Below are 221488 nucleotides of genomic sequence, written 5' to 3'. Positions count from 1 at the left end.
GCGGGTCACGCTGACGGTTAGTTCGCCGTCCGCGACGCTCCCGCCGGTCGCGAGCCGGTAGCGGACCGGCGGCTCGCCGGCTTCCGGGGAGAACTCGCTCGACCCGGTCTCGTAGGGGCTGTCGGCGTGGGCGCCGCGGTTCGGTCGTGGCGTGGCGTCCGCGGCTCGCCGGTCGATGTCGATCTCGGCGCCGACCGTCCCGTCCCGCGCGTCCCTGGCCGTGTGGGCCCGGAACTCCCCGGCGTACACGTCCTCGACGACGGTCCCGTTCTCCAGCGTCAGGGTCAGGTCGCGGACGACCAGGGCGTACTCCGAGACGGCCGCCGCCGGGACGGTGTACGCGCCCAGCGAGCGGGACCCGTTCAGGTCCGCGAGGTCGACCTGCATCCCCCCGTACCGGAGACAGTCCAGGTCCCGGTCCAGGTCGGGCGTCTGCGTCGGCGTGGAGAACGACCCCGACGCCGCCGAGGGGGAGATGCCGTCGCAGTTGTAGACGTGCGTGTCGGCGAACGCGACGGCGAGGGTGGCGTTCGCCGCGACCACCTCGTCGGGGAGGTCGCCGGCGCGAACGACGTACTCGACGGTCACGGTCCCGGCCGCCGTCGCCGGCGTCGGCGTCCCGCGGTCGGTCGTCGGCGTGGCGGTCCCGCCGGACGCCGTCGCGGTCGGCGACGCGACGATCTCGGTCGGCGTCGGCGAGGGCGTCGGCGCGTCGGTCGCCGTCGGCCCCGGGGTCGCGGTGGGACCGCCCAGACAGCCGGCGACCGCGACGAGGACGACGAGACAGAGAGCGACACTGCGCGGATCCATGGCCGGCGATTGCGGGGACACCGGTACAAGTCTTCCGGGGGTCGCGACCGGGTCGCCCTCGAAACGCTCTAACGGATCGCGGCCGTGGCCGGGTGCATGGAGAAGACGCCCTCGGGCACGTCGGTCGGCGTGGCGGACCCCTACGCCCACGTCGACCGCTGCGACCACTGCACCGACGAGGGCCGCTGCCGGTTCGCCGTCGAACAGGGCGACCGCGACCCCGAGTTCGCGGACGCGCGCAGCCGTGAGGACTTCCGCTGTCCAGTGGTGGGCGACCTCGACGAGGAGGGGCTGACCGGCCCGTGGGAGTGGGCCGACTGCCCGCACTTCCGGTGCCGCAACCGCGACCGGGAGTGTGAGCGCTGCGGGCTCGAAGAACACCGGATGGCCCACGACGACGAGCGGCCGCTGCTGGAGGAACACCACCTGTCGTACGCCGACGACTCGCGGACGGGTGAGGGGGAGACGAGCCACGAGATCACGGTCTTCCTCTGCCGGTGGTGTCACGCGAAGGTCCACGACTCGTGGGCGAGCGTCGGCGACGACGCCAACCCCGACCCCGAGGCCATCGCCGAGCGCGAGGGGCGCCGCTCTCGGGAGCAGGCCGAGCTGGGCTTCCAGTCGGCCGCCGAGCGGTTCGACACCGGCGGAGACGACGGGGACGGCGGGGACGGCGGGGACGGCGGGGACGGCGGGGACGACCGCCCGGACCAGTCCGGCGGCTGACACCCGATGGCCTTATTTTCGTGTCGCTGTCAGTACCGGTACGGATGGCCCTCCGCGAGTACACAGACGACGAGTACGAGCGGCTCCGGCGGAGCGAACGGGAGCTCACCGGGAACCGCGAGCGGGCGACGGTCACCGACGTTGCCGTCGGCGAGGACACGGCCCGGCTCACCCTCGGCTTCGAGTGGACGGCCGACTCCGAGTCGGTCGGCTACGACCTCGACGACGCCCGGGACGTGATGGAACTGAAGGCCGTCGCGGCGGACGCGGGCTACGGGTACGACCAGCTGTTCCACCTCGAGGGCGAGACCATCCCCGTCGTCTACCTGGAGGACGGCTGGGTGCCGGCAGCGGCGCTCCCCGGCGGGGGGCCGGGGGGTGCCGGCGGGGCCGCCCAGCGAAGCCCGTCGCTCGCCGACAGCGCCTACCGCCGGCTCACCGACTGGGTCGACGACCTCACCGCCCGGTCGGTCGTCCTCGGCGTCATCGTCACGAAGAAACTGCTCATCGCCTCCGCGCTCGTCTACCTCATGGTCGCCTGACCGCCGGTCGTCCCTCTATCATCGGTCGCTCCCGCCGCCGGTCGTCCTCCTCGCCGCGGCTCAGGCGCGCTCGTCGTCCGGCGGGACGACCGGCGGCGGGTCCGACACCCGGACCGACAGCGACGCGGCGGCCAGCCCGCCCAGCAGGACGATGAACCAGTAGTTCGACAGCCGGAAGAGGAAGACGGCGGCGGTCGCCGTCGGCAGGTCGACGGGGGCGAGCGCGGCGGTCACGCCCGCCAGCGCCACTTCGAACCCGCCGAGGCCGCCGGGCAGCGGCACGACGTTCAGCAGCGTGACGACGGGGACGACGAACACGACCAGCGCGTAGGGCACCGGCTCGCCGATGGCCAGGAAGCTGGTGTACAGCGGGAGGAGGAAGCAGAGCCAGCCGACGACGGCGAGCGCGACGGCGGTCCCGACCCGCCGTCGGTCGCCCGCCAGGTCGCCGACCGCGCCGGCGAACCGCCCGACCGCGTCTTCGACGCGTTCGGGTGCCAGCGCCGCGTCCGCCCGGGCGGAGACCCGGCCGACGGTCCGGCGGAGGGCGGCGGCGACCCGGAGCGCGGTGCGTTCGAGGATCGCCCGGCGGTACACGGCGAGGTACGTGAGCGCGAGGACGACGGCGGTCACGGCGACCATCGCGACGAGGACGTCGCGCAGCAGCGTTCCGCTCGGACCGCGCCGGGTGGCGACCAGAAGCGCCAGGCCGGCGACCGCGAGCACGAGCGACGCGACGACGTTGAGGAAGGCGAACACCGACGCCGCGGCCAGCGTCGACTCGTAGGGGGCCGCCGTCTCGCGGCTGACCGTGTAGGACATGAGGACCGGGCCGCCGCTCTGGCCCATCGGCAGCACCTGCTTGAGGAACTCGCCGCTCAGGTACGCCGAGCGGTAGCGCCGCCCACGGACGGTGTGACCGGTGCTCGCCAGCAGGCGCCGCACCGCCTCGCTCCAGGCGGCCAGCGCCCCGACGACGCCGAGGAAGCCGACCGACAGCACCGCCGGATCCGCCGACGCCAGTTCGGCGAACACGGCCTCCGGGCCGACCGCCCAGAGGAAGCCGCCGACGGCCAGGAGCGCGACCGCGAACCCCGCGACCAGCCGGCGGCGACGTGACATGGGAGCAACGGACGCGGCCGGCCGGTAAAAATGGTGCGGCGGTCGCCTCGGCAGCGATCAGTACGGGCGGTAGCTGCTGCGGTTGCGGGTAGGGGCGCGGTCGGCGGGCGTGGAGCGCACGCCGACCGCACCGCTCGCCGAGTTCCCACCTCCAGACACGGCGGGCGGCGTGGGCGGGGGCCCGGTCGTCGGTCCGACCCGAGGGATGTATGACGGGGGGCGGTCAATACCGGGTCGAGACCGATGGCAGACGAGACAGACGACCCGACGGTGCCGGTGGTGTGCACGGAGTGCGGGACGGAGACGGCCGTCCCGATCGACGACGTGGCCGACGCGGTCGAGCGACACAACGAGGGTGTCCACGACGGCGAGCAGGTGGCGCAGGTCGACCCCGCGCTCGCCGACCGGGTCCGCGACCTGGTCGCCGAGGACCTGGGGCTGTTGGGCGACCCCGCGGACGACTGACCTCCGATCGGCCCGGAAAAAGGGGGTGTGAGTCGCTAAATCGTCGGTAACTCGGCTTAATCGGGGTTGACCGAGTCGCCGTTTCTTGACGGTCCCCGCCCTCCGGTCGGGTAGACGCCTCCGGCGTCTCGGAACCCACCATGTCACGCACACACGACCGCGCGACCGCCCCGGCGGGGCGGGCGTGTCGGCGCACGGACCGGACCGGAGAGCCGCCGGCCGTCGGCCGGGAGGTGACCGCGACGTGACCCGCGAACTCGGCCGCTGTCGCCACTGCGGGCGGGTGGTCCCCGCGGCGACGGTCTGTCGGGCCTGCGGCTACGACGCCGACCCGGAGCGCAACCGGCGCGGGCGGTTCGCCTGGGGACTGATCGGCGTCCTCCTGACGCTGACGGTCGTCGGCGCGCCGGTCGGGCTGTGCTGTCTCCTGAAGGCGGCCGGCCACCACCGCGCGATGACCGGCCGGGTCGTCGCCGACGCCACCCGACCGCCGCTCGCGCTCGCCGTGGTCGACGGGGTCCGCCGGCGGGCCCGCGGCCTCGACGAACGCGACGGGGGTGGCACCTGACGTGCCGATGCGCTGTCGCAACTGCGGCGTCCGCGGGCCGGTCATCGGCCGCGACCGCGAGTGGACCCCGCTGAACGACGCCGCGACCCCGCGCCGGCTCTACGAGTGTCACCACTGCGGGCACCGACAGCGCCGGCGCGGCGCTCGTCACTGACGGGCGACGGGGGCCGTACCTGCCGCTCGTCGCCGCCCCGCCGCTCGTCGCCGTCTCAGCAGCCGACCGCCTACAGCACCGTCCCGTGTTTCTTGTCCGGGCGCTCCTTCTCGACGGACTCGTAGAAGGCGAAGCGGGCGGCCAGCTCCTCGCGCAGGTCGCTCGGGGGGACGATCTCATCGATGACGACCTCGCTGGCCATCCGGTGGACGTCGATGTCCTCGCGGTACGCCTCGCGGAGTTCCCGCTCGCGGCGCTCGCGCTCCTCCGGGTCGTCGATGTCGTCGAGCTTGTTCGCGTAGACGGCGTTGATCGCCGCCTCCGGGCCCATGATGGCGATCTCGCCCGACGGGAGCCCGATGGTCGACTCGGGGTCGTAGGCGGGACCGGACATCGCGTAGATGCCCGCCCCGTAGGCCTTCCGGACGACGACGCACTGTTTGGGGACGGTGGCGGCGGAGGTGGCGTAGATCATCTTCTTGCCCGCTTCGAGGATCCCCTCCTTCTCGACGTCCGAGCCGGCCATGAACCCGGGGGTATCGCAGAGGTAGAGGAGGGGAACGTCGAAGGCGTCGCACTTCCAGACGAACTCGGCGGCCTTGCGGGCGGCGTCGGGGAAGATCGCCCCCGCGCGCTGGGCGGGCTGGTTGGCGACCACGCCGACCGGTCGGCCGTCGATCCGGGCGAACCCCGTGAGTATCTCCGGGCCGTACTCCGGCTGGAGCTCGAAGAAGGTGTCGGCGTCGACGACCCGCTCGATCAGCCGCTCCATGTCGTAGCCGCGGTTCGGTTCCTCCGGGACGACGCCGTCGATGCCCCCGGGCGACTTCGCGGGCGCGCGGCCCTCCGTCCGCGGCGGGTCCTCGTCGCTGTTGTCCGGGAGGTAGGATATCAGCTGGGCGACCAGGTCGCGGGCGTGGTGTTCGTCCTCGGCGACGAGGTCCGCCGACCCGGAGTGGCGAGTGTGTACGTCGGGGCCGCCCAGCTCGTCGAGGTCGATCTGTTCGCCGGTGACCATCTCGACCATCCGCGGGCTGGCGATGGCCATCGCGGACATGTCCCGGACCATGACGGTGAAGTCGGCGAAGACGGGGGTGTAGGCCGCGCCGGCGATGCAGGGACCGTAGAGGACGCAGACCTGCGGGACGCGGCCCGACAGCATCGAGTGGTTGTAGTAGTACTTGCCGATGCCCTCGCGGTTGGCGAAGAAGCCGGTCTGCTGGTCGATCCGGCCGCCCGAGGAGTCCATCAGGTAGAGGACCGGCCGGCCGGTCTTCAGCGCCCGCTGTTGCATCCGCAGGAACTTCTCGACGCCGTGTTCGGCCATCGAGCCCGCCTTCACGGTGAAGTCGTTGGCCATGAAGTGCACGTCCCGCCCCGCGAACGCCGCGGCGCCGGTGATGAGACCGTCCGCGGGCAACCGGTCACCGTCGCTCCCGCCGTTCCCGTCGCCCTCGCCGTTCCCGTCACCGCCGGTCTCGGGCGAGTCGGCGTGCCACGCGTCGAAGTTGGCGAACTTGCCGTCCTCGAAGCGCAGCCCCGAGGGGTCGGCGGTCGCGTCGCGCTCCGCGGGGTCGACCTCGCCGGGCACCGGGTCGGTGTCGCCGAACCACAGCTCCAGCCGGTCGCGGACGAACAGCTTCCCCTGTTCGGCCAGCCGCTCGCGGTACTTCTCGGGGCCGCCCCGCCGGATGTCCGCGATCTCCTCGCGCAGCGCCTGCTCGCGGGCGGTCGGGCCGAGGGCCTCGTCGGCAGTCCCGCCCGCCGACTCGCCGCCGGACGGGGCCCCGGCCGACTCCCCCTCGAACTCGTGGACGACGGCCGGCTCGTCGGCGTCGCCGACGTACACCTCCACCCGGCCGTCCCCCGGGACCGTCCGCTCGATCGCCGAGGCGATCGCTTCGGCCTCCTCGACGGTGGCGTCCTGGGCGATTCGGACTCGCATACCTCACACCTCGCACGCCCGCGGTAAAATATGCCGCCCCGCCCGGCGCCGACGCCGTCGCCGCTCGAAGGCCGGCGGAGCCCCTCGCGGCGGATCTCAAAGTTGATACCCGCGGACGAACGGGTAAGTAGGTGAACGGCGAAGGTCGCGTCAATGCGTCTCCGGTCGCTCTCCGTGGTGGTGCTGGTTCTCGTGTCGGTCGCGGCGCCGGCGGTCGCCGCCGGTGGGGGCGCCGACAGCGCGAAGCCGGCGGTCGACATCACGATCCGGTCGACCGACATCGGCGACGGGGACACCTACGAGGCCGGGACGGACGTGGACATGACGGTCAACGCAACTGTCGGCGACCGCGCGGTCGACGGGACCGAGCTCTCGGAGGTCGTCGTCCGGGTCAACGGCGAGCTCGCCGAATCGATCGAGGTCAACGGGACGAGCGTCAGCGAGACGGTCGAGCCGACGCTGTCGAACGGCGAGAACTCGGTGCGGGTCATCGTCACCGACGACGCGGGCGCGGTCAACGCGACCGCGTTCACGGTCCGGAAAGACGCCGAGGCGCCCCACGTCTACCTGACGAGCCCCTACGACACGGCGCCGTGGAAGTCCATCGGCGACGGGACCGCCAACGGCTCGCGGGCCACGATCGCCGGCAACGTCATCGAGTCCTCCGGCGTCGAGAAACTGCAGATCACCCGCACCTTCGACGGGCAGCGCTCGACGCGCGTGCTCCGGGACGTGGGCGAGAACTTCTCCGTGGAGATGCCGCTGGGCTACGCCGAGAGCGGCAACGCGACCAACGAGTTCCGGCTCACCGCCACCGACGAGTTCGGCAACGTCCGGATCTACGCCTTCGATATCAGCGTCGAGGACCGCCGCGCGCCGGCAATCTCGGTCGAACCGTTCCCCAACGAGACGGCCCGCAACAAGGTCCACCTCGCCGGGACCGTCACCGACGACGTGCGGGTGAAGTCGGCGAACCTGACGCTGCGCGGCCCCGACGGCAACGTCACCGGCGAGGAGACGATCGCCGCCGAGCGCTCGCGGGCGCTCGACCCCGACCGGCTCTCGGTGTCGTTCAACGAGTCGCTGTACACCCTCTACACCGGCACCTACGAGGCGACGGTCTCGGCGACCGACGCGTCGGGGAAGACGACGACCCGGACGGTCGAGATAGAGCGGGTCCCCCAGTCCGAGCGCGACGTGGCGCCGACGATCGCCGTCGACCGCGACCGGACGGTCGTGCTGGGCGACGAGCGACTGTTCCTCGCCGGTGCCGCCTTCGAGGGCGTCACCGAGCGCCTCGTCGTCGAGACGCGCGCGGCGGCCACCGGCGAGACCGTCGACTACCAGGTCGTCCACTCGGGGTCGCGCAGCCAGCGCGTCGAGTTCGACCGCGAGGTCGCCATCGACGCGGACCGTACGACGGTGATCGTCCGCGCGACCGACGCGAAGGGGGTCGAACACACGGAGGAGTTCGTCGTCGCGGGGGCCGCCCGCGAGACGTTCGTCGGCGAGACCGAGGCCGACGCGGGCGACGACGACAGCGGGACCGACTGGCCGAGCGTCAGCGTCGAGTCGCTGCGGGACGGCCGCGCCGGCACGGCCAGCGCGTCGGTCGCCGTCCGCCGGGCCGCCGCGGGGACGACCGTCGCGGTCCCGGACAACGCGTCGCGCCCGGTCGTCGCGACGGCGAACGTCTCCGTCGAGCGCCTGCGGATCGGCGCGGCCGCGGACACGAACCTCACGGCCACGGTCGTCGCCCGCGAGCGGACGGGCGCCGCTCTCAGCGGCCCCGCGGGCGCGACGGCCGCCGCGACCGTCACCGTCCAGCACTCCGTCACCGACGCCGTCGACGGGGTGACCTACGACCTGTCGGTCCGCCGCCCGTACCTCGACGCCCACGGCCTCGACCCCGCGAACCTCACCGTCTACCGGCTCTCGGGCGGTAACTGGTCTGCTATCGGGACCAGCGTCGTCGAGAGCGACGACGACCGGGTCCGCTACCGCGTCGACTCGCCGGGGCTGTCGGTGTTCTCGCTGTCGACCGACCCCGCGCTGGCCGCGGCGAACGGGACGAACGGACCCGCCGGCAACGGAACGGCGGGCGACGGGACGGTCGCGAACGGCAGCGCCGGGAACGGGACCGTCGCGAACGGGACGAGCGGCGACGGAGCGCCCGGCAACGGGACGGCGCCGGACGACGAGCCCGCGGGCGAGGCGACCATCTTCGTCAGCAACGTCACGGTCAACCGGACCGCCGTCGCGGTCAACGAGTCCGTCGCCGTCAACGTCACGCTCGCGAACAGCGGCGAGGCGAACGGCACCTACACCGCCGGGCTCCAGACGCTCCACGACACGAACGTCTCGTTCGTCGCCAGGGAGTCGGTCGCCGTGCCCGCCGGCGAGCAGCGGCGGGTGAACTTCACCACGCAGTTCGCCAGCGAGGGCAACCACACCGTGATGGTCAACGGCACCCGCGCGGGCCCCGTCGTCGTCGGCGGGGGCGGCGGCCTGCTGTCCGTCCTCTCGGTCTTCTCCGTCCTCCCGCTGCGGCTCATCGGGATGGGGCTCGGCGGGCTGGTGGGGCTGGGACTGGTCGTGGTGTTGCTGCGGTTCGTCCTCGGGAAGGTCGGCGGCGGCGAGAGCGCGAACGGGTGAAAAAGCGGCCGTTACGACAGCGTCGCCTCGACTCGGTCCACGAGTTCGGCGTTCCCGAGATACACCGGGCTGCGCTCGTGGAGCCGGTCGGGATCGGTTTCGAAGAGGTCGCCGTAGCCGTCGGAGACGCGGCCGCCGGCGGCCTCGACGACGAAGCCGACCGGGGCGCACTCGAAGCAGTGGCGGAGCTTGCCCTCCGGCGTGTCTTCGAGTTCGGGGTAGGCGAAGATCCCGCCGTGGGTGAGCACCTGCATCACGTCGGCGATGAACGCGCCGCCGTACCGCAGCTTCAGCCGGTCGTCCTCCAGCGCCTCGACGGCCTCGGTCACGTCGTCGGTCCAGTCGGGCCGGCGGCCGCCGAAGGCGTAGACCGTTGGGTCCTCGGGCAGGGTGAGCCCCTCGCGGAGGAGTTTCCGACCGTCGTCAGCCTCCCCGTCGCCCTCGCCGTCACCGCCGGCAGCGTCCTCGATCAGGTACTCGTCGACGCTCTCGCCGTCGGAGACGACCATCGTGGTGTTGGGGCCGTAGAGGACGAACGCGGCGGCGACGAGGCGGTCGCCGGTCGTCGGGACGGGCTCGTCGTAGACGCTGACGATGGTGCCCATCGGGTTGTTCGAGGTGAGGTTCGAGGAGCCGTCCAGCGGGTCCAGCGCGAGGTGGAACTCGCCGCCGTCGTCGGCCTCGCGTGCGGCCTGACGCTCCTCGGAGGCGTAGCTGGCGACGGAGTCGAGCGCGAGCAGCCGCTCGGCGAACAGCTCGTCGGCGTACTCGTCGGCGGCGCGGACCTTCTCGCCGCTCGGGTTGTGGCCCTCGACGTACGCGCGGCGCTCGGGCAGCGCCGCGCGGACCTCGGCGGCGGTGTCGCGGACCACGTCGAAGACGGCGTCGACGGTGGGGTGGCCGACCCAGTCGGCCGACGGTGGGAGCTGCTTGCTCATGGTTTGGGGGCCGCGGCGTCGAGGGCCTCGTCGACGGAGGCCTCCTCGAAGATGACCTCTTCGAGGGCGTCGAGGATGCGCCGGGGGTTCTCGCGCTGCCAGACGTTGCGGCCGACGGCGAGGCCGGCGCCGCCGGCGTCCATGACGGCTTTGACGCTCTCCAGGAACTCGCGGTCGCTGGTCTTCGAACCGCCGGACATCAGCACTTTCGTCGGGCCGGCCATCCGGGTGACCGTCTCCATGGCCTCCTCGCTGCCGGGATACTTGACCTTCGCGATGTCCGCACCGAGTTCGAGCCCGAGGCGGGCGGCGTAGGCGACGACCTCCTCACTGGAATCGTTCTTGACGGCCTGGCCGCGGGCGTAGGACCACATCACGACGGGGAGGTCGTACTCCCGGGCCTGCTCCTGGACCTCGCGGAACTCCTCGAACATCTCGACCTCGCCGTTGACGCCGGGGTAGACGGTGAATCCGATGGCCTCGGCACCGAGTTCCTCGGCGGCGTACTCCACCGAGCAGTTGACGGCGCTGTCGGGCTCGCCCATCCAGAGGTTGGACGTGCCGTTGAGCTTGGCGAGCAGCGACACGTCGTCCTCGTAGGAGGGGTAGTAGGCCTCGGCGACGCCCTTGCCGACCGCCAGGGAGGTGACGGCTGGGTGTGTGGCCACATCGAAGACGTGTTCCGGGTCCGCGCTCTCGGGCTGGGGGTCGAAGTCGACCGGCCCGTGCTCGATACCGTGGTCGTACGCCAAAACGAGTACTTTCCCGTCCCGCGTGACCGGAGCGTCTGCGATGGGTCGCATTACGGATACGCGTACACGGACCGAACGTATATATCTTCTTTCTGACACTATTTACTACCGGCCGAGTAAACGATTGGGGCGTGCGTGGCGTTCACACGCGCTCGGAGGGCCGAAATCGGTCGCGTTGAAGTATCCGGAAGGCGCGACGGGATGAAGTGGCAAGTACTCGAACACAACTCGACGCGTAGCGCGGCCGCCGGGCGAGAGAGCGTTCGACGGAACCGGTCGTCGACCGGGAGTAGGCTTACGCCGGCGGCGGGCACAGATGGGGTATGCGCGGACTCGATGCGGTCGACACCGTCGGCGTCGTCGGCGCCGGCACCATGGGCAGCGGGATCGCACAGGTCGCCACCCAGTCGAGCTACGAGGTCGTCCTCAGGGACATCGAGCAGGACCTCGTCGACCAGGGGATCGAGAACCTGACAGAGGGGCTCGACCGCCTCGTCGAGAAGGGGACGATCGATGAAGCGGAAGCCGAGACGATGCGCGACCGGGTGACCGGGACGACGGAGATGGACGACCTCGCCGACGCGGACCTGGTGGTCGAGGCGGTCGTCGAGGACATCGACGTCAAGCGCGACGTGTTCGCCGACCTCGACGACGCGACCGACGACGACGTGGTGCTGGCCACGAACACGAGCACGCTCTCGATCACGACCATCGCCGCCGCCACCGACCGGCCCGCGAACGTGGTCGGGCTGCACTTCATGAACCCCGTCCCGGTGATGAAGGGCGTCGAGGTGGTCGTCGGCGAGAAGACCGACCCCGAGGTCGTGGAGTTCGCCCACGAGTTCGCGGAGGCACTCGGCAAGGAGACCTGGGAGGCCGACGACAAGCCGGGGTTCGTGACCAACCGGATCCTGATGCCGTGGATCAACGAGGGGATCCGCGCCTACGACGAGGGCGTCGCCGCCAGGGAGGACATCGACCGCGGGATGGAACTCGGCACGAACGTCCCGATGGGGCCGCTCGAACTCGCCGACCACATCGGCCTCGACGTGTGTCTCCACGCCTCCGAGACGCTCCACGAGGAGCTGGGCGACCGCTACAAGCCCGCCTACCTCCTCAAGCGCAAGGTCGAGGCGGGCGACCTCGGGAAGAAGACCGGGAAGGGCTTCTACGAGTACGAATAGGTGAAACGACCGGCTGACCCTCCGGAACCCACTTGGGACCGGCGAGTGAGCGGGCAGACGATGACAGCCCGTCGTTTCGTCCTCCTCGGTGCGGTCGCCGTCCTCCTGGTCAGTGCGTCGCTCGCGGCGGTCGCAGTCGGACCCGCCGCCGCGGCGCCGCCGCCGGAAGCGGTCTGCGGCGTCTGCGGGGACGGCCTCGCCGACGCCGCCGAGGACGCGGGCGTCCCGCTCACCGTCGAGTACGGCGCGGCGACGATCAGCGTCCGCGAGGACGGGAGCGGACGCTGGCACGCCCGCGTCCGGGTCGACGACCGCGCGGCCGACCGGCTCGCGGCGAACGCGACGCTCCGCGAGCGCGTCGTCCGCGCGAGTCTCGACCGCCGCTCCGTCGTCGACGACCCGCGGAACCTCCATACGGAAGTCGCGAACGACACGCTGGTCGTCACCTTCACCCAACCCGGCGTGGCCCACCGGAGCCTCGGCGGGGTCGTCCTCGTGGACCTGCTCGACCCGCGGGCTCGCCGTGCCGGGCTGGCCCTCGAAGCCGACCGGCTCCGGATCGAGGGGCCGAACGGAACTGTCGTGAGCCGCGCGCCCCCGGGCGCGACCGTCGAGGACGGCGCGGCCGTCTGGCGTCCCACCGACGAGCAACCGGGACTGGGGAGCGACACCCGCCTGGCGTTCGCCCCGACGGACGGTCCCGGATCGCGGGCGCTGACGACCGCCGGGTTCGTCGCCTTCGGCGTCTCACTCGCCGAACCGGGCGCGCTCGCGCTCGGCGTCGCGCCCGCGGTTCTGCTGGGTTCCCTGTTGCTGGCGTTGCGGCGCTGGGGCGGCGAGTTGCCCGCCGTCGATCCGTCGCCCCTCGGGAAGGGGATCGCGGGGGGCGGCGCCGCGGTCGCGGTACTCGCCGGCGCGGCGCTGGCCGGTCCCGTGCTCCTCGACGCCGCCGTCGCCGAGACCGTCGCCACCTTCGCCGCGCTGTACGCGCTCGTCGCCGGGGGCGCGATAGCGCTGGACCGCCCGTCCGCGCGCGCCGCGCTCGCGTACACCCTCGGCGCATCGACGCTCGTCGCCGTCGCGGCGAGTACCGTCTCCCTCGTCGCCGTCCAGACCGCGCTGCTGTCGGTGCCCGCCGCGCTCTGGTTCCCGCTCGGCCGCGCACGCGAACGGGACCGGACCGTGAGCGCTCCCGTCGCGGTGGCGCTACTGGCGTCGCCGTTCGGCGCCGCCGTCCTCTACGCGCCGTCGGCGTCACCGCTATGGGGCGTCCTGCTGTCCGCCTTCACCACGGTCCCGTGGACCGCCGCGACCGTCGCGTTCGGGTTCCCGCTCTATCTCCTGGGTCGGGGCCTGGGCGACGACGCCGGGTCCGTCGACGGGAGCGAACGGACGAGCGGCGCGAGCGCGGGCTGATACGGATTGCTGTGACTGTTTGCCGCGACGACCGCCCCACAGCGGGCGCTCGATGCGGTAATGACTTACAGCAGTCCGTATGAGCGGCGGTCGAGCGCGCGGCGGAACGGCTACGAGCGACGAACCCGCCGTTTTCGGGTGGAGATCCGGCCGACAGCGTTGCGACTGGCCGGCCGTGATCTCCGGCTGAAACGCACCCACGGAGCGCTCCCGAGCGCTCCCCACTCGACGGGAGACGACGGCGACGGGAACCCCTAAGAAGATTTCGGAGTGGTCCGCTCGGACGGCAGTCTGCACCGGACTCGCCGACCCGTCACCAGCGGTGGTGGACGTAGTCGCGGACGTGTTCGTCGTAGATGTCCCGGACCGCGCCGTGTGTCTGGTGGCTGAGTGGGTCCAGTTCGGCGGCGGCGTCGTTCTCGGCGACGTGCTCGGGCGTCGTCGACCCCGGGATCACCGTCGAGACGGCGTCGTGGTCGAGGATCCAGCGGAGCGTGAACTGCGCCATCGTCGCGTCGCCGGGGACGAACGGCCGCAGGTCGTCGACGGCGGCCAGGCCGTCCTCGAACGGGACGCCCGCGAACGTCTCCCCGCCCTTGCGGCCGACGCCGGCGTCGACGCCCTCCTCGGCGGCCGTCCGCCGGTGGTCCCCCTCGTCGAAGTCCTCGGGACCCTCGAAGGCGTCCGCGAGCAGGCCCGACGCCAGCGGGACGCGGACGATGATCCCGATGTCCTCGTTCGCCGCTCGCTCGAAGAACCGCTCGGCCGGGCGCTGGCGCAGCGGGTTGAAGATGATCTGCACCGACTCGACGACGTCGTGCTCGATGGCCTTGTCGGCTTCCTCGACCTTCTCGACGCTGACGCCGGCGTGGTCGATCAGCCCCTCCGCCTTGAGTTCCTCCAGCACCCGGAAGTTCTCCGGGTCGTAGAACGCCTCCGTCTCCGGGCAGTGCAGCTGGACCAGGTCCAGCGAGTCGACGCCGAGCCGGTCGAGCGAGCCCTCGACGGAGGCGCGCAGGCCCTCCTCGGAGTGGCCGCCGTCCTCGTCCGGCGCGGCCTTCGTGGGGACGTAGATCTTCCGGTCGGGGTCGCGCTCGTCGAGCACCTCGCCGATGAGCCGCTCGGCGCGGCCCTGGCCGTACACCTCGGCGGTGTCGACGAAGTTGACGCCGTCGTCCAGCGCCGTTCGGATGGCCTCCCTGGCCTGCTCGTCGGTCACGTCACCCCACGACGGGCCGACGTTCCAGGTCCCGAGGCCGATCTCCGTCACGTCCCAGCCTGTCGAGCCGAACTCGCGTGTGTCCATACCCGAAGTCCGGGCCGCTCGGACGAAAAAGGTGGCCGATCCGGCCGATGGTTCCCCTTCGGCGCCGGGACGGCGCGACCACTCCGCCGCCCGAGCCTAAAAAACAGCTACTAGCGTCGACTCATCTCGGGAGGTCTCGGTAGGTGTCGTCGTTCGTTTCCGTCGCGAGCCGGTCGGCGAGATCCAGCAACGAACTCGCGACATCGATGGATGATCGGGCCTCGTTCAGCCGAACAGGGGTGTCCTCAGCGGCGAGTGCTCGAAGACGGTGGAGGGTGTCAGCTCACTGTGCGCTTCGACGGGGAGCCCCTTGAGATAGGTCCGGCGTGCATCGGAGGTCCAATCGGCGATCTCGAACCCATCGTCCTCGACGATCGTCCCCCGTTCCCGGAGGTCGTCGGAGTCAGTAGTTGTGCCTCGACGGAGTCGACGAAATCAGGTCGACCGAGGAGGGGACTCCTCTACGAGCGGCGTACCGCAGTCCGACGAATGTTACCGTCACGCAGAATGATGGGCGCTGCAGGCCCCCACAGCCCCAATATTCGGTACTTTCGTGGATTCAGGTTGGGTGTTACTCATCGTCGATGAACTCCCATCGGCGGTCTGCCTTCTCGCGCTCGTTCGCTCGGTCGTAGTGCTTGTCGAGGATCTCTTCCGAACAGTCGAGACGGTCCGCGACCACGCCACGCGGCACGCCGTCGTTCCGGTACTTCGTCACCCGCCCCTTCCGCACGTCGTGGGTCGAGCGGGCGGACGGGCAGGAACTCATCCCGGTGTGACGGGCGTACTCGCAGGTATCCGGGTCCTCGTCGTGCGGGCACTCCTCGCCGATCTTGCACGGCCGGGTCCAGCGGTAGAACGCGTTCCGGATACATGTCGCCGACAGACGGCCGGCCTTCGTCGTCACGAGCGGCGTCCGGCCGTGTTCGTCGGTCGCTTCCACACGCGGCCCATCGATGTAATCCTGTAGGACTCGCGCGACTCGCTGGCTGATACGGTTGTACCGCTCCCCCTGGTCGTCGTTCTTGAGCGGGGTTCCGGTCTCTGGCCGGTGTCGGTACCGCAGCCCGGGCTCGTCGCTTTCGAGCTCTACGTCGCCCAGGTCGAGCGCGCGGACCGCGCCGAGTCGGGCGCCAGTGTGCCACACCAGGACCCAGATGACGTGATCGCGACTCGCGTACTCGTAGCTGCTCAGGTAGTCGAGAATCGGCGGGACGCGCTCCGGCGGGAGCCACGAGTCCGACACCTGTTCGTTCCGGCTCAGGGTCGGTAGCTGGACCTTCTCGTACAGGTCCTGCGGGACGGCCTCGATTGACGCACAGGTCCGCAGGAACGACCGTATCGTCGTCAGGGCCGTGTGGACGGTCCGGGCCGCCAACTCGTCTTCGCCGCGGGAGTAGCCACCGTTACGACGCCACCGCCGGAACTCGTAGATGTCCCGGCCGGTCACCTCGTCCATCGAGTCGATGCCGCCCTCTTCGCGGCACCACTCCACCCACGCCCGGAGGTGGCTCCGGTGGCCCTTCTCAGTCCAGTCCGCGGCCGTATCCTCCAGGCTATCAAGATGAAGCTCGACCGCCTCTTTGGGCGGGATAGAGACGAGATCGTCGTCGCTCATCGTCGCACCCCCAGGGCTTCGAGCGCGTCCTGCAGCATCTCCTCATCGGCGCCGTTGGCCGCGTGGACCAACTGGCGGACGAGACGCTCGTTTTTCGGACTCTTCGGCGGGTCCGGCCAGGGGACACCCCGAACCTCCACCCACAGGTCATACATCGCTCGCTCGTCGAGGACGATCTCGACGCGCTCATCTTCACAGGTGACCGCCAGGACCCACTCGTCCAGATTCCGAGTCGGTCCGTAGCTCACCGATGGACGCTCGTCGGAGACGACAAACTCGCGCGTCACGCCGACCCCTCCCGATAGTCGAGATCACGGTCGTAGGGTCCGGCGGGCGTCAGCAGGCGCACCTCGTCACGCCGGAGTAGGTCATCGTTCCGCTTGTCGCGCAGCTCGTCGAAGACGCCATCGACGCCCTCGGCGCTGGCGCACTTCGAACACCAGAAGTGGTGGTTCGTGGGCTCCCAGGAACGGTGCCCGCGGGGACAGGTGAACCGCCACCGGTCGTGGCGGTCCTCGATCTGGACGACTTCCTTCTCGTTTTCCGACATAGCCGGGCGTGACTGAATGTCGGGGACGTAAAAGGGGTAATCCAGACGCGCGTGGTGAAAGTGAAAGTAAAGCGATTCAGCCCCCGTCCCGGCAAAATCGCGGATTTCACCGGTGAAAGTAAAACGGGGTAGCGGGCGGTTCGTCGTGCCACCTGACTTACGGCGGCGTGCATCTCTCGTGGTCATGTGTTCGCTCGCGAGAGCGACACCCCGGCCGACGGGTAGGGTCGTCGGCTACCGACTCTTTCTCGCAGGACCTCCGGCCCGCCAGCCCGGTGTGACGCTCTTGGCCCGACTGTTGGACCAACCTCACTTAAATTTACTCAACGATTTCGTTGACTGTAGATAACGGATATGGTATCTACTGACAACGTATCAAAAACCGTTAACCAGAGTCAATCGATTCGCGGACCATGCGTCCGCGGGTGGACTGGATGAATCAGACCGATGACCGGATTCTCGAACTCTTAGATGAATCCGGGTTAGAACTCTCACCTGTTGTGATTTCGAGAAATCTTGATTACTCACGTTCGTGGGTGTCTCAACGACTTGCCAAACTAGCAGAATCTGACCTTGTTGAAGTGGACGACGGCAGTTATTACTGTATCTCCGAGAAGGGCCGAAGGTATCTGTCAGGTGAACTTGAGACCGATGATCTTCGTTTGGATGAGACCTGACTCATCTACACTATTGGCTCAGTGGAGAAGTATTAGTCAATCGATGTTTTGACGAGAGTGGCAGCACAAACTCAATAGTACTTGATCACATAGTGGATGTGAGACCAAATGGAAAACGATCCAGATATCGTTGTTCGCAATAGCAGTAGTGTGCGCTCCCAGGCTGAACATCTTGGATTAGAATCCCCAGAATCTCTCGTAGTTCTACCTCGAAACTATTTTTCAGCCGACGATGTGGATGAACTGAAGATGAATCAAGAGGCGCTTACTATAGAGAAGCTATTAGAGCAAGAAGGGGTTGATCCGGATGAACTCACAGAGTCAAACGAACGTCCAGTCACCCATGCTTGGTCAGCAGAGACGATCGGCCCAATTATCCATTTCACTGCCGAGTTTCTAGTTGAAAACTGGGACAGTGTCCTGACTGTTATTGGACTTATTGAGTCATACTATTCAACTCAACGTCACTCTTCAATAAAATTCAAATTTAGCGTGGAACACCCAGATGGGACTTGTAAACAGGTAGAATACGAAGGGGAGCCCGATAAACTAGAACAAGTTCTTGACAAGCTCGAAGTCGAACGCGACGAACTTATGGAATCTGATCCTGACGAGGCGGAGGCCACAGATGACAAGGAAACCGAATCTGCATAATACCTCGCAAAGGAGCCTGAAAGGGCCAGAGTTAGTTCACCGATTTGTTAAAACTGTTAACGATATTACGCCCGCTCGTTACTTTGTTCGTGCAAAACAGCATCAAAACGCCTCAATAGATCGGCTGTATGAACTTCAGGAGTATACAGTAGAAACAAAGAATGAGCTATCCTCGAACGGCAATCCAAATGATGCTAATCTGTTGTTGTCAATCGAATATATGGTCGGTGCTCTAATCGGAGAGTTAGAAATGATTGTTTCATTGAAGGAGAATCGTCCTAACGATGCGTGGGAACACCTGTTAGCATCACGAAACTCCGCAGAGGCTGCAGCAAGAGCACACCAAGTGGCTGAGAAAATGAATGTTGAGCCGTTTCTAGACCGACTCGATGCTTACGAGCACCTGTTGTTCCCGTCTATCCAATTTGTAAGTCCCGCGTTTGACGTTGGTAGTATGATCTGTTCTATCTGTGGCGAAGAGTATTCATCTTGCGCACACATCAAGGGTAGAGCGTATTCTGGCGAGATGTGTTCTGTAGAACTACGGGATATCCAAGGATTTGATCACCTTGCTCTCGTTGATGAGCCATATAGCAAAGCTCACAGACTGACACAAACAGCCTCCGGAAAGGACCTGATGACACTATTGCCACCAGAAGAATGCAACCAAGAAGATTCTATAGTACCTTCATCCGAGGAAGATGAACGGCCGTCTATAGATAACGAGGAACGTCCAACAGTTGATTCTGAGTTAGAGACTCTTGATAAGGAATGAAATCCAGGAAACTCACTTTTCAACCAAAATATTTTCTGACACCATTATCTCATAGGTACCAATAATACTAAGGGTCTCAGCGATCTCCTGCTTCTGCTCAATAGTCAAATCACCACGAGCAAGCACCATTCGGACCCGTTTGTCAATTCTTTGGGCGAAATCTGCCGACCGCATCAACGCAGTGGTCTTGTTGCAGTCCCAGAACTCGGCAGCCTGCTCGATGGTGTCGGTCCGGTGCGCATGCTTGCCGTCTTCGCGGATTCGCATACCGACCGCTCGTGAACACGAAGCCAAAATGCAGGTCTGAGCGAGTAACTGAAAGCCCGATTACTCTTAAACCTATACTGGCCCACAGCCCACGGCCATCGACATCCTCCACTCAGGGGGCCACACCGCCTCGAATATGCACACGGCCGATTCGCGTTCGTGTGCATATCGCGTCGAACGAATCTCTCGACGTGCGACAGCTGGGGGTCACAGATTCAAAACGGTCCACTGTCCTGAGAATCCAAAAATCCAACTGTCAATTAGAACCACTGGTCCGGCTGGTCTTCCAAGTTCCAGACAAGAATAGCTCCGCGTTGATGTACGTCGTGCTGGAGTCCCGAGAAGTGAGCAACAGCATCGATCGAGATCTTGTGTTCCGTCCAGCATTCAACTTCGTTAGCGAATTTCTCCGCGATTTCCCTGCTAGCTATTTCTGTCCCAGCACCGTTGACGGGGCGATAATACGGCGCTAGAAACGTCTTCGTTACCCGTATATCCGATTCTGCGAGCTTCGTTACGTCGTGGATGAACGAGCGTGGATTTCGGTCTTGATACGGATTGAATACCTTACTGAATCCGCGAGAGGAGGGGTTCTCGTTGGCCTTCTGAAATCGGAATAACTTCGCTTCACAGTATTCCTTTTCACCGTCTCGCTCGATTACGAGATCAGCGGATCGTCCGCTTGGATAACGAACCTCGGATGAATCCGATTTGGCGGTGGAGATACGACCATCGAATAACTCCTGTTCCCGGACTTTAGTTACCAGAGCATCTATCTGGTCGTCCTCGTCGTGAGGGCCAATCCCAGCGCCGTAGGTCCGATTTTCGCCGATCTCTTTATCCACCTCGTCAATAACATCAACAAATAGGTTGGCCACTTCACCGGTCAGAGTCAACGAATCGCCCATTACCACAGGCAATTATCGAGGCGGAGCTTGATTCTTGGGACTTTACTGATAGAGTTGTCGGAGGAAATATGAGGGCATGGTCAAACCCTATTGCCATGTCTGACATCAATTGGGACAAGGTACCGCGGAAAGGCGGCGTCTATTGTATGTATGACTTGGACGGGAACCCGGTGTACGTCGGATACGCATCTGAGTCCCGGTCGCGACATCTAGTAGCTCGATTACGCGAGCACTTTACTCAGCAAAACTCAAGCGCTGTAGCCCACGGACGTATCGATCTGCTTGACGTGTGGTACGTTGAGATCTGGGTCACATCTGAATGGGAATTAGCGGAGGACCAGCTGATTGCGATTAAAGATCCTGTATTCAACCGAGGAGAACCGGTTCCAGAAGCAGAGCCGATCGATATCCAATCCCCGGATTTGACGCTATCTATCTGTGACGACGAAGAACGGGAGACGAGATTAAAACCCCCGAACCGAATCCGCTCGAAGATGGATCATATCCAGCAAATGGTTGACTCTGACCAAATTGCGCTTGATGCCCTTACTCAGGGAGAGAAAAAGCGGATTGAATCGGCCCAGAATGCGGCTAAATACCACCTGTCTATTCTAGAATCCGCTATCGAGAGCCATTATACGGTTTCTGAGTAACTGCCGACCTGTCTTTTACTAGACCGTCGCCGAGCGTCGGCCGTCCGTCTCCTTGGCGGACGACCGAATCATGTTCGGACAAATCGACATGGAAGACGCTATCGCAGGCACCGTTTTCGCGCTGTCGGCGGCCGTGACGGCCGGCATCGCGACCATCACCATCCTCGGTCACGCCCTCTCGGGGAGCATCTGGACCATCGGCGGTTCGGGTACCGGCGCGGGCACCGAGATCACCATCGCGTTCGTGCTGTCGCTGCTGTCGCTGCTGGCCGCCTACGCGACCAATCGGATGGATTCGGCCGGCAAGGACATGGAAATCGACACGGACCTCAAGAACCTCGCGAAGGGCCAGGCGACCGCCGAGTCCTACGTCATGATCGGGACGGTCGTGCTCGTCATCGGCACCGGCCTCAACATCCTCGGGCTGCGCGAAGTCGTCCAGAGCGAGCCCATCATCGGCATCGTCTCGCTTGGCGTCCAGGCCGCCGGCTACTACGTCATCTCGTACCTGGGGTGAGCATCGATGGACCGCACCTTGGGCTATGGGCTCGTCGGGACCATCGGCGTCTCGGCGAGCACGATCGCCTCGGCCGTCGTCGGTGACCCCTTCCCCGTGGTCGTCCCCAGCATCGCCGCCGGCGCCGTCGTCGCCGGCCACCACCTCCGCGAACGGCGCGACGCTCGCGACGCCCAGCTCGAAGACGACCGCGGCGAGTCCGACCAGGAAGACGACCCCGACCGGGTGGACGTGGGCGACCCGCTCGGCATGCACGACGAGGAGGCAGCATGACGCTGCGCTGCCGCCTGCTGGGCTGTTCGATGGACCGCATCGACGAGGAACCCCTGACCGGCCGGCACCTGCTGGCGCGCTGTCGGTGCTCCCGCTGCAGTGACGAGCGGACGGCCGTCGAGCGCGTCGACCATCAGGCCGAGCCCGCGAGGACGACCGTCACGACGGTCGGGGAGGCAGCATGATCGGCCGCCGCGCCAGCCGGGCCCGCGAGGCGGCCGGCCCGGCCGTGCTCGCGCTGCTGCTCGTCATGTCGCTGGCCGCGCCGGCGTTGACCGGCCTCGCTGGCGCCCAATCCGACGCCTGGTCGGGGTCGGTCTCCGGCTCGCCCAACGGGGCGGTAGTCGACACGTCGGACGTGACCGGACGCATCGAAATCGAGGTGTCGACGCCTGACGGACCGAACGGCAACCACGTGGTTCTCTATCGCGACGAACACGAGGCGGCGGACACGGCGCAATTCGTGTTCGGAAACCGTGAAGCGTACGAAACCATCAACTTCACAGTCTCTCACGCGGGTCCGGCCGCTTCCGGCGAGCCGAGTTTCGGCGACCTGTCAAATGTCGGGTTGGTGGACACGCTGGCGAACCTCGTCAACAACAAACAGTCGAAGCTCATCGCAGGGACCGGCGGAGACCGAAACCTGAACTGTGGGCCAGTAGAGTCCATCTCTGGTGTACTCGGCCAACAGAAGGTTGTCGAGTGCATGGGGCTACCGGGCTCGACGACGGTCGACGAGAGTCTCGACCAGCAAGAAGTCAAACTGGAGATGTATCAGTCTCTCCAGAACACTCGGGCCCACGGCCAGGTTTTCTCGGACACGATGGACAACTACCTTGAAGATACCCGCGGAGCGGCGCTCTCCGAGGCAAATCTGGCTTACGTCCGTGCGCTTGAGAACGGCAGCAGCAAAGCCGCAGCGATGAGTGCGGCAAAATCGGCCGCAGCGGACTACTACGCCGCGAAACAGATACAATTAGCTCACGTGATGGACCAGGGGCTCCGCCAGTACCAGTACCTCAGGAGAGTGGCGGATAACGAGTCTGTCACGTCGAATTTCGTCCGGTTCTCTGTTGGTCCGCGGAGTGAAGACTACTCCGGGGCCATGCCGCTGTCGGTGACCGACCCGGACGCGACCGTCGGAACGGAAACCGTCGAGCTTGTCAATGGTACTACTATTGATACGCTGGCGATGACTTTCTCAAGTAACGGGCAAGTCCACATGAGCGACGGAACTCAGCAGGGATTCCAGTCGTCGGCGGATGGGACAGTCTACGCTATTGACCAGGGGCTCCCGCCGATGATGGACTACAAAAACACCGCAGCAGTGTCTGTCTCGGGTATTCGTGTGGAGAAACCGCAGTCTCTCGACAACCCGACCAACTACACGGTCATGCGCGAGGCGATGATCCTGTGGTCGGATATCCAGCAGCAGCAGAATCATGTAAATGACAATATCGGCACAATGGTTGACGGGACCTACGAGGAGTACCAGCAGGGCGACCTGAACCTATCCGAGATAACGACCGCTCGGACGCTCATGCGGGAGTATTCGCCGGGTACGAAAGACGAGTCCTATCAGACGTACGCGCTGGCCCGGCTGGCTAAACTCGGTGTCTCGCCGCCTGATGACCTCTCTGAGCAGAAGAACATGACCGTCCGGGTCGGCGGGCCGAACGGGACGGTCTACCAGAACGCGATCCTGGCGGCGGACAAGAACCCGCCGAGTGGCGGCTGGGAAGTCGGGAAAACGTACAACACCGCCGATATCGCGGGAAGCGAGTTTGTCGTCTCGAACCAGACGATGACTCGCATTCCGAACAATACCCGAGTGACGATAACCTCGGCGTACAACCAGTCTGGCGGCAAAATATCGTCGGTCACGTACCCTGACGTGAGCTATCAGACGACCTCGCTAGAGGGGCTTACAGGGGTGTATGACAAGCTATCCATGCTCAGGGCTGAACTCGCCGCATTAGAGCAAAACAACCGGGGAGGCGCCGGCGGCGGGCTCCTCGGCGGCGGGAACCAGACCGTCGTGCTCGTGCTCGTCGCTGGGGCGGTCGCGGTGGTCGTCCTCAGCAACGGCGGCCGGAGGTAACCCACCCATGCGCTTTTTCGTGCTCACAGTGCTGGCAGTGCTCGCTCTCGCGACCGGCGCGGTCGCCGCGAGCCCACAGCCCACGGCTCAGAACGGAACCGCCACGCCGAACGCCACCGCGACGCCGGCGGCCTCGACGCCGACCGCGACGACGATCTCCGCGACGACCACGCCGACGAGTTCCTCGCCCAGCTCTAGCTCGGCTCCGACCGCCACCCCGACCGCGGCGCCGACGCCGACGGCCACCCCGGCCGACGACGGCCTCGACGACGTGCTCGCGACCGACCCGGGGAACGCCACCGTCGACGACGTGCGCGAGGTCGCCGAGTGGGTCCGCTCTGAGGGAGCCGACCGCGGAGGCCGACAGGCGGAGCGCACCCGCCGGTGGCTCTCGAACGCGACCGGCGGCGGGAACATCTCACTCCCGGACATCTCACTCGGCGAGTCGACCGCGACCGCGACGCCGGCGCCGACGGCGAGCCCGACGCCGACGGCCGTCTCGGCGCCGGAGTCTGACGGCAACGTGACCCGCATCGACTCCGACACCGCGCTCGTCGGCAGCGAGTACCTGCCGGAGAAGGGCATCGCGAGGGTGACCGTTCGCTCCGAGGCGGTCCAAACGATCACCTTCTCCGACGGCGGGTTCCTCGCCGACGGCGGCGGCGAGGGCCGGTCGCGCTCGGAAGCGTTCGGTGCGGGCGAGACATCGACCGTCGCAATTCAGGTCACCGAGGCGGGCGGCCGCGCGGCGGTCGTCCTCAGCACGGACAAGACGCCGATCTACGGCGTCATCGTCAAACAGTCCGGTGGCGGGCTCGACGTGATTCGGGAGCTATCGGGCCTTCAGGGCCTCATCATCGGCGTCGTGGTCATGCTCGTCTGGATGATCATCGCCGGGTGGAACGAACTCCGGGGCGAGCGGGGCCGGCCGGAGGTGGCCTAATGTCCCAGAAGACCGCCCCCACATTCGATTCCCGGTGGGACCACGCCGTCTACCTGATTGCGGAGTTCAAGTATCTCGTCACCGGCATGGTCCTCGGAGCGATTGCGTTGTTCGCCTACTACCGCCCGGAGATTCCGACCCCGCCGACGTGGGCCGGCGCCGCCATCGTCGCCTGGCTCGTGCTTGGCATCCCCTGCTACCTGGCGGGCGTCGCTATCGCCCGCTGGTTGCGCCGGCGCAACTGGGTCGAAGTGCATCACATCGATGCTCGCGGAACCGACGGGAAGGACATCGAGAAGCACTACGTCCCGCCGCAGACCTGGCAGGACAAGACTGTCGACGGCCCGGACCCCTACCCCGTCAACGGCGGGAGTGCCTGGGCGGTCCATGAGTACGAGTATCTCGACGATATCGACGAACTCCGGGTGAAAGGCGTCTGGCTGTCGGGGTTAGAGGATACCCAACTCTACACCTCGCAGTCGATGATGGTCGACATGCACGGGTGGATGCTCGACCAGATCGAGAAGCTCGCCGACACCCGCGCGAAGTGGTCCCGCGGCGTCGTTCAGTACGAGAAGGAGACGGTCAACGACTTCGCAGAGGCGCGCGAGCGCGGTGTCACTCTGGACCGGACGGCCGGCAGTGAAGTGTTCGAAGACGTGTCGGGCGACGACGAGGATATCCCGAGTCTCGACGCCGACGAGATGCCCAGCATCGACGACTATACCGAGGGCCAGCCCGACGCCGACCTCAACGAGCGAATGGAGCGGGCCCGCCAGCAACAGGAGGCGATGAGCGATGACTGACGACAACGACGTGTACACCCCGGCACAGTACCGCGAGCACGTCGATGGGCATGGGCACAAAGACCCGCTAGCCGACCCCCACACCGGCCACGTTCGCGACCCGAAGCTCTCCCGCTATCTGTCGGTCATGCGGATGCACTACGACCCGACTGAAGCGGAGCGCCCGGGAGAGATGCCCGGCCAGGCGCAGGACCTCCAGGAGTGGAACGATGTGGTCGGCATCGAGACGACCGACGCCGGTCGGAAGGCTCTCCAGAACGGGGACATGCAGACGCTCAAGCACCAAACGGGAGACCAGGGCCAGCAGGCCGACATCTCCGGTATCAAGGCGATGGAGCGAATCGACGATCTCGTCTCCGGCCCCGCGCCAGTCATCATCGTCCTGGGCGAGATGGGCGCCGGTAAGACCAACTTCGCGAGTTTCCTTGGTCAGCGCCGCGAAGCCGTCGTCGAGGGCGACCATCTCGTCGGGACCAACATCGCGAGCCTGCGGGAGAAAGACCCCTGGATGGACGAGTACGGCGAGCCCCGAGACGGCTTCATTCCCAACTATCCGACGCTAAAAGAGTGGATTCAGCAAGACGGTGACCCGCTGCACAACGAACAGCGACCGAAAACGTTCATCGGTGACGAGTTTTCGGTCAGCGCCGGCGGCCAGGGGAAGCAGGGGTTCGAGGTGGCGCAGAAGATGGCGCCGTTAGTCTATCTTATCCGCAAATACGGCGGGGCGCTGATTTACATCGCACACGGCGAGAAGTCGATCCACCCGCTGCTGTGGCGAGTGGGGATCATCGTCAAGAAGGTCTCGAAAAAGAAGGCGCTCGTCGCTGAGAGCATCAAGAACGGCGAACTTGCCGACCTTCACGACGACCCCATCGAAGGCATCCCCGAGACGGACTGGCGATACAACGACAAGGAGGCGAGTGAGTGGGCGTGGGAGCGGCCGACTGACGACGAAGACGGCCCGGAGATGGACGAACAGACGGTCAAGACCGTCTCGATGTGGACCATCCGCGAGTGTATCGAATATCAGGATATGAGCCCGCGTGAAACCGCGAAATTCGTTCCATACAGCCACACTACCGTCCGAAACTGGTTCGACGAATACCAGAGCGGCGGCGAGAAGGCTGAATGGGTTTCGCAAGTGGAGGGAGTAATCGCATGAAAGCGGCGGGATGGAAACGTGTAAAGCGCAACCGTCCCCCGTATAGTAGTGGCCCACAGCCGGCCCTCGTTCCCTGTCGGGAAGCGAGAGCGACCGATGGGCCGGGCGCGCGGCGGGGGGCGCGGAGTAGATATATAAGACGCGCGACGAGCGCACGGAGCGCGTAGCGATGCCGAGCCACCGCGCCAATCACTACGGGACGCTCGTCGAGCACCAGGCCGCCAAGCGGTACCGACTCGAGCTGGAACGGTGTAGCTGGCATGATGCGCTCCGACCGGACGGAACACCCGTCGAAATCAAAGCCGCAAAACGAGTCCATGCAGACGGCCAACCCGGAAATTTCAAAATCTACGAGGAATATCATGCCAAACTCCGCAAAGCGAGCGGGTGGTACGTCTTCGCTCCCTATCGTGTCCGTGGCCGTGGGGTAGAGGTGCTGAAATGGGAAATGCGCCACTCGTCACGACTCCCTCGGCTACATTGGCATGGGGGTGGCGAGCATCGTGATAGCCGGCAGGCGAAGCTCGGGATCGGAGAGATGTTCTGAAAAGACCTAATTCAAAAAGCTAAATTGTCGGTGTAGACACTGGCCGGTATGCAGACAGAACGGGGCGCTCTGATTGATTTTGTGAAATATGGAGTGATCGTCGGGATCGTACTCGGATTAGTCGGGGGCGCGACGACGCTCTTTCTATTTGGAGGGTCACAAGACCCAGCCGATAGACGCGCTTGTGTCCAACCACCGGACGAGTTTGCGTGGAACTCAACCCAACCGGAGTCAGCGACGCCGAAACAGACTCTTTCAGGTTCGGGTGAAGTCGTGACCGAACAGAATTCGACGTATCAGATTGAGTATCGTGCTGAGCGAACGCGTAACAGCTCTGTATTCGCAGGCGTTTCACACGATAATCAGTTGGAGTGGCATGACGGAAAACTGTACTTGCTCGGTCAGTATCACTGCACTCACCTTTACAAATCAGACAGCGACACTGTCCCGATGACTGCAGACGGGTGGGAAATCAACCGGACAGACGTGTTCTATCGTGTGAAGCCCCCTGGCGACTCCGTTGACAATATGCTCCGTGCGAACGGTAGTTGGTACGCCTATTACAGTCGTAGCGTTCTGACAGGTGACTCTCTGAACGGGAATTGGAGCTGGTACAAGTCACTTCCAGAGGGTATCGACGATACGGGCGTATATCACGAGAATGGGACCTTCCACATGTTCTACGAGGCTGGTAACACAAGCGGCCTTTCCGGATCGAAAATCGGGTATGCGACATCACCCAACGGGATTTCGGACTGGACGATTCGAGAACCCGTATACCGTTCTGAAGATGGATTCAAAACAGGGGATTACGAGATTGTCAAACACGATGGGATGTATCTGGTCTTCGCGGATCGCTCGAAGGAGCACCCAAAGTACGACGTGGCTCTATTCGCGACGGCGGAACTCGGAACGAATCTGACGTATATCGGAAATGTCGCTGCACCCTTCCGAAATTCGTCTGTTCAGCCCGAGAAAGGTATTCAAGACCCGACTGTCGCCTACGATGAAACCCGGGAAAAGTTCGTTCTCTATGCCCATGCCCACGAAGAGCGTCGTCGTCTCCACGCTGCGACAGTCGATATCTCGATTAGCCGTAGTTCTGTCGGTACCATCAACCAGACAGCCAGTTAGCTGTTTCAAACCGGCCAGCCGCTATTGCAGTTGGAACTAGCAGAGGCGGTGCGGTGTATTTTGAGCGAGTGGCCTTAGCCACACCCCTAAGACGGAACCAAACCCCCCGGGTAGGGTTCCGTCGCGCCGGCGATGCCCAGCTGGCGCTCGCGGGCCCCGACGAGTACAACCGAGGTTGCCGAATCACAGCTGGGAAGCGCAAATATAGTTGGGAAATACCCGGAAAACAGGGGCGAACGACAGTGATGCCTCTACTCGGGCGGGCTGCTACCCGGTGTTCAGGAACCGCCAGGCGTCGCTGATCGAGCCGTCACCGAACCGGACTTGCGCCTCGCGATAGCGCTGCTCGGGCATCCCCGCGTCCTTCCAGACCCGGAACCCCTCGCGGATGGACTCACCCACGTCGCTCGCGACCGTCCCGTTGAATCGGAGCGTCATGCGGGCATCGCGGGCATCGTCTACGTCGACACCGTGGCGGGCCGCCCACGCGATGAACGCGCTCATCGTCTCGTCTAGGCCGCGCTCGGCGGCCTCCATCGCCTTCGCCGTCGCCTCCGCCGCGCGTTCGAGCCCTTCGCGTGCCTCGTCAACCGCCGCGTGGACCATTTCAGCGACGTACTCCGAGCGCAACGACACCGACGCATACTCGCGCTCGACGAGATCATCCATCTCCCGCAGCGCCCGGCGGACGGACTCAACGTGCCGGCCGTGCGCGTCCGCGATGTCCGCCGGCGCCACCTGGCCACCGTCGGTTACCAGCGTCTCCATCGCCTCCCACTGCACGGGCGAGAGGCCGTCGGCGAGGTGGCGCACGACCACGCTCTCCTGGGACTGTTCGACCCGCGTCAGGTCCAGCCCGATAGGGTCGGGCCCGCTCTCGTCAACCGCCGGCTCGAAGTACGCATCCGCGACGAACGGCCCATGCCCATCGCTCGGCGCTACGTCCAGTCCAGCGTCGGCCAGCACCGACAGCACCGTCTGGTCTAACTCCCGGCGAAGCCGGTCGAGATCTCGCCAGCGCACCGTCTCGTCGTCGTCAAGCAGCGATGCCTGGAGCGACGCGCCGACCTTCGGATGGGACAGCGGGTGATCGTCGGGCATCGACGCCGCTTCTCGGGCGTAGTAGTGTTTCACCTCTTTCGGGAGGGCGTGGTCGGGGAACGCCTCGCGCACGCGGCTCGCGTCGAGCGTCGCGGTATGGTAGTAGCCGGGGAGATTCCGACCGCGCTCGTCGTCGTCGTTCTGGACGACCTTGCGGTAGCCTGAACGGTCGCTCTCCAAGAGATGCCCCATCGCGGCCAGCGGGCCGTCGCGGGCGTGGACGGGGCCGCTGGCGTCCGTGTGGACCCGCGCGTAGCGCTCGGCGTCCTGAATGTTCGAGTAGGGGTGCGGGTCCTCGAAGTACCGCGTCGCGATACCCAGGACTCCCGCCGCTCGTCGGAGCAACTTCGGATAGTGGTCGAACGCGATGTTCGACCCCTTCACCCGGACGTTCACCCCTTCGCCGAAGCCATCGGGAACGGGAATCTCGACGCGGGTGCCGTCGTCTTTCTCGCCCTCCATGCCCGGCCAGCGGGGCGCGACGTGGGCCGTGAAGTCTTGCTCACCGACCGAATCCTCCGACGGATGGCGCATCACTTTGATGCGGTACTCACGGATCGTCTCGATGCGGAAGTCCGTCCCCTGGGGTGTCTGACTGCCGGGGTGGACGATGTTGCTCTCTTGGTAAGAGAGGCGGGCGACCCACTGTTCGCCGTCCGCGTGGAACTCCTCGCGTCGGGAGCCGCCGGCCTGTTTGACCGCGTTGTCCAGCCCGAAAAACGGCGCGAGCCCGTTATCGTTAAACAACAGGTTCGCGTTAAACTCGTGTGGGGCGAGTCGGACCGTTTGCACCTTCGCTCACCCCTCGCGTTCCAATTCAGCGACGGCGCGCTGGACCCGCGCCTCGCTTTCTGCGACCGGTTGCTGACCGCCCCAGTCCCAACGAACGCGCTCGCCCGTCTCTACGTCGTACAGCCGCGACGCACGGACGAACTCGGTCACGCGAACCCCTCCAGTGAGGACTGACCACGATCTCGGTTCTCCCGCGACCGGTACTCGGCGCCACCGACCGCGTCGTCCCAGGCGGCGCGGTGGTCTAGGTAGAGCTTGAAAATATACTCCCAGCGGGACCACCCCGCCGGTCGCTGGTAGCGGTAACAGTACGCCAGCGAGTCCGTCGATGTGATCTCCTCAATGATGGGCTCGCTGTCGTAGCACCGCTTGTCCAGCCCGAACGCGTGGAGTTCTACGTCTGGGAGTACCTCGCGGACTGCCGCGACGATCTCCTCGCAAATCGCCACGTCGTCACGGCCGCACATCGTGCCGATACCAACGCGGTTGGTGACGAGTCCGTGGTCGCGGAGTTGCTGGGCGTGTCGCCGGTAGTCTGCCGGCTTCCAGCCCTGAACGACGGCGACCGGCTCGGCTGTGATCCCCAGGTCATCATGGAGGTTCGCACATTCGATGTGTCGGTCGAGCGTCCGCTCTTGTTGCTCTCGGACGGACCAGTCGTGGAACTCCCGCACGTCGTCTTCACAGACGTAATCGCGCCACGCGTAGTACGCTGGCTGTATCTGCCCGATGTCATACAGGTAGGATTCGGTCGACTCGGGATAATCGGCGAGCCCCTGGCCACCATGCTCGGGTGGGGCGAACATCGAGTAGGCGCCGGGGTCGATGAACAGGTCGTAGTCTCTCCACCGCGAATCCCGGCCGTTCAGCATGGTCTGGTAGTTGACCATGATCCGCGACGGCCGCGGGCCCTCCAGCCACCGCTGAGCGCGGGCCAGCATCTTGCGCGACGACCCGCTGGCCGCACCAGCCCAGAACTCCTGAGAGGGAGCCGGCCGGTCTCCCTCGGGGGTCACGCGTGCTCACCCCCGTCGAGACGGCGGCGAGCCCGGCGTAGGAGGTTTCCGACCGTGCCGGGTGAGCGGCCGGTTTTGCGAGCGTACTCCCGCATCCCGTAGCCGTCCTGTTCGACCGCCTCGTACACCTCCCGCTGGGCGTCTGACAGGGCCGACAGGTCCTCCTCGTAGTGGAACAGCGACGACTGGAACGTCACGGCCGCTCACCTCCCGCGACGGTTGCGAACTCTCCGAGCGGCCGCTGTCGCAACTCCGTGGGGAGCGGCACGTCTGGGACGCTCGGACAGTAGTGGAGGAGGTACTGGACGAACTCGCGGGGGATAGCTGACCGAATCTCGGATTCCGTCCACTCCGCAGGTACGCCCTTCGCCGCCGCGAGTTCGTGGCGGACGTACTCGGAGCCGATAGAGATCTCCGCGGTCCCGCTCTCGAAGGCGTCGGGAACGGGGAAGCTCGTCTCGAAGTGCCGGCAGTTGTTCACCGGCAACCCGAACGCCAGCCCGTTCAACCGCGCCGGTTCTTCCAGATCGTCACAGGTGGCGACGTTCTCGATGATGTACTCCTCTGGGTCGACGGCCGCGACGACTTCTCGGACGTTCAGGTCCGCGAAGGTGGGGTAGCGCTCTTTCGGCGTCTCCTCCCAGTCGTAGCGGCCCATGTTGGCCCACGAGAGTTTCGAATACGCCTGACACCGCGGCGACAGCCACAGCAATTCAGGCGATTCGAAACTCCCCATGAACCCAGGGTTCGACGCGTCGCCCTGGACGAACTCACCCGGATAGGTGTCGCTGTAGTCCTCGATGTCGATGCCCAGGTGACGAACCGGAAGCTCGTCAAGCGCGAGGCCGACACCGCCCGGCCCGCTGTAGCCGTCGACGACGAACGGCTCCCCCGTCACCACCACTCACTCCCGAAACACTCCGGGTTACCGCAGAGGCTGTAGTGAGGGTACGCCGCGACGGGAACGTCGGTGAACTCGGCGTCCTCCCGGTACTCGGCTTCGACGCACGCCGGCTCGGGCTCGTCGGCGTCCGGGTCAAGCCGGTGGAGGGTGTCGGCGTACTGCGACCGATTCCGCACGGCCGTCTCGGGGACTTCCTCCCCCTGACTGACGGCCTGACTCATGCCTGCACCCCTCCCGTCGCAAGCGAGTCTTTGCGTCGGGGAATCGCAGGACAGCGATGGGCCGCAGTTTGTCCCGAACTTGTGTCAGTCTCAGAGGGGTCTCGTGATACCGGAGTATCGGCTGATTCTCGAGGTAGCAGCGCCGCTACCGGATGAGCAGAATTGTATCCGAGTCGGGCGGCGAAGGAGTGGGCGCTGCAGGATTTGAACCCGCGACAGCTTGGTCCGAAGCCAAGCACTCTGTCCAAACTGAGCTAAGCGCCCGCACAAATTCTTACACGGGCATCGATGTTTAAACGTCCCGATCCGTGATGGGGGTGTCGAGCTCGCGGCCAGTCGGGAGATCGTGGAGCGGTCCGAGACGACCGGATCCGCCCGTGGGAGTGGTCCCGCGGGAAAGGGCCATAATAAAGATTTTAACGACCGCCGCGACTAATCGACACGTATCGAGCGGACCGGGCGCGGTTCGTGTCGAAACGGTGGTGTCTCCCGTAGGAATGTACGACCTCGGAACGACGTTCGGGAACGCGACGGTGGCCCCGGGTACGAACCTGCTGGTCTCCGGGCCGCCGCTGTCGGGCAAGCGTCGCATGGCGCTCGACGTGCTGGCTCACGGCTCCGAACGCGGCGAGGGGGTCATCGTGGTCACCACCCGCGACAGCGCGAGCCGCGTCCTCAACGACTACGAGGCGCTCGTCTCCGACCCGGGCTCGGTGGACATCGGTATCGTCGACTGCGTGACGAAACACCAGGGTCGGAGCGCCCGCGACACGGACATCGTCAAGTACGCCTCCTCGCCGGAGGACATGACGGGCATCGGGATCAAGTTCTCCGAGTTCGTCGAGGAGTTCCACCAGCAGCGGGGGATCGAGAACGTCCGGGTGCTGGTCGACTCGCTGTCGACGCTGCTGATGTACTCGGACGTGCAGACCGTCTTCCGGTTCATGCACGTGTTCACGAGCCGCATCGACAACGCCGACGCGATGGGCATCCACGTCATCGAGTCGACGGCCCACGACGAGGAGACGCTGAACACGCTCCGCCAGCTGTTCGACCACGCCGTCACCGTCGAGGCGGACGGCGCGGTCTCGACGACCATCCCGGATGCGACGCCCGAGCAACTGGAGCGGTGACGACCAACCGGCGACACCGGGGAGCGCCGAGGGCCGGCAGTCTTTTGCGCGTCTCGGCCCATCGTCCGGACATGCCAGTCGATTCCGACGAGCGACTCCGCGAGATACTCGAAGGGGAGACGATCGCCGTCGTCGGGCTGTCGAGCACGCCCGGGAAGGCGGCTCACGACGTTCCGTCGTACATGCGCGAGCAGGGGTACGAGGTGGTCCCGGTCAACCCCTACGCCGACGAGATCTTCGGCCGGGAGCCGTACGACTCGCTCGCCGAGGTCGAGGAGGCGGTCGACATCGTGGACGTGTTCCGGCCGACCGACGAGGTCCCGGGGATCGTCGACGAGGCGCTGGACCGCGACGACGCCGGCACCGTCTGGCTCCAGCTGGGCATCACCCACGACGAGGCGGGCGAGCGCGTCGAGGCGGCCGGCCGGAACTTCGTCCAGGACCGCTGTCTCAAGGTGGAACACCAGCGGCTGTTCGAGTAACGGAGCGAGAACGACACCGCCGGTCGGCTCCCGTCAGTCGTTCGTCGTGGCGGTGTCCGGGTCGGTCGTGTCGGCCGAGGTGTCGGTCGCGTCGCTCCCGGACCCGTCGGCGTCGCTTCCGTCGGCCCCGGTCTCGCCCGATTCGGCATCACCTTCGCCCTCCGCGTCGGGGTCGGGAAGCTCGTCGACGACGGCCTCGACGTCGACGCCCTGCTGTTCGGCGAGCGCCTCGACGATGGCGCGCTGTTCGGCCAGCTCCCGGTCCATCGCGTCGAGCTGTTCGCTGGTGGACTCGACCCGTTCCTTGAGGTCCTGGACCTGCTCGATCACCTGGTTGAGTCGCTCGTAGAGCTTCTCAGCGATGTCGGTCACGCGCTGGATCTTCTTGGCGGTGTCGCCGAATCCCATACGCGGCGGTTCGGCCGCCCCCGTTGTCCGCTTTTCGGCTCGGTGGTCGGCTCGGCGACCGACGATCGGCCGTCTCCGGACGGCGGGACCGCTGCCGGAGACCGGGGCCGTTAAAACCGGAGCGTCCGCAGTCGGGGACATGAAGCAGACGCGGCTCGCGCCGCTGGTCGGCGTCGTCGGGTGCCTGCTCGTGCTCGTGTCGCTGGCCGCCCCGTACTTGCTGGTGCGGACGGCGCCCGGATCCGCGGTCGGGACCTACTACGCGGAGGGCGCGCTGAACCCGCTCGTCGCGGGGATCTTCGCACTCGTCGCGGCCATCGTCCTCGCGGCGGGCCGCGACGAGCGGACCGACCCGCCGCTGGCCGCGGGGGTCGGCATCGCGCTCGGGCTGTTCGCGACCGTCGTGATCGCGGTGTGGGCCGTGACGGTCCCCGAGCAGGTCCTGTTCGACATGGACGCGCCGGCGATCATCACCTACCACCGGTGGGCGAGCGTCGCCGTCTCGCTCCTGATTCCCGTCGCGAGCCTGTGGTGGTCGCGGACGCTCGGCCTGGTCTGAGTCCCGCCGCAGTCACTGGGTCTCAGGCTCGGGTCGTCGGAGTGACCCGAAAGGTCCTTATGATGGACGGCGGTAGGTCGGAGTGGACTAGGCCGGGCAGCTAGGCCCTGCTCGTCACCCGCGGTATGGCCTTCAGCGGGGGCCGAACACCGGGGGCGTCCGGTCAGACGGGCGTGGGCCCCGCGAGCCAACGTGGAAGCCTCGTCCTGCGGGGACGGCGGTCCGCGGCTTCGCGTCTGCAGGGACGCGCGGCCGCGGTTGATCGAGGGCACTCCGTCAGGCGCGGAAGCGAGCAGCGGACCCTCGGACACCCGTCGCTCGCAGGGTCGCGGGGTGGAGGAGGCAAGCGGGATTCCCCGCGCTCGAACGACCGGGCAACCCCGGGAGTCCGTCCATTCATCACGCCACCATCTTTTTCGACGAGAGGTATCCTCGCTCGCTTCGCTCGCTGCGGGTACCCCTCGCCCAAAAACATGGGTGAAAAAGGCCGCTCGCGCTCCGCGCGAGCGGTGAACCGGCGCAGAGCGCCGGATGCTCGGTGCAGACCAGCCTGTCTCCGGGTCGGCCGACGGGACGGCCTCCCGGCCACCGCAACCGCCCCGCACCTGCCGCTACTGCTCCGCATCCACCGCCACTGCTCCGCACGGTACCGCACCCGCATCGCTCCGCACCGCGACCGACGACGACCGTATCCTCGCGGAGCACGTACCGGCAGTATGCCCACCGTCCGCACCAACGACATCGAGACGTACTACGAGCGCCGCGGCGAGGGCCCGCCGGTCGTGTTCGTCCACGGCGCAATCGTCGACCACTCCCAGTGGGACCCCCAGCTCGACGCGCTGAGCGACGAGTACACGACGATTGCCTACGACGTGCGCGGCCACGGCCGCACCGGCGGGTCCCAGCGGGGTCGCTACTCGGTCGACCTGTTCGCCGACGACCTGGGTGCGCTACTGGACGCGCTCGACATCGACGAGGCCGTCCTCTGCGGGCTCTCGACCGGCGGCTGTATCGCCCAGGTCTACGCCGCGCGCCACCCCGACCGGGTGGCCGGGCTGGTACTCGCCGACACCTTCGCGCCCGAGTTCCGCTCGCTCGGCGAGCGCCTCCAGCGCTCCGTCCTGCTCCGTGCGACCGTCCCGCCGGTCCGACTAGTCGGCTACGAGCGCGTCGAGCGGGCGATGGTCTGGCTCCAGGAGAAGCTCTCCGGCCAGGGCGTCAGCGGCGACTACGAGAAGGTCGAGCGTATCCGGGAGATGGGGCCGAAGATGACCACCGACGAGTTCGCGAAGGTGATCGGCGCCGTGGCGGGCTTCCACCGGACCGAGGTCCGGTTTCCCGCGATCTCCGCGCCGACGCTCGTCCTCTACGGCGAGCACGAGGCGCCGTTCATGCGCCGCCAGGCCCGCCACCTGGCGACCGAGATCGGCGGCGCGACGCTCCGGGTCGTCCCCGGCGGCGGTCACGCCTCGAACCTCGACAATCCCGACTTCTTCACTGGCGCCGTCCGCGAACTGCTGGCGGAGGTGTATCCGGCCGAGACGGCGGAAGCGGTGGGGTGACCGAGGAGAGCGGACTGTAGTGCGGTCGCAGTCGGTGCGCGGTCGCGGTAGCGGACCGGTGGCGGCGGTGGGTGCGGAGCGGTGGCGGTGGCCGGGAGGCCGTCTCGTCGGCCGACCCGGGGAAAGGCTGGTCCGCACCGAGCATCCGGCGCCGCAGGCGCCGGTTCACCGGACGCGAGCGACCGAAGGGAGCGAGTCGTCCGGCCCTTTTTCCCCACGTTTTTGCGACGGAGGATTCCCGCAGCGCGCCTCCGGCGCGCGAGGAACTCTCCGGCGCAAAAAGTGGGTATGAAAGTGGTCTCTAGTCGTCGCCCGTCGTCGGTTCCACGAGCCCCTCGACGTTGTCGAGTTCGATGCCGCCGTGGATGTCCCGCTGGGGGTAGGGGATGTTGATGCCGGCGTCGTCGAAGCGCTGCTTGACGCTGGTGACGTACTCGCCCTGGACCTTCACGAAGTCGGCGCGGCTGGGATTGGAGATCCAGAACCGGGACTGGAGACCGACGTAGGAGTCGGCGAGTTCGGTCAGCCGCACCGAGGGCTCGGGCTCGTCGAGGATGCCCGGGTGGTCGCGAGCCTCTTCGAGGATGATCTCGGTGGCCTCGTCGATGTCGTCCTCGTAGCCGATGCCGAAGACGAACTTCATGCGGAGCTCGTCCTTGGCGACGGGGTTCTTGATGACGCCGTCGGTGAGCTGGGAGTTGGGGACGGTGAGCAGTTCGTTGTCGAAGGTGCGGACGCGGGAGACCCGCAGGCTGATGTCCTCGACGACGCCGGCGTAGTCGTCCCACTCGATCCAGTCGCCGATGCGGAACGGCTTGTCGGTGTAGATGAAGATGCCGGCGACGAAGTTCTTCAGCACGTCCTGCATGGCGAACCCGATGGCGAGGGTGGCGGCGGCGGCGACGGTGGCGATAGAGGTGAGGATGTTGCCGTAGTCGGCGAAGGCGAAGGCGATGCCGAGCGCGCCGAACGCGATGAGGAAGTTTGTGAGCTTCCGGAGCGGCTTGCGGGCGTGCTCGTCGAGGTCCCGCGAGGTGAGCACGCGGCCGACGATGGGGCTGATGACGATGCGCCCGAGCGCGTACAGCGCGACGAAGGAGACGAGGAAGGTAATCGCCGAGCCGATGGCGCCGGCCAGCGGCGCGTCGAGGCCGACGTTGTCGATCAGGAAGTCGGCGACGACGCCCGAGCCCCCGTTCTGGAGCGGGGCGACCGGGGCCCCTGTCATCGCTCGAACACCGCCGTGTGGCCGCGGGTCCGGACCACCTCGGCGTTGACCCGGTCGGCCAGGTCCTCGGCCAGCTCCTCGGTGGTGGCCCCCCCTCGGGCCGACCGGTGGAACTTCGCCTTGACGAACTCCCGGTCGGCCAGCTGGTCCGACAGCTCGTCCTCGACGGGGTCGAGGCCCTTCTTGCCGACCCAGACCGTCACGTCGAGCTCGTGGATCCGCTGTGCCCGTGTGGAATCGCTCATGTGTCCACCAGTAGGAACGGAGCCGTTCAAATGTTACGGGTGCTAACGGCCGGAAATCCGCGGCCGATCCGCGGTCGCAGTCGCTCAGTCGTAGGGGTACCGGGCTTGGCCGCCGCAGTCGCAGGTGACGACGACGTGCCCGTCTTGCAGACGGACGCGGGCGTTCGCGCCGGGGCGGAGGTAGGCGTCGCAGCGGTCGCAGGTGAACCGGGTGAACTCCCGCGGGAGCGCGAGGCGGTTGCGCTCGGCGATGCGGCGGGCGCGGCGGACGTACCGGCGGGCGCGCTCGTCGTCGCCGTCGACGGTCGCCGCCCTGGCGAGCTCGCGCAGGCGGTCGATGCGCTCGCGGGCGATGGCCTCGGTGTCCACGTCCCGAGATGTCGCCGACCGGCAGGTATACTTTGCGTTCGGTCGGCGCCCGGCCGGTCCCGTCGGCGCCACCGGATATCGGCGGGACGAGCCGAGATGGCAACGCCTTAACCCCCACTCGGCATACGATGGCCGCATGGACCTGCCGAGGGTGGCCGCGTTCACGGACTCCTACCTGCCGACCCACAACGGCGTCACCTACACCATCCAGACCTGGCGGGACCGCTGGCACCGCCGCGGCGGCCGGATGGACGTGGTCTACCCCGACAGCGACCACGACCCCGCCGAGGGGGAGTACCCGGTCAGCAGCCTCCCCTTTCCCTTCTACGAGGGCTTTCGCGTCGGCGTCCCCGGCGTCCCCGAGGCCGTCGACAGCGCCGAGGTCGTCCACGCCCACTCCCCCTTCAGCCTCGGGCTCGCCGGGCTGCGCCTCGCCCGGAAGCACGACCTGCCGATGGTCGCCTCCTACCACACGCCGACCAGCGAGTACGCGGAGTATCTCGCGTTCACCCGCCCGATCGAGCGGGCCGTCGAGCGCAGCGCCGAGGAGTACGAGCGGCGCTTTCTCGACCGGGTCGACGTGGTCGTCGCGCCCAGCGAGCGGACCGCCGACCGCGTCCGTGACCTGGGCACGACGACGCCGGTCGAAGTCGTCTCCAACGGCGTCGACACCGACTTCTTCCGTCCCGTCGAGACCGGGCGGTTCCGCGAGCGCCACGGGCTCCCCGACGGCCCGCTCGTCGGCTACACCGGTCGCCACGGCTACGAGAAGAACCTGACGGCGATCGTCGAGGCGGCCGACGGCCTGGACGTGACCCTCGTCTTCGGCGGCGACGGCCCGGCTCGCGAGGACGTCGAGCGGGCCGCCGCGGAGGCGGACGTCGAGGCGCACTTCCTGGGGTGGCTCGACCGGGAGGAGTTGCCCTCCTTCTACACGGCGCTGGACGTGTTCGCGTTCCCGAGCCCGGTCGAGACCCAGGGGATCGCGGCGCTGGAGGCCAACGCCTGCGGGACGCCGGTCGCGGGCGTCGCCAGTGCCGCTCTCGCGGACACCATCGACCAGGGCGAGACCGGGTACAAGGCCCCGCCCGACGACGCGGCGGCGTTCCGCGACGTGATCGCCCGGACGCTCGCCGAGCGCGACCGCCTCAGCGAGGAGTGTCTCGCCCGCCGCGACGCCGTCAGCGTCGAACACTCCGTCGACCGCCTCGCCGGCGTCTACGACCAGTTGCGCTGACTCACGTCTCGCCCGCGCCGAACTCCGACTGGTCGAACGCGACGCCGAAGGCGACGCCGAGACTCATCCCGATGGCGATGCCGAGCGCGAGGTCGTCCATCGCCGTCCCCAGCGCCACACCGACCGCCGCGCCGAGCGCGATCCCCGTGGCCATCCCCGACCCGTCGTCGCTTCCGCCGTCGTCACCCGACCCGTCGGCGCCGGCGTTCGACTCGCCTCGGTCGGCTCCGTCCCGGTCGGCCTCACCGCCGGTCCCGGCGTCCGTTCTCCCGGCATCGCCGCCGCTCTGGCCGTCGGCCATGGCGACACGTCGACCGCCGCGGGGATAACTGTCGCTGTCGGGGACGACGAGCGCCGGGCGGGAGAATCCGCTGGCCGGTCAGGTCCTGTCGGCTTCCGGGTTGTTCGCGCGGCGGTAGGCGCCGACCATCTTCCAGAGGGCTTTGTCGATGTCGCCGTCCGCCGACTCGGTCTCGATCTGGCGGTACAGGTCTTCCGAAACCTCGATCTGGGGCATCACCCCATCCTACACGGTAGATACTGAAAAACCTCCTGTGAGTCGCGACCGAGTAAACGTTTTCGCCGGAGGATGGGCGGGCGGGGGCGCGGTTCGGACCCCGGCGGGCGACCGAGCCGTCCGAGGACGGGCGGCCGGTCAGCTCTCGGGACGGGGGAAGGCGGTGACGACCTTCGAGACCACGTCGAAGGGGTCGTAGACCGACTGGTGACACTGGCAGTAGACGGCGTTTTCGGCGCCGTCGACGGTGGCCGACTGCTTGAAGCCGGAGGGGACACAGCACAGGTGCGTGCACTTGTTGAGCCAGGCGATGAATCCCCGGTCGGTGCTCGCGGCGAGCCACTCGTCGTCCTCGGCGAGGCGCTCGATCTCCGGGCTGCGGATGACCTGGACCGGGAGCGTCGAGTCCGTCTCGACCGAGCGCCAGGTCGCCGCCGCGGGCTTGCCGAGGCCGGCGTCGCCGACCCCGTTGCCCCACTCCTCGTAGTCGTCGAACATCTCGACCGCGAGTCTCGTCCCCGGTTCGAGGTCGGCCTCCCACTCGTAGCGGCCGCCGGGGTCGGCCCGCAGGAAGTTGTCCGCCTCGCTGTCGGGCTCGACCTTCGGGTGGGTCTGGATGCCGCAGTACTGGAACCACTTGCTGGAGTACTCCACCCCGCCCAGCGTCGTCTTCGCCGCGCCGTCCGCCACCTCACCGTTCTCGGTTGCCGCCGGCCACACCCCCTTGAGATAGCCGTCCTCGACGGTCACCGGGATCTGGGACATCCCGCGGGGCGCCGGCCCGTCGGTGTTCTTGATGACCTTCGCCTCGACGTTCCCGCCGCCGACGCCGGTCCGGTTGGTCGGCACCGTCGTCAGCCCGGACCCGGCGACGCCGAGCGACCCCAGCGCCGCGCTGCCGACGATCCCCTTGACGAACCGACGGCGACCGGACGGCGCCGGATATCTGTCCTCGTCCATGTCACCGAGTGGCGCGGCCAGAAGTATAAGTTATTTTAAATTTCGTGTGGAATCGCGGACGGTCGCTGGACCGTTCCACGGGTCGTGTAACGTACTACGGCGCGTGAAGGCCGGAGCGGCTGGAAATCGGGGCCTTCCGGCGGACGTGTCCGTGAACGAACCAGATCCATTAAAGGCGGGCCACCCGCAGTTTTGTGGGTATGAACGGTGATTCCCTGGTCACCTACGTTGCGCGGTCGGAGCTGCGCTCGGCGCTGTTGCGCGCCGTCGAGCGCGACCCCCGCACGACGGCCGCCCTCCACGCCGACCTCGACGTGAGCCAGTCGGGCGTCTACAAGACGCTGGACGAACTCGCCGACCGCGGGCTCGTCCGGGAGTCCGACCGGTGGGAGCTGACCGCCCGCGGGCGGCTGGTCGCGGACGAGCTGGCCCGCCAGGACGCGGTCGAGGACCTGCTCGACGACGAGTTCTGGGACGACCACGAGGTGGCGGCGCTGCCCCGCCGGTTCAGACAGCGCCTCGCGGGCGCGGGCGAGTGGGAGCTGTACCGCAACCCCGCGCGCAACCCCCAGTACCTCGAACGCTGGGCGGTCGAGCTGTTCCGCGAGGCCGACTGGCTGCGCGTCGGCGCGCAGGTGTACTACCCCCGCTTCGCCCGGATGGTCGACGAACTCGCCGACCGCGGCGTCCTCGACGCCCAGGTCGTCGTCGACGACCGCCTCGTCGACGAGGCCATCGAGCGCTACGCCGACGGCGCGCCCGCCTGTATCGACGAGCGCGTCGCCGACCTGCCCTTCTCCTTTACCGTCACCGCGGACCTCGTCGCGCTCTCCCTGCCGGCCCGCGACGGGGTCTCCGATCTGGACGCCGTCCTCGTCGGCTCCGGCGAGGGCGCCGTCGAACTCGGCCGCGACATCCACGCCCACTTCTGGGACCGCGCGGTCCCCGTCGAGGACTACCTCGCGACCGTCTGAAAGCTCCCGTCGCGGTCCCGGCTCGGGGCAGCGCGCCGCGAGCGCTGCGGGACCCCCCGCCAGCAAAAGACACGGGTGAAAAAGCGCGGCCTCGCTTCGCTCGGCCGCGAACGGTACGGTCCGCTCAGGCCAGCGCGCTGCCCGCGCGGATGATCGCCTTCTCGCCGAACGCCGGCCCCACGAGCTGGAGCCCGACGGGCAGGCCGCCGTCGGTCTCGCCCGCGGGCACCGAGATGGCCGGCAGGTTCGCGAGGTTCACCGGCGTCGTGTTGGCGTCGGCGAGGTACATCGTCAGCGGGTCCGAGAGGCTCTCGCCCATCTCCATCGGCGGGACGGGCATCGTCGGCGAGGCGAGCACGTCGGCGCCCTCCAGCGCGTCGTTGATGTCCCGTTTGATCCAGGCGCGGGCGTCCTGGGCCTTCTTGTAGTACTTGTCGTGGTAGCCCGCCGAGAGGGCGTAGGTACCCAGCAGGATCCGGGATTTGACCTCCTCGCCGAAGCCCTCCTCGCGGGCCCGGGCGAACGTCTCGTTCCAGTTGCCGTCGTAGCCGCCCGACTGGCCGTAGCGGACGCCGTCGAAGCGGGCCAGGTTCGAGGAGGCCTCGCTCATGGCGGTCACGTAGTAGGCCTCGACCGCGTAGCGGAGACACTCCAGGTCGACCTCGTGGTAGCTGGCGCCCCGCGATTCGAGCTCGTCGATGGCGTCCCAGAACACGTCGGTCACCCGCTCGTCGGCGCCGTCGAGTAGCTCCATCGGGATCCCGATGTCGAGGCCGTCCACGTCGCCGTCCGCGGCGGCCGCGTAGTCGTAGGCGCCCTCGCCGCGCTCCTCGGTGGCGTCGCGGGTCGTCGCGTCGCGCTCGTCGGGGCCGGCGATGACCTCCAGCAGTTCGGCCGCGTCCTCGACCGTTGGGGCGATCGGTCCCACTTGCTCCAGCGAGTTGGCGTAGGCGACGACCCCGTACCGCGAGACGAGGCCGTAGGTGGGCTTGATGCCGACGACGCCGCAGAAGGCAGCCGGCGCGCGGACCGAGCCCCCGGTGTCGGTCCCCAGCGCCATGTCGGCGTCGCCGGCGGCGACGACCGCGGCCGACCCGCCGGAGGAGCCGCCCGGGACGTGCCCCTCGGCGACCGGGTTCTCGGTGGGGCCGAACGCCGAGGTCTCGGTGGTCGTTCCCATCCCGAACTCGTCCATGTTGGTCTTGCCGGGGATGGTCGCGCCCGCCTCCTTGATCCGTTCGACGACCGTCGCGTCGAAGGGGGGGACGTAGTCGTCGAGCATCGCCGACCCGCAGGTCGTGCGGACGCCCTCGGTCGAGATGTTGTCCTTGACGGCGACCGTCTTCCCCGCCAGGGGGCCGTCCGACGCGCCGTCGATGCGCTCCGTCGTGATGTAGCCGTTGTACTCCGTGCTCATGTGTTGTGGTGCTGCCGCGGGACGCTCACGAGACGTTCGGGCCCTTGAAGTAGCCGTCCTCGGACTCGGGGGCGTTGTCCAGTGCCTCCGCCTGGGAGAGGGAGTCGCGCACCTCGTCGGGGCGCATGACGTTGGCCAGTTCCTCCTCCTCGTCGACCTCGGGCACCTCGTCCAGCGTCTCGAAGTACTCGAGGATGTCGGCGAACTGCTCGGTGAAGCGGTCGACCTCCTCGTCGTCGAGGTCGATGCGCGCGAGATCCGCGACGTGGCGCACCTCCTCGGGTTCGACCACGTTCTCCGTGTCGCTCATGGCCGACGCGAGGCGTGGCCCGGCGGTAAGGGTTTCGATGCCCGCCCTCGGTCGGCCGCGCGCGGCTGGAACCGGCCGCTCCGCGACCGCCGTCGGCGCCGATCCGGCCGGCCGAACCGTCGCGCGCGCCGGACCTCGATCCGCCGCCGTTTCCCCGCTCGACGCCGCGCGGACCGGTGGATCCCCGCCTCTGGCGGTCGTATCCGGTCGACGACTGGCACCACTCGCGTATCCCCCTATTCCGCCGTATCGAGCGCTACAGGTGCCGATATCTGCAGTTTCATCCTCCCGTATTCGGTCCGGAGCGCCCCTCGGATCGATAGATTAAGTATGGTCGAGCGCAGACGTGTGATCTTGGGCCAATTTCGGGAAAGATTTAAGTCGCCTGGCCCCCAACACATAATCCGGTGAGACGGTTTTGGCGGGGATTGCCCCGCAGAGTTTGCAACCAATGACCGACACCACTATCAGACGCCACACGAGCGAGCGCGAGGAGGCCCGCGAGCGAGACGAGGCGGAGTCGGAGGACCTCGTCTGTCCGGAGTGTGGGGGCAACCTCGCGTCGGACGCCGAACACGGCGAGACGGTCTGTGAGGACTGCGGCCTGGTCGTCGAGGAGGACGAGATCGACCCCGGTCCGGAGTGGCGCGCGTTCGACGCGTCGGAGAAAGACGAGAAGTCCCGCGTCGGCGCGCCGACGACGAACATGATGCACGACAAGGGCCTGTCGACCAACATCGGCTGGCAGGACAAGGACGCCTACGGCAACTCGCTGTCCTCGCGCCAGCGCGAGAAGATGCAGCGGCTGCGCACCTGGAACGAGCGGTTCCGCACACGCGACTCCAAGGAGCGCAACCTCAAGCAGGCGCTCGGCGAGATCGACCGCATGGCCTCCGCGCTGGGCCTGCCCGAGAACGTCCGCGAGACCGCGTCGGTCATCTACCGCCGCGCGCTCGACGAGGACCTCCTCCCGGGCCGCTCCATCGAGGGCGTCGCCACGTCGGCGCTGTACGCCGCCGCCCGGCAGGCGGGCACGCCGCGCAGCCTCGACGAGATCGCCGCGGTCTCCCGCGTCGACAAGGACGAGATCGCCCGCACCTACCGCTACGTCGTCCGCGAGCTCTCGCTGGAGATCCAGCCCGCCGACCCCGAGAGCTACGTGCCCCGGTTCGTCTCCGACCTGGACCTGCCCGACGAGGTCGAACGCCGGGCCCGCCAGCTGCTGAACACGGCCAAAGAACAGGGCGTCCACTCCGGGAAGTCCCCGGTCGGCCTGGCCGCCGCGGCCGTCTACGCCGCCTCGCTGCTCGCCAACGAGAAGGTCACCCAGTCGGAGGTCAGCGAGGTCGCCAACATCTCCGAGGTCACCATCCGCAACCGTTACCACGAACTCCTCGAAGCGGAGGAGGAGTTCACCGCCCCCTGACGACGGTTTCTCGCGCCGGCAGTTTTCCCAAAGCCGAAGCCCCGCGTAGCCCTGGGGCCGCCATGGAGACGACCCGACACTACACGGCGACCGTCTACGTCGTCAGCGACGGCGCCGTCGCCCTGCACGAACACGACGGCCTCGGCAAGTGGCTCCCCCCGGGCGGCCACGTCGACCGCGACGAACTCCCCCACGAGGCGGGCCTCCGGGAGGTCCGCGAGGAGACCGGCATCGACGCCGACCTCGTCGCCGAGCGCGACGACATCGGCTCGCCGACCGTCGACCCGCTTCCCAAGCCCCGCCACTTCCAGCTCGCCGACGTGAACGTCCACGGCGAGTTCGTCGGCCACCAGCACGTCGACCTGGTCTACTACGCCCGCGCCGACACCCGCGAGATCGACCCCGCCGAGGGCGAGCAGCCCGCCGACGCCTGGCGCTGGTTCACGAGCGAGGACCTCGCAGCAACGGACGCCCTCGACCCGGACGTTGCCGAGACCGGGGCGCGAGCGATCGAGACGGTCTCCGGGTGACGGTCACTCGACGACGTCGATCCGCTCCCTGGCGAGCCGGGTCTCGGATTCGGTGTGGCGGAGCGTGACCGTCACGCGCTGGCCCGGTTCGAGGGGGACGCGGCGCTGCTCGATCCGGAAGGCGACCTCGTCGCTGGCCTCCAGTCGCGCGTCGCTGCCGTTCGGGGCCGCGATGGCGCCGTCGACGCCGGCGCGGCCGCGGGTGAAGATGTGGTTGCCGCTGTAGTCGTTCTGGGTGAGCCGCTCGGTGGGGAGCCCGTGCAGCCTGGCTCGCTTGTCGTGGTCGGGCAGGCTCACGACCACGTCCACGTCCGCCACGTCGACGGCGTCGCCGCTCTCGTGGCTGATCCGCACCCACCCGCTCGTCGGCCCGGTCGCGTGGACCGGCTCGGAACTGGTCGAGAGGATCGGCCCCCCGTCCGACAGCGAGTCGCCCGTCTGCATCAGCAGTCCCCCCGTGACACCGATCATCAACACCGTGAGGCCGAACCCGAGCGCGGCCATCCCCTCCCGGGAGATGGCCCGGTCCGCGGCCCCGAGCGCGCGTCCCCTCATCGCTGTCACGTCGCTACCGCGGCGACCGTCTTAGCTCCTGTCGTTACTCAGGTTACAGGTCCGGCCGGGGACGGGTTCGGGGGAGTTCAGCACAGCGAGTCGACGTACCGCCCCAGGTGGTCGTCCATCCGCCGTTTGAACCCGGCCCGGCGGGCCAGCCGGTCGAGCTCCCGGGAGACGAGGCTGCCGTACTGGACGGCCTTCTTCTCGCGGAACGCGACGGGGTCGGGGACCCACTCGCGGACCGCCAGCCGCAGCGCCCACTTGCGCTCGCCGCGGTCCGTCACGAGCAGATCCCCCGGGAGGTCCAGCGCGGCGGCGACCACCCGGTCGTCGAGCAGCGGCGCGACGGGCTCGACGCCCGCCCCGCGGAGCGCCAGCACGTCCCGCTGTAGCTGGTCGGGGAGCGTCTCGACCACCTCGCGGCGCGCCCCGCGGACGGTGTCGGCCGCGACGCGCTCGTCCTCCGGGGCGCGGGCCACCTTCGCGTACCCGCCGAACAGCTCGTCGGCGCCCTGGCCGACCGCGAGCCGGTCGTAGCCGTCCGCGGCGGCCCGCTCGGCGACGAGATACAGCGGGAGCGCGATGCTCACGTCCATCGCGTCGGTCCGCCCGGTCGCCGCCGCGACCTCCGGGACCGCCCGCTCGATGTCCCCGTGCGTCAGCTCGACGACCCGGAGCTCGCGGTCGAGCTTCGCGGCGCCGCTCCGGGCGGCTTCCACGTCGTGACTGTCGGGGAAGCCCGCGACGTACAGCGGGGCGTCGAGCCGCGCCGCGAGCGCCGCCGAGTCGACGCCGCCGGAGAAGGCGACCGCCAGTCCTCCGGTCGCGGTGTCGTCGACCGCCCCGCGGACCCCCTCGCGGACCGCCCGCACGGCCGCCCGCTCGTCGGTCGCCGGGTCGGGGTCCGGGAGCGACCAGACCCGCTCGTCACCGTCGCTGTCGCGGGCGTGTCCGGCCGGGACCGGGTCCGGGTCGGACAGCGCGGCGGGGTCGAAACTCCAGGTCTCGGGGTCGTCGGCCTCGGTGAAGACGGGCTGGCGACCGAGGGCGTCCCGAACGACCCGCCCGTCGACCGCGCCGGCGAACCCGGCGGTCCCGGGCAAGGGGTCGCCGTCGGCCAGTGCCCCCCGGACCGTCGCCGGCGAAGCGCCGCGGAGGCGGCCCTCGTCGGCAGCGTGGATGGGGTCCTCGACGGCGTCACGGCGGGTGTTCGCGCGGGGACTTCCCGGCTCGTCGGCGTCGCCGGGCCCGCTCATGGGAGCAGGCGGTCGAGCGCGAGGCGGACCCGCCGGCGGGTGTTCCCGTAGGCCTGGCGCGCGCTGACCAGCCAGGGGGTCCGCCGCGTCTGTAGCGTCGTCCGGCCGTCGACGACCGCCTCGCAGATGGCGTCGGCGGTCGGCTCCTCGGCGTCGACCAGCGTCACCGCGCGGCCGACCATGTCGCTGACGTGGGCGTCGCTGCCGGCGGTGATCGGGAGGTCGTAGCGCTCGGCGAACCGGCGGGCCTGCCGGTTGGAGTAGCCGGTCACCAGCCGCGAGTTGTACACCTCGACCGCGTCGGCCTCGCGGAGCTCGGACTTCCCGACGTTCGCGAGGACGCCGCTACGCATCTCCTGGAAGGGGTGGGGGACGACGGCGATGCCCCCCTGGTCGCGGATCCGCGCGAGCGTCTCGCCGAACGGCAGACCGGGCTCGACCGCCTCGCTGACGTTCAGCCCGAGGACGTGCCCGGCGGCGCTGGAGACCTCGATCCCCGGGATGCCGACGAGGCCGTACTCGGGGGCCCGTTCGAGGAGCTCCGGGTTGGCGCTGACCTCGTCGTGGTCGGTGACCGCCAGCGCGTCGAGGCCGACCGCGGCCGCCCGCTCCAGCAGCATCTCCACGGAGTCGCGGCCGTCGTAGGAGGCCGCCGAGTGGGCGTGGAACTCGACCGAGAGCACGACCGACCGTTGCGCGGGCCTCGGCAAAAGCGACTCGGTCCCGGCCACCCGGTCGGCCGTTCGCTTCCGTCAGGGGGCTCAGCGGTCGAGGACCCACCGGGCGGCGGTCCCGACGCCGAACCCGACCGTCCCGAGCGCGAGCACGACGGGGGTCCAGAAGGCCGCCGCGCCCGACCCCTCGAACGACCCCGGAAGCGCGACCACCGCGTTCGGCGTGAACAGCGAGAAGTACGCGATCCGGCCCGCGACCGGGGCGGCCGCGAGCGACAGGCTGCCCGCGAGGCCGCCCCGCCGGGCGGCGGCGACCGCCGACAGGGCCGGACCGGCGACCGTCGCCGCCGCCAGGGCCGCTGCCACGAGCGGGGCCGCGGCGCCCGGGACGGTCCCGCTCGCCGCGAGCGCCTGGAGTCCCAGGGCAACGCCGAACAGGCCCGCGGCGGCCCCGAACGCGCGGACCGCGGCCGACCGCTCGCCGACGAGCGTGTCAGCGAACGCGTTCGCGAGCGGTGCGGTCGTCGCTCGGTCGCTCCCCGCCATCGGTCAGTCGTTCGCAACCATCGCTCAGTCACCCGCGTCGGCGCGGCCGACCAGCTCCAGCGGGTCGCCGAAGTCGACGCCCCGCTCGTCGAGCAGGTGCAGGTAGTGCTCGAACTGTTCGGGGGAGTTGCCGCCGTCGTGGAACAGCAGGATGTCCCGCGAGTCCGATCCGAGGCGGTCGGCGGCGTCGGCGACGTTCTCGGCCAGCCCTTCCTTCGTGTCGACGTTGTAGTCCTCCACGTCGACGGTCCAGAACCAGTCGCGGTCGCCCGCGTGGTCGCGCCAGAAGCCGTAGTCGATCAGGTCGGCGTCGGGCGGCCGGAAGCCGCGCTCGGCGAGCACGGCCTGGAACTCGGCGGCGCGGTCGCCGCCCTTGTCGCCGAAGGGGAACCGGAACAGCTTCGCGGGCCGCTCGACGCCCGCGTCGGCGTACACCGCGTCGACGGCCGCCTCGGTCCGGTCGACCTCGTCGGCGAACTCGTCGACGGCGATGTCGGAGGCGTGGTTGTGGTCGAAGGCGTGGTTGCCCAGCAGGTGGCCCGCCTCGACGGCCTCCCGGGCGTGGTCGGCGTGGTCTGCGAGCCGGCGGCCCTCGCAGAAGAACAGGGCCCGCACGCCGTAGTCGTCGAGGGCGCCGAGCTTCGCCGGGAGCGTCGCCGAGGGGGCGTCGTCGACCGTGAGGTAGGCTGTCGTCACGGCCGTACTGTCTCCCGAGCAGCCACGAAAAACTACCGGGCCGGCGGGCCGGCCCGCTCCGCGGGACCGCCCCGTGCCGCCGGACGGTCGCCGGGCTGCCCGACGGAGCACACTCCCCCGTCCTTTTGAGGGACCGCGCCCTCTTGGGAGCGATGCGAAACTTCACGGTCGGTTCCGTCTGGGGGATCCCCATCAGGATCAACGTCTCGCTGGTCGTCTTTCTCCCGATTCTCGCGTGGGTTATCGGGAGCGGCTCCCAGATCGAGACCTACGCCGGACTCGTCAACACGTTCGCTCCGAACCAGTTCGACATCGCGACGCTCACCGCGGGCTCGACGCCGTGGGCCATCGGCGCCGGCGCCGCGGTCGGGCTGTTCGTCAGCGTCGGGATCCACGAACTCGGCCACGCCTGGGCCGCCCGCCGCTACGGCATCGGCACCCAGTCGATCACCCTCTGGCTGCTCGGCGGCATCGCCGCCCTGGAGGAGATGCCCCGCGAGTGGAACCGGGAGTTCTGGATCGCTATCGCCGGGCCGATCACGAGCGTCCTCACCGGCGTCGCCTGCTACGTCGTCCTGCTGGCCGTCCCCGCCTCCGCGCCGGTCGTCGGGTTCGTCCTCGGCTGGCTCGTCGTCACGAACGTCCTGCTGGCCGTCTTCAACCTCCTGCCCGCGTTCCCGATGGACGGCGGGCGGATCCTCCGGGCGCTGCTCGCCCGGTCGCGGCCCTACGAGTCGGCGACCGCGTCCGCCGCGCGCTTCGGGACCGGGTTCGCCGTGCTGTTCGGCGTCCTCGGCGTGCTCAGCCTCGCGCCGATGCTGATCCTGCTGGCGCTGTTCATCTACGGCGCGGCCTCGTCGGAGTCGCGCTCCGTGATGCTCCAGGGCCTGCTCACCGGGCTGACGGTGCGCGACGTGGCGCGGCTCGACGCCGAGTCCATCGACGCCGACGAGTCGGTCGCCGCCTTCACCGACCGGATGGTCCGCGACCGCCGGACCGTCTACCCCGTCGTCGACGCCGGTTCGACCGTCGGCGTCGTCACGCTGGACGCCGTGCGGCGGACGGACCCCGCCGACCACGACACCACGCGGGTCCGCGAGATCGCGACCACCGACCTGCCGCGGGTCGCGGTCGACGCGCCCGCGTTCGACGCGTTCCTCGAACTGAGCGGGCACGCCTCCGGGTACGCGCTCGTCGAGGCCGACGGCGAGGTGGTCGGCCTCGTCTCCCGCGAGGACTACACCCACGTCCTCCAGTTCCGCCGCGACGGCGTCGGGGTCGGACCGCGGGAAGCGTTCTGACCGCGCGCTCGCCCGCCGGCGCCGCGCTCACTCGTCGAGCAGGTTCTCCTCGATCCCCTGGTCGCCGCCGACGAGCGCCGTCAGCCGCCGCGTGCTCGCGTCGAACAGGGAGACGACCGGGCCGAGCCCCTGCTCGACCAGTGCGAGCGGACGCGCGACCCGGCGGCTCCACGTCCGGGCGTGGCCGAGCCCGTAGGACTTCGGGACGATCTCCCCGAAGACGAGGATGAGCGTGCTCGCCCCGACGGTCGCGAGGACGACCGCCAGCCCGGGGGAGAACACGTCGGCGACCAGCAGCGTGACGATGCTGGAGATCGCCATGTTGACGACGTTGTTCCCGACGAGGATCGTGACCAGCAGCCGGTGGGGGTCCGCGCGGAGTTCGCCCAGCGCGGCGCCGTCGGGCGACCCGTCGGCGGCCGCCTCGCGGACCCACTCCTCGGGCAGCGAGAAGATCGCCGACTCGCTGCTGGAGAAGAAGGCGCTCAGCGCGACGAGGCCGACCACCGCGACGACCGACGGGACGAGCAGCGAGAGCGTGACCATGGGCGGACCTCGGCCACCGTGCACATGAAGGCCGGGCCCATCGGCGGGAGCGCCCGGTCGCGCTCGGCGGACGGGCCGCGCCGTCGCCCCACGGGCCCGCCGCCGTGGCCGGTCGTGCGGGCGGCCGCCGCGGCCGGTGCCACCCGGCTATTTACGTCGGGTTTCCCAACGGGCGGACGACCCCCCGATGACCGACCGCTGGCTCTACCCGTGGGCGCTCGGCTCCGCCGCGTTCGGCGGCGCCTCGCTGCTGGTCCCGCTGTATATCGTCCAGCTGGGGGCCACTCCCGCGCAACTGGGGTATCTCGCGGCGACGGCGGCGCTCGTCGGCGCGCCGGGGGCGGTCGCGTTCGGCCGCCTCGCCAACCGGGTCGACCGGCGTCGCCCGCTCGTCCTGGCGACGCTGGCGACCGTCGCGGTCGCGCTGGCGGTCGTCCCGTCTCTCGCGACCGTCCCCGCGGTCATCGCCGCCAACGCGGCGCTGTGGCTGGTCGTCGGGTCGGTCGCGCCCGTCCTGACGATGCTGGTCGTCGACGACGCTCCCGAATCTACCTGGAACGACCGCATCGGCCGGCTGAACACCTTCCAGGGGTACGGCTGGGCGGGCGGCCTGGTCCTCGGGACCGTCTGGCCGCTGGTCGGCGTGCGCCTCGTCGGCGCCGCCTCGGCCACCCGCGCCCTGTTCTGGCTGCTCGCGGCCTGCGCCGGCGCCAGCGCCGTCGGCGCCGCCCGGACGCTCCCCGACCCGGCGCCGGAAGACCACGTCACCGGCGAGCGGAAGACCCGTCGGATCGCCCGGATCGTCGCGAGCGTCCGGCTGCCGGTCCGGGGCGCCACGTTCCCGTTCGCGCCGAACCGGCTCTACTGGACGACCCGCGGGCTCGACCCCCGGCGGCTCCGCGGGCGCCTCGACGCCGCGCTGGCGACGTACCTGCCGCGGCGACGCTGTTTTTCGCCGGCTTCGCCGCCTTCTGGGCGCCGCTCCCACTGTTTCTCACGGACGCGTCGTTCGACTCCGGGACGGTGTTCGGCCTGTACCTGGTCTCCAGCCTCGCCTCGGCGGCTCTCTACGGGGGCGCCGGTCGCGTCGCCGCCCGCTACGACGCGCGGGTGGTCCAGTCGGGCGCGCTGGCGCTCCGGGGAGTGCTCTTCCCGGCGGTCGCGCTGGTGGGCGGGCTGGGCGCGGCGGCGCTCGAACTCGGCGCCGCGGGCGTCGGCCTCGCGGCGATCGGCGCGACGTGGGCGGTCATCGCCGTCGTCGGGACGGCTATCGTCACGCGGCTCGCGCCGCCGGCGGCCCGCGGGGAACTGCTCGGCGCCCACACCGCGCTGGGGGCCGTTGCCGGCGGCGTCGGCGGCGTCCTCGGCGGCTGGGCGGCGTCGTTCGGCTACCTCGCGGCCTTCGCCGTCGCCGGCGGGCTCGTCCTCGCCGGCTCCGGGCTCGTGCTCGCGCTCCGGGTGCTCCCCGGCGGCGAGCGCGCGGTCGGCTCGACCGGCGACGCCGGACCGACCGACGGAGAGGTAGCGGCGGAGCCAGCCCTGGACCGTCCGGTCGCGGCCGACACGGCGAGCGACGAACCGCGGAGGGACTGACTCACTCGGCGGCCTCGGGGTCGCTGGGGAGCGTGGCCGCGAGCCGCTCGGCGACCGTCGGGCTGACCAGCCCGGCCAGCTCCATCGCCTCCGTCTCGTGGTCGTCGAGGTCGAGCACGCCCCGGAAGAACCACGAGACGGTCACGTACGTCTCGTGGAGCTGTTCGGCCCGCTCGCGGCCCGCCTCGGTCAGCGTCACGCCCTCGTAGGGCTCGTAGTCGACCAGCCCGTCGTCGGCGAGCCGCTGGCACATCTCCGTCGCCGACGCCGGCGACCTGTCGAGCATCTCCGCGAGGGTCCCCGGCGGGACCGGCGGACTGCGCCGGTGTTCCGCGATGTAGATGGCCAGGAGGTACTGGGGTACCCCGCTCATCCGTCCGGCGCGGACCCCGCCCTGTCGTCCGTCTCGCTCGGTACGGCCGACTCCCGTCGCATGGGATTAGGCTAGCCTAAATCGTATAAAGAGGTTCCGGATTTTAGGGCGACCGAAACCGTGGCGATGCCGTCACGGAGACTCGGCAGCGCACCCGGATCCGGTTCGGACGCGCTATCGGCTGTGCGGCGCCGTGCTCGCGGATGAGGCGGGGCGCAGTTCTACCGACGGTGGTCGATTCGATATCGCGGATAACGATATATCGGCCGCAGGGACGACGTCGACGCCCCCGGAGTCCGCTCAGTCCGCAGGCTCCGGAGCGCCCGTCTCGCCGTCGATCCCGCGCTCCTCGGGCGTGAGATAGCACTGCGGGTCGGGGCCGAAGGGGTCGTCCCCGTCGGACAGCGCCCGGAGCCGGGAGGCGCCCCGGCAGATGTCCTGGTACTGGCAGTCGGCACAGCGACCGGTGAGGTGCTCCTCCCGTTCGCGCAGCGCGCCCAGCAGCGGGTTCGACTCGTCGGTCCAGACCTCGCCGAACGGGCGGTCGCGGACGTTGCCAAGCGAGTAGCCCTGCCAGAACTGGGTGAGGTGGACGTTGCCCTGGTAGTCCACGTCGGCGATCCGCTCGCCCGTCGGGTCGCCGCCGTTCTCCAGGAGGTAGCCGTGGATCCGGTCGGCCATCGCCTCGCCCAGTTCCCGGCGAGCGTACTCGACGAGGTAGCCCGCGTCGGCGTAGTTGCCCACCAGCAGCGTCTCGATCTCGTGGCCCCGGTCGTGGTACTCGCGGGTCAGCTCGCAGACCCGGCGAACCGCCTCGCGGCGCTCGTCGGGCGTCAGGTCCACGTCCTGGATCTCCGCGCCGCGGCCGCCGTAGTCGAGGTGGTAGAAACAGAAGCGGTCGACGCCGCGGTCGGCCAGCAGTTCCACCACGTCCTCCAGGTCGTCGGCGTTGTGGCGGGTGATCGTGTAGCGGAGCCCGGTCTTCAGCCCGGCGGCCTGGGATGCCTCGATGCCCTCCAGCGCGCGCTCGAAGGCGCCTTCCTGACCGCGGAAGGCGTCGTTGCGCTCGGGCATCCCGTCGACGGAGACGCCGACGTACTTGAGTCCCGCCTCGCGGAGTCGGTCGGCGCGCTCCTCGGTCAGCAGCGTCCCGTTGGTCGAGAGGACCGGCCGGAGCCCGGCGTCGCTGGCGTGGGCGACCAGCTCGACGAGGTCCTCCCTGGCCAGCGGTTCGCCGCCCGAGAAGAGCACCACGGGTGCGCCGAACTCGGCGAGTTCGTCGAGGAACTGCTTGCCCTCGGCGGTGGTCATCTCGCCGGGGGCGGGCTCGGTCTCGGCGGCCGCGTAGCAGTGGTCGCAGTAGAGGTTGCACTGCTTCGTGCAGTTCCAGACGACGACCGGCCGGCGCTGCTTGCGCTCGCGGATCTGCTCTTTCTCGGACTCGTCGGCGGCGTCGTAGCGGAGCCCGTCGCCCTCCGCGTCCAGGTCACAGAGGAGTTTGCTGACCGAGATCACGCCTCGTCACCCCCGGCGGCGGTCGCTCCGGCCGCCCTGGTCGATCCGTCGGTCTTGCCGTCGCCGGCGCGGTCGGAGAGCGCGACGCCGTCGGCGGCGAACCGCCGGGTCTCGTCGGCGGGGCAGAGCCACAGCGTCTCGGCGGTCCAGCCGAACAGCCGTTCGGCCTGCTCGCGGGCGATCTCGGCCGAGGGGGCGCTGACGCTGCCGGCGTGGGTCAGCGGCTCGTCGGACTCCTCGCGGACGAACAGCTCCCACTCCCGGGTCACGTCGCCGCGGGGCGCGTCGACGGTCGCGTCGAGCGCGTCACCCGGGGCGCGGTCGTCGGGGCCGGCGTCGGGGTCGGGGTCGGACATATCGGACGGGACGGACTCGCCATTCATACCCACCCGACCGTATTTTCAGACACTGGGAACGCGGTCGCCCGCTTAGGTGGAGCGGCCCGAACTTCGGGGCGATGACCGAGACCCGAACGGGGCCGCCGGGCGCCGAGGGACGGCCGGAACGGGACCGAGACCGCCCGACCGCTCGCCGACGGAGGTGGCGCTGATGCGGCCGCCGGTCGACACCGCCGAGCGGCCGCTCGTGCTCATCTGGGAGGTCACCCAGGCCTGCGAGCTGACCTGCGACCACTGCCGGGCCGACGCCCGGCCGGCCCGCCACCCCGACGAGCTCTCGACGGCCGAGGGGAAGCGGCTGCTCGGCCAGGCGGCGGACTTCGGCGACCGCCAGCTGGTCGTCCTCTCGGGCGGCGACCCGATGAAACGGCCGGACCTGGTGGAACTGGTCGACTACGGGACCGACCAGGGGCTCACGGTCTCGCTGACGCCCAGCGGCACGGACGAACTCGACGCCGGCGCCATCGGGGACCTGGCCGACGCCGGCCTCAAGCGGATGGCCCTGAGCGTGGACGGCGCGACGCCCGAGCGCCACGACGCCTTCCGCGGCGAATCGGGGAGTTTCGAGGCGACCATGCGGGCCGCGAGACAGGCCCAACAGGCGGGGATCCCGCTGCAGATCAACACCACGGTCTGCGCCGACACCGTCGAGGACCTGCCGGCGATCCGGGACGTGGTGGCCGACCTCGGCGCGGTGCTGTGGAGCGTGTTCTTCCTCGTCCCCGTCGGCCGCGGACAGGTGCTTGACCCCATCGCACCCGACCGGGCCGAGCGGGTCATGGAGTGGCTGGCCGAGGTGGCCGACGAGGCGCCGTTCGGCCTGAAGACGACGGAGGCGCCCCACTACCGGCGGGTCCGCCGGCAGGCGGCCGCCGAGTCGGAGGGCGGGGCGTCGGGCGACGCTCCCACGGCCGACGAGAACCGGCGGGCGAGCGTCCTCGCGGGGGACGGCTTCGCGTTTGTCAGCCACACCGGCGAGGTGTACCCCTCGGGGTTCCTCCCGAAGTCCGCAGGCACGGTGCCCGAGGACCACGTCGCCGAGGTGTACCGCGAGTCGGAACTGTTCACGGCGCTGCGGGACCGCGACGAACTGCGCGGGAAGTGCGGCGCCTGTCCGTTCCGAAATGTCTGCGGCGGGAGCCGGTCGCGGGCGTACGCCCACACCGGCGACCCGCTGGCGAGCGACCCGCTCTGCGGGTACGTCCCGCCGGACTACGACGGCCCGCTCCCCTGGGAGGACGCGACCGAGGCGGTCCGGACGGAGGGCCGACCCTGAGCGGTCGGAGCACACGCCGGCTCGTCGGACGACCGCTCGGATATGTCCGGATCGTGTGACGTGTCCGAGGCGTCGGGACCGGTCGCTCTCGGGGAGTCGCGGCCGATCGCGGCCGTCGTGTGTCGGTGCGACTATAACGGTCGTCCGGTAAGTGGCCGCTAGCAATGGTCCGTGACCCGTTCGCGGACGACGAGGCGCCGGCCCTCCAGGACGTGCTGGACGCGCTCGACGACCCCGACTGCCGGGCCATCGTCAGCGCGCTGGAGGAACCGATGACCGCCAGCGAAATCTCCGAGGCCAGCGACATCCCTCTCTCGACGACCTACCGGAAGCTCGACCGGCTGGAGGAGGCCCAGCTCCTGTTCGAGGGCACCGAGATCCGCCCCGACGGCCAGCACGCCAGCATCTACGAGGTCGACTTCGAGGAAGTCGTCATCGCTTTGACCGAGGAGCGCGAGTTCGAAACCGAGATCGCCCGTCGGCCCCGGACGCCGGACCAGCGGCTCGAATCGCTCTGGTCGGAGGTGCGCAAGGAAACATGAGCCCACACGCTACACCCGGAACGGTCGTACTCGTCGCGTTGAAGACCATCACGCTCATCCTCGGCGGGATGATCACCTACTTCTCCTACAAGGCCTACCGCCGGAGCGGCGCCCGGCCGCTGTGGTATCTCGCGGTCGGGTTCGGGATCGTCACGGCGGGAACCTTCCTCGCGGGCGCCATCGACCAGGCGATACGCTTCTCGCTGTTCGGCGTGAACGTCCCCTTCTTCGGCGGGAACGTCGACAACCAGACCGTCGCCGACTTCGCGCTCGCCATCGAGAGCGCGCTGACGGCGGCCGGCTTCGCCGTCATCGTCTACTCGCTGTACTCGGAGTAGGGCCGCCGGCGCCCGACTCCCGCACCCACGACCGCCGCTTCCTTTCGCGACACGCGCTCGTCGCCTCTCGTCGGTATCTCCGGATAGTGACCGCCCTATCGACCGGAGAGGCGCCAAGAAACGTGATCTGAACCGCAGATCCGGCCGTCGGCGATCCACCTCGCGAACGGTTCGCGAGCCGACGATACATTGTATATCGCTATATCGAACGGGGCCGGTGAAGTTCCGGGGTGCTCGTGCCACGAGCGTCCCTAGTCAGCTTCCGCGTGACGGTCGTCTGTATCGTGCGCCGTGCCCTCAACACGGGTCGATACTGTCGCCAGCCATGCGGTGCGCCCCCGTGACGGACACGCGGTAGGTCGCCGCCGCGGCCGCGTCGGCGTGCAGTGTCTCGTTGCCGAGGGGCCGCGTGTACGCGTACGGGACGCGCACGGTGACCGCCAGGCCGGCGACGCCTGCCCCAGTGACCGACACCTCTCTCGTCGCCGTCCCCTCGTCGACGCCCCAGCCGGAAAGACACGACGCGTCGTCGAGGCGGTCCGTGACGTGGGTCCGCTCGGCGGCGAGCGCGCGCTGCTGGGCGAGCGATACCGCGACCAGGGCTCCGAGGACGAGGACAACGACAGCGACGGCCACACGCGCCCGGCGGGAAACCATATCGGCCGGGGAGACTCCCGGCTGAATTGAATCCTTTGTGGAGGTCCCGCCCGGAACCAGTACCTCGACCGGCACCGACAGCACCGGTGCGACGGCGGCGACGGCCCGGTCCTGCGGCGACGATCGCGCAGTCGCCCGCGCGGTCGAGCGACCCGTCCGGAGCCACCGACCCACGGCATTTTTGTACGATAGTTGGAATTACCTTGCCATGGAGTGTGGGATGCGATGTCACTAGCAGAGATACAGCGACCGACGAATCGCCGCGAACGGTACCGGTTCATGGCGCTGGCCGCGTCCAGGCCGTTCGCGATCGGGGCGGTCCTCGTCCCGCTGTTGCTGCCCGTGGTGGGGTACCTGTCGGGCGACGTCCGGGTCATGTTCACCGTCCACCTGTTCCTGGGCGCCTTCTGGTTCGGGACGGCGGTGCTCGGTGCGGTCGTCCTCGGGCCCGTCATGGGCAGCCTCTCCGAGGAGGCGAACGTCGAGTTCGCCGAGGGGTTCGTCCCGAAGATGAACCTGCTCATGGAACCGGTCTCGGTCGGGGTCGTCGGCTCCGGGATCGGCCTCGCCGACATGATGGGGCTGTGGGCGTCGCCGACGCCGTCGCTGTGGGCGGCGCTCGGGCTCGCGGTCGCGCTGCTGGTCCTCGGGTTCGGGCCGCTGCACAAGTTCACGGCGGGGATGTTCGACGAGATCGCCGCCGAGGACACCGACCACGAGCGACTCGCCGACCTCAACAGGAAGTACGGCATGCTGAGCATGGTCGAACTGCTGCTGATGGTCGCCATCGTCGCCACCATGTCCGGTCTGCGCTGGGGGTTCTGACCCGGCGGCCGCCGACCGGACGGATCGGGGCGACCGGGTACCGAACGGTGTGATTTCGCCGCCGCGGAGTGGTGCGGTTATATGTCTCTCAGGTTCCAACCCTCACTCATGCGCGTACTGCTGCTCGGAGCGAGCGGACGGATCGGACGGCGCGTCGCGTCGGAACTGCTCGACCGCGGCCACGAGGTCACGGGCGTCTCGCGGAGCGGGACGGTCGAGGGGGTCGACGACCCGTCGTTCGTCGCCGTGTCGGGCGACGCGAGCGATCCGGACGCCGTGGCCCGGCTGGCGACCGGCCACGACGCCGTCGCCAGCGCGCTCGGCCCGGGAGAGGGCGAGGACCCGGCCGTACTCGTGGAGATGATGGAGGCGACCGTCGAGGGGCTGCGACGGGCGTCGGTCGACCGGCTCGTCTGGACGGGCGGCGCCGGCGGCCTGTACGTCGGACCGGACACCCGTCTCGTCGAGACCGACGACTTCCCCGACGAGTGGGAGCCGCTCGCCCGGGCGGCCATCGACGCCTACGAGGTCCTGGCGGAGGCCGACGACCTGGAGTGGACGTACCTCGCGCCGGCCGCGCTGATCGAACCCGGCGAGCGGACCGGGGAGTACCGCACCGCGGAGGGCGAACTCGTCGCCGACGACGGGGGCGACAGCTACATCTCGATGGAGGACTTCGCGGTGGCGCTCGCGGACGTGCTCGAGTCCGGCGAGGCGGTCCACACCTACCTCGGAACCGGCTACTAGCAGGCGTAGACGACCGCCTCGAACGGGCGGAAGGTCGCGCCGACGGGGTCGGCCGGCGGGTCGTCGCAGTTGGCGAGCAGGACCTCGGCGTCGGTCGCGGCGAAGTCCCCGGGCTCGAACGTCGCCCGTTCGTCGGACCAGTTACAGACGACGAGCCGCCGTTCGCCGTCGAGGGTTCGGGTGAACGCGAAGAACTGTTCGTCGTCGGGGACGAGCGGGTCGTAGTCGCCGTAGACGAACACGGGGTCGTCGTCCCGGAGGTCGATCAGCCGGCGGTAGTGGTGGAAGACGGACCCGTCGTCGGCGCGGGCGGCCGCGGCGTTGATCTCGGTGTAGTTGTCGTTGACGGGCAGCCACGGCTCGCCGTCCGTGAAGCCGGCCCGCTCGTCGTCGGACCAGTGCATCGGCGTGCGGGCGTGGTCGCGGCTGCGGTAGTTGACCGCCTCGCGCACGTCGTCGAAGGCGTCGACGGTCCCGGCGTCGAGCATGTCCTCGACGAGGCCGACCGTCATCACGTCGTCGATCTCCTCCAGACTCTCGAACTCGGTGTTGGTCATCCCGAGCTCCTGTCCCTGGTAGAGGTAGGGGGTGCCCCGCATCGTCAGCAGGAAGGTGGCGATGCACTTCGCCGAGCGCCGGCGGTAGGAGTCGTCGCCGAACCGCGAGACGATCCGCGGGTGGTCGTGGTTGCCGAGGAACAGCGCTTCCCAGGCGGGTTCGGCGACTTCCCGCTGGTTGCGGGTCATCAGCTCCTTGAACTCCGGAAGGCTCCACTCGCCCCAGTTGTCGTCGGTCCAGTCGTCGGCCTGGTCGACGTCGAGGTGGTCGAAGTGGAACACCATGTCCAGGCAGTCCCCCCGCTGGACGAACTCTCGGGCGTCGTCGGCGTCGGCGCCGCCCATCTCCCCGGCGGACATCGCCGCCTCGGGGACGACCGCGCCGAGTTCGTCGAGGTACTCGCCCAGCCGCGGGCCGAAGGTGTAGTGCTCCGAGCCGAGCGGCCCCTCCTCGTCGGGGTCGCCGTCGGGGTAGCCTTCCCGCTTGGAGAGGTGACTGATGGCGTCCATGCGGAAGCCGTCGATGCCCTTCTCGACCCACCAGGTGACGATGTCTTTGACCGCTTCTCGCACGTCGGGGTTGCGCCAGTTGAGGTCGGGCTGGTTCTCGTTGAAGACGTGGAGGTACCACGCCTCCCGTTCGTCGTCCCACGACCACGCCGACCCGCCGAACAGCGACTCCCAGTTGTTCGGGGGCTCGTCGGGTTCGCCCTCGACCCAGTGGTAGTAGTCGGCGTACTCGCCCTCCTCGCGGCGCGAGCGCTGGAACCACTCGTGTTCGTTGGAGGTGTGGTTGACCACCAGGTCCATGATGAGCTTCATGTCCCGGTCGTGGAGTTCGTCGCGCAGCGCCTCCCAGTCGGCCATGTCGCCGAACTCCTCGTTGATGGCGCGGTAGTCGCGGATGTCGTAGCCGTTGTCGTGGTTCGGCGAGTCGTAGACCGGCGAGAGCCACACCACGTCGACCCCGAGTTCGTCGAGGTAGTCGACGCGCTCGGTGATCCCCGGGATGTCGCCGACGCCGTCGCCGTCGCTGTCCGCGAAGCTCCGCGGGTAGATCTGGTAGACGACTGCCTCCTTCCACCACTCGCGGTCGATACGACTCTCCTGTGTCTGTCGCTGCCCTGTCATCGTTCTCTGGTCGTCGTGTCGTCGGTCGGTCGGCCGGTGGTCGCTGCGTCCGTGGTTGCCGCATCGGTACTCGTCGTCTCTGCCCCCGGGTCGTCGACCGGGGGCGTCAGGTAGACCCGCGCCTCCCACGGGCCGAGCTCGAGCGTCCGCTCCGGGAGTTCGGGGGCGTCGTCGTTGGCGAGCGCGAGTTCGAGGCCGTCGACGGTCACGCCGTCGGGCACGTCGAACGTCGTCGGCTCGTCGTCGAAGTTGAGGACGACGAGCGCCCGCTCGGTGGGTCCGTCGCCGTCGCCCGCGAGCGTGCGGGTGTACGCGAAGATGCCCGGGTGGTCGGGGGCGAGCAGCTCGAAGTCGCCGTAGACGAGCAGGTCGCGGTCCCGAAGGTCGATCAGGTCGCAGTAGTAGTGGAACACCGAGTCGGGGTCGGTGCGGGCCCGGGAGACGTTGACCTCGGTGTAGTTGGGGTTGACACCGATCCACGGGTCGCCGTCGGTGAAGCCGGCGGCCGCCTCGTCGCTCCACTGCATCGGGGTGCGGGCGTTGTCGCGGGACATCGCCTCGACGGCCTCGCGCACGTCCTCGTAGTCGTCGGCGTGGCCGTCGGGATCGTCGACGGCCGACGCGACGTAGTTGCGCGCCTCCACGTCCCGGAGGTCCTCCCGGGACTCGAAGGGCGCGTTCGTCATGCCGATCTCCTCGCCCTGGTAGACGAACGGCGTGCCGCCGAGGGTGTGGGTGAGCGTCCCGAGTAGCTTCGCGGACTTCCGGCGGTACTCACCGTCGTCGCCGAACCGCGAGACCATGCGGGGCTGGTCGTGGTTGTTCAGGTACAGCGAGTTCCAGCCCTCGTCGGCCAGGCCCTCCTGCCACTTCGCGAGGATCTCCTTGAACTCGACGAGGTCGGGCTCGCCGGCGTCCCACTTGGCGTCGCCGTGGTCGAAGGTGACGTGCTCGAACTGGAAGAGCATCGAGAGGCCGTCGCCGTCGGCACCGACGTACTCGCGGGCGTCGTCGACGGAGACGCCGGGCGTCTCGCCGACGGCTAGGATCGCCTCGTCGTCCAGCACCTCGTCGACCATCTCGCCGACGTACTCGTGGACGCGCGGGCCGTTCATGAAGTGCTCCGCGCCGCCGTCGGGGTAGCCCGCCGCCTTGGAGATCATGTTGATCACGTCCATGCGGAAGCCGTCGATGCCCCGGTCGAGCCACCACTCCATCATGTCGTAGACCGACTCGCGCACGTCGGGGTCGGCCCAGTTCAGGTCGGGCTGTTTCTCGTCGAAGAGGTGGAGGTACCACGCCCCGCGCTCGTCGTCGTAGGACCAGGCGGGGCCGCCGAACACGGACTCCCAGTCGTTGGGCGGCTCGTCGGGCTCGCCCTCGACCCAGTGGTAGTAGTCGGCGTACTCGCGGTCCCCGCGGCGCGAGCGCTGGAACCACTCGTGCTCGTCGGAGGTGTGGTTGACCACCAGGTCCATGATCAGACGAATCCCGCGTTCGTGGAGTTCGTCGCGCAGGCGTTCCCAGTCTCCCATGTCGCCGTAGGCGTCGTCGATGGCGCGGTAGTCGGCGATGTCGTAGCCGTTGTCGGCCTGCGGCGAGGCGTAGACGGGGTTGAGCCAGACGGCGTCGACGCCCAGCTCGTCGAGGTAGTCGACGCGGTCGACCAGCCCCGGCAGGTCGCCGACCCCGTCGCCGTCGCTGTCGGCGAAACTCTTGGGGTAGACCTGGTAGACGACCGCCTCCTTCCACCAGACCCGCTCGTCGTCGGCGACGCCGCTCATCGCCGGTCACCGTCCCGTCGGGCCCTCGGGGACGGGACCGCGGGCCCCGGATGGGGCGCGGTACCGTCCCACTCGCGTCCGGCGATTCGCTTATCACGTCGTATCGCTTGGATGCGTTTCATGGGTCGTGTCCGGAAGTCCGGCGCGGACTCCGCTCGACAAATACTGACTGGAACGACTCACTTAATTCTGGCGAGGATATTGAAGAACAGATTCAACCAAAGTTTTATGGGTAAGTCTATCATGGTCTTGAACGAGCGATGTCTGACAACCAGAACCACGGGTCGAACGGGACGCCCATGTCGCGCCGGCGGATGATGCGGTTGCTCGGTGCGACGGGCGTCGCGACGGGCCTCGCGGGCTGTGGTGGACAGTCGGCAGTGGAAACCGATACAGAGGCCGGCGGCGACGGCGGTGACGGCGGCGACGGCGGCGACGGGTCGGACGGCGGCTCCGGAACCCCGGAGTCGACCGCCACGCCGGAAGGGTTCGAGAGCACCTCGATGGGGACGATCCAGGAGCTGGCCTACGTCACCAACCAGACGCTGCCGGTGTTGCCGGTCATGGAGAAGCTGGCCCAGTCGTTCCAGGCGACCGACGACTGGTCGGTCCCGTCGGCCGACAGCGAGAAGATGCAGGTGTACTGGCCGACCAGCTGGCTGCCGCGGACCGGCGACTGGACGCTGAAGGAGGGCGCCGACGACGAGCGGCTGACCCTCGCCCAGTGGGCCGTCCCGGCCGACTCCCAGTACAACGTCTGGAACGGGACGAACGACGGGGAGGCCCGCCGGATGATCTTCGACCGGTTCATGCGGTACAACGTCGCCACCCGCGAGTACCACCCCTACGTGATCAGCGACTGGGAGGTCGGCGAGTCGACGCTGACGCTCTCGGTCCGCGAGGGCCAGACCTGGCACGACGGGGAGCCGGTCACCGGGACCGACGTGGCCAACCACATCAAGCTCGACCTGTACAACAGCGCCGGGGGCGGCGGGATCGGCCCGTACGTCCTGCCGGAGGGCGACATGAACGCGGTGCCCGACCGCGTGCAGGCCACCGGCGAGAAGACCGTCGAGATCACGCTGGAGCAGGCCGTCAACGAGGATATCCTCCTGTCGCTGCTCGCGCCGACGCGGCTGCGCGCCTACGACGAGGTCTACGGCGAGTACGTGACGGCGCTCGACGAGGCCGAGAGCGAGGAGGAGCGGTCGTCGGCGCTGGGCGAGCTGACGGAGTTCAGCGACGCCGAGCCGATCGGCAACGGCCCCTTCCAGTGGGAGGACGCCGACAGCCAGCGGACGCTCGTCACGAAGTACGACGGCCACCCCGACGCGGACAACATCAACTTCTCCGAGGTCGAGTACCTCTACAAGCCGGAGAACTCCGGTCGGTGGAGCTCGCTCATCAACGGCGAGACCGACGGGTCGGCGACGCTGTTCATGCCGCAGAACCAGACCCGGCGGCTCCCCGACCACATGCAGACCGCGCTGGTCTCCCGCCACTGGGGGATGGGCATCGTCTTCAACCACGACCGCGAGCCGGTCGACGACGTGCGCGTCCGGAAGGCGATCGCGAACGTCATCGACCGCGAGGCCGCGGCGGGCAACTCCGCGGCCGGCACCGGGTCGAAGGTCGCCGTCACGTACCCGAGCGGCCTGACCGGCGAGTTCAACGACCAGATCGAGGGCCACTGGCTCGAGGGCGTCGCCGACGAGTTCGACACCTACGGCCGCGCCGAGCAGCGCACCGAGCGGGCCGCCGAGCTGCTCCGCGAGGCCGGCTACGAGAAGAGCGACGGCACCTGGCAGAAGGACGGCGAGCCGCTGGAGCTGCCGATCAAGGGGCCGGCGGGCTTCTCCGACTGGGTGTCGGGCGTCCAGACCATCGTCTCGCACCTCCAGGACTTCGGCATCGAGTCCGAGCCGATCATGCAGGACTCGGCGACCTACTGGGGCGGCGACTACGTCGAGGGCGACTTCAAGCTCGCGCTCCAGGGGTGGGCGTCGTACAACCACACCCACCCGTACTTCCACTTCGACTGGATCTACCGGAGCGGGGACGCCACGGACTACTGGAACGTCCCGACGGAGTACGAGGCGCCGATCCTCCACGAGGACCTGCGCGACTCGGAGACCATCGTCCCGGACGACTACATCTCCGACCTGGCCACGCCCCAGGAATGACGCCCGCACGAGTGGCGGCCGCTCCGTCCGCGCGGCGGTGGAGCTAACAGGCGGCACCGAACACGGTTTCACACATGAAATACTTCGTCAAACGCATCGGACAGTCGATTTTCACCGTCTTCGCGGTGGTGTCGTTCAGCTTCGCCCTCATCAGGCTCCTGCCGGGGGGACCGATGGACTACCTCCGCGCGCAGATCATGGAGCAGGGGGGCAGCAACCTGTCGCCGGAGGCGATAAACAGGCGCATCGAGGCCCAGTCGGGGATCAACCCGGACGAGCCGGTGTACGTCCAGTACGTCGACTACATGGTCGGCCTCGCGCAGGGCGATTTCGGCCAGTCGGTCTGGTACGGCGACCCCGTCGCGAGCATCATCGGCCCGGCGATCCCCTGGACCGTGTTCCTGACCGCCTCGGCGCTGTTCATCGCCTTCACCGTCGGCGTCTCGCTGGGCGCGGTCATGGCCTACAAGGAGGGCTCGACGTTCGACGTCGGGTCCACCGGCGTCGGCCTCGTGCTCAACTCGACGCCGGGCTACGTCGTCGCGCTGTTGCTCGTCGCGTACCTGGGCTACCGCTACCAGCTGTTCCCGACGGGCGGGCGGTACAACTCCGCGCTCGACCCCGCGCTCACCAACCCCGAGTTCCTGCTGAGCGTCCTCTACCACGGGGCGATGCCGATCGCGTCGATGGCGGTCGTCGGCTTCGGCGGCTGGGCGCTGTCGATGCGCGGCAACGCGATACGGGTCCTCGGGGAGGACTACCTGCGGGTGGCGCGGCTGCGCGGGCTCTCGACCCGGCGGATCGCCCTGCGGTACGTCGCGCGCAACGCCATCCTGCCGATGTACACGGGTCTGATGATCGCCATCGGGACCGTCTTCGGCGGGGCGGTGATCATCGAGAACATCTTCGCGTACCCGGGCGTCGGGTTCTACCTGATCCAGTCCATCAGCGCCCGCGACTACCCGCTGATGATGGGCGGGTTCATCCTGATCACCGTCGCGATGGTCATCGGCATCACCATCGCCGACCTGACCTACGGCTGGCTCGACCCCCGCGCCAAGGGAGGTGCCTCGCGTGAGTCCTACTGACGGCGAGCGCGGCGACGGCCCGCAGCCGGACGGCGACGAACGGGAGTCCGACCCCGCCTTCGACGCGATCGCGGGCAACGACGACGCCATCGACCCGGAGACGGTCACCGGGGCCGGCGACGACGCCGGCCCGTCGCGGCCGGCCATCTCCGGCCACGCGTGGAAGGGCCGGCTCCCGGCGGACCGTGGTGAGCCGAGCGACCAGTCGTCCGAGCTTCGCGCCGACGGCGGCGAGGCCGGGGGCGCGGGCCGACCGACCCCGGGTCGGGGACCGGACGGGGTCTCCGAGTTCGAGCAGATGGCCGACGTGACGCTCAGCGAGAGCGAGCGCCGCCGGCAGTGGTTCGAGGAGAAGGTGCTCGCCCCGGCCCGGATCGTCTGGGACGACTGGCGGGCCCGCTTCGGGGTCGTCGTCGTCACGCTGTACCTGTTCATGGGGATCGTCGGCCCGCACCTCGTCGCGGAGCCGTCGCCCAACCAGGGGGAACGGCTGATCGGGGCCTTCCGGACGCTGGCCCACCCGTTCGGGACGACCGCCTCGGGCGTGGACATCCTCTCGCAGCTCGTCTACGCGACGCCCGCGATGTTGCTGATGATCACCGCGGGCGCGGTGTTCACGGTCGTCCTCGGGACGGGCGTCGGCACGCTCGCCGGCTACAAGGGCGGGCGCGTCGACAGCGTCCTGATGACGATCACCGACGTGATGATGACCATCCCGGGGCTGCCGCTGACGATCGTCCTCGCGGCGGTGCTGCAGATCGAGGGCCACCCGGTGGTCATCGGTGTCCTCATCACGGTCAACGCCTGGGCGGGGCTCGCACGCGCGATCCGCTCGCAGGTGCTGACGCTGCGGGACGCCGAGTACGTCGAGGCCTCCCGCATCATGGGGATCCCGACCTCGCGGATCATCGGCAGCGACATCGTCCCGAACCTGATGCCGTACATCTCGATGAACTTCGTCCGGCAGGCCCGCGCGGTCATCTTCGGGGCCGTCGGGCTGTACTTCCTCGGCGTCCTGCCGTACAACAGCAACAACTGGGGCGTCATGATGAACGCCGCCGTCAACCGCGCGGGGGCGACCTCCTCCGCGGCGGCGTTCCACTGGCTGCTCGTCCCGATGGTGACGATCATCGTCCTCGCGCTCGGGTTGACCCTGCTCGCGCAGGGCGCCGACCGCGTGTTCAACCCGCGGGTCCGCGCCCGCCACGCCAAGACCGTCGAGGACGACGGCGACGAGGAGGGCGACGGAGACACCGGCGGCCCCGGCGGCGCCACCAGCGCGGCCACGGGAGGTATCTGACATGGCGAGCACACGCGACGACACGACCGGTACCGACACCGACGGCCCCTCGCGGGGCCGCGACCAGACGGCCGAAGCGACCGACGACCCCATCGTCGAGGTGCGCAACGTCAGCGTCACCTACGACCTGCAGGCCCGCGACGCGATGGTGTTAGACGACGTGAACCTCGACCTGCGCCGCGGGGAGATCCTCGGCTGCGTCGGCGAGTCGGGCTCGGGCAAGTCCATGCTCGCCAACGCGATGATGGACGCCGTCGAGGAGCCCGGGATCACGACCGGCGACGTGCGCTACTACCCCTCGGCGAACGCCGACCCGGTCCACGTCCTCGACCTTTCGGGCGACGACCTCAAGCAGTTCCGCTGGGAGGAGATCTCGATGGTCTTCCAGGGGGCGCTGTCGTCGTTCAACCCCACGATGACCATCGGCGGGCACTTCGAGGAGACGCTCGAGGCCCACGACTACGACGTCGACGAGGGCATGGAGCGGGCCCGCCAGCTCCTCTCGGACCTGTATCTCGACCCCGAGCGGGTGCTGAACTCCTACGCCCACGAGCTGTCGGGTGGGATGAGCCAGCGGGCGCTGATCGCCCTCTCGCTCATCCTCGAACCGGACGTGCTCCTGATGGACGAGCCGACCGCCGCGCTCGATCTCCTGATGCAGCGGTCGATCCTCTCGCTGCTCGACGACATCAAGGAGAAGTACGAGCTGTCGATCCTGTTCATCACCCACGACCTGCCGCTGGTCGCGGGGCTGGCCGACCGGCTGGCCATCCTCTACGCGTTCGAGCTGGCGGAGGTCGGCCCGAGCGAGCGGCTCGTCCGCGACTCCAGCCACCCCTACACCAGGGCGCTGCTGAAGGCGGTGCCGAACCTCGACGCGCCGCTGTCGACGATGAAACCCATCGAGGGGACGGCGCCGAACCCGGCGCACGTCCCGGACGGCTGCCACTACGCGCCGCGGTGCCCGCTGGCCGACCAGCGCTGCCACGAGGAGAAACCGGAGTGGTACGACGCCGGCCCGGACCAGCGCTCGGCGTGTTTCTACCACGAGCGGGCCGAGGAGGCGGTGCCGTTCGACGCGGAGGAGGTCGCGGGCGCAGTCGACGAGGCGGCCGACGAGGCCGCGGCCGACGACGGCGCGTTCGGCGACGGTACGAGCGGCGCGAGCGGCGGGGGCAGCGCCCTCGCCGCGCCCGACGACGAGACGGTCGTCTCGCTGGACGACGTGTCCATCCACTTCGAGGAGGAGCAGGGGCTGCTGGCGTCGCTGACCGGCGACGCCGAGACGGTCCACGCGGTCGACGACGTGAGCATCGACATCCCGGAGAACGACGTGCTTGCGCTGGTCGGGGAGTCCGGCTGCGGGAAGACGACGCTGGGCAAGGCGATCATCGGCGTCCAGCGGCCCACCGAGGGCAGCGTCGCCTATCGCGGCCAGGACATCTGGGACGCCAAGGACGGCGTCGGTGACCCCGAGATCGAGTACGGGGACATCCGCCAGGCGCTGCAGATCATCCACCAGGACCCCGGCGCGTCGCTGAACCCGAACCAGAAGGTCGTCACCTCGCTGGAGGCGCCGCTGAAGCGCTGGAACCCCGAGCTGTCGACGGAGGACCGGCGGGCGCGCATCTACGCGCTGCTCGACCGGGTCGGGATGCAGCCGCCCGAGGACTACGCCAACCGCTTCCCGCACCAGCTGTCGGGCGGGGAGCAACAGCGGGTGGCGCTCGTGCGCGCACTGTTGATGAACCCGGACGTGATCCTCGCCGACGAGGCCGTCTCGGCGCTGGACGTGTCCCTGCGGGTGGAGACCATGGACCTGCTGCTCGAGTTGCAGGAGCAGTTCAACACCTCCTTCGTCTTCATCTCGCACACGCTGTCGAACGCCCGCTACCTCGCTGAGAAGGCCGACGGCCGCATCGGGATCATGTACCTCGGCGAGCTCGTCGAGGTCGGCCCGCCCGACGAGGTGCTGAACGACCCCCAGCACCCATACACGAAGGTGCTGCGGTGGGCGACGGCCAACCTCGACCCCAGCGACCAGGAGATGACCGAGCCGCCGGTCCGGTCGATCGACATCCCGGACCCGGTCGACCCGCCGACGGGCTGCCGGTTCCACACCCGCTGTCCGGAAGCCCGCGAGGCCTGCGTGAGCGAGGCGCCGGACCTGGACGAGTCGGGGGCCGGCGAGCGCGCGGTCGCGTGCCACCGGGCGGACCCGAACCACCCCTACTGGGACAGCGAACCCCTGGAGGGCGTCGCCGCCGCGGAGTCACCGAACGCCGGGGACTGACGATGGCGTTCCCGCCCGCTCGTCCGGCCGCGGGTCGCTCTGACATGCGGCGGCCCGGCGCGGGGTCGGGCAGCGGCGGGACCATGAAGTGCCCGGCCGTCGATCACCGCCTACGGAGGACGTGGGTGTGACGACAGTCTGGCGCGCGTTCCTGACCGCGAGCGCCGTGTTGCTGGGGTTTCTGGTCCTGGCGGTCCCGTTCGTCGAGCGGGGGACCGGGACCTTCGTGATCTCGGTGGTGAGCTTCGCGATGCTCGCGGTGATCTTCGTCGCCTCGGCGGCGTTCATCCGCCTCGACTGGGACCCCTTCGAGGAGCTGTGGTGAGCGAGCGACGCGGCGGACGGCGGGAACGGCGGAGTCACCGATCGAATATGCAAGAGGAACAACCATACGTGATACCGCTCAACGGACCGATATCATGACCGACGAAGGGATCGACGACGGCACGCTCAGGGACGAGCTGAACGTGTTCGGCTTCTCGGACACGGAGATCGACACCTACCTGGCGATCCTCGAACAGGGGGAGACGACGGTGCGGACCGTCGCGGAGGCGGCGGACGTGACCCAGCGGGCGGTGTACAACATCGCCGAGCGCCTGGAGGACCGCGACCTCGTCGTCGTCAACGACCACGCCTCGCCGACGACGATCCGGGCGCGGCCGCCCGAGGAGGCCATCGACGCGCTGTCGAACCGCCTGGAATCCATCACCCCGACGCTGGAGGAGCGGTTCAACCAGACCGAGCGGCAGACGCCGGAGATCCAGATCATCAAGGCCCGCGAGACCGCGGTCAAGCGCCTCCGGAGGGGGATCTCCGAGGCCGACCACGAGGTGCTCGTGGCGGTCCCGGGCCACTCCTACGAGGACATCGAGCCGGAACTGCGGGACGCGGTCGACCGCGGCGTGCTCGTCTTCCTGCTCGTCGGCGGGATGGCCGACATCGACGCCGACGAGCTGGGACTGGACGAGACGGCCGCGGTCGTCCGCTCGTGGTCCGAGAGCCTGCCGTTCATGTACGCCGCCGACGACGAGGCGGCGATGATCGGCCACTCGGGTATCCTCTCGGGCACCCACGTCGACAAGGAGGCGGTCACCGTCACGCAGGACAACCTCGCGGGGGCGATCGTCGGGCTGTACTTCGGCGCCTACTGGCCGGCGGCGACGGAAGTCCACGTCCGCGAGCCCGGCGACCTCCCGCGGACCTTCGAGTGGTTCCGCCACTCCGTGCTGGAGGCCGTCCTCCACCGCCGCGAGGGGACCGAACTGGAGGCGGTCGTCCGGACCGACGAGGGGCCGGAGGTCGCCGGCCGCGTCAGCCAGGTCCGCCAGGCGTTCGTCGAGCCGTCGACCAACGACTACACGCTGGAGACCAGCCTCTACCTGGAGACCGACGGCGGCGAGGTCAGCGTCGGCGGCCCCGGGTCGTTCATCGAGGAGTACGAGGGCGACGTGGTGACGCTGCGCCCGATCGACCGGTAGTCGCGGCCTCGACGGTTCTCCCACAGTTTTCGGACGCCCGAACAGGTTCGGCGCAACCCCTGGAAGCGTCGGCGCCGTAGGCCCGCGTATGTCCACCGGACTGAACCCCGAGGCGGTCGTCGCCGAGACCGACGCTCCGTCCGAGGCCCCCAGGGAGACGCTGGACGTGCGCGACCTGGGGCCGCCGAAGCCGCTGGCGAACACGCTCGAACGGCTGGTCGAGCTGGACGACGAGACGGTGCTGGTCCAGTTCAACGACCGCGCGCCCCAGCACCTCTACCCCAAGCTCGACGACCGCGGCTACGAGTACGCGACCGTCGAGCGCGACGGCGTCACCGTCACGGCGATCTGGCGGGCATGACCGGCGCGTCGTCGACTGGAGGGGTCGAGAGCGCCGACTCCGACGCCGCCGGCACCGCCGAGCGCCCCGACGATCCTGACACCGGGACGACCGAACCGGACGCCGAGACGCCCGATCCCGACGCGGCCCGCGCGCGGATCCGCGAGCGCGCCGGCGAGGTCCGCGACCGGGAGGTCGAGACGGCGCTGACGAAACTCGACGCCCGGAGCGAGCTCTCGGAACGAGACCGCGAGGCGGTCGAACGGCTCGCCGACCGGCTGGTCGCCCGGCTGCTTGCCGCCCCCGAGCGGGGCCTCCGGGCGGCGGCCGAGCGCGACGACCACGACCCCGAGACCGTCGCGACGGCGCTGTCGCTGTTCGGCGAGTAGGGCGCCGTCGCTGTAACTGTTCTCTCGACGCGTGAGAAAGACGAATCGCCGAGCGCCGCTCAGCCCTCGGCGAGGACGAGCAACGCGACGCTGTCCTCGCGCGCCCGCGGCGAGATGTCCTGGTCGCCGGAGAACCGGGCGGCGTCGCCGGCGGCCAGCTCGACCGTCTCGTCGCCGAGGGTCATCTCGATCTCGCCGTCGACGACGTAGCAGACGATCTCTTTGTCGGGGTGCTGATGGGGCGGGACGCGGTCGCCGGCGTCCAGCGCGAGCCGGACGGTCTTCGGCGCGCCCTCGAAGAGGACGCCCCGGCCGTCGCCCGCCAGGTCCGGGAGGTGGACGACCTCGCTCATTCCTTCGGGAGGTCGGCGACGAACTCGTCGGTATCGCGGCGCTCGACCGAGTAGTTCTCGGCGTCGAACTCGTCGACCTCGGCCTGGAACTCGTAGAACAGCGGCTTGGGTTCGTGGTCGTTGACGATCCGCAGCGTCTCGCCGCTCGCCAGGTCCTCGAAGGCCTCGTGGATCATCGGGTGGCGCTCCGGCGGCGGCACGTCGCGGATGTCGAGCGTGGTCGCTGGCATACGTCCGACGGTTGGCCGCCCGCACGCCTCCCCCTTTGCCCGAATATGTTCGCCGCCGCCGACGGCATTTCGACAGAGCGCGTTCGCCACCAGATTGAGGGGGCGAGCGGACGAGTCCGGGAGTATGTCGGCGACGCTCTCGCGGTGGTCGCGGGCGCTGGTCGCGTCGGGGGTCTGCTGGCTGGTCGCCTGGCAGACGGCCACGCTCGCGGGGCTGCCCCGGCGGACGACGGTCGTGCTCGGCCTCTACGGGTTCGTCCTGGGCGTCGTCTTCGGGAAGGCCTACTCGCTGGTGCCCTCCTACTTCGACCGGTCGCTGGCGTGGCCGCGGGCGCCCGCGGTCCACCTGCCGCTGGCGGTCGTCGGGACCGCCGGGCTCGCCCTGGCGCCGCTGGGGGGAGTACCCGCCGCGGTGGGTTCGCTCGGCGCGGCGGCGTGGGCGGGCGGCGTCGCGGTCTTCCTCGCGACGCTCGCCTGGACCGTCCGCGACAACCCGACGGGCGCCGAGACCGGGACGGGCGACCACAACGCCGACCGGCGGCCCGTCGACCGCGCCGCGAACCTGTTCGTCCCGGTCGTCCTCGCCTACCTCGCCGTCGGGTCGTGGGAGACGCTGGCCGCCCGGGTCGCCGTCGCGCCCGCGGTCCTCGACGGCTACCCGCCGCGGGCGACGCACCTGCTGGCCGCCGGCGGCGCCGCGCTGCTTTTGTTCGCCGTCGGGTTCCGCCTGCTGCCCCGCTTTCTCGTCGCCGACCTCCCGTCGTGGGTGCCGTGGGCCGTCCTGGTGCCGGGGGCCATCGGCCCCGCGCTGCTGGCCGCGGGGTTGCCCGCCGGCCCCGTCTTCCGCGCGGGGGCCGTCCTCGAAGCCGTCGCCGTGGCCGGGTTCGCCGCGGCGTACGTCCGCCTCTACCGCGCCAGCGACCGCGACCGGGCGGGCTTTCTCGGCCCGCTGCTGGGCGCCGGGTTCGGCGTCCTCGCCGTCGCGCTCGGCCTCTCCTTCGCGTTCGGCCCCGTCGCCCCGGCGCTGGTCGCCGCCCACTACCGGCTGAACCTGCTCGGCTTCCTCGGGCTGTCCATCGTCGGCGTAACGTTCCAGTTCTACCCGCCGACGGTCGGGCGGTTCCCCGGCGCGGGCGACGCGCTCGCGCGGGCCGCGATGGGACTAATCGCTATCGGGCTCGTCCTCGAAGTCCTCGCTGCGGTGGGTCCGGTCGCGCTCCTCTCGACGGCGGGTCGGGCGTTCGCGCTCGTCGGCGTGCTCGTGTACGCCTACCTCGTCCTCGGCGTGTTCGTCCAGCGGGCGCGGACGTGACTCCCCGCCGCCAGAGCGGACGACCGGCGGACCGGGCACGTGTCAGCGAGACGGGCGGAAATAAACGGTCCGAACACGTTCCCGAGAAGACCCAGGGGGGAGGGGGATGAAGACCCCCGCACATGGCCGATATCGCGACACTGACGCTGTCGGGGCTGACGGCAGCGTTTCTGCTGGGCGTGTTCGTCTGGGTCGTACGACTGGAGGACTGGCGGTCGTACACGCCGGTCGTCGGCGGCGGGACCGGCGCCGGCGGGTACGGCACCGGCGAGGAGCAGGCGCACAAGCCGAGCGGGATCGTGCGCTGGCTGACGACCGTCGACCACAAGGACATCGGGCTGATGTACGGCGCCTTCGCCGTCCTCGCGTTCGCCTGGGGCGGCGTCGCCGTCATGCTGATGCGGCTGGAACTGGTCACGCCGACCACGAACTTCGTCGACAGCACCCTCTACAACGGGCTGCTGACCAGCCACGGCATCACGATGCTATTCCTGTTCGGGACGCCCATCCTCGCGGCGTTCTCGAACTACTTCGTGCCCCTCCTGATCGGCGCCGACGACATGGCGTTCCCGCGGATCAACGCCATCGCCTTCTGGTTGCTCCCGCCCGGCGCCGTGCTCATCTGGGCCGGGTTCTTCCTGCCGAGCCTCGCGCCCGCCCAGACGGCCTGGACGATGTACACGCCGCTGTCGGTCGAGCAGGCCAACCCGGCGGTCGACCTGATGCTGCTCGGGCTGCACCTGACGGGGGTCTCGGCGACGATGGGCGCGATCAACTTCGTCGCCACCATCGTCACCGAGCGCGGCGAGGACGTCAACTGGGCGAACCTCGACATCTTCTCGTGGACCGTCCTCACCCAGTCCGGGCAGATCATCTTCGCGTTCCCGCTGCTGGGGAGCGCCATCGTCATGCTCCTGCTCGACCGCAACCTCGGGACGACGTTCTACGCGCTGGGCGAGGGCGGCGGCCCGCTGCTGTGGCAGCACCTGTTCTGGTTCTTCGGCCACCCCGAGGTGTACATCCTCGTCCTCCCGCCGATGGGACTGATCAGCTACATCCTGCCGAAGTTCACCGGCCGCAAGCTGTTCGGCTTCAAGTTCGTCGTCTACTCGACGCTGGCGCTCGGGGTGCTCTCGTTCGGCGTCTGGGCCCACCACATGTTCGCGACCGGCATCGACCCGCGGCTGCGCGCCGGGTTCATGGCCGTCACCATCTCCATCGCGATACCGTCGGCCGTCAAGACGTTCAACTGGATCGCGACGATGTGGAACGGCCGACTGCGGCTCACCGCTCCCTTCCTGTTCTGCGTCGGCTTCATCGCGAACTTCATCATCGGGGGCGTGACCGGGGTCTTCGAGGCGTCGATCCCGGTCGACCTGCTGCTGCACGACACCTACCACGTCGTCGCGCACTTCCACTACGTCATCATGGGCGGCATCGCCTTCGCCGTCTTCGCGGGCATCTACTACTGGTTCCCCATCTACACCGGGCGGATGTACCAGCAGACGCTGGCGAAGTGGCACTTCTGGCTGACGATGGTCGGGACCAACCTCACCTTCTTCCCGATGATCATCCTCGGCTACGCCGGGATGCCCCGCCGGTACGCCACCTACGCCGTCGAGGCCGGGCCGGAACTGCTGTTCACCGCCCTGCACCGCTCGGCGACGCTCGGGGCGCTGTTGCTCGCGTTCGGCCAGATCATCTTCGTCTGGAACCTCGTCCAGTCGTGGCTGGAGGGCCCGAAGGTCACCGACGGCGACCCCTGGGACCTGAAGGAGACCGACCAGCACGGCCGCGAGTGGGCCTGGTTCGAACGCCAGCAGGAGACCGCGCTCGCGACCGACGGCGGTCGCGCGAGTGACGCGAGCGGGGACTCGTCGGACTCGTCCGACGGTGGCGAGGCGTCGGACGGCGACGGGGCGGCCACCGAGCGGTCCGACGACTGATCGGCGACACTCCGCCTGTTCCGTTCTACACCGTTCAGTGCAGAGGATGGACTTACCATGTCAGCATCCGCCGAGCGAACGAAGTGAGCGAGGTGGTTCACCGGACGCGAGCGACTGCAGGGAGCGAGCCGTCCGGCTTTTTTCCCCAAGTTTTTTCGACGGAGGATCCCCGCAGCGGCCCGTAGGGCCGCGAGGAGCTCTCCGTCGAAAAAAGTGGGTTTGCACGTCGAATCGAACGCGCTCGCGAGGCCCCGTCCGTTGATTTGTCGGGCGCTCCAAGGACCTGGTATGAGTGACGACGGCGACCGCGCCCGCATGGTAGGGATCAACCACGTCGCGCTGTCGGTCGGCGACGCCGGGGAGGCCCGGGAGTTCTACGGGTCGATCTTCGACTTCCCGGTCCGCGGGGAGACCGACTCGGCGGTGTTCCTCGACATGGGCGACCAGTTCCTCGCGCTCTCGGAGGACGCCGACGCGGGTGAGACGGCCGATCGGCACCGCCACTTCGGGCTCGTGGTCGACGACGCGGAGCTCGTCGAGCGGCGGCTCGAAGCCGAGGGGGTCGAACGGCTCGACCGGGGCGGGCTGGACTTCCGCGACCCGTGGGGCAACCGGATTCAGGTCGTCCAGTACGACGAGGTGCAGTTCACGAAGGCCGGCCACGTTCTCGACGGGATGGACCTCGACCTGGACAAGACCGACGCGGCGCTCGACGAACTCGCCGCGAAGGGGATGGCGCCCGAGTGAGAGCGCGCCCGACTCCGACTGGCCGACCGGTCAAAGGCGCCTTTGATCGACGACAAGGCCCTTTCTTTCGTGGGACGGCCCTCCGGGTATGGAACGGACTCGACTGCTCGCCGCGCTGGTCGCCCTGGTGGCCGTCGGCGGCTGTCTCGGCGTGCCCGGTCCCGGCGACGGCGCGACGCCGACCGACTCGACGGAGCCGACCGACACGCCCGCCGAGACGCCGACCGAGACGCCGGCCGACTCGCCGCCGGGTGGAACGCCCGAGTCGACCCCGTCGACGGAGACGCCGACGCCGGCACCGCCGAGCGCGTCGCCGACGCCGAGCGAACCGACGGACGGGAACACGGTCGACTACGCCGCGTTGCCGCCGGCGTCGCAGGCGGCGTTCGACGACGCCCTCGACGGCGAGATCTCGTTCGTCCCCGACTCGCCGTACGTCGAGGGCAACCACACCGTCGAGGCGGCGAGGCCGTTCCGCGACCACGCGTTCGTCCGGACGGACGACCGGCTGTACCGCGTCGACGTGGCCGCGGACGGCGAGCTATACGCCTCTTACAGCATCTACGCCGACCGCCTCGAAGTCGGGGAGAACGCGACGGTGACCGCCTACGGAAACCTCTCCGAATCGGTCCGCGACGAGGTCCGGTGGGCGGTCGAGAACGGGTCGCACCACGTGCCGATGGGCAAGTGGTACTCGCTGCCGGAGGAACTCCAGGACACCTCGTTCGTGCGATACGACGGGGAGACCTACCGGATGAGCTACGCGGTGGGCGACTACTGGGCCGAGACGCTGAGGGTCGAGCGGGTCGAATCGGCAGCGTAACTCTGTCCTGACTGTCGTGTTAGGTAGTCTATGTGTACGAAAAACATTTACAATAGGTAGCCAATGGCACACTCATGGACGACTACTTCGACAGGACGACGTTGCGGGTGGTCGTGGTCGGTCTGGTGGCGATGGCGGCGGTCGCCGTCGGCGCGGCGACGGTGGCGTCGGCCCTCGACGCCGGGACGCCGGCGGCCGACAGTTCGGTCGAGCGGGACTCCGGCGGTGTGTCGGATCCCCCTCTGGGAACGCCGTCGGACCCGAACGAGGGGCCGCCGGACGAGGGGACGCCGGTCGGACCGCCCAGGGAGCCCGGGGAACCGCTCGAACTGACCCGGTGCGTCCAGCCGCTGACGACGTGGTGGGGCGGGCTGGTCTACTTCGGCGCGCTCGCGGCGGCCGTCGGGATGATCAAGCGCCGCTACTCGTTCGGCGCCTCGTTCCTCGGGCTGTACGCGCTCGCGCCGCCGGCGCTGCTGTCGTACTTCCTCTCGACGGACTGCCCGAACTACGGGGGTCCGGGTATCGGGTCGAGGAACGTCACCAGCACCGTCCTCCCCGGTGACGGCGGCGACCCGCTCGTCACGAACCTCCCCGCGGAGGCGGTGCTGGGCGTCTTCGGCGTCGTCCTCGTCGGGACCGCGGCGGCGCTGTACCGCGCGTCGGGCGGCGACACCATCTCCGAGATCGACGACCGCGACGCCGAGGCGGACGACGCCGACCCGCTCACGCCGCGGGACCTGGCGGCCGCGGCCGGCCGCGCCGCCGACCGCCTGGAGGAGCACAACGCCGACGTGGACAACGAGGTCTACCGCGCGTGGTGGGAGATGACCAGCATGCTCGACGTGTCCGACCCCGACACCGCGACGCCCGGCGAGTTCGCCGACGCCGCCGTCGCCGCCGGCATGGGCGAAGACGACGTGGCCGAGCTGACGCGGCTGTTCGAGGAGGTCCGCTACGGCGAGCGCGACCCCGCCAGCCGCGAGAAGGTCGCCCTCTCGGTGTTCCGCTCCATCGAGCACGCCTACGGGGAGCGAACTGACGATTCTGACCGCGAGGGGACTGACGTGCCCGACGGTGAAGGCCGCTAGCGGTCGGTCGACCTTCGAGTTACCGGGAGTAGTGTCACGCCCGAACCGTTTCAGTTATTGGCTGTATTTGACAGTTCTCGACGACCGCGACCGTACCTGTCAGCAGACTTGAAAGCCCTCGACGCGGTCGCGGTCGCTGTCTCCGAAAATCGAAGATTTCCGGGATCTCGCAGGAGCGGAGCTCCTGCGGACCTCGCGAATCTCCGATTCGCTCAGTGACGAGAACGCTTCGCTCTCTCGAACCAAGCGGGATATCCGCGCTCTCGGCACCGCCCGCGCGGATAGTGCCCGCTCAGGCGACTGAACTGGACACGAGCGCGTCTCGCCCGGTCAGTCCGCCAGGACAGCAAACCGCACCGCAACAGCACCACGACCGCACAGCACCGCAGACAGCCACGAGCCTCCCCAGCCGATTCGGGACATACGAGTCGTGAATCCACCGTCGGAGCAAGCTCCGACGAGCCTTCGTTCACACAGTTCACGAAGACCTCGCGCGGCTACCGTCGCGCGCATGAACGCGCGCTCCAGCGCGCGCCGACCGCACCGCCCGCCATCTCGTGGTCTCCTGACAGCGCACACCCGCCGCGCATCTTTTGCTCTCGCGGGCCGAACCTTGCGTATGCGCCGGGCGCTCGTCGCGGTGCTCGTCGTCCTCGCGGGCTGTAGCGCCCTGGCTCCCGGAACCGACCGGCCGACGGTGACGCCGGCGCCGGTCCCGACCGACTCGCCGCTTCCCCCGGGCGTCGAGCCGGGCGGCGTGACCGACCCCGCGGCGCTGGCGACCGCCCACGGGGCCGCGCTCGGGAACCGGAGCTACACGCTCGTCACGAACCGGACGGTCCGGGCGGCGAACGGGTCGCTCAGGTCGGCGCTGACCGTCCGGCTGGCCCTCTCGGCGGCGCCGGCGCGGGACTACCACGCGAGGGTGTCGGTCGAGGGGCCGGGCGCGCCGCTCGTCATCGGCGAGCCGCCGACCCGGGCCGAGTACTGGGCGAACGACGAGGTGTACCTCCGCCGCCAGACCATCGACAACCGGACGGAGTACAGCCGCTACGACGACACCGACGCCTACGTCGGCACCTGGAGCTTCTGGCTCGGGACGGTCGCGCTCGACCTCGGGCCGGAGACGGACCTGCGCTCGACGCTCGAAGGGTTCGAGACGCGAGTCGCCGACCGGTCGCCCGAGAGCGGGCGGGTCCACCTCGTCGGGACGACCGTCCGCTCCGAGGGGTTCGTCGGCGACTCCGCGGTCGACGACGTGGAGAACGCGACGCTGCACGCGTTCGTCGCCGAGTCGGGGTTCGTGGCGTCGTACCACGTCGTCTACGACGCGACCGTCGACGGCGAGCGCGTCCGCGTCAGGCGGAGCGTCCGGTTCGAACGGGTCGGCGCGACGACCGTCGACCGGCCGACGTGGTACGGCGAGGCGATGGAACGGGGGTGAGGAATCGATCCGGTCGGCTCGATCCGGCCCAGCCCGGCCGCCCGGGTTCGGCGAACCAGTTCGGGACCGGTCGTTTCCGGCCGCGGTCCGAATCGGGGGTATGAGCGACAGAGCCGCCGACCTGTCGGCGCTCGCGGACCGGCTGGCCGACCGCGAGGGGGTCGTCGACGCCTGGACGGCCAAGAGCTTCACCGACCGGCTGTTCGTCGTCGAGGTCCCGCCGGAGGGGCGGCTCCCCGAGACGGTGCGCGAGACGCTGCACGGCCACGACCTGCGGGAGGCCGACGAGGTCTACGAGGTCGAGGGCGCGGCCGACGCGGACTTCGCCGGCGACCTCGCCGACGGCCGCCGCTACCGGTTCGTCGACGTTCGGACGCGCGGCGACCTGCAGTCGTACGTGGTGGAGTAGCGGAAAAGGGGGAGCGCCGACGCCGGGTGCGATGTTTGACAGGGGTGTCGTGGGTTCGGGGAGCGGCGGGCGTCGGCGTTCAAGCGGGAGATGCCGTCGGCGCGGGGCGATCAGCCCTCGTAGCCGGCGTACTCCATGAGCTGGGAGAAGATGTCGGTGTCCATCGCCTCCTTGTAGACGATGCCGCCGACCATGCCGCCGGGGTAGGAGTTGCCGTTCATGGCGTGGAACACCTTGTGGCAGTGCATGAGGTAGATGCCGGGGTCGGCGTCGGCCTCGAACTCGACGGTCTTGCGCTCGGCGGGCGCGATGTTGAGCACGTCCTCCTTGTAGCGGGCCGCCTCGGGGATGGGCGAGCCGTCCTTCTCGACGACCTCGAAGCGGTGGTTGTGCGTGTGCATCGGGTGCATCATGTACCCGTTGTTGGCGAAGTGGATGCGGACGGTGTCGCCCTGCTCGACGATGACCGGCGAGCCGTCCTCGGGGTGGAGCGTCCGCGGGGCGGACTTGCCGTTGATGGTGAAGACGTTGGGGTTGCGGTCGCGCGGGCTGTAGTCGACGTCCATCCCGGCCATCTGCTTGTTGAGCCGGTTGTCCCACTCCTTGAGGGTCATGAACGTCTCCACGTCGGCCTCCTCGTAGCCCTCGGGGTCGACGCGGAAGAAGCCGTACATCCCCATGTCGATGTGGCGGTGGGTCTGGTAGTGACAGTGATAGAGGTGCGTGCCCGGGACGTTGGCGGGGATCTCGTAGGTGTGGCTCTCGCCCGGCGGGACGGTGATACCCGTCGTCGTCGGGACGCCGTCGTCCTCCCAGTTCTTGCTGACGCCGTGGAAGTGGACGGTGTGGGGGCGCTTGCCGTCCGTGTTGTCGAGCGTCACCTCCATGTCCTCGCCCTCGGTCGTCCGGAGGATCGGGCCCGGAACCGAGGGCTCGCGGTCGTCGGCCTGGAACGCCCAGGTGGCCGGCAGGTCGACGGGGCCGCCCATGTTCTCCAGCGGGTGGACCTCGTGGTAGGAGGGGACGCTCCGCAGCGTCACCTGGTTGCCCTGCTCGTCGACGTTGACGACCTCCGGCGGGGAGGTCTTGGGCAGGTCGGCCGGGTTGGCGGTCTGTGCGGGGGTCGAACCGCCCTGCGATTCGACCTCGGAGACGGTCACGCCCTCGCTGCCCGACGGGGCGGCCTGACAGCCCGACAGGGCCATGAAGCCGGTCGTGCCGGCGGCGGCCTTGGCGAACTCGCGACGCGACATGTCCGTTCCGGGCGCACCGATGTTGTCGGTCATGCTCACTTCGGAGTTGGGAGCCATCCCATAAAGCCCGGCAAGGGGATTCCCAGGGTCTGAAAACGGCCCCCAGCATCGGGGGTCGCTGTGATATAAATACGACCGAACCGGTTCGCGGCCCCCGGTCGATAGCGAACACGTTCGGTCCGTGCCCGGTCGACCGTCCGTCGGACCTCCGAGCCGCGGGGCACTCGGCCCGTCGCAGACAGCGCTTTTGAGGCTGGCCCGTGGAGGTGGAGACATGTACGACGACATCCTCTTCCCGACGGACGGGAGCGACGCGGCGGAGACGGCCCTCGACGCGGCCATCGCCGCCGCCGACGCCCACGACGCGACGCTGCACGTGCTGTACGTCGCCGACACGAACCAGCCCAGCCTGGCGAACGTCCAGGGGCAGGTGCGGGACGTGCTGGAGGGCGAGGGCCGCGACATCGTCGAGGAAGCGGCAGGGAAGGCCCGCCGCGCGGGCGTCGAGACGGTCGACGAGGTGGTCCAGGGCGGCCCCTCGCGGACGATCTGCGACTACGTCGACGACCGCGGGATCGACCTCGTGGTGATGGGCACCCGCGGGAGCCGCGACATCGAGCGGATCATCCTCGGGAGCGTCACCGAGCGGGTGGTCCGCAACAGCGCGGCGCCGGTGCTGGTCGTCCCGCCGGAGAGCGACCCCGCGTACCCGCCCGAGTCGATCCTCGTCGGCACGGACGGCAGCGAGGGCTCGGCGGCGGCCGTCGACGAGGGGGTCGGCATCGCCGCGGCCACCGGCGGGGCCCTCCACGTCGTGTCGGTCCTCGAATCGAACGTGCTGGGCATCGATCTCGGGTCCTCGCGGCTCGCCGAGGCCCGCGAGCAGCGCGAGACGGAGGCGCTCGCGCCCGCCAGGGAGCGCGCCGACGAGCGGGGCGTCGCCGTCGAGACCGCCCTCGAAGAGGGGGACGTGGTCGACCGGCTCGTCGAGTACGTCGACGACCACGGGATCGGTCTGGTCGTCGTCGGCACCCACGGCCGGACCGGTCTCGACAAACGGATCCTCGGCAGCGTCACCGAGAACCTGATGCGCTCGGCCTCGGTCCCGGTGCTGTCCGTCCGGGCGTCCGGGGAGTAGTCGGGCCCGGGTGAGACGGCGGCGGCCGCTCCGGGCGGAAACGGCGGCGGTCGGCCCGACCGAGTGCTCCAGCCCCGGCGGGACGCCGGCGTCCGGGCGCGCATGGAAAGCGATTTAGCCGGCCGGGAGCGACCGTCCGGTAATGAGTCTGTCCGACGCCGACCACGAGCTCGTGGTCGAGGAGCTGGGGCGGGAGCCCACCCGGGCCGAGGCCGCGCTGTTCGAGAACCTCTGGAGCGAGCACTGCGCCTACCGCTCGTCGTGGCCGCTGCTGAGCGCCTTCGACAGCGAGGGCGACCAGGTGGTCGTCGGCCCCGGCGACGACGCGGGGGTCGTCTCCATCCCGTCGGACGAGGGCGAGACCTACATCACGATGGGCATCGAGAGCCACAACCACCCCTCCTACGTCGACCCGTTCGACGGCGCGGCCACCGGCGTCGGCGGCATCGTCCGCGACACCCTCTCGATGGGCGCCTACCCCATCGCGCTCGCGGACTCGCTGTACTTCGGCGACTTCGACCGCGAACACTCCCGCTACCTCTTCGAGGGCGTCGTCGAGGGCATCTCCCACTACGGCAACTGCATCGGCGTCCCGACAGTGACGGGATCGACCGCCTTCCACGACGGCTACGAGGGCAACCCGCTCGTGAACGTCGCGTGCGTCGGACTCATCGACGACCCCGAACGGCTTGTCACCGCGGAGGCACAGGAGCCCGGGAACAAGCTCGTCCTCGTCGGCAACTCGACGGGCCGGGACGGCCTCGGCGGCGCGTCGTTCGCCAGCGAGGACCTGGCGGAGGACGCCGAGACCGAGGACCGCCCGGCGGTCCAGGTCGGCGACCCCTACACCGAGAAACTCCTGATCGAGGCCAACGAGGCGCTGATCGACGAGGGCCTGATCGAATCGGCCCGCGATCTGGGCGCCGCGGGGCTGGGCGGCGCGTCCTCCGAGATGGTCGCCAAGGGCGGCCTCGGGGCGAGCATCGAGCTGACGAACGTCCACGAGCGCGAGCCCAACATGAACGCCATGGAGTACCTGCTCGCCGAGAGCCAGGAGCGGATGTGCTACGAGGTCCGCCCCGAGAACGTCGACCGCGTGAAGGCGATCGCAGACCGCTACGACCTCGGCGCGTCGGTCATCGGTGAGGTCACCGACGGCAACTACGTCTGCACGTTCGAGGGCGAGGTCGTCGTCGACGCGCCCGCCGAGTTCCTCGGCGACGGCGCGCCGTACAACGACCTGCCCGCCGAGGAACCCGAGGAACAGCCGCGGGACCTCCCGGAGGGCGTCGCTCTCGACGAAGCGTTCGAGGCCGTCGTCGGCAGCCCGAACACGGCCTCCAAGGAGTGGGTCTACCGGCAGTACGACCACGAGGTGCAGGTCCGGACCGCCACGCAACCGGGCGACGACGCGGCCGTGCTGGCTGTCCGGGAAGCCGAGACGGGCCTGGCCTTCTCCTCGGGCGCCGACCCCAACTGGACGGCGGCCGCACCGTACGAGGGCGCCCGCGCCGTCGCGCTGGAGAACGCCACCAACGTCGCGGCGAAGGGCGCGACCCCCCACGCCGCGGTCGACTGCCTCAACGGCGGCAACCCCGAGAAACCCGACGTGTACGGGGGATTCAAGGGAATCGTCGACGGCCTCGCCGAGATGTGCTCGACGCTCGACGTGCCCGTCCTCGGCGGGAACGTCTCGCTGTACAACGACTCGGTGGCCGGTCCGATCCCGCCGACGCCGACGCTCGCCCTGGTCGGCGTCAAGGACGGCTACGACGCGCCGCCGGCGGCACTGCAGGGCGAGGGCGACCTCCTGCTGGTCGGCGCTCGCTCGCTGGAGGGCGACGCGGAAGCGCGCCTCGGCGGCTCGGAGTACCTCGCGCAGTTCGGCGGCACCGACCGGTTCCCCGAGTCGCTGGCCAACCCCGACGCGTTCGTCGACACGCTGGTCGACGTGGCCAACGACGACGCGACGCTGGCCACTCACGACGTGAGCCACGGCGGCCTCGCGGTCGCGCTCGCCGAGATGGTCACCGGCGACGCCGGCGCGAGCGTCGACCTCGACGCCCCGTCGAAGGGCTCGCCCGCGGCGCTGCTGTTCGGCGAGCAGGCCGGTCGCGTCGTCGTCGAGACGACCGACGCGAGCGCGGTCCGCGAGGCGTTCGACGGCGTCGCGCCCGTCTACGACCTCGGGACGGCCGACGGCTCCGGGACGCTCGACGTGGCGCTGGCCGACGACGACCTGTCCTACGACGCGGCCGAGATCGCCGAGCTGCGCGACGTGATCGAGCGGGAACTGGACTGAGGTCGAGGTCGACCTCGGCGTCGAGTCGGCTCAGAGGAGAGACAGGCCGACGGTCACCGCGTCGCCGCCCGCACCGCCGGAAACCACGTATCGGGTGGCGAGTGCTATCGCGATCCCGTGGGTCGCGTAGACGACGGCGGGGGCCCAGACGGTTCGCGTGCGTTCGAAGGCGACAGCGCCGGCGCCGACGGCGACGGCGTAGCTGACCACCGCAGGGCCCGGACTACCCCCCAGAGCGGTGGCGACGGCGAGCGCGAGGCCGACCCCGGCGGCGCCGGCCGCGGTCACGGCGACGAGCGTCGGATAGTCGCCCACCGAGGCGCCGGCGCGCTCGTCCCAGACGCGGCCGTAGCCGACCGCGGCGGCCAGCACCGCGACGACGGCGAGGACCAGCGCGGCGAGGACGACGAGCCACCGGACGGCTGACGGAACCTGGCGAGCGAGGGGGGCGAGCGCGCGCGGCACGGCGGCGATCACCCAGTCGGCGGCGAACGCGAGCAGCGTGACGGCGCCGGCGGCGGCGGCCGGCGACCGGTGGCGACGGAGCCCCGACTGGACGGCCCCGTTGAACAGCAGCGCCGTCCCGGCGGCCGTGATCGCCGTCGGAACGGCCGTCGCGAGCACGAACGACGGGACCGACAGCGTCGACGGATACCGGAACGACGCGAACGGCCCGCCGGGCCACCCGAGGAGCGACGCGCCGACCGCCGCGAGCCCCGCGCTCGCGGCGACGGCGGCGACGGCCAGGCCGGTCGCGGCCCAGCCGTCGCGGGTCGGCGGCCCCGCCGGGACCTCGAGGTCGGTCGCGCGGGCGTAGCCGACCGCGAGGAGGCCGACGGCGGCCAGATACCCGGCCGACCTGACGACCGGTGTGGCCGAGACGCCGACATCCAGGCGGTCGAACGCGACGTAGACCGCGACGACCACCAGCGGCGTCACTGCCAGTCCCGCCTGTGCCAGTTCGGCCCTGTCGAGCCGCTCCTCGGCCAGCGCCGAGAACGCCGCGTAGACGGCGCCGAGCCCGGCGAGCGCGACGGCGCTGTACGCGAGGGTCACCACCGCCGGGATCCCGAGCAGGCCCGTCTCCGACGGGAGCGTCCCGGCGGCGTAGCCGACACCGACCCTGACGAGGACGAGCCCGGCCAGCAGGGCGACCAGCGCGGCGTACCCGGCGGTCGTCGGGCCGTCGGCGGCCGGGCGTCGCTGGAGGGAAGCGCACATACCCGGGAGTGGTCAACCGAGCGTCATAAACCTGGGGGTCGGCCGCCGGGAGGGGATCGCGACCCCCCTCGGGGAACGCGCGTCGGGGATCGCCTACGGAGTGTCGCCGATCTCGGCGAGCGCCTCGTCGACGATGCCGGGCACGTCGACGGACGCCTCGTCGTCGAGCAGGACGTGGAAGCCGACGCCGTCGCCGGGGTAGAGCGCGATCGCGATCCCGTCCTCGGTGACCCGCAGTTCCGACCGGACGCGGCTCCCGTAGAGGTCGCCGCTCACTTCGGCCTGCTGGAGCCTGTACACGGCGTCCTCGTGCATCTTCTCCGGGGAGCGCGTGTCGACCGCGGCGACGAACCGCTCGAACCACTCCTCGCCGTAGAGGAACTCCGACTCCGCCTCGGTGAACCGCGTGACCGTCAGCAGACTCTCGCCCGCGCGTTCCTGGAGGCGCTCGACCAGTCCCTGATACTTCGTCACGCTCACGTCTCCGGAGAAGTGAACGGCGACAAAAACCGTTCCCATCGACTTCACGCGCTGAGAGAACCCCCGGTGGGACCCGGCAAGACCGGAGCGGCGCCGGGGGAGCGACTGTGTCGCCGCCACGCGCGCCGCGTGGCGGTGCCGCCACGCGTACGGCGTGGATCGAAGCCCCGATTAACGCGCCGCCCGCAGGTCCGCTATGCGCCGCCGGGACCTCCTCGCGACGCTCGCCGGCGGGACGGCCCTCGGCCTCGCGGGCTGTTCCGCCTCCGGGGGCGAGACGCCCCGTCCGTTCCGCGTTTCGAGCCGGGCGATAGCCACCGACGGGGAGCTGCCGGCCCGCCACGCCTGCGACGGCGAGGGCGTCTCCCCGCCGTTCGCCGTCGAGAGCGCCCCGGAGCCGACCGCGGGGTTCGCGGTGACGGCGTCGTTCAACCAGGGGCCGATCACCGACAGGACCTTCTGGACGCTGTGGAACGTCCCGCCCGACCGCGACCGGATCCCCGCCGCGCTCCCGGGCGACCCGGTCGTCGAGTCGCTCGGCGGCGCGCGACAGGGCCGGCCGGAGGGCGGGGCGGTCGGGTACACGCCGCCCTGTCCGCCCAGGGGCGAGCCGTTCACCTACCGGTTCCAGGTGTACGCGCTCTCCGAGCGCCTCGACGTCAAGGGCGGCGCGACCCACGACGTCGCGAGCGAGGCGGTCGGCAACGCCGTCCTCGCGAGTCGCCGGATCACCGTGGAGTACGCACGGCCGCTGGCCGGCTCCGGTACGGACACGCGGTCGGGCCGCTGATGGCCCGCGTCAGACCAGCGCGATGGGGAGAACGAAGGTGACGACGAGCCCGACGAGGGTGACGGCGACGCCGACGCCCACGTCGCGGCCGGTGTAGTCGCTCTGCGGTGCCGTCGAGCGCAGCGGCGGCTCCCGCGCCGGCAGGTCCTTGTCCGCGGGATCGTAGTCCGGGCGGTCCTCGTGTCCGTGCGCCGCGTCCTCGTGTTCGTCGACCATGGACGCCGATTCAGCCGGGGGCCACCTTAGCGTGTCGGAACGGCTCGATGTCCAGTTCGTCTCGCCCCCGCCCCGGAATCCGGTCAGTACGTCTCCCGGAGGTGACGCACCGAGAGGTCGTCTTCGAGGTCGGCCTCGACGAGCGCGTCGCGGCGCCCGTCGTAGGCGTCGAAGGCGAGCGTCCGCTCCTCGCCGGGCGCGAGGTGGACGTAGTTGTCCGAGAACGCGCCCGGCATCGTTCCGGGGTCGAGTTCGACGAACAGCGCCGCTCCCTCGGCCGCGACCGTCACGTCCGCGCCGTCGATCTCGACGGCGAGGTCGGTCTCCGGCAGGTCCAGGCGCTTGTAGTCCGCGAAGAAGGCGGTCGCGGGATACGACTCCGGGACTGTTCCGCCGTCGCGGTCGCCCTCGAACGCCGCGCGGACCATCACCTCAGAGGGGTCGACGCCCTCGGGCAGGTCCTCGCGGTCGACGGTCGCCAGTTCGGTGCTCTCGTGGGCGTCGACGTCCACCGCGACCGTCTCCTCGTGGACGAGTTCGCCGTCGAAGGTGACGACTTCGAGCGATACCTGGGCCGAGAGGGGCTCGGTCTCGTCGCTGGTGACCCACAGCGTCTGGGCGGTCACGTCGCCCCAGTCCTCGTCGTCGGGGTCCTCGGCCTGGGCGTTGTCGACGCCGTCGCGCCCCTCGAAGGAGGGGTGGAAGGAGAGCAGGACGGGCGCGAACTGCCGGCGGGCGGCGTACTGCTGTGCCTTCCACTTGCCGTCGTACTCGACCGAGGACCACGACGCGACGGGCCAGAGGTCGTTGAGTTGCCAGTACAGCGCGCCCATCGTCGTCGGTTTCCGGCGGCGCCAGTGTTCGATCGCCGTCGACATCGCCTCGGCCTGCAGGAGTTGCGAGAGGTAGACGAACTCAGAGAAGTCGAAGGGGATCCGGAAGTAGTCGGCCATCCGGCGGAGGATGGTGGTGTTGCCGCCGGGGTTGCGCTGGTGGTGTTCCATCATCGGCGAGGTGGGGTTGAAGTCCGCCTCGTCGAGGACCGTCCGGAGGGAATCGGTGGAGGGGAACGACTGGTAACCGAACTCGGAGACGAACCGCGGCTCGGTGGTCAGGTAGTCCTCGAAGGGCTGGCCCCGGTGCCACACGTCCCAGTAGTGGATGTCGCCCTTCTCGAAGACGTACGGTTCGAGTTCGTCCGGGCCGCTGGACGGCGACCCCGGCCAGTACGTCCGCGAGGGGTCCTCCTCGCGGCAGGCCGGGCCGACCGTCTCCTCGTAGAGGGCGGCGTAGTCGTCGAGGTGGTCCTCGTGGTGGTCGTGTTCGACGAACCAGTTCTGGGCGGCCTCCTCGTTCTCGTTGTTGGCACACCAGACGGCGACGGAGGGGTGGTTCGCGAGCCTGCGGACCTGGTAGCGGACTTCCTCCTCGACGGTGTCGAGGAACTCGTCGTTCGCAGGGTGGAGCGAGCAGGAGAACATGAAGTCCTGCCAGACGAGGATGCCGTACTCGTCACAGAGGTCGTAGAAGGCCTCCTCCTCGTAGTAGCCGCCACCCCACACCCGCAACATGTTCATGTTGGCGTCGGCGGCGCTGCGGACCAGGTGCTCGTAGCGCTCCTCGGTCACCTCGCCGTAGAACGGCGAGGTCGGGATGGTGTTGGCCCCCTTGGCGTAGACGGGTTCGCCGTTGACCTCGAAGTAGAACGACGTTCCCGCGTCGTCCGGTTCGACGACCAGGTCGACCTCGCGGAAGCCGACGCGATCCGAGTGCGTGTGGTGGGTGCGGCCCTCGCTGTCGCCGACCGACACGTCCAGATCGTACAGCGGCTGGTCGCCGTAGCCGCTGGGCCACCACAGTTCGACGGCGTCCTCGTCGACCGGGACCGTCAGCTCGACGTCCTGTTCGCCGGCGTCGAGGTCGACCGACTCGGTGACCACGGTGTCGGCCACCTCGACGGTCAGGTCGTAGGTGCCGGCGGTCGGCGCGTCGACCCCCGCCCGGACGGTCAGGTCGACGCCCTCGCCGTCGTGGTCCTGTTCGGTCTTGGTGTAGCGCACGCGGGGCTCGGAGTAGGCGACGACGGCGATGTCGCGGTAGATGCCCATCGTCGGGAGGCAGGGGCCCCAGTCCCAGCCGTAGTGACACTGGGCCTTCCGGACGAACGGGCGGCCGGGCTGGTCGACGGGGTAGCGGATACAGGGCACCTCGTAGGGGTACTCGGCGGCCCGCTCCTGGCCGTACTCGACGGGCGAGCGGAAGGCGACGGTGACCTCGTTCTCGCCGGGAACGAGGGCGTCGGACACGTCGAACTCGTGGCCGACGTGCATGTTGACGGACTCGCCGACGACCTGGCCGTTGACCGACACGGTGGCGACGGTGTCGAGGCCGTCGCACTGCAGGAGTACCCGGTCGTGGTCGAGCAGGCGCTCGTCGACCTCGACGGTGCGGCGGTAGGTCCAGTCGGACTTCCCGACCCACTGCACGTCGAGTTCGTTGTCCTCGACGAACGGGTCGGGGATCGCGTCGGCGTTCAGGAGGTCGGTGTAGACGCCGCCGGGGACCGTCCCCGTCCGCCACTCGCCGCCCTCGCGGCGAAACTGCCACTCGCCCGCGAGTGAACGTTTACGCATAGTCGCGGTGGTCTCCGCCGGCAGTAAAACCTACCGTCACCGGAAGGCCGGACCGGCGACTCCCCCGGCCGGAGCGGACCGGGTGCCGGCCGTCGCGCTCGCAGCGGTCCCGTTCCCGGCAGTCCTGTCCTCGGCGGTTCCGTTCTCCGCCTCGTCGGCGAGTGCGTCGACTCGATCCTGGTACTCCGCGGGCGGGACGACGCTGAGGGTCGTCCGCATCCGGGAGTGGCCGACGCCGCAGAACTCCGCGCAGTAGAGGCGGTACTCCCCGGTGTCGAGCAGGCGCGTGTGGAGCTGGTTCCACTGGCCGGGGAAGGCGTCCTGTTTGAGCCCCAGGCCGGGGACGTGGACGGAGTGCAACACGTCCTCGGCGGTCACCTCGAAGTACACCGGCCGGTCGGTGGGCGCGTAGATCACGTCGGCGTCCGCGACCGAGGCGTTCGCCGCCGGGTAGCGGACGCCGTAGTCGAACTGCTCGGCGACGATCTCGATCTCGACGGCGTCGGCGGGCCGCTCGCGCTCGGGTTCGGGCGTCGCGGCGACGAACGGGGAGCCGAGCACCTGGTAGGAGACGACGGCGACGAACAGGAGCACGAACGCCGTCGCGATCGTCCAGCCGATCTCCAGGGACTTGTTCTCGGGCGTCCGGAGCGCGACGCCGCCGCGGAACCGGTAGACGGCGTAGACGAGCACGCCCTCGACGAACAGGGCCAGGGGGACGGCCACCAGCAGGAGCCGGCGGTTGAGCGTCCGGATCAGCGCCTCCGTCGTCGAGTCGAACCCCGTCAACGGGAGCAGCAGCCGCCCGGCGACGACGAGGACGGCGATGGCGACGGTCACCGCGGCGACCAGCCGGAGCGGCCCCCGCCCGCCGATCTGCTCGTCGCGGGTCGAGCGGTCGAGGGCGCTCGCGCGGTCCGGTTCGGCCGGCGCGTCGTCGGTCGGCGCGCCGCCGTCGGTGTCTGCTTCGCTCCCGTCGCTCTCCGGCGCAGGATCGCTGACCGCGGGCGCTCGCTGCGTCGGCCGGCCCGAGGGGTGGTGCCACTCGCGGGCGCGCTGGTCGGTCGCGGCGAGGTCCCAGGCGTCGTCGTCGGTGACGGGCGGGCCGACGCGATAGGACTGCACCATGTTGAACAGCCAGAGGACGGCGGCGAGGCCGACCAGGTACGCGCCGGCCGAGGAGACCTGGTTGAGGAGGGCGAACGGCTCGGGGTAGTTCGCGTAGCGCCTGGGGAGGCCATCCATCCCGGTGACGAGCATCGGAAGGAAGGTCAGCGCGGAGCCGACCGTCAGCAGGACGGCCTGGGCGACGGCGACGGGGCGGTTGTACCACCGGCCCGTGATGAGCGGGAACCAGTAGTAGCAGGCCGCGAACATGCTGAAGGGGATGACCCCCATGACGATGAGGTGGAAGTGGCCGACGACGTAGTAGGTGTCGTGGACGACGAGGTCCACCGGGATGGAGGCGAGGAAGACGCCGGTGATGCCGCCGACGACGAACAGCGCGAGGCCGCCGAGGCAGAACAGCATCGGCGCGGTGAGCCGGATCCGGCCGTTCCACAGCGTCGCGAGCCAGTTGAACGTCTTCACGGCGCTGGGGACGGCGATGGCGATGGAGACGAACATGAAACTCGCCCGGACCCGCGGGTCGATGCCGGTCGCGAACATGTGGTGGGCCCAGACGCCGAAGGAAAGGACGCCGATCGCGAGCGTCGAGTAGACGACGAAGCGGAAGCCGAACAGCTCCCGGCCGGCGAACTTCGGCAGGATGTAGCTGACCAGGCCGAAGGCGGGGAGGACGAGGATGTACACCTCGGGGTGGCCGAAGAACCAGAACAGGTGCTGCCAGAGGATGGGGCCGCCGCCGTCGACGGTGAAGAAGGTCGTCCCGACGGTGCGGTCCAGCAGGAGCATGACCATCGCGCTGCCCAGCAGGGGGAAGGCGAACAGGATGATCCCCGACTGGGTGAGGATGTTCCACGAGAAGAGATCGAGGTCGGCCCACGAGACTTCCGGGCCGCGCTCGGTGACGATGGTCGCGATGAAGTTGATCGCGCCCATCGTCGTCGCGACACCGCTGAGGTGGAGGCCGAGCAACAGCAGGTTGATCTGCTGGTTGGGGCTCTGGATCGACAGCGGCGTGTACATCGTCCAGCCGACCCCCGGCGGCTCCAGCAACAGGAGCGGATCGACGACGGCGCCCACGCCGCCGATCCGGGCCAGGAGGCCCGGCGGGACGAGCCCCAGGGCGCCTTCGAGGGTCTTGCCGACGAGCTCGGTGACGATGCCGGCGCGGGCGATCAGCAGCGCGGGGGGCAACAGCCAGAAGGCGAGGGCGTTGATCCGCGGGAACGCCATGTCGTCGGCGCCGATCAGCAGGGGGATGACGTAGTTGGCGATGCCGGCGAACACCGGCGCGGCGAAGAAAAACAGCATCGTGATCCCGTGGGTGGTGAACAGAGCGTTGTACGTCTCGGCGTTCCAGACGGAGACGCTGGGCGTCAGCAGTTCGGTCCGCATCATCATCGCGTCCATCCCGCCCCAGAGGCCGGCGACGGTCCCGAACGCGAGGTACAGCAGACCCACGTCGCGGTGGTCGACGGTCGTCAGCCAGCGGCGCGGTCCGAGCGGCTTCGCGCGGACCGTCCCGCCGCCGTCGGCGCGGGTGGGAGCCGAGCCGTCGTCGGTCCCGTCGCGTCGCCGCCGCTGGTGGTCCGCGAAGGGCCTCGTTCGGTACCACACGACCGCCGCGGGGGCGCAGCACCCGACGACGACCAGGGCGGCGAGGAGTCCGGACATCGGGCGAGGGTGCCGGGTGTTGCGACAGATACGGGAAAAGTATACGTCGCGCATCCGTCGGTCGGTTCGACTTACTCGCCGACGGGAGCGGTGTGGCCGCGACCCACTCGGCGGCCGGTGTAACCGCGACCTACTCGGCGGCCGATGTCGTCGCGACCTACTCGGCGGCCGATGTCGTCGCGACCTACTCGGCGGCCGGCGCGGCTGGACCCGACGCGTGCTCGTCGGCGAGGCTCGCGTACACCGCGCCGAGGACGAACCCGTAGACGAGGTGTGCGATGAGGGTGAACGCGACGAAGAGGACGACGAGCGCGCCCTCGACGTCGCCGCGGCCGACGATGGCGAACGCGACCCACAGCGGGAGCGCGAACAGCATCCCCGCGACCGCGGGATCGAGGTCGAGCGGGACGTAGGGTTTCAGGCTCACGAACAGCAGCGGCCAGGCGACGGTGCCGACCAGGGCGTAGACGACGAAGCCGACGAAGAGGCTCTCGGGCATCCTGACGAACCGGGCGATGGCCTCGAAGATCCCGATGGCGTAGCGGGTCTGGACCTCGAAGATCGCCAGCGCCGCCGACATGACCATCGTGCCGACCGCGCCGGCGACGACCGCGCTGAGTGGCCGGTTCATTCGTCGGCGGTTCGCGGATCCGCCCCAAAAGTATTCCCCGGATACCGTCCACGGCTCGGCCCGGCGGGACCCGCGGCCCACCGTCGGTGCTGCGGTCCGAGCGGGGGTCGACCCGCCCGGGAAGGCGGATACCTTTTGCCGCTCGCCGCCCGAGTCGTCGGTATAGATGGCTCTGACGAAGCGGATCATCCCCTGTATCGACGTGGACCTGGACGACGACGGGGAGGCGGCGGTCTACACCGGGGTGAACTTCGAGGACCTGGCCTACACGGGCGACCCCGTGGAGATGGCAAAGAAGTACAACGAGGCCGGCGCCGACGAGTTCGTCTTCCTCGACATCACGGCCAGCGCCGAGGGCCGCGAGACGATGCTCGACACCGTCTCGCAGGTGGCCGACGAGGTGTTCATCCCGCTGACCGTCGGCGGGGGCATCCGCACCCGCGAGGACGTGAAGGAGACGCTCCGCGCGGGCGCGGACAAGGTGTCCATCAACACCGGCGCGCTGGAGCGCCCGGAGCTCATCACCGAGGGCGCCCGCGCGTTCGGCAACCAGTGCATCGTCATCAGCGTCGACGCACGCCGGCGATTCGACGAGGCGGGCGAGCACTACGTCGAGGTCGACGGCGAGTCCTGCTGGTTCGAGTGCACGGTCAAGGGCGGCCGCGAGGGGACGGGCGTCGACGTGGTCTCGTGGGCCGAGGAAGCGGAGGAGCGCGGGGCGGGCGAGCTGTTCGTCAACTCCATCGACGCCGACGGGACGAAGGACGGCTACGACATCCCGCTGACGCGGGCGGTCTGCGACGCCGTCTCGACGCCCGTCATCGCCTCGTCGGGCTGTGGCGGCCCGGAGGACGCCCACGAGGTGTTCACCGAGGCCGGCGCGGACGCGGCGCTGGCGGCCTCTATCTTCCACTTCGACGAGTACTCGATCGACGAGGTGAAGCGGTACCTGGACGACCGCGACGTGCCCGTCCGGCTGTGAGATGAGCGGGGGCGACAGTCCGGGCGGCGGCGACGCCGCGAGCGGGACCGGAACCTCGGACGGCACCGACACCGGCGGCTCGGCGAAGTGGCGCTGCGCGTGGTGCGACAAGCCCCACGACCGCAACGACCCGCCCTGCGACAACTGCGGCCACCACAAGTTCGAGAAGGCCGTCGTCCCGGTCGCGCCCGACGACCCCGACCACGAGCGCGAACCGGTGTGGGTCTGTCCGGAGTGCGGTCGGGTCCACCAGAAGAACTCGCCGCCCTGCAGCCGCTGCGGCAACGCCGGCCTGGAGCGGACGGTCCCGGACGAGGCCGACTACGCCGAGGAACTGGGCGGTACCTCCTACCTCGACCTGCTGAACGCCCGCTATCTGGTCGGGCTGGCCGTCGCGCTGGTGGCCGGGGCGGTCCTCGTGCTCGCGCTGCTGGGCGTCGTCACGCTCCCGGGGATGGACAGCGTGCCCGGCAGTGCCAGCGAGTACCGCGGCGTCGACCTCGGCGAGACGGAGGCGGCGTTCGTCGCCGAGCTGAACGACCGTCGGGCCGAGGCGGGACTCGCCGAGTACGAGCGGGACGGGAACGTGGACGACGCGGCCCGGCTGTACAACCAGGGGCGGGTCAGCGAGGCGGCCGGGACGGGGTCGATACCGAGCGGTGAGCGGCTGGGGCGGGCGCTCGACGGCGCCTGCGGCGACGGCGTCGAGCGGATCACCCCGTTCTCGCGGTCGTTCGCGGAGGGCGACCCCGCCGTCGACTCGCCCGACGCCCTGGCGGCCGCGCTGGTCGACGGTTACGTCGACGAGACCGGCGGCTTCTCCGACAGCGGGGCCGAGCTGGTCGGGGTCGACGCCCACGCCGGTCCCGAGGGCGACGTGTCCGCGACCGTGTTCGTCTGCTGAGCGCGGTCGGCGGAGAGGTATCGGGTCCGGCGGGCGCGTTACCGGACCCGGCGGGCGATCCGGAGCGCGACCGACGTGAGCGTCCCCAGCGCGGGGACCTTCGAGGACAGTGCCGCCGCGGCGACCAGCAGCGCGCCGCTTTTCGGACGGCCGCGGGCGAACGCCAGCGCGGCGTCGACGAGCGTCGAGACGATACCGAGCTTCTTCAGCGGACCCGCGTTGCGAGTTACCATCGCTACCGGACAGTGGGGACTGCCACCGAAGTACCGCGCCCCTGCGCTCGCAGGGGCGGGCACGCGTGCGGCCGGGCAGTTCGGCGCCGCCGCTGGGCGGGCGGAAAACGGGAGTGACGGGGGAGCGCGTCAGTCCGAGAGGATCGATACGTCGTTCGACTGCTCGACGGCGGCGGGCTCGCCGCGTTCGAGGCGGTCGAGGCGGTCCATGATGGTGTGGACCTCGTCGCCCTCGGTGCAGGGGGCGACGTGGCGCAGTTCCTCGCCCTCGTACTCGGCGAGGCCCATCACCGGGAGGACGATGGCCGAGTAGGGCTCGTCGGTGGCGTCGTTGGTCACGTCGTGTTTCTGGTAGAACGACTCCAGCGAGACGTTGTTCGACAGCGCCCACTGCTTGAACTCCGCGACGCGGTTGAGGATGTACTCGCCCTCCTCGGTGCGGGCGCCCGCGGAGTCGCGGGCGATCTGCTTGCCCCAGACGATGACCGAGAAGTCCTCGATCTCGTCCTCGGCGTCGAGCCGTTCGAGCCGGTCGATGACCGCCTCCTGTCGGTTGTGCGCGCCGTCCGGCAGCAGCGACCGGACGTAGAGTTCGATCCGCGGCTGTGTCCCCGTCATCGTACCCGAACCAGCGAGCGGGGAGATGAAAAAACTTCTGCTGTTTTTCCCGATTTACCCATGTTTGTGTTTGTCATGCCGGCCGTACGGGGCCACTGTTGAACGAACGTTAATTTCGAGTCCGTCGTGCTTTCGATGTTCCCGCGAAACGATGGATTCGATTAAAGTCGTAGTATTATTCGACTACTGTCGAAATCCGTCCGGCCGCCCGCGAGGTGGACGTTCCGGAGACGGGGGCAGAGCGCACCTCTCGGCGGGGAACCGGGCTCGACAGCGGGGTAGGGAGCCAGTACCGATCGGAAAGCCGCCGGTGACTCGTCGGACTGCGAATCCGGAGCGGGGAGCGCCGGCGGCGGGTACGCTGGTGGTGTGACGGGGGGCGGCCGTCCAGACGAGCGGGAGCGGTCGCCAAGTTTGAATAGTGTCGGCGTCGAACTCCCGGGATGGGAGATTCAGATGGATATTGCTGATATCGCCACCAGCGAGTACGTCGCGGTCGACGTCGACGAACGGCTGGGGAAAGTCCGGTCGAAGTTCGAGCGCGAGAATCCCAAGGGCCTGATCGTCACCGACGACGGCGAGTACGCCGGGATCATCACGCAGAAACAGCTGGTGCAGTCCCACATCGAGGACAACACCAAGGCCAGCGCGATGCTGCAGCCGGCCCCCAAGGTCGAGCGCACCGACGACGTGCGCGAGGTGGCCCGCGTCCTCGTCGAGGGCGGGACCAAGGTCGCCCCGGTCTTCGAGGCCGACCGCCTGTGGGGGATCGTCACCGAGGACGCGATCCTCGAGGCGGTCCTCGAGAACCTCGACGCCCTCACCGTCTCGGACATCTACACCGAGAAGGTCGTCACCGTCGACGAGGACACCAACGTCGGCCAGGCGATCAACCTCCTGCGCGAGCACGGCATCTCCCGGCTCCCCGTGCTCGACGAGGACGGCCACCTCTCCGGGATGGTCACTCGTCACGACATCGTCGACATCGTCGTCCGCGACATGGACAAGGCCACCCGCGGCGAGCGCGCCGGCGACATCGAGCGCGTCCTCGACCTGCCGGTCTACGACGAGATGTCCAGCCCCGTCGCCACCACGACCCTCGACGAGTCCGTCCGCGACGCCGTCGAGCGCATGCTCGACAACGACTACGCCGGGCTGGTGGTCACGCCCGAGGGCGACGACCGCGTCGTCGAGGGCATCCTCACCAAGACCGACGTGCTCCGCGCGCTGACGTTCACCGAGGAGGAGCACATGGACGTGCAGATCACGAACATCAAGCTACTGGACACGATCAGCCGCGAGGACATCCGCCAGCGCATCGAGCGCGTCGCCGACAAGTACCAGGACATGCAGGTCCAGCACGCCCACGTCCGCTTCCACGAGCACAAGGAGAAGCTGCGGGGCACGCCGCTGATCCGCTCGCAGATCCGCCTGCGCACCAACAAGGGCCAGGCCGCCGGCTCCGGCGAGGGCTACGGCGCCGACTCCGCGTTCGGCGTCGCCCTCGACAAGCTCGAACGCAACGTCCTCGAACTCAAGGACGTCCAGGCCGACGAGGAGTACCGCGGCCAGCTGCTCCGCAAGCTCGGCGAACTCTAGACCGTCGACCGCGCGACGGACCGTCGTCCCGCCGTCACGACGGCCCGCTCCGCTCGCTGTCTACCGCCCCGCCCGTCCGACCGACGACGTTACTCCGAGTAGCCTTCCTGGAGGAACGCGCCCTCCGTCTCGTACATGTTGACCAGCTCCTCGACCAGCTCGGCCATCGACTCGTCCTCCTCGAGGTGGGCCTCCATCCGCTCGGCGAGGTCGTCGTCGATCTCGATTGTGGTTGTCATGTGGGCTCTGCGTACCGATTGCACGCCGAGCGGCAAGAACCTGATGGGGGCACCGACGGGGGTGTCGGTGAGAGCGACGACGGGGAGACGGATACCGTCCTCACTCCGCGGTCGGGTCGCCGTCGGAGCGGGGCACCTCCGTCGGGTCGCGGTCGCGGATCTGCGGCAGGCTCGGGTCCCGGTGGGGGTTGCGCCCGAAGACCGCTCCCCGGAGGCCCTGCTCGTCGAGCTGGTCCTGCAGCGTCCGGTCGAGCCGGTTGACGCTCGTCACGTCCAGGCCCACCAGGTCCATGAGCGTCCGGTACCGGGGGTCGTCCTTGATCGAGTCGAACCGCTCGTGCAGGTCGGCCAGCGACTCGGGCGGCTGCTCGGCCACCCACTCCCGGTCGTGCAGCCCGAGAACCCGCTGGCGCTCGTCGTCGACGACGTGGCGGATCACGACCAGCGCGACCTTCTGGATCGCGCGCTGGCTCCCGAAGACGGTCAGGTCGAGGTCGGTCATGATGCCCAGCGCCCGGTCGCGCTCCCACGGCGTCAGCGCCAGCCGGTTGCAGAAGGCGTGGGTTATCCGGGCCTTCTCCAGCCGGTGCATCCGCTCGGCGTGGCCCGCCATCGCCGGGTGCTGTTCGTCGTGCAGCCGCCGGAGGTTCTCGCTCACGTCCTCCCCGGGGTTCTCCGGCCGCCCGATGAGCGTTGCGCTCGGCGTCGTCACGTCCCACCGCCGGAACGACTCGTCTTTCGCCGCCTCGACGCGCCCGAGCGACCCGTCGCCCGGCCGCGTGCTCACGTCCCGTTCCGCGCGCGGGTCGACCGGCTCGCCGCTGGCTCGGAGCCCGTGGTCGACCCTGTCGCGTCCCCCGTTCATCTCGTCGGCCTTCGCCCTCGCCACTATAGAAAGCTCCGGCTAGGCGGTCGCGGAAAGCGGAGAGAACCGACGGCTTCCTCTTACTACACACCGTTGTGACGAGAACGACTTAAAGGACCGTGTGGTGAGGACGGATCATCGCTTCTCGAACCGTGGCCAGGAGCCGGGCGTCGGTGGCAGTGCGGCCGCTGGTCGATCGCGGTTTCCTGAGAACTCCTCTTACTTTAGACCCTTGTGACGAGAACCACTTAAAGGCTCGAGAGTGACCGCTGGGCTGTTCTCGACCAACCGACCGGAAACAAAGCGGCCGCTGGTCAGTCGCAGTTCCCCGCAGAACTCCTCTTACTATAGACCCTTGTGACGAGAACCACTTAAAGAACGGTCGGCCGCCTGTCGGCGGGGACGCTGGGGCAGCGGTCTCGTCGTCGGCCCATCACGAACCCGACGGCGGTGGTCGCACCCTGACCGTCGGCGGCCCCGCCCAGGTCTACCACCTTGTCGTCGAAGCGCGTCCGGTAGAACGCCTCGCTGGCCTCGTGGTCGTCGGTCTAGATCGTGACGTGGGGGAACGACTTCGGTTCCAGGGGACGGCGGGATGCTACCGGACCACGGCGTGATACTGCCGGAGCAAATAGACGGGGCGAGTGTGTTCGTCTGCCCCGGGTCGGTAGTCTGCGGGGGCGGGCGCGACTCCGTCGCTTCCCCAGCGGTGTCAGTCGGCGGTCGCGGCGGCCTCCCGGTCACCGCGTCCCGGAACGTCCGGCAACGGGCCGTCCCGTGAGAGGTCGTCGGAACCCGCGTACCAGACGACGGCTGCCACCACCGAAAGTGCGAAGAGCGCGCTCGGACCGATCGGGAACCGGTCGACGATAGCGGGGACATCGCCGGTCGCTCGAAGCACCCCGGGCATATTTGAGGCCGCGTGGGCGACCATGACGACGGGCAGTACGCCGTTAGTGCTGTTGTACAGCCAGCTGTAGACGACCGACGACCCGACCGCCATGACGACGTAGTCGGTCGGGCCGACGAAATCACCGACCCCGATCAGCATCAGCGGGACGTGCCACACCGCCCAGACGACGCCGATCAGAGCGCTCACCAGCGTGGCGTCGTACCGTTTCTGTAGCCGTACCTGTGCGAAGCCGCGCCACCCGAACTCTTCGAGTGCCCCGGCGAAAAACAGCGTGACCAGAAAGTTGAACGCCATCGCGTAGAGTTGCCAGCCGTCGGCTTGGACCGCGATCCCCGCTCCCGACAGGGCCGCCACCGCCGCTCCGATGTCGGTCCTGAGCATCACGATCGCTACACCGAGCACGTACCAGTGGGCTCCGACCCGCCAGTTGCGAACCTGTCCGACCCACGCCCGGACGCTACCGCCGAGCAGCCGGATCGTCACCGCCCCACCGAACAGTGGCCCCCACGCGTACGGGATCGCCGCGACGAAGGGCGCATCTCCCCCGGTAGCCAGATACAGAAGTCCCGCGACACTCCACGAGAAGGCGAACGTGAGCACGAAATACGAGACGACCGGGCGTCGACCGACGGCGCTCTTGACCGACCACTCGCGCACGTCAGACACCCCGATTCGCTCGGCGGTCGTCGCTCGTTCCCATCAGTGTTTCCCCGTGCGGTGTTCCCAGAGACCCCGATTCGCTCGTTTCGGCCACGTCCTGTATCTCAAACTACACGTAAATAAATTCGTTTGTTCCGTTTCGGAATCACCTGTAGCCGGCTGGTTTCGAGGCGTCGCCGTGTGCCTGAACGGGGTGGGGCGTTCGGGAACCCGCTCGGAGAACGACGCGGCGATCGGAGGCGAAAAACTGGGAGGCGCCTACTGGAACCCGATGCGGCCGCCCGAGCGGGGGCCCTGCCGGCTCTGGCCGCCGCTCTGGAACTCGTCTTCCATCTGCTCGTAGTAGTCGCGGATGTCGTCGGTGATGGTCGGCCGGACGTTGTCCAGCGCCTGGTGGAAGTGGCTCATCTCGACGACCTCGGCGTCGTCGTCCTCGCGCAGCGCCTCGATGGCGGCCTCGCGGCCGATCGACTCGAGGTCGGAGCCGACGTAGCCGTCGGTGATCTCCGCGAGTTCGCGCAGGCTCACGTCCGCGGCGAGGGGCTGGTCCTCGGTGTGGATGCGGAGGATCTGCTCGCGGCCCTCGGTGTCGGGCTCGCCGATCATGACCAGGCGGTCGAACCGACCGGAGCGGATGAGCGCCGGGTCGATCATGTCCGGGCGGTTGGTCGCGCCGATGACCATCACGTCCTCCATGTCCTCCAGCCCGTCGAGCTCCGTCAGGAGCTGGTTGACGACGCGCTCGGAGACGTTACTGCCCACGTCGCCGCCCCGTCCCGGGGCGAGCGAGTCCAGCTCGTCGAAGAAGATCACCGTCGGAGCGACCTGCTTGGCCTTCCGGAAGGTCTGGCGGATGGCCTTCTCCGACTCGCCGACCCACTTCGAGAGCAGTTGCGGCCCCCGCACCGAGATGAAGTTGGCGTCGGTCTCGTTGGCGACGGCCTTGGCCATCAGCGTCTTGCCGGTGCCCGGTGGCCCGTACAGCAGGACCCCCGACGGCGGGTCGATGCCCATCCGCTGGAACTTCTCGGGCTTGTTCAGCGGCCACTCGACGGACTCCTGGACCTTGCCCTTGGCCTCTTCGAGGCCGCCCACGTCGTCCCAGGACACTTTGGGCAACTCTACGAGGACCTCCCGCATCGCGCTCGGACTCACCTCGTTGAGGGCGCCGCGGAAGTCCTCGCGCTTGATGATCATCCGGTCGATGAGGCTCGGCGGGATGTCCTCCTCGTCCAAGTCGATCTCCGGGAGGTACCGCCGCAGGGCCTTCATCGCGGCCTCCTTCGTGAGGCTCTCGATGTCGGCGCCGACGAAGCCGTGGGTCTCGTCGGCCAGGCGACCGAGCGCCACGTCGTCGGACAGCGGCATGCCGCGGGTGTGGATCTGGAGGATCTCCTCGCGACCCATCTCGTCGGGGACGCCGATCTCGATCTCGCGGTCGAACCGGCCCGGCCGGCGCAGGGCGGGGTCGACGCTGTCGACGCGGTTGGTCGCGGCGATGACGATGACCTGTCCCCGTGATTCGAGGCCGTCCATCATCGTCAGGAGTTGCGCGACGACGCGCCGTTCGACCTCGCCGGTCACGTCCTCGCGCTTGGGCGCGATGGAGTCGAGTTCGTCGATGAAGATGATCGAGGGCGCCTCCTCGCTGGCGTCCTCGAAGATCTCCCGTAACTGTTGCTCGGACTCGCCGTAGTACTTCGAGATGATCTCCGGACCGGCGATAGAGAAGAAACTGGCGGAGGTCTCGTTGGCGACGGCCTTGGCGAGCAGGGTCTTCCCGGTGCCCGGCGGGCCGTGCAGCAGGACCCCCTGGGGCGGCTCGATGCCCAGTTTCTTGAAGATCTGGGGGTGTTTCATCGGGAGCTCGACCATCTCCCGGACGCGCTGGATCTCGTTTTGCAGGCCGCCGATGTCCTCGTAGGTGATCCCGCCGCCGGTCTTCTCGAACCCGGAGATGGGCTCCTCGCGGAGTTCGACCTCCGTGTCCTCTGTGATGAGACAGACGCCCTCGGGTTCGGTCTCGACGGCGATCAGGGGGATCGCCTGACCGGGCGAGCGCATGAAGGGATGGTTCGTCGAGGACATGACGGGGACGATGTCGCGCTCGACGACCGGGCGCTTGAGGATCTGCCGTTTGACCATGCCGGCGGCGTCGGAGCCGAACTGGACCGAGGCCTCCTCGGGCGGGGCCAGCACCAGCTTGTCGGCCTTCTCGGCGTCGGCCTTGCGGATCTCGACGCGCTCGCCGATCCCCACGTCGGCGTTCTGGCGCGTGAACCCGTCGATGCGGACAGTATCCGTGTTCCAGTCCTGGCGGTCCGCGCGCCAGACCTTCGCGGCGGTCACCTCGCTGCCCTCGATCTCGATGATGTCGCCGGGAGAGAGCTTGAGGTGGAGGAGCGTGTCGGGATCCAGCCGGGCGATGCCGCGCCCCGAGTCGTTCGGGTACGCTTTCGCCACTTCTAGTTGCACTTCGTTCATAGGTGAGTGGGAGTGTGTCTCACTCGGGTACCCCCGCGGATATGCTTTTTGCCTCCGGCGGTTCCATCGGTCGATCGACACCGATTCCGGGGTGGCTCCGGGAACGATAATCCGTTCGTAGTCTTGCGATTCTGGGGCGTCGCGCCGAGCGCCGAACCGCGGTCACCGGCGATCCCGCCGCACCGCCGCGGGAGCCGCGCTCGCGCTCCGGGGGACCGGACCGTTTTTGCCGCCGCCGCGCGCCCGTTGTGGTGTATGCGAACCCTCGCGTTCGACGGTCGGCTGGGCGCCAGCGGCGACATGCTCCTGGGCGCGCTCGTGGCGGCCGGCGCCGACCCGGCGGTGCTGGACCGCGTCGAGGAGGCCCTGCCCGTCCGCTACGAGGTCCGGTCGGTCACGAAGAACGGTATCGCCGCCACCGCCGTCGACGTGCGCCACGCCGACGGGGCCGGTGAGAACGACGACCACGGCGAGGGAGACGGTGACGACGCGCACGGCCACGACCACAGCCACGGCCACGCGCACGACGGTCACGACCACGACGACGGCGACCACGAGGAAGGGCACGGTCACGGCCACGCCGAAGGCGCGGGACCGAACCGGACCTACGCGGAGGTCGTCGACCTCGTCGAGTCGATGGACCTCCCGTCGGGCGTCGAGCGGGACGCGCTCGCCGTGTTCGAACTGCTCGGCGAGGCCGAGGCGAGCGTCCACGGCACCGACATCGACGACACGCACTTCCACGAGGTGGGCGCCGACGACGCCATCGCGGACGTGGTCGGCGTCGCCCTACTGGTGGACGACCTGGGCGCCGAGCGGGTCGTGACGACGCCGCTCGCGGGGGGCGGCGGCGAGGTGGAGATGAGCCACGGCACCTACCCGGTCCCCGCCCCGGCGGTCGTCGAACTCGCCGAGCGGGCCGACTGGTCGTTGCGGGGTGGACCCGTCGAGCGGGAACTGCTGACGCCCACGGGCGCCGCACTGCTGGCCCACTACGCCGACGGCGTCGAGGCGCTGCCGGATCTGGACGTGTCGGCATCGGGCTACGGTGCCGGGGGTTACGACCTCGCCGAGTACCCCAACGTGCTCCGGGCCATCGTCGGCGAGTCCCGGGGCGGCCTCTCGCGGGACGCCATCACCGTGCTAGAGACGAATCTCGACGACGCGACGCCCGAAGTCCTCGGCGGCCTCCAGGAGTCGCTAGCCGAGGCGGGCGCGCGGGACGTGTCGATCCTCCCGGCGACGATGAAGAAGTCCCGGCCGGGCCACCTCGTGAAGGTCGTCACCAAGCCGGAGGACGCCCAGCGGGTCGCGCGGCGGCTGGCCGAGGAGACGGGGACGCTGGGCGTCCGCGAGCACGGCGCCGGCCACCGCTGGATCGCCGACCGCGAGGTCCGCAGGGTCGAGGTCGCGGTCGAGGGGGCGACCCACGAGGTGGCGGTGAAGATCGGCACGGACAGCGAAGGGGAGATATTCGACGTGAGCGCCGAGTACGACGACGCCGCGGCGGTCGCCCGCGAGACGGATCTGCCCGTGCGCGAGGTCGCTCGCCGCGCGGAGGCGGCCGCGAGAGAATGACCGAGACCGTCCTCGTCGTCGGGGCGAGCGGCTACCTCGGCCGGTCGGTCGCCTGGCGCCTCCGCCGACTCGACAACCGATCCGACCGCCGCGTCCTCGGGACCCACTGCTCGGATCCGGGCCCGACCGCCGAGGTGGGGTTCGACTTCTGGACGGACGACGTGGCGGAACTGGTCGCCGAGCACGGCGTGGACACGGTGGTCTTCGCCGCGGCCGTCGAGTACGGGGGCGACGCGGACACCGGCGAGTCGGGGGTCGACGCGACCTTCGCCGAGCGCGCCGAGCGGTTCGCCGCGGGGGTCGCCGACACGCGGGTCGTCTACGTCTCCAGCGCGTCGGTGTTCGACGGGACCGGATCGCGGTACGTCGAGAGCGACTCCCGGTCGCCGCGGGACGACTACGGCCGGCGGCTCGTCACCTTCGAGGACGCCGTCGAGGACCACTGCGACGACGCGACGGTGCTGCGGACGAGCTACCTGTTCGGCTTCTCGACGGGGCGGCTCGACCGCCGGCTTGCGCGGACTCGCGACCACCTCGACCGCGGGGAGTCGGTCGCGTACTTCACGGACATGTACAAGAGCCCTGTGCTGGTCACCGAGGCGGCCGACGCGGTCGCCGCGCTGGTCGACGGCGACGCGACCGGCGTCGTCCACGTCCCGACGCCGCGGATCAGCGTCTACGACTTCCACTGCGAGGCGATGCGTGCGCTCGGGTACGACCCCGATCCCGTCGAACGGGACTCGATCCCCGAGGGGATGGACGTGGCCCCCGACACCTCGCTGGCCTCCGAGCGGTTCGACTCGCTGGTCGACTTCGAGCCGTCCGCGGTCGGCGAGGGACTGCGGTCGCAGGTCGACGCCGGCGAGGCCGAGTAGGCGGTCGGGGCGCCGGCCTCGGGACTGTCACTCCTCGTCCTCGCGGTGCTCGGCGAGCGCCTCGTCCATCGTCAACTCGCCCAGCGCGACCCGTCGAGCCAGGTTCTCGTCGATGGCGCGGTTGGCGTCGCCCGCCTCGCGGGACCGCTCCTTGATCCGCTGGAGTTCGCCGGCCGTCGGCTCGATGGTGCGCGAGTCCACGCGCTCGCCGGAGAGCCGCGCGATGTTGACGGCGGCGAGCACGTCGCCCATGCCGCGGGCACCGGTGCCCAGGTAGGGGGTCGTCCCCGTCTCGTCGACGAGTTCGACCGGCACGTCCTCGAGGTCGTCGATGATCTTCGCGCCCTGGAGGCGGGCGCCGTCGCCGACCCGGACCAGCGGGTCGACGGCGTCGTCGACCTCCTCGCGGACGACTTCGGCGGCGTCGGCAAGCGGGACGTGGAACGTGGCGACGACCATCTCGCCCGAGAGGACTGCGATCCCCGGCCGCTCGCCGGGGTCGACGCCGACGACGGTGCGGCCGCTGCCGCCCCGCAGGATTGCGACCACCTCGTCGACGGCGCCGCGGGGGTCGTCGGGGTCGGCGCGGACGACCGGCGCGTCGTCTGGATTCGGCGGCTCCTCCCCGGCGGCGCTGACGACGACCGTCGTCCGCTCCGGGAGGTCGTCGTCGAGTTCGATGGTCGTGAACGTCACGCCGCGGTCGCGCAGCTCGTTGACCACGCCGTGGTAGACCTCGAAGTCCGCCGTCGCGACGACTATCACACCCGGGGTAGGCGGCCCGCATACCTAAGTGTTCGAGTCCCTCGCTCGACGGCGACCCGGAGCGGACGCCGCGACTCAGAGGGGCGCCTCGTCGAGCGGTCCCGGCGCATCGGCGTCCCAGCGGAGGACTGGTTCGCCGTCGGCGTCCGTGAGGACCGGTCGGTCACCGGTCGATTCGAGCACCGGCGGGCGCTCCCACGCGGCGTCGCCGTCCGCCGTCGCCGCCGTGACGGCCGTGGCCAGCCAGTGGGTCCCCGGTTCGTGGTCGGCCCGCAGCGTCGGCACGACCGTCCGGGGGGCGACGAGGTTCGTGTTCGGGTCCTGGTCGACCACCTCGCCGGTCCGCCGGGCTCCCTCGTCGGTTCGGTCTCCGCCGAGCCCGCGAACGCCGCTGACGCCGCCGGGGTAGCGGACGACCGCGCGCCCCTCGCCCGTCTCGCGGTCGACGGCGTTCTCGCCTTCCTCGCCGCTGCGGTCCATCGGGAAGCCACCTTCGGCGCTCCCGAGGGGGCGGTCGGTGTCGATCCGGTGGACGCGGACGTGCCACGGCGAGGCCGGCGCGACCCACGTGTCGACGGTCACGTCCTCCCAGGGGCGCCACCGGCTGTAGAGGGTGTCGCCGTCCACGCCGGTCCGCTCGACGCCCGTTCGGACCCGGAACGACCGGCCGTCCTCGCTCAGCGCGAGCGCGCCGTCGACGCCGGCGCCGGCCAGCCCGGGCGCGCGGCTCCGCACGGAGAACCCGAAGTCCGTCGAGTAGGCGAACTTGCCGTACTTCTCGGCGTAGTGGCTGTCCTGGCCGGCCGTCAGCGCGTAGTGGTGGCCCGCGTCGCGGTCGCGGCAGACCACCGCGTTCGCGCGGGGGTGGACCGTCTCGGTCGGCGCGTCCCCGAGCGGCCGCTCCTCGGCCCGCCAGAACGGGTGGTCCGCGGGGAGCGCCAGCGGCAGGAACGCCTTCGTCGCCCAGTAGGGCGACGCCGGGGAGTTGTACGGCTCGCTCACCTTGATCGTCGGGTAGCGGTAACCGACCGAGAGCCGGCCGTCCCCGGTGAAGACCGGCTGGTCGGCCCACCAGCGGACGTTCCGCGCCCACAGGCCGCGGATCTCCCCCCACGGGAGCGCCTCGACGCCGGCGAACGCGAGCGCGCCCCAGAACGACGCCTGCGCGAACCGGTAGGTGAGGCTGCGCCCGAACGGGAGCCCCCGGCCGTCGTCGGCGAACCAGCCGCGGTACTGCGCGGCGAACTCGCGAGCCCGCTGGCGGAGGCGGTCGGCCCGCTCGGGGTCGGCGTCGCCGGCGAGCGCGGCGTACAGCAGCCCGTCTGCGTGCATCTCCCACGCGATATAGTGGTCGCGCGGCCCGTCCGGCCCGTCGGCGTACCAGCCGTCGCCCAGGTAGAACGACTCCAGCCGGTCCATGGCGTCCTGCGCGGCCGCCCAGTCGTGGTCCGCGCCGACCGCCCGGAGGCCGAGCGCGACGAGGACGCGCCAGTACAGCCAGTTGCAGTCGTACAGCTCGGCGTCCTCGACCTGGCGGAGATACCGGGTCAGGTTCGCGCGCGCCTCGGCGTCGAGCGGCTCCCAGAGCCGGTCGCCCGCCAGCGCCAGGGCGACCCCGACCGGGGCGAGTTCGACGTGTTTCTGCGAGTAGTCGCCGGCGGCGCCCCAGTACTCGGGGTGGTCGGGGTCGGTCCCGTTGGCGAGGCCCGTCCGGTAGCGCGACCAGTCGCCGAACTCGCCGCCGCCGGCTTCGAGGGCCGCCAGCCCCCACAGCGGGCGGGCGAACCCTTCCATCTCCGCCTCGGTCTCGGTGTGTGCGGCCCCGCGCGGGTCCGGGTTCACCCGCGCCCGTCCGGGGCTGAAGTGGGGTCGCAGCGGTTCGTAGAGGTCGACAACGGCCGCCCGGAAGTCCGAGCGGGTCCGCAGCGGGTTGTCCGCGAGCGGGTTCATATCGCCCCCTCTCGCCGGGTGTCCGGATAAAGTCACGGGTAGTGTCTGTGTCGGGCCGGCGCCTTCGGATGGTCGGCAGCGAGCGTCGGCGCGGCGGAGTACGAGCGTTTTTACCGGGTGGCGGCCAACCTCCCGGCGTGAGCGAGCGCATCCCGACCGGCTGCGAGGCCATCGACGACCTGCTGGGCGGCGGGTTCGAGCGCGGCGCGGTCACGCAGGTCTACGGCCCGCCCGCCGCCGGCAAGACGAACATCGTCCTCTCGGCCGCGACGGAACTGGCCGCCGCCGGCGACTCGGCGCTGCTCGTCGACACCGAGGGCCTCTCCGTCGACCGCATGGAGCAACTCGCCGGCGCCGGCGGCCGCGACGCCGACGACGTGGCCTCCCGGCTCATCATCACGGAGGCGTACACCTTCGAGGAGCAGGAGGAGGCAGTCCGCGACGTCGAGGAGTTCGTCGACGCCGTCGACTTCGTCGCCGTCGACAGCGCCACCGGCTTCTATCGCCTCCAGCGCACCGAACAGGAGGAGGGCGAGGCCCTGCGCGCCGTCGGGCGACAGCTCGCGCACCTGCTCTCGCTCGCCCGGAAACACGACATCGCCGTCGCCTTCACGAACCAGGTGTACACCGACCCCGACTCCGAGCAGGCCCGCGCGCTCGGCGGCCACACGCTGAATCACTGGTCGGCCACGATCCTCCGCGTCGACCGCTTCCGGGGCGGGAACCGGCGTGCCACCCTGGAGAAACACCGGGCGAAGGCCGCCGGCGAGAAGGCCCAGTTCAAGATCACCGACGAGGGACTGGTGAGCGGCGAACCGCGGTAGTCGACGGGCGAAGCGTCGTCTTCCGTTCTGTGTGCGTGCTTATCGTTCAAAGAGTCCTTTTCGTCTCACACAGTCATTTGTGTAGACGAGACAGAGAGAGAATATGAACCGTAGGGAGTTGCTTGTCGCTACCTGTGCATCGACGGCCGGACTTGCTGGTTGTTCAAGTGATGCAACGGAGCCGGGGACTTCCGCCATCACACCGACTCTACACTCCAAGTACGATTGCCCACCACACGATTCATATTCAGGGGCCGCCGTCTGCTCACATACTGTCGAGACAGGGTCTGCGAGCGCCTATCTCCTCCCATCACAAACTACGGTGGACGCGTCAACAGGAACGGTTGAACTGACGCTTCACAACAGATCATCGACCGAACTGGAGTTTAACCCATACCAATGGTCCATAACGAAGAGGTCGTCCGCTGGATGGGACCCGATTGAGAAACGCTCATCTGGTAATGGACAACTGACGCTCTCGCCCGGTGAAACGCATACGTGGACTTTTAGAGAAGTCGTGGATTTCATCAACGAGGAAGCAACTGTGGACACAGGAACGTACACAGCAGGTATCAACGTCCCAAACCCCGACGGTTCAGACTGGATGCGGTGTATCGCGCTATTTCGTCTCGTCTGAAGTATCTACAGACTGTACTGACCGATGCCTGTGCAACCTATACTGAGCATCCGGCGCCTACGGCGCCGGTTCACCGCTCGCGCTCCGCGCGAGCGGCCTTTTTCACCCATGTTTTTGCGTCGGGGGTACCCGCAAGGAGCGTAGCGACTGAGGATACCCCCGGCGGAAAAAGATGGAAACTAGGTGGTTCTCAGTAGATCAGTTCGTCGGAGTTCTCGACCATGTAGAGGGTGCGGGCGGCGATGTTGACGGCGTGGTCGCCGACGCGTTCGAGGTCGCGAACGGTGAGCAGCAGGCGGGACACGTCGGCCATGAGCTGTTCGATCTCCTCCTCGCCGGTGCCGTCGTCGACCTCCCGTTCGATGAGGTCGCGGACGATGGTGCTGGAGGCGGCCTCGCAGCGCTCGTCGATGGCGTCGTCCTGTTCGGAGATGGCGACGCAGGCGTCGGCGTCCTCCGACTCGTAGGCGTCCATGGCGGCCTCGACCATCTCGATGACGAGCGTCCCGATCTCCTGGATGTCCACGTCGGGGTACAGGTCGCGCTCGGCTTCGAGGGTGTAGTCGCCGAGGTTGGTGGCGAGGTCGGCGATGCGTTCGAGGTCGGTGATGATCTTGAACGAGGCGGCGATGAATCGCAGGTCCGAGGCGACCGGCTGCTGGAGCGCCAGCAGGTCGATGCAGTCCTGTTCGAGGTCGAGGTAGAGGTCGTTGATCTCGTGGTCGCCCTCGATGACTTCCCAGGCCAGATCCTCGTCTTTGGTCTCCAGGGCGTCCAGGCCCATCCGCAGGCGTTCGAGGACGACCTCGCTCATGTAGAGCACGTCCTCCTGTAGCGCGTCGAGTTTCTCCTGATATCCTTCGCGTGGCATACCTACGACGACCACCGGCCGGGCAATGTATGTTGTGCCATCCGCGCGAATTGCCGGGCGACTGGCGGCGCTGGGGCCCCGGGAGCCGTCAGTCGGCCAGCCGCTCGGCCAGCGCGGTCAGCGTCTCGACCTCGTAGGTGGGCTCGCGGTCGAGGACGGTGTCGGCCCGGTGGTCGCGCCGGAGGAAGGCGCTGTCGACGCCCGCGCGGTGGGCGACTTCCACGTCTTTCGGGGAGTCGCCGACGTAGAGTGCGTCGCGGGTGCCCAGCTCGTCGAGCGCGGCGTCGAGGTAGTGGGGCTCTGGCTTGCGCCGGCGGGCGCCCTCGACGGTGGGGTCGCGGCCGACGACGTGCTCGAAGTGGTCGGCCAGGTCGTAGTGGTCGACGACGAACCGGACCGTCTCGTGCTGGTTGTTGCTGACGACGGCCTTCCGGTGGGGGAGGTCCGCCAGCGCGGTCACGTCGTCGTACAGCGGTTTGGCGCCGGACTCGATGGCGTCGCACTGGTGGGCGACGGCGTGGTCCTCGCGAGTGGCCCAGTAGTCGGCCAGCGAGAGGTCCAGCGCGTCCTCGACCCGGGCGAGGTCGTCGAGCTCGCCGTTAGCCGCGTGTTCGACGAGCGCCTCGGGCGGGTCCGAGACGCCGTGGGATTCGAAGGCCGCGCGGGCGGCGCGGCGCAGCAGGTCCATCTCGGTGAGTTCGACGAGCACGCCATCGTGGTCGAAGACGACCGCGTCGTAGGTTCCTGTCATGGGTCACTCGGGGTCGCGAGGGGGGTGTCGACCGATTCGGGGTCGACTCCCATACATCGTGCGATGTCGCCGACCGACTTCATCTCGAAGGCGAAGTAGTCGGCGGGGACGGCGTCGACGATGCGCCGGTAGTCGGGGAGCGGTTCGTGGTCGTCGGCGGTCCCGTCGTTGTCCGAGAGGTGGCAGACGCGGATGCGGTCGCCGAAGCGGTCGACGAACTTCCGCCAGTGGTAGCCGTTGACCTTGGCGTGGCCCACGTCGAGCGTGACGCCGAGGTACTCGGGGGCCACCGCCACCTCGTCGAGCATCGATTCGAGGTCTTCGGGCGTCGTCGTGTAGCGGCGCCGCTGGTCGTCGACCGGCTGGTTCTCCAGGCAGAGCGGGACGCCGACCAGCTGGGCGTACTGGGCGCACTCGGCGAGCGAGCGGTGGGCGTGTTCGCGGGCGGTCTCGCGGACCCACTCGGGGTAGCGCGTCGGGACCGAACCGCCGTGGACGACGACGGCGCCCGCGTCGGCCGCGGCCGCGTCGTCGATGGTCCGCTTGACCTGGTCGACCGACGCCTCGCGGACGGCGTCGTTGAAGCTGCCCGCGTTCCAGTCGCGGAACGGCGCGTGGTAGGTGACGGTCACGCCGTACTCGTCGGCGATCTCGCCGACCGTCTCGGGGTCGGGGGCATCGGGGTGGCCGTGGAGGTACTCCCGCTTGAGTTCCAGATGCGAGAGGCCCAGTTCGTCGAGGTAGGCGACGAACTCCGCGACGGTGGCGCCGAAGCGCACGTCCATCGCGGCGCCGACGGAGCTCATCGCGACCCCTCCGCGCGGTAGACCGGCTCGCCCGCGACGAACGCGCGGCTCACGGTCGGGGTGGGGTCGCGGTCGACGAGCACGAGGTCGGCCCGCGCCCCGGTCTCGAGCCGGCCGCGGTCGGACAGGCCGACGGCCGCGGCGGGGTTGGCCGTCACGCGAGCGACCCGTTCGGGGAGCGGTTCGCCGGTGTCGACGAACGCGCCGGCGAGCATCGACAGCGGGTGGTAGTCGGCGACGAGCGCGTCGACGACGCCGGCGTCGATGGCGGCGGCGGTCTCCAGGTTGCCCCACTGGCTCTCGCCGCGGACGAGGTTCGGCGCGCCCATCGCGACGGTCATCCCGAGGTCGGCGGCCCGTCGGGCGGTCTCCATGGTGATCGGGTACTCGGTCACGTCGACGCCGGTCTCGGCGAGGCGCTCGACCTCGGCGGGGTCCTCGTCGTCGTGGGAGGCCGTCACGGCGCCCGCGTCGTGGGCCCGTTCGACGACCCGCTCGACGCGCTCGTGGAGCGTCGCCAGCTCGATGTCGCCGCGCTCGGCGATCATCTCCTCGGCCTCCGCGACGGTGTGGTTGTCCGACTCGCGGTAGTACTCGACGAACGCCTCCCGGTCGCGGAACTGCCCCTTGCCGGGGATGTGGCTCATCACCGAGACGAGGTCCGCGTCGCCCGCCGAGACCACGTCGAGGACCGCCTCGACGCAGTCGGCCTCCGTGACCTCGCAGCGGGCGTGGATCCGGTGGTCGGCCAGCAGGTCCTCGGCGGCGTCGACGGCCGCGGTGATCTCGGCGCCGAGCTCCGGCGACCGGCCCGAGTCGGGGTCGGTCTCGAAGGAGATGGCGTGGAACTTCGTCGTGATCCCGGCGGCGATGTTCGCGCGGTCCGCCGCGGCGAGCGCCATGTGCGTGTCCATGCGCGCGCCCGACCGCGGGTGGAGGTGCGACTCGATGTCGTCGCCGTGCAGGTCCACCAGCCCCGGGAGGAGGAACTGCCCGTCGGCGTCGATCCCGACGGCCCCGTCGGTGTCGACCTCGCCCACGTCGACGATGCGGTCGCCCTCGATCCGGACGCCCCCGTCGACGACGGCGTCGGGCGTAACGACGCGGGCGTCGGTGACGGCGAAGGCGTCCGTCCGGTCCGCGACCGTCGCGGCCGACTCGCCGGTCCCGTTCACGCCACCACCTCCCCGGAGAACTCCGCGACGGGGACGACCCGCTGGAGGCGGCCGTCGTCGAGCACGGCGACGCGGTCGGCGACCGACTCGACGACCTCGCGGTCGTGGAAGACGCCGATGACGGCCGTCTCCTCGGCGGTCGCCGTCGAGAGCAACTCGACCGCGGCGGCGCGCGTCTCGGGGTCGAGCGCGCTCGTCGGCTCGTCGAGCAACAGTAGATCCGGCTCGGGCGCGAGCGCCTGCGCGAGGTTGACCCGCTGGCGCTCGCCGCCCGAGAACGTCGCCGGGTAGGCGTCCCACAGCGCCTCGGGGAGCCCGAGCGCGTCGAGCAGTTCCCGGGCGCGCTCGCGGGCCGCCTCGGGGTCGGTCCCGCGCTCGCGCAGCGGCCGCGAGACCACGTCGACCGCCGGGACGCGGGGGATCTCGTCGAGGAACTGCGAGGTGTAGCCGACGGCCGAATCGCGCAGGGCCATCACCGTCCGGTCGTCGCAGGTCGCCAGGTCCACGTCTTCGGGGTGGTACTCGGCCGAGCCGGCCGTGGGGTCGTAGGTGCGGTAGAGGCACTTCAGCAGCGAGGACTTCCCGCTGCCGGACTCGCCGACGACGGCGAGGAACTCGCCGCGGCGGAGGGCGAACGTTACGTCGTCCAGCCCGACGACTCGCTTGTCGCCGAGCGCGTGCATGTCGAAGGTCTTCGAGAGCCCCTCGACGGTGAGAACGTCTGTCATATGACCGAGTTGATCAGGGTCTGCGTGTACTCGTGGTGCGGGTCCTCCATGACGCGGTCCGTCAGGCCGCGCTCGACGACGCGGCCGTGGCGCATGACCAGGGTCCGGTCGGCGAGCAATCGGACGACGCCCAGATCGTGGCTGACGACGACGGCGGCCACGTCCGCCTCGCGCTGGATGCGCCGGAACATGTCGAGGACGCGCGCCTGGACGCTCACGTCGAGCCCGGTCGTCGGCTCGTCGAGGACCACGACCTCGGGGTCCGTGGCCAGCGCGCGGGCGATCTGCACGCGGCGCTGCATCCCGCCGCTGTAGGTCTCGGCCGGGTCGTCCATCCGGTCGACGGGGACCTCGGTCGCCTCGTAGAGCTCGCGGACTCGCTCGCGCACGTCGCCGAACGACCGCTCGCCCGCCGCGAGCAGCTTCTCGGCGACGTTCCCGCCGCCGGTGAACGCCAGGTTCAGCCCGTCGCGGATGTGCTGGTGGACGAGCCCGATCTCGCCCGTCCGCAGGCGGTGGCGCGTCTCGTAGTCGGCCGCCAGCAGGTTGCCGTCGTGGCCGCGCAGGCGCACGTCGCCGCCCGTGTGCCCGTCGGCGTTCCGTTCGAGCGCGAGCAGCTCCGCGACGCTGGACTTGCCCGACCCCGACTCGCCGACGATACCCAGCACCTCGCCGGGTTCGACGTCGAGCGACACGTCCGCGCAGGCGACGACCGCGCCGCAGACCGGGCACTGGTTGGTGCCCGCCTCGTCGCCGGTCCGCGCGACGCACTCGCCGCAGGGGTCGCCGTAGACCGTCTCCAGGTCCGTCGCCTCCAGCAGCGTCACGCGCCGTCACCTCCCTCGCCGTCGGCCCCTTCTCCGCTGTCCGCGGCCTCGGCGGTCCCGTCCACCGGCGGCCTGCCCGGCGTCCCCGGCCCCCAGTCGACGCCGTCGCGGTCGAGGTGGTGGTCCTTCGCGAGCGCGGGGTCGTCCTGCCGTTTGAGGCAGAAGCTCGTGTCGTTGCAGACGTACAGCCGGTCGCCGTCGTCGGTCTCGACCTCGGTGAGGTAGGTGTCCGTCGAGCCGCATGACCGGCAGGCCTGGTCGGGGAACCGCTCGACCTGGAACGACTCGTCCTCGAAGGCGAGCGGTTCGACCTCGGTGTGGGGCGGAACGGCGTAGATCCGCGCCTCGCGGCCGGCGGCGAACAGGAAGAGGGTGTCGGCGTCGTCGAGTTTCGGCACGTCCCACCGCGGGATGGGCGAGGGGTCCATCAGGTAGCGGTCGGCGACCATCACCGGGTAGCGGCTGGCGATCTGGATCTCGCCCCACTCGACGACGTTCTCGTAGAGGTGGACCCACATCTTCCCGTAGTTGGCGTGGGCGTGGCGGCGCCGGTTGGCGGCGTCCGAGGAGTCGACCTTCCGGAGCGGGTCGGTGATCGGGACCTGGAGGACGAGGATCTGGTCGTCGGTCAGGACCTCCTCGGGGATCCGGTGGCGCGTCTGGACCACGTCGGCCTCGGTGGTGTCGGTGGCGGTCTCGACGTTCGCGGTCGTCTCGGCGAGCCGGCGGACGTTGGCGGCGTTGACGCTCTCGTCGCTCCCCTGGTCGATGACCTTGAAGGTGTCCTCGGGACCGAGCAGCGACAGGGAGGTCTGGATGCCGCCGGTGCCCCACCCGCGGGCCAGCGGCATCGGGCGCGAGGCGAACGGCACCTGGTGGCCGGGGATCGCGATCCCCTTCAGGACCGCCCGGCGCACCTCGCGTTTCGTGTGCTCGTCGAGATAGGCGTAGTTGTACCCCGACGGCCCCCCGCCCGAGAGGCCCTCGACGGCCGCGGCGACCGAGTCGGCGCCGACTGCCTCGCCGGCGCAATCGTCGGCGGCCGTCGAGTCGCCGTCGGTCGCGTCGTCTGCCGGCGACGCGGCGGTCGTTTCGGTGCCGCGGTCAGTCATCGTCGCCTCCCGCGGTCGCCACCGGTTCGTCGGTCTCCGGGTCGGTCTCCCCGTCCGGGGGCCCGTCCGCGTCGGGGTCGGAGTCGCCGTCCGCGTCGGGGTCGGGGTCGCCGTCCGCGTCGGGGTCGCCGTCCGCGTCGGGGTCGCCGTCCGCGTCGGGGTCGTGGTCGCGCCCCTCCCGGATGGCGCGGATGCGGTCGAGGATGCTCTGGAAGGTGACGTAGTGGGGGAGCTTGAGGTGCTCGATGAACCCGAACGAATCCATCCCGTCGACGTTGTCGAGGACGAACTCGGGGTCCTCGGCGGGTTCGTCGGCGCCGTCGAGCTGGATCGAGGCGTCGAGGACCGTCATCGCGATGGCCTTGCGCTCGTTGCGGCCGAAGGAGAGGCCGTAGCCGAAGGCGAACTGGGGGTCCTCGCGCTTCTCGTAGACGGGGACGACCGCCTCGGACTCGGTGACTTCCGCGTCGGTCACGCGGACCGCCTCGCCGGTGTAAGGGTGGGTGATCCGCACGGGGAGCTTCCCGACGCGCACCTCGGCGAGCGTCGGGTGGACCTGGCCGTAGCCGCGCATCGCCGAGTAGCCCAGCGCGGTCACCGCGCCCGTCTCGCCGCGTGCGAGCTCCTGGAGCACCGCGTCGCGGCCGGGCGGGTGGGTGACCGACTCCCGCGTCGTGTCCGCCGGCTCGCCCCACTCGTCGTCGGCTCCACTGTCCGCTCCGTCGTCGGTCCCGTCCCCGGCCCCGTCGGCGTCCGCGTCGGGGTCGTGGACGAGGCCGTCCGCCCGGAGGATCTCCATGACGTTCTCCACCGTCGTCGGCTCGCCCTCCGGGAGGTCCCAGTCGGCGGTGGGGTCGGTCGGACCGTCCGCCGCGTCACCGGGACCGACCCCCGCGTCACGGTCGGCCGGCCCGTCCCTCCCCGCTTCGCCGTCGAGGTCGAAATCGAGCAGCCGCTGGGTGTAGTCCTTCGTCGGGCCGAGGATCTGGCCCCCGGGCACGTCCTTGTAGGCGGGGGAGACCCGGCGGGTCGCAAACAGCTCGTCGGGGTCGACCGGCTCGGTCTCCTCCCACCGTTCGAGCGTCGAGCGGTAGGCCCGCAGGAGGAAGGCGGCCTCGACGGTGTCGCCCTGGGCCTGCTTGACCGCCAGCGCGGCGAGCCGCGGGGCGTAGAGCCCGCCCTCGCTCATCGCCTGGGCGGTCAGCCTGGAGAGCTGGTCGTCGAGCTGGTCGACCGACAGCGTGGCCGAGTCGCCGTCGAGGCGCTGCTTCTCGAAGAGGTCCGCCGCGCGCTCGATGATCTCCTCGCCGGCGGTGACAGCGACGTACCCCATCTACAGCACCTCCAGGTCCGACGACCGCGGGACCGCCGCGACGCGGTCGCCGGCCGCGAAGTAGGCGTCGACGCCCCGGGGGTAGGTCGACTGCGCGTCGCCGAGCCGGTCGAGTTCGCGGGCGGGGAGCCCGACGCCGAAGCGACGGGTGCCGTCGACGCCGGGGCCGGCGAGTTCGACGCCGGTGAGCCCGGGATCGTCGGCGTCGCCGAGGTCGTCGACGCGGTAGACGACGGTCGCGCCCTCGCTGGGTTCGACGAGCGTCCCGCGGTCGCACTCGCGCACGTCCCACTCCGGGGACCCGACGGCGTGGACCACGTCGGCGTTGGTCGGCGCCGCCGCGTCGAGCCGGCCCTGGCTGTCCAGCACCTCGCGGAGCCGCTCGTCGGGCGTCCACGTCGTCACCTCGTGGTCGACGAGGGTGGCGAGGACGGCGTGGTCTGCGGGGTCGGCGTCGACGGCGACGACGCTCCCGGGGCGGCTCGTCGCGTCGCACAGCGCCCGGAAGGTCCGCCGGGTGTCGTGGACGGGGTCGAGCCCGAGCGCCCTCACGGGTCGTCCTCCATCGTCTCGAACTCGACGGTGGTGTGGCGGCTCTCCGCCCACTCCCGGCGGCGCTCGCGGTCGTGCGCCTCGGCCGCCTGCGAGAGCGCCTCGACCGCCTCGTCGGTGACGGCGTGGTCGGCTGCGACGGCGGCGTCGACGACGGCGCCCGCGAAGGCGGCGCGCTCGGCCTTGCCGGGGACCATCGCGAACCCGCGGGCTCCCTCTAACGACACCTCGGCCGGCGTCGCGACGACCTCCCCGAGGTTGAACGGGCGGCGCTCGACGGGCTCGCGGACCCGCTGCATGACGAGCTGTGGCCGTGGCTCCTGGAGCACCCGCAGGTGGGGGTCCTCGGCGAGCACCGAGTCCGCGAGGCGTTCGAGCTCGTCGCCGTCGGCGGCGGCGATCAGTTCGAAGCGGTCCGACCGGTCGTGTGGATCGTCCATGTGATCGCTCCGACCAAGCGAAACGCTCCGGGTAAGTCTTCGCTGGGTACTCTCTATCCCGCCGGCCGGTCCGCGGTCGTAGCCACCTCCCGTCTCGTCGGATCCGGACCAGTACGGACCCGAGACAGTCGGGTGCCGGCTCCCGGAGCGTCCCGGGGCGTCTCCGGACTCTACGCAGCCAACGGTTATTCCGTCCCCGGGTAGCCGTTCGAGTGATGTCAGACCAGACTTGCGGCGAGGGATCGACAGGGACGGGTTCGACAGGTAGCGGTCGGGTGAAACGGCGGCGGTTCCTCGCGGGCGGCGCGTCGAGCGTCGCGGCGCTCGTCGCGCTGTCCGGGTGCAGCGGTTCGTCCGGGTCGGGGGGCACCGACGGCGGCTCCTCGGACGGGGGCAGCGGGTCGGGCGGTTCGACGGCCACCGACTCGGGTTCCACCGGCGGTGCCACGGTCGGCACCCCCGGACCGAACGCCGAGGAGATAACGATGGTGCTGACGCCGGGGACGCCCAGCGACGCCAAGCGGCGCTACATGCCGATGAAGAACCTCATCGAGGGGGAGGTCGACGGCGTCGACGTCACGATGCGCGTCCCGCTGAACTACTCGGCGATCCGCCCGGCGCTCCAGAGCGAACAGGCCGAGATCGGCATGGACGACGTGACGCTGATCTCCAACCCCGACATCATGGACGTGTACGGGACGACCGTCACCGGCGGCTCGGCGTTCTACTTCTCCGTGATGCTCACCCAGCCGGACTCGAACGTACAGGGCCCCGCGGACGTGGAGGGCAAGACCTGGGCGTTCGCCGACCGCCTGTCGACGAGCGGCTCGATCTTCGCCCTCTACGCCCTCCAGGAGGCCGGGCTCGACATCGGCGAGGCCCCGACCGGCGACCCCGTTGACTTCGAGGGGAGCTGGTCGGACCACGACCAGGCGATCCAGCGGGTCGCCAACGACAAGGCCGTCGGCGCGACGACGTGGGGCGGCAACGGCCTGCCGCATATCCCCGAGAAGTACGAGTCGGACTTCCCGGACCGCGTCAAGAACAAGAGTTCCTACCTGGACACGCTCGACACCGAGGAGCCGAAGCTCCGCCCGGTCTGGTTCTCGTTCCCGATCCCGAAACAGCCGGTCTACGCCCGCAAGACCTGGGACTCGCCGAAGAAACAGGAGATCGGGGAAGTGCTGGTGAACTCGACCAAGGAGAAGATCCAGCAGTACTACCCCAGCGACTACAACGAGGAGGAACTCCCGTTCACGACGCTGCAGGACACCTCGATGGAGACCTACCAGCCGGTGATAAAGCGCATGAACGCCGTCGGGATCGACCCCGCGGCCTGAGCGACGCCGTCGACGACACCACGTTACAATGAGTACACTGAAAGTCGAAAACCTGCGGAAAGAGTACGGCGACGTGACGGCGCTCGACGGCGTCTCGTTCGAGATCGAGGACGAGTTCGCGGTGCTGCTGGGCGAATCCGGCGCCGGCAAGTCCACCATGCTGCGGTGCGTGAACGGGCTGACCGAGCCGACGGCGGGCGAGATCCGCCTCGACGGCGCACCGATATCGGGCTCGCGGTCGGACGTGGGCATGATCTTCCAGCAGCACAACCTCGTCGAGGGCGTCTCGGCGTACCTGAACGCGCTGACGGGGTCGCTCGACCGCGTGTCGGTGCTGACGAGCCTGCTGCAGTGGCAGTCCCGCGAGGACAAGCTCCGCGCGCTCGACGCGCTGGAGACGGTGGGGCTGCTCGAGGAGTCCGGACAGCGGGTCTCCCAGATGAGCGGCGGCCAGCAACAGCGCGTCGGCATCGCCCGGGCGCTGGTGCAGGACCCCGGGCTGTTGCTGGCCGACGAGCCCGTCGCCAGCCTCGACCCCGCGAGCGCCGAGACCGTCATGGGGTACCTGAAGAAGGCCGCGACCGAGCACGACGTGACGGCGCTGGTCAGCCTCCACCAGGTCAACATCGCCGCCCACTTCGGCGAGCGGTTCATCGGCCTCCGGGACGGCGAGCTGCTCTTCGACGTGCGCCGCGACGACCTCACCCCCGAGCTGATCGACGACCTCTACGGCGACGTCGAGACGGTCGGCCTGGCCGACAGCGCCGACGGGGAGCCCGCGAGCCTCGACGGCGAGCCGGCGGCCGAGCGGGTGGTCTCGCAATGAGCGGGCGCCGGTTGAGCGACCGGTCACCGGGGGAGTACTTCGGCGTCGAGGAGATCGGCGACTCGCCGGTCGAGCAGAAACTGACGGAGCTGAAGTGGCGGAAGACGAAGCGACGGCTCTACACGCTCCTCGGGCTGGTCGGCGTCGGCGTCGTGTTCGGGCTGAGCCTGGAGGTCATCAACTTCTCCGTCGGCGAGCTGGTCACCCAGTGGCCCCAGTTCCTCGAGGCGCTCACCATGGGTGAGTCGCCGTACTTCCCGCCCGGGGCGCTCGTGATCCCGTTCACCGGGCTCTCGATACCGTTCGTCGACCTCGGGGAGTACTGGGCGTTCATGCTGGCGGAGAACCTGATCCTGCGAGTCGAGTCCGGCGGGAGCCTGCTGGGACTCGGCCTCGTCCCGCCGCTGTTCTACGAGGGGGTCACGATCGTCCCCGGCGCGATGTTCGACACGCTCGCGGTCGCCGTCGCCGGGTCGGTGCTCGGCCTCCCGCTGGCGCTGTTTTTCGGCGTCATGTCGAGCGAGCGGGTCGTCCCGTACCCGTTCAACTTCCTCTTCCGCGGGACGATGAGCCTCATCCGCGCGATCCCCGGGCTGGTCTGGTTCCTGATCCTGATCCCGCTGGCCGGCGTCTCGACGTTCACCGCCGCGCTGGCGATCATGGTCGACACGACCGGCTACCTCGGCCGACTGTTCACCGACGAACTGGAGGAGATCGAGGAGGGCCCGATCGAGGGCATCCGCTCGACCGGCGCGAGCAAGTCGCAGATCGTCCCCTTCGGGATGCTCAGTCAGGTGTTCCGGCAGTTCATCGCCTGGGTCGCCTTCGATCTGGAACACAACGTCCGGGCCGCGATCGGCCTCGGCCTCATCGGGGGCGGCGGCCTCGGCCTCGAACTCTACACCCAGCGCCAGCTGTTCAAGTACACGGACATGATGGCCTGCATCATCCTCATCTTCCTGCTCGCCGGGTCGGTCGAACTCGCGAGCCAGCGCGTCCGGTCGTACCTCCGCGAAGAGGAGACGGAAGGCGGGTCGAAGACCGGCGTCGTCGAAGCGTTCGTGAACGTGCCCAGGAACATCCTCGCCTCGACGCTCGGCCGCCGGGGTCGCCCCTGACCACCGTCCCGTCGGTGACCACTCAGCCATGACCTACTTCGAATCCTACGGCCCCGACCGCAGCGGCGAGCTCTCGCCGGAGCCGACGATCCACGACCCCGTCTCCGTCACGGAGAGCGAACTCGGCGCGTGGACCGAGGTCCGCCCCGGGACGCGCATCAACGAATCGGCGGTCGGCGACTACACCTACCTGATGGAGCGGGTCCAGCTGGACTACGCGACCGTCGGGAAGTTCGGGTCGGTCGCCAGCGACGCGCGGCTCGGGCCGACGAACCACCCCATCGACCGTCCGGCCGCCCACCACTTCACCTACCGCGCGGCGGCGTACGACCTGGGCGAGGACGACGAGTCGGTCTTCGCGTGGCGGGCCGACCAGCCGGTGACGGTCGGCCACGACGTGTGGATCGGCCACGGCGCGGTCGTCCTCCCCGGCGTCGAGATCGGCAACGGCGCCGTCGTCGGCGCCGGCGCGGTCGTGGCTGCCGACGTGGAACCGTACACGGTCGTCGCGGGCGTCCCCGCCGAGCCGGTCCGCCGGCGGTTCCCCGAGGAGATCGCCGCGCGCATCGAGGCCACCGAGTGGTGGGACTGGGACCACGAGACGCTCGCCGAGCGCCTCGACGCGTTCCGCGACCTCGACACCTTCCTCGACGAGTACGCGCCCGACGCGGCGGCGGTCACACAGCCGGACGCAGACTGACGATGGGCGACCGATCACCGTGCGAGCGGCCTCGTTCAGGTCGGGCTCGGCGCGCTGCTGTGTCGCCGCGGCTGGAGGTGGTTTCGACGAACGCCCCTCGGTGACGAGAGGTCCTGACCGGCGCGTTCCGGGTTCGAGGGGTCGGTTATCGGTCCGGCCCCCGAGTGCGGTCGCCGTCAGCCCGGAGCGGCCCGGTCCTCAGATCATCGCGTGGTCGGGCTCGACGCCGGCGTGGAGCCGGACGGCGATCTCGGCGGCGTCGACCCAGTAGTAGATGGCCCGTTCGAGCGCCCGGGTCACGGTGACGAGCGAGCCGTACAGCTCGGGGTCGTAGGCGGTGACGAGTTCGAACAGCTCGTCGAGGTCGCGGTGGACGGTCTCCTCCTCGGCGCGGAGCCGGTCGTGGGCGGCCAGCTCGCCCTCGAAGAGCACGTCGCGGAAGTGGTCGTTGATGCGGTCGCCGGCGGCGAAGACGTCGAGGACGCGCTCCTCGACGACGCCGGTCGCCGCGACGGGCTGGCTGTCGGCCACGTCGGCGACGAAGCAGGCGCGGTCGCCGACGATCTCCAGGTTCGTCGCCACGGTCGCCAGGTCGGAGGCGACGCGGTTGGCCGGCCAGTCGTTCGTGAGCGTGTAGGACTTCAGCTCCTCGAGGACGGCACCGTACCGCTCGTTGGCCAGCGATTCGAGGGCGCCGGCAGGCTGGTCCGGCTCGTCGCCGACGACGGCGAGCCGGGCGGCCTCGTACTGGGTGGCGGTCACCTCGTCGAGGCGTTCGAGCAGGTCGAGGACGGCGGGCCCGCGGCGCTCGCCACCGGAGGTGTTGCCGTTCGCCCCGGTTTCGTCGCCCCCGGACTGGGGGACACCGGTGGGTTCGAGGAGCCGGGAGACGGTGTCGGCCGCCTCGTAGACCGCCTCGTCGTCGACGACGTAGGCCTTCCGCACCGCGTCCTCGCGCTTGAGCTCCCGGAGCAGCTCCGAGAGGTACTGCTCGGAGATGCCGACCGTCGCCGCGAGGTCGGCCTTCGTCTCCGGGGCGGTCCGGTCGATCGCTTCGACGACGTGGGCGAGCGTTGCGTCACGGCCCTGGCGCGTCGCGCCGCGCGATCGGTGCCAGGTTCTGCGAGCCATATCCCGCCCTGGGACGGTCGTGACAAAGGGGTGCTCCACCGAGTGTCCGGACGGCTATATAGCGTCCGTCCGCGCCGCGCTCGCGCTCGTCTCTACCCCTCTGTTCCCGACCCCGTACGGATATATATGGTCCGGGAGCGGAACGTTCAGTTCATATAAACGTTAAGTTGGGACCTGTGGGGATCCGACAGCGTATGGAGACGAGAAAGGTCCAGCTGTCCGGCGGGACGACGTACACGGTGTCGCTGCCGAAGGCCTGGGCGAACGAACAGGGGATCGAGGCGGGGTCGGTCCTGTCGCTGTACCCGAACGCCGACGGGTCACTGCTTGTGGAGCCGGCCGCCGAGCGCGCCGAGGAGACGCGGTCGGCGACGGTCGACGTGTCGACGAGCAGCGACAGCGCCGTCGCACAGCGGATCCGGGCGCTGCACGCCGTCGGGTTCGACGAGGTGACGCTCGCCGACACGACGGGCCACGACGGCGACCGGCGCGCGCTGGTCGAGGACACTGTCGCCGAGCTGTCGGGGTTCGAACTGCTGGAGGCCTCGGAGACGCGGATCCGGCTCACGAACCTCATCGACGCCGAGAACGTGGACGTGCGCAAGAGCGCGCTCCGGCTCCGGCTGGTGACCCTCGCGATGCACCGCGACGCGGTGACGGCCGCGGTCGAGGGCGACGCGGCGCTGGCCGAACGGGTGGTCGACCGCGAGGCGGAGGCCGACAAACTGTTCGCGATGGTGACCCGGCACTTCCGGCGGGCGCTCACCGACCTCCACGAGGTCGAGAAGCTCGACCACCAGCGCGACGAACTGTTCGAGTACTACTACGCCTGCCGGCAGTTCGAGCGGGTCGCCGACCACGCCGTGAAGATCGCCCGCTTCGCGCTGGACCCGGACGCGGCGCTGCCCGAACGGTTCGCCGACCGCGTCGTCTCGCTGGGCTCGGACGCCTGCGGCGTCGTCGACGAGGCGGGCGACGTGATCCTCGCCGACGCCGGCGTCGAGGCCGCCCACTCGGCACTCGCCGGCCGCGACGAACTGGTGTCCGCGACCGAGCGGCTCGACCGCGACCTCTACGACCACGACGCCCCGGGCGAGGCCCACACCGCCGGACTGGTGCTCGACAGCCTCCGGCGGACCGCCGAGTACGGGGCGAACGTCGCCGCCGTCGCCATCCAGCAGGTGTCGCGTCAGGAGTTCGACTTCGAGCGGGCGCCGCCTGCGTCGCACTGACGGCGCTCCCGGGCGGTGTCGGTGTCGCGATACCGACGGCCCCGGTCCTCCGGTAGCCGGAGGCGCTACCCGAACTTGCCGGTGACGTAGTCCTCGACGCGCTGGCTCTCGGGGTTCTCGAAGATCTTTCCGGTGTCGTCGTACTCGACGAGTTCGCCGCCGGTCAGGAAGACGGCGGTCTGGTCGGAGATGCGGGCGGCCTGCTGCATGCTGTGGGTGACGACGACGACCGTGTAGTCCTCGGCGAGGTCCTCGATGAGGTCCTCGATCTTCGAGGTGGCGACCGGGTCCAGGGCGCTCGCGGGCTCGTCCATCAGGATGACCTCGGGCCCGACGGCGAGACAGCGGGCGATACAGAGCCGCTGTTGCTGGCCGCCCGACAGCCCGAGCGCGTTGTCGTCCAGCCGGTCGCTGACCTCGTCCCACAGCGCCGCCTGCCGGAGCGACTGCTCGACGAGCTCGCGCTCCTCGTCGGTGTCGTCGCGGCCGAGCAGGCGCGCGACCAGCCCGGTGTTCAGGTCGCCGTGCTTGCGCGGCCCGTAGGAGATGTTGTCGCGGATGGACTTGGGGAACGGGTTCGGTGCCTGGAACACCATGCCGACGCGCTTGCGGAGCTCCACGAGGTCGACGCCGTCCTGGTAGATCTCTTCGCCGTCGAGCTCGACCGAGCCGTCGACGCGGGCGGCGCTGATCCGGTCGTTCATCCGGTTCAGGCAGCGCAGGAACGTCGACTTGCCGCAACCGGAGGGGCCGATGAGCGCCGTGACGCTCTCCTCGGGGATGTCCATCGAGACGCCCTTCAGCGCGTGGTCGTCGCCGTAGTGGACGTCCAGATCTTCGACGCTGAGCTTCGTCTCGCCGGCGAACTCGTACTCGCGCCACTCCTCGCGGACGCGCTCTTCGGTCTCGCCGGCGGTGGTCTCGGGTTCGACGGCCGCGTCGGTTCCGGGTGTCGGTTCGTCGGTGTCGGTCTGGGTGAAGTCGGTTTCGCTCATTGGTCGAGTTTCCTCCTGAAGTAGATCCGCGAGCCGATGCCGACCGCGTAGAAGCTCATCACGACGAGCAACAGCACCAGCGCCGTGGCCCAGGCGAAGCCCATGTTCGCCTCGAGCCCGGCGGTGATGACCGCGTACAGCTGGTAGGGCAGCGCGCTCGACGACTGCACGAGGTTCACGTCGGGGACGGCGACGAACGGGAACGCCGAGGTGAACCGGAAGCCGCCCTCGACGACGCCGGCGACCTCCGAGGGGAAGGGGGAGCTCGTGGTCACGAGCAGGATGGGCGCCGTCTCGCCGGCGATGCGGCCGATGCCGAGGATGACGCCGGTGATGACCCCGGGAAGCGAGGCCGGGAGGACGACGCTCTTGATGGTCTCCCACTTGGAGACGCCCAGCGCGGCGCTGGCGTCGCGGTACTCGTCGGGGACGCTCTTGAGCGACTCCCGGCTGGTGATGACCACCAGCGGCAGCAGCATGAACCCGAGGACGAGCTGGCCGGCGAGGATCGAGCTGGTGTTGCCGAGCCGCGGGACGAAGAAGGCCAGCCCGAACAGCCCGTAGACGACGCTCGGCGTGCTCCAGAGGCCGTTCGTTGAGATCTCGACCAGCGAGGTGAACCGGCCCTGCTCGGCGTACTCGGTGAGGAAGACGGCCGCGCCGACGCCCAGCGGCACCGCGAGCGCCACCGCGCCGACGACCAGCCAGACGGTGCCGACGATGGCCGGGAGCACCCCGTTGATGCCCGTGCCGAGCGTGCTGTACCCCTCCATGACGAACGGCCAGTAGAACCAGACGATCGGTCCCTCGACAACGACCCACGTGTCGAGGACGGGCGGGTTGAACCACGTCCACGGCCCCCAGTAGAGGCCGTACTTGATCCCCTCGGTCATCGGGCCGAAGCCGCGGACGACGATGAACCCGACCAGCGAGCCGAGGAGGGCGAGCATCCCGGCGGCGTTCGTGGCGATGAGGGTGTACGCGCCCAGCTGTCGGCCCTGCGGGCCGAAGCCGCCGTAGACGCGGGCGGCCGTCCAGACGCCGACGAGCCCGGCGAACAGCGCGATCACCGGGACGCCGACGACGCCCGTCAGCGTGATGGAGAACCCCTCGGGGCTCCACGTCCAGCCCGGGCCGACGAGGCCCGCGGCGACGACCGCCCCCGAGACGAGGACGAACAGCCCGGCCGAGAGGGTGACGCCGAGGTCCTCGCGGGCCACCAGCGCGACGCCCGCGCCGACCGCGCCGGTGACCAGCGCGACGACCGGCCAGACCGTCGAGAGCCCGAGCGTCTGGGCCGCGACGAGCCCGCCGACCGCGAACCACAGCAGCCCGAGGAACGCCGCGGAGACGAGCCCGCCGGTGTGTCCGGGTTCGGCCGCGAAGCGGCCGCCGTAGGAGGCGGCCCCCAGCGCCACGACGCCGACGCCGACGGCGGTCAGCGACCCGCCCAGCGCCGCGGCGACGGAGACGCCGCCGACGGCGGTGTCGGCCGGGACGTACTGGGCGAGCGCGAGCAGCGCGAGGACGAACGACGCGAACGACAGGGCGACCAGCCCGCCGCTGACCAGCTCGCGCGTCGAGGAGTCGTCGGCGACCAGGACGTCGCGGTCGTCGAGGTCCGTGCGGTAGCTCATTGTTCACCTCCCAGCCGCTCGCTCATCCGCCGCTCGATGAGCTGCGACGCGACGGAGAAGCCCATCACGGTGACGAACAGGACGACGCCGGCCGCGAACAGCCCCGACATCTGGAGCCCGCTGGCGGCGCCGTACTGGCTGGCGATGAGGCTCGTGAGCGTGATCGTGCTGTCGAAGACGTCCGTCAGCGGCGCGGGGAGCTCGACGACGTTGGCGAGGATGACCGTCGCGGCCATCGTCTCGCCGACGGCGCGGCCGACGCCGAGCAGGACCGCGGCGGAGATGCCCGAGAAGGCGGTCGGCAGCGTGACGCTGGTGGTCGTCTGCCAGTCCGTCGCGCCCAGCGCGTGGGCGCCGTCTTTCGTCGGGTCGGGGACGGCAGCGATGGCGTCCTCCGCGACCGAGACGACCGTCGGGAGCGCCATCACGCCGATGACGAACCCGACGATGAAGATGTTCCCGAGCTGCGGGACGCTCAGCTCGGTCTGGAAGTACGGCGAGAGGACGGTGAAGCCGATGAACCCGTAGACGATGGAGGGGATGCCGGCGAGCATCTCGACGGCCGGCTTGACGATCTCTCGCGCCCACGCGGGCGCGACCTCGCTGATGAAGACGGCGCCGGCGACGCCGAGCGGCGCCGCGACGAGCGTCGCGATGACGGTCGTCACCAGCGTCCCCCACATCATCGGGACCAGCGAGTAGACGTTCGACCCCGTCTCCCAGAACGGGTCGGACCCGACGAGGAGGTACAGCCCCATCTCCTCGAACACCGGGACGGCGTTTATCACCAGGTAGACGGTGATGAACCCGAGGATCAGGACCGTCGAGGTGGTCGTCGTGAACAGGAGAAAGCGGGCGGTGCTCTCCTCCGCGACGAGGTAGCCGGCGACGACGAACACGGCGAAGGCGAGCAGGACGGGGCCCGTCAGCGCCGGCGCGACCAGAAACGAGAGGATCGCGGCCGCGACGAGGGCGGTCCCGACGCCCCCGATCACCTGCGTCCCGGTGTCCAGGCCGTCGAGTCGGGTCGCAACGCTCATGCTTCGGGCTCCGGCAGCTTGTCGAACTCCGCCTGCTGGCGCTCTGCCGTGAGCTTCGAGTACCCCTCCGTCTCGACGAAGTTCTGCTGGCCGAAGTCGCTGAGGATCATCCGGAGGAACGCGGCCTCCTTCGCCGAGGTCCCCTCCCAGGTGTAACAGTGGAGGTCCCGGGCGAGCGGGTAGGAGGGGTCCGAGAGGTTCTCGCCCGGCGTGTAGGTCGTCCCGTCGAACGAGAGCTCGACGGCGGGCACCGAGTCGTCGGTGAAGGCCAGCGCCATGTACGCGACGGCGTTGTTGGAGCTCGAGACGGTGGTCTTGACCTGCTGGTTCTGTCCCTTCCGGCCGTCGACGCCGTCCATCGGCGCGTTGGGGCCGCCGAGCATGTTCGTCCGGAAGGCGGTGTCGGTCCCCGACCCCTCGGCGCGTCCGATGGCCTGGATCTCCCTATCGGGGCCGTCGTAGCTCGGGATCTCCGACCACCGGGTGATCTCGCCGGTGTAGATCCCGCGGACCTGCTCGGCCGTGAGCTTCGTCACGCCCGCGTCGTAGATCTCCGTGCTCACGACGATGGGCTGGGCGTCGACGGCGATGACGTGTTCCGTGAAGCTCGACAGCTCCTCCTCGGAGGCGTCGGGGAACTCGGCGCTCGCGGGCGCGCTCGCGTTCCCGATGTCGATCTGCTGGTCACGGAGCTTCTCCAGGCCGGTCCCGGAGTGGCTGAGGCCGACGTTCACCTCGAAGGGCGGCGACACGTCGCCGTCGGCCTCGAAGCCGTACTTGCTCGCCCAGTAGTCGGCCAGCCGCTCGTCGGTCTCGATGTCGTACTGGCTCGGCCCCCAGTACTCCCGGTCGGTCGGCGGATAGTTCGAGGCCCAGTACGACGCGGCGCGCTGGACCATCGGGAACAGCGTCGACGAGCCGCCGGCCTTGAGCAGTTCGGTACTCGAGCCCCCACCGCCGCCGGCCCCGCCCGCGGCCTGTCCCGGCGGTGTGGGACTCGTACTGATACAGCCACCCAGCGACGCGGCGACGCCCGCCGCGCCGGCCAGCAGTTGTCGGCGGGTTACAGGGTTCTCCCGCATTACCGGATCAGTGGCCCCAGTTTGACTAAATACTCTACTATTATGCCTATATAGTGGTACATACCCATGCCAAACGATACGGACGGGCGACCGGCGCCGGTAGGGTCGGGGTATCGCCGAGGTGCGGGCCGAACGCGACGGCCCGTGTCGGGGAAGCCGGGAGACCCGCTCTATGTGGCCGATGTCGCTCCCCGGCGTGACCCGGCTTCACGGCTCTCGTCGGCGCGGCCCGGAACGTCCCGTGCGTTCGGTCCTGGTACGGCCATCATATCCCTCTCTGATGGATATATAGCCGATCGGAGTCGACCGCGAATCTCGGTGCCCGTCGCGGATATTCGCCGGAGCGGCGCCGAATCGGAGGGATATATGCTGCAATATACCGGTACGTAGTTGTAAATATATAGAAAGGGGTTGATTTATTTGTCAGTGACGACGACCCACCGCTATGGAGACGCGCAAGGTCCAGGTCACGGGCGGGTCGACGTACACGGTGTCGCTGCCGAAGGACTGGGCGACCGAGAACGACGTGAGCGCGGGCAGCGTCGTTGAGTTCCACTCCGAGGAGGACATCCTGCTGCTGTCCCCGAAGAGCGACGAGGAGCGCGAGGAGGGGTCGATCGAGATCGACGGGCTGGAGGGCGACCAGCTCACGCGCGCGGTGATGACGATGTACGTCAGCGGGTTCGACGTGATCAACTTCGAGGCCGCCCGGGTCACCGCCGGCCAGCGCCGCACCATCCGCGAGGCGACCCAGGGGCTCGTCGGCCTGGAGGTCATCGAGGAGACCGGCGAGCGGGTCGTCCTCCAGGATCTGCTCGACTCCTCGGAGCTGTCGGTCCACAACGCCATCACGCGGATGCGACTGGTGTCGCTGACGATGCTCTCCGACGCCGTGACCGCCCTGCTGGAGGACGACGACGAGCTCGCCCACGACGTGATCGAGCGCGACGACGACGTCGACCGGCTGTGGTACATGGTCTCGCGGGTGTTCCGGACGGTCCTGCGGAACCCGGCCGCCGCCACCGAGATCGGCTTCCCCCGCGAGACCGTCTTCGACTACCAGTCCAGCGCCCGCCAGCTGGAGCGGATCGCCGACCACGCCACCAAGATCGCCAACATCGCCCTGGAGATCGGCCCCGTCAACGAGTCGGTCGCCGAGGTGCTGAGCGACCTCCAGACCGCCGCCGTCACCGTCCCGGAGACCGCGATGGACGCGCTGCTGGCGGACGACCCCGACGAGGCGGTCGCGCTCGCGACCGAGGCCCGCGCCGACCTGCCCGACATCGACGAGCGCGCCCGCGACGTGGACGACGTGATCCGCGGCCTCGACGACCCCGAGCTCGCCCAGTCGCTCGGGCTCGTCGTCGACTCGCTGTCCCGGACCGCCGACTACGGCGGCAACATCGCCGAGAGCGCGCTCCAGAAGGCGGCGCCGTCCCCCTGAGGCCCGGCGGCTCGCTCGGGGCGACCGCCGCGGCGACGACTGGACACGAACTGCGCGTCCGTGTCTCCGTTAGCTCGTCGGTAAGCGGCCGCTACCGGGGACGCGGAAAACGGGGCTGGGGTGCCCCGGACGAGGTGGCAGTCGCGGGTGGGACGTGCGGCGCGCGTCGAACGGGGTGCAGGTGCTCGGTGGCGCTCGGTGGTGAGCGCCGCACGCCATCGGTGAGTGGGGGATCGACCGCCAAAAGCCTCGCTAAGAGGGGTACGGGCGGCTCCCCTCCGGCATCGAGTGGAACGGACCGCTATATAGACGCGGTCGCCGTCACGACCCGGCGGCGACCGCGGTGAGAGAACGGGGGTTACTCGACGAGGACGGCGTTGATCTGGCCGTCCTGGCCGGGTCGGGAGGTGACGCGGGCGCGCCCCTCGCTGGTCTCGATGATGGCGCCCCTGGTGACGATGTTCCGGCGCACGTAGTTGGGGTTCGAGGGGTTCTCGACGACGTCCTCGATCTCGGCGGCGACGACCTCGCCGTCGGCCGCGACGCTGGCGGTGTCGGCGGTGACGGCGCGGACCTTCTCGGTGTTGCCGCGGGCGTCGACCGTCTTGAGGCGCGTCTCGCCGACGCGGGTCTCGGTCGGCTCGTCGCCCAGTTCGTGCTTTTTCTTCTTCCGGAAGTTCCGGCGTCGACCGCCGGTGCGCTTGCGCGGGGAGCGTCCCTGGAACTTCATACCCGTGGAGTCGCCCAGCGTCTACTTGAACCTCTCGACTCCCGGTCGCCGTCGCCCCCCGAGGACGCCGTTCGCTCGCGCCGGAGCCATTCGCGGCGGTCGCGCACCGTCCGACCGGGCCCGCCGGTCGGCGACCGGCAACGTTACGTGCCGGGCCGCGCCCATCGACGGACGATGAGTCTGCGCCGCGCCGTCGCCGTCCCCTTCCGGGCGAAGGGCCGCGAGACCCTCTCGGAGAGCGAGTTCGTCGTCGCGCTCTCGCTGGACCGCGAGTGGTTCTCCCCGGAGCAGGCCAAGCGGCTCGTCGACGTGGCCGCCACCGAGGGGCTGCTCGACCGCGAGGACGACGAGCTCGACCCCACGTTCGACCCGCGGGAGGTGACCGTCCCCGACGGGTTCGAGCCCGGCGACGACGTGTTGCGACAGCGGTCGAACTTCGAGCGCGCGCTCGACGCCATCGTCCAGTCCGGGGTGGAGAAACAGGACGCCGTCGCGGCGGTCAACGGCCTCCAGGCGGACCTCGGCGTCACCGTCGAGGCCGCCGCGGTCGTCTACGCCCGCCGGCAGGGCGTCGAACTGGGCGACCTGGCCGACCGCGCCGCCGGCGAACTGGGGGACGACTGATGGTCGAAGACCGCGTCACCGACGGCAAGCGGATCGCCCAGCTGCTCTCCTCGGAGCTCTCCGGGCGTGACAGAGGCGTCCTCGGCGACCTGTCCGTCGTCGACGCCGACCCCGACGCCGAACCCGCTCCCGATGGGACCGTCGGCTACGGCGTCGCCTACCGCGACGAGCGGGTTGGGACCGTCCGGCTCCACCCCGACGCCGCGACACTGTCTATCGAGGCCGACACGGTCGCGGACGCCGACCACCCGCTCGCCGACCGGGTCGCCGACGCGGTCGACGGGCCGGACCTGTCCGCGACCGACGACGGGACGGTCCGGATCGAGTCGGGCGCGGCGGTCAAGCGAGCCGTGGACGCGCTGATCGCCGGGCTCTCCCACGGACGGTAGGGCAGAGTGCGCCCCCGACGGCGAAAGCGGCCCGGGACCGACCGGCTTTTGGCCGCCGGGTCGCTACTATCCCGCAATGACGGGGCCAGTTGAGGCCGTCCTGTTCGACCTGGACGACACCCTCTGTACCTACGAGCGCAGCGCCGACGACATCCTGGCGGTCGCCTTCGACCGGGTCGGCGTCGACCCCTTCTTCGACGGCGCCGAGTACGTCGAGCGGCTGGGCGAGTTCTCCGACGCGGGCGACGACATCCGCGACACGCGCCGGGCGGCGTTCGGCACCTTCGCCGTCGAGGCGGGCCACGACGAGGCCGTCGGCGAGGAGATAGCCGACATCTACACCGACGAGCGCGACCAGACGAACGTCCGCTTCCTCGACGGCGCCGAGCGCGCGCTCGACGCGCTGGCCGACGCCTACCGGATCGGCATGGTCACCAACGGCGACCCGTGGATGCAGTCACAGAAGCTCGCCGGCCTGGGCATCGAGGACCGCTTCGAGGTGGTCGTCCACGGCGGCCACGACGCGCCGTACAAGCCCGACCCCGAACCGTTCCACCTCGCGCTGGAGGAACTGGGGGTCGACGCCGAGCGGACCGTCCACGTCGGCAACTCCCACGCCTCGGACGTGACCGGCGCCCACGCCGCGGGCCTGCGGTCGGTGTGGCTCGCCGACGGCGACCCGCCGTTCGACCACGACCCCGAACCCCATCACGTCGTCGAGTCGCTGCACGACCTCGCAGAGGAACCCTGGGGCTGAGTCCGGAGCGTCCACGCCGCGACGGTCACGAGCACCGCGTCGCCGAGCACTGAGAAGGCGGCGGTCCCGGCGAACAGGGTCCAGCCCGTCGCGACGCTCGCGACGTGGTCGGGGTTCTCGACGACGAAGTGCGCGAGCACCTCGAACGCGAGTGCGCCCAGACCGCCGATCAACGCGACCGCCGCGCCTGTCGCCGGCCGACCGAGGCGGACCAGCGTCGCACCCCCGAGCGGGAGTCCGACCAGGACGACGGCGGCGTACCCCTGCTGCCAGGTCGCGAGCGGGACCGGGATCCAGCCGTGTGCGGCCCCGTGTACCGCCGTCAACGCCAGCGAGACGGCGACAGCGGCCAGGAGCGCGCGAGTCGACCGGCGGGCGGCGTCCGGACCCGAACGCCGGTCACTTCCCCCCGCACCAGCACCCGTCATCGGGACGGGGCGCCCGCCCGGTCGGCCGCCGAATCCGTCGACCCGCCGTATCGCTCGGCCAACCACGACTCCCAGGTCACGGTCCCGACGGCGCGGTCGGGGCAGGTCGCCTCCCCGGCGCGGAACCCCTTCGCGACGGCTCCGGGGACCGGGAGCCGGACGATCGGTCGCCGGAGTCCCCTGGCCTCGCGGTATGCGCTCGCCAGCTCGCCGAGCGTGTGGACCGCCGGCCCGCCGACGGGGTCCGCGCGGCCGGACGGCCCGCCGGCGAGGCGGTCGACGAGTCTGCCCGCGATCTCCCGGTGGTCGACCGGCTGAGCTCGGAACTCCGTCGGCAGCGGCCACACGGGGAGTCTCGCGACCGCCCCCAGTATCTCGTCGACGAACGCGTGGAACTGCGTCGCCCGCAGGATCGTCGACGGGACGGGACTGGCCTCGACCGCCCGCTCGGCCTCGCGCTTGCGCTCGTAGTACGAGAACGGGATCTCGCCGACGCCGACGATCGAGGGGTAGAGGAAGTGCTCGACGCCCGCACCCTCGGCCGCGTCGAGCAGCCGCTCGGTCCCGCGAACGTCGACGGCCTCGGCGTCGCCCCGCGGGGCCGTCGCCGCGTGAACGACTGTGTTCGCGTCGGCGACCGCGGCCTCGATCCCCCGTCCCTCCGCGAGGTTCAGCCCGATCCACTCGACAGCTCCGTCGCCCTCCGGGGTCGGGGGCGGATCGTCGGGCCGCCGGGTCGCTGCCAGCACGCGCCGCCCATCGCCGACCAGTCGGTCGACGAGCGCGTCGCCGAGGGTCCCGGTCGCGCCGGTCACCAGTACGCCGCTCATACCCGGACCGACGCGCGCAGCGGCCCTGTCGATACTGCCGCATCTGTCCGGCGGATTTATACGATCTGTAGGCGGACCGACGACCGTGAAGCGTCTCCGGGTGTCGATCACGGCCGACGGACGGGAGGCGGAGATCCACCCGATGTACGGCGTGCTGACCCGCGCGCCGTTCGTCGAGCGGGCGACGGCGCTGCAGTGGAACTTCACCGGCGACGCGCTGGGGATCCTCCACTACGTCGAGGGCGACGCCGACGCCTTCGCCGCCGCGGCCGACGACATCGACGTGGTCGTCGGCTACGACATCGAGCGGGCGGGCGACGACGCCTTCTACGCCTACGTCCGCGACGCGACGACGGACTCGCTCGTCGACCTGTTCGGGCCGATCAGCCGTGGCGGGCTCGTCGTCGTCCCGCCCATCGTCTACCGGCCCGACGGGACTGTGAGGCTCACGATCTTCGGCCCCGAGGCGGAACTGCAGGCGGCGATGGGCGAGATTCCGGATCCGGTGGAGGTCACCGTCGAAGCGGTCGGGTCGCTCGCGGGTTCCCGCGTCGCGCCGACGGCGCGGCTGACCGACCGCCAGCGCGAGGCGGCCGAGGCCGCCCTCGACCTGGGTTACTACGACGTGCCGCGGACCGGCGACCACGAGGCGGTCGCCGAGGCCCTCGGCTGCGCGCCCAGCACCGCCGCCGAACACCTGCGGAAGGCCGAGTCGAAACTCCTCCGGGCGGTCCTGCGCGGGGAGTAGCTGCCGACGATCCCGCCCCGAGCCGCCGCGCCCGCCTTGCTACTGCCGGCAGACGGTTCTCCGCCGGAGCGGTGCTACCGCCGGTATGGCGAGTTCCCGGTCGATACAGGGCGTCGAACAGAGCGAGAACTACTACCACGTGCGCTACCGCGACCCCGACGAGTTCGACGAGATACGGACGCCCGACTGGGCGGCCAACGTCGCCGGCTCGGTCGTCTCCGGCGCCGAGGTCCGCACCGGCGACGAGCACGGCAACGAGGACTGGACCGCCCAGAGCGTCCTGGTCCCGGTCGACGGCGTCGCCGACGAGAGCGAGGCGCGCGACGCCGCCGACGAGATCGTCGCGAAGATGGAGTCCTGACGGCGGCATCGACGTTCTTCTCGGGAATCGCGGTCGTCCGATAGCCGTCGCTGTCGGGGTCGCCGTTGGAAAAGGGCGCGGGTGTCGCGCTGTCGACCGCCGGGGTGGGAGGGGTCGGTCCGGGACGTCTACTGCCAGTTCTGCTGCTGGGTCCCGATCCCGGACTGCTGGTCCTGCTGGGTCCGCTGGGCGTACATCTGGCCGCCGGACTGGCCCTGCCGACCCTGTTGGCTCTGCTGTCCCTGCTGGCCCTGCTGGTTCTCCGGCAGGAACTGGCCGGTCTGGGGGTCACGCGGCTGGTGTTCGGCTTTCTGGTGCTGGAACTCCCGGAACTGCTGGGAGTGGCGCCGGTCCTGGGCGCCCTGGTCGGCACCGCGACCCTGCTGGCCGGGGAAGCCGGCCTGCTGTCCCGCCGGCTGCTGAGCCGCCGGGATGTACCCCTGCTGCTGGCCGCCCATCCGCTGTTGCGGTTGCTGAGCCGTCTGTTGCTGTGGCTGCTGGCTCGACTGCTGAGTCTGGGGCTGCTGTTGAGTCTGTTGCATCTGGGGCTGCTGGCTCCGCTGCTGGGGCTGCTGAGCCGTCTGCTGCTGGCCCAGTTGCTGTGTCTGGGGCTGCTGTTGGCCCATCTGCTGTGTCTGGGGCTGCTGACCCATCTGCTGGGTCTGTGGCTGCTGGCCCATCTGCTGGGTCTGTGGCTGCTGGCCCATCTGCTGGGTCTGTGGCTGCTGGCTCTGCTGTCCGCCCTGCGATCCCGTCGACAGGAACTGTCCCGTCTGGGGGTCACGCGGTCGCTGCTGTGCGATCTGGCTCATCCGCTGGCGGAACTGCTGGGAGTGGCGCCGGTCCTGGGCGCCCTGGTCGGCGCCGCGGCCCTGCTGGCCGGGGAAGCCGGCCTGCTGACCGGCCGGCTGCTGAGCCGCCGGGATGTACCCCTGCTGCTGTGTCGGCTGCTGGCCCGTTCCCTGCTGTGGCTGGGTCTGTTGCTGCTCGAACGATCCCTGCTGTCCTGGCTGGTTCTCGAAACTCATAGTGATCTCCCGCGCGCGGAACCCGCGTCGTCGCGTCGTCCCGCACGCGTATGGTCCCCTGGATGCCACCGGTCAAAGTTACCGGCCGGCTGTTCGACGGGTAGCGGAGTGATAGGAATCGCGGGACTGCGGTTGGGTCGCGTTTCTCGCAGTACCCCGGTCTTAGCGAGCCCGTAGCCGGCCGCTGGGCCGAGTGAGCGACAGCTACCGCGCCGTAACCGTCGCTTGTCGGGACACCCGGCGACGAGCCCGCGGCGACGGCCCCACCGGTCGGGGGCATATCGGGGACGGCGCCGGCAGTCCCTACTCGTCGGGGCGTACGTCGGTGACCTTGCCGACGCCCTTCGACTGGCCCTCGCGGAAGACGAACCGCTGGCCCTCCTCGACCATGTAGGGTCGGAACTTGAACCGGACCCGTGTCGTCCCCGAGTCGCCGGGGAGCAGGCGCCCGTCTTCGGGGTAGAAGGCGGCGGCCTCGCTGACCGTCTCGAGGTGGACGACGGGCTCGTAGCCCTCGCCGATACGGGTCGGGTGGTTGAGCACCATCACCTCGGCCTCGAACTCCCGGACGGGGTCGGGGTCGGCGTCGCGGGGGAGCAACACCATCCCGCGCTCCACGTCGGCCTCGCGGACGCCCTTCAGGGCGATGCCGACGATGCGGCCGGCCTTCGCGCGGTCGACGCGGTGGTAGTGCATCTCGATCGACCGGACCTCGACCTCGCGGAAGCCGCCATCCTGCATCGGCCCGAGCAGGAGTTCGTCGCCGGCCTCCACACGACCGGAGCGGATGGTCCCCGAGGCGACGGCGCCGACGCCGGTGACCTTGTACGAGCGGTCGACGTACATCGCGAACTCGTCGTCGGTCGGCCCGGCCGTCTTGGGCAACCGCTCCAGCAGCTCGTCGAGCGTGTCCATCCCCTCCATCGTGACGGCGCTGGTCGCCAGCACCGGGACGACGGTGTCGTCGATCTCCTCGACGGCCGCCCCGACGCCGTGGCGCGCCACGGACAGCGGCGTCTTGTCCACCTCGCGGAGCTGGCGCTCGACCTCGCGCTCGACCTCCGCCAGGCGCTCGTCGCTGACGATGTCGGCCTTCGTGATGACGACCATCGTCGGCAGGTCGGTGGCGAGCAGGATCCCCAGGTGTTCGCGCGTGGTCTTCGTCGGGCCGTCGTCGGCCGCGACGGTCAGGAGGCCGTAGTCGAGCTTCTGCCCGACCAGCCCGCGGATCGTCGTGCGCAGCCACGGCTCGTGGCCGACGGTGTCGACGAAGCTCACGAGCCGGTCGGCCTCCTCGACGACGCGGGCGCGGTCGGACTTGCGGTCGGGGTTGTCCATGCGGACCGGCCCCTCGTCGTCGAAGCCGTAGACGCCGTAGGAGAGGTCCGCGGAGAGGCCGCGTTCGACCTCGTGGGGCTGCACGTCGAGATACGAGCGAGTCCCCCCTTCGCCGTCGTCGGGCTGGCCGGTGACGAGGGTGCCGACCAGCGTGGACTTGCCGTGGTCGACGTGGCCGGCGGTCCCGACGACGATGTGTTCGTCGTCCTCCAGCACGGCGCCCTCGCGGACGATGGCGACGCCGACGATGCCCTCGGCGGGCGCGTCGGACTCGGGCGGTTCGGAGTCGCCGTCGGAGGACGCCGCGGCGCTGCCGGCGTCGCCCGGCCGTGTGCCGCCTTTCGGTTTCGCGCGGCCGTCGGCGTCGACGCCCCAGGTCTCGACGTTCTCGATGTGGGCGTCGGCCTCCTCGGCCAGCAGGCTCAGCACGTCCATCGACTCGGTGAACGCCTCGGGGGCGATGCCGGCGAGGGCGCCGTCGTCGGTGACGCCGACGACGTAGGTGGCCTCCCCGTCGCCGGAGAGGACGCGGTGGCGCAGTTGGGCGGCCAGCGACTCCCGGCGACCGTCCGCCAGGTGGAGGTCTTTCGTGAGCCGCTCTTTGAACTCGACGCTGCCGCCCTCGCGCTCACCGCGCTCGATGGCGCGTTCGAGGACGGCCCGGTCGGGGCTCATGGGGGTCGGTAACGGTGGCCAGTACAAAAGCCTTCTCCGGGTTTGCGCCCGGTTCCCGTCCGTAACGCTCCGGAGCGCTCCGTATCGTTCCCCAGCGGTCGTGAGCGGGTTCGGACGGCCGGGACGGCGCGGCCGTCCCCAGGCTACCGCACCCGCTCGACCGCCTCGAGGAACCCCTCGCCGTAGGCTGCGTTGAGTACCTCGTCCGCGGTCGCCAGGGCGGGTTCGTCGGCGTTGGCGACCGCGAACGACCGCCCCGCGACCTCGAAGGTCGACACGTCGTTGATGGAGTCGCCGACCGCGACGAACTCCGCGGGGTCCCGACCCAGTCGCTCGGCGACGGCTTCCAGGGCTTGCCCCTTGCTCACGTCCGGCGACTTGACGTGGTAGGCGAAACCGGTGTCGACGACTTCGAGGCCGTGGTCGGCGGCGATCCGCTGGAGCGGCTCCAGCGGTGCCTCGCGGCTGACGGCCACTTCCGTCTCGCGCCAGCGGTTGACCAGGTCGTGGGCCCCCCATCCCAGGTCGTGACCCTCCTCGACGTACTCGTCGACCACGCTCTGGGCGGCTTCGCGGTCGCCGAGGAACAGCAGGTCGTCGGTCGCGTGGACGAACGCGACGCCGCCGTTCTCGGCGACGACCGTCCGCTCGACCCCCGCGAACTCGCAGAGGGCGACGGGATAGGGGAGCGCCTTCCCCGTCGCGAGCACGACGGGTGCGTCCCACTCCCGGAGGACGGACAGGACGGGCGGGTAGACGGCGCGGTCCTCGTCGGTCAGCGTTCCGTCGATGTCGACGGCGAGCGGTGGCGTCACTGGCCGGGACTGCGGCTCCGACGGCAAAACAGTATTCGGTCGGACGCTCAGTCGGTCAGCCGCTCGTAGGCCGACTGCACTTCCTTGAACTCCTCCTCGTCGCCGTCGGGGGAGTCGGGGTGGACCTCCTTGACCTTCTCGCGGTAGGCGGCCTTCACGGCGTCCTCGTCGGCGCCGCGGTCCAGGCCGAGCGTGTCGTAGGCCTCGGCGGCCGTGGGACCGCTCCGCTGTGCGGCGGCGGCCGCCCGCTGGCGACGGCGCTGTCCGCCCGCGCGAGCCCCCCGTCGCTGGCGCCGACCGGCCGCCGTCTGCTGGCCGCCGGCTGCCCGCGCCCGCCCTCGGGCGCCCTCGTCGCGGGGCGGTTCCCAGTCCTCCCGCGGGCCGGCCCCGAACCCGCCGCGGTCGGCGCGGGCGCCGCGGCCACCGTCGCCGGGCGCCGCGCGGTCCTCGACGCCGCGGTAGAGCCGCCGGGCGAACCGACCCGACGCGTGGTACCACATGAAGTACGCGACCGCGCCGAACAGCGCCGCGACTGCGAAGAAGCCGAGGTTGGCGACGAACCCGAAGATGGCGAACAGGACCGCGATGGCGGCGAACACCGCGGCGACCGCCGTGACGAGCCGGGTACCGTACACGCTCGCCCCTTGGCGTCGGTGCCTCCTAAACGTCTCGGACGCGGCGGAACCTCCACTGGTGACCGGCCGCGGACGGCCCAAGCTCGCCCACACCCGGGACCGTCCCGCTCCCAGTCCAGCCGCCGCCCAATCCATTTACGCGCTCGTCCGCTACCGGGTCACATGAGCGTATCCGGGCTCTGCGAGGTCTGCCAGCGCCCCGATGTCGACCACACCTGCGACCGCTGCGGGAACCTGGTCTGCGACCGCCACTTCGACACACAGCTGGGGATCTGCAGCGAGTGCGTCGCCGAGGTCGAGGGCGGGGATCCGGCCGACCCGACCGGGACCGGCGACGACGCCCCCGACGGCGTCGACACCTATCGGTTCTGAGAGCGACTCCCCTCGTCACGACTCGTCGAGCGCCGCGCGGGCGCCCTCCAGCCACCACGAGACCTCCCGCGTCGCCGCGGGCTGGCGGTCGCTGAGCGTCGCCCCCGAGTCGGCGAACGAGTCGGCCGACCAGAACCGGACGCCGTCGGGTTCCGCGCCGGCCCGTAGTTGTCCCTCCGTCGCCGCCCTGTCGACGGCGTAGCAGAGCCTCGTCGTGTACTGGTCGGGGACCGACTCGTAGCTGCGGGCGTCGAACATGACGAGCGCGTCGGGGTCGACGGTCAGGCCCGTCTCCTCGCGGAGCTCCCGCGCCGCCGCGACGGGCGGGTCCTCGTCGGCCTCCAGCCGCCCGCCCGGCGTCTCCCAGGTGTTCGCAACGCCGGGGACGCCCACCTCGCAGAGCAGCAGTTCGTCGCCGTCGACGACGGCCACCCGGGCGGCGGGCGTCGGGTTGTAGAACGCGAACTCCTCGCAGTCCTCGCAGCGGTGGGCGGTCGGCGGGTCGACCGCGGCCAGTTCGCCCCCGCAGTGAGGGCAGTACTCCGGCGGCTTGTTAGTCATACGCGCGATCACCTCGTCGCCGCTACTTGGTGTTTTTCGACACGAACGATCCGGAGGATCACTGCGGCCGGTCGTCCCGAGTCGGGTCGCTCCCACCCGGTTGCCCTCGGTCGGTCACTCCCGGTACTGGTTCAGCCGTTTCTTCAGCCGCTTGGCGGCCTGTCCCGACGCCTGGGCGAACTCCTCGCCCTGGTCCTCCCCGGCGAAGATGATGCCCCGCGAGGAGTTGACGAGGCCGACGCCGTCGGCGAGGCCGTACTCGACGGCGGCCTCGGCGTCGCCGCCCTGTGCCCCGACGCCCGGGACGAGGAACGGGATGTCGGGGACGATCTCGCGGACCTCCTCCAGCTCCTCCGGTGCGGTGGCGCCGACGACGAGGCCGACGTTGTCGTTGTCGTTCCACAGGTCGGCGAGCGCGGCCACCCGCTCGTACAGCGGCTCTCCGGAGTCGAGTTCGAGGTTCTGCAGGTCGGCGCCGCCGGGGTTGGAGGTCCGACAGAGGACGACGACCCCCTTGTCCTCCCGCGAGAGGAACGGTTCCAGCGCGTCGCGGCCGAGGTAGGGGTTGACGGTGATGGCGTCGATGCCCATGCCGTCGTCGTCGAGCAGTTCGGCGTACTTCCGGGCGGTGTTGCCGATGTCGCCGCGCTTGGCGTCCAGCAGGACCGGCACGCCCTTGCCGTGGGCGTAGGCGACGGTCTCCTGCAGCGCCTTCCAGCCGTCGGGGTCCTCGTAGAAGGCGGCGTTGGGCTTGAACGCCGCGGCGTGTTCGTGCGTCGCGTCGATGATGCGGCGGTTGAACGCCCAGCGGGGCAGGTCGTGGTCGTGCAGGTGGTCGGGGATCCGGGCGGGGTCGGGGTCAAGTCCCACCGAGACGACGCTGTCGACGGTCGCGATGCGGTCGGCCAGCCGGTCGAAGAAGTTCATACTCCCCGACTCGCCGAGTCCGGTAAACAAGGTTGCGACTCTCAGTCAACCCCGACTCGTAGTGGTCGAGGGGCGGGAGACGGGTCCGTCGCTCCGCCGGCCCGCGCTGCGGACCGAGCGTCACCCGTCGGCGAACTCCCAGCGGGTCGCGTCGGCGGGATAGTCGCTCCACGCGAACACCTTGTCCGGCCGGACGGCGAAGAAGGGCGTTCCGTGAGGGGTATCGTACTTTTCCTCGTACGCACCGTCGAGCCGGTCGAGGAGCGCGGTGTCGGCTGTCTCCTCGTCGATACGCTCCGCCGTCCCCTCGAGTATGACGACTTCCTCGGCGTCCTCCCGGTGGACGGTGATGGCCGGGTTCGTCGAGAGATTCCGCACCCAGCGAGTTCGCTCGCCGCCGCCGCAGTAGAACGTCCCGTCGACCCAGACGCCCCACGTGGGCCGTGCGTGCGGCTTCCCGTCCGGGCGGATCGTAGTGACCCAGTAGAACCGGTCCGCGGACATCGAATCCGCCACGAACTCCCACGGTAGCATCCCGTCGCCGCTCTCGGGGATCCCGTACTCGTCCATGGTCTCGGGACGTGACTGCCGCGGTATCTCGTCGGACTCCGGATGCTCGTTCATCAGTGATCGAACGCTTCCGAGACGAATAAAGTGGACTACTTGACATTATTTCTACAGGTGACGGTCCCAGTGGTGTACGGTTCACAGTCCCCGTACCGACCGTGCTCGACACCGAGCCCGCGTTCGCGACCGCGAACGAGTCGTGGACGGCAGTCGGCCTTTTTGGGTCTGTACGCCCAACCCCGGCCATGGCCTGTCCCTTCCTCTCGTACCGGGAGTCGGCCGACGGGCGGTCGTTCGACGAGGCGCGCGCCTACTGCGAGGCCGCCGAACGGTTCGTCCAGCCGATGCGCGCGGACATCTGCAACGACCGGTTCGAACTCGACCACGCCGAGGACTGCGAGATCTACCGCGACCACGCCGACGGCGAAGCGACCCCCGGAGGGAGCGACGAGAGCGACGAAGGGGGTACCGACTCGTGAGCTACGAGCGCTTCCTCGCGGACGAGCCGGCCGTCGTCACGGCGGCGCTGACCGGGGGGATCCACGGCAAGGAGGCGAACCCGAACCTGCCCGAGACGCCCGAGGAGATCGGGAAGGCCGCGGGAGAGGTCGAGGCGGCAGGCGCGTCGGTCGTCCACGTCCACGCACGGAAAGACAACGGCGAACGGGCGTTCTCGACCGAGCGATTCCAGGCCATCGACGAGGCGATCCGCCGGCACACCGACGACGTGATCATCCAGCATACGACGGGTGCGACGCAGGCGCCCACGGAGAAACGCCACCTCTCGCTGCGGACCGACCCGCCGCCGGAGATGGCGTCGCTGGACATGGGGCCGCTGAACCGCTACGACCGGCTCACCAGCGAGAACACGCTCGCGACCATCGACGCGCTGTACGACGAGATGGCCGACCGCGGGATCAAGCCCGAACTGGAGGTGTTCAACGACGGCCACCGCAACGAGGTCCACGGCCTGCTGGAGCGGCGCGAGCTGGCCGACCCGGTCTACGCGACGCTCATCTTCGGGCCGGGGACGCTCACCCGGCCGCGACCCCGGAACTTCCTGAACGCCGTCGACACCCTCCCCGAGGGCGCGCTGTTCAACACCCTCGGGTTCGGCCGCCACCAGTTGCCCTTCGCGACGATGGGGATCCTGTTCGGGGGCAACGTCCGCGTCGGCCTGGAGGACAACGTCTACTACCGGAAGGGAGAACTCGCCGAGAGTAACGCTCAACTCGTCGAACGCGTGGTCCGCGTCGCCGGGGAACTCGGCCGCGAGGTCGCCGACACCTCGCAGGCCCGGGAGATCCTGGGGCTCTGACACCGGGCGACTGCACGAGGATCCGAGGCCCCGGGTGATCGCACAGGGACCAGGTGCCCCGGGCGACCGCGGGCCGGGTCGGTAACCCTGATGTCATCGGGTGGCGCCGATGTCGGCGAGCGCCTTTGTAGGGCGACACCGTATGGAAACCCATGATCGCCCACCGAGAGACGTTCGGCGTGACACCGACGGACGAACACCCCGTTTCCGCCCTGGAGGTGGCCTGAATGGACGGCCCTCACCAGGGACAGCAACTCGCCACCGGCGGGACGCCGCTGGACGAGGCGGAGGCCGCGATGATCCTGGTCCACGGCCGCGGCGCGACCGCCGAGAGCATCCTGCAGATGGGTCGACAGCTCCACGAGGACGGCCTCGCCCTGCTGGCCCCGCAGGCCGCGCGCAACACCTGGTACCCCAACTCCTTCCTCGAACCCGTCGAGTCGAACGAGCCCGGCCGCTCGTCGGGCCTGCAGGCCATCGCGGACGCCCTCGGCGAGGCGAACGAGGCGGGGATCCCGACGGAGAAAGTCATGATCCTCGGGTTCTCCCAGGGCGCGTGTCTCGGGTCGGAGTTCGTGGCGCGCAACCCGCGGCGGTACGGCGGCCACGTCGCCTTCTCCGGCGGACTCATCGGCGAGACGATCGACCCCGAGGAGTTCGAGGGGTCGCTGGAGGGGACCCCCTCGTTCGTCGGCTGCAGCGACGTGGACCCGCACATCCCCGAGGAGCGCGTCCACGTGACGACGGAGGTGCTGGAGCAACTCGACGCCGACGTGGAGGAGCGCATCTACCCCGGTATGGGCCACGGCGTCAACGACGACGAGGTCGAGTACGTGAGCGAGATGGTCGCTGACCTCGTCGCGGGCGAGAACTGAGCTACCGGCGGATACTGCGCTGCGGACCCGTCAGAGCGTCTCGGAGGCGAAGCGGCTGACGATCTTCTCCTCGGCGCGCTGGAGGCGGTACTGGACCGTCGAGTGCGGGGTGTCCAGTTCGTCGGCCAGGTCGGCGACGGTCGCGTCCCGCGGCGTGCCGTAGTAGCCTGCGCGGACGGCAGCGGCGACGGTCTCCCGCTCCTCCGGCGTCAGCAGCCCCGCGGTGCCGAACCCGCCGTTCCAGTTCTGCGGGTCGGAGACGTGGCCGAGTTCCAGCGAGATGCCGTCCCGAAGGCGCTCGTCGATCCGGTCGTACAGCTCGCCCACGGCGCAGTCGTCCGGGATGAGCAGCCGCCAGACGTACTCGTCGTCGCACCGCTCGGCCTCGATCAGCAGACCGTCGCCGACGTGGTCGACGGCGAGGTAGGGGATCGAATGGCAGTGCTGGATCTCCTCGCGGCGGGTGAAGTAGACGCGGTGCTCGGGTTCGGAGCTGATGACCTGGTACTCCCGGGTGGAGTCACAGCCCGCCACGTCCAGACACTCGTTGCACGTCGTCTCGTCGAGGAACTGCGCCTCGACGGCGTCGAGCGCCTCGGCCGGCCCGAGCACGTGGTCGACGCGCCACATCGACCGGTCGTTGGCGAAACACGCCGCCGTCTGGGTCCGCAGCCCCGACCGCTCGCGGAACACGTCCATCAACTCGTCGGCGCCCTCCCGGTAGGTGAGGACGAACTCGAACTCCCGCATGTCCGTTCGATTAGTTGGACATAGCTAAGGAGTTTCGGTTCGACACGACGGACGCAGACGCGCTCTCGTCGGCCCGGTCGCGCGTGCGGCCGGCGTCGGGGCGCCCCGTTTTTGCGAGTGATACTCGGCGAGTTCGATTTATCACGGACAACCGGATTCTACCGGGTATGTCCGCCGAGACCATCGAGGACGCGGCGAACTACACTATCGAATGGGACGACGACATCGACGCGGTCGTGTTCACCTGGGACGAGTACGTCTCGGGCCAGACGTTCAGGGACGCCTGCGAGGCACTACTCGACGCCATCAAACGGAAAAACGCCACCAAGGCGTTGACCGACACGCGCAACGTCAACGCCCACGACGCCGAGGACCAGGAGTGGCTACGGAACGACTGGATGCCGCGCGCGCTCGATGTCGGTCTCGAGTACTCCGCGATCGTCCACCCGGACAGCGTGATCTCGGAGATGGACGTGGAGAGCATGATGGACGGGGCGGATCCCAGCGGCGCGGAGCCGTTCCTGACTTCGGACATGGCCGAGGCCCGGCAGTGGATCGGCGACAGGTAGACCGGCCGGACAGAGACGGCCGGTCTACGAGCGTTCGATCGGCCGATAGCGGTCGCCGTCGTCTCGGGTCGCCGCCCCGAACGCGACGCTCCACCCGAGCAGCCGCTCGGTCCGCTCGCGCCATTCGCCCTCCCAGTCGGTGTGGCGGTCGCGCTCCCAGCGGGGGACGTGCTCGCGCATCCCGTCGAACGCCTCGTCGACGGTCAGCGACCCCGCGCCCCGGAGCGCGTCGAGGAGTTCGCGCGCGCCGAACACCCGCCGCTCGAAGGCGTCGGCGAGGACCGCCTCGTCGGCGTCGACGCGCCGTCGCCTGAACCCCCGCGGCGTCTCCTCCGCGAGTTCGAGCGCCTGGAGGAAGGTCAGGTACTCGCGGGCGGCGTCCCGGGAGGGCGCGGCCGTCTCGTCGACGATCCGGAGACAGCAGTCCTCGACCGTCCCCGGGACCAGCGGCAGGGCCCGCTGGGCGGCCTCCAGAAAGGCCACGTCGCGGACCGGCGGGACGATCTTGTAGCGCACGCTAGAGCCCGAAGCTCTCGGCGAGCCGCTCGTCGTTCACGTCGCCGAGGACGTGCGTGTCGCCGCCGACCACGTCGATCGTCACCTGCGCGGGCGCGAACACCGACTCGGGCACCTCGTAGAAGTCCCAGTCGGCGTCGGCGAAGATCTCGGCGAACGGCGTGTCGTACTCGTCGGTCGCGGTCGAGGGCACCTCGTCGAACCGGTCGAACGGTTCGTCGACGACGAGGTGTGCCTGACCGCCGTAGGCCAGCGCGTCGTTGGTCCGCGCGATCGCCGTCTCCTCGTCGTCGGCGACCGGCGCGACCGGCGCCGAGCCCGTCACCGAGAGGACGTCCAGCGGGTCGTAGCCCAGCTCCGAGAGGCGGAACGTCGCGAGCTCGGCGGCGCGGGCGGCCATCGCGACGCTACCGGTGAGACTGGCCGTCGAGAACGCCTGGACGAACACGCCGCTCTCGGCGACGCCCGCCCGCTCGGCGACGTGTTCGACGACGGCCTCGCCGGGGACCTCCTCGGTCTCTATCGCGAGGACGGCGAACTCGAAGTCGTCCTCGTAGCCGACGCGCCCGAACTCGTCCTCTTCGGCGACGAGCGCGCGGGCGGGGCCGCTGCCCAGCCCCTCGAAGCCGTCGACGCTGAGTTCCCAGCCGGCCTTCTGCGAGCACAGCAGTGCCAGCGCCGGGTGGTCGGTCGACAGTTCGACGTGGGTCAGCGGCGCGCCGGCGACCTCGCCGAGGTCGCTCTCGACGGTCGCGAGCCCGGCGGTCTGGATCTCCGCGAGCATCAGCCCGGCCTCGACGCCGCCCGGCACGTCGACGCCGAAGTCGACGACCAGCGCGTCGCTGTCCAGCTGGTGGGCCGCGACGTTCAGCTCGTCGGCGAAGTCCAGCGCCTCGTCGACCAGATCCGTCGCGGTCCGGTTGAGACTCTCCATACCCCGCATCCACGCCGCTGGGCCTTCGGTCTTCGGTTCGCCGATGCGGACCGCCCGGCCCGCCCGGGCGGGTCGTCCGCGCCGCCCGACCGGTCGGACGGCCGCAGCTGTCCGGCCGTCACTCCGACCGCTCGCGTCTCGCTTCCCGCCCGAGGTGTTCCTCGACGGCGTCGACCTTCTCGCCGGCGGACCGGTCGACGGTCCGCTTGTCGTCCACCTTCAGGAACGTGCTCACGCGGTCGGCGTCGACGGCCTCGTGGGCGGCCTGCGCGGCCGCGAACAGCTCGGCCGAGTCGTCGGCCTCGATGACCGTCCCCATCGGCGTCGTCTCGTACCCCACGTCGAAGTCGTCGAGCGCCGCGACCGCCTTCGCGACCTCCTCGGACATGCTGCCCTCGATGACCGGTGCCACGCTCAGAAAGCCGATGACCGTCATGCCCGAGGGTACGGCTGCGCGGGTCAAAGGCGCTCCGCCGTCGCTCGAACGGGCGTCCGAACCCGCCCGGCACGGACCGGGACCGAGTGGCTGCCGGCTGGTTGCGGGGTTCTCAGGCGAGATACCCGGACCGAAAGCTTAAGTACCGACCTCGGAAGTCCGTTGAGTATGTCCGGCCTACCGGACTCGCCCTCCTACGAGGAGGACGAGACGCTCGCGAAACTGCAGCAGGCGCTGGACGAGGCGACCGGCGTCGACCTGCGCGCCGCGCTGGAAGGCGCCATCGAGGAACGGAAGGCGGAACTCCGCCGGAACGCGCGCGACGCCCGGCACGCGGACTGATCCCCGTTCCCGCTCGGTGCCACCGGACCCCTACTTGGACCGGGTACTCTCACCGTATCAGCCGTAGGCGCCGCTTTACCGCGAGTCTCTCGTCCGGTCGAACCCGTCCGAGCGATGCGTCGTGCGGACGGGCCCGCTCAAGGACCAACAGGACAGCGTAGCGCGTCCGCTCGTGACGTGGGGACGAGAAGTGCGACGGGCGGGATCTGAAGTAGCCCGGACGTGCTCGCTCACCTCGCTGCGCGACCGAGCTACTTCAGATCTCGGAGCGATTTTTCAGTGAGGCGCGGAGACGGGACTCCGCGCCGTCGAATTGTGGAAAAGTGCGACGGGCGAGATTTGAACTCGCGTTAGGACCGTGGCAGGGTCCTGTGATACCACTACACTACCGTCGCACGCTCGGCGTCGCCCGGTCGCCCGGTGCGCCTCACATCGTAAACGACTGGCGGAAAGGGATAAAAGACTTCCGAATCGGTCGGACCGGCGACGGCGACGACGGCGCAGGCTGTCGATTCGCCGGGGCGGACGGTCGCGTCCGCCGGTCGCCTGCCACCACGCTTTTCCGGCCGGCGACGCGTGTCCAGACGCGTTATGCCAGGCGACCCCGTCCAGTGTCCAGTCTGCGGGTGGACAGGCCAGCCGAACGACCTCGACCCCGGGCAGGGCCGCGGCAGCTGCCCGGTCTGCGACGAGACGATACCGAGCCACGACTGAGCGGCGCGCCGGCGGGACGCTCGCGCGCGAGTCCACCCGACCACGCCGCGTGCGCGGACATCGAGACAGGACGGTAGAGTTCCGGGAGACGGGGCGGTGGCGTTCCGGGCTCGGCCGTTCCGTCGCGACTGCCGGACCCGGCGAATACTACCTCGACGCGAAGCGGCGGCTGTCCGGGACGTATCGGGCCCGTCGCGTGGCCTCCGTGTGAACGGGGGGCATGTGAACGCGTCCCTCCGCGCGCGTGAAGCGCGCTTTTTTTAAGGGTGGGCTGGGGATGTATCGCTACAGTCTAGTGGCGCGGCGCGGAAGCGTCACGGCATGACCACCAGCGTGCTCGTGCCGGCATCCCTCACCCGGGAGGCCGAAGACAAACGCGAGGCGACTCGCAAGGTCGGATACGTGGCCCGCGCGGCCGCGGTCTTCCGGGTGGACCGGTTGACGGTCTATCCCGACCCCGACGGGGTCGAGAAGCGAGGTGCCGGGTTCGTCGAAACGGTGCTGCGGTACGCCGCCACACCCCCCTACCTCCGAAAGGAGGTATGGGACAGGCGGGACGAACTGGAGTACGCGGGGGTCCTGCCGGCGCTCCGGGTCCGTTCACGGACCGGCTCCGGTTCGGACGAATCGGGGTCGTTAAGACAGGGAATCGTGACCGAGGTCGGTGCTGATGGACGCGTACGGGTCAATTGCGGCCTGCAACACCCAGTCTCCCTGCCCGTCCCCTCCGGAATGGAGGTCGGGGAGGGGGAGCGCGTCTCCGTCAGGGTCTCTTCGCGACGACCGGTTCGGGCGAAGCTCGTCGACGAGCCCGCGGCAGGGTTCGTCGTCGACTCGGCCGAGATCGACGACGCGCTCGCGCGTCCCGACGCCGGACTGACCATCGCGGCCTCTCGCTACGGCGAGGAGCTGACCGTCACGAAGCTCGACCAGCTGGTCGCACGGCTTCGTGGCGGCGACGATGGCGACGCGTCCGGTACCGGGTCGGGCGGATCCGACGACACTGACGCATCCGGCGACGAGGCGGCGCCCCTGGGTGACCTGACGGTCGCCTTCGGCGCGCCGGAACGGGGGTTGCCCCCCATCCTCGGCGAGGACCCGGAGGCCGTCGCGGCGGAGACAGGCGACGACAGGTTCGACCTCTGGCTCAACACGGTTCCGGACCAGGGTAGCGAGGTCGTGCGAACGGAGGAAGCGGTGTTCGCCACGCTCTCGCCCCTCAGGCTGACGAGGTAAGACAAATGCCAGGTACGAACAGACCACGCAAAGGCTCGCTGGGCTTCGGCCCGCGTACGCGAGCGGCGAGTGAGACCCCGCGGTTCAACAGCTGGCCCGACGACGACGGCCAGCCGGGTCTCCAGGGCTTCGCCGGCTACAAGGCCGGCATGACGCACGTCGTGCTGATCAACGACGAGCCCGACTCCCCCCGCGAGGGGATGGAGGAGACCGTCCCGGTGACGGTCGTCGAGACGCCGCCGATGCGCGCGGTCGCGCTCCGAGCCTACGAAGACACGCCGTACGGCCAGCGTCCCCTCACGGAGGTGTGGGCCGACGAGTTCCACGGGGAGCTCGACCGGACCCTCGACGTGCCGGAGGACCACGACGCTGACGCCGCAGAGGAACAGATCCGCGAAGCACACGAGTCGGGCGACCTCGGGGACGTGCGCGTCATCACGCACACCGTCCCGACCGAGATCCCCGGCGTCCCGCGCAAGAAACCCGAGGTCATGGAGACCCGGGTCGGCGGTGGCTCCCTGTCCGACCGCCTCGACTTCGGGCTCGATCTGGTCGCCGACGGCGGCGAGCACTCGATGACCGACGTGTTCCGCGCCGGCGAGTACGCCGACGTGGCCGCGGTCACCAAGGGGAAAGGGACCCAGGGCCCCGTCAAACGCTGGGGCGTCCAGAAGCGGAAGGGCAAACACGCCCGCCAGGGCTGGCGCCGACGCATCGGCAACCTCGGCCCGTGGAACCCCTCGCGCGTGCGCTCGACGGTCCCCCAGCAGGGGCAGACCGGCTACCACCAGCGCACCGAGCTGAACAAACGGCTCATCGACATCGGCGAGGGCGACGACGCCACCGTCGAGGGCGGCTTCGTCAACTACGGCGAGGTCGACGGGCCGTACACGCTCGTCAAGGGCTCGGTCCCCGGTCCGGACCAGCGCGTCGTGCGCTTCCGGCCGGCGGTCCGGCCGAACGACCAGCCCCGCCTCGACCCCGAGGTCCGGTACGTCTCGACCCAGTCCAACCAGGGCGGTCGCGGACGCGCCGCGACATCACAGGAGGACTAACGCATGGAAACGACAGTACGCGACCTGGACGGCGACGACGACGGGAGCCTCGAGCTCCCCGAGGTGTTCGAGACGGCCTACCGCCCGGACCTGATCCGGCGGGCCGTCAACGCCGCCCAGGCCAACCGGAAGCAGGACTACGGCAGCGACGACTACGCGGGGCTGCGCACGCCCGCCGAGTCCCAGGGGAGCGGCCGCGGCATGGCCCACGTCCCCCGGGAGAACGGCCAGGGGCGACGCGTCCCCCAGACCGTCGGCGGTCGCCGCGCGCACCCGCCGAAAGCGGAGAAGGACCGCGGGCTCGACATCAACACGAAGGAGAAGAAACTCGCCGTCCGCTCGGCCGTCGCGGCCACGGCGGACGCCGACACGGTGGCCGACCGCGGCCACGACTTCGACGACGACGTCGAGCTCCCGCTGGTCGTCTCCGACGACTTCGAGGACCTCGTGAAGACCCAGGAGGTCGTCGACGTGCTGGAGTCGCTCGGCGTCGACGCCGACATCGAGCGCGCCGACGACGCGACGGTTCGTGCCGGCCGCGGGACGACCCGCGGGCGCAAGTACAACCGCGCGAAGTCGATCCTCTTCGTGACGAGCGAGGAGCCCTCGAAGGCCGCCCGCAACCTCGCGGGCGCTGACGTGACGACCGCGGCCCAGGTCAACGCGGAGGACCTGGCGCCCGGCGGCGACGCCGGTCGCCTCACCGTCTGGACCGAATCGGCCGTCGCGGAGGTGGCCGAGCGATGAGTGATATCATCAAGTACCCGAACATGACGGAGAAGGCGATGGACGACCTGGACTTCCAGAACAAGCTCCAGTTCGTCGTCGCCGGCGACGCCGCCAAGCCGGAGATCGCCGACGCGGTCTCCGAGCAGTTCGACGTGACGGTCGTGGACGTGCAGACGCAGGTCCAGCCGGACGGCGAGAAGAAGGCGTACGTCAAGCTCTCTGAGGACGACGAGGCCGAGGACGTGGCCTCGAGGATCGGGGTGTTCTGACCATGGGACGACGAATCCAGGGACAACGACGCGGTCGCGGCACCTCGACGTTCCGAGCGCCGTCGCACCGCTACAAGGCCGAACTGTCGCACCGCAAGGTCGAAGACGGCGACATCGTCGAGGGGCGGATCGTGGACATCGAACACGACCCGGCCCGCTCGGCGCCCGTCGCGGCCATCGAGTTCGAGGACGGCGACCAGCGGCTCGTCCTCGCGCCCGAGGGCGTCGGCGTCGGCGACCGCATCCAGGTGGGCGTCAGCGCCGAGATCGCGCCCGGGAACACGCTCCCGCTGGCGGAGATCCCGGAGGGCGTCCCCGTCTGCAACGTCGAGGCCAACCCCGGCGACGGCGGGAAGTTCGCCCGCGCGTCGGGCGTCAACGCCCAGCTGCTGACCCACGACCGCAACGTGGCGGTCGTGACGCTCCCCTCCGGGGAGACCAAGCGGCTGGACCCGGAGTGCCGCGCGACGATCGGCGTCGTGGCCGGCGGCGGCCGGACGGAGAAGCCGTTCGTCAAGGCCGGCAACAAACATCACAAGATGAAAGCACGGGGGACCAAGTGGCCCAACGTTCGCGGCGTGGCCATGAACGCCGTCGACCACCCCTTCGGTGGGGGCGGTCGCCAGCACCCCGGCAAGCCCAAGTCCGTCTCGCGGGACGCCCCGCCGGGCCGGAAGGTGGGCGACATCTCCTCGCGCCGCACCGGCCGAGGTGGTAACAAATGAGTTCAGAGTACCAGATCGGTCACGAGGGTGAGTTCACCTACCGTGGCCACACGCTCGAGGAGCTGCAGGAGATGGACCTCGAGGAAGTCGCGGAACTGCTGCCCGCTCGACAGCGGCGAAGTATCACGCGTGGCCTCTCCGTCGAGAAGGAGAAGCTGCTCGAAGAGGCCCGCGAGGCCGGCGAGGAGGAGACGGCCAACGACCCCATCCGCACGCACCTGCGCGACATGCCGATCGTGCCGGAGATGGTCGGGCTGACCTTCGCCGTCTACACCGGCCAGAGCTTCGAGCGAGTGAAGGTCGAGCCGGAGATGCTCGGCCACTACCTCGGCGAGTTCCAGCTGACACGGACCTCCGTCGAGCACGGCCAGGCCGGCATCGGGGCCACGCGCTCCTCGAAGTTCGTACCGCTCAAATAACATGGGAATCAGCTACTCAGTCGACGCCGACCCGGAGACCACGGCGAAAGCGATGCTTCGGGAGCGTCAGATGAGCCACAAGCACAGCAAGGCCATCGCCCGCGAGATCAAGGGGAAGACGGCCGCCGAGGCCGTCGAGTACCTCGAGGCGGTCATCGCCGAAGAGCAGTCGGTGCCCTTCCGCGAGCACAACTCGGGCGTCGGCCACCGCAACGACATCGACGGCTGGGACGCCGGCCGCTACCCCGAGAAGGCCAGCGAGGGCTTCCTCGACCTGCTCGAGAACGCCGTCGGCAACGCCGACGAGCAGGGCTTCGACGGCGAGTCGATGGAGATCATGCACGTCGCCGCCCACAAGGTCGGCGAGTCCCAGGGCCGCAAGCCCCGCGCGATGGGGCGGGCCTCGCCCTGGAACTCCCCGCAGGTCGACGTGGAACTGATCCTCGAAGAACCGGAGGAGGAGCAGTAATGGCCGACGAACAGCAGTTCATCGAGGACGGCCTCCAGCGGACCCAGATCGACGAGTTCTTCGCCGACGAGCTGGGCCGCGCGGGCTACGGCGGCATGGAGGTCGCCAAGACCCCGATGGGCACCCAGATCGTCCTCAAGGCCGAGAAGCCCGGCATGGTCATCGGCAAGGGCGGGAAGAACATCCGCAAGATCACGACGGAGCTCGAGGAGCGGTTCGACCTCGAGGACCCGCAGGTCGACGTCCAGGAGGTCGACGAGCCGGACCTGAACGCCCGGATCGTCGCCGACCGCCTGGCCAACGCCCTCGAACGCGGCTGGTACTTCCGGAAGGCCGGTCACACCACGATCGACCGGATCATGGAGTCCGGCGCGAAGGGCGCCGAGATCGTCCTCTCGGGGAAGGTCACGGGCGCCCGCTCGCGCGTGGAGAAGTTCAACCGCGGGTACATCAAGCACAACGGCGAACCCGCCGAGGACATCGTCGACCACGGTATCGGGACCGCGGTCATGAAGCTCGGCACCATCGGGGTGCAGGTGAAGATCATCCCGCCGGACGCCGAGCTGCCCGACGACTTCGAGGTCTACGAGGACGTGGAAGTCGAGGACTACGTCGAGGACGTCGACGACGAGTCCGTCGAACAGCTCCTCGAGGGCGAGCCCGACGAGGCCGACGCCGAACCGGTGACCGAGCCGGAGACCGACGAGGAGCCGGCCGAGCCCGAGGTCGACGAGGAGGTCATCGAGGAGGCCGCCGAGGAGACCGAGGAGTTCGACGACGTGGACGTGCCCGACGACGAGGACATCGACGAGGAGCTCGAGGGCCTCGACGAGGCCGTCGACGAGGAGCTCGACGAGGAGACCGAGGCGGAAGCCGAGGAGCTCGTCGAGGAGATGGAAGACGCCGAGGACGCCGAGGCCGACGCGGCCGACGAGGCGTCCGACGCCGACGACGAGGAGGGTGAGCAATGACCGTCCTCTACACCGAGGAGATCCGCGACATGACGCCCGCCGAGCGCGAGGCGGAGCTGGAGGAGCTGGAGACCGAACTCCTGAACGACCGGGCCGTCAAGGCCGCGGGCGGCGCCCCGGAGAACCCGGGTCGCATCAAGGAGCTCCGGAAGGCCATCGCGCGGATCAAGACGGTCCAGCGGGAAGAAGGCGACCTCGAGGAGTCCGAATAATGCCGCTGACACCCGAGACGCTGGCGAGACACGAACTGGTCGGGCTCGCGGCCCGCGTCCGCGCGGGCGACAACCCCGACCTGCTCGACATCGAGGGGCAGGTCGTCGCGGAGACGACCAACACCCTCGGGATCGAGCGCGAGGGCGGCGAGTCCTCGGAGCGAGCGGACAGCGGGTCCGCCGAGCGAGCGGATCGGGTGGCGACGGTCCCCAAGGCGGGGACCACCTTCGAGTTCACGCTCCCCGGGGCGGGCGACGCCCCGGCCGAGGTCGTGACCGTCGAAGGGCGCAGGCTGGTCGCACGGCCTGCACGACGAACGGAGAAATCTGGTGATAGCAAATGGCGCTAGGATTGAACGTACAAGAACCCGACGCGGCCTGTGACGACGAGAACTGCCCGTTCCACGGCACCCTTTCGGTGCGCGGGCAGACGCTCGAGGGCACAGTCGCGTCGACCGACATGGACAAGACCGTCGTCGTCGAGCGAGAGTACGACGTGCCGGTGCCGAAATACGACCGCCTGATGAAACGGCGGAGCCGTGTTCCGGCCCACGCACCCGAGTGTCTCGACCTCGACGAGGGCGATACAGTGACGATCGCGGAGTGTCGACCGCTCTCGAAGACGAAGAGCCACGTCGTGGTCTCCCGCGCGGGAGGTGACGACTGATGGAGGCGATGAAGGCTGACGTGACCCAGGGCCTGGAGAAGGGCTCGCTGATCAACTGCGCCGACAACACGGGCGCACGCGAGCTGAAGGTCATCTCCATCGCCGGCTACTCGGGAGCGAAGAACCGCCACCCGAAGGCGGGTATCGGTGACAAGATCACCGTCTCGGTCACGAAGGGGACCCCGGAGATGCGGCGGCAGGTGCTGGAGGCGGTCGTCGTCCGCCAGCGCAAGCCGATCCGCCGCCCGGACGGGACCCGCGTGAAGTTCGAGGACAACGCGGCGGTCGTCGTCGACGACAACGAGGACCCCCGCGGGACCGAACTGAAAGGACCGATCGCCCGCGAGGTCGCGGAGCGATTCGGATCGGTCGCCTCGACGGCGACGATGATAGTATGAGCGAGCAACCACGCAAACAGCGGACGGACGACGCTACGGCGCCGCTGCACGAGCGCCACGAGAAGGTCCGGGCGACCCTCGCCCAGGACCTCCGTGACGAGTACGGGCAGCGCAACGTGCGCGTCAACGAGGGCGACACGGTCGAGGTGCTGCGCGGCGACTTCGCCGGCGAGACCGGCGAGGTCATCGACGTGGACCTCTCCGAGACCGCGGTCAGGGTCGAGGACGTGACGGTCGAGGCCGCTGACGGGGAGGAGGTTCCCCGTCCGGTCGACGCCTCGAACCTGCGGGTCACGGACCTGAACCTCGACGACGACCGGCGCCAGCAGCGTCTCGAATCGGAGGAGGACAGCGCATGACGAAACATCAGAAGCGACTCTCGGTGCCGAACAGCTGGCCGATCGAGCGCAAGACCGAGACGTTCACCGTCAAGGCCGACGCCGGCCCGCACGGCGAGGCGGGGGTGCCCCTGCTCATCGTCCTGCGGGACGTGCTCGGCTACGCGGACAGCCGCAAGGAGGCCCGCTACGCCTTAGAGCAGGACAGCGTCCTGATCAACGGCAAGGCGGTCTCCGACGAGGAGCGTCCGGTCGGGATGTTCGACATCCTGGCGTTCGTCGAGCGCGAGGAGTACTACCGCGTGTTCCCCGGCGAGGGCGGTCGGCTCTCGCTGACCCCCATCGACGAGGAGGCCGCGGACTCCACGCTGGGCAAGATCGTGAACAAGAAGACGGTGCCCGGCGGCGACGTGCAGCTGACGCTGCACGACGGGCAGACGCTGGTCGTCGACGAGGGCGCCCCCTACGACGGCGGCGACTCCGTGGTCGTCTCGAACGACGACGGCGAGATCGTCGCCCACTTCGAGTACGAGGAGGGCGCGCTGGTGACGGCCGTCGACGGCGCCCACGCGGGCGAGGTCGGCGAGATCGACGAGATCCAGGTCACGCCCGGCAGCGCCTCCAACAACGTGATCGTCGAACAGGACGACGGCGGCTTCGAGACGGTCGAGGAGTACGTCGTCGTCATCGACGAGAACTTCACCGACGACGAGGGCGAGAGCCCCGAGGACGCGACCGCCGAGGCCGCGGCCGACGTCGAGGAGGGAGGTGACGACGAATGAGCTCCGAGACCGCCGATTCGGAGTTCCACGAGATGCGCGAGCCGCGCGTCGAGAAGGTCGTCGTCCACATGGGCGTCGGCGAGGGCGGCCGCGAACTGGCGGACGCCGAGGAGATCCTGGCCGACGTGGCCGGGCAACAGCCCGTCCGCACGCAGGCCCAGGCGACCGTCGGCGAGTTCGGCATCCGCCAGGGCGACCCGATCGGCGCGAAGGTCACGCTGCGCGACGACGAGGCCCACGAGTTCCTCGAGACGGCCCTGGGGCTGGTCGACCTGTCGGAGTCGCAGTTCGACGACACGGGCAACTTCAGCTTCGGCGTCGAGGAACACACCGACTTCCCGAGCCAGGAGTACGACCCGACGACCGGCATCTACGGGCTGGACGTGACGGTCAACCTGGTCCGGCCGGGCTACCGCGTATCGAAGCGAGACAAGGCGTCCCGACAGATCCCGTCGAGCCACCGGCTGGACGTGGCGGACGCGGTGCGGTTCGTCGAGGGGACGTTCGACGTGGAGGTGAGCGAATGAGCGAGAGCGAATCAGAGCCCGAGAAGACCGGCGAGCAGGTTGCAAAGCGGACCGGCCAGCTGGAGTCCTGTCAGCGCTGCGGGCGCGAGCAGGGACTGGTCGGCAAGTACGACATCTGGCTGTGTCGCCAGTGCTTCCGAGAGATCTCGCGAAGCATGGGCTTCAGGAAGTACTCATGACAGGAAACGACCCACTCGCCAACGCGCTCTCGGGGCTCGACAACGCCGAGAGCGTCGGGCATCTCGACCACGAGGTATCACCCGCCTCGAACGAGATCGGCAGCGTGCTCGAGGTCTTCTACGACCGCGGGTACATCGACGGCTTCGAGTTCGTCGACGACGGCAAGGCCGGCAAGTTCGAGGTCGAACTGAAAGGAGCGATAAACGAGTGTGGCCCGGTCACGCCCCGCTACTCGGCGGGCGCCGACGAGTTCGAGAAGTGGGAGAAGCGGTTCCTCCCCGCCCGCGACTACGGGACGCTCGTCGTCACGACCAGCCACGGGATCATGAGCCACTACGAGGCCCGCGAGGAGGGCGTCGGTGGCCAGGTCATCGCGTACGTATACTAATGCCACGCACAGAACTACAGATTCCAGACGAGGCGAGCGCCGAGATGGACCATCTCGAACTCACAGTCGAGGGTCCGAACGGGAGCGTGACCCGACGGCTCTGGTACCCCGACGTGTCGGTCTCGGTCGACGGCGACGCCGTCGTCATCGAGAGCGAGGAAGACGACGCCAAGACGATGTCGACGCTGGGGACCTTCGAGAGCCACGTTCGGAACATGTTCCACGGCGTGACGGAGGGCTGGGAGTACGAGATGGAGGTCTTCTACTCCCACTTCCCGATGCAGGTCGACGTCGATGGCGACGAGGTCGTCATCGAGAACTTCCTCGGGGAGCGCGCCCCGCGCCGCACCGAGATCCACGGGGACACCGACGTATCCGTCTCCGAGGAGACGATCACGCTGTCCGGTCCCGACGTGGAAGCCGTCGGCCAGACGGCGGCGGACATCGAACAGCTGACCCGCGTCACTGACAAGGACGTTCGCGTCTTCCAGGACGGGGTCTACATCACACAGAAGCCGACCCGAGGTGACGCCTGATGGCAGACGAGACACCAGACAACGATCCCGGCGACGAGGCGGACGCCGACGAGGAGGGCCTCCCGCAGCAGGAGGCCGCCGACGACGAACTCGGCGAGCCCGAGCCGGCCGAAGACGAGGAGGACCTCGCCGAGGAGGCCGAGGCCGACGAGGAGTTCGAGGAGCTGGAGGACATCAGCGGCGTCGGCCCCTCCCGGGCCTCCGACCTCGAGGACGCCGGCTACGAGACGGTCGACGACGTGCGCGGCGCCAGCCAGGAGGAGCTCGCCGACGTGGTGGGCAACGCGCTGGCGGCCCGCATCAAGGCCGACGTGGGCGGCCTCGAGGTCGCCGAGGAGACCGAGGCCGAGGTCGAAGAGGAAGAGACCGAAGAGGCTGAGGAGGAGCCGGCCGAGGACGTCGAGACCGAGCTGCGCCCGCGCATCGAGGTCGACTTCGAGCCGGACATCGACGAGAACACCGAGCGGCTGCTCGACGAGCGACGGAAGACGAGCAAGCCGCAGTTCAACCGCCAGGACCACCACAAGAAAAAGCGCGTCGGCACCTCGTGGCGCAAGCCCCGGGGGACGCTCTCGAAGCAGCGGATCGGTATCAAGGGCAAGGGCGACACCGTCGAGGCGGGCTTCCGCACGCCGACGGCGGTCCGCGGCCTGCACCCCTCGGGCTTCGAGGAGGTCCGCGTGCACAACGTCGACGACCTCGAGGACGTGGACGGCGACACCCAGGCCGTCCGCATCGCCTCGAAGGTCGGCGGCCGCAAGCGCGAGCGCATCGAAGACGAGGCCGAGGACCGGCAGATCAAGGTCCTCAACCCCACCTACGAGGAGGTCGAAGTCGATGACTGACCTGAGCGCACAGAAGCGAATGGCGGCCGACGTGCTGGACGTCGGCGAGAACAAGATCTGGCTCGATCCGGAACGCCAGGGCGAACTCGCGGACGCCATCACGCGCGAGGACATCCGCGAGCTCGTCGACGAGGGAGCGATCCGCGCGGAGGCGCCGAAGGGCAACTCCCGCGGTCGCGCCCGCGAGCGACAGGAGAAACGCGCCTACGGTCACCAGAAGGGACAGGGGTCCCGGAAGGGGACCGCGGGCGGCCGAGAGAACGAGAAGGACAAGTGGGAATCGCAGATCCGCGCACAGCGCGAGAAGCTCCGCGAGCTGCGCGATTCCGGCGAGATATCCAAGTCTCGCTACCGCGAGCTCTACGACCGCGCGAGCGGCGGGGAGTTCGACAGCGTCGCGGACATCGAACGAACACTGGAGGACAACTAATGGCGACAGGACCACGCTACACGGTGCCGATGCGGCGTCGCCGCGAGGCCCGAACGGACTACCATCAGAGGTTGCGCCTGCTGAAATCCGGCAAACCGCGCCTGGTGGCTCGAAAGAGCAACCGGCACGTCACGGCGCAGCTGATCACCACCGGACCGAGCGGCGATGAGACGGTCGCGAGCGCGCACTCGAGCGACCTCGAGGAGTACGGCTGGGAGGCGCCGACGGGCAACATGCCCGCGGCCTACCTGACCGGCGTCCTCGCGGGGCTGCGCGCGACGGAGGCCGGCCTCGACGAGGCCGTCCTCGACATCGGCCTCAACTCCCCGACGCCGGGTAGCAAAGTATTCGCGGTACAGGAAGGTGCAATCGACGCGGGACTCGACGTTCCCCACAACGACAGCGTACTCGCGGACTGGTCGCGCACGCGCGGCGAGCACATCGCCGAGTACGCCGAGCAGCTCGACGACGGGCTGTACGGCGGGGACTTCGACGCAACGGACCTACCGGAGCACTTCGACGACATGCGAGAACAACTGCTGGAGGCGGATGAACTATGAGTAACGGCTGGGAGCCGCGGACACGGCTCGGCCACGCGGTCGCCGAGGGCGAGATCGACTCGATGCAGGACGCCCTCAACTCCGGCCTGCCGCTCAAGGAACCGGAGATCGTCGACCAGCTCGTCCCCGGGCTGGAGGACGAGGTGCTGGACATCAACATGGTCCAGCGGATGACCGACTCGGGCCGCCGCGTGAAGTTCCGCTGCGTGGTCGTCGTGGGCAACCGCGACGGCCTCGTCGGCTACGCGGAGGGCCGCGACGACCAGGTCGGCGGCGCCATCCAGAAGGCCATCGAGGTGGCGAAGCTGAACCTCATCGACGTCTCGCGGGGCTGCGGGTCCTGGGAGTGTGGCTGTGGGCGCCCCCACACCGTCGCGCTCCGGACGACCGGCAAGGCCGGCAGCGTCGAGGTCGAACTGCAGCCCGCCCCGCGCGGGCTCGGGCTCGCGGGCGGAGAGACCGTCCGCCACGTGCTCGAACTCGCGGGCATCGAGGACATCTGGACGCGCTCGTCGGGCAACACCCGCACGACGGTCAACTTCGCGAAGGCGACGTTCAACGCGCTCCAGAACACCGCCGAGGCCCGCGTCCCCCAGGAGACCTGGGAGAAGCGCGAGGTGATCGAGTGATGCAAGCGCTCGTCCAGCTCCGCGGCGAGGTCAACATGAACCAGGACGTCCGGGACACGCTGGAGATGCTGAACGTCCACAACGTCAACCACGCCGCGTTCGTCCCGGAGACGGAGGCGTACCGCGGGATGATCACGAAGGTCAACGACTACGTGGCCTACGGCGAACCCAGCGTCGAGACGGTCGAGCTGCTGCTCGAACGGCGCGGCGAGCCGCTGGAGGGCGAGGCCGACATCGACGACTCGTGGGTCGTGGCCAACACCGACTACATGAGCGTCGAGGAGCTCGCCGAGGCGCTGGTCGACGAGGAGACGACGCTGCGCGAGCAGGGGCTGGCGCCGACGCTGCGCCTGCACCCGCCCCGCGGCGGCCACGACGGCATCAAACACCCCACCAAGGAGGGCGGCCAGCTCGGCAAGCACGACACCGAGGCCATCGACGACCTCCTGGAGGCGATGCGATGACATCCAAGAAGAAACGACAGCGCGGCTCCCGCACGCACGGCGGCGGCTCCCACAAGAACCGCCGCGGCGCCGGCCACCGCGGCGGCCGGGGCAACGCGGGCAGCCGCAAACACGAGATGCACAACCACGGCCCGTGGGACAAACACGGGTTCGAACGACCCGACGACGTCCAGGACGAGGTCGCGGAGGTCGACGTCCGCGAGCTCGACGAGGACGCCGCGCTGCTGGCGGCCGAGGGCGTCGCCGACGAGGAGGGCGACGGCTACGCCATCGACGCGCGTGACGTCGTCGAGGACGGCTACGAGGTCGACGTGGTGAAGGTGCTCGGCGCCGGTCAGGTGCGCAACGAGCTGCACCTGGTCGCCGACGCCTTCTCGGCGGCGGCCGAGGAGAAGGTCGAGGACGCGGGCGGCTCGGTCGAGCTGACCGAGGCCGGGCAGGCCCGCGCCGCGGAAACCGACAAGGATACACCCGACGAGCAAGACGACTCATAACCATGGGCTGGAAGGACACCGCCGAACCGGTACTCACCCGCATGCCCACCGTCCAGCGTCCGGAGGGGCACGTCCCCTTCAAGCGCAAGCTCGGCTGGACGGCCGGCGTGCTGGTGCTGTACTTCTTCCTGACGAACGTCTTCCTGTTCGGTCTCGGGAGCGGCCAGGGTCAGGACGTCTTCGGCCAGTTCCGTTCGATCCTCGCCGGCGGACAGGGCACGATCATGCAGCTCGGTATCGGACCGATCGTCACTGCGAGCATCGTGTTGCAGCTGCTCGGCGGTGCCGACCTGCTCGGCCTCGACACGCAGAACAACCCCCGGGACCAGGTGCTCTACCAGGGGCTCCAGAAGTTCCTGGTGCTCGTGATGATCTGCCTGACCGGCCTGCCGATGGTGTTCGCGGGCGGGTTCCTGCCGGCCAGCGAGTCGCTGGCCCAGTCGTTCCCCGGCGGGGCGTTCGGCGTGCAGTGGCTGCTGTTCGCACAGATCTTCGTCGGCGGTGTCCTCATCCTCTACATGGACGAGGTCATCTCCAAGTGGGGGGTCGGCTCCGGGATCGGCCTGTTCATCATCGCCGGCGTCAGCCAGCGGCTGATCGGCGGGCTCGTCTCGACGAGCTTCATCGGCAACCCCAACGAGATCGGTCTCATCCCGTACTGGATCGGGGTTGTCACCGGGAGCGCCGATGTCGGGCCGCTCCTCGGGAGCGGACTCCAGACGCTCATCTTCGGTCAGGGTGACATCCTCGCGATGATCACAACGGTGCTCATCTTCGTGGTCGTCGTCTACGCTGAGAGCGTCCGCGTGGAGATCCCGCTGTCGAACACCCGGGTCAAGGGCGCCCGCGGTCGCTTCCCGGTGAAGCTCATCTACGCGAGCGTCCTGCCGATGATCCTCGTCCGCGCGCTGCAGGCCAACATCCAGTTCCTGGGCCGGATCCTCCACGCCCAGCTGGGGAGCCTCCCCGCGTGGCTGGGCACCTACCAGGAGTCGGCGGGCGGCGTCGCCAACCCGGTCGGCGGTCTGTTCTACTACATGGCCCCCGTCCGGAACCCCGAACAGTGGATGTGGTGGCTCGGCCAGACGACCAACGCGCCGTGGCAGATCGCCCTGCGCGTCGGCGTCGACCTGACGTTCATGGTCATCGGCGGCGCCATCTTCGCCATCTTCTGGGTCGAGACCACCGACATGGGCCCGGAGGCGACCGCCCAGCAGATCCACAACTCCGGGATGGAGATCCCCGGCTTCCGGCGCAACACCAGCGTCATCGAGAAGGTGCTCGAGCGGTACATCCCGCAGGTGACCGTCATCGGCGGCGCACTGGTCGGCCTGCTGGCCGTGCTCGCCAACATGATGGGGACCATCGGTGAAGTCTCCGGGACGGGGCTGCTGCTAACGGTGTCTATCACCTACAAGATCTACGAGGAGATCGCCGAGGAGCAGCTCATGGAGATGCATCCCATGATGCGCCAGATGTTCGGCTGAAGTACCGAACGACCACGGCCGTCAGCGGGCATCGCCCCCGAATTTCCGATTCTTTCACGGCGCCGCTGTGCCGACAGTATCTTCCGAGCCAGTGAATGGAACGTCGATCCCGAGGCCGTCGTAGGCCAGTACCGGTCTCTTCGTTCGCCCGGAACCGCCGCCTTCGAACTCGATGACGCCGATGTCTCCGGGCTCCGGGAGGTCCCGATGTACCTGCTTGTAGTCCCGGTCCACCAGTTCGCTCGCTTCTCGGATGCTATCGGGTTCGTACTCGAAGAGGGCATCCAGGCGTTCTAGATTCTTCTGGCTGAGGAGCCGGCTGAGTTTCGCGTACGATCCGAAGGTCAGGACCGGCTGGGCGTCATCGAGGTCTTCCCCCTCCTGAGCGGCCTTGATACGGCGTCGCGTACGCTGATCGAGACGATCACGTTCGCCGACAGTGACTTTGGGCGTGGGCATGGGTTGTTCCTCCCGACGGCGTCCGACTCCGGCCAGTTCCACGAGACGGAGGAAATGACTTCGAATTCGAAGCACGCACTGTATATTTTCTTCACCTCGATACGGGGTAATGAGTGATCACGAAGTGACGGCTGAAACGCGGAGTTCCGTTTCTCTCGACACTATCTAGACCTTCCTGCTCATCAGCGTCGGCGGAGTATCCCAGCTGTCTCGACGAACATGGCAGTCTTGCACTAGCTGACCCTGCCGATGAAGTCACGTGTCACGAGAAGGGGGCATCACTCACAGAGGTCTCCGGAGAGGAAGTGTTGCGGATGTATTCGTCGCTCTGGCACGCACACATCCCGAAATTAGCCGAGTCAGGTGTCGTCGAGTACAGCCAGGATACAGATACCGTCCGACTATCGGACGACGCCGACGCGGTTATCCGCGTTCTCTTCCATCACTTGCCCGCGAGCGAGGAGACCGCGCAGGATCCATCGCCAGCCACGGCATCAGCGCGAGAGACTAGAGATGAGTGACCGAGAGGAGGTGAGACGTGGGACTTCATGTCTGTACTGCAGCGCAGCAGCGGATACTAACTGCTTTAGAGACAGAGGACCGATAGACGTTACCCCGAGTATCTGGACGGGGAAGTTTGCCAGCGGATATTCTAACGTATTAGGCTCTCAGCTTACCCGGTCACAGGGCGATAGTATACTCAAACAACGATTCCTCCGATTTAGGGAAGATCTGTCGTTACACTAGCTGGTGGACGTTATTTCCTGCCGGTTGCCCTCTCCGGAACGGGAGGATCGTTGTCCAGACCATGGATTTCGACGACTCAACTGCAGACGCGCGCTTCGATGCCCTCACCGAGACACTGACAGATGCGCTCATCATCATCGATTCACAGAGCCGGATTCAGTTTTCCAATCCCGCACTCGAAGATATTCTCGGCTACAGCCCTGAGGAGGTACGCGGTGAACGATTGACGCGTTTAATGCCGGGGAATCTCAAGACCCGGCACTTGGAAGCCGTAGACCGATACCTGACCACCGGCGAGCAGACCCTCGATTGGGAGCATATTGAGCTTCCCGGCCAGCACAAAGACGGCCACGAGGTGCCGCTCAGCATCTCGTTTAGCGAGTTCGAGCTTGGTGGCGAGCAGTACTTCACCGGTGTGCTACGGGACATCTCTGACCGCCGGACGCTCGAAGCTGAACGCGACCTGCTTCACGCCACGAAAGACGAGATCGCCAAAGCCGAGGATCTCTCCGAGGGACTCACGGCGACACTTCGGCTCATCGGCGAATCGATGAATTGGGTGCACGGGGAAGCCTGGATTCCGGCCGCTGACGGCGAGAGCATCGAGTGGGATTCGTGGTGGGAGGCAGCGGACGTTGATTGTTCCGCCTATCGAGAGGCCTCTGCGGACCTGCGTTTCGAATCCGGGAACGGGCTTGTCGGGCGCGTCTGGCAAACCGGTGAGTCCGAGTGGATTCCGAACGTCGCTTCCGCCGACGGAAGCGTCTTCGAACGCGCACCTGCCGCCACCAATGCCGGATTCAAAGCGACGCTTGGCGTTCCGATCAGAACCAACGGCACTGTCGTTGCCGTCCTCGTCTTCTACATGCAGGAAGAGCAGAACGTGGACGAGCGAATGGTCGAAGTCACCCAGGCAGTCGCGGCAGATCTCGGTCTCCTCATGGCGCGCAAGCGCGCCGAAGAGACCCTCCGAGAAGAACGCGACCTTGTCTCGAACATTCTACAGACGACGCCTGCCGGCATCGTCGTCCTCAATGTCCGGGGGGAATTCGACTACGTGAACGAGCGGGCAGAGGAACTGCTGCGCATCGAACCCGACGAGAACGGGCAGTACCCCTCGGCCGGAGACATATCGTTCACCGTGCTCAACGCCGACGGGGAGCCCGTCACCGACGCCGAGCATCCCTACCGGACGGTGCTCCGCAACGGCGAGGAAGTAAAGTCCGACGTTGGGGTTGAGTACCCCGACGGCGATCAGCGGTGGCTTGCTGTTCACGGCACACCGCTCCGCGGTCCTGATGGCGACGTGACGAGAGCGGTGTTCGCCTTCGAGGACGTTACTGAACGGAAACGACGGGCTGACCGGCTCGAACGGCTGAACGAGCTCGGGCAGGAACTCACCGACGTCGAATCGTTCGAATCTGCGTGTGAACACGCAGTAACTGGAGCCCAAGAGATTCTCGACCTACCCGTCACAACTGTTGAACGGTACGATCCTGAGACGGGTCGCCTCGACCCCTGTGCGCGTACCCCACAAGTAGAGGACCTCGTCGGGGACAACCCCTTGTTCGCCTCCGAACGCGATCTGCCGTGGCAAGCGTTCGTCCAGAACCAACCCCAGATCTACAACGATATCCACGCGGAGACTGATTTGGACGCCGATGAAACGGCGTTGTCGAGCGCTATCATCCTTCCGCTAGACCAGCACGGCGTATTCATCAGCGGAGCAACCGAGATAAATGCGTTCTCCGAGACAGACGTCCGCCTCGCCGAAAATCTGGCTGGAAATATCGAAGCGGTCTTTGACCGATTAGACCGTGAAGAAGAACTCCGTACGCAGAAGTCGGAGTTAGAGACGAAAAACAACCAGTTACAGCGCGTACAGCGGGTGAACGAAGAGATTCGTGATATCACGCAAGCGCTGATGGACGCGACCTCGAAAGCTGAGATCCAACGACTCGTCGTGGATCGGCTGGCGAATAGTGACCCCTATCGATTCGTCTGGTTCGGCGAGCGCGATCTCGCCACTGATGACATCGTCCCAACGGCTTCTGCCGGTGTCGAAGAGGGATATCTCGACACCGTCGAGGTCACAGCCGACACGAGCGAGACGGGCCAAGGACCGGCCGGCCGAGCGATCCGGTCGCACGAGCCGCAGATTCAGAACAATCTCCAGTCCGACCCGCCGTTCGAGCCGTGGCGACAGGAAGCCATGCAGCGCGGGTACCGAGCGAGCATTGCCGTTCCTGTGGTCTACAACGGAACGTGCTATGGGCTGTTGAATCTCTACGCGAACGAGCCCGAGGTCTTCACGGAGATGGAGGAGGCTGTATTGACCGAACTCGGAGAGATGATCGGGTACGCGCTCAACGCTATGGAGCGCTACAATGCGCTCGTTTCCGAGGACTCGGTCGAACTTGAGTTCGTCATCCGGGATTTCTCGAACCCACTCATGAATCTACTCCGAGAACGCGGGGGGAGCGTGCGCCTCGAAAATATTGGGAACCGAGTTGAAGGCTCATTGCGCGTTTTCGTGGCGTTCACCGGTCTCGATTTCGAAACCATTGAATCGTTTTTCGAGCAGCACGTCGGCGGGGACGATCTCACACTGATCCGCAACCGGAACGGCGAGATCATCGTCGAGTTGCTCCTCCCCGATGACTCGTTCCTCGTGTCACTCGTCGAGCGCGGTGCGATCCCGGCGGATATTCGGGCTACACCGGAGGAAGGCCGGATAACCGTGCGGATTCCGCAGTCTGCGTCTGTCCGCGAATACGTTGAACTGTTCAGAGACCGGTACGGGGACGATGTGGATCTCGTCGCGCGTCGTGAGTCACCTGAACCGGTTCAGTCAAGAGCTGAATTCGAGCGCGCGTACGTTGATCGTCTCACCGAACGCCAGCAGGAAGTCCTGCAAACGGCGTACTTTGCGGGATTCTTCGAACAGCCACGAGAGCACTCCGCGGAAGACATAGCCGAGATGCTAGGTGTGTCGCAACCAACGGTAAGTCGGCACGTGCGGAATAGCGAGCAAACACTCTTCTCGATGCTGTTCGGCGACGGGTAGACCGCCCACCCGTATCAGTATAACACCGCGGAACCCCGCGCCGTAGGCAAATACTGAGAATGGGTAACCGGGGACGGCTCATACGAGGTGGTGAGGAGCAATCCATGACCTCCATCATTGAAACCAGCGAGTCGGAATCTGTGAGCCAGCAAGTCATCGCAGAAGTCGCGGTAACGGCCGGGAAAGACCCGTTAGAGATGGAACCACTCTACACACGGGTTGACCCGGACTGCCTGGAGGCCATCTTCTCCGACGATGCTCAGATGGCCACCCGTGAACACGGTCAGATCTCATTCCCGATGGCCGGGTGTCACGTCGTCGTGGAAGCGAACGGGACCATCAACGTCACAGAGCGCGGTGAGCCAGCAGAGACAGCGGTACCGAGTGGACAGGCAAGCGGTGCGTCGAACGCCGCGGAATCACCGGACTAAGGTGTAGGGACATGGGTACGGGTAACTCGCGGTCAGAGAAAGGGGGCGCAAATGCCTAAGGGGGGCCGCTCCCCGTCGGATGAACCACTGGAGGCCACTGGAGAGGCACCCACAGTCACTCACTGCACGACTTGCGGCGCCCGGATCGACCCGACAGTGTGGCACCCGGTGGCGACAGACTTCGACGATGACGGCGAGTTCCATCTGTACGCGTTCTGCAGCATCGAATGCCGGGATAGATGGAAACGAGAACCATCGGACACCCCCTCACGAAAATGAGTTAGAAACAACAATATGGTGCTTGCAGTCTGCCCGGAATGTGACTACAGATTAGCGGAACTGGTGAAGCGTGAAGTCGAAGACAGCGAGGTGTTCCAGTACTTCGAATGTTCAGAGTGCGATCACGAGTGGTCCGATACCATGCTCTGACTCAGGCCTTGCAATATGAGTTCAGAAGTCCATCCTGATGGTCCGCCGCGATGAGACTACTAAACGATTACAGACCTCGCATTTTCCTCTCCATGGGATTCGTACTGAAACCCCACAGCGGAACCGGAAATCAAGGATAACGAGCGGTTCAGTCTCCGGTGGCTCCTGTGCTCGATAGTTCAGGATAGGACTTGCCAGGAATCGAATCAGTGTTTTCGCGGAGTAGCTCAAGTAGTGGTAATCCCCTCGAATGCAGGTCCATTTTCCACCCGGTGAGCCTCTCGATCCCATCGAATGAAGCCAGTATCTTGACCGCACACTGAGAGGGGCCAGCAAGGGAATCTCACGTTCTTCGAGACGTTTTTCGAGCACATCGCGTCCAACCCGGTGGGCGACCGCAAACAGACGCTGCGGCGAGCGGTTCAGGAGGCCTACGAGCGACAGGGGATCACTCGGGATCCGTCGACCCACGACAACGAATCGCCGACCGTTCGGGACGTGATCGGCGTCCTCGAAGACCTGCTCGACGCCCCGGACGAGTTCGGCTACGCAACCGACGGTGAACAGGAGAAGGTCCGGAGCGACGCGCAGTCGCTGCTGACGGATCTCCGCCCGTCGTTCCGCGAGGGCGGCGACCTCGCCAACCTCGCCGAGCGGACGAGCTTCGACCTGGATTCGTCGGTACTGTATCTCGACCTTCATCAGGAGGAGGGCGCTACGGGTCGCTCGGAGACGAGTCTCATGATGCAGTGCTGTTCAACGCCGTCTACGAGCGTGCGAAGGGGACGGACAAGCGGGTCGTCTTCGCTATCGACGAGGCGCACTACCTGCTGAACGACGCCACGTCGCTGGAGTTTCTGGAGACGGCGGTCCGGCACAGTCGCCACTACGACCTCTCCTTGCAGTTCATCACCCAGACCGGCGGCGAGTTCGCGCTGACGCCCGAGGCGAGGACCATCGCGGATCTTTGCTCGCTCACGCTGATTCACCGGGTGCAGGAGGAGACCGACAAGTTGGCCGAGTGGTTCGGGCTGAGCGAGCGCGAGATCAACTGGATCCGGACCGCGAAGGCAGGCAACGACGAGGACGGCTTCTCCGAGGCGCTGCTGGGGATCGACGAGGAGGGCTGGTTCCCGCTCCGGGTGCGTGCGAGCGGATTCGAAGACGAGGCACTCGCTTCGAATCAATGAGGCTGTCGGGTCTGGTTGTCCGGCTCGATAGTCTCTGAGTTGTCACGGCGCAGCGAGAGATTGGACGATTGAACTACTATACCCTTCGCTGGTCGTCCACCGTCTCTATGCCGAGTCGGACGAGCGTCGCATCGTCGGCACATTTGAGTCGCGGGTGAGTGCGGGCTTCGGGGTCGGCACGTTCGATCCGTCGCAGGGGTTCTAACAGCACGTCCGGTCCCGCGTCGTCGAGCGCCGCGGCGACGCCAGCCCAGTCCGCGAAGTGATCGTAGGTGTCGACCAGCCGGGCCAGGCCGTCGGTGAGCAGACAGACCTTGTCGCCGGCCTCGACGGCGACCGTTCCAGTCAGAGCGTGGTCGACAGCGTCGGGATCCGTGCTCAATACCCAGTAGTTGCCCGGCGTGTTCTTCCGCCGGCGGTGCTTGCGAAGCGTCGGGACCACCGCCTCCCGGGCGTCCTCGGCGTCGAGTCCGTTCGCCCGGTGGCGCTTGAACACCGACAGCGACCGGGCTTCGAGCGACTCGATGCGCGCGTCCGTCACGTGGTCGACCAGTTGGCCGTTCCGATGAACGAGCAGCGAGCAGTCACAGAGGACGAGATACTCCAGCGTCGGGCCGTCTACTCTGACTATGGCGCCGGCGGCCGACGGCTCGCTGGCCGGGTCGATGTCGGCGTCGCCCGCAACTGACTCGAACGCCGCGCTTACTTCGCTGACGGCGTCGCGGACGACCGCGGTGAGCGAGTCATCAGTGCGGTGAACCCGGTCGAGCAGCGCCCCGGAGAGTCGCTCGACGTACCACTCGGCGTCGGTTCGCCCCGGCGTGTGTCGGATCTCGCCGACGCCGGTCGCGCCGTCGAGGACCCACGCAACGGTCGGCCGCGCGATGCCGAGGTCCTCGTTGACCGCCCGGACGGTGTCGGAGACGACCGTCCCGCGACCGAACCGCAGCTCGGACATAGCGGGAGTGCATCGGGCGTGGACTTGAAAGTTCCCGCGGCGGCCAGCGCGACGGACGGCCCGGCGGCTTCCGCAAGGCCTATTCACCTGTCGGCGAACGCACCCGGTAATGACCGACCGGCCGGGAGCGTCGGCGCGTTCGGAGAGCGACCGTTCGGTCCCCGCTCCCGACGGAGACCAGTCGCTACCCGCTCCAGAGGGCGAGCGGCCACGCGCCTGTCCCGACGGTGACCGTCTGTTCGCCCGACTCCCGCGCCCATGCACGGAGGACCCACACCGGATCGCGGTCCTCTCGGACGTTCACTTCTCGATGACGGAGGCGCGGACGAGCAAGCAGCTCCACAGGACACCGACACACCTGCGGGCGGCGGTCCGGGACATCAATCGCCGGGATATCGACGCCGTCGTCTGTCTGGGCGATCTCGTCCATCGGGGTCGGTCGGCGGAGTACGACCGGGTCGCCGTTCGTCTCGACGACCTCGATCCGCCGCTGTACGCGGTGCCGGGCAATCACGACCTGTCGTCCTACGAGGGAGCTGACGGCCTCGAACTCGCGTCGTTCGCCGAGCGCTTCGGCGGGGCCTCATATCCCCTCGCGGCCGCCGTCGGCGAGCTGACTGTCCGTGGAGTGCCGGCGACCGCGGGCAGCCTCGACCCGGCCATGCTGGCGACGCTCCGCGACCGCGTCTCGGCCGACGAACCGACGCTGCTGTGTCTCCACTACCCGACGCAGCCGGTCGTCGCACGGCTCCGGCGGCTGGTCGCCGACCCCTCGGTCGTCCAAGCGAAACGGATCGTCCGCGATTTCGCCTCGGTGTTCGAACAGGGAGTCGTTCCGCTCGTCCTGACCGGCCACCTCCACGTCCCGCTGCTCGCCCGTCGTCACGGCCGGGCGTACGTCGGCGCGCCGCCGCTGTGTACCTACCCCCAGGGGTACCTGCTGGTCCGGACCGACCCGTCCGGGTGTCGCCTTCGGTTCGTTCCGGTCGCGGACGCGACGACGATGGCGCGGACGAAGGCGGCACGGGCGCGCCACTCGACGACCGATCGGACGCTCACCGACGCCGCCGCGGACGTGATGGGGTCGCTCCCGCTCGTCTGAAGACTGGTAGTGGGTGGATCGGGGCCGGCACGTGAACGGTGGCAGCACGTTGACCGGGAGTGACATCGCCGAGCCGGTCGCGTCAGCCCTCTCGACGATCTTGTCCAGCCCTGACAAGCGTCGGTCCTCGCAGCGTCCCGGTAGCTAATCTATAACTATATAACGTATACATCTGACCCGACCGGTATGTTTGTTCTGTAGGTGTTCATTACTGTATTACAAACCTACATTTAAGGCCGGACGGAAGGCTCCCCTGTTCATGGATTCGGACAAGCGGGCGTATTCGCGTCGGCGGGTACTTCTGTCAGGGACGGCGGTGGGAGCATCGATGCTGGCCGGGTGTGGGTCGGACAGCACGAACAGCGGCGGGACGGACGCGTCGGGCGACGGCGGGTCGACACCGATGGACGGTTCCGACAGCGGTGACAGCGGCGACGGCTCCGACGGTAGCGACACCGAGAGCAGCAGCGAGACCGACAGCGGTTCGGCGTCGACGCTGAACCTGGCCATCTCCAGCACGGACTCGTTCGATCCGATCGTGATCAAGGGCGACGGCTCGACCAAGGTCACACAGCAGGTCTACGACACCCTCACCACCCTCCCCCGTGGGAGTCTGGAACCGGAGTTGAACCTGGCGACCGACTACTCGGTCTCCGAGGACAACACCACCTACACGTTCACGCTGAAGGAGGGCGTCCAGTTCCACGACGGGACCGAACTCACCGCACAGGACTTCGTCTACTCCTGGGAGCGCATCGCCGCCTCGCCGAACACCCAGGAGACCGACCTCATCCTCGGCGGGGTGTTCCAGTTCGCCCACGAAACCGATTCCGAGGGCAACTACGTCCCCGGGAGCCTGGGCGTCGAGGCCGTCGACGACTACACCCTCCGCGTCGAGCTGGCCCAGCCGTTCTACGACGCGCTCTATCAGTTCTCGAACGGCGTGCTCGCGCCGATCCCCGAGGGGATCGTCGGCGACATCGAGGGCTACGACGGCGAGATGGCCTACGAGGAGTTCGCGCAGGGCAACCCCGTCGGGACGGGGCCCTTTACGTTCGAGAGCTTCACCTCGGGTACGTCGGCGTCGCTGAGCGCGTTCGAGAACTACCACGGCGACGGGCCGAACGTCTCGACGATCGCCATGCAGATCCTGGAGGACCCGAACGCGCGGGTTACCTACGCCAACAACCGCAACGCCGACATGTTCCGGCTGCCGACCTCCAACTTCGACCCCTCGAAGGTGTCGAACATGGAGCAGTTGGAGTTCGGCCAGGCCGTCGGCGAGTACGGGCCGCTCGACAACGGTGCGACGGTCAACTACGGCACCTACCCGACGAACTACACCGCGTGGTTCATCTTCAACACCAATCAGGTCCCCAAGCCGGTTCGACAGGCGACAGCGTACGTGGCCAACCAGGAGACGTTCGTCAGCCAGGGGTTCCGGAACCTCGGCCAGCCGGCGTATCACTTCACGCCGCCGTCGGTCTTCCCGGGCGGCGCCGAGGCCTACGACGCCCACGCCCGCGAGGGGGCCAACTCCCAGACGGAGTTCGGAGCGGACGGCTACCCCTACGGCATCAACGAGACGCGCATGGACGAGGCCCGCGCCACGATGGAAGACGCCGGGTACGGGGCCGACTCGCCGTACGAACTCACGTTCACGATCTACACCGACCGCAAACCCGACGCCTACGGCCGCATCGCGCAGGTGCTGGAGGGACAGCTGGGCAGCGCCCACATCGACCTCTCCATCGAGCGCGAGCCGTTCTCGGCGATCATCGACGGCGCACTCAACAACCGCCTGGAGTTCTTCTCGCTGGGCAACGGGCTCGCCTACCCTTCGCCGGCGGACACGCTCCGGCTCGCGCACCCGACGGAGAGCAACTTCACCCGCTGGGGCGACGTCGACGGGAAAGGCCCCCAGACGGAGGCGGCGACGCGCGCTTCCGAGGCATGGGCCAGGGTACAGGACAACCTCGGCCCCAGCGAGGCCGAACAACAGGCCCGCAACGAGGCCTACCTCGCCATCGAGGAGTGTAACTGGGAGGACGTGCCGGCACTGCTCGACTACCACCCCGTTGCCCAGCAGTACTGGTACGACGCGGTCGACACGAGCGTGAAGACGTCGAGCTTCCACGAGTTCCAGTACGACACGCTCTCGATGGAGTGACCTGCGCTATTACCGCCTCGTCGGACACCACCGGTCCAACGGATACCCGCGGACCGCGAAGCAGTCGAAACTCTCACAATCACGAATGAACCGCTGGAAATACCTGCTCAAACGGGTTGGCCTGTCGCTGCCGGTCCTGTTTTTCGGCACATCCCTCACGTTTCTGATCATCCGTGTCGGACCGATCAACCCGGCGGCCGCTATCATCGGGGTCACGGGCAACCCCCAATCGTCGGAACGCTACCGACTGATCCGCGAGGACCTGGGCCTCGACCAGCCGCTGTGGGAACAGTACGTTGACTTCATGATCGACATGTTCACGCTGAACCTGGGCCAGTCGTGGGTGTTACAGGCGGGCACACCGACGACGGAACTCATCGCGATTTACGCGCCGCGAACGATCTGGCTCGGGCTCTGGTCGGTCCTCATCGCTATCCTCGTCGGGGTCCCCCTGGGGTTTTACGCTGGGCTGAACGTCAACACTTACCGGGACTACCTGGCCTCGTTCTCGGGGATCGTCTGGCGCGCGATGCCGAACTTCTGGCTGGCGATCATCCTCGTGGGTCTGCTGTCGAGTTCCGAGCAACTCGTCGGGATCAGCTGGGAACGCCTCCTCGTCGAGACGAGCGTCGTCGGCCCGCCCGGGATCGCCGACGCAAACAGCCTCGGGGACTTCGGCGTCGCGTTCAAGAAGGTGCTGCCCGCCGCGCTGGTGCTCGGCTCGGCGTCGATGGGCAACGAGATGCGGATCGGGCGGACGGCGGTCCTCGAATCGATCAACGCGAAATACGTCGAGACGGCGAAGATGCGCGGGGTCCCCGACCGGGTCATCGTCTGGAAACACGTGTTCCGCAACGCGCTCATCCCGCTGGTACCGATCATCACCAGCGAGGCGTTCCTCCTCGTCGGCGGCAGCGTCCTCGTCGAACTGATCTTCGGCATCAACGGTCTGGGGTACCTGTTCTACCGGGCGACCGTGCAGGGCGACATCCCGCTCGCGGCGTCGCTCATGTTCGTGTTCATCGTCGTGCTCGTCGCCGTGAACATCACGCAAGACATCATGTACACGCTGATCGATCCGAGGGTTGGCTATGAACGACAGTAACGACCGACGGATCCGGCGGGAGTCGCTCTCCGAACGGGTGCGTTCGAACCCCTACCCCGCGGTCATCTGGCTCGGCGCCGGCCTCGCGCTGGTCCTCCCGGAGGCCGGTGCGCTGTTGTCGTTCCTTCTCGGTCTCGTGCCGTGGGGGGCTCTCGCGGGAGCCGTCCCAGTGCCGGGGCAACCGACCGTCGCCGAGTTCGGCCGCGCGCTGGCCGACGTTCCGACCCTGCTGTCGCGCGACGTGATCCCCAACCAGGGGTACAAGGTTCCCGGAGAGGGGTGGCACGGCACGTTCATGGGACTCTCGCCCGCGCTCGCTTGGGCCCTGCGAGCCGGACTGGTGTTCGGCTACGTTGCCTGTTGGGGACTGTGGGCGGTCCACGGCTACCGGCTCTACCGATACACCTACCGTCCGGCGGAGTGGACTCCGTTCGACGACACGGTCGACCGGTTTGCCGACCACGGCTGGGGGCTGTTCGGGCTGGCGGTGGTCTGTCTGTTCCTGACCTTCGCGGTGTTCGCGCCGGCGGTCAGCCCCACGACGGCCGAGCGGAACATCTACGACCGCTACGAGCAGTCGATCACCCACTACGAGGACGGCCAACTGCGGGAGGTATCCGTCGGGACCGCGAACCTCGACACGGTTTCGCAGGGGATCGAGACCCGTAACGTCGGCGTGTTGACCTACGACCGATACGACCGGTTCCACCCCTTCGGAACGCTCCCGAACGGCCAGGACCTGTTCATGTTCATGGCGGCCGGCGCCCGGGTGTCGCTGTTCATCGGACTGCTGTCGATCGGGCTGAGCGTCGTACTCGCCGGCGGGGGAGCCCTCGTCTCGGCGTACTATCGCGGGCGCGTCGACCTCGGGCTCGTCCTCGCTGGGGACTCGATCCAGGCGATGCCGCAGCTGCTGGTCATCATCCTGTTGTCGGTGGTGCTGTCGGGGACCTGGATCGCCGACCTCTACAACGGGGGCGTGCTCATCGCCCTCGTCTTCGCCGGGACCGGGTGGCCGGGGCTGTGGCGCTCCATCCGCGGCCCCGCGATGCAGGTCGCCCGCGAGTCCTGGGTGGAGGCCGCCCGCGGATTCGGGGAACCGGCCCGGGTCACGATGTACCGGCACATCCTTCCGTACGTGACGGGCTACCTGCTGGTGTACGCCTCGATGATCCTCGGCGGGATCGTCATCGGTGTCGCGGGGCTGTCGTTTCTCGGTCTGGGCGTCACCGCGCCGGTCCCCGAGTGGGGACGGGCGATCAGCGCCGGCGAACCGTACGTGGACTCCGTCTCCTGGCATATCGCCCTGATCCCGGGGCTGCTCATCGTGCTGGTTGTCACGGGATTCAACGCGCTGGGCGACGGAGTCCGGGACGCCATCGACCCACAGAGCGAGTCCAGCGAGAGCACGGTCGTCGCCTCCAGCGGAGGTGGTGCGTGATGAGCGACCCTCTCTTGGCCGTCGAAGACCTCCGGACCACGTTCCACACCGACGGCGGCGACGTTCGTGCCGTCGACGGCGTCTCATTCGAGATCGGACGCGGCGAGACGCTTGGGCTGGTCGGGGAGTCGGGCTCGGGGAAGACGGTGACGGCACGCTCGATCGTCGGACTCGTCGACGGCCCAGGGACGGTCGAAGGGAGCGTCCGCTACCGTGGCGAGGAACTGCTGGGCAAGTCCGAGTCAGAGCTCCGATCGGTCCGGGGCGGCGGCGTCGGGATGGTGTTTCAGGACTCGCTGGCCAGTCTGAACCCCGTCTACACCGTCGGCAACCAGCTCAAGGAAGGGTTGCGCTACCAGCGGGACCTCCGAGGGGAAGCCGCTCGCGAGGAAGCGGTCGACCTGCTCGAATCTGTCGGGATTCCTGACCCAGTACGACGCCTCGACGCCTATCCCCACGAACTCTCCGGCGGGCAGCGCCAGCGTGCCCTGATCGCGATCGCGCTGGCGTGTCAACCGGATCTGCTCATTTGCGACGAACCGACGACGGGACTCGACGTATCGACGCAGGCCAATCTGCTCACGTTGCTCGACGAGATCCAGGCCGAGCGGGACTTGGGGGTTCTCTTCATCACGCACGATCTAGGCGTGATCGCCCAGACGGCCGACCGAGTGAACGTGATGTACGCGGGTGAGATCGTCGAGTCCGGGCCCGTCGGCGAACTGTTCGACGACCCCGCCCACCCCTACACCCGGGGGCTGCTGTCGAGCATCCCCAGTGTCCGGGAGCGTCGCGATCTTGACCCGATCCCCGGCGAGGTACCGACGCCGACCGAAGCGGCGTCGGCGTGTCGGTTCGCGCCCCGGTGCCCCGAGGCGACCGCGGAGTGCGAGTCGGTCCACCCCGACCGGAAACCCGTCGGCGAGGACCACAACGCGGCCTGCCTGCTGTATTCCGAGGGTGCGACGCGGGCGGAGGCGGCGAGCCGGCACAGTAATAACGAGGAGGTGACGCGATGAGCGCGCTACGTGGTGAGACGGACACCGTCGTCGGCGAAACGCTGCTCGAAGCCGAGAACGTCCGCAAGTACTACGACGAGGGTGGTGTCCTCTCGGACCCGCCGGTCAAGGCGGTCGACGGCGTCTCCCTCTCGGTCAAGCGCGGTGAGACCCTTGCGGTCGTCGGCGAATCCGGTTCCGGGAAGACGACGCTCGGGCGCTCGCTCGCCCGTCTCGACCGGCCGAGCGACGGGACCATCGAGTTCGACGGCCGGGACATCTCCCAGGTGGGCGGTGAGGCGCTCACTCGATACCGCCAGCGTTGTCAGATGGTGTTTCAGGACCCCGAATCGAGCCTGAACGACCGCCAGACCGTTGGCGAGATAATCAGAGAGCCGCTCGACATCCACGGTTGGAAGACGGCGCCCGAGCGCCGCGAACGGGTGTTCGACCTGCTCGACGCGGTGGGGCTGTCCCCCGACCGGTACGCCCGCTACCCCCACCAATTCTCGGGCGGTCAGCGCCAGCGCGTCGCCATCGCACGCGCGCTGGCGCTGGAGCCGGACTTCTTGGTCCTCGACGAGCCGGTGAGCGCGCTCGACGTGTCCGTGCAGGCCCAGATCCTCTCGTTGCTCGACGAGTTGCAGGCGGAGATGGGGCTGACGTACCTTTTCATCACCCACGACCTCGGTGTGGTCAGACACATCGCCGATCGGGTGGTTGTCCTATACCTTGGGGAGGTGATGGAGCGGGGGCCCGTCGACGCGGTGCTGGACGACCCCGCAAACCCGTACACTGAGTCGCTCTTGACCGCGATCCCCGAACCCGACCCCGACGTGGAACTGAATCCCGTTTCGCTCCGCGGGTCGCCCCCCGATCCACGCCACCCCCCAGCGGGTTGCCCGTTCGCGAGTCGCTGTCCCGTGGCGATACACGAGGGCGTTGATACCGGACCGGAGACCGCTGAAGCCGTCCAGGCGCTCCGGTCGGTGCTCCGCGAGCGGACCGTCCAGCATGACTCGCTCGGGGCACGAGTGCTGTCACTCCTCGGTCGCGGCTCACGGACGGGGGGGAACGAACTCCGTGCAGACCTTTTCGATGGGATCGATCCCGGCCCCGAGGCGTCGGACGCGATAGATGCCGTCTTCGCGGCCTACCGCGACCGGGGACCGGAAGCGGCGCTGGACCGTCTGGACGACGCCTTCGGGAGCGTGTGTACTACCGCCGACCCCGGGCTCGTCGAGACGGACGCGCGCGAGAGCCGCTGTCACCGCCACCACGGCGACCACCCAGATCACGACGGAGTGCGGTGAGGAGCGGCGCGTCTGTTTCACCTCGGGGTACTCCTGCCGAATCCGGCGCGAGGTGACACCCTTGAGCGAGTTGATGAACTTCGTGAGGTCGGTGGTGGGTTTGGTCGTGAACAGGATGTGAACGTGGTCGGTGCCGCCGTCCACGTTTTTGATGTCGGCCTCGAAGTCCTCTGCAATCCCGTGAGCGACTTCAGCCACGCGCTCCAGCCGCTCATCGGTGAGGATACCGGCGCGGTGCTTCGTGAGGGTCACGAAGCGGTATTGGAGCGCGTAGACCGTGTGCGATCCAGATTGCAGGTGATACTCTATTTGACCCCACCAGACATATGACATCCAATTTAAACATCTATTGTGCCGTGGGGTATTCAGTCGGGCAGACCCGCGTGGACTGTCGCGCCGGGCTTACGAGATTCACGCCCGCCGTGAACAGCGTGGCGTCGAAGACGCCACGGGCAGACGGCGCGAAGCGCCGTCGACGACGGGATTCTCTCGCTGTTGAAAGATAGCGACGGCACTGGTCGCGGCGGAACGGGGGCCCACGACGGCAGAGGGCGGTCGCCGCTCGGGTGTACGTCCGTGGACCCCGATATCGTCACAGCTTATTAGTGTGTCCCAAGCCACGGAAGGAAACATGGCACGAGATATCGACAGACGGAATTTCCTGAAGCTGGCCGGGACCGCCGCGGGAGCGGCCGCGGTCGCGGGCTGTTCGGGCGGCGAGGAGACGCCGACGGAGGGCGACGGCGGCGATGGTGGAGACGGCGGCGGAGGCGGCGGCGACGGCGGTGACGGTGGCGACACCGGCACCGAGACGGGGACGCCGCTCCCGGAGCCGGAGACGCGGGTCGGCTACCTCGAACGGGCCAACCGCCTGCTCCACGAGGAGGCGCCGTGGATCTTCCTGAACCGCCAGTACTCCGTCTACGGCAAGTCGACCGACGTGGACTGGGAGGCCCGCCGCGACGAGCGCATCGACGGGTACGCCATCGAGCCGACGGGCGACACCGACACGGTACAGATCACCCAGTCGGCCATGGACTCGGGGCTGGACCCCCACGACCACCGCGAGACGCCGACGGACAACATCGTGTTGCAGGCCTACGAGGGGCTGCTGTCGCGCGACCGCGAGGGGAAGGTCATCCAGGAGCTGGCGACGGGCTACGAGCGGCTCGAAGCCGGGCGCGTGCGGTTCGAGCTCCGGTCGGGCGTCTCGTTCCACAGCGGCGACTCGCTGACCAAGGAGGACGTGGCCTTCTCGATCAACCGGATCGTCGACCCGGAGGTCGGCGGGCTGGACAGCCCCCAGTCCGACCAGCTCGCGGGCGTGACCGGGGCCGAACCCGCGGACGGCGACAGCGCCGTGATCGTCGAGTCCGAGGGGATCAACCCCATCGTGTTCGCGCTGTTCGCGACCTACTGCGACGTGATGAACAAGTCGTGGGTCGAGAGCAACGACGAGGCGTACATCAACACGCACATGAACGGGACGGGCCCGTTCCAGCTGGCCGACTACGAGCAGGACGTGTCGGTCACCTTCGAGGCGTACGGCGACTACTGGAAGGACGGCGCGCCGGCCGACGAGCTGGTGATCACGGCCGCGAGCGAGGCGAGCACGCGGGTCAACCAGCTGGTCAGCGGCGAGACGGACGTGATCGTCAACGTCCCGCCACAGAACATCAGCCAGGTCGACCAGGCCGACAACGCGGAGATCAGCGCGGTCCCGAGCACCCGTATCATCTACAACGCGATGATCTACGACCGGGAACCGTTCGACTCCGTCGAGTTCCGGCGGGCGATGAACTACGCCGTCGACCTGGAGAGCATCGTCGAGAGCGTCCTCTCCGGGTTCGGCGACGGGACGGGACAGCCGACGCTGGAGGGCTTTACCGGGTACAACTCGGAGCTGGACCCCTATCCGCACGACCCCGAGGAGGCCGAGCGGCTGGTCGAGGAGAGCGGCTACGCGGGCGCGGAGATCGAGTTGCACACGCCGAACGGCCGGTACCTGAAGGACCTGGAGATCGCCCAGGCGGTCGTCGGCTACATCGACGACCTGGAAAACGTCTCGGCGTCGGTCAACCAGCGCGACTTCGGGAACCTGACCGACGTGTTGCTCGACGGCGACATCACGACGGGGCCGGCGTTCTACCTCATCGGCTGGGGCAACGCCACCTTCGACGCGAGTCAGACGATCATCCCGCTGCTGACCTCCGACGGGGCGCTGACCTCCTACAAGAACGAGCGGGTCGACGAGCTGATCAACGAGGCCCAGAGCATGGGCGGCGGGGAGACCGGGACCGACAGCTAGATGTCGCCGACGCGGGCGCACGCGCCGGAGCGGGGGCGGTAGCGTGGCGTCGATGGGTCGGTTCCTGGCGCGGCGGGCGCTGCAGGGGCTGGCGGTCGTGCTTGGTGTCGTGACCGTCGTCTTCCTGCTGCGGTACGTGACGCCGGGGAGCCCGGTCGACTTCATCGCGCCGCTGGACGCCAGCCAGGCCACCCGCCGCCGGATCGCCGAGAACCTGGGGCTGAACAGGCCGCTGTACGTCCAGTACGTCGACTACGTCGCGGATCTGCTGACCGGCGACATGGGCTACTCCTACCGGTCGCGGACGCCTGTCCGGCCGCGCGTGCTGGCGAAGGTGCCGGCCACCCTGGAGCTGGCGCTGGCCGCGACGTTCGTGGCGGTCGTGCTCTCGATCCCGCTGGGCGTGGTCAGTGCGACCCACCGGCACGGCCCGGCCGACTACGGCGCGACGCTGTTCTCGCTGGTCGGCATCTCGACGCCGAACTTCTGGCTGGGCGTGATGCTCGTCATCGTCTTCGCCGTGCAGTTCGACGTGTTCCCGACGAGCACGCGCCCGGTCGGGCTGCTCGACGCCCTCGGGAACCTGGTGGTGATCGCGGGGCCCCAGCAGGGCTACGCCGCGCCGCTGGACGTGTCCGGGTTCCTGGCCGACCTGCGGTCGTGGCTGCTGTACATCACGCTGCCGGCGATCACCCTGGGGACGTACTTCACGGCGCTGATCACCCGGCTGACCCGCTCGGGGATGCTCGACCAGCTCGGCCAGGGCTACGTCCGCGCGGCGCGGGCGAAGGGGCTGCCCGAGACGCTGGTGCGGTACCGCCACGCGCTGCGGAACACGCTCATCCCCGTGATCACGGTCGTCGGCCTCCAGATGGGGACGCTCGTCGGCGGCGCGGTGATCACCGAGGCGGTCTTCGACTGGCCGGGGCTGGGGACGCTGGTCATCGACGCCATCGGCAACCGCGACTGGCCGCTCATCCAGGGCTGTCTGGTGGTCATCGGCATCGGTTTCGTGGTCGTGAACATCGTCGTCGACGCGCTGTACGCGACGCTGGATCCACAGGTGATGGACTGATGGGACGACTCGACACGCTGCTCCGGTATCTGAACCCCGTCCGACTCGCATCGGCGCTGCGCTCGTCGGTGTCGCCGCGGACGCGGCGCAACCTCCGCCGGGAGTTCGACCGCAGCTTCCTGGCGAAACTCGGGATCGCCCTGATCACGCTGATGGTCGCGCTGGCGGTGTTCGCGCCGCTGGTCGCGCCGTGGAACCCGACGAACCAGAACCTCGAGAACGAGCAACAGCCGCCGCTGGGGTTCAGCCGCACCGAGACACAGACCGGCCAGGAGATGGTCAACGGGAGCCTGCAGATCACCAACGAGACCGTCATGGTAAACGCGACGACCGCCCACCCGCTGGGGACCGACGGGCTCGGCCGCGATATGCTCTCGCGGGTGATCTACGGGGCGCGCACGTCGCTGCTGGTCGGCCTGCTGGGGACGACTCTTGCGATGTTGCTGGGCGTGCCGACGGGGCTGGTCTCGGGGTACTACAGCGGCCGGGTCGACGACCTGCTGATGCGGATCGCGGACGTGAGCCTCGCGTTCCCGTCGCTCGTGCTGGCGATCGCGCTGGTGGGGCTGTGGGGCGAGGCGAGCGTCGCGGTCCCGGACCCGTTCGTGGTGACCGGGATCGCACCGGTGATACGCGGGGCGATATCGCTGCCCGGCGGGCTGACCTACCCGACCGGGATGCCGGAGACGTTCACGCTCCCCGGGACCGTTATCGTCGTGGTCGGGCTGGTCAACTGGGTGTGGTTCGCCCGCGTCGCCCGCGGGGAGGCGCTGTCCGTCCGCGAGGAGGAGTACGTCACCGCCGCGGAGTCGCTGGGCGCCTCCGACCGGTTCGTCATCCGCAAGCACGTCCTGCCCAACAGCCTCACGCCCATTCTGGTGCTGGCGACGATCCAGGTGGCGGCGATCATCCTGCTGGAGAGCGCCCTATCCTTCCTCGGGTTCTCCGGGACGACCCTCTCGTGGGGCTTCGACATCTCCCAGGGCCGGGAGTACCAGACGACCGCGTGGTGGATCGCCGCGATGCCGGGGCTGGCCATCGTCCTCACGGTCATCGGCATCAACCTCATCGGCGACTGGTTCCGCGACGCGCTGGACCCCGGCATCGAGGGTGAAGGGGGTGGCGTCTGATGAGCGACGCGGATACTGACACCGATGTCGACAGCGACGCCCGCGACCTCCTCCAGGTCCGCGATCTGTCGACCCGCTTCTTCACCGAGCGGGGGCAGGTCAACGCCGTCGAGTCGGTCGACTTCGACGTGCGCGAGGGGGAGGTGCTGGGGATCGTCGGCGAGTCGGGCTCCGGGAAATCGGTCACGGCCCTCTCGCTGGTCGACCTCGTCGAGTCGCCGGGCCGGGTGACCGAGGGGGAGATCCGCTACCGCGACCCCGAGCTGGCCGAGGAGTTCCCGGACGCCGCCGACGGGGAGATGGTCGACCTGCTGGAGTTGCCCGAGCGGGTGCGGCGGTCGCTGCGGGGGCCGTCGTTCAGCATGATCTTCCAGGACCCGATGAGCAGTTTCAACCCGTCGCTGACGGTCGGCGAGCAGATCGCCGAGGCCGTCGAGGTCCAGCGCCGCGCGAGCGCCCGCCCCCGCTCGACCCGCTCGCGCACGCAGGGGTACGGCCTGGGGTCGTACCTGCTGGACGGGGTCGTCCCCGGCCGCGACTACACGGACCCGGAGAGCCACGACCGGGCGGTCGAACTGCTGGAGCAGGTCGGCATCCCCGACCCCGCTGAGCGGGCCGAGCAGTACCCCCACGAGTTCTCCGGCGGGATGCTCCAGCGGGCGATGATCGCCCAGGCGCTGGCCGGCGAGCCCGACCTCTTGGTCGCCGACGAGCCGACGACCGCGCTGGACGTGACCATCCAGGCGCAGATCCTCGAACTCCTCCGGGAGATCCAGGCCGAGCGGGACATGAGCGTCCTGCTCATCACCCACGACCTGGGCGTCATCGCGCGGATGAGCGACCGGGTCTGCGTCATGTACGCCGGCGAGATCGTCGAGCGCGGGACGCTCGAAGACATCTTCGAGGAGTCGGTCCACCCCTACACCGAGGGGCTCGTCGGGTCGATCCCCGATCTGGCGGACCCGGCGGCGCGATTACAACCCATCGAGGGGTCGGTCCCGAGCCTGCGCGACGAGGAGATGGACGACCGGTGTTACTTCGCCGACCGCTGCCCGAAGGCGATGGAGCACTGCCTGGAGAAGCCGCCGGAGTTCGACCTCGGCGGCGAGCACGGCGCCAGGTGCGTCCTCGCCGAGCGCGAGTACAGCGAGGCCGCCGCGCTCCCCGACGGCTTCTTCGACGGGAGCGGGGAGCTCGACGGCGGGTCGAACGGAGGTGGTCGCCGTGAGTGAGGACCGCCCGCTGGTGGAAGTCGAGGGGCTGAAGAAGCACTTCGCGGACGACGACTCGCTACTGGACCGGTTGCTCGGCGCCGAGAGCCGGAGCGTCAGGGCGGTCGACGGCGTGAGCTTCGAGGTCGCCGAGGGCGAGACGCTCGGGCTGGTCGGCGAGTCGGGCTGTGGCAAGTCGACGACCGGCGAGACGCTGCTCGCGCTGCAGGACCCGACCGCCGGGGACGTGCGCTTCGACGGCGAGTCGGTGTTCGACCGCGACGACGTGGCGGCGTTCCGCCGCCGCGCGGGCGTGGTGTTCCAGGACCCCTTTTCCAGCCTCGACCCGCGCCAGACCGCCGGGGCCATCGTCACCGAACCGCTCGTGATCCACGGGCTGCCCGAGACCGACCCCGACGTGCGGACCGAGGCCGAGGTGAACGTCGACGGCATCGACGCCGACCGGGTCGAGGTCCGCGTGGCCGACGACGCCGACCGCGTGGTCGACGCCGTCGACGGCGTCGCCACCGTCCACGTGACGGTCCGGCGCCGCGGCGGGGAGCTGTCCGCGACCGTCGCCGAGGACCTGGCCGCCGAGGTGGTCCGGGGCGGCGGATCGGCGGCGTCAGATGGTGGTAATGGCGGTAATGGCGGCGGGAGCGGCGACGACCAAGTGGTCGTGGAAGTGCGGGTCGACCGGTCGATCGACGAGATACGGCGCGACCAGGCGAAGGAACTGCTGGAGCGGGTCGGGCTGTCGGCCGACCAGGTCGACCGCTACCCCCACGAGTTCTCCGGCGGCCAGCGCCAGCGGCTCGGCATCGCCCGGGCGCTGGCGCTCGAACCGGACTTCCTCGTGCTCGACGAGCCCGTGAGCGCGCTGGACGTGAGCGTCCAGGCGCAGATCCTCAACCTCCTCGACGACCTGCAGGCGGAGATGGGGCTGACCTACCTGTTCATCGCCCACGACCTCAGTGTGGTCCGGCACATCTCCGACCGCGTCGCGGTGATGTACCTCGGCGAGATCGTCGAACGGGGCCCGGTCGACGCCATCTTCGAGGACCCCCAGCACCCCTACACGCGGGCGCTGCTGGAGAGCGTCCCCCGCGCCGACACCAGCGAGCAGGGCCGCCGGGTCGACCCGCTGAAAGGCGACGTGCCCTCGCCGCGGGACCCGCCGGCGGGCTGCCGGTTCCACACCCGGTGTCCGCACGCCCGGGAGGCCTGCCGCGCGGAGGCGCCCGACGACTACGACGGCGACGCGCCGGGCCAGCGGGCGGCGTGTTTCCGGCTGGTCGACGACCACCCCTACTGGGACTCCGACCCCATCGACGCGGCCGCGGAGCGGTCCGGGGGCGAGACGGTCGGTGACGAAGCGGCCGGTGACGATTGAGTCTGGGAGGCGTGCGAGTTGCGACGCCTATCGTCCGAACGCTTATTTCGCGTTGGCCGGTAGTAGTAGCTACCATGAGTACTGCTGTTCGGATCGTGAAGACGGCCGACGTACTGCACGGGAAGCCCCGCATCGAGGGGACGCGTGTGGGCGTTTTCCAGGTCGGCGAGGCGGTCCGGCGGGGGGACTGGTCGGAGGGGGACGCCGCCGAGCAGTTGGGGCTTGACGCCGCTCAGGTCCGGGCAGCCGTCGAGTACTACGACGAGCATCCTGAACTGATGGACACCCTGCGGAAACAGAAGCGAGCTCGTCGCCAGTCGATCCGGGCCGAGAGTCGCGCGGAATAGATGCGGATACTCTGCGACCAGAACGTCCCGGAGAAGTATCTGCGTGCGCTGGCCGACGGGAACGCGACCGTGACGACCGTCGAAGACGTTCTGGAACACGACGCGACGGACGCGGAGATCGCGGCCTATGCCGAAACCAACGGCTGGGTCGTCTTCACTAACGACGACGATTTCTACGTCGATGGCGGGGACCACGGACTGCTCTTCTACAGCCAGATCGAGGATCCGTCCCCTGGGACTGTCGTCGAGGCGGTCGAGCGTATCGACGCTGTCTACGAGAACGCCAGCGAGATCGTCGAAACCGTCCCCGACGGGTGGGCGTAGCGGTCCACCCGGTTCGAGACGAACCAGAAGACACCGGACAGGGCCGGTGAGAGCCGACACCTTTTCCGCGGGGCCGCCCGGACTCCCGGGCATGACCGACGACGAGGACGCCGCGGGCGGGCCGGCGTTCGCGGGGACGGGCGCGGCGAGCGCGGTCCGCGAGCACTGGGAGGACCTGATCGGCGACATGGAGGCCACGGCCGCGGAGTTCGAGGACGCGGGCTGGGAGACGCTCCAGTTGCACCCGGGCGACGTGACCGCCGTCACCGGCGACCGCTGGGGGTTCGACGTGCTCGTCCCCGACGACGAGTTCGAGCGGCTGCGCGAGTGGGTCGACGCCGGTGACTTCGACGAACACGACGTCTACCGCGTCGAGAGCGGTATCCACTTCGCGCTCGTCGTGCTCAAGGACGAAGGCGGCGAGCGGGCGGTCTGCTGTCCGCTCTACTACGACGACGCCGCGGTCGAGGGGCTGGGCGAGGTCGCCGCCGGCGAGGGCCGCGTCTACACCCACGTCCGGAACCTCGCCGAGGAGTACGTCACGTTCAGCCACGAGGAGCCGGAACTGTTCTTCCCCGCCGACGGGGACTGATCGGGCGGCGGAGCGAGCGGTCGAGCGGCTCCGAGTGGCCGGTCGATCGGAGGCCGACCGGTCGGAGTCCGCCGGCGATGCCGGGCGCTTAAGAGGGTGTCCGCCCACCGTCCGGTGGATGGCCAAGCCGGTACTGAAGTGGGCCGGGGGCAAGCGGCAGCTGCTCGACGAGCTGTACGCCCGCTTCCCCGAGTCGTTCGACCGCTACCACGAACCGTTCTTCGGCGGCGGCGCGGTCTTCTTCGACCTCGAGCCGGCCGAAGCGACGGTCAACGACACCAACCCCCGGCTGGTGAACTTCTACGAGCAGGTGCGCGACCGCCCCGAGGCGCTGATCGACCGCCTGCGCGAGTTCCGTGACCCCGAGGCCGACCCCGATCCAGACCTGCCGTTCGCCGAGGAGACGCGCCGCGGGGCCGAGGTCGAGCAGTACTACTACCAGCAACGGGCGCGCTTCAACGAGCGCGCCTACGGCGACGGGTGGCCCGAGCGCGACGACGACCGCCTGGAGGAGGCAGCGCTGTTGCTGTACCTGAATCGGACCTGCTACAACGGGCTCTACCGCGAGAACGCCGACGGCGGGTTCAACGTCCCGATCGGCCGCTACGCCGACCCCGACTGGGTGCAGGCCGACCGGGTCCGCGCGGCCGCCGCGGCGCTCGACGGGGCCGAGCTGCGCAACGGCGACTTCTCGTACGTGCTGGAGGCGGCCGAGCCGGGCGACCTGGTGTACTTCGACCCGCCCTACGAGCCGATGAGCCCGACCGCGGACTTCGCGGAGTACAGCGCCGCGGGCTTCGACCGCGCCGACCAGGAGCGGCTGCTGGAGGTGGCCGTCGAACTGGACGAACGGGGCGTCTCCGTGGTCCTCTCGAACAGCGGCGTCACGTACGACCGCTACGCCGAGGCGGGCTTTTTCGTCGAACGGGAGGGCGCCACGCGGGCGATAAACAGCGACGCGAGTTCCCGGGGCGAGGTCGACGAGATCGTGGCGACGAACGTCCCGGAGAGCGAGCGGCGCGGGCCGGACCAGCGAGCGCTCGACGACTACTGACTGCCGAACAGTCGCTCCCGGAGCGACCGCTCGGTGCGCTTCTCGGCGAGCAGGACCGAGCAGTCCACGTCCTCGACCACGTCCATGACGACAGACCCGCCGACGAGTCGCTGGAGCAGGCCGCGCTCGCTCGCCCCGAGGACGACCAGCGTGGCGTCTTCGGCGGCGGTCTCGATCGCCGTCTCCACGTCGCCGGTCTCCACGGTGAGCTTCGCGTTCCCGAGGTCGTGGTCGTTGGCCCAGTCGGCGAGGAAGTCCGCGCCCGCGGCGCTCTCGCCCTCGTCGGCGACGTACAGCAGCGTCACGTCGGCGTCGAACTCCCGGCGCAGGTCGGTCGCCACCGCCGCGCTCAGGTCCGAGTCCGGGCCGCCGGCCGTCGGGACGAGGATCCGCGAGGTGTCCAGCCCGCGGTCCCGGAGGACGAGGAAGTCGCAGGGCTGGTCGCCGGTCACGTCGTCGATGGCCGACTCGGCCCGGCCGGGCGACCAGTGCGAGTCCGGTCCCCAGCCCATCACCACGAGGTCCGCCTCGTGTGTGCGGGCCGCGTCGAAGACGGCCTCGTAGCCCTGGTGGGAGACGATGGTGGTCGTCTCGACGGGGACGCCGAAGGTCTCGGCGTCCTCGCGGGCGCGGTCGAGCAGGCCCTGCGAGGTGGCGTCGATGTCGTCGGCCCGGTCGCGGGCGCGGTCCAGGGGCGTCTGGTCGGGCACCGTGACGATGTGCGTCGCGAGGACCGACCCGCCGCGCTGTTTGGCGACCGCGCTCGCCAGCGTGATGAGGTGCTTCTCGTGTTCGGGGTTGGCCAGCGGGACCATCACGCGGTAGTCGCCGCCGTCCGGCGCGACCGTCTCCGCCGCGGAGACCGCGATGTCGGGCATCTCCTCGGAGCGTTCGGTCACGAACTCGCCGAGCGCGCCCTCGTAGACCGTGTGCCGGCGGGCGTAGACGAGATACCAGACCACGGCGGTCGCGACGAACGCCATCGAGAGGCCGATCTCGATCGGGTCCATGAACGTCACGAGTGCCAGGGAGGCCACCGCGCCGAGGATCGGCGTCACGGGGTAGAACGGCACCGTGAAGTCGGGGTCGTACTCCTCGACGTCGGCCTCCCGGAAGACGACGAGGCCGACGTTGATCAGCGCGTAGACGATGAGGTGGAGGACGCTGGCGGCCTTCGCGAGCACTTCGAGTTGCTTGCCCAGCGCCGCGATGAACACGAGGATCACGGCCCCGGTGACGAGGATCGACCGGTAGGGCGTGGCGAAGGAGGGGTGGATGTCGTTGAGCCAGTCGGTGACGATGCCGTCCCGCCCCATCGCGAAGTTGATCCGCGCCGAGGCGAGGATGCTCGCGTTGGCCGACGACGCGGTCGCCAGCAGCGCCGCGAGCGTCACGACCGTCACCGCCACGCCGGTCAGTCCGCCGGGGAACGCGATCTCGGTCACCTGGGCGACGGGGGCGTCCCGGCTCAGGTCCGGCCACGGGACGACCCCGAGCATGATCGTCACGAGGATCCCGTAGACGACGGTCACGAGGGCGACGCTCCCGATGACGGCGATCGGGAGGTTCCGCCCCGGGTTCTTCAGTTCCTCCGCGACGGTCGCGATCTTGGCGTAGCCGAGGAACGAGACGAACACGACCGCGGTCCCGGGGAGGATGGCGCCGTAGCCCATCGGGGAGAGCCCGCCCTCGCCGACGAGGACGGCGTAGTCGAAGGATAGCCAGCCGACCACGGCGAAGACGCTCAGGATCGACAGGAGGGTGAGGACGATCACCGTCTGGACGCCGCCGGTCTCCTTCGCGCCGACGTAGTTGACGGCGACGAAGATCAGGCCCGCGATCAGCGCGCCGACCTGGATGTCCGCGAGGAACAGGAAGCCGGGGATCGGGACCAGCGTGGTGAGGTACTGGCCGAACCCGATGCAGTAAAAGGCGGAGGCGAAGGCGAGCCCCATCCAGTCGCCCATGCCGGCGATCGAGCCGAACAGCGGACCGAGCGAGCGGTTGATGTAGTAGTAGCCGCCCCCGGCCTTGGGCATCGCCGTCCCGAGTTCGGAGACCGAGAAGGCGTTGATCATCGCGACGACGCCGCCGACGAGGAAGGAGGCGACGACGACCGGTCCGGCCTCCTGGGCGGCGACCCCCGGGAGGACGAAGATCCCGGCGCCGATCATCGTCCCGATCCCGATCGTCATCGCCGACAGCAGGCCCAGGTCCTTCGCGAGTTCCTCGTCGCCGCTCATTCCGGCTCGTCCCCCGTCTCGGTCGGGTCCTCCGGCGTGACCTCCTCGACCTCGGCGTCCGTCTCGGGGTCGGGGAGCGTCACGACCGGTCGGTCGGACTCGGTGACGAGCCGGAGCGTCTTGTCGCCGGCCAGGAACTGGACCAGCCGGTTGCCACCTCGCGGGCGGAACGCGATCGCCGACGCGTCGACCTCGTCGGCCGTCCGGACGATCGCGTCGACCACGTCGGAGTCGTACAGCATACGGTCGTCCGCCGACGGGAACTCCTCGCGGAAGGCCTCGAACGCCTCGTTCGCGACCGCCTCGCTCTGTTCGACCGGGGTCTTGTCCGGCACGCCGCCGCCCTTCTCGACGACGTACGTGACGGTCACCCGGTCGGGGTCGTGCGGCGCGAGAGCCCTGGCCGTCGCCCTCGCGTCCGACTCGTCGGCCACCGGGACGAGCGCGTGCGTCATCACGTCCCGTTCTCCGTCTCTGGGCTCGGACATACTCCGCTAGATACATCGAATCCGTAAAATACGTTCCGATAGCTGGGCTATCGTTCGTATCTTGCGCTGAATTTTCAGCGATCGTTTCCAGACCGTGAGACGACCGCTATCCGCTCGTTTCCGGTCCTGTCGGTCTCCACGACGAGTGATGTGGGCGAGAAACGGTCGCTCGCGGAACGGAAGCCGACGAAACAGGGGTGCTTATTTTCGATCCGATCGTACGTATAAGTATGAGCGATCGGTTCGACGAGATCGACAGGCGGATCGTCTATATGCTCGCGGAGGACGCGCGACACACGTCGGCGCCGGACATCGCCGCCGAGGTCGACGTGTCGCCGGCGACGATACGGAACCGGATCCGCCGTCTCGAAGCGGAGGGCGTGATCGAGGGGTACCACGCCCAGGTCGATTACGAGAAACTCGGCGGTCGGCTCACCAACCTGTTCCTCTGCACGGCGTCGGCGACCGACCGCAAGCGCTTCGCCCAGCGGGTGCTCGATATCCCGGGGGTGGTCAACGTCCGGGAGCTCATGACCGGCGACGAGGACCTCCACGTGACCGTCGTCGGCAGGGACATGGCCGATATCAGACGCATCTCGCGGGAGATCGCGGCGATCGGGGTCCACATCGACGACGAGGACCTGCTGCACCGCGAGCACTTCCAGCCCTACGAGCCGTTCGGCGCCGACGGCGACGACCCGGCGAAACCGGTGACGGGCATCGCCGACATCAGCGACGACGCCGACGTGGTCGAACTGCAGGTCGGCGACGACGCGCCCATCGTCGGGAAGACCCTGGAGAACGCGGCGGACGAGGGCCTGCTCGACAGGGACGTGCTCGTCGTGTCGCTCGACAGCGACGAGGACGAGGAGGGCGTGACGCCCGACGGGACGACCGCCATCTCCGGCGGGGAGACGGTGACGCTGTTCTCCAGGACGGGCCTCGCCGAGGAGACCCTCCGCGTGTTCACGGGGCGGTAGCGGCCGGTCGGCGGGGACCGAAACCCCGGTGGGCGCGACCGCGCGGTCAGCCGAACAGCCGCTCCCGGAGCGACCGCTCGGTGCGCTTCTCGGCGAGGAGGACCGAACAGTCCACGTCCTCGACCACGTCCATGACGACCGACCCGCCGACGAGGCGCTGGAGCAGGCCCCGCTCGCTGGCGCCGAGGATCACCAGCGTCGCGTCTTCGGCGGCGGCCTCGATGGCGGTCTCCACGTCGCCGGTCTCGACGCGCATGTTCGCGTCGCCCAGATCGTGGTCGCCGGCCCAGCCGGCGAGGAAGTCCGCGCCCGCGGCGCTCTCGCCCTCGTCGGCGACGTACAGGAGGGTCACCTCGGCGCCGAACTCCCGGCGGAGGACCGTGGCGATCTCCGCGGAGAGGTCGGAGTCCGGGCCGCCCGCCGTGGGGACGAGCACGCGCTGGGTGTCCAGCCCGCGGTCCCGGAGGACGAGGAAGTCCGCGGGGAGGTCACCGGCCATCTCGTCGAAGGCCGACTCGGCGCGGCCGGGGGAGCCGTGGGCGTCGGGCCCCCAGCCCATGACGACCTGGTCGGCGTCGTGAGTGCGGGCGGCGTCGAATATCTGTTCGAACCCGCGGTGGGAGAGGATGGTGTGGGTCTCGACGGGGACGCCGAACGTCTCGGCGTTCGCCCGGGCGCGGTCGAGCAGGGCCTCGGAGGTGGCGTCGATGTCGTCGGCGTTCTCGCGGGCGCTGGCCAGCGAGGTCTGGTCGGGCACCGTGACGATGTGCGTGGCGACGACCGTCCCGCCCTTCGCTTTCGCCAGCGCGCTGGCGAGGGTGATCAGGTCCTCCTCGTGTTCGGGGTTGGCCAGCGGGACCATCACGCGGTAGTCGCCGCCGTCGGGGGCGACGCCCGCGGCCGCGGAGACGGCGGGCTCGGGCATCTCCTCGGAGCGTTCGAGGATGTACTGCGAGAGGATCCCCTGTTTCTCGGTGCGGGTCCGGGCGTAGAAGACGTACCACGCCATCGCGCCGACCACGAGGACGGCGCTGACGACCTTCGCGGGATCGATGATGAAATACAGGAGCGCGAACGACGAGAGGGTCCCGAGGATCGGGACGACCGGGTACAGCGGGACGGTGTAGTCGGGCCGGTACTCCTCGGGGTCGGCGGTCCGCATGACGATCAGCGCGATGTTCAGGAGACCGTAGATGATGAGGTGCAGCGCCGAGCCGATCGAGGAGAGCAGCTCCAGGTCCGCTGAGACGATAAAGACGAGGATGAGCAGCCCCGTGATCCCGATCGAGCGGTACGGCGTCGCGAAGCGGTCGTGGATCTCGTTGAGCTTCGGCGTGACGATGTTGTCCCGCCCCATCGCGAAGTTGATCCGCGAGGAGGCGAGGATGCTCGCGTTGGCCGACGACGCGGTCGCGAGCAGCCCGCCGAACAGGAGCGCACCGGCCATGACCGTCCCCTGGATCTGGCGGCCGACCTCGACGACGGCGGTGTCGCCCGCGGCGGACACCTCCGCGACGAATCCCTGGGGGACGGCGGCGCTCATGATCAGCAGGACGAGCGCGTAGATGGTCGTCACGATGAGGACGCTCCCGATGACCGCGCGCGGGAGGTTCTTGCCCGGGTTCTTGATCTCCTCGGCGACGCTGGTGATCTGGACGAACCCGAGGTAGGAGACGAATATCAGGCCCGTAGTGGCCATCATGGGGCCGTAGCCCGCGGGGTCGGGGAGGTTCGCCGGGTCGGCCCGGAGCGACCCGAAGATGGTGAAGACGGTGAGGATGGCGACGAGGACGACGACGATGACGTTCTGGAGCCTGCCGGTCTCCTTGGCGCCGACGTAGTTGACCAGCGTGAAGAAGGCGGCGCCGGCCAGCGCGATGAGTTTGACCGCCGTGATCTGCAGGGGGCCGGCGCCGTAGGTTCCCTCGATCCCGATGATCTGGGTCATGTAGTCGCCGAACCCGTACATGTAGAACGCCGAGGCGAAGGCGAGGCCGAGCCAGTTGGCCCAGCCGGCGACCGAGCCGAACAGCGGGCCCAGCGCGTGGTTGACGTAGAAGTACGCGCCGCCGGATTTCGGCATCGCCGTTCCGAGTTCGCTCGCCGACATCGCGGTGAACAGCGCGATGACTCCGCCGAGGACGAACGCCGCCACGGCGAGGCTGCCGGCCTCCTCGATGGCGACGCCCGGGAGGACGAAGATCCCGGCGCCGATCATCGTCCCGACGCCGATCGTCAGCGCCGCCAGCGGGCCCAGGTCCTTGGCCAGTTCCTCGTCACTCACTCTCGTCCCTCCTCGCCACCGTCCGCTCGTTCGATGTCGGGCAACACGACGACGGGTCGGTCGGTCTCGGTCACCAGCGACAGGGCCACGTCGCCGGTGAGCAGCTGGATCCACCGACTCCCGCCGCGGGGGGTGATGACGATCGACGACGCGCCGTAGTCGTCTGCGGCCGCGAAGACGGCGTCGGCCACGTCGGTATCGTAGCGGATCTCCGTCTCGACGTCGGCGTCGTCGCCGAAGTAGGCTTCGAGGACCGCGAACGCCTCCTCGGCGGCCTCCTCCCGCTGTTCGACGCCGGCCTTGTCGGGGGCACCGCCGGCCTTCTCGACGACGTGGACGGCCAGTATCGACCCGAACTCGTGGCCGTCGAGCGCGCGGGCGGTCGCCGCGGCGTCGTCCTCGTTCGCGACCGGGAGGACGACCCGGTCGAGGAGGGCGCTCATCGTTGCCGTCCCCGCCCGCGGTCGCAGCTCGGTTCCGGTCCTGCCGTCGACTGACGTGTCCCGGGGGAGACGAACCGTTCCATGGTCGTTCCCTACGAGCGACCCAACTTAACCACTTTGTCCGACGGCCGCGAGCGGGACGGTTCGAAATCGGCGTCCAGCGGCCGGCCCGCGTCCGCTCCGGGATCCGTGCCCGGTGGCCGCGGCCGCGCGCCGGTTCCGAAACGTACATCTTCCACCGCCCGGTCCGTGACAGTTGTCTCATGGCGGTCGTCACCGATCGGTACGTCGACTATCGTCTCAGCCTCTCGCTGGTCGGGACGGTCGTCAAGTACCTGGCGGCCGCGCCGCTGTTCCCGGTGCTCGTCGCTATCTACTACGGCGAGAGCGTGCTCCCGTTCGTCGCGGCCAGCGCGGTCATGGTCGCGGTCGGGTTCGGCCTCGAACAGCTCTCCCCGAGGGACAGCGAACTCGGCCACCGCGAGGCGTTCCTGCTGGTGAGCCTCTCGTGGCTCGTGATCCCGGTCCTCGGGACGGTCCCGTACCTCGTCGCCGGCAACGGCAGCGTCGGGGCGCACACCATCGACGGGGTCGTCAACGCCCTCTTCGAGAGCATGAGCGGGTTCACGACCACGGGATCGACGGTCATGAACAGCATCTCCTTCGAGACCCACTCCCACGCGCTGCTGATGTGGCGCCAGCTCTCCCAGTGGCTCGGCGGGATGGGGATCCTCGTGTTGATGGTCGCGATCCTCCCGGAGCTGTCGGTCGGCGGCGCCCAGATCATGAACGAGGAGGCCCCCGGCATCTCCATCGAGAAGCTCACGCCGCGCATCCAGGAGACCGCGCGGGCGCTGTGGAAGATCTACGCCGGGTTCACCGTCCTGGCGGCGCTGGTCTACTACGCGCTCAACGTCGTCGGGCTCGCGCCGAACATGGGGGTGTACAACGCCGTCGCCCACGCGCTGACGACGATGCCGACCGGCGGGTTCTCGCCCGAGGGGCGCAGCATCGAGGCGTTCACGCCGGCGGTCCAGTGGGCGGTCGTCCCGTTCATGGTCGTCGCCGGGACCAACTTCGCGCTGTTCTGGTACGCGCTCGACGGGCAGGTCGACCGGCTGACCGACAACGCCGAGTTCCGGTCGTACCTCGGGCTGATGGCCGGCGTCACCGCCGTCATCGCGGCCCTCCTGTTCACCGGCCTGGGCGTCGCCTCGGCCGCGCCGAACATCGCCCCCATCCCGGGGAACCTGGAGAACTCGCTTCGGCAGGCGACCTTTCAGGTCGCCGCCATCGTGACGACGACGGGGTACGCGAGCATGGACTTCAACTACTGGCACCCCGCCGCCCAGACGGTCCTGCTCTTCGCCTTCTTCCTGGGCGGGTCCGCGGGGTCCGCGGCCGGGTCGATCAAGATCGTCCGCTGGGTGCTCGTCCGGAAGGCGATGGCGCGGTCGCTGTTCACGTCGATCCACCCGGAGGCCGTCAAGCCGGTCCGGGTCGGCGACGAGGCCGTCGACGAGGGGACGCTCCGGGACGTGTTCGTCTTCATCATGATCTTCCTCTCGCTGTTCGCCGTCTCGACGGTGCTGCTGTACGTCGACAGCCTGTTCGTCGACGAGATGAACCTGACCGGGCTGGAGGCGATGAGCGTCGCCATCGCGACGCTGGGCAACATCGGCCCGGGCTTCGGCGCGGTCGGGCCGATGAACAACTTCGAGCTGTTCTCCGCCCCGGCGAAGCTGTACATGGTCTTCCTGATGTGGATCGGTCGGCTGGAGATCCTCTCGGTGCTCGTCATCCTGACGCCGGCGTACTGGCGGACGTGACGGCGGTGCGCTGACCGGCGCGGGGCGGGCGCGACGCGGCGGCCGCCGGTACTACTTACTTGCCACCCGACCCAACGTCGGGCCATGACCATCTACGAGACGGAGGTGCCCGGGGTCGGGCGGAAGTTCGAGATGGAGATCGACGGCGGACAGCGACTGGTCGTCGTGCTCCACCACGACGGGAAGCGGGACGTGTACCTGCGGCCAGACGAGGACGCCGACAGCGAGCAGCTGTTCACGCTGTCGGGCGACCAGGCGCGCAAGTTCGGGTCGATCCTGGAGGGGGCGTACTTCCAGCCGGTCGAACTCGACGAGGTGGCGGTGCCGCTCGGCGAGGCGATCATCGAGTGGCACGAGGTCGACGACGAGGCGGAACTGGCGGGCGTCTCACTCGAGACGGCGTCGATCAGACAGCGGACCGGCGCGTCCATCATCGCGATCCAGCGCGGCGAGGAGACGATCCCGAACCCGACGCCCGACACGCGGATTCGGGCCGGCGACACGCTCGTCACGCTCGGCACGCGCGAGGAGCAGTCGGGGTTCGAGGCGCTGATCGGCGGGGACGGATGAGCGAGGCGCTGGTCGAGGTCGGGATCGCGCTCGCCGCGCTCGCGGCGGTCGGATACGTCGCCCATAGGATTTCGCTGTCGGTGATCCCGGCGTACATCGTCGCCGCCATCGTCGTCGGCCCGCACGAACCCACGTCAGTCCTGGGCGTCTCGCTTACGCTCGTCCCGGAGACGGAGTACATCGACGTGCTCGCGGAACTGGGGGTCGTCCTCCTGCTCTTCTTCCTCGGGCTGGAGTTCAGCGTCGACAAGCTCCTCGCCGACCGGCGGCGGATCCTGGCCGCGGGGACCGTCGACCTCGCGCTCAACTTCGGCGTCGGGATCGCGATCGGGCTGGCGTTCGGGCTGGATCCGGTCACGACGCTGTTCGTCGCGGGCGTCGTCTACATCTCCTCGTCGGCCATCGTGACGAAGTCGCTCATCGAGGAGGGGTGGATCGCCAACGCCGAGAGCGGGCCGATCCTCGGGACGCTCGTCTACGAGGACCTCTTCATCGCCGTCTACCTGGCCGTGATGGCGGCGCTGGTCGGCGGGAGCGGCGACGTCGCGGCGGTCGCGGCGGACGTGGGCGTCGCCTTCGCCTTCCTGGGCGTCCTCGGCGTCGCGGCCTGGGGGGGTACCGCCGTCATCGATCGGGCCTTCGACCTCGGCCCGGACGAGCTGTTCATGATCGGCGTGCTGGCGGCGACGACGCTCGTCGCCGGCGCCGCCCTGACGCTCGGTCTCAGCGAGGCGGTCGCGGCCTTCTTCGTCGGCGCGGCGTTCAGCCAGACCGACCACGTCGACCGGATCGAACACCAGATCGCGCCCGTCAGGGACCTGTTCGCGGCGTTTTTCTTCTTCTCGATCGGGCTGACGATCGACGTGACCGTCGTCACGACCGTCGCCGGGCTGCTCGGCGCGGCGGTCCTCGCCTCGACGGTGACCAAACTCGTCAGCGGCACGGTGTCGGGTCGGTTCTACGACCTCTCGCCGGTGCGCTCGCTGCGGACGGGGATCGGGCTGGTCCCCCGCGGGGAGTTCTCGCTGGTCATCGCGACGCTCGCCGTCGGCGCGCCCGAACCCGTCTCGACGGTGATACCGCCGTTCGCCGTCGGGTACGTCCTCGTGATGAGCGTCGTCGGGACGGTCCTCATCCAGCACTCCGACCGGTTGACCGGGCGGCTGTCGCCGTACGTCCCGGCCTCCCGGTGAGAGGACCGGCCGGAGCGTTCGTCGGCGGCGACTCGCCCCGGCTGGCGCCCGTGTTCGCGGCGCTGCCGGCGGCCGTGTCACGCTCCGCCACCGAGGGAAATCCACTTAGGCCCGCCGCGTAAAGCCCGGTGCATGCACGCGGAGGGCCGCACATGCGCGTGGTGATCGTCGGCGCCGGCGAGGTGGGGTCGACGATCGCCGAGAGCCTCGCCGAGTCCCACGACGTGGTCGTCGTCGACATCGACAGCGACCGCGTCGAGTCGCTCACCTACTCGCTGGACGTGCTGCCGATCGAGGGCGACGGGAGCGACGTCGAGACGCTCGAGGAGGCCGGCGTGGCCGACGCCGACATGGTGATCGCCAGCACCGACGACGACGAGACGAACATCGTGACCTGCGGCGCGGCCAACGTCGTCAGCGACGCGTTCACCATCGCTCGCGTCAAGAGCCCGAAGTACCTCACCGCCTGGCAGCGCGCCCGCGGCGCCTTCGGGGTCGACTTCATGGTCTGTTCGGACCTGCTGACCGCGGAGGCCATCGTCGGGCTGGCGGGCCTGCCGACCGCCCAGGACGTGGACACGTTCGCCGACGGGCTCGTCCAGATGACGGAGTTCGAGATCCCCGCGGAGAGCCCGGTCGCCGACCAGACCGTCGCCGAGGCCGACCGCTTCGACTCGCTGACCTTCGCCGCCATCATCCGCGAGGACGAGGTGGTGATCCCCCGCGGTGACACCCGGCTACGGGCCGGCGACGAGGTCGTCGCCATCGGCAGCCCCGAGAGCATCCGCGATTTCAGCTCCGAGATCGCCCCCAGGGAGCGGGGGCCGGAGGACATCGTCATCGTCGGCGGCGGGGAGATCGGCTACCAGACCGCCCGGTTGCTCGAAGAGCGTGGCTTCTCCCCGCGGCTGATCGAACAGGACGAGGACCGGGCCCGCTGGCTCGCCGAGAAGCTGCCCAACACCACCGTCCTGAACAGCGACGCGACCGACCAGGAACTGCTCGAACGGGAGAACGTCGGGAAGGCCGACGTGATCGTCGCCGCGCTGACCAACGACCAGCAGAACCTGCTCGCGACGCTGCTCGCCAAGCGAAAGGGCACCAAGCGGGCGATCACCGTCGTCAACACGGGCGATTTCGCGGAGCTGTTCGAGGCCGTCGGCGTCGACGTGGCCGTCAGCCCGCGGAAGGCGACCGCCGAGGAGATCACCCGGTTCACCCGCGCCCGCCGCGCGGAGAACGTCTCGATCATCGAGGGGGACAGGGCCGAGGTGCTCGAACTGGAGATCGACGCCGAGAGCGTCCTCGTCGACCGGTCGATCCGCGAGTCGGCCGCCGACATCCCCGAGGGCGTCGTCATCGGCGCGATCACCCGCGGCGACGAGCACATCACGCCGCGCGGTGACACGGTCGTCCGGGAGGGCGACCACGTGATCGTCTTCGTCGACACCGAGGTACTCGACGAAGTGACCGAGAAGCTGTGAGCGCGTGATGAGGGTCGTCGGCGAACTCAGGGTCGACTGGGCGACCAGCCTGAGCCTCGTCGGGACCGTCCTGAAGGCGCTGACGGCGCCGCTGGTCGGGACGGCGCTCGTCGCGCTGTGGTACCGCGAGCCGCTCGTCCCCTTCCTGGCGACCGCGGTCCTGACGCTGGGCGCCGGGATCGCGCTCGAACGGCTCGGCAGAGACGATCTGGGCATCCGCGAGGGGTTCCTGATGGTCGCGCTGACGTGGCTGGCCATCGCCGTCGTCGGCGCGGTCCCGTTCCTGATCGCCGGCGAGGGGAACCTCGCGAGCCCCGTCAACGCGCTGTTCGAGTCGACCAGCGGCGTCACGACCACGGGCGCGACCGTCGTCGCAGACTTCGACACCCACAGCCGGGCGATCCACCTCTGGCGGGCGCTCCTGCAGTGGATGGGCGGGCTCGGCATCCTCGTCATCGCCGTGGCCGTCCTCTCGCAGCTGTCGATCGGTGGCGCCCAGCTCATGGAGACCGAGTCCCAGACCCGGGACGTGAACAAGCTCACACCCTCGATCGAGGAGACGGCCCGCCTGCTCGGCTGGCTCTACGCCGGGCTGACCGGGCTGATGGTCGCGACGTGGCTGGCCATCGGCGCGGTCGGCCTCGGGCCGGAGGTGACGCTCTACGACGCGGTGGCCCACGCGTTCACCGCTGTCTCGACGGCCGGGTTCTCGCCGCGGGCCGGGAGCCTGGGCGCGTTCTCGCCGGCGGTCCAGTGGGCGACGATCCCGTTCATGTTCCTCGGCGCGACGAACTTCGTGTTGCTGTACCACCTGACGCGGGGCGACCCCTCGCGGCTGGTCGACAGCGACGAGTTCCGCTTCTACCTCGCGGTGGTGCTCGGGCTGACGGGGCTGACCGCGGCCTTTCTGGTCGCCTCCGGGGAGTTCACCCGGGTCGAGCGGGTGGCCCGCCACTCGCTGTTCCAGGTCGTGTCCATCCTGACGACGACGGGCTACGCGACGGTCGACTTCAACGGGTGGTCGGCGGCGGCCAAGCACATGCTCTTCCTCGCGATGTTCTCCGGCGGGATGGCCGGCAGCACGACGTGTTCGATCAAGACGCTGCGCTGGCTGGTCGTCGTCAAGTCGTTCCGCCGGGACCTGTTTCGCGAGATCCACCCCGACGCGATACGGCCGGTGCGGCTGTCCGGGCAGGTCGTCGACGAGGAGGTCGTCCGCGACGTGTACGCCTACGTCCTCCTGAGTGGCATCGTCTTCGTGCTCCTGACGGTGTTCGTCGTCACCGACGCCGCGCGGGCCGGGAAGCAGATCGGCGAGTTCGAGGCGATGGGGGCGTCGGCGGCGACGTTCCTCAACATCGGTCCCGCCTTCGGGGCGGCCGGACCGTACGGGGACTACGCGTGGTTCCCGGCGACGACGAAGGTCGCCTTCATCGTGCTGATGTGGGTCGGACGCATCGAGATCATCCCGGTGCTCGTCCTGCTGACGCCGGCGTTCTGGCGGTCGTGACCTCGGTGGACCGGCGGCCGTCGCGTCGGCGGACCGACGGGCGTCGGCGAGCGGGCGGTCGCCCGCACGACCCCCGGAACGCGTATTAGCGTCGACCGCATACGGCGCGCGTGGAGCAGCCGTGGCCACCGTCGACCTCGGTCGCGCTCGGCCTGCTCGTCGCCGTCGTGCTGGTCGCGGGCGCGGGGTCGCTCGCTCTCTCGGCGGCGGGGCCGGACGACCCCCGGGTGGGGACGACGCCGGCGAAGCTGGTCGAGCCCCGGCCGGGCGAGAACGTCTTCTGGCCGTACACGAGCACCCGCCGGTCCGCGAGCGGGCGGACCCTCGCGATCAACCTCGTGGTCTACGCCGACGCCGAGACCGTCCGGTACTTCCTGACCGAGCGGGGCGGCGCCACCTGGAACGAGACGACCGCCGAGTGGCAGGACGTGGGGCCGACGACCGCGGGGGAGTCCGCGGCCGCGGCCGGGGCGAACGGCACGGTCGTCGAGTGGGCCGCCGCGCGCGGCGCGACGCGCTATCTCTACGTCCACAACTACGTCCTGACCGAGCCGGGGCCAAACGAGACGCGCCGGCCCTACCGCGCGGCGCCGTACACCGGCCACGGCGAGCGCAACGTCGGCGGGCGGTGGATCGACGAGACCTACCAGCTACACGACGGGAACTACTTCGGCGCCCGCGACCACCTCCGGATCTACGAGTCGCCGTTCGAGTCCGACGAGTGGGTCGCCGTCCAGGCCCACAGCGACCACTGGGACTGGTTCCGCCTGCGCCACACCGTCCACGCGACCGACGCGACGCGCGACCGGCTGGAACGGGAGTTCATGGGCGAGCCCTCGGTCGAGACCGTCTGGCGGATGTACCTCGGGAACCGCCGGGCGCTGGGCTCGGACGGCTGGGCGACGGTCGTCGACTTCGTCGGCCTGCTCGGCGCCGGGGGTATCGGGTCCGGCCTCGCAGCGGTGGGGCTGGTCGCCGGCCGCGACGCGACGGCGCTCGTCCGGCGGCGCACCGCGACGGCCGGGAACCGGCCGTCCCCCCGCGAGTTCGACCGGTCGCTGCGGGCGAGCGCGGGCCCCGTCGGGGCGGCGAAGCGGGCGGTCGTCTCCGGGCTGCTCGCGCGCGGGTGGCTCGACCGCGAGGACGCCCTGCTCGTCGTCCGCGGGCTCTCGTACGCCCTGCTGTTCGCGGCGCTGTTCGGCTGTTACCTGTCGGTCCGGTTCGGCGGGATCGCGCTCGAGAACCGCTTCGCCGACATCTCGCCGAAGGTCATCGCCGCCGGGCTGTACCCGGTCCTGGCGCTGGGGCTCCCCGCCGTCGCCCACGTGTTCGGCCGGGACCTGGACCCGGTCAGGAGTTTCTCGGTCGCGGCCCTCGGCGTCGGGGCGGCGATCGTCGTCGACTACCGGGCGCTCGGCGTCACGGTGCTGTCGCTCGACGTGGTGCTCCACCGGGTCGGCGTCGTCGTCGCGATCGGCCTGCTCGCCGCGGGGGCGGTCAGCCGCCGGTCGTCGACCGAGACGGTCAACCCGCTCGTCGCCGCCGGGACCCTGCTGTGGGTGACCCTGCTGGTCGCGCCGCTGGTCGGCTGGCTGTGACTCGCCGGTCGCCGGTCGGCCGGCTGTGACCTCAGTCCCCGGCCCGCGCGGTCACGGCCACCCACGCGTCCTCGGAGCCGGTGCCGTCCCCGTCGTCCGTCTCGACCGAGACCACCTCGAAGCCCGCGTTCGCGAACAGTTCGCGGACGCGATCGGGGCCGTAGCGCTCGAAGTGGCGGCGGTCGTCGTCGTAGGGACTGCGGTCGACGCCCGCGCGGTCGCCCCCGCCCGCCGTGCCGGCGGCCGCCTCGTCGTCGGTGCCGGCGGCCTTCAGCGAGACCACTGTGACGCCGCCGTCGGCGAGCGCCCGTTCGAACTCGGCGAGGGTCCCGGGGACCTCGCGCTCGGGGACGTGCAACAGCGACGCGCAGGCCCACAGCCCGTCGAAGCCGCCGTCGGCGAACGGGAGCGCTCGCATGTCCCCGCGGACGGGCGTCGCCTCCGGGACGCGCTCGCGCGCCTGCCCGAGGAACGACCGCGTGAGGTCGAACGGGACGACCTCGAAGCCGGCCTCGGCGAAGGCCGCCGACTCCCAGCCCGGGCCACACCCCACGTCGAGGACCCGCGGCGGACCCGTGGAGTCGCTCCCGTCGGCGCGGGTCCACGTGTCGGCCCGGCCGACCGCGGTCACGAACTGCTCGACGATGTCGGCGACGACCGAGCGGTCGCCGTGGATCTCCTCGTAGGTGTCGGCGACCCGTTCGTAGGTCTCGACCGTCCGCCGGACGCGTTCGTCCATACGGGTCGGCGTCCGCGCGGCGAGGTGGTAAGTCCACCGACGGGAGCGCCGCCCGGGGCCCCGGCCGCCGGTCGCCGCCGCTCCCGGCGCCCCGCGGTCGGCGACGAGAACGACACTATAAAGCGGCGGTGCGTCGAAGCGGGCGACATGAACCCGAAGATCCTGATTCTCGGTCCGCCGGGCGCCGGCAAGGGCACCCAGAGCGAGCGTCTCGCCGACGAATTCGGCGTCGAACACGTCACGACGGGCGACGCCCTGCGGGCGAACAAGGAGATGGACATCAGCGACATGGACACCGAGTACGACACGCCCGGCGAGTACATGGACCGGGGCGACCTGGTCCCGGACGTGGTCGTCGACGCCATGGTCGGCGAGGCGCTGTCGGACACGGACGGGTTCGTCCTCGACGGCTACCCGCGCAACGGCGACCAGGCCGAGGCGCTGAAGGACATGACCGACCTCGACGTGGTGCTCGTCCTCGACGTGCCCGAGGAGGAACTGGTCGACCGCCTCACCGGCCGCCGGGTCTGCGAGGACTGCGGCGCCAACTACCACGTCGAGTTCAACCAGCCCGAGGAGGAGGGCGTCTGCGACAAGTGCGGCGGCGAGCTCTACCAGCGGGAGGACGACAACGAGGAGTCCGTGCGCAACCGGCTGTCGGTCTACCACGAGAACACCGAGCCCGTGCTGGAGCTGTACGAGGACCACGACGGCTACGTCGAGATCGACGGCGACCAGACGCCCGACGAGGTCTGGGCGGACGTGAAGGCGGCCGTCGAGGCCGAGGCGTGACTCCCCTGCGGGAGCGACCGGGAGAATTAAAGGTTGATAACGACCGAGGACGGAGATAGATAGCAATGGCACGGACGGCAGAAAAGGCGGAGTCGCTGGCCGAGGAGAGCCAGTCGATGGCCGACGCCATGGCGCGCGTGCTCCGGGTGGCCGACGAGCAGGGCACCGTGGAGTGGAGCGACGTCAGCGGCGACATCACCAGCGGCGAGTGGGGCCGGCTCATCGAGCAGGGCATCCTCGTCGACGTCGACGGCGAGGGGTTCGTCGTCGACGACCCCGAGGGCGTCCGCGACGCGCTCGGCGACGACGCGCCCGCCGAGGCCGGCTCGACCGACGGGTCGTCGGGCAGCTCGGGGTCGTCGGCGTCGAGCGGCACCTCGACCGCGTCGAGCGGCTCCACCGACGACGAAGACGAGGGCTGGTCCCGCTGGGACAAGCTGGCGGCCGTCGCGACGGTCGCCCTCTTTCTCGGCTACTCGCAGGCGCCGATCCGCAACGGCGTCGGCGGCGTGATCGACCTCGCGCTCGGGCCGCTGGCGGACGTGATGCCCTTCTACATCATGATCCTCGTGCTCGCCACGTTCACCGGCTTCAGCTCGACGGTGCTGCAGGGCAAGCTGATGAACATGGAGAAGATGGGCGAGTACCAGGAGCGCATGCAGGAGATCCAGGAGCGCCGCAAGGAGGCCAAGGAGCGCGGCGACGACGAGGCCCTGGAGGAGATCCAGGAGGAGCAGATGGAGGCGATGGGCGACCAGCTCGGCATGTTCAAAGAGCAGTTCCGGCCGATGGTGTGGATCATGCTCGTCAACATCCCCGTGTTCCTCTGGATCTACTTCATGGTCCAGACGCCGGAGATGGTCGCCGGCACCGGCCCGGCCATGGTCCTCCCGCTCATCGGCGAGATCGCCACCTGGAACCAGCGCATCGGCCCGATGTGGGCGTGGATCGTCTGGTACTTCGTCTGCTCGATGAGCTTCACCCAGATCGTCCGCAAGGCGCTCGACGTGCAGACGACGCCCTCGACGTCGTAACGCCGTCCGCCCCCCTTCTCCCGGTCGCGGCTGCGTGTCGGCCGTCGACTTCGCCGTCGTCGCCGACGAGGTGACCTCAGCGCTCGACGTCGACCTGCGCGGGGTCGGGGTCCATCTTGAAGACGACGCTCGGTTCCCACAGCAGGCGGTGTTCCTTGTAGGTGCCCTTGCCCATGCCGCCGTGTTCCTGGTTGGACTCGGTGACCTCGAGGAAGGCGAGTTCGCTGAGCAGCCCGCGGATCGAGTCGGTCGTCAGGTCGTCGGCGCCCTCGGCCGCGCAGACCTTCTGGTAGACATCGTAGATGACGGTCGTCCGGAACCAGTCCTCCTCGGGGCCGGTGTTGGCGGTGAGGTTCGCCAGCGCGTAGAGGACGTACTTGCTGTGGGGCGGCAGGCCGGCGATGAGCTCCTTGAGCCGCTCGACCTCGGCCTGTTCCTGGGCGCGTTCGAGGTGGTCCTCGGTCACCTCGTCGAGGCCCTTGTTCTTGGCGTAGTCGCCGGCGTGGCGCAGCAGGCGGATGGCCTTGCGCGCGTCGCCGTGGCGCTGGGCGGCCAGGGCGGCGGTCTTCGGGATGACGCCGGCCTCCAGCACGCCGTCGCAGAAGGCGTCGCGCCGGTTCTCGAGGATCTGACGGAGCTGTTCGCCGTCGTAGGGGTCGAAGATGAACTCGTTGTGGCCGAGGCTGGACTTGACCCGCTCGGTCATCTGCTCGCGGAAGTTCACCTTGTTCGAGATGGAGATGATGCCGATCGGCACGTCGACCTTCCCGGCCTCGCGCGCCCGCGAGAGCAACATCAGGACGTTGTCGTCGTCGAGGCGGTCGACCTCGTCGAGGGTGACCAGCGCCGCGTCGTACTCGCGGTCGAGGATCTCCCAGAGGCGGTTGTAGTACTCGTTGGTCGAGATGCCCCGCGTCGGGATGTCGACGCCCGAGCCGGGCGAGTTGATCCCGGTCGCGATCGTCTGGACGGCGTCGGCCTCGCCCTTCGCCTGGGCGCAGTCGACCGTGACGGTCGCCAGCCGGTTGGAGCGGCGCCGGGCCTCGCTCCGGGCCCGCTCCATGACGTGGTTGGCGACGAGGGACTTGCCCGACCCGGTCTTGCCGTAGAGGATCACCGAGTTGGGCGGCGAGCCCGTCACCGCGGGCCCGACCTCGTTCGCCAGGTCCCGGATGTGCTCGTCGCGGCCGACGATCCGCGTCTCGTCGGGGACGTGGTCGATGTTGAGCAGTTCGCGGTTCGCGAAGATAGTGTCGCCGCCGCCCTCCTCGACGGCCTGGAACAGCTCGTCGCCCGCGTCGGCCGACTCCTCACCGTGCTCCTGCATGGCTTGTCCGTTCGCGGCCCCGTGGAAAAGCGTTTCCACTGCACTCCGAGTTAGTTGCCGCCCACCAGCGGCCAGCGACCGACCCTGGGGCGACTCGCCGTAACTCCGAACGGCGTCGAGCCCACTCGATTCCGAGTTACCCGGCGTGTCACCCGCCCGCTCCCGTCGCAACGTGTGCGGACATGGAGGTCGGGGACCGGACCGCCCTGGTGCCGGGGAGTGCAGCACAGTCCCACACACCGGATTCCGAGTTAGTTTTCACCTTTCAGCGCCTCTACACCCGTGCTTTCGGCATCCGCCCCGAGTGTCTGTCGGGTCGGTCGTTCGACTTCCGCGGTGCACGGGGGCGATCCCGGACCAGTCGGTGTGTTTTCGAGCTCGCCTGTGGGGTCCACTGGGCGGGCGCGCCGCCGGGACACCTGATTCCGAGTTAGTTCCCGGCGACGTGAGCCGGTCGACGGACGACACACCGGGGGGACACCTGATTCCGAGTTAGTCGGGAGTCGAGCCACAGCGGCACACACACCTGATTCCGAGTTAGTCGACGGATCGCGGCTGGGCAGGTGGTGCGGGGACGGGATTCACTGCGGTCGGGCCCGCTCCCCGCGAGCGCTCTCTCTTCGTGGTTCCTGTTCGTGCTCTTTCTCTTTCTTTCTTCGTTCTAGAACCTAGTAACTAGTCTAGACACACCTCGTTCCGAGTTAGTTCACGGCTCGCAGCCGCGGCCTCGCCCCGCTCGCCCCCGACTAACTCGGAATCGGGTGTGTGTCCCCGCCGGAACGTGATCGGTCGGCGAAACCGATAGGCGACGCCCGCGCCGCCGGCGACGAAACGGGCCGTTCCGCAACCTCTATTTACGGACCGGACGGAAACCGGGTATGTTGATAACCGTTTCCGGCCCGGCCGGGAGTGGCAAGAGCACGTTCGCCGCGGCGCTGGCGAACGCGCTGGAGGTTGACCACGTCAGCGGCGGCGACATCTTCCGCGAGATGGCCGACGAGCGTGACATGTCGCTGGTCGCGTTCAACGAGCTCGCCGAGGAGGACGACCAGGTCGACCGCGACCTGGACCGGCGGCTCCGGGAGATCGCCGCCGAGAACGAGGACCTCGTCCTGGAGTCGCGGCTCGCCGGCTGGATGGCCGGCGACCACGCCGATCTGCGGGTCTGGCTCGACGCCCCGCTGGACGTGCGCGCCGAGCGCATCGCCGACCGCGAGGACAAGTCCGTCGAGACCGCGCGCGAGGAGACGACCGCCCGCGCCGAGAGCGAGGCCAGACGCTACGCCGAGTACTACGACATCGACATCGAGGACCGCTCTATCTACGATCTCGTCCTCAACACCTCGCGGTGGACGCCGGCCGCGGAACTGGAGATCGTCCTCGCGGCCGTCGAGTCCTACGACCCCGCCGAGGACGAGGGCAAGCCGCCGGTCACCGGCGTCGACTACGACTTCTGATGACCCTTCGCGGCCCGCCCGACGACCGGTCCGTCGACGACCTCCTCGAGTTCGGCGTCGTCAACCTCGACAAGCCCCCCGGCCCCTCGGCCCACCAGGTCGCCGCGTGGGTCCGGGACATGGCCGGCGTCGAGCGCGCCGCCCACGCCGGGACCCTCGACCCGAAGGTCACCGGCTGTCTCCCGATGCTGCTCGGCGACGCGACGCGGATGGCCCAGGTGTTCGACGACAGCGTCAAGGAGTACGTCGCCGTCCTCGAACTCCACGGCCCCGCGCCCGCCGACTTCGAGTCCGTCCTCGCCGAGTTCGAGGGCGAGGTCTACCAGAAACCGCCCAAGAAGAGCGCCGTCGTCCGCCGGCTCCGCTCGCGGGAGATCCACGCCCTCGACGCGCTGGAAGTCGAGGACCGGCGGGCGCTGCTCCGGATCCGCTGCGAGAGCGGGACCTACGTCCGGAAGCTGTGTCACGACCTGGGGCTCGCGCTCGGGACCGGCGCGCACATGGGTCACCTCCGCCGGACGACCACCGGCTCGTTCGACGACCGGAAGCTGGTCTCGCTGTACGACCTCGCCGACGCGATCGCGTGGGCCGAGGAGGGCGACACCGATCCGCTCCGCGAGGTCGTCCAGCCGGCCGAGCGGGCGCTGACCGACCTCCCGAGCGCGACCATCGCCGAGTCGGCTGCCCGGGAGGTCGCCGAGGGCGCGCCCGTCTATGCACCGGGCTTGCTCGATATCGACGACGTGTTCCGCGGCGACCTGGTCGCCTGCTACACCCCCGACGGTGGGGCGGTGTGTCTCGGGACGCTCGCGGGCGACCCCGAGGCCGACAGCGGTGTGGTGCTCGACCTCGAACGCGTGCTGGTCTGACCGACCGAAAGCGAAGGGCTTAATCCGGGTAGGCTCGTCTGCCGATACGCGGGACCGTGGGGTAGCGGTATCCTCGGCGCATGGGGTGCGTCGGACCTGAGTTCGAATCTCGGCGGTCCCACTCCAACTTTCCCTCTTCGGGATTTCCGACAGTCCGTACCCGTACTACCAGGTCCAGATCCGGCTACGGACGGCAGCAGTACCGTCCGGTCGTGACTCTCCGGCAGGCCCCACAGGAGACGACATCACTGCTACTTGCTTCGCTCCCGATCCCATACGGCTCTCAGAATGATAATTGGCTGATGGTATCTGGAGCAGTGCCGAAGTGCCCGCGATTGCCGGCGGTTGCCGGATGGGATTAACGGACGGATAACGTGTCTCTGTTTCTGGTTATGTAGTTGAGTGTTACGCTGTTCTCTCCGGCCCGAAATCGGTTTTTCGCAGTATAAACTTTCTCGCGGCAGTTCAACGGCGTCTTGATGCGATTGTCTTGCTGTGTAATAGCCCGAAACTCGCGACTGAATACACAATCCACAGAAACGACAGGGTGTCTTTAATATGGTATCCGGATAGTTGCGAGTTGCACACATGCAGCTAAAGCAGCTACTCAACGACGACGACGCGGTGTCGCCGGTCATCGGCGTCATCCTGATGGTGGCGATCACGGTCATCCTCGCGGCCGTCATCGCGTCGTTCGTGCTCGGGCTGGGGAACCAGGCACAGCAGGGCGCACCGACCTCGACGATCGGTATGGACTACGAACAGGTGTGGGAGAACTCTGATTCCCCGAACCTTGGCGTGCTGGAAGTTACGCACGATGGCGGGGATTCTGTGAGCGCTCAGGAGATCTATATCCGCGGTAGCGGGATCAACGCGACGAAGGACAGTTACGACGACGCAGGAAGTGGTGACTCAAACATCCTTGACGTGAAGGAAATCGGCAATGTTGGAGCAGTCCAGCAGCGATCTGCCGGTACCTGGAACGGAACGACCGGCGGCGATGAATCGACCATCGTCTCCGGCGACGAGACGAACGTTCCCGTCGACTCGGACTACGAGATCAGCGTCGTCTGGCAGGCTCAGGAGGGTGACTCCTCCTCGACGCTGAACGAGCAGGAAGGCCCCGACGCCTAATCCACGCCGCACTTTTCGTTTTTATCGACGACCGGGTAGTCACGTCTCTGTCGACACCCTCGAAACCGTTCGAGAGCACCCCGTAGAGCGGTAGCTCGTCCACGGATAACGTCGACCCGGGTGAGACGCTACCCGCTACAACCTTTCCTCTCGCTCGGACAGCACCGCGACACCAGACAGAAATTCGAACTCGCAGTCACTCCCCGTCCGGAATCTCCAGCTTGCGCTTCCGCACGCTCCCGTTACCTCGTCGCTCCAGCGCGACCACCTCCTCGTCGGTCTCGACCAGCACGCCTTCGCCGCCCGAGTCCTCCAGGTTCGCGCGGATCACGTTCTCGCAGACGACGTTGCCCTTCTGGACGGCCTGCTGCTGGCGGGTGTGCCCCACGATCTGCGGCGGGGCGGACTCGTTGAGGAACTGGAAGTCGAGCCAGGCGATGCCGGCGCCGAAGGCACGGCCCCCGCCGCGGCCGATCCCGAGCACCTCGCGGTACTCGTCGACGAGCCGTTTCTGTGTCGCCGCGTCGTCGTCGGTCCCGACTGCCTCGCGGAGTTCCGTCGCGGCCTCGACGAGACGGTCGTTGAGCCGGGCGGCGTCGTAGTCGCTGACGCGGCCGGCGTGGGCGTAGGTGAACGCGTAGCCGTCGTAGGCGGCGACGACGCGGCCGTCGGCGATGGCCTCGCAGAGCCGGCGGCGGTCCTCGTCCGACCGGCGGCCGGAGAACCAGCTGTCCCAGCCGACCAGGTCCTGGAAGAGGACGCCCCACTCGTGGTTGCCGAGCGTGACGCGGACGTGGCCGGGCGGGGCCTCGCGGGCGAGGCGCTCGACGAGGTCGACGACGGCGGCGTTGTCGGGGCCGCGGTCGACCAGGTCGCCGTTGAACACCAGCACCGACTCGTCGCCGCCGGCCCAGTGGAGCCGGCCGTCGCCGTCGGCCTCGACGAGCGGGTCGAAGTCGGGGTGGTCGCCGACGGCCGCCAGTGCGGAGCGGGCGGCGTCGAGGTAGCCGTGGATGTCGCTGATGCTGACGATACGCGGGCTGGACGCGTCGAGCGCGCCGACGCCGTCGCGGGCGCCGCGGGGCATCGAGCCGTCGGAGTCGGGAGTGAGATCGAGCATGGCGGCGAGGGATTCGTCTGTCAACTGCGGGATACACCGCAGGGTGTCAAAACGGCTTCGGAGGGAAGCGGGCCGCGGCCAGGCAAACACAAAACTCATATCGCGGGGCTGAAAGAACGTAACCAGATGGACAGAGTGCGGCAGTGGGCGCGCGGCGCGTACGAGCGGCTGCTCGAACTGGAGCTGTCGGGGACGCCGAGCCACGTCGCGGTCATCCAGGACGGCAACCGGCGGTACGCGCGCCAGCGGGGCGACGACGCCTCCGAGGGCCACCGCGCCGGCGCGCAGACGACCGAGCAGGTCCTGGAGTGGTGTCGGGAGGTCGGCGTCGACGAGCTGACGCTGTACGCCTTCTCGACGGAGAACTTCGAGCGCCCGGAGGAGGAGACCGAGGCGCTGTTCGACCTCCTCTGCGAGAAGCTCCGGGAGTTCGCGGACGCGGACCGGGTCCACGACTCGGGGGTCCGCATCCGGGCGATCGGCGAGACGGGGAAACTGCCCGAGCGGGTGCGCGACGCGGTCGACTACGCCGAGCGCCGCACCGCGGGGTACGACAACCTCCAGCTGAACATCGCGCTGGCCTACGGCGGCCGCGCCGAACTGCTCTCGGCCGCTCGGGACGTGACCCGCGAGGTCGAGGACGGCGCCCTCGGGTCCGACGAGATCGACGTCGAGACGGTCGAACGGCGGCTCTACGAGGGACCGACGCGGGACGTGGACCTGATCGTGCGGACCGGCGGTGACGAGCGCACGTCGAACTTCCTGCCGTGGCACGCCAACGGCAACGAGGCGGCCGTCTACTTCTGTACGCCCTACTGGCCGGAGTTCCGGAAGGTCGACTTCCTGCGGGCGATCCGGACCTACGAACACCGCGAGGAGTCCTGGCGGAAGACCCGCGCCCGGCGGGCGCTGGCGCTGGTCCGCGCGCTGGGCGGCGCCGAGGTCAACGACGCTCGCCGCGTCCTCCGGCGGTTCAAGGACGCCCTCCCGAGCGCCGAACGCGAGGCACTCGAGGCGGAGACCGACGCCGAGTTCGAACGCACCGCCGACTGACGGCCGCTCTTCCGGGCGCCTCTCGACCCGACAGTTCGGTTCCCGACCGTGTGCCACTTGCCCCCGCGTGACGGTACGCTTAAGTACGGGAGGCGTGTGACATCATCTATCATGGCACACTCCGGGTCGGACGCCGACGCGTTCGTGACGCACGGGACGCGGCCGCGCAGCGTCGCGCGGGCGAGCCGTCGGCTGGGGCTCGCGCTCATGGGTGCGGCGGGACCGGCGGTCGTGACGGCGTTTCTGGTGGCGCTGACCCGTCCGGGGACGGCCGGTCCGGTCGCCTGGGTGGGCGAGGCGATGGCGACGCCGCTGGTCGGCGCGACCGGCCTCGCCTGGGCGTTCCACGTCGCCGCGGTCACCGGACTCGCCGGGGTGTGGATCGTCGGCTTCGCGCTCGTCGTCGAGGGGTACTTCGGCGTCGAATAGGGCTCCGCAGCGCCGTCTTCCGGAAGTCGCCCGCAGATTCGCCGACGACCGACCGGTCAGTCGTTGCTGCGCGGCTCGGGCTGGGCTTCCCCCGAGTCGGCGGCGGGGCCGGCCTCGCCGCGGACGTGGAAGCCCCCGTTCTCGGCGCGGCCGGTCAGTTCCCGCTGGGGGAAGGGGATCTTGATCCCCTCGTCCTCGAAGGCGGACTTCACGGAGGTCACGACGGCGGAGACGGCCTTCCACTTGCGCGGCGGCGTGGGGTGGTCGATCCAGAAGCGGGTCTCGAGGACGACCGCCGAGTCGCCGAACGCCTTGGGGAACACCTGCGGCGGCGGGGCGTCGACGACCTCGTTGCACTCGGAGATGGCCTCGACGGCGACGGTCCGGGCGCGCTCGGGGTCGGCCTCGTAGTCGATGCCTACGTCGACGCGGATGCGTAGCAGGCCCTTCTGACTGCGGTTGGTCACCGGGCGGTCGGAGACGCGGTCGTTGGGGATGATGACGAACTCGCCGTCGAAGTTCTCCAGCCTGGTGTGGAAGATGGTGATGTCGGTGACGATGCCCTCCTGGTCGCCGATCTCCACCCAGTCGCCGATGGTGAACGGGCGCGAGAACATGAGGACGAACCCGGCGATGAGCGATCCGAGCGTCTGGCGGGCGGCGAAGCCGACGACGATGCCGAGGAAGCCGGCCCCGACGAGGAGGCCGCCGAGGTTGGTGTCCCAGATCCCGAGGATGACGATCCCGGCGAAGCCGAACAGGAACAGCTGGGCGGTCCGCAGCAGGATCTCCTCCTGGTGGTCGGTCAGCCACTCCGCGTGTTTGCCGAGGTTGGCGACCGCGTTCGAGAGGTACCGGGCGACCGCGTAGGCGGCGAAGAACACGGCCACGGAGCCGATCGCCCGCCCGAGGACGCGCAGCTCCTGGTCGTTGGTCGCCTCGTCGGCCAGCGTCGAGAGCGCGGGACCGTACCCCCAGAGGTAGACGAGCGAGAGGCCGCCCCCGACGAGCAGACACAGCTGGGCGGCGCGCAACACCGCGCCGCTGACGGCCCACTGGAGCGCGGAGTCCTGGACGCCCTCCACGAGCCGCGGGAACAGCAGCCAGCCGAAGCCCGCGACGACGACGAGCACCAGCACGGTGACGCCGAGCCGGGCGCCCAGCGTCTCGAACCCCGTGAGGAACGAGCGTGCGGCGTCGACCGGCGTCGCCTGTAGCATACACCGCCCATCGTGAGTCGACGGTATTGGGCGTTGCGCTTGTGGGGCCCGGCGGGCGGCCCGAGCGGGACGCTACTGTCCGGCTCGACGCAACCGAAGCCCCGCGTCCCGTCGCTGCGTCGCCCGAGGACCGCCGTGTCGCGGTCCCCACCGGTCGTCGCCACCCCGTGCTACGTCGCCGTCCGGACAACGAACCTACAAATGAGCGGGCGCCGTCCGGGGCGGTATGGGTCTCTGGGCCGCGTCGAGGGCGTGGTGGGACAGGCCGCTCGTGGTCGGGGCCGTCTACGGGCTGACGGCGACGGCCTACACGGCCGCGTACGTGACGTTCGTGAGTCCGTACGGTCTGTTTCTGATCTCGGCGGGGACGCTCGTCGCCTCGGCGACCGTCGCCGCGTTTGTCTCCGGCGTGGCGGTCCGCCGGCTCGAATCCGCCGTCGACCCGCGGTCGCGGGCCCGGACGGACGCGTTCTCGGGGATGTTCGTCGGCTGGTTGACCCTGATCGTCGCGCCGCCGCTGGCGCTGCTCGGGATGACGGTCCCGACGTACGCCGGCCCGGTGACGAACGTCTCGCCGATCACGCCCCTGCTGGTCGCCGGCTATCTCGTCACCATCGTCGGCTACGGCCTCTTCGGGACGCTGATCGCCCTCCTCGCGACGCTCGGGTCGCCGATACTCGTCACGGGCGCAGTCGGCGTCGCGCTCGGTCACCTCCGCCGCCGGTCGAGTGCCGCGGCCGGCGTCCCGGCGGACGGGTCCGGCGGCTGAGTGACGCCGTGGCCGTCGGTTCGAAGGCGAAGCGAGAACTCGGCCGGCCGCGCTCAGACGCCGCGGCCCTGCATCTTCTCTTCCTCGGGCAGGTCGACGTTGGCGTCGCCTTTCATGCCCGCCCCGGTGTTCGAGGCGATCTCGGCGAGCGTCTCGGGGTCGTCCCAGTTGTTGACGGCCTCGACGATGGCGCGACCCATCGCCTCGGGGTCCTCGGCGCCGAAGATGCCCGAGCCGACGAAGATGCCGTCGCAGCCGTGGTGCATCATCAAGGCGGCGTCGGCCGGCGTCGCGATGCCGCCGGCGGCGAAGTTGACGACCGGAAGCCGGCCCATCTCGGCGGTCTCGTGGACGAGTTCCGCGGGCGCCTCGTTCTCGCGGGCCCACTTCTCGCGCTCCTCGTGGGTCGCGCCCTCCAGCTCGCGGATGGCGGACTTGATGTTGCGCTGGTGGTGGACGGCCTGGTTCACGTCGCCGGTGCCGGCCTCGCCCTTGGTCCGGATCATCGCCGCGCCCTCGTCGATGCGGCGCAGGGCCTCGCCGAGGTTGCGCGCGCCGCAGACGAACGGGGCGGTGAACTCGCGCTTGTCGATGTGGTAGCGGTCGTCGGCCGGGGTGAGGACCTCGCTCTCGTCGATCATGTCCGCGCCCGTCGCCTCGAGGATCTGGGCCTCCTTGGTGTGGCCGATGCGGGCCTTGCCCATCACGGGGATGGAGACCTCGTCGATGATCTCCTCCAGGGATGCGGGGTCGGCCATGCGGGCGACGCCGCCGCGCTTGCGGATGTCGGCGGGGACGGCTTCGAGGTTCATCACCGCGACGGCGCCCACGTCCTCGGCGATGCGGGCCTGCTCGCGGTCGACGACGTCCATGATGACGCCGCCCTTCTGCATCTTCGCGAACCCGCGCTTGACCAGGTCGGTCCCGCGGCGGAGTTCCTCCAGGTCCGTTTCGTCGGTCATAACCGCGACTTGGCGTCGGAATCACTTAACGAGTATCGTTCGCCGCCGTCCGGCGCGAGCCGGCGTCGGTCACCGCCGGCCCGGCCGACCCGGAGGGAGCCGCCGTCCCGTCCGGGTCCGGAGCGTGTCTCCGCCGTCAGAACACTCTTGGGGGGTTCGCCCGTCCCGGCGAGCATGACGGACACGCAGTCGGCGGACGAGTCGTTCGCGGCCGCGGTGACGGTCGACGCCGACGACCGGAGCGACTGGTCGGTCTCGCCGCGGATCTTCGGGGCGTACGTCGAACACTACGGTCGCGAGATCTACCCGGGCGTCTACGCGGAGCACGCGACGAACAACTCCTTCGAGTCGTGGTGTTTCGACCGGAAGACCGCCGAGCGGAGCCGCCTCGCCTACGAGGAAGACGCCCTCCCGGAACACGACGGGATCGCCTTCCCCTGGCAGCCGGTCGGCGACGCCGACTACGAGACGCCCTCCGGCGGCGTCCACGGCGGCGACGACCGCCAGTTCCAGCGCGTCGCCGTCGAGGGCGGCACGGGCGGCGTCTCCCAGCGGGTCCCGCTGCCGGACTACCGCACCCGCGAGTACGACCTGTCCGTCTCCGTCCGCGGCGGGGGCGTCGACGCGGTCGAGGCGCGACTGACCGACCTCGACGGCGAGACGCTGGCCGCCGTGACCCTCCCCGTCGCCAACGAGTGGGTCCGCCACGAGGACCGACGGCTCGAACTCGCCGGGGGGAGCGACACCCGCTACCCCGCCGAGGGGAGCGAGGGGCGCTTCCGCGACATCTCCGCCCCACACGGCGAGTACCGCCTCCAGTTCGTCGCCGAGGGCGAGGGTCACGTCGACTTCGACTGGGTGATGCTCGTGTCGGGCGACGCCGTCGACGGCAAGTTCAACCCCGAGATGCTGGAGCGGATGGACGAGCTGGCGGTTCAGTCGATCAAGTGGCCGGGCGGCAACTTCGCCAGCCACTACCGCTGGCGCGACGGCGTCGGTCCGCTCGAAGACCGGCCCGTCAGCGAGGCCCCCGGGTGGAGCGGGCTCGAACCGAACTTCCTCGGGACCGCCGAGTACGTCGAACTCTGCCGGGAGATCGGCGTCGAACCGATGATCACGGTCGGCTGGTGGGCGGAGATCGGTCCCGGGGAGGCCGCCGACTGGGTGGAGTACTGCAACGGCGACCCCGAGGAGACGGAGATGGGGGCGCTCCGCGCCGAACACGGCTACGAGGAGCCGTTCGACGTGCGCTACTGGGAGATCGGCAACGAGGTCTGGGGGGACTGGCAGTTCGGCCACACCGCGGACCCGTGGGAGTTCGCCGGCGGGTCCGACGACCGCGAGGGCGTCGACGCGTACTACGACGCGATGACCGCCGCCGACCCCTCTATCACGGTGTTCGCGGACCTGCTCGACCCGGGATACACCCGCTTCGAGGCCGACGCCGACGAGTGGGCCGAGGCGCTGTTCACCGAGGTCGGCGACCGCATCGACGGCGTCGACACCCACCACTACAACTTCGGGATCCGCCGCGGCGACGAGGACAGCCCCGAGGCGTGGGTCGAGGCCCACGACGCCGAGCCCGTCGACTACATGGAGACGCTCGTGGCGTACCCGACCCAGTACGAGCGGGAACTGGCGGATCTCGCCGCCGACGCCGAGGAGCACGGCCTGGACTCGTTCACCATCAACGTCGGCGAGTGGGGGCTCTACCCGCATCTGGGGGAGGACTGGCCCGAGATCGGGATGGGGACGACGGCCAGCGCCGCCTACACGGCGGGGATGTTCGGCGCGTTCGTCCGGCAGGGCGAGGCCGTCCGCCGGGCCTCCCACACCCACATGCCGGTCAAGCAGTTCCCCGACACCGGCGGGTCGAACGCCTCGCCGCTGGACCCCGTCGCGCGGGTCCAGCGACTCTACGCCGAGGTGCTCGCCGACGGCCGGTCGTGGCACGCCGTCGGCGTCGACGTGGACGGTCCGACGCGGACACTCCCGGAACTGGGCACCCGGATCGAGCGGATGGACGGCGTCCCGTACGTCGACGCGACGGCCGTCGTCGACGACGCGGGCGAGGAACTGGCGGTGTTCCTCGCCAATCGCGACCTCCGCCGGGCAGGGACGGTGACGGTCGACCTCGGTTCCGACGCCGCCGGTCGCTCCGTCGCCGTCGACGTGCTGGAACCGACCGGGAGTCCGCACGACCGACAGGAGTCCCGGTCGGAACCCGACGCCTACCGGATCGACCGTTCGACCGAGCCCGTGAGCGAGGACGGGACCGTGACGGTCGGGCTCGCGCCGTCGGCGGTGGCGCGAGTTCGCGTCGACTGATCCGCCGTCGACCGCCCGACCGCTATCGTTTTGCGCGCGGCGTCCACAGGGTCGGGCATGTCGGCCGTGAACCGAGCGGGTCGTCGCATCGAACGGGCCGTCGCCCGGTACTTCGACGCTCCGCTGCCCGACGGCGAGGGCCTCCCCGCCCACGTGGCGCCGCTGCCCGACTGGCTGGAGGACCTGGGACTGCGGCTGGCGTGGCCGATCGCGCTGGTCAACCTCGTCGGCACCCTCTTCGGCTTCTGGTACTACGCCGGCCGACCGCTCGACCTCGCGCCGCCGCTCGTCGAGGGACAGCTCGGCGCCGCGCCGCTGCTCGCCTACCCGCTCGTCCCCGACTCGCCGGTCGCGACCATGTTCATCGGCCTCTCGCTGGTCGCCTGGCGGCTCGATATCGACGCCGGGCCGCTGCACGCGCTGGCCTTCTTCGGCTGTATCAAGCTCGGCCTCTGGACGCCGTTCGTCCAGCTCGTCCTCAACGGCCCAGGCGGCATCGCCGCCTGGCTCTACTGGTTCCTCGTCCTCAGCCACCTCGCGATGGCCGTCGAGGCGTTCCTGATCCACCGGTACGCCCGATTCACGGTCGGGTCGGTCGCCGTCGCGCTCGCGTGGTACGGGTTCAACGACGTGGTCGACTACTTCTGGCCGGTCCTGGAGGGGCCCCACCACACGTGGCTGCGCGCCGAACCGTTCGTCGCGCCCGGCGTCCCCGACCACACAGTCCTCGCACACGACCTCGCGGCGGCCTGGGCGGTCGTCCTCACGCTGGTCGCGACCTTCCTCGCGCTGGCGACCCGCGTCGAGAAGGTCAAGCGAGGCGCGGCCTGAGTCCCGAGGCGGGGACAGCCTTCCGCTCCCCCCAGCCGCTTCCCGTCCTCTCAGTCGTCCGCGATCGGACGCGCGCCGGTCTCGCACCCGCCGCAGTACCGAAACGTCTCCGACGCCAGCGGCGCGCCGCAGTCCCGACAGGTCGCGGCGGCCGCCTCGGCGCCGGCCGAGAGGTCGGCGAACGGGTTCGCCCGCTCGCCGTCGTCGCCCTCGAAGAGGTGCGTCCGCTTCGGTTCCGGTCGCCCGTGACGTGCGACGGCCACGAGCGTCGAGACGGCGGCGAGTGACAGGCAGACACCGGCCGCGGTCGCGAGTGACATCGGTCGGCTAGCCCTTCGAACGTGGACGGCTATGGGTTTCGAACCGGCCAAGTATTGCGCGCTGACGCGCTGTGGTGACGTTTCTCGGGGTATCCGCTCACCGTCCCCGCCCGCCGTGAGCGCGCCGGGAACTCCGGGAAGGTGCTTCCGCGGTCCGAAGCTATACCCCCGGGTCGGCCATCTCTGGGGTATGGTATCGTTCACCGACCCGGAGCGGCGGGCGTTCGCGCGCGACGGCTTCCTCGTGCGCGACGACCTGCTGCCGGCCGGGCTGGTCGACGACGCTCGCGCGGCGGTCGTCGACGCGATGGACGCGGACCCGGTCGACCCCGACGCGGTGCTCGGCCGCGGGTACGAGGTGGCCCTGGAGGGGGTCGACCAGGCCCCGCTGACCGAGATCGCCGAGCGGCTCCACCCGGCCGCCGAGGCGCTCGTCGGCGAGGGCGTCCTCGAACCCCCGAGTTCGGGGATGCAGGTCGCGCTGGAGTTCCCGGACGGCGACGCCGCCGACCCGGTCCCCGGCGCCAAGACCGTCGACGGCCACCTCGACGGCTACGCGGCGTTCGACGAGAACCCCGAGGTGACGACCTTCCAGCTCGGCGCGGCGGTCTACTTCGACGACGTGGGGACCCGCGGCGGCGGGTTCACCGTCTGGCCGGGCTCCCATCGCGCCGCCGCGGCGTACTTCGAGGACCATGCGCTCGAAACGGTCGGCGGGAAGCCGAACAACGCGCAGCTCCCCGCGACGGGCGAGGAGTCCGGCGAGTGGGACTACGACCGTCGCCTCCACGACCAGTGGGACCCCTACGAGGTCGCGGGCTCGGCCGGCACGGTCGTCCTCTGGCACGGATTGCTGACCCACGCGGCCGGGATCAACACCGGCGAGCGCGTCCGGATAGCCGGCATCGAGCGGTTCGCCCGCGAGGACGTCGAGGACGTTCGTCGGGAGGCCGCCGCGAATCTCTTCGAGTACTGGCCCGCGATGGCCGGCGTCCCGTTCGTCGACGGCGGCGAGCCGGTCGTCCCGGAGTGAATGCCGAGTTCGACGGAGCCGCCGACCGCCGCCGGCCGAAGGACCGGAACGGAACCCATACGGCGGTCGCCCGGCTACCGGCCCGCGATGACCGAGCCGCTCCTGACGCGCGACGGCGATCCAGTGATCGGGGAGTTCGTCGATCGGGTCAACCGCTTCGTGGTCCGCGTCGACTTCGGCGACGAGGGGAGAGTCACCGGCGTCGGCGACGCGTACCTCGGCGACCCCGGAAAGCTCCGGAACATCCTCGTCCCCGGCCACGAGATCATGTGCGAGCCCGTCGACGACCCCGAGCGGGCGACCGACTACGACGCCGTCGCGGCCCGCGTCGGCGACACCTGGGTCAGCCTCCGCGCGGCGCTGGCCAACGACCTGTTCGCCGCGGCGCTGCACGGCGGCCACCTCCCGGCGTTCGACTGGGCCGAGACCGTCGTCCGCGAGCCCGAACTGCCGGACCACGGCCGGGGTGACTTCCGGCTTGAGTCGGCGGACGGCGAGCGCGTCGCCTACGTCGAGGTGAAGTCGA

232 protein-coding genes, 3 tRNA genes, 1 other RNA gene and 3 pseudogenes (2 of these 239 cut by a window edge) are annotated in these 221488 nt (G+C 69.3%); 140 read left to right on the top strand and 99 right to left on the bottom strand.

All coding sequences use genetic code 11. From position 1 onward, the window contains the following. Nucleotides 1-810, bottom strand: partial view of an RAD23 family protein gene (locus E3328_RS07030; RefSeq protein WP_167837328.1) — the 5' portion only. 147 nt of this gene lie to the left of the window's left edge; the window shows 810 of its 957 coding nt (coding positions 1-810); its start codon is at nucleotides 808-810; its stop codon lies beyond the left edge, outside the window. Nucleotides 811-906: 96 nt separating this feature from the next. Here E3328_RS07030 and E3328_RS07020 point away from each other — a divergent pair, with 96 nt between their 5' ends. Together E3328_RS07020 and E3328_RS07015 are read left to right on the top strand one after the other, a co-directional pair. Beyond that, on the top strand, nucleotides 907-1536 hold the full coding sequence (locus E3328_RS07020; RefSeq protein ID WP_246022920.1) for a DUF7097 family protein: 630 nt from the start codon (nucleotides 907-909) through the stop codon (nucleotides 1534-1536). Nucleotides 1537-1580: 44 nt separating this feature from the next. Then, on the top strand, nucleotides 1581-2078 hold the full coding sequence (locus E3328_RS07015; RefSeq protein ID WP_135363876.1) for a hypothetical protein: 498 nt from the start codon (nucleotides 1581-1583) through the stop codon (nucleotides 2076-2078). A gap of 60 nt (nucleotides 2079-2138) precedes the next feature. On the opposite strand, the gene E3328_RS07010 is transcribed toward E3328_RS07015, so the two are convergent. Next, complete coding sequence (locus E3328_RS07010) at nucleotides 2139-3200, bottom strand: lysylphosphatidylglycerol synthase transmembrane domain-containing protein (RefSeq protein WP_135363875.1); 1062 nt, start codon at nucleotides 3198-3200, stop codon at nucleotides 2139-2141. A gap of 243 nt (nucleotides 3201-3443) precedes the next feature. Between E3328_RS07010 and E3328_RS07005 the strand changes: the two genes are divergently transcribed. Beyond that, nucleotides 3444-3665: a DUF8149 family protein gene (locus E3328_RS07005; protein WP_135363874.1), complete on the top strand. Its 222-nt coding sequence runs from the start codon at nucleotides 3444-3446 to the stop codon at nucleotides 3663-3665. Between the two features lie 244 nt (nucleotides 3666-3909). After that, nucleotides 3910-4233: a hypothetical protein gene (locus E3328_RS07000; RefSeq protein ID WP_135363873.1), complete on the top strand. Its 324-nt coding sequence runs from the start codon at nucleotides 3910-3912 to the stop codon at nucleotides 4231-4233. Nucleotides 4234-4457: 224 nt separating this feature from the next. On the opposite strand, the gene E3328_RS06995 is transcribed toward E3328_RS07000, so the two are convergent. Beyond that, entirely contained in the window at nucleotides 4458-6332 is a 1875-nt protein-coding gene (locus tag E3328_RS06995; RefSeq protein ID WP_135363872.1) for an acyl-CoA carboxylase subunit beta, read from the bottom strand. A 153-nt stretch (nucleotides 6333-6485) separates the two neighbouring features. Between E3328_RS06995 and E3328_RS06990 the strand changes: the two genes are divergently transcribed. Further along, nucleotides 6486-8987 (top strand): hypothetical protein, encoded by a 2502-nt coding sequence (locus E3328_RS06990; protein WP_135363871.1) that lies wholly within the window; start codon nucleotides 6486-6488, stop codon nucleotides 8985-8987. 11 nt (nucleotides 8988-8998) lie between these two features. Here the strand turns inward: E3328_RS06990 and E3328_RS06985 are convergent, their stop codons facing one another. Together E3328_RS06985 and E3328_RS06980 are read right to left on the bottom strand one after the other, a co-directional pair. After that, complete coding sequence (locus E3328_RS06985) at nucleotides 8999-9925, bottom strand: class 1 fructose-bisphosphatase (RefSeq protein ID WP_135363870.1); 927 nt, start codon at nucleotides 9923-9925, stop codon at nucleotides 8999-9001. After that, nucleotides 9922-10728, bottom strand: a complete 807-nt coding sequence (locus E3328_RS06980) for a class I fructose-bisphosphate aldolase (protein WP_135363869.1) — start codon at nucleotides 10726-10728, stop codon at nucleotides 9922-9924. Before E3328_RS06980 ends, E3328_RS06985 begins: the two co-directional genes overlap by 4 nt. 272 nt (nucleotides 10729-11000) lie before the next feature. Here E3328_RS06980 and E3328_RS06975 point away from each other — a divergent pair, with 272 nt between their 5' ends. Together E3328_RS06975 and E3328_RS06970 are read left to right on the top strand one after the other, a co-directional pair. Continuing rightward, entirely contained in the window at nucleotides 11001-11861 is an 861-nt protein-coding gene (locus tag E3328_RS06975; RefSeq protein ID WP_135363868.1) for a 3-hydroxyacyl-CoA dehydrogenase family protein, read from the top strand. 60 nt (nucleotides 11862-11921) lie between these two features. Beyond that, nucleotides 11922-13277: a hypothetical protein gene (locus tag E3328_RS06970; protein WP_135363867.1), complete on the top strand. Its 1356-nt coding sequence runs from the start codon at nucleotides 11922-11924 to the stop codon at nucleotides 13275-13277. A gap of 313 nt (nucleotides 13278-13590) precedes the next feature. Here E3328_RS06970 and E3328_RS06965 read toward each other — a convergent pair whose 3' ends face one another. From E3328_RS06965 to E3328_RS06950, 4 genes are all read right to left on the bottom strand, one after another. Then, nucleotides 13591-14583 (bottom strand): aldo/keto reductase, encoded by a 993-nt coding sequence (locus E3328_RS06965; RefSeq protein ID WP_135363866.1) that lies wholly within the window; start codon nucleotides 14581-14583, stop codon nucleotides 13591-13593. A 571-nt stretch (nucleotides 14584-15154) separates the two neighbouring features. Next, on the bottom strand, nucleotides 15155-16201 hold the full coding sequence (locus E3328_RS06960) for a tyrosine-type recombinase/integrase (RefSeq protein WP_135363865.1): 1047 nt from the start codon (nucleotides 16199-16201) through the stop codon (nucleotides 15155-15157). Continuing rightward, nucleotides 16198-16488, bottom strand: coding sequence for a hypothetical protein (locus tag E3328_RS06955; protein ID WP_135363864.1), 291 nt, complete (start codon nucleotides 16486-16488; stop codon nucleotides 16198-16200). The genes E3328_RS06960 and E3328_RS06955 overlap by 4 nt, the downstream gene beginning before the upstream one ends. Next, entirely contained in the window at nucleotides 16485-16751 is a 267-nt protein-coding gene (locus E3328_RS06950; RefSeq protein WP_135363863.1) for a hypothetical protein, read from the bottom strand. The genes E3328_RS06955 and E3328_RS06950 overlap by 4 nt, the downstream gene beginning before the upstream one ends. 785 nt (nucleotides 16752-17536) lie before the next feature. Between E3328_RS06950 and E3328_RS06940 the strand changes: the two genes are divergently transcribed. Both E3328_RS06940 and E3328_RS06935 read left to right on the top strand, forming a co-directional pair. Continuing rightward, nucleotides 17537-18082 (top strand): hypothetical protein, encoded by a 546-nt coding sequence (locus tag E3328_RS06940; RefSeq protein ID WP_135363861.1) that lies wholly within the window; start codon nucleotides 17537-17539, stop codon nucleotides 18080-18082. Next, nucleotides 18057-18857, top strand: a complete 801-nt coding sequence (locus E3328_RS06935) for a hypothetical protein (protein WP_135363860.1) — start codon at nucleotides 18057-18059, stop codon at nucleotides 18855-18857. Before E3328_RS06940 ends, E3328_RS06935 begins: the two co-directional genes overlap by 26 nt. Before the next feature lie 12 nt (nucleotides 18858-18869). Here E3328_RS06935 and E3328_RS06930 read toward each other — a convergent pair whose 3' ends face one another. Continuing rightward, nucleotides 18870-19124, bottom strand: a complete 255-nt coding sequence (locus E3328_RS06930) for a DUF7692 domain-containing protein (RefSeq protein ID WP_135363859.1) — start codon at nucleotides 19122-19124, stop codon at nucleotides 18870-18872. A 260-nt stretch (nucleotides 19125-19384) separates the two neighbouring features. Then, on the bottom strand, nucleotides 19385-20032 hold the full coding sequence (locus tag E3328_RS06925) for a hypothetical protein (RefSeq protein ID WP_135363858.1): 648 nt from the start codon (nucleotides 20030-20032) through the stop codon (nucleotides 19385-19387). 95 nt (nucleotides 20033-20127) lie between these two features. Here E3328_RS06925 and E3328_RS06920 point away from each other — a divergent pair, with 95 nt between their 5' ends. The 9 genes from E3328_RS06920 to E3328_RS06875 all read left to right on the top strand — a co-directional run bounded on the left by E3328_RS06920 (nucleotide 20128) and on the right by E3328_RS06875 (nucleotide 28171). Continuing rightward, nucleotides 20128-20685 (top strand): GIY-YIG nuclease family protein, encoded by a 558-nt coding sequence (locus E3328_RS06920; protein ID WP_135363857.1) that lies wholly within the window; start codon nucleotides 20128-20130, stop codon nucleotides 20683-20685. A gap of 70 nt (nucleotides 20686-20755) precedes the next feature. Further along, nucleotides 20756-21202: a DUF8023 family protein gene (locus E3328_RS06915; protein WP_135363856.1), complete on the top strand. Its 447-nt coding sequence runs from the start codon at nucleotides 20756-20758 to the stop codon at nucleotides 21200-21202. A 6-nt stretch (nucleotides 21203-21208) separates the two neighbouring features. Then, complete coding sequence (locus E3328_RS06910; protein ID WP_135363855.1) at nucleotides 21209-21475, top strand: hypothetical protein; 267 nt, start codon at nucleotides 21209-21211, stop codon at nucleotides 21473-21475. Continuing rightward, complete coding sequence (locus tag E3328_RS06905) at nucleotides 21472-21660, top strand: hypothetical protein (RefSeq protein WP_135363854.1); 189 nt, start codon at nucleotides 21472-21474, stop codon at nucleotides 21658-21660. The genes E3328_RS06910 and E3328_RS06905 overlap by 4 nt, the downstream gene beginning before the upstream one ends. After that, nucleotides 21657-23576 carry an Env/VP5 family phage fusion protein gene (locus E3328_RS06900; RefSeq protein ID WP_135363853.1) on the top strand — a complete coding sequence of 640 codons (1920 nt, stop codon included), beginning with the start codon at nucleotides 21657-21659 and terminating at the stop codon, nucleotides 23574-23576. Before E3328_RS06905 ends, E3328_RS06900 begins: the two co-directional genes overlap by 4 nt. A 7-nt stretch (nucleotides 23577-23583) precedes the next feature. Further along, nucleotides 23584-24519 (top strand): DUF8063 family protein, encoded by a 936-nt coding sequence (locus E3328_RS06895; protein ID WP_135363852.1) that lies wholly within the window; start codon nucleotides 23584-23586, stop codon nucleotides 24517-24519. Then, the gene (locus E3328_RS06890) at nucleotides 24519-25325 is read left to right on the top strand and encodes a hypothetical protein (protein ID WP_135363851.1); all 807 of its coding nucleotides are present in this window, start codon (nucleotides 24519-24521) and stop codon (nucleotides 25323-25325) included. The genes E3328_RS06895 and E3328_RS06890 overlap by 1 nt, the downstream gene beginning before the upstream one ends. Next, a complete protein-coding gene (locus tag E3328_RS06885; protein ID WP_135363850.1) occupies nucleotides 25318-26490 on the top strand; it encodes a hypothetical protein in 1173 nt (390 codons plus the stop codon). Before E3328_RS06890 ends, E3328_RS06885 begins: the two co-directional genes overlap by 8 nt. Nucleotides 26491-27085: 595 nt before the next feature. Continuing rightward, complete coding sequence (locus E3328_RS06875) at nucleotides 27086-28171, top strand: glycoside hydrolase family protein (protein WP_135363848.1); 1086 nt, start codon at nucleotides 27086-27088, stop codon at nucleotides 28169-28171. Between the two features lie 267 nt (nucleotides 28172-28438). On the opposite strand, the gene E3328_RS06870 is transcribed toward E3328_RS06875, so the two are convergent. The 7 genes from E3328_RS06870 to E3328_RS06845 form a co-directional block, all read right to left on the bottom strand. Then, nucleotides 28439-30064, bottom strand: coding sequence for a DUF7845 domain-containing protein (locus tag E3328_RS06870; RefSeq protein ID WP_135363847.1), 1626 nt, complete (start codon nucleotides 30062-30064; stop codon nucleotides 28439-28441). Nucleotides 30065-30070: 6 nt separating this feature from the next. After that, entirely contained in the window at nucleotides 30071-30214 is a 144-nt protein-coding gene (locus E3328_RS21840; protein WP_167837327.1) for a hypothetical protein, read from the bottom strand. Further along, nucleotides 30211-30954: a deazapurine DNA modification protein DpdA family protein gene (locus E3328_RS06865; protein ID WP_135363846.1), complete on the bottom strand. Its 744-nt coding sequence runs from the start codon at nucleotides 30952-30954 to the stop codon at nucleotides 30211-30213. Before E3328_RS06865 ends, E3328_RS21840 begins: the two co-directional genes overlap by 4 nt. Nucleotides 30955-31076: 122 nt before the next feature. Beyond that, on the bottom strand, nucleotides 31077-31277 hold the full coding sequence (locus tag E3328_RS06860) for a sigma factor-like helix-turn-helix DNA-binding protein (RefSeq protein ID WP_135363845.1): 201 nt from the start codon (nucleotides 31275-31277) through the stop codon (nucleotides 31077-31079). Further along, nucleotides 31274-31978 carry a hypothetical protein gene (locus E3328_RS06855; protein WP_135363844.1) on the bottom strand — a complete coding sequence of 235 codons (705 nt, stop codon included), beginning with the start codon at nucleotides 31976-31978 and terminating at the stop codon, nucleotides 31274-31276. The genes E3328_RS06860 and E3328_RS06855 overlap by 4 nt, the downstream gene beginning before the upstream one ends. Continuing rightward, a complete protein-coding gene (locus E3328_RS06850) occupies nucleotides 31975-32205 on the bottom strand; it encodes a hypothetical protein (RefSeq protein ID WP_135363843.1) in 231 nt (76 codons plus the stop codon). The genes E3328_RS06855 and E3328_RS06850 overlap by 4 nt, the downstream gene beginning before the upstream one ends. 189 nt (nucleotides 32206-32394) lie before the next feature. Continuing rightward, a tRNA-Arg gene (locus tag E3328_RS06845) sits at nucleotides 32395-32469 on the bottom strand. Between the two features lie 233 nt (nucleotides 32470-32702). Between E3328_RS06845 and E3328_RS06840 the strand changes: the two genes are divergently transcribed. Next, nucleotides 32703-33338 carry an RAD55 family ATPase gene (locus tag E3328_RS06840; RefSeq protein ID WP_135363842.1) on the top strand — a complete coding sequence of 212 codons (636 nt, stop codon included), beginning with the start codon at nucleotides 32703-32705 and terminating at the stop codon, nucleotides 33336-33338. Between the two features lie 71 nt (nucleotides 33339-33409). Then, nucleotides 33410-33820 (top strand): CoA-binding protein, encoded by a 411-nt coding sequence (locus E3328_RS06835; protein ID WP_135363841.1) that lies wholly within the window; start codon nucleotides 33410-33412, stop codon nucleotides 33818-33820. Nucleotides 33821-33853: 33 nt separating this feature from the next. Here E3328_RS06835 and E3328_RS06830 read toward each other — a convergent pair whose 3' ends face one another. Further along, nucleotides 33854-34228 carry a DUF5798 family protein gene (locus tag E3328_RS06830; protein WP_135363840.1) on the bottom strand — a complete coding sequence of 125 codons (375 nt, stop codon included), beginning with the start codon at nucleotides 34226-34228 and terminating at the stop codon, nucleotides 33854-33856. Between the two features lie 139 nt (nucleotides 34229-34367). On the opposite strand from E3328_RS06830, the gene E3328_RS06825 reads away from it, so the two are divergent. The 3 genes from E3328_RS06825 to E3328_RS06815 all read left to right on the top strand — a co-directional run bounded on the left by E3328_RS06825 (nucleotide 34368) and on the right by E3328_RS06815 (nucleotide 36349). Beyond that, nucleotides 34368-34787 (top strand): DUF7548 family protein, encoded by a 420-nt coding sequence (locus E3328_RS06825; RefSeq protein WP_135363839.1) that lies wholly within the window; start codon nucleotides 34368-34370, stop codon nucleotides 34785-34787. A gap of 80 nt (nucleotides 34788-34867) precedes the next feature. Continuing rightward, nucleotides 34868-35181: signal recognition particle sRNA (ffs, locus tag E3328_RS06820), an RNA gene on the top strand. Nucleotides 35182-35503: 322 nt separating this feature from the next. Further along, nucleotides 35504-36349, top strand: coding sequence for an alpha/beta fold hydrolase (locus E3328_RS06815; protein WP_135363838.1), 846 nt, complete (start codon nucleotides 35504-35506; stop codon nucleotides 36347-36349). Nucleotides 36350-36650: 301 nt separating this feature from the next. On the opposite strand, the gene E3328_RS06810 is transcribed toward E3328_RS06815, so the two are convergent. The 3 genes from E3328_RS06810 to E3328_RS06800 all read right to left on the bottom strand — a co-directional run bounded on the left by E3328_RS06810 (nucleotide 36651) and on the right by E3328_RS06800 (nucleotide 38191). Then, complete coding sequence (locus E3328_RS06810) at nucleotides 36651-37577, bottom strand: mechanosensitive ion channel family protein (RefSeq protein WP_135363837.1); 927 nt, start codon at nucleotides 37575-37577, stop codon at nucleotides 36651-36653. After that, nucleotides 37574-37822: a YhbY family RNA-binding protein gene (locus E3328_RS06805; protein WP_135363836.1), complete on the bottom strand. Its 249-nt coding sequence runs from the start codon at nucleotides 37820-37822 to the stop codon at nucleotides 37574-37576. Before E3328_RS06805 ends, E3328_RS06810 begins: the two co-directional genes overlap by 4 nt. Nucleotides 37823-37906: 84 nt before the next feature. Continuing rightward, nucleotides 37907-38191, bottom strand: a complete 285-nt coding sequence (locus E3328_RS06800; RefSeq protein ID WP_135363835.1) for a ribonuclease P protein component 4 — start codon at nucleotides 38189-38191, stop codon at nucleotides 37907-37909. A 136-nt stretch (nucleotides 38192-38327) separates the two neighbouring features. Here E3328_RS06800 and E3328_RS06795 point away from each other — a divergent pair, with 136 nt between their 5' ends. Beyond that, nucleotides 38328-39428: a glycosyltransferase gene (locus E3328_RS06795; protein WP_135363834.1), complete on the top strand. Its 1101-nt coding sequence runs from the start codon at nucleotides 38328-38330 to the stop codon at nucleotides 39426-39428. Nucleotide 39429: 1 nt separating this feature from the next. On the opposite strand, the gene E3328_RS06790 is transcribed toward E3328_RS06795, so the two are convergent. The 3 genes from E3328_RS06790 to E3328_RS06785 all read right to left on the bottom strand — a co-directional run bounded on the left by E3328_RS06790 (nucleotide 39430) and on the right by E3328_RS06785 (nucleotide 40905). Beyond that, complete coding sequence (locus tag E3328_RS06790) at nucleotides 39430-39729, bottom strand: glycine zipper domain-containing protein (RefSeq protein ID WP_135363833.1); 300 nt, start codon at nucleotides 39727-39729, stop codon at nucleotides 39430-39432. Between the two features lie 78 nt (nucleotides 39730-39807). Beyond that, nucleotides 39808-39945: a hypothetical protein gene (locus E3328_RS21835; protein WP_167837326.1), complete on the bottom strand. Its 138-nt coding sequence runs from the start codon at nucleotides 39943-39945 to the stop codon at nucleotides 39808-39810. Nucleotides 39946-40083: 138 nt separating this feature from the next. After that, nucleotides 40084-40905, bottom strand: coding sequence for a QcrA and Rieske domain-containing protein (locus tag E3328_RS06785; RefSeq protein WP_135363832.1), 822 nt, complete (start codon nucleotides 40903-40905; stop codon nucleotides 40084-40086). Nucleotides 40906-41105: 200 nt separating this feature from the next. Between E3328_RS06785 and E3328_RS06780 the strand changes: the two genes are divergently transcribed. Beyond that, nucleotides 41106-41879 carry a helix-turn-helix transcriptional regulator gene (locus E3328_RS06780; protein ID WP_135363831.1) on the top strand — a complete coding sequence of 258 codons (774 nt, stop codon included), beginning with the start codon at nucleotides 41106-41108 and terminating at the stop codon, nucleotides 41877-41879. Nucleotides 41880-42003: 124 nt separating this feature from the next. Here the strand turns inward: E3328_RS06780 and gatA are convergent, their stop codons facing one another. Both gatA and gatC read right to left on the bottom strand, forming a co-directional pair. After that, complete coding sequence (gene gatA / locus E3328_RS06775) at nucleotides 42004-43296, bottom strand: Asp-tRNA(Asn)/Glu-tRNA(Gln) amidotransferase subunit GatA (RefSeq protein WP_135363830.1); 1293 nt, start codon at nucleotides 43294-43296, stop codon at nucleotides 42004-42006. 25 nt (nucleotides 43297-43321) lie between these two features. After that, entirely contained in the window at nucleotides 43322-43606 is a 285-nt protein-coding gene (gene gatC / locus E3328_RS06770) for an Asp-tRNA(Asn)/Glu-tRNA(Gln) amidotransferase subunit GatC (protein WP_135363829.1), read from the bottom strand. Between the two features lie 451 nt (nucleotides 43607-44057). Here gatC and E3328_RS06765 point away from each other — a divergent pair, with 451 nt between their 5' ends. Together E3328_RS06765 and E3328_RS06760 are read left to right on the top strand one after the other, a co-directional pair. Beyond that, nucleotides 44058-45032 (top strand): transcription initiation factor IIB, encoded by a 975-nt coding sequence (locus tag E3328_RS06765; protein ID WP_135363828.1) that lies wholly within the window; start codon nucleotides 44058-44060, stop codon nucleotides 45030-45032. A 62-nt stretch (nucleotides 45033-45094) separates the two neighbouring features. Then, entirely contained in the window at nucleotides 45095-45562 is a 468-nt protein-coding gene (locus tag E3328_RS06760; protein WP_135363827.1) for an NUDIX hydrolase, read from the top strand. A 3-nt stretch (nucleotides 45563-45565) separates the two neighbouring features. Here E3328_RS06760 and E3328_RS06755 read toward each other — a convergent pair whose 3' ends face one another. The 5 genes from E3328_RS06755 to E3328_RS06735 form a co-directional block, all read right to left on the bottom strand. Beyond that, on the bottom strand, nucleotides 45566-46117 hold the full coding sequence (locus E3328_RS06755) for a hypothetical protein (RefSeq protein WP_135363826.1): 552 nt from the start codon (nucleotides 46115-46117) through the stop codon (nucleotides 45566-45568). Between the two features lie 86 nt (nucleotides 46118-46203). Further along, the gene (locus E3328_RS06750; RefSeq protein WP_135363825.1) at nucleotides 46204-47376 is read right to left on the bottom strand and encodes an asparagine synthase C-terminal domain-containing protein; all 1173 of its coding nucleotides are present in this window, start codon (nucleotides 47374-47376) and stop codon (nucleotides 46204-46206) included. Next, nucleotides 47373-48059, bottom strand: coding sequence for a CehA/McbA family metallohydrolase (locus tag E3328_RS06745; protein WP_135363824.1), 687 nt, complete (start codon nucleotides 48057-48059; stop codon nucleotides 47373-47375). The genes E3328_RS06750 and E3328_RS06745 overlap by 4 nt, the downstream gene beginning before the upstream one ends. Before the next feature lie 78 nt (nucleotides 48060-48137). Then, nucleotides 48138-48596 (bottom strand): hypothetical protein, encoded by a 459-nt coding sequence (locus E3328_RS06740; RefSeq protein WP_135363823.1) that lies wholly within the window; start codon nucleotides 48594-48596, stop codon nucleotides 48138-48140. A gap of 24 nt (nucleotides 48597-48620) precedes the next feature. Further along, nucleotides 48621-49292, bottom strand: a complete 672-nt coding sequence (locus E3328_RS06735) for a polysaccharide deacetylase family protein (RefSeq protein ID WP_167837325.1) — start codon at nucleotides 49290-49292, stop codon at nucleotides 48621-48623. Nucleotides 49293-49444: 152 nt separating this feature from the next. On the opposite strand from E3328_RS06735, the gene E3328_RS06730 reads away from it, so the two are divergent. Further along, complete coding sequence (locus tag E3328_RS06730) at nucleotides 49445-50593, top strand: site-2 protease family protein (protein ID WP_135363821.1); 1149 nt, start codon at nucleotides 49445-49447, stop codon at nucleotides 50591-50593. Between the two features lie 27 nt (nucleotides 50594-50620). Here E3328_RS06730 and E3328_RS06725 read toward each other — a convergent pair whose 3' ends face one another. After that, complete coding sequence (locus tag E3328_RS06725; RefSeq protein WP_135363820.1) at nucleotides 50621-51139, bottom strand: CNNM domain-containing protein; 519 nt, start codon at nucleotides 51137-51139, stop codon at nucleotides 50621-50623. 187 nt (nucleotides 51140-51326) lie between these two features. On the opposite strand from E3328_RS06725, the pseudogene E3328_RS22835 reads away from it, so the two are divergent. Beyond that, nucleotides 51327-52732: pseudogene (locus E3328_RS22835) on the top strand (MFS transporter). 1 nt (nucleotide 52733) lies between these two features. Here E3328_RS22835 and E3328_RS06715 read toward each other — a convergent pair. The 3 genes from E3328_RS06715 to E3328_RS06705 all read right to left on the bottom strand — a co-directional run bounded on the left by E3328_RS06715 (nucleotide 52734) and on the right by E3328_RS06705 (nucleotide 55003). Next, the gene (locus E3328_RS06715) at nucleotides 52734-53105 is read right to left on the bottom strand and encodes a metal-dependent transcriptional regulator (protein ID WP_135363819.1); all 372 of its coding nucleotides are present in this window, start codon (nucleotides 53103-53105) and stop codon (nucleotides 52734-52736) included. Nucleotides 53106-53405: 300 nt separating this feature from the next. Beyond that, on the bottom strand, nucleotides 53406-54620 hold the full coding sequence (locus E3328_RS06710) for a TIGR04347 family pseudo-SAM/SPASM protein (protein WP_135363818.1): 1215 nt from the start codon (nucleotides 54618-54620) through the stop codon (nucleotides 53406-53408). Continuing rightward, entirely contained in the window at nucleotides 54617-55003 is a 387-nt protein-coding gene (locus E3328_RS06705; protein WP_209452139.1) for an Htur_1727 family rSAM-partnered candidate RiPP, read from the bottom strand. The genes E3328_RS06710 and E3328_RS06705 overlap by 4 nt, the downstream gene beginning before the upstream one ends. A 166-nt stretch (nucleotides 55004-55169) precedes the next feature. Here E3328_RS06705 and E3328_RS06700 point away from each other — a divergent pair, with 166 nt between their 5' ends. The 3 genes from E3328_RS06700 to E3328_RS06690 all read left to right on the top strand — a co-directional run bounded on the left by E3328_RS06700 (nucleotide 55170) and on the right by E3328_RS06690 (nucleotide 57174). Further along, nucleotides 55170-56294, top strand: a complete 1125-nt coding sequence (locus E3328_RS06700; RefSeq protein ID WP_135363817.1) for a TIGR04053 family radical SAM/SPASM domain-containing protein — start codon at nucleotides 55170-55172, stop codon at nucleotides 56292-56294. Between the two features lie 164 nt (nucleotides 56295-56458). Then, nucleotides 56459-56836 carry a winged helix-turn-helix domain-containing protein gene (locus tag E3328_RS06695; protein WP_135363816.1) on the top strand — a complete coding sequence of 126 codons (378 nt, stop codon included), beginning with the start codon at nucleotides 56459-56461 and terminating at the stop codon, nucleotides 56834-56836. Beyond that, nucleotides 56833-57174, top strand: a complete 342-nt coding sequence (locus tag E3328_RS06690; RefSeq protein WP_135363815.1) for a DUF7521 family protein — start codon at nucleotides 56833-56835, stop codon at nucleotides 57172-57174. Before E3328_RS06695 ends, E3328_RS06690 begins: the two co-directional genes overlap by 4 nt. Nucleotides 57175-57471: 297 nt before the next feature. On the opposite strand, the gene E3328_RS06685 is transcribed toward E3328_RS06690, so the two are convergent. After that, the gene (locus E3328_RS06685; RefSeq protein WP_135363814.1) at nucleotides 57472-57831 is read right to left on the bottom strand and encodes a hypothetical protein; all 360 of its coding nucleotides are present in this window, start codon (nucleotides 57829-57831) and stop codon (nucleotides 57472-57474) included. A 225-nt stretch (nucleotides 57832-58056) separates the two neighbouring features. Between E3328_RS06685 and E3328_RS06680 the strand changes: the two genes are divergently transcribed. Beyond that, nucleotides 58057-58656 (top strand): hypothetical protein, encoded by a 600-nt coding sequence (locus tag E3328_RS06680; RefSeq protein WP_135363813.1) that lies wholly within the window; start codon nucleotides 58057-58059, stop codon nucleotides 58654-58656. A 108-nt stretch (nucleotides 58657-58764) separates the two neighbouring features. Beyond that, nucleotides 58765-59403 (top strand): NAD(P)-dependent oxidoreductase, encoded by a 639-nt coding sequence (locus E3328_RS06675; RefSeq protein WP_135363812.1) that lies wholly within the window; start codon nucleotides 58765-58767, stop codon nucleotides 59401-59403. Here E3328_RS06675 and E3328_RS06670 read toward each other — a convergent pair. Both E3328_RS06670 and E3328_RS06665 read right to left on the bottom strand, forming a co-directional pair. Then, a complete protein-coding gene (locus E3328_RS06670) occupies nucleotides 59400-61091 on the bottom strand; it encodes a glycoside hydrolase family 13 protein (protein WP_135363811.1) in 1692 nt (563 codons plus the stop codon). The genes E3328_RS06675 and E3328_RS06670 overlap by 4 nt on opposite strands. After that, nucleotides 61088-62875 (bottom strand): glycoside hydrolase family 13 protein, encoded by a 1788-nt coding sequence (locus E3328_RS06665; protein ID WP_135363810.1) that lies wholly within the window; start codon nucleotides 62873-62875, stop codon nucleotides 61088-61090. The genes E3328_RS06670 and E3328_RS06665 overlap by 4 nt, the downstream gene beginning before the upstream one ends. A 260-nt stretch (nucleotides 62876-63135) precedes the next feature. Between E3328_RS06665 and E3328_RS06660 the strand changes: the two genes are divergently transcribed. The 8 genes from E3328_RS06660 (at nucleotide 63136) to E3328_RS06625 (ending at nucleotide 71946) form a co-directional block, all read left to right on the top strand. Beyond that, the gene (locus E3328_RS06660; RefSeq protein WP_135363809.1) at nucleotides 63136-65058 is read left to right on the top strand and encodes an ABC transporter substrate-binding protein; all 1923 of its coding nucleotides are present in this window, start codon (nucleotides 63136-63138) and stop codon (nucleotides 65056-65058) included. Nucleotides 65059-65132: 74 nt separating this feature from the next. Next, nucleotides 65133-66146, top strand: coding sequence for an ABC transporter permease (locus tag E3328_RS06655; RefSeq protein ID WP_135363808.1), 1014 nt, complete (start codon nucleotides 65133-65135; stop codon nucleotides 66144-66146). After that, nucleotides 66133-67446: an ABC transporter permease gene (locus E3328_RS06650; RefSeq protein ID WP_246022915.1), complete on the top strand. Its 1314-nt coding sequence runs from the start codon at nucleotides 66133-66135 to the stop codon at nucleotides 67444-67446. Before E3328_RS06655 ends, E3328_RS06650 begins: the two co-directional genes overlap by 14 nt. A gap of 1 nt (nucleotide 67447) precedes the next feature. Further along, nucleotides 67448-69739, top strand: a complete 2292-nt coding sequence (locus E3328_RS06645) for an ABC transporter ATP-binding protein (RefSeq protein WP_246022913.1) — start codon at nucleotides 67448-67450, stop codon at nucleotides 69737-69739. Between the two features lie 127 nt (nucleotides 69740-69866). After that, nucleotides 69867-70064 carry a hypothetical protein gene (locus E3328_RS06640; RefSeq protein WP_135363807.1) on the top strand — a complete coding sequence of 66 codons (198 nt, stop codon included), beginning with the start codon at nucleotides 69867-69869 and terminating at the stop codon, nucleotides 70062-70064. Between the two features lie 94 nt (nucleotides 70065-70158). Next, on the top strand, nucleotides 70159-71217 hold the full coding sequence (locus tag E3328_RS06635; protein ID WP_135363806.1) for a TrmB family transcriptional regulator: 1059 nt from the start codon (nucleotides 70159-70161) through the stop codon (nucleotides 71215-71217). 88 nt (nucleotides 71218-71305) lie between these two features. Next, complete coding sequence (locus tag E3328_RS06630) at nucleotides 71306-71578, top strand: DUF2249 domain-containing protein (protein WP_135363805.1); 273 nt, start codon at nucleotides 71306-71308, stop codon at nucleotides 71576-71578. Further along, complete coding sequence (locus E3328_RS06625) at nucleotides 71575-71946, top strand: glutamyl-tRNA reductase (RefSeq protein WP_135363804.1); 372 nt, start codon at nucleotides 71575-71577, stop codon at nucleotides 71944-71946. Before E3328_RS06630 ends, E3328_RS06625 begins: the two co-directional genes overlap by 4 nt. A gap of 59 nt (nucleotides 71947-72005) precedes the next feature. Here E3328_RS06625 and E3328_RS06620 read toward each other — a convergent pair whose 3' ends face one another. Then, a complete protein-coding gene (locus E3328_RS06620) occupies nucleotides 72006-72299 on the bottom strand; it encodes a cupin domain-containing protein (RefSeq protein WP_135363803.1) in 294 nt (97 codons plus the stop codon). Further along, on the bottom strand, nucleotides 72296-72529 hold the full coding sequence (locus E3328_RS06615) for a DUF2249 domain-containing protein (RefSeq protein ID WP_135363802.1): 234 nt from the start codon (nucleotides 72527-72529) through the stop codon (nucleotides 72296-72298). Before E3328_RS06615 ends, E3328_RS06620 begins: the two co-directional genes overlap by 4 nt. 124 nt (nucleotides 72530-72653) lie before the next feature. Here E3328_RS06615 and E3328_RS06610 point away from each other — a divergent pair, with 124 nt between their 5' ends. The 7 genes from E3328_RS06610 (at nucleotide 72654) to E3328_RS06580 (ending at nucleotide 80301) form a co-directional block, all read left to right on the top strand. Further along, nucleotides 72654-73841 carry a hypothetical protein gene (locus E3328_RS06610; protein WP_135363801.1) on the top strand — a complete coding sequence of 396 codons (1188 nt, stop codon included), beginning with the start codon at nucleotides 72654-72656 and terminating at the stop codon, nucleotides 73839-73841. 122 nt (nucleotides 73842-73963) lie between these two features. Continuing rightward, nucleotides 73964-75787 (top strand): cbb3-type cytochrome c oxidase subunit I, encoded by a 1824-nt coding sequence (locus E3328_RS06605; protein ID WP_135363800.1) that lies wholly within the window; start codon nucleotides 73964-73966, stop codon nucleotides 75785-75787. A 288-nt stretch (nucleotides 75788-76075) separates the two neighbouring features. Then, nucleotides 76076-76534, top strand: coding sequence for a VOC family protein (locus E3328_RS06600; RefSeq protein ID WP_135363799.1), 459 nt, complete (start codon nucleotides 76076-76078; stop codon nucleotides 76532-76534). Between the two features lie 88 nt (nucleotides 76535-76622). After that, complete coding sequence (locus E3328_RS06595; protein WP_135363798.1) at nucleotides 76623-77357, top strand: DUF7979 domain-containing protein; 735 nt, start codon at nucleotides 76623-76625, stop codon at nucleotides 77355-77357. A 74-nt stretch (nucleotides 77358-77431) separates the two neighbouring features. After that, nucleotides 77432-78448 carry a DUF4129 domain-containing protein gene (locus E3328_RS06590; protein WP_135363797.1) on the top strand — a complete coding sequence of 339 codons (1017 nt, stop codon included), beginning with the start codon at nucleotides 77432-77434 and terminating at the stop codon, nucleotides 78446-78448. Nucleotides 78449-79067: 619 nt separating this feature from the next. Beyond that, a complete protein-coding gene (locus E3328_RS06585; protein ID WP_135363796.1) occupies nucleotides 79068-79892 on the top strand; it encodes a DUF7537 family lipoprotein in 825 nt (274 codons plus the stop codon). A gap of 100 nt (nucleotides 79893-79992) precedes the next feature. Then, entirely contained in the window at nucleotides 79993-80301 is a 309-nt protein-coding gene (locus E3328_RS06580) for a hypothetical protein (RefSeq protein WP_135363795.1), read from the top strand. 110 nt (nucleotides 80302-80411) lie between these two features. Here E3328_RS06580 and E3328_RS06575 read toward each other — a convergent pair whose 3' ends face one another. Then, nucleotides 80412-81587, bottom strand: a complete 1176-nt coding sequence (locus E3328_RS06575) for a multicopper oxidase domain-containing protein (RefSeq protein WP_135363794.1) — start codon at nucleotides 81585-81587, stop codon at nucleotides 80412-80414. Nucleotides 81588-81828: 241 nt separating this feature from the next. Here E3328_RS06575 and E3328_RS06570 point away from each other — a divergent pair, with 241 nt between their 5' ends. Both E3328_RS06570 and purL read left to right on the top strand, forming a co-directional pair. Then, nucleotides 81829-82692, top strand: coding sequence for a universal stress protein (locus E3328_RS06570; RefSeq protein ID WP_135363793.1), 864 nt, complete (start codon nucleotides 81829-81831; stop codon nucleotides 82690-82692). Between the two features lie 142 nt (nucleotides 82693-82834). Further along, nucleotides 82835-84994, top strand: coding sequence for a phosphoribosylformylglycinamidine synthase subunit PurL (gene purL, locus E3328_RS06565; RefSeq protein WP_135363792.1), 2160 nt, complete (start codon nucleotides 82835-82837; stop codon nucleotides 84992-84994). A gap of 30 nt (nucleotides 84995-85024) precedes the next feature. On the opposite strand, the gene E3328_RS06560 is transcribed toward purL, so the two are convergent. Together E3328_RS06560 and E3328_RS06555 are read right to left on the bottom strand one after the other, a co-directional pair. Continuing rightward, entirely contained in the window at nucleotides 85025-86215 is a 1191-nt protein-coding gene (locus E3328_RS06560; protein WP_135363791.1) for a hypothetical protein, read from the bottom strand. Between the two features lie 93 nt (nucleotides 86216-86308). Then, complete coding sequence (locus tag E3328_RS06555; protein WP_135363790.1) at nucleotides 86309-86695, bottom strand: DUF7522 family protein; 387 nt, start codon at nucleotides 86693-86695, stop codon at nucleotides 86309-86311. A 196-nt stretch (nucleotides 86696-86891) separates the two neighbouring features. On the opposite strand from E3328_RS06555, the gene E3328_RS06550 reads away from it, so the two are divergent. Beyond that, nucleotides 86892-87485, top strand: coding sequence for a YbhB/YbcL family Raf kinase inhibitor-like protein (locus E3328_RS06550; protein ID WP_135363789.1), 594 nt, complete (start codon nucleotides 86892-86894; stop codon nucleotides 87483-87485). 9 nt (nucleotides 87486-87494) lie between these two features. Here the strand turns inward: E3328_RS06550 and E3328_RS06545 are convergent, their stop codons facing one another. From E3328_RS06545 to E3328_RS06530, 4 genes are all read right to left on the bottom strand, one after another. Continuing rightward, entirely contained in the window at nucleotides 87495-87701 is a 207-nt protein-coding gene (locus tag E3328_RS06545) for a DUF7550 family protein (RefSeq protein WP_135363788.1), read from the bottom strand. A gap of 83 nt (nucleotides 87702-87784) precedes the next feature. Continuing rightward, a complete protein-coding gene (locus E3328_RS06540; RefSeq protein WP_135363787.1) occupies nucleotides 87785-90334 on the bottom strand; it encodes a beta-mannosidase in 2550 nt (849 codons plus the stop codon). A 36-nt stretch (nucleotides 90335-90370) separates the two neighbouring features. Then, nucleotides 90371-93133, bottom strand: a complete 2763-nt coding sequence (gene coxB, locus E3328_RS06535; protein WP_135363786.1) for a cytochrome c oxidase subunit II — start codon at nucleotides 93131-93133, stop codon at nucleotides 90371-90373. Nucleotides 93134-93317: 184 nt separating this feature from the next. Further along, nucleotides 93318-93764, bottom strand: coding sequence for a DUF6789 family protein (locus E3328_RS06530; protein ID WP_135363785.1), 447 nt, complete (start codon nucleotides 93762-93764; stop codon nucleotides 93318-93320). Nucleotides 93765-93930: 166 nt separating this feature from the next. Here E3328_RS06530 and hisF point away from each other — a divergent pair, with 166 nt between their 5' ends. Next, on the top strand, nucleotides 93931-94746 hold the full coding sequence (gene hisF, locus E3328_RS06525; RefSeq protein WP_135363784.1) for an imidazole glycerol phosphate synthase subunit HisF: 816 nt from the start codon (nucleotides 93931-93933) through the stop codon (nucleotides 94744-94746). 1 nt (nucleotide 94747) lies between these two features. After that, entirely contained in the window at nucleotides 94748-95650 is a 903-nt protein-coding gene (locus E3328_RS06520; protein WP_135363783.1) for a CAP domain-containing protein, read from the top strand. 38 nt (nucleotides 95651-95688) lie between these two features. On the opposite strand, the gene E3328_RS06515 is transcribed toward E3328_RS06520, so the two are convergent. Continuing rightward, nucleotides 95689-95883: a hypothetical protein gene (locus tag E3328_RS06515; RefSeq protein WP_135363782.1), complete on the bottom strand. Its 195-nt coding sequence runs from the start codon at nucleotides 95881-95883 to the stop codon at nucleotides 95689-95691. Between the two features lie 129 nt (nucleotides 95884-96012). Beyond that, entirely contained in the window at nucleotides 96013-96501 is a 489-nt protein-coding gene (locus E3328_RS06510) for an HTH domain-containing protein (protein ID WP_135363781.1), read from the bottom strand. 456 nt (nucleotides 96502-96957) lie between these two features. Here E3328_RS06510 and E3328_RS06505 point away from each other — a divergent pair, with 456 nt between their 5' ends. Further along, nucleotides 96958-98100 carry a CBS domain-containing protein gene (locus E3328_RS06505; RefSeq protein WP_135363780.1) on the top strand — a complete coding sequence of 381 codons (1143 nt, stop codon included), beginning with the start codon at nucleotides 96958-96960 and terminating at the stop codon, nucleotides 98098-98100. Between the two features lie 89 nt (nucleotides 98101-98189). On the opposite strand, the gene E3328_RS21830 is transcribed toward E3328_RS06505, so the two are convergent. The 4 genes from E3328_RS21830 to E3328_RS06490 all read right to left on the bottom strand — a co-directional run bounded on the left by E3328_RS21830 (nucleotide 98190) and on the right by E3328_RS06490 (nucleotide 103261). Then, a complete protein-coding gene (locus E3328_RS21830) occupies nucleotides 98190-98339 on the bottom strand; it encodes a DUF7557 family protein (protein ID WP_167837324.1) in 150 nt (49 codons plus the stop codon). A 100-nt stretch (nucleotides 98340-98439) separates the two neighbouring features. Then, complete coding sequence (locus E3328_RS06500; protein ID WP_135363779.1) at nucleotides 98440-99204, bottom strand: DNA-directed RNA polymerase subunit epsilon; 765 nt, start codon at nucleotides 99202-99204, stop codon at nucleotides 98440-98442. Nucleotides 99205-99916: 712 nt separating this feature from the next. Next, nucleotides 99917-100774 carry a CPBP family intramembrane glutamic endopeptidase gene (locus E3328_RS06495; RefSeq protein ID WP_135363778.1) on the bottom strand — a complete coding sequence of 286 codons (858 nt, stop codon included), beginning with the start codon at nucleotides 100772-100774 and terminating at the stop codon, nucleotides 99917-99919. Nucleotides 100775-101035: 261 nt separating this feature from the next. Continuing rightward, nucleotides 101036-103261, bottom strand: coding sequence for a CDC48 family AAA ATPase (locus E3328_RS06490; protein ID WP_135363777.1), 2226 nt, complete (start codon nucleotides 103259-103261; stop codon nucleotides 101036-101038). A gap of 255 nt (nucleotides 103262-103516) precedes the next feature. Between E3328_RS06490 and larC the strand changes: the two genes are divergently transcribed. Both larC and E3328_RS06480 read left to right on the top strand, forming a co-directional pair. After that, complete coding sequence (gene larC, locus E3328_RS06485) at nucleotides 103517-104839, top strand: nickel pincer cofactor biosynthesis protein LarC (RefSeq protein WP_135363776.1); 1323 nt, start codon at nucleotides 103517-103519, stop codon at nucleotides 104837-104839. Further along, nucleotides 104836-105714: a sugar nucleotide-binding protein gene (locus E3328_RS06480; protein ID WP_135363775.1), complete on the top strand. Its 879-nt coding sequence runs from the start codon at nucleotides 104836-104838 to the stop codon at nucleotides 105712-105714. The genes larC and E3328_RS06480 overlap by 4 nt, the downstream gene beginning before the upstream one ends. 27 nt (nucleotides 105715-105741) lie before the next feature. On the opposite strand, the gene E3328_RS06475 is transcribed toward E3328_RS06480, so the two are convergent. Together E3328_RS06475 and E3328_RS06470 are read right to left on the bottom strand one after the other, a co-directional pair. Next, nucleotides 105742-106479 carry a hypothetical protein gene (locus tag E3328_RS06475; RefSeq protein WP_135363774.1) on the bottom strand — a complete coding sequence of 246 codons (738 nt, stop codon included), beginning with the start codon at nucleotides 106477-106479 and terminating at the stop codon, nucleotides 105742-105744. 75 nt (nucleotides 106480-106554) lie between these two features. Beyond that, complete coding sequence (locus tag E3328_RS06470) at nucleotides 106555-108429, bottom strand: DUF2264 domain-containing protein (protein ID WP_135363773.1); 1875 nt, start codon at nucleotides 108427-108429, stop codon at nucleotides 106555-106557. Between the two features lie 137 nt (nucleotides 108430-108566). On the opposite strand from E3328_RS06470, the gene radB reads away from it, so the two are divergent. Continuing rightward, the gene (gene radB / locus E3328_RS06465) at nucleotides 108567-109253 is read left to right on the top strand and encodes a DNA repair and recombination protein RadB (RefSeq protein WP_135363772.1); all 687 of its coding nucleotides are present in this window, start codon (nucleotides 108567-108569) and stop codon (nucleotides 109251-109253) included. Nucleotides 109254-110080: 827 nt separating this feature from the next. On the opposite strand, the gene phoU is transcribed toward radB, so the two are convergent. The 10 genes from phoU to phnG all read right to left on the bottom strand — a co-directional run bounded on the left by phoU (nucleotide 110081) and on the right by phnG (nucleotide 118485). After that, complete coding sequence (gene phoU / locus E3328_RS06455; RefSeq protein WP_135363770.1) at nucleotides 110081-110761, bottom strand: phosphate signaling complex protein PhoU; 681 nt, start codon at nucleotides 110759-110761, stop codon at nucleotides 110081-110083. 88 nt (nucleotides 110762-110849) lie between these two features. After that, nucleotides 110850-111512 carry an HAD family hydrolase gene (locus tag E3328_RS06450; RefSeq protein ID WP_135363769.1) on the bottom strand — a complete coding sequence of 221 codons (663 nt, stop codon included), beginning with the start codon at nucleotides 111510-111512 and terminating at the stop codon, nucleotides 110850-110852. Further along, entirely contained in the window at nucleotides 111509-112318 is an 810-nt protein-coding gene (locus E3328_RS06445) for a sugar phosphate isomerase/epimerase family protein (protein ID WP_135363768.1), read from the bottom strand. Before E3328_RS06445 ends, E3328_RS06450 begins: the two co-directional genes overlap by 4 nt. Continuing rightward, entirely contained in the window at nucleotides 112315-113493 is a 1179-nt protein-coding gene (locus tag E3328_RS06440) for an alpha-D-ribose 1-methylphosphonate 5-triphosphate diphosphatase (protein ID WP_135363767.1), read from the bottom strand. Before E3328_RS06440 ends, E3328_RS06445 begins: the two co-directional genes overlap by 4 nt. After that, nucleotides 113490-114221 carry a phosphonate C-P lyase system protein PhnL gene (locus E3328_RS06435; RefSeq protein ID WP_135363766.1) on the bottom strand — a complete coding sequence of 244 codons (732 nt, stop codon included), beginning with the start codon at nucleotides 114219-114221 and terminating at the stop codon, nucleotides 113490-113492. The genes E3328_RS06440 and E3328_RS06435 overlap by 4 nt, the downstream gene beginning before the upstream one ends. Beyond that, nucleotides 114218-115048, bottom strand: coding sequence for an ATP-binding cassette domain-containing protein (locus E3328_RS06430; RefSeq protein WP_135363765.1), 831 nt, complete (start codon nucleotides 115046-115048; stop codon nucleotides 114218-114220). The genes E3328_RS06435 and E3328_RS06430 overlap by 4 nt, the downstream gene beginning before the upstream one ends. Further along, a complete protein-coding gene (locus tag E3328_RS06425; protein ID WP_135363764.1) occupies nucleotides 115045-116160 on the bottom strand; it encodes an alpha-D-ribose 1-methylphosphonate 5-phosphate C-P-lyase PhnJ in 1116 nt (371 codons plus the stop codon). Before E3328_RS06425 ends, E3328_RS06430 begins: the two co-directional genes overlap by 4 nt. After that, nucleotides 116153-117493, bottom strand: coding sequence for a carbon-phosphorus lyase complex subunit PhnI (locus E3328_RS06420; RefSeq protein ID WP_246022911.1), 1341 nt, complete (start codon nucleotides 117491-117493; stop codon nucleotides 116153-116155). Before E3328_RS06420 ends, E3328_RS06425 begins: the two co-directional genes overlap by 8 nt. After that, nucleotides 117494-118045, bottom strand: coding sequence for a phosphonate C-P lyase system protein PhnH (gene phnH / locus E3328_RS06415; protein ID WP_135363763.1), 552 nt, complete (start codon nucleotides 118043-118045; stop codon nucleotides 117494-117496). Beyond that, nucleotides 118042-118485 (bottom strand): phosphonate C-P lyase system protein PhnG, encoded by a 444-nt coding sequence (phnG, locus tag E3328_RS06410; protein WP_135363762.1) that lies wholly within the window; start codon nucleotides 118483-118485, stop codon nucleotides 118042-118044. The genes phnH and phnG overlap by 4 nt, the downstream gene beginning before the upstream one ends. A 215-nt stretch (nucleotides 118486-118700) precedes the next feature. Here phnG and E3328_RS06405 point away from each other — a divergent pair, with 215 nt between their 5' ends. From E3328_RS06405 to E3328_RS06390, 4 genes are read left to right on the top strand one after another with little or no spacing between them, the layout of a single operon-like run. Further along, nucleotides 118701-119825, top strand: coding sequence for a PhnD/SsuA/transferrin family substrate-binding protein (locus E3328_RS06405; RefSeq protein ID WP_135363761.1), 1125 nt, complete (start codon nucleotides 118701-118703; stop codon nucleotides 119823-119825). Nucleotides 119826-119853: 28 nt separating this feature from the next. Next, a complete protein-coding gene (locus E3328_RS06400; protein WP_135363760.1) occupies nucleotides 119854-120651 on the top strand; it encodes a phosphonate ABC transporter ATP-binding protein in 798 nt (265 codons plus the stop codon). Beyond that, nucleotides 120648-121769, top strand: a complete 1122-nt coding sequence (locus E3328_RS06395) for an ABC transporter permease subunit (protein ID WP_135363759.1) — start codon at nucleotides 120648-120650, stop codon at nucleotides 121767-121769. Before E3328_RS06400 ends, E3328_RS06395 begins: the two co-directional genes overlap by 4 nt. A 28-nt stretch (nucleotides 121770-121797) precedes the next feature. Further along, on the top strand, nucleotides 121798-122469 hold the full coding sequence (locus tag E3328_RS06390; RefSeq protein WP_135363758.1) for a DapH/DapD/GlmU-related protein: 672 nt from the start codon (nucleotides 121798-121800) through the stop codon (nucleotides 122467-122469). A 198-nt stretch (nucleotides 122470-122667) separates the two neighbouring features. Here E3328_RS06390 and E3328_RS06385 read toward each other — a convergent pair whose 3' ends face one another. Next, nucleotides 122668-123600 (bottom strand): PhoU family transcriptional regulator, encoded by a 933-nt coding sequence (locus E3328_RS06385; RefSeq protein ID WP_135363757.1) that lies wholly within the window; start codon nucleotides 123598-123600, stop codon nucleotides 122668-122670. A gap of 194 nt (nucleotides 123601-123794) precedes the next feature. Between E3328_RS06385 and E3328_RS06380 the strand changes: the two genes are divergently transcribed. Beyond that, complete coding sequence (locus E3328_RS06380; protein WP_135363756.1) at nucleotides 123795-124832, top strand: phosphate signaling complex PhoU family protein; 1038 nt, start codon at nucleotides 123795-123797, stop codon at nucleotides 124830-124832. 65 nt (nucleotides 124833-124897) lie between these two features. Here the strand turns inward: E3328_RS06380 and pstB are convergent, their stop codons facing one another. The 4 genes from pstB to E3328_RS06360 are packed head-to-tail and all read right to left on the bottom strand — an operon-like array spanning nucleotide 124898 to nucleotide 129586. After that, complete coding sequence (gene pstB, locus E3328_RS06375; RefSeq protein WP_135363755.1) at nucleotides 124898-125827, bottom strand: phosphate ABC transporter ATP-binding protein PstB; 930 nt, start codon at nucleotides 125825-125827, stop codon at nucleotides 124898-124900. Then, entirely contained in the window at nucleotides 125824-127464 is a 1641-nt protein-coding gene (pstA, locus tag E3328_RS06370) for a phosphate ABC transporter permease PstA (protein ID WP_135363754.1), read from the bottom strand. Before pstA ends, pstB begins: the two co-directional genes overlap by 4 nt. Further along, a complete protein-coding gene (gene pstC, locus E3328_RS06365) occupies nucleotides 127461-128504 on the bottom strand; it encodes a phosphate ABC transporter permease subunit PstC (RefSeq protein ID WP_135363753.1) in 1044 nt (347 codons plus the stop codon). The genes pstA and pstC overlap by 4 nt, the downstream gene beginning before the upstream one ends. Further along, nucleotides 128501-129586: a PstS family phosphate ABC transporter substrate-binding protein gene (locus E3328_RS06360; protein WP_135363752.1), complete on the bottom strand. Its 1086-nt coding sequence runs from the start codon at nucleotides 129584-129586 to the stop codon at nucleotides 128501-128503. The genes pstC and E3328_RS06360 overlap by 4 nt, the downstream gene beginning before the upstream one ends. Before the next feature lie 445 nt (nucleotides 129587-130031). Between E3328_RS06360 and E3328_RS06355 the strand changes: the two genes are divergently transcribed. Continuing rightward, nucleotides 130032-131030: a phosphate signaling complex PhoU family protein gene (locus tag E3328_RS06355; RefSeq protein WP_135363751.1), complete on the top strand. Its 999-nt coding sequence runs from the start codon at nucleotides 130032-130034 to the stop codon at nucleotides 131028-131030. A 358-nt stretch (nucleotides 131031-131388) separates the two neighbouring features. On the opposite strand, the gene E3328_RS06350 is transcribed toward E3328_RS06355, so the two are convergent. Continuing rightward, complete coding sequence (locus E3328_RS06350) at nucleotides 131389-131760, bottom strand: 30S ribosomal protein S8e (protein ID WP_135363750.1); 372 nt, start codon at nucleotides 131758-131760, stop codon at nucleotides 131389-131391. A 174-nt stretch (nucleotides 131761-131934) separates the two neighbouring features. Here E3328_RS06350 and E3328_RS06345 point away from each other — a divergent pair, with 174 nt between their 5' ends. From E3328_RS06345 to E3328_RS06335, 3 genes are all read left to right on the top strand, one after another. Further along, the gene (locus tag E3328_RS06345) at nucleotides 131935-132384 is read left to right on the top strand and encodes a DUF2240 family protein (RefSeq protein WP_135363749.1); all 450 of its coding nucleotides are present in this window, start codon (nucleotides 131935-131937) and stop codon (nucleotides 132382-132384) included. Beyond that, on the top strand, nucleotides 132384-132773 hold the full coding sequence (locus E3328_RS06340) for a DUF7993 family protein (RefSeq protein WP_135363748.1): 390 nt from the start codon (nucleotides 132384-132386) through the stop codon (nucleotides 132771-132773). The genes E3328_RS06345 and E3328_RS06340 overlap by 1 nt, the downstream gene beginning before the upstream one ends. A gap of 76 nt (nucleotides 132774-132849) precedes the next feature. Beyond that, nucleotides 132850-133530 (top strand): HAD family hydrolase, encoded by a 681-nt coding sequence (locus tag E3328_RS06335; protein WP_135363747.1) that lies wholly within the window; start codon nucleotides 132850-132852, stop codon nucleotides 133528-133530. On the opposite strand, the gene E3328_RS06330 is transcribed toward E3328_RS06335, so the two are convergent. Together E3328_RS06330 and E3328_RS06325 are read right to left on the bottom strand one after the other, a co-directional pair. Further along, nucleotides 133482-133958: a hypothetical protein gene (locus E3328_RS06330; protein ID WP_135363746.1), complete on the bottom strand. Its 477-nt coding sequence runs from the start codon at nucleotides 133956-133958 to the stop codon at nucleotides 133482-133484. The two genes, E3328_RS06335 and E3328_RS06330, sit on opposite strands and share 49 nt — an antisense overlap. Continuing rightward, complete coding sequence (locus E3328_RS06325) at nucleotides 133955-134788, bottom strand: SDR family oxidoreductase (protein WP_135363745.1); 834 nt, start codon at nucleotides 134786-134788, stop codon at nucleotides 133955-133957. Before E3328_RS06325 ends, E3328_RS06330 begins: the two co-directional genes overlap by 4 nt. An 85-nt stretch (nucleotides 134789-134873) precedes the next feature. On the opposite strand from E3328_RS06325, the gene E3328_RS06320 reads away from it, so the two are divergent. Both E3328_RS06320 and E3328_RS06315 read left to right on the top strand, forming a co-directional pair. Next, the gene (locus E3328_RS06320) at nucleotides 134874-135536 is read left to right on the top strand and encodes a helix-turn-helix domain-containing protein (RefSeq protein ID WP_135363744.1); all 663 of its coding nucleotides are present in this window, start codon (nucleotides 134874-134876) and stop codon (nucleotides 135534-135536) included. A gap of 85 nt (nucleotides 135537-135621) precedes the next feature. Next, the gene (locus tag E3328_RS06315; RefSeq protein WP_135363743.1) at nucleotides 135622-135897 is read left to right on the top strand and encodes a hypothetical protein; all 276 of its coding nucleotides are present in this window, start codon (nucleotides 135622-135624) and stop codon (nucleotides 135895-135897) included. 128 nt (nucleotides 135898-136025) lie between these two features. Here the strand turns inward: E3328_RS06315 and E3328_RS06310 are convergent, their stop codons facing one another. The 4 genes from E3328_RS06310 to E3328_RS06295 all read right to left on the bottom strand — a co-directional run bounded on the left by E3328_RS06310 (nucleotide 136026) and on the right by E3328_RS06295 (nucleotide 140388). After that, nucleotides 136026-136925, bottom strand: a complete 900-nt coding sequence (locus E3328_RS06310) for a hypothetical protein (protein ID WP_135363742.1) — start codon at nucleotides 136923-136925, stop codon at nucleotides 136026-136028. A gap of 303 nt (nucleotides 136926-137228) precedes the next feature. Beyond that, on the bottom strand, nucleotides 137229-138938 hold the full coding sequence (locus E3328_RS06305) for a GTPBP1 family GTP-binding protein (RefSeq protein ID WP_135363741.1): 1710 nt from the start codon (nucleotides 138936-138938) through the stop codon (nucleotides 137229-137231). 143 nt (nucleotides 138939-139081) lie between these two features. Continuing rightward, nucleotides 139082-139753 (bottom strand): phosphoglycolate phosphatase, encoded by a 672-nt coding sequence (locus E3328_RS06300; protein WP_135363740.1) that lies wholly within the window; start codon nucleotides 139751-139753, stop codon nucleotides 139082-139084. A gap of 47 nt (nucleotides 139754-139800) precedes the next feature. Beyond that, complete coding sequence (locus E3328_RS06295; RefSeq protein ID WP_135363739.1) at nucleotides 139801-140388, bottom strand: J domain-containing protein; 588 nt, start codon at nucleotides 140386-140388, stop codon at nucleotides 139801-139803. Between the two features lie 162 nt (nucleotides 140389-140550). Between E3328_RS06295 and E3328_RS06290 the strand changes: the two genes are divergently transcribed. After that, on the top strand, nucleotides 140551-140760 hold the full coding sequence (locus E3328_RS06290) for a hypothetical protein (RefSeq protein WP_135363738.1): 210 nt from the start codon (nucleotides 140551-140553) through the stop codon (nucleotides 140758-140760). 15 nt (nucleotides 140761-140775) lie between these two features. Here E3328_RS06290 and E3328_RS06285 read toward each other — a convergent pair whose 3' ends face one another. The 3 genes from E3328_RS06285 to E3328_RS06275 form a co-directional block, all read right to left on the bottom strand. Continuing rightward, entirely contained in the window at nucleotides 140776-141321 is a 546-nt protein-coding gene (locus tag E3328_RS06285; RefSeq protein WP_135363737.1) for an NUDIX hydrolase, read from the bottom strand. Nucleotides 141322-141435: 114 nt separating this feature from the next. Then, on the bottom strand, nucleotides 141436-142248 hold the full coding sequence (gene pyrF, locus E3328_RS06280) for an orotidine-5'-phosphate decarboxylase (RefSeq protein WP_135363736.1): 813 nt from the start codon (nucleotides 142246-142248) through the stop codon (nucleotides 141436-141438). 120 nt (nucleotides 142249-142368) lie between these two features. Further along, complete coding sequence (locus E3328_RS06275) at nucleotides 142369-142872, bottom strand: pyridoxamine 5'-phosphate oxidase family protein (RefSeq protein WP_135363735.1); 504 nt, start codon at nucleotides 142870-142872, stop codon at nucleotides 142369-142371. A 188-nt stretch (nucleotides 142873-143060) separates the two neighbouring features. Here E3328_RS06275 and E3328_RS06270 point away from each other — a divergent pair, with 188 nt between their 5' ends. From E3328_RS06270 to E3328_RS06260, 3 genes are all read left to right on the top strand, one after another. Then, a complete protein-coding gene (locus tag E3328_RS06270; RefSeq protein WP_135363734.1) occupies nucleotides 143061-143294 on the top strand; it encodes a hypothetical protein in 234 nt (77 codons plus the stop codon). Beyond that, on the top strand, nucleotides 143291-144133 hold the full coding sequence (locus tag E3328_RS06265) for a beta-keto acid cleavage family enzyme (protein ID WP_135363733.1): 843 nt from the start codon (nucleotides 143291-143293) through the stop codon (nucleotides 144131-144133). Before E3328_RS06270 ends, E3328_RS06265 begins: the two co-directional genes overlap by 4 nt. 227 nt (nucleotides 144134-144360) lie before the next feature. After that, nucleotides 144361-145008, top strand: coding sequence for an alpha/beta hydrolase (locus E3328_RS06260; protein ID WP_135363732.1), 648 nt, complete (start codon nucleotides 144361-144363; stop codon nucleotides 145006-145008). A gap of 30 nt (nucleotides 145009-145038) precedes the next feature. Here the strand turns inward: E3328_RS06260 and E3328_RS06255 are convergent, their stop codons facing one another. After that, on the bottom strand, nucleotides 145039-145758 hold the full coding sequence (locus E3328_RS06255; RefSeq protein ID WP_135363731.1) for a helix-turn-helix domain-containing protein: 720 nt from the start codon (nucleotides 145756-145758) through the stop codon (nucleotides 145039-145041). Nucleotides 145759-145925: 167 nt separating this feature from the next. On the opposite strand from E3328_RS06255, the gene E3328_RS06250 reads away from it, so the two are divergent. Continuing rightward, a complete protein-coding gene (locus tag E3328_RS06250; RefSeq protein ID WP_135363730.1) occupies nucleotides 145926-146327 on the top strand; it encodes a hypothetical protein in 402 nt (133 codons plus the stop codon). 24 nt (nucleotides 146328-146351) lie between these two features. On the opposite strand, the gene E3328_RS06245 is transcribed toward E3328_RS06250, so the two are convergent. From E3328_RS06245 to E3328_RS06235, 3 genes are all read right to left on the bottom strand, one after another. Next, a complete protein-coding gene (locus E3328_RS06245) occupies nucleotides 146352-146843 on the bottom strand; it encodes a double winged helix-containing putative transcriptional regulator (protein ID WP_135363729.1) in 492 nt (163 codons plus the stop codon). Nucleotide 146844: 1 nt separating this feature from the next. Continuing rightward, nucleotides 146845-147777: a methenyltetrahydromethanopterin cyclohydrolase gene (gene mch / locus E3328_RS06240; RefSeq protein WP_135363728.1), complete on the bottom strand. Its 933-nt coding sequence runs from the start codon at nucleotides 147775-147777 to the stop codon at nucleotides 146845-146847. A gap of 118 nt (nucleotides 147778-147895) precedes the next feature. After that, nucleotides 147896-148213: an MTH1187 family thiamine-binding protein gene (locus E3328_RS06235; protein ID WP_135363727.1), complete on the bottom strand. Its 318-nt coding sequence runs from the start codon at nucleotides 148211-148213 to the stop codon at nucleotides 147896-147898. 168 nt (nucleotides 148214-148381) lie between these two features. Here E3328_RS06235 and E3328_RS21825 point away from each other — a divergent pair, with 168 nt between their 5' ends. Further along, nucleotides 148382-148555 carry a hypothetical protein gene (locus E3328_RS21825; RefSeq protein ID WP_167837323.1) on the top strand — a complete coding sequence of 58 codons (174 nt, stop codon included), beginning with the start codon at nucleotides 148382-148384 and terminating at the stop codon, nucleotides 148553-148555. Nucleotides 148556-148879: 324 nt separating this feature from the next. Here the strand turns inward: E3328_RS21825 and E3328_RS06230 are convergent. Next, a tRNA-Gly gene (locus tag E3328_RS06230) sits at nucleotides 148880-148950 on the bottom strand. A gap of 640 nt (nucleotides 148951-149590) precedes the next feature. Between E3328_RS06230 and E3328_RS06225 the strand changes: the two genes are divergently transcribed. The 25 genes from E3328_RS06225 to secY are packed head-to-tail and all read left to right on the top strand — an operon-like array spanning nucleotide 149591 to nucleotide 164079. Beyond that, on the top strand, nucleotides 149591-150505 hold the full coding sequence (locus E3328_RS06225) for a putative RNA uridine N3 methyltransferase (protein WP_135363726.1): 915 nt from the start codon (nucleotides 149591-149593) through the stop codon (nucleotides 150503-150505). 5 nt (nucleotides 150506-150510) lie between these two features. Continuing rightward, nucleotides 150511-151560: a 50S ribosomal protein L3 gene (rpl3p, locus tag E3328_RS06220; protein WP_135363725.1), complete on the top strand. Its 1050-nt coding sequence runs from the start codon at nucleotides 150511-150513 to the stop codon at nucleotides 151558-151560. A gap of 3 nt (nucleotides 151561-151563) precedes the next feature. Next, nucleotides 151564-152307 carry a 50S ribosomal protein L4 gene (rpl4p, locus tag E3328_RS06215; protein WP_135363724.1) on the top strand — a complete coding sequence of 248 codons (744 nt, stop codon included), beginning with the start codon at nucleotides 151564-151566 and terminating at the stop codon, nucleotides 152305-152307. Continuing rightward, complete coding sequence (locus E3328_RS06210) at nucleotides 152304-152558, top strand: 50S ribosomal protein L23 (RefSeq protein WP_135363723.1); 255 nt, start codon at nucleotides 152304-152306, stop codon at nucleotides 152556-152558. The genes rpl4p and E3328_RS06210 overlap by 4 nt, the downstream gene beginning before the upstream one ends. Nucleotides 152559-152560: 2 nt before the next feature. Continuing rightward, nucleotides 152561-153283 (top strand): 50S ribosomal protein L2, encoded by a 723-nt coding sequence (locus tag E3328_RS06205; protein ID WP_135363722.1) that lies wholly within the window; start codon nucleotides 152561-152563, stop codon nucleotides 153281-153283. Beyond that, entirely contained in the window at nucleotides 153280-153702 is a 423-nt protein-coding gene (locus E3328_RS06200) for a 30S ribosomal protein S19 (RefSeq protein ID WP_135363721.1), read from the top strand. The genes E3328_RS06205 and E3328_RS06200 overlap by 4 nt, the downstream gene beginning before the upstream one ends. 1 nt (nucleotide 153703) lies before the next feature. Next, the gene (locus E3328_RS06195) at nucleotides 153704-154171 is read left to right on the top strand and encodes a 50S ribosomal protein L22 (RefSeq protein ID WP_135363720.1); all 468 of its coding nucleotides are present in this window, start codon (nucleotides 153704-153706) and stop codon (nucleotides 154169-154171) included. Then, complete coding sequence (locus E3328_RS06190; RefSeq protein WP_135363719.1) at nucleotides 154171-155142, top strand: 30S ribosomal protein S3; 972 nt, start codon at nucleotides 154171-154173, stop codon at nucleotides 155140-155142. Before E3328_RS06195 ends, E3328_RS06190 begins: the two co-directional genes overlap by 1 nt. Beyond that, nucleotides 155139-155354 carry a 50S ribosomal protein L29 gene (rpmC, locus tag E3328_RS06185; RefSeq protein ID WP_135363718.1) on the top strand — a complete coding sequence of 72 codons (216 nt, stop codon included), beginning with the start codon at nucleotides 155139-155141 and terminating at the stop codon, nucleotides 155352-155354. The genes E3328_RS06190 and rpmC overlap by 4 nt, the downstream gene beginning before the upstream one ends. Then, nucleotides 155354-155704 carry a ribonuclease P protein component 1 gene (locus E3328_RS06180; RefSeq protein ID WP_135363717.1) on the top strand — a complete coding sequence of 117 codons (351 nt, stop codon included), beginning with the start codon at nucleotides 155354-155356 and terminating at the stop codon, nucleotides 155702-155704. The genes rpmC and E3328_RS06180 overlap by 1 nt, the downstream gene beginning before the upstream one ends. After that, entirely contained in the window at nucleotides 155695-156021 is a 327-nt protein-coding gene (locus E3328_RS06175) for a 30S ribosomal protein S17 (protein ID WP_135363716.1), read from the top strand. Before E3328_RS06180 ends, E3328_RS06175 begins: the two co-directional genes overlap by 10 nt. Beyond that, on the top strand, nucleotides 156021-156419 hold the full coding sequence (locus E3328_RS06170) for a 50S ribosomal protein L14 (RefSeq protein WP_006884834.1): 399 nt from the start codon (nucleotides 156021-156023) through the stop codon (nucleotides 156417-156419). The genes E3328_RS06175 and E3328_RS06170 overlap by 1 nt, the downstream gene beginning before the upstream one ends. After that, nucleotides 156416-156778, top strand: a complete 363-nt coding sequence (gene rplX, locus E3328_RS06165) for a 50S ribosomal protein L24 (protein ID WP_135363715.1) — start codon at nucleotides 156416-156418, stop codon at nucleotides 156776-156778. The genes E3328_RS06170 and rplX overlap by 4 nt, the downstream gene beginning before the upstream one ends. After that, nucleotides 156775-157539, top strand: a complete 765-nt coding sequence (locus E3328_RS06160; protein WP_135363714.1) for a 30S ribosomal protein S4e — start codon at nucleotides 156775-156777, stop codon at nucleotides 157537-157539. Before rplX ends, E3328_RS06160 begins: the two co-directional genes overlap by 4 nt. Beyond that, on the top strand, nucleotides 157536-158066 hold the full coding sequence (locus E3328_RS06155; protein WP_135363713.1) for a 50S ribosomal protein L5: 531 nt from the start codon (nucleotides 157536-157538) through the stop codon (nucleotides 158064-158066). The genes E3328_RS06160 and E3328_RS06155 overlap by 4 nt, the downstream gene beginning before the upstream one ends. Next, nucleotides 158063-158245, top strand: coding sequence for a 30S ribosomal protein S14 (locus E3328_RS06150; RefSeq protein ID WP_123533624.1), 183 nt, complete (start codon nucleotides 158063-158065; stop codon nucleotides 158243-158245). Before E3328_RS06155 ends, E3328_RS06150 begins: the two co-directional genes overlap by 4 nt. Beyond that, nucleotides 158242-158634: a 30S ribosomal protein S8 gene (locus E3328_RS06145; protein ID WP_135363712.1), complete on the top strand. Its 393-nt coding sequence runs from the start codon at nucleotides 158242-158244 to the stop codon at nucleotides 158632-158634. The genes E3328_RS06150 and E3328_RS06145 overlap by 4 nt, the downstream gene beginning before the upstream one ends. Further along, a complete protein-coding gene (locus tag E3328_RS06140) occupies nucleotides 158634-159170 on the top strand; it encodes a 50S ribosomal protein L6 (RefSeq protein ID WP_135363711.1) in 537 nt (178 codons plus the stop codon). Before E3328_RS06145 ends, E3328_RS06140 begins: the two co-directional genes overlap by 1 nt. Next, the gene (locus tag E3328_RS06135) at nucleotides 159170-160015 is read left to right on the top strand and encodes a 50S ribosomal protein L32e (protein WP_246022909.1); all 846 of its coding nucleotides are present in this window, start codon (nucleotides 159170-159172) and stop codon (nucleotides 160013-160015) included. Before E3328_RS06140 ends, E3328_RS06135 begins: the two co-directional genes overlap by 1 nt. Then, a complete protein-coding gene (locus tag E3328_RS06130) occupies nucleotides 160008-160445 on the top strand; it encodes a 50S ribosomal protein L19e (protein ID WP_135363710.1) in 438 nt (145 codons plus the stop codon). Before E3328_RS06135 ends, E3328_RS06130 begins: the two co-directional genes overlap by 8 nt. Continuing rightward, a complete protein-coding gene (locus tag E3328_RS06125; protein ID WP_135363709.1) occupies nucleotides 160445-161005 on the top strand; it encodes a 50S ribosomal protein L18 in 561 nt (186 codons plus the stop codon). Before E3328_RS06130 ends, E3328_RS06125 begins: the two co-directional genes overlap by 1 nt. Then, nucleotides 161002-161634, top strand: coding sequence for a 30S ribosomal protein S5 (locus E3328_RS06120; RefSeq protein WP_135363708.1), 633 nt, complete (start codon nucleotides 161002-161004; stop codon nucleotides 161632-161634). The genes E3328_RS06125 and E3328_RS06120 overlap by 4 nt, the downstream gene beginning before the upstream one ends. Next, nucleotides 161634-162098, top strand: a complete 465-nt coding sequence (locus tag E3328_RS06115; RefSeq protein WP_135363707.1) for a 50S ribosomal protein L30 — start codon at nucleotides 161634-161636, stop codon at nucleotides 162096-162098. Before E3328_RS06120 ends, E3328_RS06115 begins: the two co-directional genes overlap by 1 nt. After that, on the top strand, nucleotides 162095-162592 hold the full coding sequence (locus E3328_RS06110; RefSeq protein WP_135363706.1) for an uL15m family ribosomal protein: 498 nt from the start codon (nucleotides 162095-162097) through the stop codon (nucleotides 162590-162592). The genes E3328_RS06115 and E3328_RS06110 overlap by 4 nt, the downstream gene beginning before the upstream one ends. A gap of 2 nt (nucleotides 162593-162594) precedes the next feature. Continuing rightward, nucleotides 162595-164079, top strand: coding sequence for a preprotein translocase subunit SecY (gene secY / locus E3328_RS06105; protein ID WP_135363705.1), 1485 nt, complete (start codon nucleotides 162595-162597; stop codon nucleotides 164077-164079). 54 nt (nucleotides 164080-164133) lie between these two features. On the opposite strand, the gene E3328_RS06100 is transcribed toward secY, so the two are convergent. After that, on the bottom strand, nucleotides 164134-164538 hold the full coding sequence (locus E3328_RS06100) for an HVO_A0114 family putative DNA-binding protein (protein WP_135363704.1): 405 nt from the start codon (nucleotides 164536-164538) through the stop codon (nucleotides 164134-164136). A 131-nt stretch (nucleotides 164539-164669) separates the two neighbouring features. Here E3328_RS06100 and E3328_RS22900 point away from each other — a divergent pair, with 131 nt between their 5' ends. From E3328_RS22900 to E3328_RS06080, 5 genes and pseudogenes are all read left to right on the top strand, one after another. Beyond that, nucleotides 164670-165059 (top strand): DUF7344 domain-containing protein, encoded by a 390-nt coding sequence (locus tag E3328_RS22900; RefSeq protein WP_449404985.1) that lies wholly within the window; start codon nucleotides 164670-164672, stop codon nucleotides 165057-165059. A gap of 287 nt (nucleotides 165060-165346) precedes the next feature. Continuing rightward, nucleotides 165347-168352, top strand: coding sequence for a GAF domain-containing protein (locus E3328_RS06090; RefSeq protein ID WP_135363703.1), 3006 nt, complete (start codon nucleotides 165347-165349; stop codon nucleotides 168350-168352). Between the two features lie 104 nt (nucleotides 168353-168456). Beyond that, nucleotides 168457-168783 (top strand): HalOD1 output domain-containing protein, encoded by a 327-nt coding sequence (locus E3328_RS06085; protein WP_135363702.1) that lies wholly within the window; start codon nucleotides 168457-168459, stop codon nucleotides 168781-168783. A 51-nt stretch (nucleotides 168784-168834) separates the two neighbouring features. Then, entirely contained in the window at nucleotides 168835-169062 is a 228-nt protein-coding gene (locus E3328_RS22895) for a DUF7576 family protein (RefSeq protein WP_449404980.1), read from the top strand. 492 nt (nucleotides 169063-169554) lie between these two features. Then, nucleotides 169555-170402: pseudogene (locus E3328_RS06080) on the top strand (VirB4 family type IV secretion system protein); the annotation flags it as partial. Between the two features lie 76 nt (nucleotides 170403-170478). Here the strand turns inward: E3328_RS06080 and E3328_RS06075 are convergent. After that, complete coding sequence (locus tag E3328_RS06075) at nucleotides 170479-171360, bottom strand: PP2C family serine/threonine-protein phosphatase (protein ID WP_135363701.1); 882 nt, start codon at nucleotides 171358-171360, stop codon at nucleotides 170479-170481. Between the two features lie 109 nt (nucleotides 171361-171469). Between E3328_RS06075 and E3328_RS06070 the strand changes: the two genes are divergently transcribed. From E3328_RS06070 to E3328_RS06045, 6 genes are all read left to right on the top strand, one after another. Next, complete coding sequence (locus E3328_RS06070) at nucleotides 171470-172462, top strand: metallophosphoesterase family protein (RefSeq protein WP_135363700.1); 993 nt, start codon at nucleotides 171470-171472, stop codon at nucleotides 172460-172462. A gap of 259 nt (nucleotides 172463-172721) precedes the next feature. Next, nucleotides 172722-174632, top strand: a complete 1911-nt coding sequence (locus E3328_RS06065; protein ID WP_135363699.1) for an ABC transporter substrate-binding protein — start codon at nucleotides 172722-172724, stop codon at nucleotides 174630-174632. 85 nt (nucleotides 174633-174717) lie between these two features. After that, entirely contained in the window at nucleotides 174718-175737 is a 1020-nt protein-coding gene (locus E3328_RS06060) for an ABC transporter permease (RefSeq protein WP_135363698.1), read from the top strand. Further along, nucleotides 175724-177178: an ABC transporter permease gene (locus E3328_RS06055; protein WP_135363697.1), complete on the top strand. Its 1455-nt coding sequence runs from the start codon at nucleotides 175724-175726 to the stop codon at nucleotides 177176-177178. The genes E3328_RS06060 and E3328_RS06055 overlap by 14 nt, the downstream gene beginning before the upstream one ends. Next, the gene (locus E3328_RS06050) at nucleotides 177178-178197 is read left to right on the top strand and encodes an ABC transporter ATP-binding protein (RefSeq protein ID WP_135363696.1); all 1020 of its coding nucleotides are present in this window, start codon (nucleotides 177178-177180) and stop codon (nucleotides 178195-178197) included. The genes E3328_RS06055 and E3328_RS06050 overlap by 1 nt, the downstream gene beginning before the upstream one ends. Then, nucleotides 178194-179489 (top strand): ABC transporter ATP-binding protein, encoded by a 1296-nt coding sequence (locus tag E3328_RS06045; protein WP_135363695.1) that lies wholly within the window; start codon nucleotides 178194-178196, stop codon nucleotides 179487-179489. The genes E3328_RS06050 and E3328_RS06045 overlap by 4 nt, the downstream gene beginning before the upstream one ends. Before the next feature lie 9 nt (nucleotides 179490-179498). On the opposite strand, the pseudogene tnpA reads toward E3328_RS06045, so the two are convergent. Further along, a pseudogene (gene tnpA / locus E3328_RS06040) lies at nucleotides 179499-179798 on the bottom strand (IS200/IS605 family transposase); the annotation flags it as partial. A gap of 322 nt (nucleotides 179799-180120) precedes the next feature. Between tnpA and E3328_RS06035 the strand changes: the two are divergent. The 9 genes from E3328_RS06035 to E3328_RS05995 all read left to right on the top strand — a co-directional run bounded on the left by E3328_RS06035 (nucleotide 180121) and on the right by E3328_RS05995 (nucleotide 188923). Further along, entirely contained in the window at nucleotides 180121-181797 is a 1677-nt protein-coding gene (locus E3328_RS06035; protein ID WP_135363694.1) for an ABC transporter substrate-binding protein, read from the top strand. 52 nt (nucleotides 181798-181849) lie between these two features. Continuing rightward, complete coding sequence (locus tag E3328_RS06030) at nucleotides 181850-182872, top strand: ABC transporter permease (RefSeq protein WP_135363693.1); 1023 nt, start codon at nucleotides 181850-181852, stop codon at nucleotides 182870-182872. Beyond that, nucleotides 182872-184002: an ABC transporter permease gene (locus E3328_RS06025; RefSeq protein ID WP_135363692.1), complete on the top strand. Its 1131-nt coding sequence runs from the start codon at nucleotides 182872-182874 to the stop codon at nucleotides 184000-184002. The genes E3328_RS06030 and E3328_RS06025 overlap by 1 nt, the downstream gene beginning before the upstream one ends. Then, complete coding sequence (locus E3328_RS06020) at nucleotides 184002-185234, top strand: ABC transporter ATP-binding protein (protein ID WP_135363691.1); 1233 nt, start codon at nucleotides 184002-184004, stop codon at nucleotides 185232-185234. The genes E3328_RS06025 and E3328_RS06020 overlap by 1 nt, the downstream gene beginning before the upstream one ends. After that, a complete protein-coding gene (locus E3328_RS06015) occupies nucleotides 185227-186606 on the top strand; it encodes an ABC transporter ATP-binding protein (protein WP_135363690.1) in 1380 nt (459 codons plus the stop codon). Before E3328_RS06020 ends, E3328_RS06015 begins: the two co-directional genes overlap by 8 nt. Before the next feature lie 74 nt (nucleotides 186607-186680). Then, nucleotides 186681-186953, top strand: coding sequence for a DUF433 domain-containing protein (locus tag E3328_RS06010; protein WP_135363689.1), 273 nt, complete (start codon nucleotides 186681-186683; stop codon nucleotides 186951-186953). Next, entirely contained in the window at nucleotides 186954-187277 is a 324-nt protein-coding gene (locus tag E3328_RS06005; protein ID WP_135363688.1) for a DUF5615 family PIN-like protein, read from the top strand. A 91-nt stretch (nucleotides 187278-187368) separates the two neighbouring features. Further along, entirely contained in the window at nucleotides 187369-187869 is a 501-nt protein-coding gene (locus tag E3328_RS06000; RefSeq protein ID WP_246022907.1) for a DUF7529 family protein, read from the top strand. Nucleotides 187870-187987: 118 nt separating this feature from the next. Next, a complete protein-coding gene (locus E3328_RS05995; protein ID WP_135363687.1) occupies nucleotides 187988-188923 on the top strand; it encodes a DNA adenine methylase in 936 nt (311 codons plus the stop codon). Here the strand turns inward: E3328_RS05995 and E3328_RS05990 are convergent. Beyond that, entirely contained in the window at nucleotides 188917-191166 is a 2250-nt protein-coding gene (locus E3328_RS05990; protein WP_135363686.1) for an amino acid permease, read from the bottom strand. The genes E3328_RS05995 and E3328_RS05990 overlap by 7 nt on opposite strands. Then, the gene (locus E3328_RS05985) at nucleotides 191163-191654 is read right to left on the bottom strand and encodes a universal stress protein (RefSeq protein ID WP_135363685.1); all 492 of its coding nucleotides are present in this window, start codon (nucleotides 191652-191654) and stop codon (nucleotides 191163-191165) included. Before E3328_RS05985 ends, E3328_RS05990 begins: the two co-directional genes overlap by 4 nt. A gap of 230 nt (nucleotides 191655-191884) precedes the next feature. Between E3328_RS05985 and E3328_RS05980 the strand changes: the two genes are divergently transcribed. Continuing rightward, nucleotides 191885-192634 carry an Lrp/AsnC family transcriptional regulator gene (locus tag E3328_RS05980; protein ID WP_135363684.1) on the top strand — a complete coding sequence of 250 codons (750 nt, stop codon included), beginning with the start codon at nucleotides 191885-191887 and terminating at the stop codon, nucleotides 192632-192634. Between the two features lie 46 nt (nucleotides 192635-192680). On the opposite strand, the gene E3328_RS05975 is transcribed toward E3328_RS05980, so the two are convergent. Both E3328_RS05975 and E3328_RS05970 read right to left on the bottom strand, forming a co-directional pair. Next, nucleotides 192681-194918 carry an amino acid permease gene (locus E3328_RS05975; RefSeq protein WP_135363683.1) on the bottom strand — a complete coding sequence of 746 codons (2238 nt, stop codon included), beginning with the start codon at nucleotides 194916-194918 and terminating at the stop codon, nucleotides 192681-192683. Further along, a complete protein-coding gene (locus E3328_RS05970) occupies nucleotides 194915-195361 on the bottom strand; it encodes a universal stress protein (RefSeq protein WP_135363682.1) in 447 nt (148 codons plus the stop codon). Before E3328_RS05970 ends, E3328_RS05975 begins: the two co-directional genes overlap by 4 nt. Nucleotides 195362-195624: 263 nt before the next feature. Here E3328_RS05970 and E3328_RS05965 point away from each other — a divergent pair, with 263 nt between their 5' ends. The 6 genes from E3328_RS05965 to E3328_RS05940 all read left to right on the top strand — a co-directional run bounded on the left by E3328_RS05965 (nucleotide 195625) and on the right by E3328_RS05940 (nucleotide 203545). Then, a complete protein-coding gene (locus tag E3328_RS05965) occupies nucleotides 195625-197190 on the top strand; it encodes a TrkH family potassium uptake protein (protein ID WP_135363681.1) in 1566 nt (521 codons plus the stop codon). A gap of 84 nt (nucleotides 197191-197274) precedes the next feature. Beyond that, nucleotides 197275-197760 (top strand): cation:proton antiporter regulatory subunit, encoded by a 486-nt coding sequence (locus tag E3328_RS05960; RefSeq protein WP_135363680.1) that lies wholly within the window; start codon nucleotides 197275-197277, stop codon nucleotides 197758-197760. Next, the gene (locus E3328_RS05955; protein WP_135363679.1) at nucleotides 197757-198953 is read left to right on the top strand and encodes a cation:proton antiporter; all 1197 of its coding nucleotides are present in this window, start codon (nucleotides 197757-197759) and stop codon (nucleotides 198951-198953) included. Before E3328_RS05960 ends, E3328_RS05955 begins: the two co-directional genes overlap by 4 nt. A gap of 152 nt (nucleotides 198954-199105) precedes the next feature. Continuing rightward, nucleotides 199106-200437, top strand: a complete 1332-nt coding sequence (trkA, locus tag E3328_RS05950) for a Trk system potassium transporter TrkA (RefSeq protein WP_135363678.1) — start codon at nucleotides 199106-199108, stop codon at nucleotides 200435-200437. 7 nt (nucleotides 200438-200444) lie between these two features. Then, nucleotides 200445-201947, top strand: a complete 1503-nt coding sequence (locus E3328_RS05945) for a TrkH family potassium uptake protein (RefSeq protein WP_135363677.1) — start codon at nucleotides 200445-200447, stop codon at nucleotides 201945-201947. Between the two features lie 110 nt (nucleotides 201948-202057). After that, nucleotides 202058-203545 (top strand): hypothetical protein, encoded by a 1488-nt coding sequence (locus tag E3328_RS05940; protein WP_135363676.1) that lies wholly within the window; start codon nucleotides 202058-202060, stop codon nucleotides 203543-203545. A 31-nt stretch (nucleotides 203546-203576) separates the two neighbouring features. On the opposite strand, the gene E3328_RS05935 is transcribed toward E3328_RS05940, so the two are convergent. Further along, complete coding sequence (locus E3328_RS05935) at nucleotides 203577-204284, bottom strand: class I SAM-dependent methyltransferase (protein WP_135363675.1); 708 nt, start codon at nucleotides 204282-204284, stop codon at nucleotides 203577-203579. Between the two features lie 147 nt (nucleotides 204285-204431). Here E3328_RS05935 and E3328_RS05930 point away from each other — a divergent pair, with 147 nt between their 5' ends. Both E3328_RS05930 and E3328_RS05925 read left to right on the top strand, forming a co-directional pair. Then, nucleotides 204432-205076 (top strand): adenylate kinase, encoded by a 645-nt coding sequence (locus E3328_RS05930; protein WP_135363674.1) that lies wholly within the window; start codon nucleotides 204432-204434, stop codon nucleotides 205074-205076. Nucleotides 205077-205141: 65 nt separating this feature from the next. Next, entirely contained in the window at nucleotides 205142-206110 is a 969-nt protein-coding gene (locus E3328_RS05925) for a DUF106 domain-containing protein (RefSeq protein ID WP_135363673.1), read from the top strand. A gap of 76 nt (nucleotides 206111-206186) precedes the next feature. Here E3328_RS05925 and E3328_RS05920 read toward each other — a convergent pair whose 3' ends face one another. Next, nucleotides 206187-207437: an orc1/cdc6 family replication initiation protein gene (locus E3328_RS05920; RefSeq protein WP_135363672.1), complete on the bottom strand. Its 1251-nt coding sequence runs from the start codon at nucleotides 207435-207437 to the stop codon at nucleotides 206187-206189. A gap of 878 nt (nucleotides 207438-208315) precedes the next feature. On the opposite strand from E3328_RS05920, the gene cmk reads away from it, so the two are divergent. The 4 genes from cmk to E3328_RS05900 all read left to right on the top strand — a co-directional run bounded on the left by cmk (nucleotide 208316) and on the right by E3328_RS05900 (nucleotide 210897). Beyond that, complete coding sequence (gene cmk, locus E3328_RS05915; RefSeq protein WP_135363671.1) at nucleotides 208316-208894, top strand: (d)CMP kinase; 579 nt, start codon at nucleotides 208316-208318, stop codon at nucleotides 208892-208894. After that, the gene (locus E3328_RS05910; RefSeq protein WP_135363670.1) at nucleotides 208894-209763 is read left to right on the top strand and encodes an RNA-guided pseudouridylation complex pseudouridine synthase subunit Cbf5; all 870 of its coding nucleotides are present in this window, start codon (nucleotides 208894-208896) and stop codon (nucleotides 209761-209763) included. Before cmk ends, E3328_RS05910 begins: the two co-directional genes overlap by 1 nt. 50 nt (nucleotides 209764-209813) lie before the next feature. Beyond that, nucleotides 209814-209884: transfer RNA gene (locus E3328_RS05905), tRNA-Pro, on the top strand. A gap of 467 nt (nucleotides 209885-210351) precedes the next feature. Next, nucleotides 210352-210897, top strand: coding sequence for a type IV pilin domain-containing protein (locus E3328_RS05900; RefSeq protein WP_135363669.1), 546 nt, complete (start codon nucleotides 210352-210354; stop codon nucleotides 210895-210897). Between the two features lie 196 nt (nucleotides 210898-211093). On the opposite strand, the gene E3328_RS05895 is transcribed toward E3328_RS05900, so the two are convergent. Continuing rightward, nucleotides 211094-212041, bottom strand: coding sequence for a metallophosphoesterase (locus tag E3328_RS05895; protein WP_167837321.1), 948 nt, complete (start codon nucleotides 212039-212041; stop codon nucleotides 211094-211096). 102 nt (nucleotides 212042-212143) lie between these two features. Here E3328_RS05895 and uppS point away from each other — a divergent pair, with 102 nt between their 5' ends. Together uppS and E3328_RS05885 are read left to right on the top strand one after the other, a co-directional pair. Continuing rightward, a complete protein-coding gene (gene uppS, locus E3328_RS05890) occupies nucleotides 212144-213070 on the top strand; it encodes a polyprenyl diphosphate synthase (protein WP_135363667.1) in 927 nt (308 codons plus the stop codon). A 111-nt stretch (nucleotides 213071-213181) separates the two neighbouring features. Then, nucleotides 213182-213499 carry a hypothetical protein gene (locus tag E3328_RS05885; RefSeq protein ID WP_135363666.1) on the top strand — a complete coding sequence of 106 codons (318 nt, stop codon included), beginning with the start codon at nucleotides 213182-213184 and terminating at the stop codon, nucleotides 213497-213499. A 56-nt stretch (nucleotides 213500-213555) separates the two neighbouring features. On the opposite strand, the gene E3328_RS05880 is transcribed toward E3328_RS05885, so the two are convergent. After that, on the bottom strand, nucleotides 213556-214719 hold the full coding sequence (locus E3328_RS05880; RefSeq protein WP_135363665.1) for a mechanosensitive ion channel family protein: 1164 nt from the start codon (nucleotides 214717-214719) through the stop codon (nucleotides 213556-213558). 226 nt (nucleotides 214720-214945) lie between these two features. Here E3328_RS05880 and E3328_RS05875 point away from each other — a divergent pair, with 226 nt between their 5' ends. After that, nucleotides 214946-215488, top strand: a complete 543-nt coding sequence (locus E3328_RS05875; protein ID WP_135363664.1) for a hypothetical protein — start codon at nucleotides 214946-214948, stop codon at nucleotides 215486-215488. Between the two features lie 53 nt (nucleotides 215489-215541). Here the strand turns inward: E3328_RS05875 and pdxS are convergent, their stop codons facing one another. After that, nucleotides 215542-216450: a pyridoxal 5'-phosphate synthase lyase subunit PdxS gene (gene pdxS, locus E3328_RS05870; protein WP_135363663.1), complete on the bottom strand. Its 909-nt coding sequence runs from the start codon at nucleotides 216448-216450 to the stop codon at nucleotides 215542-215544. A 174-nt stretch (nucleotides 216451-216624) separates the two neighbouring features. Between pdxS and E3328_RS05865 the strand changes: the two genes are divergently transcribed. Together E3328_RS05865 and E3328_RS05860 are read left to right on the top strand one after the other, a co-directional pair. Next, complete coding sequence (locus tag E3328_RS05865) at nucleotides 216625-218778, top strand: alpha-L-arabinofuranosidase (RefSeq protein ID WP_135363662.1); 2154 nt, start codon at nucleotides 216625-216627, stop codon at nucleotides 218776-218778. Between the two features lie 57 nt (nucleotides 218779-218835). Continuing rightward, nucleotides 218836-219609, top strand: coding sequence for a DUF1405 domain-containing protein (locus tag E3328_RS05860; RefSeq protein ID WP_135363661.1), 774 nt, complete (start codon nucleotides 218836-218838; stop codon nucleotides 219607-219609). A 50-nt stretch (nucleotides 219610-219659) separates the two neighbouring features. Here the strand turns inward: E3328_RS05860 and E3328_RS05855 are convergent, their stop codons facing one another. Further along, a complete protein-coding gene (locus E3328_RS05855; RefSeq protein ID WP_135363660.1) occupies nucleotides 219660-219929 on the bottom strand; it encodes a hypothetical protein in 270 nt (89 codons plus the stop codon). Between the two features lie 190 nt (nucleotides 219930-220119). On the opposite strand from E3328_RS05855, the gene E3328_RS05850 reads away from it, so the two are divergent. Both E3328_RS05850 and sfsA read left to right on the top strand, forming a co-directional pair. After that, nucleotides 220120-220962 (top strand): phytanoyl-CoA dioxygenase family protein, encoded by an 843-nt coding sequence (locus E3328_RS05850; RefSeq protein WP_167837320.1) that lies wholly within the window; start codon nucleotides 220120-220122, stop codon nucleotides 220960-220962. 87 nt (nucleotides 220963-221049) lie between these two features. Beyond that, nucleotides 221050-221488, top strand: the 5' portion of a protein-coding gene (gene sfsA, locus E3328_RS05845) for a DNA/RNA nuclease SfsA (RefSeq protein WP_135363658.1). Its footprint extends 296 nt past the window's final position; the window shows 439 of its 735 coding nt (coding positions 1-439); its start codon is at nucleotides 221050-221052; its stop codon lies off the right edge, out of view.

Origin of the sequence: Halosimplex halophilum (assembly GCF_004698125.1) — an archaeon.
Classification (GTDB): domain Archaea; phylum Halobacteriota; class Halobacteria; order Halobacteriales; family Haloarculaceae; genus Halosimplex; species Halosimplex halophilum.
This window is presented reverse-complemented; position numbering and strand designations above follow the sequence as displayed.

Coding starts and splice junctions, on each gene's coding strand:
- E3328_RS06685 (WP_135363814.1), bottom strand. CDS start 57,831: ATGGTTTCCCGCCGGGCGCGTGTGGCCGTCGCTGTCGTTGTCCTCGTC.
- E3328_RS05980 (WP_135363684.1), top strand. CDS start 191,885: ATGAGCGATCGGTTCGACGAGATCGACAGGCGGATCGTCTATATGCTC.
- E3328_RS06900 (WP_135363853.1), top strand. CDS start 21,657: ATGATCGGCCGCCGCGCCAGCCGGGCCCGCGAGGCGGCCGGCCCGGCC.
- E3328_RS06000 (WP_246022907.1), top strand. CDS start 187,369: ATGACCGACGACGAGGACGCCGCGGGCGGGCCGGCGTTCGCGGGGACG.
- hisF (WP_135363784.1), top strand. CDS start 93,931: ATGGCTCTGACGAAGCGGATCATCCCCTGTATCGACGTGGACCTGGAC.
- pstC (WP_135363753.1), bottom strand. CDS start 128,504: ATGAGCGTTGCGACCCGACTCGACGGCCTGGACACCGGGACGCAGGTG.
- E3328_RS06190 (WP_135363719.1), top strand. CDS start 154,171: ATGGCCGACGAACAGCAGTTCATCGAGGACGGCCTCCAGCGGACCCAG.
- E3328_RS06530 (WP_135363785.1), bottom strand. CDS start 93,764: ATGAACCGGCCACTCAGCGCGGTCGTCGCCGGCGCGGTCGGCACGATG.
- E3328_RS05985 (WP_135363685.1), bottom strand. CDS start 191,654: ATGTCCGAGCCCAGAGACGGAGAACGGGACGTGATGACGCACGCGCTC.
- E3328_RS06765 (WP_135363828.1), top strand. CDS start 44,058: ATGACCGACACCACTATCAGACGCCACACGAGCGAGCGCGAGGAGGCC.
- E3328_RS06125 (WP_135363709.1), top strand. CDS start 160,445: ATGGCGACAGGACCACGCTACACGGTGCCGATGCGGCGTCGCCGCGAG.
- E3328_RS06740 (WP_135363823.1), bottom strand. CDS start 48,596: ATGGCGGGGAGCGACCGAGCGACGACCGCACCGCTCGCGAACGCGTTC.
- E3328_RS06100 (WP_135363704.1), bottom strand. CDS start 164,538: ATGCCCACGCCCAAAGTCACTGTCGGCGAACGTGATCGTCTCGATCAG.
- E3328_RS05850 (WP_167837320.1), top strand. CDS start 220,120: ATGGTATCGTTCACCGACCCGGAGCGGCGGGCGTTCGCGCGCGACGGC.
- E3328_RS06405 (WP_135363761.1), top strand. CDS start 118,701: ATGTCAGACCAGACTTGCGGCGAGGGATCGACAGGGACGGGTTCGACA.
- E3328_RS06620 (WP_135363803.1), bottom strand. CDS start 72,299: ATGAGCGAGGTCGTCCACCTCCCGGACCTGGCGGGCGACGGCCGGGGC.
- E3328_RS06085 (WP_135363702.1), top strand. CDS start 168,457: ATGACCTCCATCATTGAAACCAGCGAGTCGGAATCTGTGAGCCAGCAA.
- E3328_RS06615 (WP_135363802.1), bottom strand. CDS start 72,529: ATGCCAGCGACCACGCTCGACATCCGCGACGTGCCGCCGCCGGAGCGC.
- larC (WP_135363776.1), top strand. CDS start 103,517: ATGCGAACCCTCGCGTTCGACGGTCGGCTGGGCGCCAGCGGCGACATG.
- E3328_RS05925 (WP_135363673.1), top strand. CDS start 205,142: ATGGCACGGACGGCAGAAAAGGCGGAGTCGCTGGCCGAGGAGAGCCAG.
- E3328_RS06130 (WP_135363710.1), top strand. CDS start 160,008: ATGACTGACCTGAGCGCACAGAAGCGAATGGCGGCCGACGTGCTGGAC.
- E3328_RS06790 (WP_135363833.1), bottom strand. CDS start 39,729: ATGGCCGACGGCCAGAGCGGCGGCGATGCCGGGAGAACGGACGCCGGG.
- E3328_RS06600 (WP_135363799.1), top strand. CDS start 76,076: ATGAGTGACGACGGCGACCGCGCCCGCATGGTAGGGATCAACCACGTC.
- pyrF (WP_135363736.1), bottom strand. CDS start 142,248: ATGAACTTCTTCGACCGGCTGGCCGACCGCATCGCGACCGTCGACAGC.
- gatA (WP_135363830.1), bottom strand. CDS start 43,296: ATGAGCACGGAGTACAACGGCTACATCACGACGGAGCGCATCGACGGC.
- E3328_RS06635 (WP_135363806.1), top strand. CDS start 70,159: ATGACCGACGAAGGGATCGACGACGGCACGCTCAGGGACGAGCTGAAC.
- E3328_RS06325 (WP_135363745.1), bottom strand. CDS start 134,788: ATGAGCGGCGTACTGGTGACCGGCGCGACCGGGACCCTCGGCGACGCG.
- E3328_RS06610 (WP_135363801.1), top strand. CDS start 72,654: ATGTCGGCGACGCTCTCGCGGTGGTCGCGGGCGCTGGTCGCGTCGGGG.
- E3328_RS07005 (WP_135363874.1), top strand. CDS start 3,444: ATGGCAGACGAGACAGACGACCCGACGGTGCCGGTGGTGTGCACGGAG.
- E3328_RS06995 (WP_135363872.1), bottom strand. CDS start 6,332: ATGCGAGTCCGAATCGCCCAGGACGCCACCGTCGAGGAGGCCGAAGCG.
- E3328_RS06395 (WP_135363759.1), top strand. CDS start 120,648: ATGAGCGGGCGCCGGTTGAGCGACCGGTCACCGGGGGAGTACTTCGGC.
- E3328_RS06695 (WP_135363816.1), top strand. CDS start 56,459: ATGGTCCGTGACCCGTTCGCGGACGACGAGGCGCCGGCCCTCCAGGAC.
- E3328_RS06970 (WP_135363867.1), top strand. CDS start 11,922: ATGACAGCCCGTCGTTTCGTCCTCCTCGGTGCGGTCGCCGTCCTCCTG.
- E3328_RS06585 (WP_135363796.1), top strand. CDS start 79,068: ATGCGCCGGGCGCTCGTCGCGGTGCTCGTCGTCCTCGCGGGCTGTAGC.
- E3328_RS06625 (WP_135363804.1), top strand. CDS start 71,575: ATGACCGGCGCGTCGTCGACTGGAGGGGTCGAGAGCGCCGACTCCGAC.
- E3328_RS06025 (WP_135363692.1), top strand. CDS start 182,872: ATGGGACGACTCGACACGCTGCTCCGGTATCTGAACCCCGTCCGACTC.
- E3328_RS06490 (WP_135363777.1), bottom strand. CDS start 103,261: ATGAACGAAGTGCAACTAGAAGTGGCGAAAGCGTACCCGAACGACTCG.
- rplX (WP_135363715.1), top strand. CDS start 156,416: ATGAGCGAGCAACCACGCAAACAGCGGACGGACGACGCTACGGCGCCG.
- E3328_RS05930 (WP_135363674.1), top strand. CDS start 204,432: ATGAACCCGAAGATCCTGATTCTCGGTCCGCCGGGCGCCGGCAAGGGC.
- E3328_RS06400 (WP_135363760.1), top strand. CDS start 119,854: ATGAGTACACTGAAAGTCGAAAACCTGCGGAAAGAGTACGGCGACGTG.
- E3328_RS06120 (WP_135363708.1), top strand. CDS start 161,002: ATGAGTAACGGCTGGGAGCCGCGGACACGGCTCGGCCACGCGGTCGCC.
- E3328_RS06145 (WP_135363712.1), top strand. CDS start 158,242: ATGACAGGAAACGACCCACTCGCCAACGCGCTCTCGGGGCTCGACAAC.
- E3328_RS06810 (WP_135363837.1), bottom strand. CDS start 37,577: ATGACAGGGGCCCCGGTCGCCCCGCTCCAGAACGGGGGCTCGGGCGTC.
- E3328_RS06480 (WP_135363775.1), top strand. CDS start 104,836: ATGACCGAGACCGTCCTCGTCGTCGGGGCGAGCGGCTACCTCGGCCGG.
- E3328_RS06605 (WP_135363800.1), top strand. CDS start 73,964: ATGGCCGATATCGCGACACTGACGCTGTCGGGGCTGACGGCAGCGTTT.
- E3328_RS06700 (WP_135363817.1), top strand. CDS start 55,170: ATGCGGCCGCCGGTCGACACCGCCGAGCGGCCGCTCGTGCTCATCTGG.
- E3328_RS06590 (WP_135363797.1), top strand. CDS start 77,432: ATGGACGACTACTTCGACAGGACGACGTTGCGGGTGGTCGTGGTCGGT.
- coxB (WP_135363786.1), bottom strand. CDS start 93,133: ATGTCCGGACTCCTCGCCGCCCTGGTCGTCGTCGGGTGCTGCGCCCCC.
- rpmC (WP_135363718.1), top strand. CDS start 155,139: ATGACCGTCCTCTACACCGAGGAGATCCGCGACATGACGCCCGCCGAG.
- E3328_RS06550 (WP_135363789.1), top strand. CDS start 86,892: ATGCGCCGCCGGGACCTCCTCGCGACGCTCGCCGGCGGGACGGCCCTC.
- E3328_RS06445 (WP_135363768.1), bottom strand. CDS start 112,318: ATGAGCTCCGTCGGCGCCGCGATGGACGTGCGCTTCGGCGCCACCGTC.
- E3328_RS06840 (WP_135363842.1), top strand. CDS start 32,703: ATGTACGACCTCGGAACGACGTTCGGGAACGCGACGGTGGCCCCGGGT.
- E3328_RS06315 (WP_135363743.1), top strand. CDS start 135,622: ATGGCGAGTTCCCGGTCGATACAGGGCGTCGAACAGAGCGAGAACTAC.
- rpl3p (WP_135363725.1), top strand. CDS start 150,511: ATGCCAGGTACGAACAGACCACGCAAAGGCTCGCTGGGCTTCGGCCCG.
- purL (WP_135363792.1), top strand. CDS start 82,835: ATGAGTCTGTCCGACGCCGACCACGAGCTCGTGGTCGAGGAGCTGGGG.
- E3328_RS06785 (WP_135363832.1), bottom strand. CDS start 40,905: ATGGACGAGGACAGATATCCGGCGCCGTCCGGTCGCCGTCGGTTCGTC.
- E3328_RS06675 (WP_135363812.1), top strand. CDS start 58,765: ATGCGCGTACTGCTGCTCGGAGCGAGCGGACGGATCGGACGGCGCGTC.
- E3328_RS05910 (WP_135363670.1), top strand. CDS start 208,894: ATGACCCTTCGCGGCCCGCCCGACGACCGGTCCGTCGACGACCTCCTC.
- E3328_RS21835 (WP_167837326.1), bottom strand. CDS start 39,945: ATGCCCCAGATCGAGGTTTCGGAAGACCTGTACCGCCAGATCGAGACC.
- E3328_RS06175 (WP_135363716.1), top strand. CDS start 155,695: ATGGCGCTAGGATTGAACGTACAAGAACCCGACGCGGCCTGTGACGAC.
- cmk (WP_135363671.1), top strand. CDS start 208,316: ATGTTGATAACCGTTTCCGGCCCGGCCGGGAGTGGCAAGAGCACGTTC.
- E3328_RS06920 (WP_135363857.1), top strand. CDS start 20,128: ATGTCTGACATCAATTGGGACAAGGTACCGCGGAAAGGCGGCGTCTAT.
- E3328_RS06010 (WP_135363689.1), top strand. CDS start 186,681: ATGAGTACTGCTGTTCGGATCGTGAAGACGGCCGACGTACTGCACGGG.
- E3328_RS06350 (WP_135363750.1), bottom strand. CDS start 131,760: ATGAAGTTCCAGGGACGCTCCCCGCGCAAGCGCACCGGCGGTCGACGC.
- E3328_RS06170 (WP_006884834.1), top strand. CDS start 156,021: ATGGAGGCGATGAAGGCTGACGTGACCCAGGGCCTGGAGAAGGGCTCG.
- E3328_RS06435 (WP_135363766.1), bottom strand. CDS start 114,221: ATGACAGACGTTCTCACCGTCGAGGGGCTCTCGAAGACCTTCGACATG.
- E3328_RS06210 (WP_135363723.1), top strand. CDS start 152,304: ATGAGTGATATCATCAAGTACCCGAACATGACGGAGAAGGCGATGGAC.
- E3328_RS05990 (WP_135363686.1), bottom strand. CDS start 191,166: ATGAGCGGCGACGAGGAACTCGCGAAGGACCTGGGCCTGCTGTCGGCG.
- E3328_RS22895 (WP_449404980.1), top strand. CDS start 168,835: ATGCCTAAGGGGGGCCGCTCCCCGTCGGATGAACCACTGGAGGCCACT.
- E3328_RS06420 (WP_246022911.1), bottom strand. CDS start 117,493: ATGGGGTACGTCGCTGTCACCGCCGGCGAGGAGATCATCGAGCGCGCG.
- E3328_RS06150 (WP_123533624.1), top strand. CDS start 158,063: ATGAGCGAGAGCGAATCAGAGCCCGAGAAGACCGGCGAGCAGGTTGCA.
- E3328_RS07020 (WP_246022920.1), top strand. CDS start 907: ATGGAGAAGACGCCCTCGGGCACGTCGGTCGGCGTGGCGGACCCCTAC.
- E3328_RS06470 (WP_135363773.1), bottom strand. CDS start 108,429: ATGAACCCGCTCGCGGACAACCCGCTGCGGACCCGCTCGGACTTCCGG.
- E3328_RS05880 (WP_135363665.1), bottom strand. CDS start 214,719: ATGCTACAGGCGACGCCGGTCGACGCCGCACGCTCGTTCCTCACGGGG.
- pstB (WP_135363755.1), bottom strand. CDS start 125,827: ATGAGCGAAACCGACTTCACCCAGACCGACACCGACGAACCGACACCC.
- E3328_RS06310 (WP_135363742.1), bottom strand. CDS start 136,925: ATGAGTTTCGAGAACCAGCCAGGACAGCAGGGATCGTTCGAGCAGCAA.
- E3328_RS06065 (WP_135363699.1), top strand. CDS start 172,722: ATGGATTCGGACAAGCGGGCGTATTCGCGTCGGCGGGTACTTCTGTCA.
- E3328_RS06780 (WP_135363831.1), top strand. CDS start 41,106: ATGAACGGTGATTCCCTGGTCACCTACGTTGCGCGGTCGGAGCTGCGC.
- E3328_RS06540 (WP_135363787.1), bottom strand. CDS start 90,334: ATGCGTAAACGTTCACTCGCGGGCGAGTGGCAGTTTCGCCGCGAGGGC.
- E3328_RS05860 (WP_135363661.1), top strand. CDS start 218,836: ATGTCGGCCGTGAACCGAGCGGGTCGTCGCATCGAACGGGCCGTCGCC.
- E3328_RS06330 (WP_135363746.1), bottom strand. CDS start 133,958: ATGACGGGTGCTGGTGCGGGGGGAAGTGACCGGCGTTCGGGTCCGGAC.
- pdxS (WP_135363663.1), bottom strand. CDS start 216,450: ATGACCGACGAAACGGACCTGGAGGAACTCCGCCGCGGGACCGACCTG.
- E3328_RS06290 (WP_135363738.1), top strand. CDS start 140,551: ATGAGCGTATCCGGGCTCTGCGAGGTCTGCCAGCGCCCCGATGTCGAC.
- E3328_RS06595 (WP_135363798.1), top strand. CDS start 76,623: ATGGAACGGACTCGACTGCTCGCCGCGCTGGTCGCCCTGGTGGCCGTC.
- E3328_RS06035 (WP_135363694.1), top strand. CDS start 180,121: ATGGCACGAGATATCGACAGACGGAATTTCCTGAAGCTGGCCGGGACC.
- pstA (WP_135363754.1), bottom strand. CDS start 127,464: ATGAGCTACCGCACGGACCTCGACGACCGCGACGTCCTGGTCGCCGAC.
- E3328_RS06665 (WP_135363810.1), bottom strand. CDS start 62,875: ATGAGCGGCGTCGCCGACGACGAGCGGGTCTGGTGGAAGGAGGCGGTC.
- E3328_RS06390 (WP_135363758.1), top strand. CDS start 121,798: ATGACCTACTTCGAATCCTACGGCCCCGACCGCAGCGGCGAGCTCTCG.
- E3328_RS06990 (WP_135363871.1), top strand. CDS start 6,486: ATGCGTCTCCGGTCGCTCTCCGTGGTGGTGCTGGTTCTCGTGTCGGTC.
- E3328_RS06910 (WP_135363855.1), top strand. CDS start 21,209: ATGGACCGCACCTTGGGCTATGGGCTCGTCGGGACCATCGGCGTCTCG.
- E3328_RS06195 (WP_135363720.1), top strand. CDS start 153,704: ATGGGAATCAGCTACTCAGTCGACGCCGACCCGGAGACCACGGCGAAA.
- E3328_RS06560 (WP_135363791.1), bottom strand. CDS start 86,215: ATGTGCGCTTCCCTCCAGCGACGCCCGGCCGCCGACGGCCCGACGACC.
- E3328_RS05960 (WP_135363680.1), top strand. CDS start 197,275: ATGACCATCTACGAGACGGAGGTGCCCGGGGTCGGGCGGAAGTTCGAG.
- phnG (WP_135363762.1), bottom strand. CDS start 118,485: ATGGACGATCCACACGACCGGTCGGACCGCTTCGAACTGATCGCCGCC.
- E3328_RS06660 (WP_135363809.1), top strand. CDS start 63,136: ATGTCTGACAACCAGAACCACGGGTCGAACGGGACGCCCATGTCGCGC.
- E3328_RS06930 (WP_135363859.1), bottom strand. CDS start 19,124: ATGCGAATCCGCGAAGACGGCAAGCATGCGCACCGGACCGACACCATC.
- phoU (WP_135363770.1), bottom strand. CDS start 110,761: ATGCCACGCGAAGGATATCAGGAGAAACTCGACGCGCTACAGGAGGAC.
- E3328_RS06935 (WP_135363860.1), top strand. CDS start 18,057: ATGACAAGGAAACCGAATCTGCATAATACCTCGCAAAGGAGCCTGAAA.
- E3328_RS06690 (WP_135363815.1), top strand. CDS start 56,833: ATGAGCCCACACGCTACACCCGGAACGGTCGTACTCGTCGCGTTGAAG.
- E3328_RS06345 (WP_135363749.1), top strand. CDS start 131,935: ATGAGTCTGCGCCGCGCCGTCGCCGTCCCCTTCCGGGCGAAGGGCCGC.
- E3328_RS06235 (WP_135363727.1), bottom strand. CDS start 148,213: ATGACGGTCATCGGCTTTCTGAGCGTGGCACCGGTCATCGAGGGCAGC.
- E3328_RS05955 (WP_135363679.1), top strand. CDS start 197,757: ATGAGCGAGGCGCTGGTCGAGGTCGGGATCGCGCTCGCCGCGCTCGCG.
- E3328_RS06705 (WP_209452139.1), bottom strand. CDS start 55,003: ATGAATGGCGAGTCCGTCCCGTCCGATATGTCCGACCCCGACCCCGAC.
- E3328_RS06270 (WP_135363734.1), top strand. CDS start 143,061: ATGGCCTGTCCCTTCCTCTCGTACCGGGAGTCGGCCGACGGGCGGTCG.
- E3328_RS06715 (WP_135363819.1), bottom strand. CDS start 53,105: ATGAGCGGGGTACCCCAGTACCTCCTGGCCATCTACATCGCGGAACAC.
- E3328_RS06545 (WP_135363788.1), bottom strand. CDS start 87,701: ATGGTCGACGAACACGAGGACGCGGCGCACGGACACGAGGACCGCCCG.
- E3328_RS07015 (WP_135363876.1), top strand. CDS start 1,581: ATGGCCCTCCGCGAGTACACAGACGACGAGTACGAGCGGCTCCGGCGG.
- E3328_RS05945 (WP_135363677.1), top strand. CDS start 200,445: ATGAGGGTCGTCGGCGAACTCAGGGTCGACTGGGCGACCAGCCTGAGC.
- E3328_RS06835 (WP_135363841.1), top strand. CDS start 33,410: ATGCCAGTCGATTCCGACGAGCGACTCCGCGAGATACTCGAAGGGGAG.
- mch (WP_135363728.1), bottom strand. CDS start 147,777: ATGGAGAGTCTCAACCGGACCGCGACGGATCTGGTCGACGAGGCGCTG.
- E3328_RS06805 (WP_135363836.1), bottom strand. CDS start 37,822: ATGAGCGATTCCACACGGGCACAGCGGATCCACGAGCTCGACGTGACG.
- E3328_RS06980 (WP_135363869.1), bottom strand. CDS start 10,728: ATGCGACCCATCGCAGACGCTCCGGTCACGCGGGACGGGAAAGTACTC.
- E3328_RS06885 (WP_135363850.1), top strand. CDS start 25,318: ATGACTGACGACAACGACGTGTACACCCCGGCACAGTACCGCGAGCAC.
- E3328_RS06335 (WP_135363747.1), top strand. CDS start 132,850: ATGACGGGGCCAGTTGAGGCCGTCCTGTTCGACCTGGACGACACCCTC.
- E3328_RS06570 (WP_135363793.1), top strand. CDS start 81,829: ATGTACGACGACATCCTCTTCCCGACGGACGGGAGCGACGCGGCGGAG.
- E3328_RS06360 (WP_135363752.1), bottom strand. CDS start 129,586: ATGCGGGAGAACCCTGTAACCCGCCGACAACTGCTGGCCGGCGCGGCG.
- E3328_RS06815 (WP_135363838.1), top strand. CDS start 35,504: ATGCCCACCGTCCGCACCAACGACATCGAGACGTACTACGAGCGCCGC.
- E3328_RS05900 (WP_135363669.1), top strand. CDS start 210,352: ATGCAGCTAAAGCAGCTACTCAACGACGACGACGCGGTGTCGCCGGTC.
- E3328_RS06090 (WP_135363703.1), top strand. CDS start 165,347: ATGGATTTCGACGACTCAACTGCAGACGCGCGCTTCGATGCCCTCACC.
- E3328_RS06260 (WP_135363732.1), top strand. CDS start 144,361: ATGGACGGCCCTCACCAGGGACAGCAACTCGCCACCGGCGGGACGCCG.
- E3328_RS06865 (WP_135363846.1), bottom strand. CDS start 30,954: ATGGTCAACTACCAGACCATGCTGAACGGCCGGGATTCGCGGTGGAGA.
- E3328_RS05885 (WP_135363666.1), top strand. CDS start 213,182: ATGGCACACTCCGGGTCGGACGCCGACGCGTTCGTGACGCACGGGACG.
- E3328_RS21830 (WP_167837324.1), bottom strand. CDS start 98,339: ATGACAACCACAATCGAGATCGACGACGACCTCGCCGAGCGGATGGAG.
- E3328_RS06070 (WP_135363700.1), top strand. CDS start 171,470: ATGACCGACCGGCCGGGAGCGTCGGCGCGTTCGGAGAGCGACCGTTCG.
- E3328_RS06275 (WP_135363735.1), bottom strand. CDS start 142,872: ATGAACGAGCATCCGGAGTCCGACGAGATACCGCGGCAGTCACGTCCC.
- E3328_RS06135 (WP_246022909.1), top strand. CDS start 159,170: ATGGCAGACGAGACACCAGACAACGATCCCGGCGACGAGGCGGACGCC.
- E3328_RS06940 (WP_135363861.1), top strand. CDS start 17,537: ATGGAAAACGATCCAGATATCGTTGTTCGCAATAGCAGTAGTGTGCGC.
- rpl4p (WP_135363724.1), top strand. CDS start 151,564: ATGGAAACGACAGTACGCGACCTGGACGGCGACGACGACGGGAGCCTC.
- E3328_RS06075 (WP_135363701.1), bottom strand. CDS start 171,360: ATGTCCGAGCTGCGGTTCGGTCGCGGGACGGTCGTCTCCGACACCGTC.
- E3328_RS06750 (WP_135363825.1), bottom strand. CDS start 47,376: ATGAGCGGGCCCGGCGACGCCGACGAGCCGGGAAGTCCCCGCGCGAAC.
- E3328_RS06795 (WP_135363834.1), top strand. CDS start 38,328: ATGGACCTGCCGAGGGTGGCCGCGTTCACGGACTCCTACCTGCCGACC.
- E3328_RS06340 (WP_135363748.1), top strand. CDS start 132,384: ATGGTCGAAGACCGCGTCACCGACGGCAAGCGGATCGCCCAGCTGCTC.
- E3328_RS06850 (WP_135363843.1), bottom strand. CDS start 32,205: ATGAGTCAGGCCGTCAGTCAGGGGGAGGAAGTCCCCGAGACGGCCGTG.
- E3328_RS06425 (WP_135363764.1), bottom strand. CDS start 116,160: ATGACTGACCGCGGCACCGAAACGACCGCCGCGTCGCCGGCAGACGAC.
- E3328_RS06500 (WP_135363779.1), bottom strand. CDS start 99,204: ATGAACGGGGGACGCGACAGGGTCGACCACGGGCTCCGAGCCAGCGGC.
- E3328_RS06520 (WP_135363783.1), top strand. CDS start 94,748: ATGAGCGGGGGCGACAGTCCGGGCGGCGGCGACGCCGCGAGCGGGACC.
- E3328_RS05875 (WP_135363664.1), top strand. CDS start 214,946: ATGGGTCTCTGGGCCGCGTCGAGGGCGTGGTGGGACAGGCCGCTCGTG.
- E3328_RS06225 (WP_135363726.1), top strand. CDS start 149,591: ATGACCACCAGCGTGCTCGTGCCGGCATCCCTCACCCGGGAGGCCGAA.
- E3328_RS05995 (WP_135363687.1), top strand. CDS start 187,988: ATGGCCAAGCCGGTACTGAAGTGGGCCGGGGGCAAGCGGCAGCTGCTC.
- E3328_RS06890 (WP_135363851.1), top strand. CDS start 24,519: ATGTCCCAGAAGACCGCCCCCACATTCGATTCCCGGTGGGACCACGCC.
- secY (WP_135363705.1), top strand. CDS start 162,595: ATGGGCTGGAAGGACACCGCCGAACCGGTACTCACCCGCATGCCCACC.
- E3328_RS06110 (WP_135363706.1), top strand. CDS start 162,095: ATGACATCCAAGAAGAAACGACAGCGCGGCTCCCGCACGCACGGCGGC.
- E3328_RS06060 (WP_135363698.1), top strand. CDS start 174,718: ATGAACCGCTGGAAATACCTGCTCAAACGGGTTGGCCTGTCGCTGCCG.
- E3328_RS06730 (WP_135363821.1), top strand. CDS start 49,445: ATGCGAAACTTCACGGTCGGTTCCGTCTGGGGGATCCCCATCAGGATC.
- E3328_RS06005 (WP_135363688.1), top strand. CDS start 186,954: ATGCGGATACTCTGCGACCAGAACGTCCCGGAGAAGTATCTGCGTGCG.
- E3328_RS06725 (WP_135363820.1), bottom strand. CDS start 51,139: ATGGTCACGCTCTCGCTGCTCGTCCCGTCGGTCGTCGCGGTGGTCGGC.
- E3328_RS06895 (WP_135363852.1), top strand. CDS start 23,584: ATGCGCTTTTTCGTGCTCACAGTGCTGGCAGTGCTCGCTCTCGCGACC.
- E3328_RS06925 (WP_135363858.1), bottom strand. CDS start 20,032: ATGGGCGATTCGTTGACTCTGACCGGTGAAGTGGCCAACCTATTTGTT.
- E3328_RS06450 (WP_135363769.1), bottom strand. CDS start 111,512: ATGACAGGAACCTACGACGCGGTCGTCTTCGACCACGATGGCGTGCTC.
- E3328_RS06575 (WP_135363794.1), bottom strand. CDS start 81,587: ATGACCGACAACATCGGTGCGCCCGGAACGGACATGTCGCGTCGCGAG.
- E3328_RS06355 (WP_135363751.1), top strand. CDS start 130,032: ATGGAGACGCGCAAGGTCCAGGTCACGGGCGGGTCGACGTACACGGTG.
- E3328_RS06580 (WP_135363795.1), top strand. CDS start 79,993: ATGAGCGACAGAGCCGCCGACCTGTCGGCGCTCGCGGACCGGCTGGCC.
- E3328_RS06200 (WP_135363721.1), top strand. CDS start 153,280: ATGAGTTCAGAGTACCAGATCGGTCACGAGGGTGAGTTCACCTACCGT.
- E3328_RS07010 (WP_135363875.1), bottom strand. CDS start 3,200: ATGTCACGTCGCCGCCGGCTGGTCGCGGGGTTCGCGGTCGCGCTCCTG.
- E3328_RS06385 (WP_135363757.1), bottom strand. CDS start 123,600: ATGGCTCGCAGAACCTGGCACCGATCGCGCGGCGCGACGCGCCAGGGC.
- E3328_RS06050 (WP_135363696.1), top strand. CDS start 177,178: ATGAGCGACCCTCTCTTGGCCGTCGAAGACCTCCGGACCACGTTCCAC.
- E3328_RS06115 (WP_135363707.1), top strand. CDS start 161,634: ATGCAAGCGCTCGTCCAGCTCCGCGGCGAGGTCAACATGAACCAGGAC.
- E3328_RS06305 (WP_135363741.1), bottom strand. CDS start 138,938: ATGAGCCCCGACCGGGCCGTCCTCGAACGCGCCATCGAGCGCGGTGAG.
- E3328_RS06020 (WP_135363691.1), top strand. CDS start 184,002: ATGAGCGACGCGGATACTGACACCGATGTCGACAGCGACGCCCGCGAC.
- E3328_RS05965 (WP_135363681.1), top strand. CDS start 195,625: ATGGCGGTCGTCACCGATCGGTACGTCGACTATCGTCTCAGCCTCTCG.
- gatC (WP_135363829.1), bottom strand. CDS start 43,606: ATGAGCGACACGGAGAACGTGGTCGAACCCGAGGAGGTGCGCCACGTC.
- E3328_RS06030 (WP_135363693.1), top strand. CDS start 181,850: ATGGGTCGGTTCCTGGCGCGGCGGGCGCTGCAGGGGCTGGCGGTCGTG.
- E3328_RS06255 (WP_135363731.1), bottom strand. CDS start 145,758: ATGCGGGAGTTCGAGTTCGTCCTCACCTACCGGGAGGGCGCCGACGAG.
- E3328_RS06380 (WP_135363756.1), top strand. CDS start 123,795: ATGGAGACGAGAAAGGTCCAGCTGTCCGGCGGGACGACGTACACGGTG.
- E3328_RS06510 (WP_135363781.1), bottom strand. CDS start 96,501: ATGACGGGGACACAGCCGCGGATCGAACTCTACGTCCGGTCGCTGCTG.
- E3328_RS06055 (WP_135363697.1), top strand. CDS start 175,724: ATGAACGACAGTAACGACCGACGGATCCGGCGGGAGTCGCTCTCCGAA.
- E3328_RS06680 (WP_135363813.1), top strand. CDS start 58,057: ATGTCACTAGCAGAGATACAGCGACCGACGAATCGCCGCGAACGGTAC.
- E3328_RS06975 (WP_135363868.1), top strand. CDS start 11,001: ATGCGCGGACTCGATGCGGTCGACACCGTCGGCGTCGTCGGCGCCGGC.
- E3328_RS06875 (WP_135363848.1), top strand. CDS start 27,086: ATGCAGACAGAACGGGGCGCTCTGATTGATTTTGTGAAATATGGAGTG.
- E3328_RS06755 (WP_135363826.1), bottom strand. CDS start 46,117: ATGAGGGGACGCGCGCTCGGGGCCGCGGACCGGGCCATCTCCCGGGAG.
- E3328_RS06950 (WP_135363863.1), bottom strand. CDS start 16,751: ATGTCGGAAAACGAGAAGGAAGTCGTCCAGATCGAGGACCGCCACGAC.
- E3328_RS06655 (WP_135363808.1), top strand. CDS start 65,133: ATGAAATACTTCGTCAAACGCATCGGACAGTCGATTTTCACCGTCTTC.
- E3328_RS21825 (WP_167837323.1), top strand. CDS start 148,382: ATGTCCGGCCTACCGGACTCGCCCTCCTACGAGGAGGACGAGACGCTC.
- E3328_RS05865 (WP_135363662.1), top strand. CDS start 216,625: ATGACGGACACGCAGTCGGCGGACGAGTCGTTCGCGGCCGCGGTGACG.
- E3328_RS06180 (WP_135363717.1), top strand. CDS start 155,354: ATGCCGCTGACACCCGAGACGCTGGCGAGACACGAACTGGTCGGGCTC.
- E3328_RS06670 (WP_135363811.1), bottom strand. CDS start 61,091: ATGACAGGGCAGCGACAGACACAGGAGAGTCGTATCGACCGCGAGTGG.
- E3328_RS06905 (WP_135363854.1), top strand. CDS start 21,472: ATGACGCTGCGCTGCCGCCTGCTGGGCTGTTCGATGGACCGCATCGAC.
- E3328_RS06645 (WP_246022913.1), top strand. CDS start 67,448: ATGGCGAGCACACGCGACGACACGACCGGTACCGACACCGACGGCCCC.
- E3328_RS06630 (WP_135363805.1), top strand. CDS start 71,306: ATGTCCACCGGACTGAACCCCGAGGCGGTCGTCGCCGAGACCGACGCT.
- E3328_RS06155 (WP_135363713.1), top strand. CDS start 157,536: ATGAGCTCCGAGACCGCCGATTCGGAGTTCCACGAGATGCGCGAGCCG.
- trkA (WP_135363678.1), top strand. CDS start 199,106: ATGCGCGTGGTGATCGTCGGCGCCGGCGAGGTGGGGTCGACGATCGCC.
- E3328_RS06285 (WP_135363737.1), bottom strand. CDS start 141,321: ATGACTAACAAGCCGCCGGAGTACTGCCCTCACTGCGGGGGCGAACTG.
- E3328_RS06140 (WP_135363711.1), top strand. CDS start 158,634: ATGCCACGCACAGAACTACAGATTCCAGACGAGGCGAGCGCCGAGATG.
- E3328_RS05920 (WP_135363672.1), bottom strand. CDS start 207,437: ATGCAGGAGCACGGTGAGGAGTCGGCCGACGCGGGCGACGAGCTGTTC.
- E3328_RS06825 (WP_135363839.1), top strand. CDS start 34,368: ATGAAGCAGACGCGGCTCGCGCCGCTGGTCGGCGTCGTCGGGTGCCTG.
- E3328_RS05855 (WP_135363660.1), bottom strand. CDS start 219,929: ATGTCACTCGCGACCGCGGCCGGTGTCTGCCTGTCACTCGCCGCCGTC.
- E3328_RS06985 (WP_135363870.1), bottom strand. CDS start 9,925: ATGAGCAAGCAGCTCCCACCGTCGGCCGACTGGGTCGGCCACCCCACC.
- E3328_RS06965 (WP_135363866.1), bottom strand. CDS start 14,583: ATGGACACACGCGAGTTCGGCTCGACAGGCTGGGACGTGACGGAGATC.
- uppS (WP_135363667.1), top strand. CDS start 212,144: ATGGACAGAGTGCGGCAGTGGGCGCGCGGCGCGTACGAGCGGCTGCTC.
- E3328_RS05970 (WP_135363682.1), bottom strand. CDS start 195,361: ATGAGCGCCCTCCTCGACCGGGTCGTCCTCCCGGTCGCGAACGAGGAC.
- E3328_RS06760 (WP_135363827.1), top strand. CDS start 45,095: ATGGAGACGACCCGACACTACACGGCGACCGTCTACGTCGTCAGCGAC.
- E3328_RS06830 (WP_135363840.1), bottom strand. CDS start 34,228: ATGGGATTCGGCGACACCGCCAAGAAGATCCAGCGCGTGACCGACATC.
- E3328_RS06045 (WP_135363695.1), top strand. CDS start 178,194: ATGAGCGCGCTACGTGGTGAGACGGACACCGTCGTCGGCGAAACGCTG.
- E3328_RS06915 (WP_135363856.1), top strand. CDS start 20,756: ATGTTCGGACAAATCGACATGGAAGACGCTATCGCAGGCACCGTTTTC.
- E3328_RS05935 (WP_135363675.1), bottom strand. CDS start 204,284: ATGGACGAACGCGTCCGGCGGACGGTCGAGACCTACGAACGGGTCGCC.
- E3328_RS06160 (WP_135363714.1), top strand. CDS start 156,775: ATGACGAAACATCAGAAGCGACTCTCGGTGCCGAACAGCTGGCCGATC.
- E3328_RS06515 (WP_135363782.1), bottom strand. CDS start 95,883: ATGGTAACTCGCAACGCGGGTCCGCTGAAGAAGCTCGGTATCGTCTCG.
- E3328_RS06250 (WP_135363730.1), top strand. CDS start 145,926: ATGTCCGCCGAGACCATCGAGGACGCGGCGAACTACACTATCGAATGG.
- E3328_RS06960 (WP_135363865.1), bottom strand. CDS start 16,201: ATGAGCGACGACGATCTCGTCTCTATCCCGCCCAAAGAGGCGGTCGAG.
- E3328_RS06505 (WP_135363780.1), top strand. CDS start 96,958: ATGGATATTGCTGATATCGCCACCAGCGAGTACGTCGCGGTCGACGTC.
- E3328_RS06205 (WP_135363722.1), top strand. CDS start 152,561: ATGGGACGACGAATCCAGGGACAACGACGCGGTCGCGGCACCTCGACG.